Raw genomic sequence first — 203,381 nt, forward strand, 5'->3', positions numbered from 1 at the left:
CCGAGCCACCAACACACCGTGACCGATCCCCGGCCACGCAGGCCAGACGAAACATCGAGGCTAAGCTCGGTCACCATGACGGTGACGGTGCGGTTCCGGTTCCGCGGTCCCACGACGTCGGGCAACGGCGGGTACGTGGCCGGCCTGCTGGCGGGCCGCCTCGGCGACGGTCCGGCGACCGTCACGCTGCGGACGCCGCCACCGCTGGAGACCCCGCTGACGGTGCGGTCCTCGTCATCGGATGCCCTGGAGCTGGTCGACGGGTCCACCCTGGTCGCCGTCGTCGCCGCGGCCCCTGACGACCTCGCCGCCGTCCCGCCCGTCCCCGTCGAGGACGTCGCGGAGATCTCGGCGCGGTACCCGGGCTTCACCGCTCACCCGTTCCCCGAGTGCTTCGTCTGCGGCCCGGACCGTTCGCCCGGTGACGGGCTCGGGTTGTTTCCCGGCCGCGTCGGCGACGGACGCACCGCCTGCCTCTGGTCCGTCGGCCCCGACGTCGCCGGTGCCCCCGAGTTCGTCTGGGCCGCTCTCGACTGTCCCGGCGGCTGGTCGGCGCCCATCGAGGGCCGCCCGATGCTGCTCGGCCGCATCACCGCCGCCGTCTCGGCTCTCCCGGAGCCCGGCGAGTCGTGCCTGGTGATGGGTGCGCTCGTCGGCACCGAGGGACGCAAGACCTGGACCGACTCCACCCTCTACGGCGCCGGCGGCCGGGTGCTCGGCCGGGCCCGTTCCACCTGGATCGCGATCACCTGACTCACCCCGTTTTGTTCCCGCGTTCACCCCGCGGAAAAGGCGTTGCCGCGGGGCCGGGTGGGCGCATAACGTGGTGAGCACACGGAGAGGAGGTGGTCCAGTAGATGAATAGCTATCGGACTTGTGAGGTGGCTGCTCGCTAGCAGCCCTGCTCGTCGCAGGACTTGGGGGTGACCCCCCGTGTTCGCCGGCTTGGTTGCTGGCAAATACCCGAGCAGTCACCCGACCCGTGGGCTCCCGGCGCTGGTCCGTCCGGGCCACGTTCCCCGACCGTGTGTCGTGGCGGCGTGGAAGCAGCCCACGGGTCGTCCCATGTCTGGGGACGTTCTCTCGTTGCCCGCGCGGGACGCCCGGCCCCACGTGGATGACGCCGGCGATCGCCGGCACGCTCCGTGAGCATCCACGATCCGACCACCTCTAGGGGGTTGGAACGTGGATGATCACGGCATACGGCAAACCCCGCGTTCACGGGGCGAGCCGCTCCACCACCCAGGCGTCGTCCGCACCGCCGCCACCCCGCCGGTACCGCAGCCGATCGTGCAGTCGTGCGACCCCGCCCTGCCAGAACTCCACGGTGTCCGGCACCACCCGGTAGCCGCTCCAGAAGTCCGGCAGCGGCACCTCGTCGGGGTACCGCTCGCCCACCGCCGCGGCCGACGCCTCGATGTCGTCGCGCGTGCCGATGACGGTGGACTGGTGGCTGGCCCACGCGCCGATCTGGGATTCCCGCGGCCGGGTCAGCCAGTACGCCAGCGTCGCGTCGCGGGACACCGTCGAGGCGACGCCGCAGACGAGGACCTGGCGTTCCATGGCGATCCACGGGAAGCACAGCGACACCTGCGGGTTGGCCGCGATCTCCGTCGCCTTGCGGGAGCCGGTGTTGGTGAAGAAGACGAACGCGCCGTCGTCGATGCCCTTGAGCAGCACGGTTCGGCTGCTGGGCCGGCCGTCGGCGCCGGCGGTGCCGAGGACCATGGCGTTGGGCTCGGCCAGGCCCTTGGTGACGGCGTCGTGCAGCCAGGCGCGGAACTCGTCGAACGGGTCGGGCGCGAGGTCGCGTTCGATCAGCCGCCCGGACGTGTACCGGCGGCGCATGCGCGGCAGTCCTTCCTCCACGCCCTCCACTCTGTCACCCCGGCCAGACAGAACGCCGCCCACCACAGGGACGTGGCGGATGCCACTGTGGGAAACCGCACATTCACATTGTCGCAACTTGTGGAGAGCCACCAGTTGCGGGGCATGATGGTCGTGGGGGCCCGCGAGCGCACCACGAATGGAGATGTCAATGACCGAGGTCAAGCATGGCCTTGAGGGTGTCGTAGCGTTCGAGACCCAGATCGCCGAGCCAGACAAGGAAGGCGGTGCGCTCCGCTACCGCGGGGTCGACATCGACGACCTGGTCGGCCGGGTGCCGTTCGGCAACGTGTGGGGCCTGCTGGTCGACGGGGCGTTCGATCCCGGCCTGCCGCCGGCCGAGTCGCTGGAGCTGCCGATCCGCACCGGCGACGTCCGCGTCGACGTCCAGAGCGCGCTCGCCACGCTGGCCCCGCTGTGGGGCTTCCAGCCACTGCTCGACACCAGTGACGACGACGCCCGCCATCAGCTGGCGCGCAGCGCGTCCACCGCGCTGTCGTTCGTCGCCCAGTCGGCGCGGCACTCCGCCGGGCTGGCGCCGGTGCCCGACGACGTCGTGGCGCGGGGCGGCAGCATCGTCGAGCAGTTCATGGTGCGCTGGCGCGGCGAGCCCGACCCCCGGCACACCGCCGCCGTCGACGCGTACCTGACGTCGGCCGCCGAGCACGGCATGAACGCGTCGACGTTCACCGGGCGGGTGGTCGCGTCCACGGGCGCCGACGTCGCCGCGTCGCTGTCCGCGGCCGTCGGCGCGATGAGCGGCCCGCTGCACGGCGGTGCACCGTCGCGGGTGCTGGCGATGATCGAGGAGATCGAGCACACCGGCGACCCCGTCGGCTACGTCAAGGGCATCCTCGACCGCGGCGAGCGGCTCATGGGCTTCGGTCACCGCGTCTACCGCGCCGAGGACCCGCGCGCCCGCACGCTGCGCCGCGTCGCCCGCGAGCTGGGCGCGCCCCGCTACGAGGTCGCCGAGGCGTTCGAGAAGGCCGCGCTGTCCGAGCTGCACGAGCGCAAGCCCGACCGCGTCCTCGCCACCAACGTGGAGTTCTGGGCCGCCATCGTGCTCGACTTCGCCGAGGTCCCGGCGAACATGTTCACGTCGATGTTCACCTGTGCCCGCACGGCCGGCTGGTGCGCGCACATCCTCGAGCAGAAGAAGACCGGCCGGCTGGTGCGTCCGTCGGCCATGTACACCGGCCCGGGCGCCCGCACCCCCGACGCCGTCCCCGGGTGGAGCCCCGCCTGGGCCGCCTGACCCACCCACGTACGCCGCCACGCGCCGGTCCGTGTCACCTGACGGACCGGCGCTCGCATGCCCGGGACCATGCGGCACAATGGCCTACCTGACAGTGTCGTCACACTTCCGTAACCCACCGGACACCCCGACACGGAGCGCAGCCATGACCGACACTGTGCAGATCCCCGACGACCTCAAGCCCGCCGACGGCCGGTTCGGCGCGGGCCCGAGCAAGGTCCGCCCCGAGGCGCTGGCCGCCCTCGCCGCCCAGGGCGGCGCCGTCCTCGGCACCTCGCACCGGCAGGCGCCGGTGAAGAACCTGGTCCACCGCGTCCGCGAGGGCGTCGCCGCGCTGCTGGGCCTGCCCGAGGGCTACCAGGTCGTGCTCGGCAACGGCGGCACCACGGCGTTCTGGGACGCGGCCGCGTTCGGCCTGGTCCGGCGGAAGGCGCAGCACCTGTCCTTCGGCGAGTTCTCGTCGAAGTTCGGCACCGTCACGAAGACCGCGCCGTGGCTCGACGAGCCGAGCATCGTCAAGGCCGACCCGGGCTCGCTGCCCGTGCCCGTGGCCGAGGACGGCGTCGACGTCTACGCGTGGCCGCACAACGAGACCTCCACCGGCGTCATGGCGCCCATCCGCCGGGTCGACGGCGCCGCTGACGACGCGCTGGTGCTCATCGACGCCACCAGCGGCGCGGGCGGCCTGCCGGTCGACCCTGCCCAGGCCGACGTCTACTACTTCGCGCCGCAGAAGAACTTCGGCTCCGACGGCGGGCTCTGGATCGCGGCGTTCTCGCCGGCCGCGCTGGCCCGGGTCGAGGAGATCGCCGCGACCGACCGGTACGTCCCGGCGTTCCTCGACCTCCCGACCGCGGTCGACAACTCGGCCAAGGACCAGACGTACAACACCCCGGCCGTCGCCACGCTGTTCCTGCTGGCCGAGCAGCTCGACTGGCTCAACGGCAACGGCGGCCTCGAGTTCGCCGTCGGCCGCACCACGGCGTCGTCGGGCCACCTGTACAGCTGGGCCGACAAGACCCCGTACACCACGCCGTACGTCAGCGACCCCGGCGCGCGCTCGCTGGTGGTCGGCACCATCGACTTCGACGACAGCGTCGACGCCGCGGCGGTGGCGAAGGTGCTGCGGGCCAACGGCATCGTCGACGTCGAGCCGTACCGCAAGCTGGGCCGCAACCAGCTGCGCGTCGCGATGTTCCCGGCGGTCGACCCCGCCGACGTCGAGGCGCTGACCGCGTGCATCGATTTCGTCGTCGAGAAGCTGGGCGCGTAGGTCACCGGAAGCTGTCAATAACAACGCCCGGCCGCGATTAGTGTCAGCGGCCGGGCGCGTTGTTGGTTCCACTTACTGTAGGAACCCATTCCCCCGTCGTGTTCCTGCCACAACCATAGAGGTCAGCGGCGACTATGGGGATCATCCGTTCGGTCCCTCTGCCGGTCGGCCACGCGGTCAGCATTCTACGGCGGTAGAACGTCGATTCGCGCTGGCAGGAGGCTCGTCCGCAACGCTTTTGCAACGTCAGATCAATTAGTCACGGGATTGGTCACGGAATGGTGAATTCGCCGTGACGACCAGCGGTTCGGAGCCCGGCGAGCGACGCGTAGGCTGAGCGCGACGACCCCGCGAAGGAGGCGAGACGGTGCGCCCGAAGACCACCCGGCAACTGGTGACCGCGGTCCTGGTCCTCATGGTGCTCGTCGTCGCGGTGGCGACCCTGTTCTGACGGCGTCAGCGGCGGCCGGTCAGCGCGAGGCGGGCCAGCGGCTCGTACCGCGGGCCGTGCCCGGGCCCGCCGGGCCGTGACCGGAACAGCGTCACGGCGTCGGCGTCCCACCACGGTCCCGTGTACGACGCGAGCCGCGCGACGTACGGCAGCAGGTCGGCGTCGTCGCGGGCGCGGGCGCGGGCGCGGGCGAGCGTGACGTGCGGCCGGAACCGCTGCCGGTCGTCCGTCCCGACGCCGGTCCGGCGGCCGGCCGCGCTCGCCGACCCCGCCAGCGCACGCAGGGCGGCCCCGTCGCCGTCGATACCGGCCCAGAGCACCGACCGGCCGAACCGGCCGGCGCCGGCAATGCGCGCCCGCGTCGCCGGGCGCCGTCGTGCCACCCGCGACAGCCGCTCGGTCAGCTCGTCCACCCGGTCCGCGCCGACCTCGCCGTAGAACGCCAGCGTCAGGTGCCAGCCGGCCGGGTCGGACCAGCGCAGCACGTCGTCGCGCATCCCGTCGACGACGGCGGCCAGCTGCGCCACCGCGTCCGGCGACGGCTCGACCGCGGCGAACAGCCTCACCCGCCAACAATTGCATGGCGCCGGGCCGGCGAGCGCTGGAACCATGGCGGAGCATGACGAGTTCGCTGCTGACGGAGGTGGCCGCGGCGGTGGCCGACGGCATCGCCGTCGCCGACCCCGCGCTGACCGGCACCGACCCGCTGGTCCGGCCGAGCGAGCGCGCCGACTTCCAGTCCGGCGCCGCCCTGGCGCTGGCCCGGCGCGCCGGCCGGCCGCCGGCCGAGCTGGCGGACCGGGTGGCCGCGGCGGTGCGCACGGAGCTCCTCGACGAGGTACGGGTGTCCGGGCCGGGGTTCCTGGAGCTGACGGTGGCGGCGCCGGTGGTGTGGCGGCGGGTCGCGGCCCGGCGGGCGCGGGCCGACCTCGGCGTGCCACGCGGCGAGACCGGCCAGCGCGTCATCATCGACTACTCCGCGCCCAACATCGCGAAGGAGCTGCACGTCGGGCACCTGCGCTCGACCATCATCGGCGACTGCCTCGCCCGGGTGCTCACGCGGCTCGGCGCCCACGTCGTCCGGCAGAACCACCTGGGCGACTGGGGCACGCAGTTCGGCATGCTCATCCAGTACCTCGACGAGGTGCCCGAGGCGGTCTGGCGGCACGGCGACCTGGCCGGCGAGTCGTCCGTGTCGGCGCTGGACCGGCTCTACCGGGCGGCGCGGGAACGGTTCGACGCCGACGCCGGGTTCGCCGAGCGGTCCCGGTCGCGGGTCGTCGCGCTGCAGTCCGGCGACCCCGCGACGATCGCCGTATGGCGGGACATCGTGGCGGAGTCCGAGGCCGCGTTCCGGGCGCTCTACGACCGGCTCGACGTGCTGCTGACCCGGGCCGACTCCGCCGGCGAGTCGTTCTACAACGACCGGCTGGCCGGCGTGGTGGAGGAGCTGACGCGGTCCGGCGTCGCTGTCGAGAGCGACGGTGCGGTGGTCGTCCTGTCCGCGGCGGAGACCGGCCCGGACGGCGCGCCCGTGCCGCTGATCCTGCGCAAGAGCGACGGCGGCTACGGCTACGACACCACCGACCTCGCGACGCTGCGGTACCGGGTGCGCGAGCTGCGCGCCGGCCGCGTCCTCTACGTCGTCGACGCCCGGCAGGCGCTGCACTTCCGCCTGGTCGTCGAGGCCGCGCGGCGGGCCGGCTGGCTGCCCGGCGACGTCGAGGTCGTCCACGTCTCGTTCGGCACCGTGCTCGGTCCGGACGGGCGGCCGTTCCGGACCCGGGCCGGCGACACCGTCACGCTCGGCAGCCTGCTGGACGCCGCCGTCGAGCGCGCCCGGGCCGTCGTCGCCGCGAAGAACCCCTCGCTCGGCCCCGCCGCGGCCGACCGCGTCGCCGAGCTGACCGGCATCGGCGCGGTCAAGTACGCCGAGCTGTCGACGTCACGGACCAAGGACTACACCTTCGACGTCGACCGCATGGTCTCGTTCGCCGGCAACACCGGCGGGTACCTGCAGTACGCGCATGCCCGCATCGCCGCGATCCTGCGCCGCGCCGAGGGCGAACCGGACCCCGTCGTCGAACCGGCAGCCGACCTGCACCCGGCCGAGCGGGCGCTCGGGCTGGCGCTCGACGCGTTCGGCGACACGCTCGCCGACGTCGCCAGGACGCTGGAGCCGCACCGGCTGTGCACGTACCTCTACGACACCGCGCGGGCGTTCACCGACTTCTACGAGGCCTGCCCGGTGCTGACGGCGCCAGAGCCACGGCGCGGCAACCGGCTCGCGCTGTGCCGGCTGACGGCGGCGACGTTGCGCGAGGGCCTGGCGCTGCTGGGCATCGCGGCGCCCGAGCGGATGTGAGCGTCAGGCCACCCGCACCGGGGTCGGCTCATCGGCGGGCGTCAGCGCCGGCGCTGACGTCGGCGTCGGCGGGGTGGTGACGACGACCAGTCCGGGCCGTGGCCGCAGCCGCGTCCGCACCACGACACCACTCCGCGGGGCCAGCACGACCAGCGCGGCGACGGCGAACGCCGCCGTCAGGATGCCGCCGCCGAGCAGCGACCAGCGGGCGCCGAACGCGCCGGCCACGAAGCCGATGACCGGGGCGCCGAACGGGGTGCCGCCCATGAAGATCATCATGTAGAGCGACATGACCCGGCCGCGGACGTACTGCGGCACCGTCGTCTGCACGTACGCGTTGGCCGCCGTCATCACCGTCATCGCGATGATGCCGAGCGGTATCAGCGAGATCGCGAACAGCGCGTAGGTCGGCATCAGCCCGGCGGCCACCTCGAGCACGCCGAACACCACGGCGCCGCCGACGATCAGCCGCCGTCGCGGCACCTTCCGCCGGGCCGCGACCAGCGCGCCGGACAGCGTGCCGATGGCCATGATCGAGCCGAGCAGGCCGTACTCGCTGGGGCCCTTGTCGTAGACGTCGGTGGCCATCAGCGCCATGGTCATCTGGAAGTTCATGCCGAAGGTGCCGAGGCCGAACATGATCGCGACGACCATCAGCAGGTCCGGCCGCGACCCCAGGTACGTCACGCCCTCGCGCAGCTGCGCCATGGTGCCCGCCCGCTCGGGGTCGTGCTTCGGCCGGCCGCCGGCGCCGCGCAGCAGCGCCAGCGCCAGGATCGGCGAGATGAACGACGCACCGTTCAGCACGAACACCCAGCCGGTGCCGATGAGACCGATGAGGAGGCCGGCGACGCCCGGGCCGATCAGCCGCGCCGCGTTGAACGACGCGCTGTTCAGCGCGACCGCGTTGGTGAGATCGTCGCGGCCGACCAGCTCGGACACGAACGCCTGACGGGCCGGGTTGTCCAGCGCGGTGCCGACGCCGAGCAGGAAGGCGAGCACGTACACGTGCCAGATCTGGGCCACCCCGGTGAGCGTCAGCACACCGAGCGTCAGCCCGACCACGCCCAGGAAGGAGTTCGTGAGCATGAGCAGGCGGCGCTTGTCGAACCGGTCGGCGAGCAGCCCGCCGAACGGCGCCACGAGCAGGAACGGCAGGAACTGCAGGCCCGTCGTGATGCCGACCGCCTGCGCGCCGCCGCCGAGCACGACCAGCACCAGCCAGTCCTGCGCGATGCGCTGCATCCAGGTGCCGACGTTGGACAGGAACATCCCCGACCAGTACAGCCGGTAGTTGCGGTGCCGGAGGGAATGGAACGTAGGGCTCACAGGCCGGCCAGCTTCTCGAGCACGGGTAGCGCCGCGCGCAGCCGCTCGCGCTCGTCCGGCGAGAGATCACGCAGCTTGTGCGTCAGCCAGGCGTCGCGGCGCTTGCGGTCCGCGGCGGTGCGTGCCTTGCCGGCCTCGGTGATGCGGACGTTGATGACGCGGCGGTCGTCGAGGTCGGGCTCGCGGACGGCGAGGCCGAGCTCCTCGAGGCCGGACACGATGCGCGTCATGGACGGCGGGCGGATGCGCTCGCACGCGGCCAGCTCGCCCACCGGCAGCGGACCCTTGCGCTCCAGGATGCCCAGCGCGGACAGCTGGTTCAGCGTCAGGGAGTCGTCTTCGCGCTGGTTGCGGATGCGGCGGTTCAGCCGTCCGACGGCGATACGGAGGGAGCTGGCCAGGCCGGCCTGGGTACGCGGCTGCGCCGGGCCCGAGCGCGCCGGCTGGCTCTGGGGCGCGGTGTTCTGGGAAATCTTCGCGGCTGGCACTTTGCTTAGTCTAACTCATTACCTTTGCTAAGGGCCAGTCGCGTCCTGGTGATTTGGTGCTGGCGTGGTTGGTCCCGGTTCCGGTGGGTTTGCGCCGGTCACCGGCCGGACCATGGGGCCGGGTCATGGTGCAGGCGCGGGTGACCAGAGCGCCAACAGTTGGCGGTCTTGTCACCCCACGCCACCGCAACCACCGGCCCCACGCCGCCGCCGGGCGTCGGTGGGTGACGCCTGCGGGTGGTGCCGGCGCGTCAGGCGGTGTCGGAGCGGCGGGCGCGGCGACCGCGGTAGCGGCTGCCGCCCTCGGTGTCGTCGGATTCGGCGGCCGGCTCGTCCTCCACGGCGGGGCGGCCGCCGAACGTGGTGTCGAGCAGCGGCTCGTCGTCGTCCAGCGGAGACGGGACCGGGCGCGTCGGCGCGTCGCCGAACAGTTCGGACGCCGAGCTGCGGCGAGGCGGCGGAGCCGGAGGGTGATCGGACGGGGCCTCGGCGGCGCTCGGCCGCGGCGGCGTGGCCGGACGAGCCGGCGGCGGCACCGGACGCTCCCCGGTCGTCGGCCGGGACGGCGCAACCGGACGCTCCCCGGTGGCCGGGCCGGGGCGCGACGCCGCGGCGGGTCGTTCCGGCGTTGCCGGGCCCGGACGCTGACCGGTCGGCGGACCGGAGCGGGACGGCGCGACGGGCTGCTCACCCGTGCCAGGACCCGACCGCTGCCCAGGCGCCGGCCGCTCCCCCGTCGGCGCGACGGGACGCTCGCCGGTACCCGGACCAGGACGCTGACCCGTCGGCGGACCAGAACGGGACGGCGCGACGGGCTGCTCACCCGTGCCAGGACCCGACCGCTGCCCAGGCGCCGGCCGCTCCCCCGTCGGCGCGACGGGACGCTCGCCGGTCCAGCTCGGCCGGCCGTGAGCCGTGGTGTCCTGGCGTCCGCCGCGCGGATCGGGACGGGCGCCCGGCCGCGTGGGCGGCAGGTCGACGCGGGTGGCGTCGGGACGGACCGGCGGGAGGTTGCCGCCGGTGTCGATCGGCCGTGTGGCGGAGTCGGGCGCGCTCTGCGGCCGGCTCGCGAACGGCCCACCGGCCGTCGGGCCACCGCCCATCGGCGCGGCGTCAGAAGGCCGGGCGTCAGGGGCTCGGGGGTCAGGCGCCAAGGGCTCGTCGCCGTCGCGGGCGATGACCTCGCCGCGCGTCAGCACCTCACCGCCGGCAGCGGCGCCGGCAGCATGGTCACCGTCGGCAGCAGCCTCGGCCGCCGCCTCCTCACGCTCGAACTCGAGCGCGTCACGCCGCTTGCGGGTGTACTCCAGGCCCAGCAGCCCGAGGCCGACGCCGGCGAGGCAGGTCCAGACCCACCAGCTGCGGCCCTCCTCCTGGAGGGTGTCCATGCGCAGCGCGAGCAGGACGAACGCGACCGCCCAGAGGACGGTGACGACCGCGACCGTGCGGACTCCGTCGAGGTCGAGCGGCTGAACCTGATCGGGCTCGGCCGCCTCGACCTCGACCTCGGGCTCCCCCGGGGATCGCCGCCGACGCTTCGCCATATGTCCCAGGCTAGCCCGGCCGCATCCGTCGCGGCGAGCCGATCCGCAGCCCGCCGTATTCATCCCGCAACGATCTTCTGGCATCCTCACGCCCGTGAGCGACATCGAGACGACGACCGAGCCCACCGCGGTGCACCGCTATTTCAAGATCGCGGAGCGTGGATCGACGATCGGCCGCGAGGTTCGCGGCGGCGTGGTCACGTTCTTCACGATGGCCTACATCATCGTGCTGAATCCGCTGATCATCGGCACAGTGGCCGACGTCGACGGCAACTTCCTCGGCGGCGGCGACGCGCCCGACCTCGCGGCCGTCGCGGCGACGACGGCGCTGGTGGCGGGCGTCCTGACGATCGCCATGGGTGTGGTCGCGAACTTCCCGCTGGCACTGGCCGCGGGCCTCGGCCTGAACGCGTTCGTCGCGTTCGGGCTGGCGTCGCAGATGACGTGGGCCGACGCCATGGGCCTGGTGGTGATGGAAGGCCTGGTGATCCTGGTCCTCGTGCTGACGGGGTTCCGGCAGGCCGTGTTCAGCGCGGTCCCGCGGCAGTTGAAGACCGCGATCAGCGTCGGCATCGGCCTGTTCATCGCGCTGGTCGGCTTCGTGAACGCGGGGTTCGTGCGGTCGACGGGGACTCCGTCGCCGCCGATCGGGATGGGCGACGGCGGTTCGCTGACGACCTGGCCGGTGGCGGTGTTCTGCGCCGGGCTGATCGCGGTGATCGTGCTGTACTCGCTGAAGCTGCGCGGCGCGATCCTGTGGACGATCATCGGCACGACGGTGCTGGCGGTCATCGTCGAGAGCATCGCCGACCTCGGCACGTCCGCCGAGAACCCCGGCGGCTGGAACCTCAACGCGCCGCAGTGGCCCGACCAGATCGTCGACCTGCCCGACTTCTCGCTGCTCGGGAACTTCAGCCTGCTCGGCTCGTGGGAGTCCGTCGGCGTGGTGAGCGTGCTGCTGTTCGTGTTCACGCTGATGCTGGCCGACTTCTTCGACACGATGGGGACGATGGTCGCGGTCGGCGCCGAGGGCCAGCTGCTGGACGAGAACGGCAACCCGCCGAAGACGACGCAGATCCTGCTGGTCGACTCCGTGGCCGCGGCGGCCGGCGGCGCGGCGTCGGTGTCGAGCAACACGTCCTACATCGAGTCCGCGTCGGGCGTCGGCGAGGGCGCCCGCACCGGCCTGGCCAGCGTCGTGACGGGCGTGTGCTTCCTGCTCGCGACGTTCCTGGCGCCGGTCGTGGCGATGGTGCCGAACGAGGCCGCCGCACCGGCGCTGGTGCTGGTCGGGTTCCTGATGATGGGCCAGGTCCGCGAGATCGCCTGGGACGACCTCGAGATCGCGATCCCGGCGTTCCTGACGCTGGCGCTGATGCCGTTCACGTACTCGATCAGCACCGGCATCGGCGCCGGGTTCCTGTCGTACGTGATCATCAAGCTGGCCAAGGGCAAGGCGCGCGAGCTGCACCCGCTGCTGTGGATCATCGCGGCGCTGTTCGTGGTCTTCTTCGCGATCACGCCGATCGAGGACCTGCTCGGCGTGCGCTGACCCGACCCTGTCGGTGCCGGCTGATACAACGCTGGCATGACCGAGATCGTGCTGTTCCACTCCGTCCTCGGGCTCCGGCCCGGGGTGCTGCAGGCCGCCGAGCGGTGGCGTGCGGCCGGTCACGTCGTCCATGTGCCCGACCTCTACGGCGGCGCGGTCTTCGACGGCTACGACGAGGCGTTCGAGTTCCTGCAGAAGTACGGCGGCCAGGACGAACTGCTGCGACGCACCGACGCGGCGGTCGACGGCGTCCGGCCCGACGTCGTCTACGCGGGCTACTCCAACGGCGTCATCTCCGTGGTGCACCTGGTCACGTCCCGGCCGGGGGCGCGCGGCGCGCTGGCGTTCCACGGCTCGGTGCCGGTCCGGGTGGTCGGCGCCGAGCTGTGGCCGTCCGCCGTGCCGGTCCAGGTGCACGAGGCCGAGCTCGACCCGTTCCGCGAAGACGACGCCAACCGCGAGTTCGCCGAGACCGCCGCCGCGTCCGGCGCCGAGTACCACTACTTCGGCTATCCGGGGGTCGCGGCGCACCTGTTCGCCGATCCGTCGCTGACCGGCGAGTACGACGCCGACGCGGCCGGCCTGATGCACGGCCGTGCGCTGGAGTTCATCGCGGCATGTGAAGATCGGGGGCGCTGACCCACCCCCGAACCGGCGAGGAGCACGCATGCGGCTGACTCTCCCGGCGGCCGCACTGCTGATGGTCGCCGCGACGACGCTCGGCCCGGCGGCCGCTGGCGCTACCGCCGACACCGCGACGGCGACGGCCGCCCGCGCCGGCGCAACGGCACCCGGCTCGACGACGCTCGGCCCGGCGGTTACTGGGGCTGCGGCCCAAGCCGCGACGACGCGCGCTGCGGTGGCGCCGCGGGCCGAGGAGCCGGCGCCCAGCGACGTCCCGGGCGAGGTCGCCATGGCGTGGGCGTCCGCGCCGGTGTACGTCGACGAGACGCAGTCGGGCATCGTGCCGGCGACCGAGGCTGAGCGGCTGACCGACCGCGTCGACGGCCGCTCGCCGGCCGTGTACATCGCCGTCCTCCCGGCCACGGCGCTGTCCGATATGCCCGGCGACGACGACGCCGCGCGGGCCGCGGCGTTCATCGACGCCGTCGCCGCCGAGGGCGGGCCCGACGGCATCTACCTCGTGGTGTTCGGCGGGGCGGGCACGTACGGGGCCGCCATCTCGGTCGACGCGCCGGTGGGAGAGGCGGTCGAGACCGCGATCGGGCGGCATACCCGGTCGCAGCAGGTCGCGATCCTCGACGACGCGTTGACGGAGTTGGGCGTGTCCGGCGCGCCCGAGGACTCCGGCGGCGCCGGCTGGGTGCTGCCGCTGGTCATCGCGCTGGTCGTGCTGGCGGCGGCGGCCGGCGCGGCGTTCTGGTGGCACCGCCGCCGCGCCGGCGACGGCACCGAGGGCCAGGCGCTCTACCGGCCGTCGTTCGACGTGCTCGACGACGAGGCCGACTCCCTCGACGACCGGCAGGAGCTGGCCCGCGAGGACGTCACCCGGTTCGGCGAAGAGCTCGACGCCGCCGACATCCACGTCGCCGACCCCACAGTCGCCGCCGACGTGCAGGCCGCCATGGACGCCTACGCCGCGGCGGGCGCCGCCGTCGACGGCGCGCCTGACGACCACGTGCTGCGCGCGGTCCGGGCGACGGTCGAGTACGGTCGGTGGCGCCTGGCGTGCGCGCAGGCGCGGCTGGCTGGCCGTCCGCTGCCCGCGCGACGGGCCGACTGCTTCTTCGACCAGCGCCATGGAGTGTCCGTGACGGACTGGATGTACGCGCCGCCCGGCGGGCGTTCTCGCGAGGTCCCGGTCTGCGCCGGCTGCCGCGACCGCCTGACCGGGTCGGCCCGATGAAGCCCGCGCTGCGCGGCGCGGCCGCGCTCGCGTTGACCACCGCCGGCCTGTGGGTGGCGACACTGCCCGCGACGGCCGACGAGGCCGACGTCGATCGCTACCTCGACGAGGTCGCCGTCGAGCTGGCCGAGCCGGGCGTGTGGGTCGACCCCGACGCCGCCGACGCCATCGGCACGGCCGAAGCGGCGGACCTCGACGAGGCGGCCGCGGCGGCCCCGGCCGGCCTGCGCATCGCCGTCGTCCCGGCGTGGCGGCTCGACCCCGAGGGCCAGGACCGCCTCGTCGGCCGCGAGTTGCTCTACGAGGGCGAGGAGCTGGCGTCACAGCTGTACGACCGGGTCGGCGTCGACGGCGTCTACCTCGTCATGTCGGTGGCCGACAGCTCCTACGACGGCCGCGGCCTCTGGGGCGTGCAGCACAGCGAGGAGGGCCCCACGTACCACGTCGAGGACGCCATCGACCAGGCGGTCGACTGCTGCGCCCCCGAGTACGGCCCGATGATCGACCGCTTCATCGACCGCGCCTCCGACGTCGACCACCCGCTCTACGTCGATCTCGCGCCGTGGGCCGGCGGCGCGGCCGGCATCGCCGGCGTCTGGTGGGGCGGGACGACGCTCAGCGCCCGGCGCCGCCGCCAGGCCGACGAGCGGGGCCACCTCGACGTCGTCCGGCCGCTGCTGACCGAAGAGGTCATCGAGCTGTCCGACCGCGTGTCCGACCTGCCGACGACGTCCGACATCGAACAGGCGAAGCTGACGAAGGAGATCCTCGACACCGTCGAGAAGGCCCGGCACCGGCTCGACCAGGCGGCCACCGACGACGACGTCCAGGCGGTGACGTCGCTGCTGGGCACCGCGCGCTACCGCATCGCCTGCCTCACGGCGCTGCAGCAGGGCCGGCCGGCCCCGGAACCGACGCCGCCGTGCTTCTTCGACCCGCGGCACGGCCCCAGCACCCAGAACCGGGAGTGGACGCCCGAGCACGGCGTGAGCCGCGACGTGCCGCTCTGCGACCAGTGCGTCGTCCGGTTCGATGCCGGCGAGGCGCCGCAGGCCCGGCAGGCCGGCCGCGACAGCTACTGGGAGGGCGGCGAGGACCTCGTCGCCTACATCGAGGGCTACTGGAACGGCACCGCCGGCAGCTGGCGCTTCCCGCACAACGACCACTCGGTGGCGCGCGGCAGGCTGTGGAGCCGCTGGGAGTCACGGCGGCCCCGCGCCCGGCTGGCGAGCTACGGCCGGTCACTGGGCAAGGCCGCCAACAGCGCCATGAGCTCGTCCGGCGACGGCTCCTCGGGCTCGGGCGGCTGGGGCGGCGGGTCCGGCGGACGCAGCCGGCGGCGCAGCTTCGGCGGCGGCTCGAGCCGGCGCTCGTCCCGCCGATCCGGCGGCGGCCGCCGCTTCTGACCCGCGCGGGCGACCGGCAGAGCGACCTCCGAGCTCAGGAGAACGCGTCGTCGGCGAGCAGGGCGGGCACCGCCTCCGGGTCGGCCAGCGCCTCGGCCAGCAGCCAGCGTTTCGCCCACTGCCCGGTCGTCCAGGCCAGCCCACGGGCCAGGCCGTCGAGCGTCGCGGCGTGGACGGTGTCGCCGACGGGCCACCAGTCGACCGAGGCCCCACCGACCCGCAGGTCGTCGTGCTCCACATAGCTCGACGGCGCCGAGCCGAGCACCGCGGCGGCCACGTCCGGGACCGGCTGGCGGCGGCCGCCGCCGCCCACCGACGCGGGGTGCGCCTCGGCCGCGAGGTCGACGTCGAGGAGGTCGGCCAGGGCGGCCGGCCCGGACACCAGGCCGGGCAGGCCGAGCTGCAGCCAGTGCGGGCCGTCGCCGACGACGACCGACGCGGCGGGCACGACGCGGGTGCCGACGCCGTCCGGGACGCGGATCCGGTCCGGCGGTTCCACCCCGGCCGGGTCGTGCGCCGCCAGCGCCGCGTACACCCGCGCCAGCGTCGCCGCCGGCAGCTCCAGGCCGTCCTCGGCCAGCCGGTCGAGGACGGCGTCCGGGTCGAGGTCGGCGGGCGAGCGCGCCAGCCCGACGGCGGCCGCGAACGCGTCGTCCACCGGCACGTCGGCCACCGGCAGCAGGGCCCGCACCACGGCGTCGGCGCCGGGCACCGCCAGCCCGCCCAGCGGCCGGCCGCCGATGCGGGCATGCCGCCGCAGCCACCACGCGCTGTACGACGGCGCCTCCCGCTGCGCGCCGTCGGCCAGCGTCAGCCGCACCGGCGACACGACGGCGGCGCGGGCGTCGTCATCGGCGGCCAGCCACTCCAGCACCCGCGGCCAGGCGTCGTCGCGGACGAGGTCGAGGTCGGTGACGGCGGCGAACTCGCCGGTCAGCGGCGGCACCGGCTGGAGCGGCAGGCCGGCGAGAACGTCGTCGACCCAGCCGTCCTCGTCGTCGAGGTCGTGCCAGGTGTCCGGCTCCAGCGTGACGTCGGCGTCGCGGACGACGGCGAACCCGTCGCGCACGCCGGCCGCCCGCAGCACCGCCGGGCCGAACCGGCGCACCAGGTCCGGTGCGACGGTGAACTCGGCCGGATCCGCGTCCAGCACCGCCAGCAGCGGCGACCCGGGCAGCAGCAGCTCGCGCGCCGGCACCGCGGCGCCGGTGGCGTCGGCCAGCGGCAGGCCGGCCAGCCACGGCTCGTCGGCGACGTCGAGGCCGGACTCCGCGAGCAGCCCGAGCACCGCCGTGGTGATCGGCGCGGGATCGTCGTCGCTCTCGGCGAGGTCGGCGACGGCGCCTTGGACCAGGGCGTCGCGCAGCACCGCGGCGGCCGTGGCGTCGACGGCGCCGAGCCGGTAGAGCAGCGGGTGGACGGCGTCGGGCGCGACCACGCGCAGGTCGAACGGCGCCAGCAGCTCCGGGCGCACCTCGCCGGGCACCAGCAGCCCCCGTGGCCCGCGGACCAGCCGTCCGTCGGCCAGCGGCACCGGCAGCGCGCCCAGCGACTCGTGGTCGGACCCGTCCAGCGCGTCGTACACCGCCCGCCATGCGGCCGGCGCCAGCCGCTCTCCGGCCAGCTCGTCGACGACGTCGGCCAGCGGCGTCACGGTCGCGCCGAGCCCGGCCAGCGGCTCCGGACGCCACCAGTCGCGCGCGGGCAGCCCGCGGACGACGCCGCCCAGCGCCGCCGGGTCGCCGGTGCGGCTCAGTCCGTCGACCAGCGTCACCTCGACCGGACGCAGCAGCTCACCGCCCGCGCCGGGCACGAACGACGTCGACGCCAGCGCCGTCCGGACCGCCCGGTGCAGCACGGCGTCGACCGCCTCCAGGCCCAGCGGCCCCGGCACCAGCGCCAGCACGGCCGCTCCCGGCGCCGCGGGCCCGAACGAGGCGACCAGCCGCGCATACACCTCGCCCGTCTGCTCCGCGAGGTGGTCCAGCAGCGGACCCGGGACCACGCGGCGCCGGGACGAGTCCAGCGGCAGCCCGGCGATCACCAGCGCCGGCAGGTCCGTGCGGTCGTCGGTCGGGGTCGGCGCGTGCACCACACCCGGCAGCGACGACGGCAGCGCAGCCGGCGCGCGCACGCCGGCGTCGTCGGACGACACCGGCACGGCGACCGTCACCGTCCACCCCGGCCGCGTGCGCTCCTCGAACGGCCGGTCCGCCACCAGGTCGTCCGGCGCGACGCCGGAGCGGGTCGCCAGCCGCCACGTGCGTTCGCCGATGCGCCGCTCGGCCAGCCCGTCCGCCAGCGTCGACAGCGCGCCCGCGGTCAGCGCGCGCACGTCGCCGTCGACGTCCACGACCAGGTCGCCCAGCCACGGCAGCGCCAGCAGCAGCGCGTCGTCGATCTCGCCGAGCTGCCGGCGCACCAGCCGGACCGCGTCGTCGTCGCGCAGCGGCAGCTCGACCGCCGTGTCGTAGCCGTCCGGCACGGCGCCGTCCGCCGGGAACGGCAGCCGCAGCACCGGCACCGACTCGCCGCGCCGGGCCAGCTCGGCGGCCAGCCCCGGCACCGACCCGGCCGCTTCCAGCGCCGAGGCCCGCGACCACCGCACGCCGCCGGACGCCGTCAGCACCCGCGGCTCGTCGGTGACCGCCAGCACGGCGGCGAACCCGACCCCGAACCGGCCGACGGTGTCGCCGTCGCGCTTGGAGGACGCGCGCAGCGTCGACAGCCCCTCGACCCCCGCGGCGTCCAGCGCCGCGCCGGTGTTGGCGGCCACCAGCGTGGACCCGGTCAGCCGCAGCAGCAGCCGTCCGGGAACGCCCGCCCGAGCGGCGGCGTCGGCGGCGTTCTGCGCCAGCTCGACGACCACGCGGTCGCGGTAGGAGCCGCGGGCCAGCTCGTCCTCGGCGTTGGCGTCCTCGCGGAACCGGGCCGGCGACGCGGACCAGGCGGAGAGCACCCGCGAGCGCAGCGCCGCGGTGTCGAAGACATCCACGGGCTGGACCTTATGGCGCGTCGAGCTCCAGGGGAACCAGCTCGTAGCTCAGGGTGTCGACGACCGGCTCGGCGGCGTCCTCGGACGGAGCCGGCAGCCGGACGTCGGAGTGCCCGCCGCAGCCGTGCGCGTGCGAGACGACCTTGCCGTCGAAGGGGGTGCGTTCGTTGGTGCACACGCCGTACGCGTGGCCCAGGGTGCCGGTCAGCAGCACCGAGAAGCCGCAGCTGCCGCAGCGTCCGGGCGCCGCCTTCGCGATGTCGGTGTGCGGGCCGGTGTCGCCCTCGAACCAGCGCTGCGCGGAGTCGTCGCGGCCCTCGCGCGAGAGCACCCACTCGTGGCCGAGGCCCAGCTCCTGGACCACCTCGAGGACGTCCTGCTCCTCGGCGATGGCGTAGCCGGGCTCGAGGCGGTAGTCGTCGTCGGTGACCGGCAGGAGGTCGCCGGGGCCGAGGTCGTCGGGCTTGACCCGCTCGTCCCACGGCACCCACGCCGGGGCCAGGACGGCGTCGGCGCCGGGCAGCAGCACGCATTCACTGACCGTGACCAGCTTGGACCGCGACGCGCGGGTGACGGTGACGGCCCACCGCCAGCCGACGTATCCGGCCAGCTCACAGGCGAAGTAGTGGGTGACGACCCGTTCGCCTTCGGCGTCGTGGCCGAGGTGTGCGCCGACGGCGTCATCGCTGCCGACGGCGACGGCGGCGGCCCGTGCGTCCTCGACGGCCTTGACGAGGACGGAGTCGGCCTTGACGGAGCGGGTGCGCGGCGCGGCGGGGGTCACGAGACTGATTGTCGCAAACTCGCGCCATGATCGACACATCGCGCCCGATCCGGGGACATCGTCCGGCCCTGTCGGTCCGATGCGGTTGGATGGGTGTGTGGCTGAAACGGATCCGCTGGCCGGCCCGCCCGGGGAGGGCGGGGGCCGCGGCGCGCGCGGCGACGGAGGCTCCTACGAGTCGCCGTTCGCCCGCGGCGGGCAGCCCCGATCCGGGCCGTCGGACAACGGGTCGTCCGGCACCGGGTCGCCCGACGACGGCCACGCCGCCGGCAACGGCCGCCCGGGGCCCGGCCACGACGACCGCACCCGGTCACTGCCGCCGCCCCCGCCGGAACCGCCCAGCGCGAGCGAGCGCATGCGCCGCGCCGCCGGCGCCACCGGCCGGGCGGCGAAGTCCGCCGCCACCGGCACCTCCCGCGCGGCCCGGTTCAGCGCCAACCGGCTGCACCGCGCCGCCGAGGCGAAGGGCGCCGGGCAGACCGGCCTGTCCCGGCTGATCGAGCTCAACGCCGCCAGCGCCTTCGCCGACGCGCTGGTCACGGTCGCGCTGGCCGGCACGCTGTTCTTCTCCGTCTCCACCACCGAGGCGCGCGGCAACGTCGCCCTGTACCTGCTGCTCACCATGGCGCCGTTCGCGGTCGTCGCGCCGGTGCTCGGCCCGTTCCTCGACCGCTTCAGCCACGGCCGCCGCTGGGCCATCGGGTTCACCGCGGCCGGCCGCGGCTTCCTCGCCTGGGTGGCGGCCGACGCCGTCATCGGCGGCGGGGTGTGGCTCTATCCGGCGGCGCTGGGCGTGCTGGTCGGGCAGAAGGCGTACGCCGTCGCTCGGGCGGCCGCGGTACCTCGGGTGTTGCCGGAGGGCTGGACGCTGGTGGCGGCGAACTCACGGCTGCAACTGGCCGCGACGTTCGGCACGCTGCTCGGCGCACCGATAGGCATCGGGCTGGCGCAGATCGGCGACGACTGGCCGCTCCGGGCGGCGTTCTTCGCCTACGTCGGCACCACGGTGCTGGCGATCCTGCTGCCGAAGAAGGTCGACCTCTCGATCGGCGAGGAACCGGCGTCGCTCACCGAGGGCGACGGCCACGAGTCCACCGCCGCCGGCAAGCCGCGCAAGTTCCGGGTCGGGCCGGCGGTCGTGCGCGCGCTGCGGGCCAACGCGACACTGCGCTGGCTGTCCGGCTTCATGACCATGTTCATGGCGTTCGTCCTGCGCGAGGCGCCGGTGGCCGGGCTCGACGACCTCGTCCTGCTCGGCATCGTCGCGTCTGCCGCCTGGGTGGGCAGCACCCTCGGCTCGTCCGTCGGCGCGCTCGTGCAGGCCCGAAGTCCCGACCGCACCGTCATGGCGCTGGTCGCGTTCGGCGCGGCGAGCACGCTGGTCACGGCCCTGTTCTGGAACCTGCTGACGGTCATCCTGGTCGGGCTCGCGGCCGGGTTCGCCCAGCAGCTGGGCCGGCTGTCGCTGGACGCCATCGTGCAGCGCGACGTGCCGGAGAAGAACCGGTCCAACGCGTTCGCGCGGTCCGAGACGCTGCTGCAGCTGGGCTGGGTGGTCGGCGGCGGCGTGGGCATCGTGCTGCCGCTGATCCCGTGGCTGGGCATGACGGTCGCGACCATCGTGCTGGCTGGCGGGCTGGTGTTCGCGCTGCGGGTCCGCGCGCCCGCGCGCACACCGTCACCGCCGGCCCCGCCGCCGCAGCGGCCCGAGGAGTGACCGGCGCCTCGGGGTGTGTCGCCCGTAGCGAGCGCCGCCCAGGTGGATGCCGCGCAAGGTGCGAGGAAGGACCACTGCCGAGAACGATCAGGTGACGGAACCGCCCGGCGTTCGCGCGTTTGTGTCACCTGATCATCTCCACGATGCGGACACAAAACGATCAGGTGACGAACGCGCGGCGAACCTGAGCGATACGTCACCTGATCGTCGGCAGCTGGCGCGGACACACACGCAGCGAGGCGCCGCCCGGACACCGCGCAGTAGGCCACGGACCCGAGGAGTAGCCCCTAAAGCTCGAGGTCGTCGGCCACGGCGCGCAGCACGGTGGCGACTTGGCGCGCCGTGCGCTGGTCGGGGTGCCGGCTGCGCCGGTAGGTGTTGGACAAGCCGTCGAGCAGCTTGATGAGGTCCTCGACGATGGTGACCATGTCGTCGGGCTTCTTGCGGGTCGCCGCCGACACCGACGGCAGCGGGTCGAGGACGCGCACCGACAGTGCCTGCTCACCCCGGCGGCCCTCGGCCACACCGAACTCCACCCGCTGCCCCGGCTTCAAGGCGGTCACGCCGGCGGGCAGGGCGGACGAGTGCACGAAGACGTCGCCGCCGTCGTCCTTGGAGAGGAAGCCGAAGCCCTTCTCGGTGTCGAAAAACTTGACCTTGCCCGTTGGCACGGCTGACCTCTTCGTGTCGGGGGACCGGACCTCTCAAGACTAAGGCCGACGGAGGCCCGCGGGCCTCTCCAGGGGTCGATCAAATCCGATCGCGTACCGTCATCGCCCATGGATGGTTTGCCGCGGTGACGGTGCACACGGGACTGCCCGTCGTGCGCGCGGTCCGCTACGTCGAGCCGCTGCGCGAGGGCGGGTCGCTGCCCGGGCTGGTCGAGGGTGACGACCTCGGCACCTACGTGGTCAAGTTCCGCGGCGCCGGGCAGGGCCCGAAGACGCTGGTCGCGGAGATCGTGGTGGGCGAGCTGGCGCGGCGGCTGGGCATCCGGGTGCCCGACCTCGTGCTCGTCGACCTCGACGAGGCGATCGCGCGGCGCGAACCCGACCCGGAGATCCAGGCGCTGCTGCTGGCCAGCGTCGGTGTGAACCTCGGCATGGACTTCCTGCCCCGCTCGCTCGGCTACGACGGGCACGGGAAGCAGGCGAGCGCCGACGACGCGGCGAAGGTGCTGTGGCTCGACGCGCTCACCGTCAACGTCGACCGGAGCTGGCGCAACCCGAACCTGCTGACGTGGCACGGGCAGTTGTGGGCGATCGACCACGGCGCGGCGCTGCTGTTCCAGCACACCTGGCCCGGGGCGCCGGCGTTCGCGGTGCGGCCATACCCGATCGACGACCACGTGCTGGCGTTCGCGGCCGACCGGCTGCCGTCCGTCGACGCCGAGCTGGCGCCGCGGGTGACGCCGTCGCTGCTGGCGGAGATCCTGGCGCTGGTCCCGGACGACTGGCTGCCCGAGGTCCCCGGGCTGGACGGCGCCGAGCCGGACGCCGTCCGCGCGGTCTACGCCGAGCACCTCGCGGCCCGCGCCGCGGCGTCGCCGGACTGGCTGCCGGTGGGTGGCGCATGATCGCGTTCGAGTACGCCGTCCTGCGGGTGGTCCCCCGCGTCGAGCGAGCCGAGTTCGTCAACGCCGGCGTCATCGTCTACAGCCAGAAGGCCGGCTACCTGGCCGCCGCGGCGCACGTCGACGCGGACCGGCTGCGGGCGCTGGACCCGGAGGCCGACGTCGAGGCGATCGTGGCGGCGGTCGAGGCGTATGCGGCCACCTGCACCGATCCCGCGGCGGCGGGCCCGGTCGGCGCCACGGCGATCGGCGAGCGGTTCCGCTGGCTGACGGCGCCGCGCAGCACGATCGTCCAGCCGGGGCCGGTGCACGCCGGGCTCACCGACGACCCGGCGGCTGAGCTGGACCGGCTGCTGGCCCGCCTCGTGCTCTGAGGCCGGGCGGCACGTCGGGTCCGCCGTCAGGCGTTCGGCTCGGGCTGCAGCTGGGAACGGAGCGCGGCGACATCCGCCTGGTCGGCGCCGAACCCGACTCCCGCGATCTTCTTCCCGCTCGGCACATGCCGCAACACCTTGCCGTCGATCGTCAGATCGGCCGGCGACGATACCGTGAAACGCCTGATCGTCATGCCGAGCGGGTTGCACAACCGCACCTCGCCGGAGTCGACCCGCAGCATCGGATTGACCAGCTGGAGGATGCCCAACAGGGTCAGGACGACTCCGGTGAACATGCCGATCGACTGCGAACCGAGAAGGGAGACGGCCAGCAGCAGGACGCCCACGATGAGCGCGGCGATTGGCAACGGCCGGGCGTAGCGGACAGTCATCGATCTCATGCGCCCGCAGTGTACGGCTGGAGAGTTCGTCGTTCAGGCCGGGGCGCCGACGTAGTCGTCGAGCCAGTACGGGAAATCGAGCAGGTCGGAGAAGACGGCGTCGGCGCCCGCCTCACGCAGCGCGAGCGCGTCGTGCCCGCCGGTCGTCACGCCGATGGCGTAGGCGCCGGCCGTCCGCGCCCCGACCATGTCGCCGGGATGGTCGCCCACGTACACGTCCGCGCCGCGTTCGCGCAGCGCGACGCCCTTGGACTCGGCGTACCGCTCGCCGACGACGTCGTCGACCGGCAGGCCGACGTGCGCGAGGACCGCGCGGACGGCAGACTCGATCTTGGCGCTGACGACCAGCACGGTGCCGTGGTGCCCGTGGATGGCGTCGACGGCCTCGGCGGCGCCGGGCAGCGGCTTGGTGCCGGGGATGCCCAGCGTCGGGTACAGCTCGCGATAGATGACGCGCGCCTCGTCGACGCGGTCGGCGGGGACGAACGCGCGCAGCGTGGTGTCGAGCGGCAGGCCGATCATCGGCAACAGCTCGCGCGGCTCGATGACGACGCCGACCCGGCGGAACGCCTCGGTCATCGAGACGGTGATGCCCTCCGCGGAATCGACGAGAGTGAGATCGAGGTCGAAACCGATGGTGAGAGGCACGGTGATCACCCTACGCGGTCGTCGACCGTCGATGTGTGACGCCAGTCACGCACCGCCGAGGGCGAGGAACGACCACGCCGTGGCCCGGTCCCGGGCGCCCGCCGCCGCCCGGCGCGCCGCCAGCAGCGCCGCGCCGAGATCGTCGCCGGTGCGCAGCCGCTCGTGCACCACCAGGCTGAGGTCGACGCTGGCGGCATCGCTCACCGGAACGACGGTGGCCAGCAGCCCGGCCGTGCCCAGCGCCGACAACGACGTCGTCAACCCCAGCAGCTCGTCGGCGCCGGTGGGCGAGCCGACGCCGGACTCGCACGCCGTCAGCAGCAGGCGGTACGGCGGCGACTGCAGCCGCTCGAGGTCGAACACCGTCAGCGGGCCGTCGGCCAGCTCCAGCGACGAGAACATCGGGTTGTCGCCGCGGTAGCGGCCGTGCGCGCCGATGTGCGCCAGCCACGACCCGTCCAACGCGGCCAGCGCGGCATCGGCGGTGGCGTCGCCGCCGGTCAGCACGGTCGCGTCAGCATAGACGCCGGCCAGCACGCCGACCTCCGCGCCCGACGAGGCGAGGTCGGCGCCGGCGATCAGCGCGACTCGTCTCTGCTCGGGTGGCGCGCTGGTCCGGGCTCGCAGCCAGGCCGTCGCCGACGGCGCCACCGTCACGTCCCGGTCCCGCAGCGCCGGCAGGGCGCCCCACGGCACCGACTGCATCATCGACGGCGGCACCAGCACCACCGGCCCGTCCCCCAGCTCGCGGACCGCCGGGCCGAGCATCGTCTCCTGCAGCCGGGCCAGGCCGGGCTCGGCGGCCGCCAGCAGGACGCCCGCGACGGCGTCGGCGGCCACCGCGGCGCCACGCAGCGCGAACTTGGCGTACTCGACCTCGTCCAGCGCGGCGCCGGAATCGCCCGCGACCACGTGCTTCAGCCGGCCCTCGCGCGCGACGACGGCGTGGAACCGGCCGCCGCGCAGCCCGACGATGCTGACCAGCGTGCGGTCCCCGAGCGCGTCGAGCAGCTCGCCGACGTCGAGCCGGCGGCGGGCGGTCGGCGGCCCGGCCGGCGGCCCGGTGGTCGCGGCGTCCCGGCCGTGCACGTGCCGTCGGATGCGCTCCTCGATGCGCCGCCGCTCCGCCTCGTCGGCGTGGCTGCCGATGAGGCTGCCGACGGCGCGCAGCCGGCCCAGCTCGGCGGCCAGCTCGGCGTCGTGGCGGGCCTCCGGCCAGGGCAGCGAGTGCAGCGTGCCGCGCCAGCGCTCCGTCCACCGCAGCAGCTCCCGCGCCGTCCCGTCGACCGCCACCCGCCGCGTCGCGAGCGCCGCGAGGTCGCTGCCGTGCACCGTCGCGCGGGCCCGCAGCTCCGTCGCGCCGAGGGACAGCGCGTGTGTGTCGAGGACGTCCAGGCCGCGGCCGCAGGCGCGCAGCATCGCCCGGCGGTCGCCGGCGGACTCGGCCAGCAACGCCTGCGCGTACCAGCCGGTGGCCCGGCGCAGCGCCGACCCCCGCCCGCGGCGTCCGGCCGCCGCCGTCCGCAGCGCCTCCTCCGCCAGCTCCGGCAGCCCCGTCGCCGACGCCAGCCGGCCCGCCAGCACCAGCGCGTCGAGACGTTCGGAGGCGTAGCGGTCGGTCAGCTCGGCCGCCAGCGCGGCCGCCGCCCGGGCGTGCCGCTTCGTGACGGCGCCGGCCTCGGCCTGCGCCCGCAGCAGCACCACCCGCGCATGCCGCTCCGCGTCGTCGTGCCCCTGCCGGCGGCTCGACCTTGCGGCCTTTCGCGCCAGGTCGGCCGCGCGACCGGGGTTGCCCGCCGCGAGATGCACGATGGCGGCCGCGATGAACCCGTCGGACCTGCGCAGCGCGGAGTCACGGGCGCCGTCCAGCACCGCCACCAGCTCGTCCGCCGTCGTGGCCGCGTCCTCGGTCAGCCCGGCCGCCAACTGCACGACGGCGAGGTCGCGCACCACCTCCGGCGGCACGACGCCCAGTTCCTCGTACCTGCGACGCGCGTCGTAGAGCAGGCGCAGCGCCCGCGGCAGGTCGCCCATCCGGTGCGCGCAGTCGCCCCGGTTCTGCACGATGATCGTGGCCTGGTACCGCTCGCCGGTGGACTCGATCAACTCCTGCGCACGGGCGAACTCACGGTCGGCCTCGGCGAACCGGCCGAGTCCCAGGAGCGCACCGGCAAGATTGCTGCGTGCTCGCGCTTCCCACGCCGGGTCGTCATGACGTTCCAGAACCCCGGCCGCCTCATGGCTGTCGCGGTGCGCGCCGTCGAGGTCCTGGAAGAAGAAGCAGACCGCCGCCCGGCGCACCAGGACCCGGGCCCGCTCGGCCGGCTCGGCACCGTCGAGGGCGCTATCGAAGGCCGCGAACGCCGGCCGCCGCCGTCCGGCCAGTGCGAGGACCGTGCCGAGGCTGGCCTCCAGGTCGGTGACCCGGGCGCCGAGCCCGTGCTCGCGCCCCACGCGGATGCCACGGCGTACCGAGCGGAGGGCACGACCCACCTCGCCACGCTCCCGCTGGACGATGCCGAGCGCCTGCAACGCGTAGGTCTGGTCCAGCGGCGTCGCCGCGCCGGACAGCACGGCGCGAGCCATCCGGACGGCCTCGTCGGGACTCGACATCGCCAGCCCGGGCAACTGATCCGCAGCTACCGGCGCCGACGTGCTTCCCGAGGTCACGCCCTGATGCTAGACATGTAGTCGTTTGCCCGAATCACGGCTGGGGGAATCCGATGCAACCAGATCGCGAACGGCTACACCAGGAGTTCGAGCGACTGCGTGAGAACAGCGCTCGGCGCACCAAGGAACGGGGGTTCGAACTCGCCGCTCGCTGGAACCGGGACGAGACGGCCATCGAGTATCTGTATCGCCAGGGCCAGCTGATCTGCGACGAACGCGACCTCGACACCGTGCTCGAGGCGTTCGACCAGCTGCGGATCGACCGCCCCGAGGTGACGGAGGGCCCGGTCGGGCTGGCCGTCCTGCACGTCCCGGACGCCGACGCGGCCGAGATCGCCGCCAAGCTGGCCGACATCCTCGGCGACGAGCGCATCGTCGCACCCAACCACGTGCTCGACGCTCAGGTGCACATGTCGATGTGCCCGGCCACCGAGCCGGTGCCGTCCTACGGCCCGATCCCGGTGCTGGGCGAGCCGGTCGGCCCCGGCCGCCCGAAGGTCGCCGTCGTCGACACCGGGTACCTGCCCGTCGTCGCCAAGGACTCGGGCTTCGGCCGGTTCTCGGCGGTGAAGAAGTACGAGATCGACGACGACGTCTACGTGCCGGGCACGGACGAGATCCGGCCGTACGGGGGTCACGGCACGGCGACGACGGCCCGGCTGCTGGCGGTGTCCGGCGCCGACGCGGTCGAGGTCGAGGTCCGCGACTGCCTGATCGGCGGCGCGGTCGACGAACTGGCGATCGTCGAGGACCTGGAGAAGGTCATCAAGGGCGGCGCCGACATCGTCAGCGTCCAGGCCGGCCTCTATGCCCGGCAGGGCAACACGCCCAAGTCGTTCGACCTGCTCTACCGGCGCGTCGTGAGCAAGCACCCGGACACCGTCATCGTCGCCCCGGCGGGCAACCACGGCACCGACGTCCCGTTCTGGCCGGCGGCGTACAGCTGGGTGACGGCGGTCGGCGCGCTGACCACCGGCGGCGACTACCGGGCGCCGTGGAGCAACTTCGGCTACTGGGTCGACGCCTACACGCCGGGCGAAAGCACCGTCGTCCCCTACCCGAACGGCCGGTACGGCTACATCGACGAGACCTCAGCCCGGTTCAGCAACGGGCACTCGGTCTGGTCCGGTACGTCGTTCGCGGCGCCGGTCGTGGCCGGGCTGATCGCCCGCCGGATGATCGAGCGCGAGGTGTCCGCGCCGGTCGCACGGCATATCGTCCTGCAGGAGGCGGCCATCGGCGCGCTGCCGCACACGGGCCCGCGTCTCATCGTCTGAGTCGCCCGCGGTCGTGGTGGCGGGGTGCCCGGACCCCGTTCCCCGCCACCCTGACCGCAGGCCAGCTCCGGTCTCCGAAAACTCCGACACTCGAACCGAGTTTTGAAGCCGGTGGCGGCGCCTCGCCGGCCCCGGCGCGACGGTGCGGGATCACGGCCGCGACGACTGTGCGACCACCCCGGCGCGCCACTGGGTGGGATCACTGTGCTTGCTGGGTGGCGTAGCTGTTGCCAGGGGAACAGTGATCCACCCCACTCGACGCAGCGATCTCACACAGTGGCGTGGGGGATCGCGTAACGGTTCGCCGTCGTGCGGCGGTTGGCCGTTTTGCGGTAGTGGGCCGTCCCCCTGCTGCCCATTGTCTTGGCCGCAGTTATCAGGGGGACGGGGGAAGTGCGGGCAGAGCCCGCCCCGGGCGTGCGGTGCGCCGTTCGTCTGGCTGGCTGGCTGGCGTTCGCTGTTCCTGCCGGTGCACCGTTTGGTCGTCCTCGACTCCCGGAGCCGTCTTCGATGGCGGGAGCCGTCTTCGATGGCGGGAGTCGTGTTCGAGGGGCCTTTCGGACGTTTCTCGCCATCGAGGACGGCTCCGGTCATCGAGGTGTGCCCAGACTGCCCCCGTCCCCCTGATAGGTGCCCGTTCTTGGCCGCGGGACCGCGGGTCAAGCGGACGCCCAACGCGCGAAGCGCCCCATCTGGGTCCGCTTGAGGCGCGGTCACGCGGCTGAGAAAATGGGCGCCAGGGGGACGGCCAACGCGGCAGACCCCCCGGCGAACGGCCGGCCACCCAGGCTGCGTAGCCACGATCAATCGGACTCGCTCTTCTAGACGGCCTGCCGCCGCTCGGCGCGGTACGCCGGAAGGTAGAACACCGTCGCCGCGGCGAGGATCACGCCACCCAGGACCATGGCCGTCGCCAGCGACGTCGACTCGCCGACCACGGTCAGCGCGATCAGGCCGAGTGCGGCCGCGGGCTGGAACACCATCGAGCTGATCGACACGATCGTGACCCGGTGCTCCTCGGTGACTTCGCGGTGCACCAGCGTCATGTGCATCGGGCTCGAGGCGCCCTGGATGACGTAGCAGGCGATGAACGCCACCACCACGCCGGCCGCGCCGAGCGACAACCCCATCGCCGCGACGAAGACGCCCTGGGCGACCCGCGTGACGGCGGCCGTTGCGGTGACGCCGATCCGCTGCGCCAGGTGGGGCGCCAACGCCGCACCGGCAGCCGAGGCGAACCAGGCGGCGGCCGCCGCGGGACCCATGATCGCGCCGGCCCGTTCGGCGTCGTCGACCACCTCGGCCAGCCGGACCGGCGTTAGCGACTCGTACGCCGTCGCCCCGAATCCCCAGGCCACTTCGATCAGGATCAGCCCCTGCAGGACGACCGAGCCGCGCACCACCCGCAGGCTCCCGCTGATGACGCCTGGCGCCTCGCGCACCGCCGCTGTCACGGCCGGCCAGCCCGATCGCGGCCGCACCTCGACCAGCAGACTCATGGTGGCGACGACCGCGACGGCCCGCAGCACCGCCGCGAACAGCACCGGCACCGCCAGCGCCTCGACCGACGACAGCGGGTCGAGCGCGACCAGGCCACCGGCCAGCAACGCGCCCGCGCCGACGGCGATGCCGGTGACGGTGCCGCCGCGGGACAGGCCGATCGAGATGTCGGTGTCAGGATCGCGGGCCTGGACCGTGTCGACGTACCAGGCCTCCAGTGGGCCACTGTCCAGCGCCCGGTACAGGCCCTGCACACCGAACGCCAGCGCGAACACCGCGAACGAGTCGGCGACGAAGATCAGCCCGCAGCCGGCCAGGCTGACCAGCCCGGATGCCACCATCACCGGGCGGCGTCCGAGTGCGTCCGAGACACCGCCGGTGGGCAACTCCAGCAGGAACACCACGAGGCCCTGGGCCGCGGCGGCGAGCCCGAGCTCGGAGAGAGTGAGCCCACGCTCCAGCGGCAGCAGCGTCAGGACCGGGAGCAGCATGCCGGACGGCAGCCAGCGCAGGGCGAGCAGGATGAGGTACCGCGTCCGGGCCTGGCGGGCGTCGAGCTGCGTCATGGCCATGCATCATGGCGCACCCGAACGGTGGGACGGGGGGTTGGGCGCCGGTCGGCCCGGCCGGTAATGTCGCGCATGTGACGGTCGAACGACGCAAGCCCCTCGAGGTTCCCGTAGATCCCGACATCACCGCGGAGCTGAAGGCGGCCGACATCGAGGCGCGGGTCGAAGCCGCCGAGAGAAGCGCCGAGCTCCTGGAGCGTCTGCGCAAGCTCTGATTCGCAGCTAGCCAGATGCACGCCGTACCGTAGAGCGGATGACCGGGAACGACTCGGCTCCGCGCAGTCTTGCCGACGACCTGCGCGCCCGCGCCGACGACGAGCTGGCGGCGCTGCTGCGTGCCCGGCCGGACCTGCTGGTGCCGGTTCCCGCCGACGTCTCGCAGCTGGCCTCGCGGGCGACCACCCGGGCGTCGGCCGTGCGGGCGCTGGACCGGCTGGACCGGTTCACCCTCCAGGTCGTCGACGCACTGATGATCTTACCCGCACCGGCGAGCGTCGGCGGCCTGCGCGCCGCCCTGGGCGCCGACGTCGACGAGGCGTTGACGGCCTTGCGGACGCAGGCGCTGGTGTGGGGCCCCGACGACGACCTGCGGCTGCCGCGCATCGTGTACGAGATCGTCGGGCCGCATCCGGCCGGGCTCGGGCCGCCCGCCCGGCAGGCGCTGCTCGCGCTGTCGCCGTCGCGGCTGGCGGCGATCATGGACGGCCTCGGGCTCAGCCCGGCCGGCACGCACGCGGCCGACGTCGACGCCGTCGCGGCGGCGCTCACCGACCCAGCTGCGTTGACGGCACTGCTGGACGACCTCACCGACGACGCGCGCTCGGCACTCGCGGCGCTCACTCCGGGCCCGCCGACCGGCCGCATCGACGACGCGCTGCGCGAGGTGCACCGGGCGACGGCACGGACGCCGATCGACCTGCTGCTCGCGGCCGGGCTGCTGGTGCCGGTCGACGGCACGACGGTGGTGCTGCCGCGGGAGGTGGCGCTGCATCTGCGCGGCGGCCGCGTCCACACCGACCTCCAGCTCGCGCCGCCGACGCCGACGGTCACCGAGCGCACCCCTGACATCGTCGACCGGACGGCGGGCGCGGGTGCGTTCGACCTCACCCGGAAGGTCGAGCTGCTGCTCGACACCTGGGCGGCCGATCCGCCGCCGGTCCTGCGCACCGGCGGACTGGGCGTGCGCGACCTGCGCCGGCTGCCGGACCTGCTCGACACCGACGAGGCCGGCGCCGCGCTGATCGCGGAGGTCGCGTACGCCGCCGGGCTGGTCTCCGTCGGCGACGACCACGACGAGGTGTGGCTGCCCACACCGGAGTTCGACGCGTGGCGCCGCGACGAGCCGCCCCGCCGCTGGGCCGTGCTCGTCCAGGGCTGGCTCACCACCAGCCGGGTCGCCGGGCTGGCCGGCAGCCGCGACGAGAAGGACCGCCCGATCCCGCCGCTCGGCCGCGACCTCGAACGGCCCGCCGCGCCCGAGGTGCGCCGGCTCGCGCTGGCGGAGCTGGCCGCGCTGCCGGCCGGCTGGGCGCCCGACCTCGTCGGCGTGCTCGCGGCGCTGCAGTGGCGGCGCCCGCGCCGGGCCGGCCGCTTCCGCGACGACCTCGTCCGCTGGACGTTGCGCGAGGCCGAGCAGCTCGGGCTCACCGGCATGGGTGCGTTCGCGTCGTTCGCCCGGCCGTTCCTGGAGGGACGCGCCGCCGAGCGGGTCGTCGCGGCCGCGGCCGACGCCGTGCGGCCCAGCCTGCCGCAGCCGCTGGACCACGTGCTGCTGCAGGCCGACCTGACGGCCATCGCGCCGGGCCCGCTGCGGGCCGACCTCGAGCGCGAGCTGAACCTGCTGTCCGACGTCGAGAGCCGCGGCGGCGCGTCGGTGCACCGGTTCACGGCCGGCTCGCTGCGCCGGGCGCTCGACGCCGGCCGCACCGCCGCCGACGTGCACGCGTTCCTGGCGACCATCTCGCGCACCCCGGTGCCGCAGCCGCTCACGTACCTCGTCGACGACGTCGCGCGGACGCACGGGCAGCTGCGGGTCGGCGCGGCGTCGGCGTTCGTGCGCTGCGACGACGAAGCCACGCTGGCCGCCATCGTGGCCGACCCACGCTCGTCCAGCCTGGGGCTGCGCCGGCTCGCGCCGACCGTCCTGGCCTCCTCGATCGCGGCGAACACGCTGGTCGAGCGGTTGCGGCAGCTCGGGTTCAGCCCGGTGCCGGAGGCCGCCGACGGGTCCATCGTCATCGGCCGCACGGAGCCACGACGGGCGTCGGCCCGGTTCGCGTCGCGTTCGGCGCTCACCGAGATCGCCGCGCCCGAGGAGACGCTGCTCGGCGCCGCCGTCCGGGCGCTGCGGGCCGGTGACCGGTCCCGCGCGGAGCGTCCGGCCAACGGCACGCCCGGGCGGCTCGGCCGCACGACGGCCGCCACGACCTTGGCCGACCTGCGCGAGGCGCTGGGGACCGGCACGACGGTCTGGATCGGCTACGTCGACCAGCACGGCGCCACCACCGAGCGCCTGGTCGACCCCGCCCGCATCGACGGCGGCTGGCTGTCGGCGTTCGACCACCGCAGCGGCGAGGTCCGCTCGTTCGCCGTCCACCGCATCAGCGGCGTCGCACCTGTCGACGCCGCCTGACGCGGCCGGCTGTTCCGGGGGTCAGATCCAGCCTCGGTGCGCGGCCTCGACGACGAGCCCGATGCGCGTCGTCGTGCCCAGCCGCTCCTGCAGCTCGGTGATGCGCCGCTGGACCGTGCGGCGCCCGACGCCGAGCTGACGGCCGATCGCGTCGTCCTTGATGCCCGACGCCACCAGGCCCACCAGCAGGTGCTCGTCTGGCCCGAGGATGTCGTCGACCCCGTCGGGACGGTCCAGGTTCACCGTCGCCGCCGAGTTCCACAGCGTCTCGAACAGCGCGCACAGCGCATCCAGCAGGGACGACGCGTGCACGACCAGCGCGCCGGTGCTCTCGCGGACCCGCAGCGGCATCATCGCCACCTCGCGGTCGGCGATGGCGAGTTTCATCGGCAGCTCGGCCATGCACCGGGCGTCCTCGCCGGCGGTCAGCAGCTCCGTCAGCGCCCGCATCTTCGCCGGCTGCTCCAGCGCCTGCCGATCGTAGAGCCCGCGGTAACGCACGCCCTGCGCCAGCATGCGCAGCTCGACGTCGATGTTGCCCTCGATGGACCCGACGTACGGCGGCTTGTCGAAGACGAGGACCTCTGAGCGCGCCGACAACTGCAGCTGCTCGAACCGCTGCACTATGGCCGCCGGCTCGGTGACCAGCTGCAACGCGTCGGCCGCGGACGAGACCAGCATGCTCTCGCGGTAGCGGTGCTGCAACTCGTGCACCTCGGCGCGGACGGACTGCAGCTCCTGCTGACGGTGCAGGAGCAGCGGCTCGAACGCCACCTCGGGCGGCACCGCGGTGAACCGGGCCGGCCGAGTGGTGGTGCGCCCGGCGAGCCCGGCGGCCTCCAGCGACTGGACGGCGAGCAGCACGTCGCGCTCGTCCGCGCCGAGCCGGCCGGCGAGGTCGGCGCCGCTGGCCGGGCCGAGGTCGAGCAGGGCGCGATAGACCGACTCCTCGGCCTCGCTCAGGCCGATGGCCGACAGCCGCCGGCGGCCCGCGGCACCGTCGCTCTGCATTGTCATAGCTGTGACGTGACTCTAATACGTCACACGTGAAGTGGCGCCCTCGGCGATGACTCCCAGTACGTTCACCCGAAATACGTCGGTAAAGCCCCCTTGTGTCGCTCATGCCAACACCGCCGTGGCGTGCGCAAGCGGCTCGTGACCGAGGAGACCACGTGAGGCACGACTCCCCCCATCGCCGGTCGCTTGCGACCGCCCTGGCGCTCCTGTCCCTGACAGCGCTGACGGCGGCCCCGTCGGCCGCAGCACCCACGCGGACCGCCGCGCCACCGTCCCCCGAACAGTCCGAGGCGAAGGTCGACAGCACGCTGTCCCGGCAGCTCGACGACGGCGCCACGGCCGACTTCCTGGTGTCGTTCGAGCAGCGCGCCGACCTGGCCGCAGCAGCCGGCGCCGACGACTGGGCCGATCGCGGCGCCGCCGTCGTCGAGGCCCTTCAGCAGACCGCCGACCGTAGCCAGCGCGCCGTCCGCCGCCAACTCGACGCCGCCGGCGTCGAGTACCGGGCGTTCCACGCGTCGAACGCGATCTACGTGTTCGACGGGACAGCGGAGCTGGCCACCCGGCTGGCGGGCCGCACGGAGATCGCCGAGATCGAGCCGGCCCGAACCTACGCACTGCCGGAGCCGCGCCGCGACGTCGCCCCGCTGACCGCCACCGCGGTCGAATGGGGTGTCGCCGACATCCGTGCCGACGCCGTGTGGTCCGACTTCGGCACGAAGGGCGAGAACATCGTCGTCGCCAGCATCGACACCGGGGTCGAGTTCGACCACCCGGCACTGGTCGGCCAGTATCGCGGCAACAACGGCGACGGCACGTTCGACCACGACTACAACTGGTACGACCCCGCGCGAATCTGTACGGGCAGCACGCGGCAGCCGTGCGACAACAACGGCCACGGCACCCATGTCACCGGCACCATGACCGGCACCGGCGAGGGCGCGCAGATCGGCGTCGCGCCGGGCGCGCGCTGGATCGCGGCGAAGGGCTGCGAGAGCGACGGCTGCACGGACTTCGCGCTCCTGGCCAGCGGCGAGTGGATGCTGGCCCCCACCGACGCCGACGGCGAGAACCCGCGCCCGGACCTGCGCCCGCACATCGTCAACAACTCCTGGGGCGGCAGCACGGCTGCCCGCTGGTACGACGACCTGGTCGACGCGTGGGTCGCGGCTGGCATCTTTCCCGCGTTCGCCAACGGCAACTCGGGCCCGGCCTGCGGATCGGCGGGGAACCCGGGCAACGGCGCAGGCACGTACAGCGCCGGCATGTACGACGCGAATCACGTGATCGATCCGCAGTCCAGCCGTGGCCCGGGCTACGAGGGTGAGACCAAGCCCGACATAGCCGCCCCCGGAGTCCTCATCCGTTCCTCGCTGCCCGGCGGCACGTACGCGAGCTGGAGCGGCACGTCGATGGCGACGCCACACGTGTCCGGCGCGGTGGCGCTGCTGTGGTCAGCGTCGCCGGCGGTGGCCGGCGACATCGACGCCACCCGCGCGCTGCTGGACGAGAAGGCGGTCGACACCGCCGACACCAGCTGCGGCGGCACCGCCGAGAACAACAACGTGTTCGGCGAAGGCCGGCTGGACGTCTACGCGGCGGTCGAGGCGGCGCCGCGCGGTGACACCGGCGTGTTGCGCGGCACGGTCTCCGACGCCACCGGAGCACCGCTCGGCGGAGCCACCGTCGTCGTGACCGGACCGTCGAACCGGCGACTCAGCACGACACCGGACGGCACGTGGTCGATACAGCTTCCGGTCGGGGACTACGAGGTCACCGCGCAGCTGTTCGGATACGACGACGCCACCGATGCCGCGACCGTGCGCGTCGCCGAGACGACGACCCTGGACCTGGGCCTGGCCAAGCGGCCGACGACCACCCTCAGCGGCACCGTCACCGAGGGCTCGGACCACGGCTGGCCGCTCTACGCCACGATCAGCGTCGACGGCGTGCCCGACGGCGTCTACTACACGAACCCCGTCGACGGCAGCTACGCCATCGAGTTGCCCGTCGGCGACGCCTACGAGGTCATCGTCGAGGGCCTCCAGCCGGGGCTGACCCCGTCCACGGCCGACGTCGAACTGACCGGCGCCACCCGCCACGACGTCGCGCTGACCGCCGACGTGTACGCCTGCGAAGCACCCGGCTACGAGGAGCGCGATCGCGTCGGCGCGTACACCGAGACCTTCGATCCCAGTACAGCGCCGCCGGGCTGGAGTGTCGTCGACCACGTCGGCAACGGCCAGGTCTGGCAGTTCCCGCACGACGACCGCAACCGCACCGGTGGCGACGGCAACTTCGCCTCCGTCTTCAGCGCGCGCTACGGACCCGACGGCCGCCAGGACACCGACCTCGTCTCGCCGGTCATCGATCTGACCGGTGTGGACGTCCCGGCGCTGTGGTTCAGGACGGACTACTCGTCCGACGCGAACATCGGTGTCGACCTGTCCATCGACGGCGGCGAGACGTGGACGAACGCCTGGGAGCACAGCGGCGCCGCTGGGATCGACGCCGAGGAGCTGCAGGTACCGATCCCGGCGGCGGCCGGGGAACCGGACGTCCGGGTCCGGTTCACCTTCGCCTCGGCCTTCAGCGGCTGGTGGCAGGTCGACGACGTCATGCTCGGCCAGCACATCTGTGCCACCGTCGACGGCGGGCTGCTGACCGGACACGTGGTCGACGCCAACACCGAGACGCCGATCGTCGGAGCGACGGTGACCAGCGACGCCGACCCCACGCTCACCGTCACCACCGTCGCCACACCGGAGGACCCGAGCCTGCGCGACGGCTTCTTCTGGACGTTCGTCCCCGACCCGGGCGTGCAGGCGTTCTCCGGCACCCGGACCCGCTACACCGACGCGACCGTCACGGTCGACGTCGCCGCGGACGCCACCACCCCGGCCGAGTTCGCGTTGCCGGCCGGCCGGCTGGACATCCGCGAGGAGCGCGTCGACGGCGCCGTCGTACTCGGCGGCACGGCGACCACGACGGTCACCGTCGCCAACGACGGCAGCGCCCCGGCCACGCTCGACCTCACCGAGCGGCCTGGCGTCAGCACCCCGGCGTCGGCGGGCGCGGGAGCGCCGGTCCACCGTGTGCCCGGCACGTTCAGTGCCGGTCCCGACGCCACCGGCGATGAAGCTGCCGGCACCGCGGCGGCCGGCGAGCCGATCGCACCGTGGGCCCTGTCGAAGGACTACCCCCTCGGGGTGTACGACAACGCGGTCGACGTCCGCGGCGGACGGGTCTACTCGTTCGGCGGATCCACCGGAGCCGGCGCCACGGACGACGCCTATGTGCTCGGCGCTGACCACGTGTGGGAGCCCATCGCGCCGCTCCCGCGGGCCCGGCAGCGGCCGATGGGCGGGTTCCTCGACGGCCGGTTCTACGCCGCCGGCGGCTGGGGCGGCACCGGCTCCCCACGCGCCGACGTCGACGTGTACGACCCGCGCTCGAACACCTGGTCGCCGGGTCCGGCGATGCCCCATGCGATCCCCAGCGCCGGGGCGGCCGTCCTCGACGACATGCTCTACGTCGTCGGCGGCTGCATCGGTGACTGCGGTGAGACCGAGGTACTGCGGCTGAACGCCGCCGCCGGCCGATGGGAGACGGTGGCCGACTACCCCGAGCCGACGGCCATGGTGGCCTGCGGCGCCATCGAGCACAAGCTCTACTGTGCCGGCGGAGCGGCCGGCGAGTCCCCGGACGACATCGCGTCGACCTACGTCTACGACCCGGTCGCCGACACCTGGACGCGGTTGGCCGACATGCCGATGGGCCTGTGGGGAGCCGCCTACACCGCCGCCGACGGCAAGCTCCTCGTCTCCGGCGGGGTCACCGACGGCGACAGCGTGATCACCAACGAGGGATTCGCCTACGACCCGGGCAGCGACACGTGGTCGTCCATTCCCAATGCGCCCACGCCGCTCTACCGGGCCGGCAGCGCCTGCGGTTTCCAGACGGTCGGCGGCCACACCGGTCGTGGTGTCACCGCGTCGTCAGCGGTGCTCCCCGGCTACGCCAACTGCGGTTCCCGCGACGCGGTCGGCTGGCTGTCCGCCGACCCGCCTGCTCTGACGCTCGACCCGGGCGAATCCGCCGACGTGACGCTGACGTTCGACGCGTCGGCACTGGACCAGCCGGGCGTGGTCTCGGCGGCACTGATCCTGCGCGACGACACCCCGTACGATGCCGCCGCGATCGCCGTCGGGCTGACGGTATCGGCGCCGGACGGCTGGGGCCGGCTGGCTGGGACCGTCACCGGCCAGGCCTGCGACGGGACCACCGCGCCGCTGCCGGGCGCCGTGGTCCAGCTCGACGGCACGACCCAGTCACGAACCCTGGTGACCGGGCCGGACGGCGGGTACGCGACCTGGTTCGACCGGTCCGTCAACCCGCTCTCCGTCATCGTCGTCCGCAGTGGCTGGCAACCGCAGAGTGCTGAGGTCCGGATCCGCGCGGGCCGGGACACCGTCCGTGACTTCACCCTCCGCCAGACCGGATGCGGCCGATGACCGCCCGGCGTGACCGACAGGGAGCACCGATGAACCGACGTCGAGTCAGCACGGCGGCGCTCGCCGTCCTGACCGCGGGTGGACTGCTGACGACCGGTCTGGGCGCGGCGGCGCCGGCGGCCGGCGCGGACACCGTCAGGGTGAGCGGAACGATCCGCGACGGGTCCGGGCAGGGCTGGCCGCTGTGGGCCGACGTGACGGTGGACGGCGTGAGCGCGGCGACCGACCCGGTGACGGGTGCGTTCTCGCTCACGCTTCCGCCGGGCTCGCACACGGCGGCCGTAACCAGCAGGTACCCGGGGTATCCCGCGACGACGGTGGAGCTGTCGGGCGAGAGCCAGGAGATCGCGCTGGAGATCCAGCCAGTGCACTGCTTCGCACCGGGCTACGAACTGCGCTCCGGCGGCGTCGCCGCGAACTTCGACGCCGGGCTGCCGGCCGGCTGGACGGTCACCGACGAGATCGGTGACGGCGAGACCTGGAGGTTCGACAACCCCGGCAAGAAGGAGAACCTCACCGGCGGCCACGGGACCTTCGCGATGGTGGACGGTGACTTCTACGGCAACGTCTCCGTCCAGGACACGTCCCTGATGACACCGGTGATGGAGCTCACGGACGTGGCCGAGCCGGCCATCGGCTTCGGCCACCACTTCGAGTCGCCGGCCGCCATCGCCGACGTCGACCTGTCGCTCGACGCCGGCTCGACCTGGGAGACCGTCTGGCATCGCACCGAGCCGGTGGACGGGCCGGCGACCGAACTCATCCCGATCCCGCAGGCTGCCGGGCAGCCCGAGGTGCAGGTGCGCTTCCGCTACTCAGAGGACTACACCGCCGCCAACGGCTGGCAGCTCGACGACGTCTTCGTCGGTGACCGCGGCTGTGAGCCGGTCGGCGGCGGCCTGCTCACCGGTCACGTGACCGACGACAACACCGGCGAGGCGGTGCCGCTGGCCGGGGTGGTGACCGCGGGCGGCGCGGCCACGGCCAGTACCGACGGCGACGGCTTCTATTGGATGTTCGTGCCCGGCCCGGGCGAGCACGAGGTGACGGCGAGCCGGCTGCAGTATCAGGACGGCACGGCGACGTCGCGGGTATCCGCCGGGACGACGGCGACGGCCGACCTCGTCCTGGGCGCCGGCGCTCTGACGACCAGCGTGTCGGCCATCGACAGGGCGACGGACCTGGGCACGGCCGCGAGCGCCACCGTCACCGTCACCAATAACGGCACGGCGCCGACGGCGGTGTCGTTCGCCGAACGTCCGGTGTCGTTCGAGCCGCGCACGGAGGGCTACCCGCGCACGACGGGGTCGAGCTCGGCCGCGGTGGCGGCGGTACCCGGCGCACCGGTCTGGCAGGCCCTGCCCGACTACCCGATCGACATCGTCGAGAACGTCGCCGGCCGGCACGACGGCAGGCTCTATTCCGTCGGCGGCACGTCCGGCTTCGATCGCGCGACCACGCGGGGGTTCGTGTACGACCCGGCGGCCGGCGCGTGGTCGCCGCTGCCGGCCATGCCGAACGGCCGGGCCATGCCGGCGGGTGAGTTCGTCGACGGCCGGTTCTACGTCACCGGCGGCCTCGTCCCCGGCATGTACGAGAGCGGCATCGCGGCGGGCACGGATGTCTACGATCCGGCCACCGAGACGTGGACCACCGAGCCGGGCGCGCCGATTCCGGTCGCCGGAGCCGGCAGCTTCGTCCTGGACGGCAAGCTCTACGTGGTGGGCGGCTGCCTCAGCGGCGAGGACGAGGACTGCGGCACCGACGCCGTCTTCCGCTACGACCCCGCCACTCAGGTGTGGGACCAGGTCGCCGACTATCCGGAGCCGATCGCCGAGCCGATGTGCGGGGCGATCGAGGCGAAAGGGTACTGCGCGGGCGGGTTCCTGATCCGCATCCCGACCAAGACGTCGGCGTACTCGTACGACCCGAAGATGGACACCTGGACCACGATCGCGCCGCTGCCGCTCGATCTCGCCGCCGCGGGGCACACCGTTGCCGACGGCAGGCTCCTGATCTCCGGCGGCGTCAACGGCGGCCGCTACCACGACTCCGTCACCGCGGGCTTCGCCTACGATCCAGTGACCGGCGCGTGGAGCGATCTGCCGGCCACCACGAACAGCCTGGCCCGCGGCGGCAGCACCTGCGGTTTCACGAGGATCGGTGGCGGCGACGGCGGATTCGCCGAACGGCCCTTCGTCGAGACGCTGCCCGGCTACACCGACTGTGGCAGCGACCGCGACGCCTCCTGGCTGTCGGTCCAGGCGCCGACGACGACACTGGCGCCGGGCGAGAGCATGGAGGTGTCGGTATCCCTTGAGGGAGGCGACGGCGACGGTCCGGGCTCGTACGCCGGCGACGTGCTGATCCGCGGCGACGACACGCCGTACGACCAGCGCGAGGTCCGGCTGGCGTTCGACACCGTGGCGCCGCGGTCGTGGGGCGCGGTGGCGGGGACGCTGTCCGGCCGTGCCTGCGACGGTTCGGTGCGGCCGCTCGCACGGACGGAGGTCTGGATCGAGGGCCGCGACGAGTCACACACCCTGCGCACCGACGCCGCCGGCCGGTACGTGCTGTGGCTGCCCGTGCGGCAGAACCCGCTGCGTGTCATCGCCGGCGACGACACCTGGATCCCACGGTCGGTGCCGGCCCGGGTGGCACCCGGCAAGGTGACCGAGCTCGATCTCACGCTGGGCCACATCGCCTGTCCCTGAGCGACGTCCCCGCGACGGTGGCGGGGTGGGCGGGACCGGCATCCCGCACACCCCGCCACCGATCCGAGGGGACGGTCAGCCGTCCAGCCAGGGGTCCTCGGGCCGTTCCCGGTCGAAGGTGGGCCGCGGGTCCTCCCAGTAGCCGCGGGTGAAGTCGGGGACCTTGACCGACTGGATGCGCCCCCGCTTCATGGACTCGTGGCTGAGCGGGATCACCGAGCACCAGGCGGCCGAGTCGTAGACGTCGATGTCGGGGGTCATGCCGAGGCGCATGAGCTGCACGAGGCGGAAGATCGCGATGAAGTCGCCGCCGCCGTGGCCGCCGTACTGGTCGGCGAGGTCCTCGAGGGCCGGCCAGAGCCAGTGGTCGTGCTCGGCCATGATCGCGTTGTAGGCGCTGCCGGTGCGCCACGAGTGGTTGTTGTGGCCGAGCGACTCGAGGTAGATGCGCCCGTTGTCCAGCTCGACGACGCCGCCGCTGCCGGTGAGGGTGGTCTCGCGGCTGTACGGGTGCGGTGAGTTGACGTCGTGCTCGACCCGGATCATCAGGCCGTTCGCCGTCTTGATCAGCGCGGTGTGGCGGTCGCCGGAGATGTACTCGTCGTCCTCCCACGAGGAGTGGTCGGGGCCGACGCGGGGGTCGTTCTCGCGGAACAGGGCGAGGTTCATCGGCGGGGACGCGACCGCGACCAGTTCGGCGAAGCGGTCGCCGCGGTTGATGCCCATGGCGGCCGAGACCGGGCCGAGGCCGTGCATCGGGTAGTGCAGCGCGTTCATCCGGGTCTGCCAGTGCCGCCGCCAGTACTCCGGGTAGTACGCGCCGCCGAAGAAGTACGGCCAGCGAAGGTCGTGCACGTACCCGCCGGACGCGTGCTGCAGCTGGCCGAACAGGCCGGCCTGCGCCATGTTGAACATCCGCAGCTCGGGCCGGAAGTAGTTGACGTTCTCCAGCAGCATGCAGTGCTTGCCGGTGCGCTCCGACGTGCGCACGAGGTCCCAGATCTCGTCCAGGTGCGGCGAGATCGGCAGCTCGACGGCGACGTGCTTGCCGTGCTCCATGGCCGCCTTGGCCTGCGGGTAGTGCCACTCCCACGGGGTCGCGATGTAGACGAGGTCGATGTCGTCGCGCTTGACGAGGTTGAGGAAGTCCTCCTCGCCGTTGGAGTAGCCGACCGGCTCGACGTCCTGGAAGCCCTGGCCCATGATGCGCCCGACGGTGCGGGCGACGCGTTCGGGCCGGATGTCGCAGACGGCGCTGACGGTCGAGACGGCGCCCCAGCGGACGTCCTGGCCGCCGCCGCGTTCGCCGAGCCCGATCAGGCCCACGCGGACCTGCTCGAAGCCCTCGAACGGCACGTCGGCCATGGACCGCTCGCGCCCCTTGACGCGCGGCGGCTCGCGGCGGGTGTCCTCGGCTGCGTCGTCGGAGGCGGCTGCGGTCCCGGCGGCGGCGGCTCCACTGAGCCCGGCGGCCGCGCCCAGGGCGGCACCGGTCCTGATGACGTCGCGGCGGGAGGGTCGGTACCTGTGCGGAAGGGCCACGCGAATCACTCCTCTGATCGAAACTGCACTTTTCAATCGAGTAACGAGCATTATCGAGCAGAGCCGGAACCGCCCGCAAGGGGTGAAACCGGCTCGATCCGGAACCCGTCGAACTCGGCGAGTCCGGTGGCGCCGCTGACCACGTTCACGGCGCTCATGAACACCCCCGCGTCGACGGCGGCAGCGGCGGGCAGCGCCGCGGAGCCGACCTCCGTCCACGTGACGCCGTCGGCGCTGCACTCACCGGCGAACGTCGAGCCGCGTCGGGTCAGGCGCAGGTGCACGGGCGCGGTGAACGACGGCGCCTGGCGCGTCGAGTCCAGCCGGCCGTCCCCGTTCGCGTCCCACGAGAAGACGCAGCCGTTGCCGGGCGTGACGGCGATGTTGGCGTACCCGGCCGACCCCTGGACGGCGAGGTCGTCGCGGACGATCAGGCCGGCCCGGGCCCACGGCCAGGTCGGGTCCTGCGCGACGACGGTGGTGCTGATGGAGCCGCCGTCGGCCAGCGCGCCGTCCCGGTAGACGGCGCCGAACTCGTTCGTGCCGCCCCACAGGTCACCGCCTCCGCCGACGATCGCGAACCGGTCGTCGCGCTGCCCGAAGATCGCGTCGTTGAACGACACCGACGCGTACGGCGGCTCGACCGTGTCGTCCGTCAGCAGCCGCACCGACGACCCGCCGGCCGGCATCCCGGCGGCCGTCACGCGCACCGGCAGCCGGACCACCAGCTCGTCCGGCGGCGCCGTCAGCGCGACGTCGACCTGCAGCGTCGCCGACCCGCCGGGCGGCAGCGACGGGACGGGCCCGGCCGGGGTCGCGGTCAGCCCGTCCGGCGTCTCGACCTCGACGGCGACGCCGGTCGCGGTGGCGAACTCGTTCGGGTTGGTGACGGTGACGCTCACCCGCACGGGCTCCTCCACCGTCACCACCGGCTGGGACGCCGACGACGACGCGGTCAGCGCGAGCGGATGCGACGTCAGGTGCTCCAGCACCCGGCCGGTCACCTCGTGCACGTCTCCCGACGGCGTCACCGGCAGCGGGTCGGTGCGCGCGGCCCACTCGGCGCCGATCTCGTACCAGTCGATCGGCTCCGGCGCGGTCCCCGAGACCAGCGCCGCCTCCAGCGAGGAGAAGTACGCCCGCCACCGAGGCGCGTAGTACGTCGACACCAGCCCGGACCACTCGCGATTGGCGTAGTCGGTCAACCCGGCCAACGCACCGTTCCGCGTCCCCCAGACCGTCAGCAGCGTCCGCGCGTCGTGCTCCAGCCGGTCCGCCTCGGCCGCGTCGGCGCCCCACGACCGCGCGTCGGCCAGCCAGCGGCCGAGCAGCCAGTCGGGGTTGGTGGCGGCGACCTCGTCGACCAGCTCCAGCAGCGTCATCCACTCGTCGGCCAGCACCCGGAAACCGGCGAGGTCGCCGGCCTCGTAGGCGGAGCGCAGCAGTGGCAGCAGCAGCCGGCTCCGGTTCGCCAGCGCCTGCCGCGCGACGTCGGCGAGGTCGTACGTGTACGCCGACGACGACCGCAGCTCAGGCGGCACGTCCAGCAGCGCCGGCAGCGCGGCCGCGAACGCCGCCGCGTCGTAGCGCAGGGTGCTGGGCGACCACTCGGCGGCGCGGTCGGCGGTGAGGCTGGGCTCGGCGCCGAACAGCCCGTCCTGCGCCTCGGACCAGGTGCCCGACGGCATCGCGTACGCCGTGCGGCCGAGCGCCTGCCACGCCGCCCGCGCCGCCGGCGACGCCCCGCCGTAGCGCCGGTCGGCCCAGTCCGCGAACCACGCGTCGAGGTCCACCGGCTCATCGCGCCAGGCCAGCGACGTCAGCAGGTCGAGGGCGGCGGGGTTGTTCGCGCCCGCCTCGGGCAGCACGGCGATGCCGTCGAGCGCGCTCCCGGCACGGTCGCGCCAGGCGAAGAACCGCTCGTTCCAGACACCGGCGTTGGCGCCCATCGTGGTGTGCCCGCCGAAGTTCCAGATCGACCCGAACGCGTACGGCGTGCCCTGCCACGACGCGTCGCGGTCCAGCCCGTCGTAGCGGTCGGCCAGCCCGTCGACGATCAGCATCTTCGACCGGTCGACGGCGGCCAGCGTCTCGGGCCGCGGGTTGTTCTGCCAGCCGAGGATCGCCCAGATCGCGCCCGGCTGCGCCGCCTGCAACGCGTCCTCGACCGCGACGCTGGCGGCGGCCACGTCGACGTCGCCGGCGATCCCGCCCTCGTGCAGCAGGTCCATCTTGTACATCGCGGAGTCGCCGAACCGGGCCCGTGAGCTGCGGTAGAACTCCGCCGCGACGCGCGGGAAATGCGCGCCGGTGGGGTCCAGCCAGCCGGGCCGCTCGAACCCGACCCAGTCGCCCTGCGGCACCACGTTCGCGCCGGGATTGCGCGCGGCGAAACCGGCCGGCACCGTCCCGAAGTAGCCCGGCAGCACCGGCGTCATGCCCAGCTCGCGCAGCCGGTCGGCGATCCGCCGGCCCAGCTCGGCCCGCTCCTCGATCAGCGTCGCCGACACCGGGCCCGGGAAGCAGCACATGTTCTGCAGCAGCCACCACGGCTGGTGCGCCGGCGGCGGGATCCAGCCGCGCACCTCGTCGGCGGTGTAGCCGAAGCGCTGGAACGTGTCGTAGTAGACCGCCTCCGCGCCGACCGGCACGAACACCTCGTTGACGCCGTGCAGCGCGAGCACGTCGATCAGCCGTTCCCAGTCGGCCCAGTCGCGGTACGACCCGGTGTAGCCGTCGTCGGTGTCGTTGAGCGCGAACCGGTGCGTGACGGTCGCCGGGCGGACGATCTCGGCGTCGGGCAGCGGCAGCCGGGCGGGCAGGTCCAGCTGCTCGCCGGTCCACGAGACGTTCGCGTCGGCGATCTCGCCGAGGTAGGCGTTCAGGCCGGTCAGCAGCACGGCCGGGCTGGTGCCGCCGATCTCGACGCGGCCGTTCCGGGCGCTGACGCGGTAGTGGTCGGCGCCGTCCGGGCCGGGTTGCTCGGCGACGAACCGGATCCGGCGGGCGTGGTCGGGCAGCAGTCGCCGGGCCGCCTCGACGGCCGGGCGCACGCTCCAGTCGGCGGCCTCGTACGTGGCGGGCTCCGCGCCCGACGATGGCGCGGCCGCGGCCGGGAACGCCGCGACGATCACGGCGAGGACGATCAGGATGCGCGCTGGTCGGGGGGCCATAGCTCTCCTGGCGATCGATTATGATCGAATTGACCGGAGAATAGCCAGATTCACGCACTATGCCAAGAGTCGTCCGGTCATCACCCGGCCCGCAGCACCCCCAGCAGCCGAGCCGTCTCGGCGGCCAGCGCGGCCCGTCCGGCGGCGACGTAGCGGCGCGGGTCGACCAGCTCCGGGTCGTCGGACAGCCGGTCCCGGACCGCCCCGGTGAACACCGCGTTGAGGTGGGTGGAGATGTTCACCTTCGTCATCCCCGCCTCGACCGCCCTGGTCAGCTCGGCGTCGGGCACGCCGGACGAGCCGTGCAGCACCAGCGGGACGGGGACCGCGGCGCGCAACTTCGCGATCAGCTCGTGGTCGACGACGGCGTCGCGGGTGCGCATGGCGTGCGAGGTGCCGACGGCGACGGCGAGGGCGTCGACGCCGGTCGCGGCGGCGAACGCGGCCGCCTCGGCGGGGTCGGTGCGCGCGCCGGGCGCGTGCACGCCGTCCTTGCCGCCCACCTCGCCCAGCTCGGCCTCGACGGCGACGCCGCGGGCGTGACAGTGCTCGACGACGGCGCGCGTGGCGGCGACGTTGTCGTCGTACGGCAGCTTCGACGCGTCGAACATGACGCTGCCGACGCCGAGCCGGACCGCCTCGTACACCAGCTCGGGGTCCTCGGCGTGGTCCAGGTGCACGACGACGGGGACCGCGGCCGCCTCGGCGACGGCCAGCGTCGCGGCGGCGATCGGGGCGAGTGCCCCGTGGTAGCGCACGCAGTTCTCGCTGATCTGCAGCACGACGGGCGCGCCGGCCCGCTCGGCGCCGGCGACCAGCCCTTCGGCGTGCTCGAGCAGGATCACGTTGAAGGCGCCGACGCCACCGGCACGGGCGGCGGACTCGGCGAGCAGGGTGGTCATCGGGGTCTGCGTCATGCGACTCGCTCCGCGTCCAGGGTGGGCAGGAATCGTGCGTAGGCGGCGAGGTCGACCTCACCGGCGGCCGCTTCGAGCACCGCCGCCGCTCCCAGCGCCGCGGCGTCGACGAGGACGTCCGGCCAGGGCGAGCCCGTGACCAGGCCACGGACCAGCGCGGCGACGGTGGCGTCGCCGGCGCCGGTCGGGTTGCCCGCGACGCCGGGGACGGCCGCGACCCGCCAGGCCGCGCCGTCGCCCGTCAGGCCGAGCAGGCCGTCGGCGCCCTGCGAGACGACCACGTGACCGGCGCCGAGCGCGAGCAGCCGCCGGGCGGCGTCGGCCGGATCGAGCCCGGGGACGGCGGCGGCCAGTTCCTCGGCGTTCGGTTTGAGCAGCGCCGGGCCGGCCCCGGCCGCGGACAGCAGGGCCGGCCCGGAAGTGTCGGCGACGGCGGGGACGCCGGCGGCGCGGGCGGCCGCGATCAGCCGCGGCAGCAGGTCGTCCGGCGCACCGGCGGGCAGGCTGCCGGACACCACCAGCGCGTCCGCCCCGCGCACCTCCTCGGTCACGGCCGCGACGACGGACGCCCACTCCGGGACGGACACCGGGCGGCCGGGCTCGTTGAACGCGGTGGCCGCGCCGGAGTCGTCGACGACGGTGACGGTGCGGCGGGTCGCGGCGGCGACGGGAACCGCCCGCGCCGCGAGACCGCCCTCGGCCAGCGCGTCGGCCAGCCAGCGTCCGCCCGGCCCGCCCAGCGGCGCGACCACGACCGTGTCGACGCCGAGTGCCCGCAGCACGCGGGCGACGTTGACGCCCTTGCCACCGGGCCGTTCCAGCACGTCGGCGACCCGGTGACTGGCGCCGGTCTCGACCACCGGCACCCGGTACGTCACGTCGACCGCCGGGTTCGGCGTGACACAGACGACCCGGGTCACGCGACCAGCTCCCGCGCCAGCAGCCCCGCCCCGACGCAGCCGGCCCGATCGCCCAGTTCGGCGGCGACGATGCGGGGCGGACGCTGGAAGGTCAGCCGCGCGGCCAGCCGGCCGGCCAGCGGCCGGAGGACGAGGTCGGCCGACTCTCCCAGCCCGCCGCCGATCGCCACCACCGACGGCGCCAGCAGGCCGGTGAGCATCGACAACCCGTACGCCAGCGCGTCCAACGCGTCGTCCCAGACGGCGACCGCGGCCGGATCGCCGCGGCGGACCAGGTCGGCGACGTCGCGGCTGCCGGCGACCGCGGTGCCGGTGACGGCGGCGTAGCGGCGGGCGACGGCGGCGGCGGACGCGACGGCCTCGAGGCAACCACGCCCGCCGCACGCGCACGGCAGGTCGTGTCCCACGGACACGTGGCCGATCTCGCCCGCGTAGCCGTCGGCGGCGAAGACCCGGCCGTCGAGGATCAGCGCCGCCGCGATGCCCGTCCCGACCGGCAGGAACACGCCGTTGTCCGCCCCGCGCAGCGCGCCGGCCCGGTGCTCGGCCAACCCGCCCGCCCGCACGTCGTGTCCGACCGCGACCGGACAGCCCAGCCGCTTCGCCAGCACGTCGCGCAGCGGCACGTCCGCCCAGCCGAGGTTCTCGGAGTGCACCGCGACCCCCGCGGCGTCGTCGACGATGCCCGGCACGACCACCCCGACGGCAGCCGGCCGCGCGCCGTCGCCGAGCCGCCGCACGATCGCCTCGACGGCGTCCAGCACCGGCGCGCCGTCGGACCCGGCCGCCGGAGTGGCGGTGCGGTCCACGTCGCTCAGCCGGCCGGAGGCGCCGAGCAGGCCGGCCTTGATGGAGGTGCCGCCGACGTCGACGGCCACCACCGGCCCGGCCCCGGAACCCGTCACCTCAGCCGCCGGGCAGGACGACGGAGCGGGTGAGGTGCCGCGGCCGGTCGGCGTCGAGACCGCGCGCCTCGGCCAGCGCGACCGCCAGCCGCTGCGCCACCACCAGCTGCGCCAGCGGATCCAGCTCGCTGGTGACGAACGTCGCGCCGGTCGCCGCGACGTCGTCGGCCAGCCCGTCCGGCGGCGGCCCGAACGACCACACCAGCCGCCCCGGCTGGGCGATCGCGATGGGGCCGTGGCGGTAGTCCATGGCGGGGTACGCCTCGGCCCAGAACTGCGCCGACTCGCGCAGCTTCAGCGCCGCCTCGTGCGCCAGCCCGACCGTCCAGCCGCGCCCGACGAACGTCGCCTGTTCGGCGCCGACGAGGTGGTCGAGCGGCTCGGCCAGCGCCTTCTCGGCGTCGGCGGCCACCGGCCCGAGGTCGTCGCCGAGGTGCGCGCGCAGCAGCGCCAGCGTGCTGGTGGCGAACCGGGTCTGCACGACCGCACGCTCGTCGGCGAAGTCGAGCACGATGCTGTGGCCGGCCACCTCGACCACCGGCGAACCGGCGGTGGCGGTCAGCGCGACGGTGCGCGGCGCGCCCGGCCGGGCGGCGACCGTCGCCAGCAGGTCGAGCACCTCGGTCGTCGTGCCGGACCGGGTGATGGCGACGACGGTGTCGTAGCCGCGGCCGGTCGGCGCCTCGGACGCGGCGAACGCGTCGGTCTCACCCAGCCCGGCCCGCTCGCGCAGCGCCGCGTAGGCCATGGCCACGAACCACGACGTGCCGCAGCCCACGACGGCGACCCGCTCGCCCGGCGCCGGGAGCGCTCGCCCGGCGTCTTCGAGCAGGCCCGCGGCGCGGATCCAGCACGCCGGTTGACTGGCGATCTCCGCCCTGACGTGTTCGCTCATCGATGTGTGTCCCCTCTCGTACGGCCCGAACCGCTGCATCATATCGATCGAATCGCCCACTAATCGAGCAGACTCAGTCGCGCCCCGTCACATACGATCAAGGTTGCGGTCCAGTCACGACCTGTTGACACCGTTTGTCGTGCCCGCCACGATGGGTACCCGCATCGACAGATTGTGCGCGAAACGTGCATGAAACGCATACAAACAATCATCGCAGCGAGCGGACCCGGAGGGCGGACATGAGACGACTGGTGTCCTTGACGGCAGCGACGGTGGCGGCGGGCCTCGTGCTCACGGCATGCGGGTTCGGTGGTGACGACGACGACGGCGGCGGCGGGTCCGCGAGCGGCGGCTCGACCACGCTCGACCTGCTGGTCCCGCAGTACAGCGACGGCACCACGGCGCTGTGGGACGAGATCATCGCCTCGTTCGAGGAGGCGAACCCCGACATCACCGTGAACCTCGAGGTGCAGTCGTGGGACAACATCAACGACGTCATCCGCACCAAGGTGCAGGCCGGCGAGGCGCCCGACATCCTGAACATCGACGCGTTCAGCGGCTTCGCGAAGGACGACCTGCTGTACCCGGCCGACGACGTCGTCTCCGAGGACACCTTCGGTGACTTCCAGGAGTCGTTCGTCGAGAACGCCACGCTCGACGGCACCGTCTACGGCCTGCCGATGATCGCGTCGGCGCGGGCGCTGTTCTACAACGAGGACGTGCTCGCCCAGGCCGGCATCACCGAGCCGCCGGCCACCTGGGACGACCTCCTGGCCGCCGGCACCGCCATCGCCGGGCTGGGCACCGGTGTGTTCGGCTACGGCATGCCGCTGGGCAGCGAGGAGGCGCAGGCCGAGACGTCGATCTGGACCTTCGGCGGCGGCGGCACGTGGACCGACGGCGACGCCATCACCGTCGACACCCCGGAGAACCTCGCGGCCGTCGAGTTCATGAAGCAGCTGATCGACGCCGGCGCCACCCAGCCCGACCCGGGCGCCACCGACCGCACCCCGATGCTGGACGTGTTCATTCAGGGCAGCATCGCGATGGCCGTCGGCCTGCCGCCGACCATCGGGCAGATCGAGGAGCGCAACCCGGCGCTCAACTACGGCATCGCGCCGGTGCCCACGCAGGACGGCTCGCCGGTGACGCTCGGCGTCGCGGACCACCTGATGGCGTTCCGCAACGACGATGACAAGCAGGAGGCCATCACGGCCTTCCTCGATCACTTCTTCAGCACCGATGTGTACCTGAGCTTCGTCGACACCGAGGGCTTCCTGCCCACCACGAAGTCCGGCGCCGAGGGCACCGCCAACGCGGAGCGGTTCGCCGACTTCCTCGCGCTGCTGCCCGACGCGCAGTTCTACCCGAGCACCAACGAGGCGTGGGCGGCCACGCAGGGCGCGCTGCAGAGCCTGGTCGGCCAGATCCAGACCCAGGACGCCGCCTCCGTGCTGCAGCAGATCCAGGCCAGCGCCGACAACGCATGACGACCACCGCGACCCGTCCCGCGAGCCGGTCCTCCGACCGGCCGCGGGGCGGCCGCTCCCGCTGGGCCGCGACGGCCCGCGCCCTTCCGTGGCTCGGGCCGACGCTGCTGCTCGTCGCCGGCGTGGTGTTCTTCCCGGCCGGCTACATGGCGTGGACGTCGTTTCGCGACCTGAGCCAGTTCGGCATCGACAACGGACCGGCCGGGCTGGACAACTACGCCCGGCTGCTGGAGTTCACCGCGCTGCCGCGGGTGCTGCTGAACACCGTCGTCTGGGTGGTCGGCGTGGTCGTGGTGACGGTGCTGCTGTCGCTGGCGCTGGCGCAGTTCCTGGACAAGGCGTTCCCGGGACGGCGGTTCGTCCGGCTCACCATCATCGTGCCGTGGGCGGCCAGCGTCGTCATGACGACGACCGTCGTCTACTACGGGCTGGACCCGTTCTACGGCATCATCAACGCGTTCCTGGTCGACGTCGGGCTGCTGGACCAGCCGTACGGGTTCACCCGCAATGCGGTGCCGGCGTTCCTGACGGCGATGGGCATCGCGGTGTTCGTGTCGCTGCCGTTCACCACCTACACGCTGCTGGCCGGGTTGCAGACGATCCCGACGGACGTGCGCGAGGCCGCGCAGATGGACGGCGCCGGGCCGTGGGCGACCTACCGGCGGATCATCCTGCCGCTGCTGCGTCCCGCGCTCGCCGTCGCCACCATCATCAACATCATCAACGTGTTCAACTCGCTGCCGATCCTGGCGGTGATCACCGGCTCGATCCCCGGCTACAACGCCGACACCACGACCACGCTGATCTTCAAGTTCATCCGGGCGGACCGGCAGATCGACACCGCCAGCGCGCTGAGCATCGTCAACTTCCTCATCGTGCTCGCGGTCATCCTCGTGTACCTGAAGGTCGTCAAGCCGATGCGGGAGGACTGACCCGTGGCCGCCGCCGTCCGCACCCGAGCCGCCCGAGGCGCGCGAGGCGCCCGGAGCCCGCGCCGGCCGCTCATGGCCGTCGCCGGCGCCCTCATCGCGCTGGTCTTCGTCCTGCCGTACCTGATCATGCTGATCGGGTCGTTCAAGTCACGGTCGGAGATCCTGCGGGTCCCGCCGACCTATCTGCCCGAGGAATGGCTGCCGTCGAACTACGTCGACATGTGGTCGACGCCCGAGACGCCGCTGCCGTACAACCTCGTCTCGACCATCGTCATCTCGGTCTGCGCGACGCTGGTGGTGCTGGTCGTGGCCGCGCCGGCCGCGTACTACACGGCGCGGCACCGGTTCCCCGGCCGGCTGGTGTTCCTGCTGCTCGTGCTGGTGACGCAGATGCTGCAGCCGACGGTGCTGGCCACCGGGCTGTTCCGGCAGTTCGTCACGCTCGGCATCAACGACACGTGGCTGGCGATGATCCTGGTCAACAGCGCGTTCAACCTGTCGTTCGCGGTCTGGATCATGCACAGCTTCTTCGCCGCCATCCCGCGCGAGCTGGACGAGGCGGCCGCGCTCGACGGTGCGTCGCGGCTGCAGATCCTGCGCCGGGTGACGATGCCGCTGGTCTGGCCCGGCGTGGTCACCGCGATCATCTTCACGTTCGTCGCCTGCTGGAACGAGTTCGCCGCCAGCCTCGTCATCCTGACGACCGCGGAGAACCAGCCGCTGTCCGTCGCGTTGACCAAGTTCGTCGGGCAGTACGAGTCGGCCTGGCAGTATGTGTTCGGGGTATCGATCGTCGGTATCGTGCCAGTGGTCGTGCTGTTCGCGCTGATCGAGAAGAGACTGGTGGCGGGGTTGACCGCCGGGGCGGTCAAGTGAGGGGGACACCGTCGTGACCGACCAGCCGGCCGGGGAAGCCGGCACCGACCTGGACGGGCAGGCGCCCGACCGCGCCCGGCGCTGGCGGCAGATGCTCGACCTGCTGGCCGAGCGCGGCCGGCTCAGCGTCACCGAGACCGCGGCAGCGTTGTCGGTGTCCGAGGCGACCGTCCGCCGCGACTTCACCGAGCTGGCCCGCCAGCAGCTGGTCACCCGCACCCACGGCGGCGTGCTGGCCACGGCGGTCGCCTACGACCTCCCGGCCCGCTACCGCGCGTCGTCCGGCAGCGACCCGAAGGAGCGCATCGCCGCGCTCGCCGCCGACCTCGTCGAACCCGGCATGGTGGTCGGGTTCAACGGCGGCACCACGACGTCCGCGACGGCGCGCCGGCTGGCCGCCCGCATCGAGCACGGCCCGCACTCCGGCGAGCACGCGCTGACCGTCGTCACCAACGCGCTGAACATCGCCACCGAGATGGTGCTGCGACCGCACATCCGCACCGTCTCGCTCGGCGGGGTGGCCCGGCCGCAGTCCTACGAGATGACCGGCCCGCTGGCCACGCTGGTCCTCAACGAGTTGTGGCTGGACGTGCTCATCCTCGGCATCGACGGGCTGACGGCGGCCGGCGGGGCGTCCTGCCGGCACGTCGGCGAGGCCGGCATCAACGCGCTCATGGTGCAGCGGGCCAGCCGGGTGGTCGTCGCCGGCACCGGCGAGAAGGTCGGCCACCGCGCGTTCGCCCGCATCTGCGACGTCGACCAGGTCGACGTGCTGGTCACCGACCCCAGCGCACCCGAGGACGAACTCGCCGCCCTGCGTAGCGCGGGCGTCGAGGTGCACCTCGTCTGACGGCCCGCTCGCGCGTCAGCAGACGTCGTCGACGTCCACGGCGCCGTCGGCGTCGCTCGGGGTCTCGGTCGCGCCCGGCGTCTCGCCCTCGGCCGGCGGCTCCTCCTCGGCCGGCGGCTCCTCCTCGCCGGTGGGCGCGTCCGTCGGTTGCTCGGTGGGCGGCGGCTCCTCCTCGCCGGTCGGCGGCGCCGTCGGCTGCTCCTCGGCGGGCGGCGGTGTCGCGGCCGGGTCGAGCGACGCCTGGACGTACTCGCGGATGACGTCGTAGTCGGGGTCGTGGTACTCGATGATGTCGTTGGTGAACGGCAGGCTGCGCAGGCCGCCGGAGTCCTGCACCTTCAGCGCCAGCTGGGCGAAATCGGACAGCCGCCCTTCGGTGATGTCGGTGGACATGGTGTTCTCGGCCGCCGACGCGAGCTGCTGGTAGCGGCGCAGCAGCGTCGTCGGGTTGGCCTGCTCGGTGATGGCGCCGATGACGCAGCGCTGCCGGCGCATGCGCTCGTAGTCGTCGGAGACCGGTCCGGGGCCGCAGCGGGCCCGCGCGAACCACAGCGCCTGGTAGCCGTCGAGGTGCTGGTCCTTGCCCGGCTCGATCCAGCCGGACGGCTCGGTGCAGCGGCCGAACTGCTCCTTGGTCCCGATCGGGATGCGGTACGGGACGTCGATGTCGATGCCGCCGAACGCGTCGACCAGGTATTGGAAGCCGCGCAGGTTGACCATGACGTAGTAGTGGATGTCCAGCCCGAGCGCCTCGCCGACGATGAGCTTGGCCGCCTCGGCGCCTGGGTCGGCGACGCCCTCGAAGAACTCCGGGAACTCGTACGGCACGAACCGGTACACCGCGGAGAGCCAGTAGTAGGCGTCCTCCTCGGGCCCCATGTAGCCGTCGGGGTAGGCCTCGGCCAGCGGGGTGTCCGGCGGCATCGGCAGGTTGAGCAGGTTGCGCGGCAACGAGAACAGTGCGGTGTCGCCGGTCTCGGTGTTGATGCTGGCGACCATGACGGTGTCGGTGCGGGTGTCGTCGCGGCCCGGTCCGCTGTCGGAGCCGAGGATGAGCACGTTGACCCGCTGCTGGCCGGCCCACGGGTCCTCGTCCGAGCTGTCCGGGCGGGTGAGGCTGTGGGAGTCGTCGTCGGCGAAGACGTTGCCGATGAGTCCGCGCTGGGTGTAGGCGTACCGGCTGCCGAGGCTGAGCGGTGCGACGACCAGCGACGCGACCACCACGACGACCAGTGCCGACAGCAGCCGCTGCGGCGCCTTCAGCCCGCGCGGCTGCAGCAGGTACAGGCTGACCAGGGCGGTGAGCAGCCAGACGACGGCGACGGCGGCGAGCGCGCCGGTGATGAGGTTCAGCCTGTCGGTGTCGGTGCCGTCGTCGACCAGGCCGCTGATGCCGCTGCGGACGACGTAGACCGCCGCGCCCGCGGCCAGCAGGAGGAACAGCGTCAGGACCGTCCAGCCCAGCTTCTTCCGCCCGGCCGCGATGAGCCCGGCGCCCGGAACGAGCGTGCCGACGCCGACCTGGCGCAGGAAACGGCGGAACTCGGCCGGGCTGACGTTGGTACGTCGCCCCCGAGCCCGCCGGCCGACCGTCTCGTCGCTGCTCATCGATGCCGCCGCCACACGCGTGCCCCTGCGCGGGCTGCCTCCTTACCGGATCGGGACGTGCTGCCGATGGGTCGCCGGACATTGTGCCTCACGTGTCGAACTCCCACCGCGCCACCCGCGTTCCCGGCGTGCCCGGCCTGTCCCGATTCACAGCTTGTGGGTCATGAGGACGGAGTCGCGGTCGTCGCCCGGCGCGACCCGGATCGCGCCGGGGATCCGGCCCACCTCGGAGAAGCCGCACGACTCGTAGAACCGGCCCAGTCCCATGCCGTCGCGGTAGCTGAGATGGAGGAAGTCCAGCCCGTCGGCGCGGGCGAGGTCGGTCAGCCCGTCCAGTAACGCCCGCCCGGCGCCGCCCGGGTTCGAGACGTCGACCCAGCAGGTCAGTAGCCAGGCGGCCAACTCGTCACCGATCTCGGTGACCCGCTCGACCATTTCACTCACGGACCGACCGTACGGGACAATGGGGCGGTGAACGACGGACCCCTCATCGTCCAGAGTGACAAGACCCTGCTCCTCGAGGTCGAGCACGACCTCGCCGACGACTGCCGCCGCGCCATCGCGCCGTTCGCCGAACTGGAGCGGGCACCCGAACACGTGCACACCTATCGGCTGACCCCGCTCGGCCTGTGGAACGCCCGGGCCGCCGGTCACGACGCCGAGCAGGTCGTCGACACCCTGCTCCAGTACTCTCGCTACCCCGTCCCGCACGCCCTGCTGGTCGACGTCGCCGAGACGATGGCCCGGTACGGGCGGCTGCGGCTGGAGAGTCACCCCGTCCACGGGCTGGTGCTGGTCAGCACCGACCGCGCGGTGCTCGAAGAGGTGCTGCGGTCCAAGCGGGTCGCCCCGCTCGTGGCCGCCCGGCTCGACCCCGACACCGTCGCCGTGCACCCGTCCGAGCGCGGCAACCTCAAGCAGGCGCTGGTCAAGCTGGGCTGGCCGGCCGAAGACACCGCCGGCTACGTCGACGGCGAGGCGCACCCCATCGAGCTGGCCGAGGACGGCTGGACGCTGCGGCCTTACCAGCGCGAGGCCGCCGACGGCTTCTGGCACGGCGGCTCCGGCGTCGTCGTGCTGCCCTGCGGTGCCGGCAAGACGCTGGTCGGCGCGGCCGCCATGGCCCGGGCCGGCGCCACCACGCTGATCCTGGTGACGAACACCGTCGCGGCCCGGCAGTGGCGCGACGAGCTGATCAAGCGCACCTCGCTCACCGAGGACGAGATCGGCGAGTACTCCGGCGCCAAGAAGGAGGTCCGCCCGGTCACCATCGCCACCTACCAGGTGCTGACCACCCGGCGGAAGGGCGTCTACCCGCACATCGAGCTGCTCGACGCCCGCGACTGGGGCCTCATCGTGTACGACGAGGTGCACCTGCTGCCGGCGCCGATCTTCCGCATGACGGCCAACCTGCAGGCCCGCCGCCGGCTCGGCCTGACGGCCACGCTGGTGCGCGAGGACGGCCGCGAGGACGAGGTGTTCACGCTGATCGGCCCGAAGCGCTACGACGCGCCGTGGAAGGAGATCGAGAACCAGGGCTGGATCGCCCCCGCCGACTGCATCGAGGTCCGCGTCACCCTGTCCGACGGCGAACGGCTCGCCTACGCCACCGCCGAGCCCGACGAGCGCTACCGGCTGGCGTCGTGCACCGACGCCAAGACCCGCGTCGTCGAGGGCCTGGTGAAGCGGCACGCCGGCGAGCCCACGCTGGTCATCGGCCAGTACCTCGAGCAGCTCGACGAGATCGGCGAACGCCTCGACGCCCCCGTCGTCAAGGGCGAGACCACGGTGCGCGAGCGGCAGCGGCTGTTCGACGCGTTCCGCACCGGCGAACTGCGCACGCTGGTGGTCAGCAAGGTGGCGAACTTCTCCATCGACCTGCCCGAGGCCAGCATCGCCATCCAGGTGTCCGGCACGTTCGGCTCGCGGCAGGAGGAGGCGCAGCGGCTCGGCCGCATCCTGCGCCCCAAGGCCGACGGCCGCACCGCCCGCTTCTACTCCGTCATCGTCCGCGACACCGTCGACCAGGACTACGCCCAGCACCGCCAGCGCTTCCTCGCCGAGCAGGGCTACGCCTACCAGATCGCCGACGCCGAGGACCTCCTCCGCGAGGGCTGACGGCGCAGAACCCGGCGAAATCCACTGGACACCGCCGCGGCGAGCCGACTAAGGTCCGATGCCCTTCGCGACCGGACCGGACCCCCGGGCCGTCGGAAAGCCCCATTTCCGCCGAGCCCTGGGAGGCCACCCGTGTCCGTCGACCCCACGCTGCAGTCCGAGCGCGACCATCTGCGTCGCTCCCGTGCCGATCTCCAGGCGATGCTCGAGCACACGTTGTCGCTGACGGCGCAGAGCGCGGACCACGTCTCGACCGAGTACCTGAAGGCCTCGCTGTACCGGCGGGCCAAGGCACTCGAGGACGACCCGTCGCTGCCGCTGTTCTTCGGCCGCATCGACCGGACCGCGGACGACGGCGACGACACCTTCCACATCGGGCGCCGGCACGTCATGGACGGCAACGGCGACCCGATGGTGGTCGACTGGCGGGCGGACGTGTCGCGGGCGTTCTACCGGGCCACCCGGGCCGACCCGCACGGCGTCACGCTGCGCCGCCGCTACGGGTTCGCCGGCGGCGACCTCACGTCGTACGAGGACGAGCACCTGCTCGACCCGGGCGAGGCCGACGTCACCAGCCGCATCCTCACCGAGGAGATCGAGCGGCCGCGCGTCGGGCCGATGCGCGACATCGTCGCCACCATCCAGCCCGAGCAGGACGAGGTGGTGCGGGCGAGCCTGGACCGGACGGTGTGCGTGCAGGGCGCGCCGGGCACCGGGAAGACCGCCGTCGGGCTGCACCGCGCGGCGTTCCTGCTGCACACCTACCGCGAGCGGCTGGCCCGCACCGGCGTGCTGGTGATCGGCCCGAACCAGGCGTTCCTGCACTACATCGCCCAGGTGCTGCCGACGCTCGGTGAGGTCGACGTCCGCCAGCTCACCGTCGCCGGGCTGGTCGAGACCGTCCCGGTCCGTGGCGCCGACGACCCGGAGACGGCGACGCTCAAGGGCGACGCCCGCATGGCCGAGGTGCTGCGCAACGCCATCTGGTCGCATCTCGGCGAACCCGGCGAGACGCTCTACGTCAGCCGCGGCACCCGGCGCTGGCGAGTGCCGGTGCACGAGATCGCCGACGCGATCCGGACGCTGCGCGAGCGCGGCGACGGCTACACGACGGCCCGCGCGCTGCTCGGCCAGCGGCTGGCGCACCGCGTCCTGCTGCGCATGGAGGCGGCCGGCGAGATCACCGACGACCGCGTCCAGAACACGGTCGCCCGGTCCCGGCCGGTGAAGGCGTACGTCGACGAGGTGTGGCCGGCGCTGGACCCGGTGAAGCTGGTCATGCGGCTGCTCAGCGACCCGGGCCTGCTGGCGACGGCGGCCGCGGGCGTCCTGGGCGCCGACGAGCAGCAGCGGCTGCTGTGGCGCAAGCCGGCCCGCGGACCGAAGACCGCGCCGTGGTCGCACGCCGACGCCGTCCTCGTCGACGAGGCGGCCGCGGCGCTGGAGCGGGTTCCCAGCGTCGGGCACGTCGTGCTGGACGAGGCGCAGGACCTCTCCCCCATGGAACTGCGCGCCGTCGGCCGCCGCGCCGCCACCGGCTCGCTCACCATCCTCGGCGACATCGCCCAGGGCACCACCCCGTGGGCGACGCCGTCCTGGCCGGAGGCACTGCGCCACCTGGCCCAGGACGACGCGCACCTGGAGATCCTGCGCAAGGGCTACCGCGTCCCGGCGTCGGTGGTCGAGTTCGCCGGGCAACTGCTGCCGGTCATCGCGCCGGGCGTCGCGCCGCCGGAACCGGTCCGGTCGAACCCGGGCCGCCTCGACGTGACCCGCACCGGCGGTGACCTCGATTCGGCCATCGTCGACGCCGCGCGGGACGTCGCCGCCCGCGAGGGGTCGCTCGGCATCATCGTCGCCGACGACACCGTCGACGCGGCCGCGGCCGCCCTCGACGCCGCCGGCCTGGCCGCCGGCCGGCTGGCCGACGACGCCCGGATCACGCTGGTCCCGGCCACGCTGGCCAAGGGTCTGGAGTACGACCACGTGATCGTCGCCGAGCCGGCCGCCATCGTCGCCGCTGAGCCGGCCGGGCTGCGCCGTCTCTACGTCGTCCTCACTCGCGCGGTGTCGTCGCTCACCGTCGTGCACCGCGAGCCGCTACCCGAACCGCTGACTCACCAGTAGCGATACGATGGCGATGCCCGCCAAGGGCTACATTCTGTGTATTGTCTGCACGGCGTATGGGGTTATCAGCACCCCCGGAGAACATCGCTCGACCGAGCGGCGGCACCTGCCTGGGGAGGGCGCATGGCATCTGACTTCGACCTGGCACAGGCCGGACGCGGTGCCTCGGGAAACCGCCGGTGAGCGCCGACACGGCCAGCGGAGGAACCTCGATCTTGCACGGCGCACACGTTCTCCTCACCGGCGCGACCGGGTTCGTCGGACAGGCTCTGCTGGAGAAGCTGCTGTCCAGCTATCCGGACACCAGGGTCAGCCTGATCGTCCGGCCGCGCGGCGCGCTCAGCGCGCAGGACCGCATCGACCGGCTGTTCCGCAAACCCGTCTTCGGCACCTGGCGCACGGCCGTCGGTGAGGACGAGGCCGAGCGGCAGTACCGCGCGCGGGTCACCGTCCTCGAAGGCGACCTCGGCGCCCTGCCGCCGCTGCCCGGTGACGTCGACGTCGTCATCCACTCGGCCTCGACGGTCTCGTTCGACCTGCCGATCGACGAGGCCTTCACCTCCAACGTCTCCGGGCCCGAGTCGCTGTACCGCGCGCTGCTCGCCGGCGGCACCGACCCGCACGTCGTCCACGTCTCGACCGGTTACGTCGCCGGGCTACGCAAGGGCATCGCCGAGGAGCGCAGCCTCGAGCACGAGGTCGACCGCGTCGCCGAGCTCGCCTACGCGCAGTCCGCCCGGCCCGACGTCGAGCGGATGTCCCGCAACCCGCGGCTGCTGCAGCGGCTGCTCACGCAGGCGCAGGCCGAGCACGGCCGGGCCGGCGCGCGGGTCGTCACCGACACCGCCGAGCAGGCCCGCCAGGAGTGGGTCCGGAACGAGCTCGTCGAGGCCGGCCGCACCCGGGCGCAGAGCCTGGGCTGGCCCGACGTCTACACGTTCACCAAGGCGCTGGGCGAGCGGGTCGCCGAGGACCTCTGGGCCGGCGCCGGCCACCGGCTCACCGTCGTCCGGCCGACCATCATCGAGTCGTCGCTCAAGCACCCGTTCCCGGGCTGGATCGACGGCTTCAAGGTCGCCGACCCGCTGATCGCGGCCTACGGACGCGGCCTGCTGCCGGAGTTCCCGGCGCTGGCCGACACCGTGCTCGACGTCATCCCGGTCGACTTCGTCGTCAACGCCGCGCTGGCCGCGGCCGCGTCGCCGCCACCGCCGGGCGAGGCGCAGTACTTCCAGGTCAGCTCCGGCATCACCAACCCGCTGCCGTTCGGGCGGCTGCTGCGGCTGGTGCACGAGTACTTCGAGGCCAACCCGCTCCAGGACGCCAAGGGCCTGGTCGCCGTCCCGTCGTGGTCGTTCCCGCACCGCGGCGTGGTCGAGCGGGCGCTGCGCCGCCGCGAGCGGGTCGTCGACCTCGCCGACAAGGCCGTCGACCGGCTGCCGCCGAGCGAGCGGTCGCGCAAGTGGATCTCCACCATCTACCGCGCCCGCCGCGACCTCGACACCCTGCGCAAGTTCACCTCGCTGTACCAGCCGTACACCGAGACCGAGGTCATCTTCGACGACGCCCGGCTGCGCGAGCTGCACGCGGCGCTGCCCGACGACCGCAAGGCCGAGCACGGCTTCGACGTCACCGAGATCGACTGGGCGCACTACCTGCAGAAGATCCACATCCCGGGCGTGCCGGGCCTGACCCGGGGCAGCGGCAGTGACAGCACGGGTTCCGGCACGGCTCCGCTGGAGCTGCCGCGACGCACCGACGTCGTCGCCGTCTTCGACCTGCAGAAGACGGTCGCCGCGGCCACGCTGGTCGAGCACTACATGTGGATCGAGCTGGCCGCCAAGCCGCTGTCGCGGTGGCCGGTCGTGCTGAGCAACCTGGTCGCGCTGGGCCCGCGTTATCTCCAGGCCGAGCGGCGCGACCGCGGCGACTTCATCCGCACCTTCATGCGCCGCTACGAGGGCGTCAACGAGAACGAGCTGCGCAAGGTCATCGCCGACGAGGTGACGGTGTCGCTGCACCGCGGCCTGTTCGAGCAGGCGCTCGAGCGCATCAAGGCGCACCGCGCGGCCGGGCACCGCACCATCCTGCTGACCGGCGAGATCGACGTGTTCGTCGAGCCGCTGGCGCCGCTGTTCGACGTCATGGTGGCCGGCAAGATGGAGTCCGACGAGTCCGGCCGCTGGACCGGGCACCTGGCCACGCCGCCACTGGTCGGCGAGGCCCGGGCGTCCTGGCTGCGCCGGTACGCGCGGTCCGAAGGGCTCGACCTCGCCGGCTCCTACGCCTACGGCGACAGCTACGCCGACCGCTCCTGGCTGGAGGTCGTCGGCCACCCGAACGCCGTCAACCCCGACGCCAGCCTGTACCGGTTCGCCAAGTCCAAGCGCTGGCCGGTACACACCTGGACCACCACCGCCGAGGGCCGACTGTCCCCGGTCGTGCGCAGCGTGCGGGGAGCTCGACGGGCATGACCGGGCCGCTGCTCACCGGCCGGGCCCTGATCACCGGCGGGACGTCCGGCATCGGCCTCGCGTTCGCCCGGGCCCTGGCGGCGCGCGGCTGCGATCTCGTCCTGGTGGCCCGAGACGAGGACCGCCTGAAGAGCACCGCCGACGAGCTGTGCCAGCGGTTCGGCGTCGACGTCGAGGTGCTGACGGCCGACCTCGCCGACCGCGCGCAGGTCGACACCGTCGTGGCCCGGCTCACCGACACCGGCGCCCCGGTCGAGGTGTTCGTCAACAACGCCGGGAAGGGCGTCCACTCGCGCCTCGCCACCGACGACACCAGCGAGCACGAGCACGCGATCGACCTCATGATCACCGCGGTCGTCGTGCTCGGCGCGGCGGCCGCCCGCACCATGCGCGACCGCGGCCACGGCGTCATCGTCAACGTGTCGTCGGTCGCCGGTTTCAACCCGCAGGGCGGCTACTCGGCGATCAAGTCGTTCGTCCGCACCTACTCCGAGAGCCTGTCGCTGGAGCTGGCCGGCACGGGTGTGCAGGTCACGGCGCTGCTGCCGGGCTGGGTGCGCACCGAGTTCCACGAGCGGGCCGGCATCCGGACCAGCTCGATCCCGTCGTCGCTGTGGCTCGACGCCGACCGCGTGGTGGCCGATTGCCTGGCCGATGTCGAGAAGAGGCGGGTCCGTTCGGTACCGTCAGCACGGTTCAAGGTCCTGGCCTTGCTGGCCGAGCACGCCCCTCGGGCGGCGGTGCGCAAGGTCACGGCACGACTGCTGAGCGGACGACGATGAGCGAACAGGCGAGCACGAAGAGGTACCACGCGGCCTGGCACCGCTGGGCCCGGTTCGTCGCGCAGCGGATGCTCCTGCGGCCCGTCCTGCACCTGACGACGAAGGTGTCGGTGCGCGGGGCGGAGCACCTCGACGACCTCGACCCCCCGTTCATCGTCGTGGCCAACCACAGCAGCCACCTCGACGCGCCACTGCTGGTGACCGAGCTGCCGCGGCGCTACACCCGCACGATGGCCGTCAACGCCGCCGCCGACTACTTCTACCGCTGGTGGTGGATGAAGGCCACGACGTCGGTGTTCTTCAACACCTACCCGGTGAGCCGCACCAACGCCGACATGGGCAAGGGCCGTGGCCTGGCCAACCGGCTGCTGAGCGAGGACGTCCCCGTCGTCGTGTTTCCGGAGGGCACCCGGCGCAACACCGAGAGCGGCGTCAAGAGGTTCAAGCCGGGCGCGGCCGCGCTGAGCATCGCGCAGGGCGTGCCGTGCGTGCCGGTGGCGATCATCGGCACCTCCGAGGCCATGCCGGTCGGGCACTTCTGGCCGAAGCCGGGCCGGCCGCCGGTGACGGTGGTCATCGGCGCACCGATCCATCCGGAGCCGGGGGAACGCACCCGCGATCTGACCGAGCGGCTCGAGGCGAAGGTGGCGGCGATGGTCGCGACCGGCGACCCCGACGCCGAAGGAAAACCGCTGCGCGACGCCGCCTCGCCGGAGCACCCGGCGGAGCAGGCGAGCGACCACGCCCAGAAGGAGGAGGCGTCGTGACCGGTGTCAAGCACCAGAAGTGGTGGGGCTGGGGAGTCGAGGGCATCAGCTTCACCCATGAGGACAAGCCGAAGATGGCTCCGTTCGTCATGGAGAAGGTCGGCATCGACCTCGACCGGCCCGGCACGCCGCCGCCGGCGTTCGAGGACCTCGAGGTGCCGGCCTCCCAGCTGAGCGACGACCTCGGCGGGAAGCTGCGCGACGCCCTGGGCGAACAGTACGTCGACACCGGCGACCTCAACCGGGTCGTGCACACCTACGGCAAGGGGCTGGTCGACCTCATCCGGGTCCGCGCCGGCGACCTTCCCCGTGTCCCGGACGTCGTGGTCTACCCGGCCGACGAGGACCAGGTGCGCCTGGTGGTCGACGCGGTGGTCGCGGCCGACGGCGTCCTCATCCCGTTCGGCGGCGGTTCCAACATCTCCGGCTCGCTGACCCCGCAGGAGGCCGAGCAGCGCGTCGTCGTCTCGCTCGACCTCGGCCGGCTGAGCCGGGTGCTGGAGGTCGACGAGGCAGCGGGGCTGGCCCGCATCCAGGCAGGCGCGCTCGGCCCGGACCTCGAGGAGCAGCTCAACGCCCGCGGCTGGACGATGGGCCACCAGCCCGACAGCTTCAAGCACTCGACGCTCGGCGGCTGGGTCGCGACCCGCAGCTCGGGCATGCAGTCGGACAAGTACGGCGACATCGCCGACCTCACCCGCGGCCTGCGGGTCGTGCTGCCGGGCAAGGTCATCGTGCTGCGGCCGCTGCCGAGCACGTCGTCCGGCCCGAGCGTGCGCGAGATGATCCTCGGCTCCGAGGGCCGCCTGGGCGTCATCACCGAGGCCTGGGTCAACGTGCACCGGCTGCCGGAGAACCGCGAGATCATCGCGTACCTCTTCCCGACCTGGGCGGCCGGCGTCGCGGCGATGCACGAGATCTCCGAGTCCGACGCGGCGCCGACGGTCACCCGCGTCTCCGACGCCAACGAGACCGCGTTCTCGCTGGCCATGCAGAAGCCGTCGAAAGGGCTGGCCGCGAAGGCCGGGCCGATCCTGTTCAACGTGCTGGAGCGGCGCGGCTGGGACCTCTCCGCGGCGTGCCTGTCCTACATCGGGTACGAGGGCACGGAGTCGCACCTGAAGTACGAGAAGGGCCTCGTCGGCAAGATCGTGAAGAAGCACGGCGGGATCAAGCTGGGCAAGGGCCCGGGCTCGCTGTACGACCAGAAGAAGTTCGACACCCCCTACATCCGCGACTTCCTGCTCGACATCGGCGCGCTCGGCGACGTGTCCGAGACCGCGGCACCGTGGTCGAAGCTGATGAACCTGTACGCCAACACCATCCGGGCGGCCAACGACGCCTACGCCGAGCTGGGCGTCAAGGGCTTCGCGATGTGCCACCTGTCGCACAGCTACCACTCCGGCGCGTGCCTCTACTTCACCTTCGCGTTCCCGCCCAGCACCGACGTGCCGGCCGAGCAGATCGAGCAGTACTGGGTGGTGAAGAAGGCCATCCAGCAGTCGTTTATCGACAACGACGCGACCATCTCGCACCACCACGGCGTCGGCACCGACCACGCGCACTGGCTGGAGGACGACATCTCCCCGGCCGGAACCGACGTCATGGCCGGGCTGCTGCAGGCGGTCGACCCCGGCCGCAACCTCAACCCTGGGACGCTGCTGCCAGCCCATCGGGAGTGGTGACCGGCGCCGCCGGGCGCTGGGTGCGCAGCCGGACGACGGCCAGCAGCACCGCGAGCGCCGCGGCGGTGACCGTGACGGCGAACGCGGGCCGGTGCCCGCCGAGGTCGGCCAGCCGGCCGGCGATGCCGGACCCGATGGCGTAGCCGATGCCGGTGGCGCCGGCCAGCAGCGTCATCGCGGCGCCGACGCGGGCGGGCGGCACCGTCCGCTCGGCGGCGGCGAACACGCTGATCATGTACGGCGCGACGGCCAGGCCGAGCACCAGGATCACCGGGATCAGCGCCGTCAGCGAGCCGGCCAGCAGCAGCGGCGCCGACAGCACGACCAGCCCGATCGCGAACACCAGGATGCGCCGGTCGTAGCCGAACCGGGCCGGCAGCGCGGCGGTCGCCAGCCCGGCCAACACGCTGCCCACGCCGAGCAGGGAGTGCACCAGGCCGGCCATCCCGGGCGTGCCCGCGGCCGTGGCCAGTGCCGTCGTGCCGGTCTGGGTGGCGCCGAAGATCACGCCGATGAGCAGTTGGGCCAGGCACAGGGTCAGGAACGCGGCGGTGACGAACGCCTCGCCGTGCGCGGCCGCCGACGCCAGCAGCGCATGCGTCAGCCGGGCGGTCGAGTGCAGCGCGAACCACGAGCCGAACACGACCAGCAGCGCGGCCGCGGCCAGCAGCGCGCCGCTCGGGCTCAGCGCCACAGCGCCGAGGCCGACGAGCGCCGGGCCGAGCACGAACGACGCCTCGTCGGCGGCGCCCTCGTAGGAGAACGCGGCGTCGACCAGCCGTGGCTGCGCGGACCCGGTGCGGTGCGTGATGGGCCGCCAGCGCACCCGGGCCAGCGGGCCGACCTGCGGCATGGTGAACCCGGCGACGGCGGCCGCGCCGACCATGACCGGGATGCTCGCGCCGGACTGGACGGCCGCTACCAGCGCGGCGAGCGCGACGCCCGCCGTCAGCGACTGGGCCAGCACGACCGGCCGCTGCCCGACGCGGTCGGCGATGCCGCCGGCCAGCGGGGCGCCGACGGCGTTGGCGACGGCCAGCGCGCCGGCGGCCAGGCCACCGGCGGCGTACCGGCCGGTGGCGTCGGACACCAGCAGCAGCGTGCCGAGCTGGCTCATGGCCAGCGGCAGCCGGCCGAGGAAGGCGACGACGACGTACCCGAGACCGGCCAGCGAGAGCAGCCGTCGGTACGAGGCGAGAGGGGACACAGGGACTCCGGAGATACGCTTCTGCGGCGCGCCTCCCCACCACCAGGTCGCGCACGGAACCCTGTGCTGCGGACATTCTACAACGAGAATGGGCACATGGACGATCTCGAACGGCGCTGGGCCGCGCTGGCCGGCGACTCCCCCGCGGCGGCTGAGGCCGGGGCCGGCCTACTGGCCCGCTGGGGCGAGGGACACCGTCACTACCACGCGACCGGTCACCTGGCCGCCGTCCTGGCCACGGTCGACGAGCTGGCCGGCGCCGCGACCGACCCCGACGCCGTCCGGTTCGCCGCCTGGTTCCACGACGCCGTCTACGACGGCCGCCCGGGCGACGACGAAGCGGCCAGCGCGCGACTGGCCCGCGAGGTGCTGACGCCGCTCGGCCGGCCGGCGGCACAGGTCGACGAGGTCGAGCGGCTGGTGCTGCTCACCGCCGGCCACGACCCCGCGCCCGGCGACGGCAACGGCGCGGTGCTCTGCGACGCCGACCTCGCGGTGCTGGCGGGGACGCCGTCCGACTACGCGGCCTACGCGTCCGCCGTCCGGGCCGACTACGCGCACGTGTCCGACGCCGACTTCGCCGCCGGCCGGGCCGCCGTGCTGGCCGGCCTGCTGGATCGTCCGGCGCTGTTCCACACCCACGACGGCCGCCGCCGCTGGGAGGCCCCGGCCCGGCACAACCTCCACACCGAGCTCGTCCTGCTCCGCGCTTCGGCCCCGTGACGTCATCGCCACGAGCCGGCCGGCTGCCCGTGGCGCGGATGGTCGCACCCCTCATCGGACCAGGTGACACCAACGCCAACAGTTGGCGCCCACGTCACCCGCCCCGAAACGGTCGACGTCGGCCAACGCCGCCGCCGCCGGGGCACGCGGGCAGGCAGGCGTCCGCCGGGTCAGGGCCGCCGGCGCTGCTTGCGGCGGCGCAGTCCGGCCGCGGTCAGCCGGAAGACGAGGTCACGGCTGCGCACCGGCACGGCGCCGGCGTCGACGGCGCGCTGGTAGTCGGCGGCCAGCAGGTCGTAGTGGTCGCCGTCGAAGCCGCGGGCGGGCAGCCCCAGCCGGGCGGCGAACGCGTGCAGTTCGTCGAACGACTCGTCCGACGCGAGGTGCGACCACAGCCGGCCGTGGCCGGACCAGGCCGGCGGGTCGACCAGGATGGTCACAGGGCGGCCGCCACGGCGTCGTCGACCAGGACGCGCCACGACCGCACCAGCGCGGCGTCGATGTAGGCCTTCCACGAGCCGCCCGGACGGACCCGGCTGCCCACATGGAACTGGCGGACGCCGGCCCGGGCCAGCCACGGCACGTGGTCGGGCTCCAGGCCGCCACCGGCCATGATGACCCGCGCCGCCGTCGGCGAGCCGGTCGCGCGCGTGCACAGCTCGTCCAGGCCGGAGCCGACACCGCGCGCGGAGCCGGCGGTCAGGACGGCGTCGAGGCCGGCCAGCCCGGGCACGACCCCCCACGCGTCGTCGAGGTCGAGGCAGTGGTCGATGGCGCGGTGGAACGTCCACGGCCGCCCGTCCAGCGCGTCGGCCAGCGCCAGCGTCGCCTCGACGTCGATCTCGGCGTTGAGGCCGAGGAAGCCGAGCACGAAGCCGTCGGCGCCGGCGTTCGCCAGCTGGTGGGCGGCGATGCGCAGCCGGGCCAGCTCCGAGCCGCTGGTGGAGAAGCCGTCGTTGGATCGCAGCATGACCCGCAGCGGCAGGTCGCACGCGCGTTTGAGATCGCGGACGGTGTCGAGGGACGGGGTGAGCCCGTCGGCGTCCATGTCGGCGACGACCTCGAGGCGGTCGGCGCCGCCCTCGACGGCGCCGGGCACGTCACCGGGACCCAGGGCAATGACCTCCAGCAGCGGACGCACGTGGATCAGTGTGCCATCGAGATGGCACCATCGGTGCCGTGGTCGACGAGGTGTTGCTTGCGGCGCGGGCGGTGGTCCTGCGCGATCTCGTGGCGCGCGGACTCGACGTCGCCGCCGCGGTCGACGTGCTGGATGCCGCCGTCAGCGAACGCCGCTGGTGGGTCGAGCAGTGGCCGGACGGCGCGGCGTTCGTGGCCGGTCAGCTGGCGCAGGACGTGCAGGACCGGCTGCTCGACGCCGGGGTGGGCCGCTGGCCGTCATGTGAGCCGTGTGCGGAGCCGGAGCCGCACGAACTGCGGATCGAGCCCGAACTCGGGCCCGATCCGCAGTGGGTGTGTGAGAAGACCGGCCGCCCGCTGGCGCCGCTCGGCGCGCTGTAGGCCGGTCGCGCCGGTCAGGCCGCCCGCACGTCCTCAGGCTGGACGTCTTCGGCGGGGACCCAGCGCTGCTCCGTCCGCGATCGGCCGGAGATGTCGGCCACCGTCACCCAGCGCGCCACGAGCGTGGCGGGCTGGACCCGTGTCGTCGGCACCTTGTCCGCTCCTTTCGGCCACCCATGAGTCGGGTGTTGTTCACCTTCTGTTCACCTAGCGTACCAGGCCCGTTTCCTGAAACTCGGCGAGGCTTCATTTTGGCCCTCAGTGCCATTATTCTGTGCAGAACGGCACGCGAGGTGCCGACCGGCGAGGTCAGAGGTGACGATGTTCGGCAGGAGCAAGTGGTTCGAGACCGTGGCAGAGGCCGAGCGGCGGGCCCGCCGCCAGCTGCCGTCGTCGGTGTACGGGGCGCTGGTGGCCGGGTCCGAGAAGGGGCTGACGCTGCGCGACAACCTCGCCGCGTTCACCGAGCTCGGGTTCGCGCCGCATGTCGCCGCGACGTCCGGCGAGCGCGACCTCTCCACGCACGTCATGGGCCAGGACATCGCCCTGCCGGTGATCCTCTCGCCGACCGGCGTCCAGGCCGTCCACCCCGACGGCGAGGTCGCCGTCGCCCGGGCTGGCGCCAACCGCGGCACCGCCATGGGGCTCAGCTCGTTCGCCAGCCGCTCCATCGAGGACGTCGTCGCGGCCAACCCCAAGGCGTTCTTCCAGATCTACTGGCTGGGCAGCCGGGACGAGATGGTGCGCATCCTCGACCGCGCCCGCCGGGCCGGTGCCGCCGGCCTCATCCTCACCCTCGACTGGTCGTTCAGCCACGGACGCGACTGGGGCAGCCCGAGCATCCCGGATCGGCTGGACCTCAAGACGATGGCGCGGTTCGCGCCGCAGGTGCTGCCGCACCCGAGCTGGCTACTGCGCTACCTGCGGGCCGGGACGCTGCCCGACCTCACCACCCCCAACCTCGAAGGCGCCGACGGCGTCGCGCCCACCTTCTTCGGCGCCTACGGCCAGTGGATGCAGACGCCGCCCGCCACCTGGGACGACGTCGCCTGGCTGCGGTCGCAGTGGGACGGCCCGTTCATGCTCAAGGGCGTCATGCGGGTCGACGACGCCAAGCGCGCCGTCGATGCCGGGGTCAGCGCCATCTCGGTCTCCAACCACGGCGGCAACAACCTCGACGGCACCCCGGCCGCCGTCCGCTCGCTCCGCTCCGTCGTCGACGCGGTCGGCTCCGAGGTCGACATCGTCCAGGACGGCGGCATCCGGCGCGGCAGCGACGTCGTGAAGTCGCTCGCGCTGGGCGCCAAGGCCGTCATGATCGGCCGCGCCTACCTCTGGGGCCTCGCCGCCAACGGCCAGGCCGGCGTCGAGAACGTCCTCGACATCCTCAGCGGCGGCATCGACTCCGCCCTGCGCGGCCTCGGCAAGGCGTCGGTCCGCGACCTGACCCCCGACGACCTCGTCATCCCGCCGGGCTTCCACCGGACGTTCGGGGCGTAGCCGGGAGCAGCGGGCGGGCCGTACGGGCGCGGACGGCGCCGCGCCAGACGCCGGTGCCGTAGGCGAGGTCGTCGGCGATGCTGGCGAGGGTCCAGCGGACCGGATCGAGCGACGGGCGCAGGCGCAGCCAGTCGCGCAGGGCCGGGGCGGCGACCAGGGCCGCCAGCGTCGCCAACCGGCGGGGGCGGCCCGCGGTCAGCGCGACCGCGGCCGGCAGCGCCAGCTGGGTGACGGCGCGGCCGGCGCCGGTCAGCGTCGCCGCGGTGGCCTCGGCGATCATCGGCGCGGCGAGCGACGGCGGGAGGCCGTCGGCGCGCAACTTCGACGCGAGCCGGGCGGCCGCGACGACACCGGCGGCCGTCGCCGGCAGCGGGCGCCGGGCGAGCAGCAGCGCCGCCACCGCGGCCGGCCAGGGTGAGAGCACCAGCGGGGCGAGGCGGTCCGGGTGCCGCCGTGCCAGCGGACCCGCCGACGTCCCGTACAGGTGACGGCGACGCAGCCAGGCTGGCCACGTCGCCGGCTCGGCGTGCGCGACGGTGACCGACGGGTCGTAGCGGACCACCCCACCCGCCGCGATCAGCCGCCACACCGCGTCGACGTCCTCGCCGTAGCGCAACGCCTCGTCGAACCGGTCCAGCGCCGTCCGCCGGACCACCAGCGCCGCCGTCGGCACGTAGGACACCCGGCCGCCGGGCCGCACGAGCGCCTCGTCCGGCCCGAGATCCAGCGGCGACCGGGCCGCCGCGAACGCGCCGAGCGTCCGGCCAGCGCCGGCCGCGAGCACCGGCACGATCCGCGGCGCCACGGCCACGACGGCGGGGTCGGCGAAGTGGCCGGCCAGCCGGTCCAGCCAGCCCGGCGACGGCACGCAGTCGCTGTCGACGAACGCCACCAGCTCCGCCATGGAGTCGGCCAGCGCCGCGAGACCGGTGTTGCGGGCGGCGGCCGGTCCGCCGCAGACCGGCCGCTGGAGCAGCCGGGCGCCGTGCCGCGCCACGACGGCAGCCACCGCCGCCGGGTCCACGGAACCGTCGTCGACCACGACGACGTCGGCACCGGCCAGCGCGGCCAGACACCGGGACAGCGACTCGGCGCGGTCGCGGACCGGCACGATCACCGTCACGTCGGCATCGCCGCGTACCGGCGGCCGCGGATGCGCCACCCCCGCGTCGACCAGGCGCCGGGCCAGCCGGCCGGTCCGTTCGTCCGTCACGTACCCGTCGGCCCGCAGCCGCCGGAACGCCGCGACGCCGGCCGGCGACAGCTTCAGCGCCCGCCGCGGCGATCCGCCGAGCAGCACCCGGCCGCCGTCGAGGACACGCGTCTGCCGGTCCAGCACCACCCCGAACCCGGCCGGCACCGCACGGCTCACGAGGCGGCCACCCAGGCGGCGACGGCGGTGCCGAGGTCGGCGGCCAGGCCGGCGAAGATCTCCCGGCCCGCCTCGGCCGACGCGCCGGCCGGGTCGCCGAGCACGCCGTTCGGGCTGACCGCCCGCACCCCGCCGGAGCGCAGCGCCGGCATGAGCTCGGCCAGCGGCTGCACCGCCCCGGCCGCGGCCTCGGCCAGCGCCACCCGCTCGGCGGACAGGTACAGCTGCAGCGACGTCTCGACGAACCCGGCGTGCGCGTCGCCGTCCCAGCGCGGGAACCATGCCAGCACGTCGCGCGACTCCGCCGTCAGCGTGGCCAGCGCCGCCCGGACGGCGGCCAGGTTGCCGCCGTGCCCGGACACCACCAGCAGCCGCGGGAACGTCGCCGACGCCGACCGGCCCAGCTCGACCAGCACGTGCGTCAGCGCCTCCGTGCCGATGGACACCGTGCCGGGGAAGTCCTGGTGCTCGCCACTGGCACCGTAGGGCAGCATCGGCGCCACCACGACGTCCGGCCGCGCGGCCGCCAGCGCCGTACACAGCGCCACCGCCACGTCGGTGTCGGTCGAGAGCGGCAGGTGCGGCCCGTGCTGCTCGGTCGACCCCAGCGGCAGCGCCAGCACCGACTCACCCGGGACCACAGGCCACCGCAGCTCCCCCAAGATCACGCAAACACCTCTCCGAGTGCCGGTGCGACCTCACGATAGCCGCCGATCCGGAACAGCCGCCCGCGGCCGAGCCGGGCGAGGTCGCGGCCGAGGTCGGCGTCGTGCTCGCCGGACGTGTCCAGCAGTACGTCCAGCCGGGGCAGCCGGGCGGCGAACGGACGCGGATCCGGGCCGGCGTTGTGCACGCAGTCCGACAGCAGCAGCGCCCGGGCGTCCCGCGCCGGCACCCGGGCCAGCTCGCGCGCGGCCACCTGCAGCGGGAACGCGACGTTGGTGAGCCCCTTGACCTGGATCCGCAGCAGCGTGTCCAGCAGCCGCCGCGGCGACACCCGCTCACCCAGGTGCGCCAGCACGGCGGCGTCGGACCAGAACGCGATCGCGGCGACGTCGTCGGCGGACAGTTCCGCGGCCAGCGCGCCCAAGGCGGCCGCGGCCGTCCGCACCCGCTCGCCACGCATCGACCCGGACACGTCCACCAGCAGCGCGACCGCCCGCCGCGCCCGCACCCGCTCGCGCACGATCACGTCGCCGTCCTCGGGGACCGGGTGCTCGACCAGTTGCTCCAGGGTCCGGTCGAGGTCGATGTCGTCGGAGCCGCCGCGGTACCGGACGCTGGCCAGCTCGCCGGCGCCGCGCCGCGCGGTCACGTCGCGACGCGGCCGCGGCACCGCCAGCCGGGCGGCGATCTGCCGGGCCCGGCGCAGCACCTCGGGATCGGGATCGGCGTCGTCCGGGACGGCCGCGAGCAGCGTCGCCGCCTCGTCCGTCGTGCCGGGCGCGCCCGAGCCCGGCGGCACCCGCCGCGGTCCCGGCGGCCGGAGCCCGCCCGGCGCCACCGGGCTCCCGCCGCCGGACGCCGACACGTCATGCAGGACGGGGTCGTCGTCGAGCTGCTTCGGCCGCCGCCGCAACGGCCGCAGCCCGTTCGGCGAGGGGGACGAGGCCCGCCGCCGCACCGGCGACGACGCCTCGACCGTCCTTCAACCAGGGGCCGCGGCGGCCGGTTGCAGGACGAAGTGGTCCTCCCAGATCGTGCGCAGCACCCGCTCGGGCGTCGTCTCGACGGTCTCGTCGAGGAAGATCCGCCCGGACAGCGCCACGACCATCGCGTCGAACACGACGTCCGGGTAGCCCGGGTCCGACGCCGACGCCACCTCGGCCAGGCCGAGCAGCTGCCCGGCCACCAGCGTGAGGTCGATCGCGCCGCGGACGCTGCTGCCCTGGCGCAGGTCCTCGTGCGTGCGGGTGGCCCGGGTGACGGCGACGGCGTCGGCGGCCAGCCGCTCGTACAGCAGCGGGTCGACACCGGCCAGCGGCGCCCGCAGCGCGACGATGCCGCGCTCGGCCGCGTCGTCCTGGTAGCCGACCGCCAGCCGGCACAGCCGGTCGTGCACGCTGGTCGAGAGCCGGGTGGTGCCGACGTTGTCGAACGGGTTCATCGACGCGACCACCCGGAACGTCGGCAGCGCCGCCACGCGGCCCACCCGCGGCACCGCGATCTCACGCTCCGCCATCGCGGTGAGCAGCGTGTTCAGCGTGTCCTCGGGGGCCCGGTTGAACTCCTCGACGTACAGGAAGCCGCCGCCGCGCATGGCCTCCAGCAGCGGCCCGTCGACGAAGTTCTCCGGGCTGTAGTCCTCGCGCAGCACCCGGGCCGGGTTGTGGTGGCCGACCAGCTTCGCCGGCGTGAGGTCGGCGTTGCCCTCGACGAACACCAGCGGGATGCCCCACTCGGCGGTGATCGCCCGCAGCAGCGTGCTCTTGCTGGTGCCGGGCGGGCCCTCCAACAGCAGGTCCCGCCCGGCGGCCACGGCGGCCAGGACGAGGTCCAGTTCCCGGCCGCGGCCCACCAGGTGCCGCCGGACCCGGTCGCGGACCTCCGTCAGCCCCGTCATGCGACCTCCTACTTGACGACGGCGCCGGCGTCGACCGGCAGCGCCACCCCGGTGATGTAGCGGGCCTCGTCCGACGCCAGGAACAGCAGCGCGTTGCTGATGTCCACCGGCTCGACCCACGGGATCGGCAGCGCGTTCATCGCCTGCGACGCCGGTACGAAGTCATCGCGGGTCGGGTTCTCCAGGTCCGGCCGGAACAGCCGGTAGGTGCCCTCGTTCTGGATCATCATCGTGTCGACCTGCGTCGGGTGGATGCTGTTGACGCGGATCGAGTGCGGCGCCAGCTCCAGCGCCAGCGTCCGCATCAGCCCGACCACGCCGTGCTTGGCCGACACGTAGTGGGCGATGTTCTGGTACGCCTGCAGCCCGGCGGCGGAGCTGGTCAGCACGATCGACCCGCCGTCGCCCTGCTCGACCAGCCGCGGGATCGCCACCTTGGTGGTGTGCCAGACCCCGGTGAGGTTGATGTCGATCATGTCGCGCCAGAGTTCCTCGGTCAGCTCGTGCGTCGGGTGCGGCTGGGTGCCGATGCCGGCGTTCGCGCTGACGATGTCCAGCCGGCCCAGCTGGGCGACGCCGTCGTCGACGGCCGCCTGGAGCGCGGCGAGGTCGCGCACGTCCGTCTTGGACGCGACGATGCGCCGGTCCAGCGCCTCGACCTCCTTCACCGTCTCGGCGAGGTCCTCCTCCGTGGCCGCCGGATAGGGCAGGCCCGGCACCTCGTCGCAGATGTCGACGGCGATGATGTCGGCGCCCTCCTGCGCCAGCCGCACCGCGTGGCTGCGGCCCTGACCGCGCGCCGCGCCGGTGATGAACGCGACCTTGCCCTCGACCCGTCCGGCCATGGTCAGCGCCTCACTTCTTGTTTGTGAAGCCGGCGTCGACGGGCAGCGTCACGCCGGTGACGTAGCGGGCGTCGTCGGAGACCAGCCACAGGATCGCGTTGGAGATGTCGACGGCCTCGAGCATCGGCACCGGCAGCGCGTTCGCCATCGCGTTGGACAGGCTCGGGTCCTGCGCCAGGAACTCCTGCATGACGTCGTTGACGACCATCGGCGTGTTGACGCCGGTCGGGTGGACGGTGTTGACCCGGATCGAGTGCTCGGCCAGCACGTTCGCGTACGAGCGCATCAGGCCGACGACGCCGTGCTTCGACGCGGTGTAGCCGAGGCCGCCGGGCTGGCTGCCGCCGATGCCGTTGATGCCGGCCGTCGAGCTGGTCAGCACGATCGCGCCGCCGCCGCGCTCGATCAGCGCCTGCTTGGCCACCTCGACGGTGTTGTAGACGCCGGTGAGGTTGACCGCCACGACGTCGTCCCACTCGTTCGGCAGCACGGTGACGCCCATCGGCGCGATGCCGGCGTTGGCCAGCACGATGTCCACGCCGCCGAGCTCCGCGACACCGGCGTCGAACGCGGCCTGCAGCCCGTCGCGGTCGCGGACGTCGGCCTCGGCGGCGACGATGCGCCGGTCCAGCGCCTCGACCTCCCGGACCGTCTCGGCCAAGTCCTCCGGCGTCGACATGGGGTAGGCGACCGAGTCGATCTGCTTGCAGATGTCGACCGCGACGATGTCGGCGCCCTCCTGCGCCAGCCGCACCGCGTGGCTGCGGCCCTGGCCGCGGGCCGCACCGGTGATGAACGCGACCTTGCCCTCGAGCTTGCCCATATCGCGAACCTCCTCAGTACTGGGTGTTGCCGGCGTCGACGGTCATGGTGAGCGCGGTGATGTAGCGGGCCTCGTCGGAGGCCAGGAACAGCACGGCGTTGCTGATGTCGACCGGCTGGGTGATCTCGACCGGCAGGCTGTTGGTGAACATGCCGGCCAGGCGCGGGTGCTGCTCCAGCCACGCGCCCATCTGGGCCATCCCGTCGCCCGCACCCATCGGCGTGTCGACGCCGGTGGGGTGGACGCTGTTGACCCTGATGTGGTGTTCGGCCAGTTCATGCGCGAACGCCCGCATGAGGCCGACGACGCCGTGCTTGGCGGCGACGTAGGGGGTGAGGAACGGCAGCCCCTTGAGGCCGGCCGCGGAGCTGGTGAGGACGATCGACCCGCCGCCGGCGGCGACCAGGTGCGGCGCGGCCAGCTGGACGGTGTTCCAGACGCCGGTGAGGTTGATGTCGAGGGTGTCGCGGAAGACCTCCGGCGTCACCTCGTCCCACGGCGCCAAGATGCAGATGCCGGCGTTGGCCACGACGACGTCCAGGCGGCCCAACTCGGCGACGCCCTCGTCGATCGCCGCCTTCACCGCGTCGCGGTCGCGGACGTCGGCCTGACGGGCGACGATGCGGCGGTCCAGCGCCTCGACGTCCTTGACGGTCTGTTCCAGGTCCTCCGGTGTGGCCGCCGGGTACCCGATGCCGGGTACCGGACCACAGAGGTCGATCGCGATGACGTCGGCGCCCTCCTGCGCCAGCCGGACCGCGTGGCTGCGGCCCTGACCGCGCGCCGCACCGGTGATGAACGCGACCTTGCCTTCGACACGCCCCATTGCGCGCCTCCTTCGGGTGTCAGGTGCTGGTCGGCACCTCGCTGAGATCCAGGCCCGCGAGCGGGCTCTCTTCGCACGCGCTGACCGGCGGCCGCTCGGGACGCCGGAGCGCGATGGTGACGGGGACCGGTCCGTGCCCGCGACGGGAACGGCTCGCGGGCGCGGTCCGGTGCGAGTGGTCGGCGGCCGGCTTCGGCGGACGGACGTCGCCGCGGGCCAGCAGCGCGTCGGCGCCGTAGCCCTGCACGCACTCCGGGTCCGGGCCGTCCAGCGGCAGGCCGGTGAAGAACTTCGCCGCCATGCAGCCGCCGCGGCAGGAGTCGAAGTGCTGACACTTCGTGCAGGCGCCGCCGGTCTGCGGGCTGCGCAGGTCGGTGAACAGGTCGGACTCGCGCCAGATCCGGGTGAAGCCGCCCTCGGTGCGGACGTTGCCGGCCAGGAACGTGTCGTGGATGGCGAACGGGCAGGCGTAGACGTCGCCGACCGGGTCGATCAGGCAGACGACGCGACCGGCGCCGCACAGGTTCAGCCCCGGCAGCGACTCTCCGTAGGCGGACAGGTGGAAGAACGAGTCGCCGGTGAGCACGTTGTCGCCGTGGTCGAGCAGCCAGTCGTACAGCTCGCGCTGCTGCTGAGCCGTCGGGTGCAGCTCGTCCCAGACGTCGGCGCCGCGGCCGGACGGACGCAGCCGGGTGAGCCGCAGCTGCGCGCCGTACCGGTCGGCGATGGCCTTGAAGTCGTCCAGCTGGCCGGCGTTCTGCCGCGTGACGACCACCGAGATCTTGAACCCGGTGAACCCGGCGGCGGCCAGGTTCTCCATAGCCCGGACGGCGGTGGCGTACGAGCCCGGCCCGCGGACGAAGTCGTTGACGTCGGCGGTCGCGCCGTCGAGGGAGATCTGCACGTCGACGTAGTCGCTGGCGGCCAGCCGGGCAGCGACCTCGGGGCTGATCTTGACGCCGTTGGTGGAGAACTTCACGCCGACGCGGTGCTCAGTCGCGTAGTCGACCAGTTCCCAGAAGTCCGGCCGCACGGTCGGCTCGCCGCCGCCGATGTTCACGTAGAACACCTGCATCCGCTCGAGCTCGTCGATGACCGCCTTGCACTCCTCGGTCGTCAGCTCGCGCGGGTCGCGCCGGCCCGAACTGGAGAGGCAGTGCACGCAGGACAGGTTGCAGGCGTAGGTGAGCTCCCAGGTGAGGCAGATGGGTGCGTCGAGTCCGTACTCGAACAGCTCGACCAGCTTCGTCTGGGTGGTCATGGGGTCCTCTCGACGACCATCTGGGACTGCACCAGGACACCGAGCGCCTTCTCGTACTTGGGCAGCTCGGCGCCACCGATGCCGGCCGCCGTACAGGCGGCGCGCGCGGTCGGCTCGGCCGCGAGTGACCGCACGACGGCCAGCAGCGTGCGGTCCTTGAGGAAGGAGAGCCGGCGGGTGCCGAAGTGGTACAGCAGCGCTCCGAACGGCTCGGGCCGCACCGCGACCTGCGGATGCAGGTCGAAGGCGCGGTCCAGGTCGATGGCGGGCACGGCGGCGCTCAGTACACGCCGCACATGCCGTCGATGGAGACCTCTTCCACCAGAGAGTCGTCCTCGACCAGATCATCCGGCACGGTCGCTGCTGTCTGATCCGTCTGCGTCATGAAATGCTCCTGCAGGTCGAGTTCCGGCGATATGGTTCGGATACTAATGACACCGAGTGCCGAATGGAAGGGGGTGACCCGACATTGCCCACCGACGACGGTTCCACTGCTGGTGAGAGCGGTGCGCACCGGCTCGGACGGCGTCCGTCCACTACTCAGGCGGAGCTCAGCCACGTCGCGCTGACGCTGTTCGCCGAGCGCGGCTTCGACGACACCACCGTCGACGACATCGCGGCGGCGGCCGGCATCGGGCGGCGCACGTTCTTCCGCTACTTCGCCTCGAAGAACGACCTCCCGTGGGGCGACTTCGAGGCCCAGCTGGACGGCATGCGCCGGCACCTGGACGGCCTGCCCGACGACCTCCCGCTGATGGACGCGGTCTGCCGGGCCGTCATCGAGTTCAACCGCGTCCCGGCCGAGGAGGTGCCGTGGCACCGGCAGCGCATGCGGCTGCTGCTGGGCGTCCCGGCGCTGCTGGCGCACTCGACGCTGAAGTTCCAGGCCTGGCGCGACGTCGTGGCCGAGTACGCCGCCCGGCGGCTCGGCGTACCGGCGGACAGCCTGGAGCCGCAGGCGCTGGCGTGGACGATGCTCGGCATCGCGCTGTCGGCGTACGAGCAGTGGTTGCTGCGCGAGGACGCCGACCTCACCGAGCTGCTGGAGTCCGCGCTGCGGATGCTGGGCGAGCGGTTCTCGACGTGACCCTGCCCGGCGGGTTCGGGGTCGCGCTGGACCCCGGCGCCTGGCTGGACGGCGACGTGCTGTTCGGCGGGACGCCGTTCCGAGTGGTGACGCTGACGCCGCGGCAGCGGGCGACCATCGACGGCTGGCTGGCCGGCGGCCGGGTGGGCGACGACGGCGGGCTGGCGCGGGCGCTGGTCGCGGCCGGGCTGGCGCTGCCGGTGCCGCCCCCGATCGACGCCGGCCGGTGGCCGCGGGTGAGCGTCGTCGTCCCGGTGCGCGACCGGCCGCGGCAGCTGGACCGGCTGCTGACGGCGTTGACGGCGCTGTCCGCACAAGAGCCGGTGCACGAGGTGATCGTGGCCGACGACGCGTCCGCCGACGCCGCCGCGCACGCCGCGGTCGCCGCGTCCGGTGGGGCGCGGCTGGTCCGGCTGGACGAGCGGCACCGGGCGCCGGGCGCGCGCAACGCCGGGGCGGCCGTCGCGACCGGGGACGTGCTGGCGTTCGTCGACTCCGACTGCGTCCCGGAGCCGGGCTGGCTGACGACGCTGCTGCCGCACTTCGCCGACCCCGAGGTGGCCGCCGCCGCGCCCCGGGTGGTGGCGCTGGAGACCGGCCGCCACGGCTGGCTGGACCGCTACGAGCAGCACCGGGCACCGTACGACCGCGGCGCGCTGCCGGGACCGGTCGCGCCGGGCGGGCGCATCCCGTTCGTGCCGACGGCGACGGTGCTGGTGCGGGCCGCGGACTTCCCCGGGTTCGACACCACCCTGCGCGGCGGCGAGGACGTCGACCTCGTCTGGCGGCTGACGGCGGCCGGGCGCGCCGTGCGGTACGAGCCGGCCGCCCGGGTGGCGCACGAGCACCTGACCACGCCGCGGGCGTTCCTCGGCCGCCGCGCCTACTACGGGCGGACCGCTGCCCCACTGGCCCGGCGGCACCCCGGCGCCGCGCGGCCGCTGGCGATGTCGCCGTGGACCGCGGCGGCGTGGGCGGCGGTGGCGCTGCGGCGGCCGGTCGCCGCGGCCGGCATCACGGCGACGGCGTGCGCGCTGCTGGCCGCCGAACTGCGCGGCGTGGTGCCCGATCCGGTGCGGACGGCGGTCCGGCTGGCCGGCGGCGGGACGCTGCGCGCCGGCGAGGCCGTCGCGGACGCCGTCGTGCGGACGTGGTGGCCGGGCGCGGTCGCCGCCGGTGTGCTCGTCCCCCGGCTGCGCCCCGCCCTGGCCGCGGCCGCCGTCGTCCCGGCGATCCTGGAGTGGCGGCGGCAGCGCCCGGACCTCGACCCGGTTCGCTGGCTGCTCACCCGGCGCCTCGACGACGCCGCGTACGGCTGGGGCGTGTGGTCCGGCGCGCTGGCCACCGGCGAGCCCGACCCGCTCCGCCCCGATCTCGGCTGGCGGCTGCGGGTCGAGTCCGCCGACGACCTCGTGGCCGCGGTCAGCGCCGGCCGGCGAAGAACTCCCTGACGTCGGCGGCGAGCAGGTCCGGCGCCTCCAGCGCGGCGAAATGGCCGCCGCGGTCGTACTCCGTCCAGCGCACGACCGTGCCCATCGGGTCGACGAGGTGCCGCACGGAGGTGTCGGCGGCGAAGACCGCGACGGCCCCCGGCGGCAACACGGGCGCCTCCTGCGGCTGGTCGCCCGCGCTGGCCATGAACTGCCGGAACGCCTGCATGCCCTCGTAGACGACGTGCGCCGCCGTCGCTCCCGTCCCGGTGAACCAGTAGATGCTGACGTTGGTGAGCAGCCGGTCCCGGCCGACGGCGTCCTCGGGCAGCTCGGCGGCCGGGTCGGTCCACTCGCGGAACTTCTCCGCGATCCACGCCAGCTGGCCGACCGGCGAGTCGGCCAGCGCGTAGGCCAGCGTCTGCGGCCGGGTGGCCTGCAGGGCGAGGTAGCCGATGCCGTCCTCGCGGAACGTGTTGAACCGCTGCGCCCGCGCCTGCTCGGCGCCGGACAGCCCGTCGAGCTCGACCGGCGGCCCGAACGGATACGGCGCCGGCCCGTTGACGTGCGTGCCGATGACCCGGTCCGGGTGCAGCATCGCCAGCATCCCGACCACGCCGGCGCCGACGTCGCCGCCCTGCGCCGCGAACCGGTCGTAGCCGAGCCGCGTCATCAGCTCGGCGACCGCGCCGGCCACCCGGAACAGGTTGCCCCAGCCCGGCCCGGACAGCGGCGAGAACCCGAACCCGGGCAGCGACGGGACCACCAGGTGGAACTCGTCGGTGAGCAGCGGGATCAGGTCCAGGAACTCGACGACGGAGCTGGGCCAGCCGTGCACCAGCAGCAGCGGCGTCGCGTCCGGGTTCGCCGACCGGACGTGCAGGAAGTGCAGGTCCTGCCCGTCGACGGTGGTGACGAACTGCGGGTGCGCGTTCAGTTCGGCCTCGCGGGCGCGCCAGTCGAACCCGTCGCGCCAGTACGCCGTCAGCTCCCGCAGGTACGGCAGCGGGACGCCGCGCTCCCAGCCGGTGCCGGCCACCTCGACCGGCCAGCGGGTGCGGGCCAGCCGGTCGCGCAGGCCGGCGAGGTCGGCGTCGGAGATGTCGATACGGAACGGCCGGATGTCGGTCATGACGGGTCTCCTTCAGCGGGCGAGGTCGGCGAAGAACTCCCTGACGTCGGCGGCGAGCAGGTCCGGCGCCTCCAGCGCGGCGAAGTGGCCGCCGCGGCCGAACTCGGTCCAGCGCACGATCGTGTCCGTGGCCTCGGCGAACCGGCGGATCGCGATGTCCGTGGTGAAGTTCGCGACGGCGGTCGGGACGGTGGACCGCTCTCGCGGCGCCCAGCCGGCCGCGTCGTGGAACCGCTCGTAGTAAGTATGCGCGGTCGAGCTGGCGGTGTTGGTGAACCAGTAGATGCTGACGTTGGCGAGCAGCAGGTCGCGGTCGACGGCGTCCTCGGGCAGCTCGCCGGCCGGGTCGGTCCAGTCCTTGAACTTCTCGACGATCCAGGCCAGCTGCGCCGTGGGCGAGTCGGTCAGCCCGTACGACACCGTCTGCGGCCGGGTGCCCTGCAACGTCAGGTAGCCGCCCAGCTCCTGCTGGAAGTTCTGGAACAGCTCCATCCGCCGCTGCTCCGACTCCGTCAGCCCGTCCAGGTCGCCGGAGGGGAACGTCACGAACGCGTTGACGTGCACGCCGACGACGCGGTCCGGCGCGACCCGGCCGATCTCCGGGCCGATGAACCCGCTGACGTCGCCGCCCTGGACGCCGTAGCGGTCGTAGCCGAGCCGCTCCATCAGCGCGGCCAGCGTCGCGGCGGACCGGCCGTCGGTCCAGCCGGTCTCGGTGACCGGGCCGGAGAAGCCGTAGCCGGGCAGCGACGGGATGACGAGATGGAACTCGTCGGTGAGCAGCGGGATCAGGTCCAGGAACTCGAGGAACGAGCCCGGCCAGCCGTGCAGGAGCAGCAGCGGCAGCGCGTCCGCGTGCTCCGACCGGAGGTGCAGGAAGTGCACGGTCGTGCCGTCGAGGTCCGTGCTGAACTGCGGGAAGGCGTTGAGCGCCTTCTCCTGCGCGCGCCAGTCGAACCCGTCGCGCCAGTACGCGGCCAGCTCCTTCAGGTAGCCGGACGGGACGCCGCGCTCCCAGCCGGTGCCGGCGACCTCCACCGGCCAGCGGGTGCCGGCCAGCCGATCGCGCAGGTCGGCGAGATCGGCGTCGGAGATGTCGATGCGGAAGGGGCGGATCTCGGTGGAGTTCGTCATGCCCCTACGGTCTCGGCAATTGCGGCCAGTTACGGGCCGCGATTGCTGCCAGAATCGAGGAATGGTGGAAACCTCGGCCCGGCTGCTGAAGCTGCTGTCATTGCTGCAACTGCGCCGCGAGTGGGCCAGCGCCGACCTCGCCGACCGGCTCGGCGTCGCCGTGCGCACCGTCCGCCGCGACGTCGACCGGCTGCGCACGCTGGGCTATCCGGTCGACGCCACGCCCGGCGTGTCCGGCGGCTACCGGCTCGGCTCCGGCGCGGCCATGCCGCCGCTGCTGCTCGACGACGAGGAGGCGGTAGCGGTCGCGGTCGGGCTGCGGACGGCCGCCGGCGGCTCCGTCACCGGCATCGAGGAGACGTCGGTGCGGGCGCTGGCGAAGTTGGAGCAGGTGCTTCCGACGCGGCTGCGGCACCGGGTGACGGCGCTGTCGGCGGCGACCGTGCCGCTGCCGGTGGCCGGGCCGTCGGTGGACTCGGACGTGCTGACGGCCATCGCGGCCACCGTCCGCGACCACGAGCGGCTCCGCTTCGACTACGTCGGCCACGACGGCGGCTCGTCACGGCGCGAGGTCGAGCCGCACCGGCTGGTCAACCGCGGCCGCCGCTGGTACCTCGTCGCCTGGGACGTCGGCCGGTCCGACTGGCGCACCTTCCGCGTCGACCGGATGACGCCGACGATCCCGACCGGTCCGCGGTTCGCACCGCGCCCCGACCCCGGCGGCGACGTCGCCGACTTCGTCAACCGCGGCCTGGACCTCGCGCTGTGGCGGTACCGCGCGACGCTGCGGCTGCACGCGCCGGCCGACGCCGTCGCCAGCAGGCTGCCGGCGACGATCACCGTCGAGCCGGAGAGCGAGCAGACCTGCGTCATCCACACCGGCGCCGACAGCTACGAGATGATCGCCGTCTACACCGCCATGCTCGACGTCGACTTCGACGTGCTCGACCCGCCGGAGTTCGCCGACCACCTGCGCCGCCAGGCCGCCCGCTACGTCCGCGCCGCGGACTCGGCCCCTGCCCCTGCCCCTGCCCCTGCCCCTGCCCCTGCCCCATGATCATGTTCATGGGTGGAGTCGTGGCACGGACCGATTGACGGCTGGCCAGGCTCGGCTGGAGACTCAAAGCGTGCCAACGACCGCGTCCGAGCCGAGTGAGGATCGAGCCGCCTTCTGGACAGCTGTGCAGGCGTCCATGGGCACGCCCGCAGCGCGCGAAGTGCTGAGGATGGACGAACGGCGGCTCGCGGCCACCCTCCCGGACGGGTTGGAACAGGAGGACTGGCCCGAGCTCCAGAACCCGTGACGCTGGGCTGAAATGCGGACGAGGGCGGCACCCCGGCTGGGGTACCGCCCTCGTACGGTGATGCTGGTCGTGCTAGGGAACGGCCGGACTCAGAAGTCCATGCCGCCCATGCCACCGCTGGGGTCGGCGGGAGCGGCCGGGGTCTTCTCCGGCTTGTCCGCGACGACGGCCTCGGTGGTGAGGAACAGACCGGCGATGGACGCGGCGTTCTGCAGCGCCGACCGGGTCACCTTGACCGGGTCGTTGATGCCCTCGGCCAGCATGTCCACGTACTCACCGGTGGCGGCGTTCAGGCCCTGACCAGCCGGCAGGCTGCGCACCTTCTCCGCCACGACCCCGCCCTCGAGACCGGCGTTGATCGCGATCTGCTTCAGCGGCGCCTCGACGGCCACCTTGACGATGTTGGCACCGGTGGCCTCGTCGCCCTCGAGCTCGAGCTTCTCGAACGCGGCCGCACCGGCCTGGATGAGCGCCACGCCGCCACCGGCGACGATGCCCTCCTCGACGGCCGCCTTCGCGTTGCGAACGGCGTCCTCGATGCGGTGCTTGCGCTCCTTCAGCTCGACCTCGGTCGCCGCGCCCGCCTTGATGACGGCCACGCCGCCGGCCAGCTTGGCCAGCCGCTCCTGCAGCTTCTCGCGGTCGTAGTCGGAGTCGGAGTTCTCGATCTCCGCCCGGATCTGCGACACGCGGCCGGCGATCTGCTCGGCGTCGCCCGCACCCTCGACGATCGTGGTCTCGTCCTTGGTGACGACGACCTTACGGGCCTGCCCGAGCAGGTCGAGGGTCGCGTTCTCCAGCTTGAGGCCGACGGTCTCGCTGATGACCTGGCCACCGGTGAGGATGGCGATGTCCTGCAGCATGGCCTTGCGGCGGTCGCCGAAGCCCGGCGCCTTGACGGCGGTGGACTTGAAGGTGCCACGGATCTTGTTGACCACCAGCGTGGCCAGAGCCTCGCCCTCGAGGTCCTCGGCGATGATCAGCAGCGGCTTGCCGCCCTGCATGACCTTCTCGAGCAGCGGCAGCAGGTCCTTGACGCTGGAGATCTTCGACTCGACCAGCAGCACGTAGGCGTCCTCGAGGGTCGCCTCCTGACGCTCCGGGTCGGTGACGAAGTAGCCCGAGATGTAGCCCTTGTCGAAGCGCATGCCCTCGGTGAGCTCGAGCTCCAGCCCGAAGGTGTTGCTCTCCTCGACGGTGATGACGCCTTCCTTGCCGACCTTGTCCATCGCCTCGGCGATGAGCTCGCCGATCTGCGAGTCGCCGGCCGAGATCGACGCGGTGGCGGCGATCTGCTCCTTGGTCTCGACCTCACGCGCCGTCGACAGCAGCTGCTCCGAGATGGCCTCGACGGCCCGCTCGATGCCCCGCTTCAGCGCGATCGGGTTCGCACCCGCCGCCACGTTGCGCAGGCCCTCACGGACCATCGCCTGGGCCAGCACGGTCGCCGTCGTCGTGCCGTCACCGGCGACGTCGTCGGTCTTCTTCGCGACCTCCTTGACGAGCTCGGCCCCGATCTTCTCCCACGGGTCCTCGAGCTCGATCTCCTTGGCGATCGACACACCGTCGTTGGTGATCGTGGGGGCGCCCCACTTCTTCTCCAGCACGACGTTACGGCCCTTCGGGCCAAGAGTGACCCTGACGGCGTCGGCAAGAGTGTTCATGCCACGCTCGAGGCCACGCCGCGCCTCTTCGTCAAAGGCAATGATCTTTGGCATGGGTTCCTGGTCCTCCCATAGCGGGTGGAAATCCGGCTCGACGCCCGCGACGGACGGCCGCCGGCTCCCGGCTCCTGTCACCGGGCTCCCACGGCCTCGCCGATCCGAAGTGCTGTCACTCTCACCTCGAGAGTGCTAACAACGTGTTTAGCACTCTGCCATGGAGAGTGCAAGCGCTGCCCTATACCCCGTATACTCCCGGGCTGTGAGTTCCGAACCGGCCGTCCGGCGCATCTCCCGGCGTGGCTTGGCCTGGCGACTCGGCGTCACCGGCGTGGCCCTGGTGATCCTGACCATGGGCCAGCTCCAGGACACCAACGACTACTTCCCGCTCGGCTCGCTGTCGCAATACGCCACGCCGCGCGACCTCGACGGCACCGTCCGCTCCGTCTACATGATGGCCGACACCGAGAGCGGCGAGCGGGTGCGGGTGCCGCTCAACCCGCAGGGCGTCGGCGTCGGCCGGGCCGACATCGAGTCCCAGCTGAACCGCATCGTCGACGATCCGTCGCTGCTGCAGGCCATCGCGAACTCCTGGTCCGAGCTGCACCCCGACGCCGACCCGTACGTCGCGCTCTACGTCATGCGCAGCACGTACCAGCTGGAGGACGGCATCCAGCAGGGCGAGCCGGAGATCGAGCAACTGACGTCGTGGGAGGTGGAGCGGTGAGCCGCGCACTCGACGCCGGGCGCGCCGTCGTCGGCTGGTGGACCCGGCCGGTCCCGCTGGCCCGGGTGGCCGTGCTGCGGGTCGCGATCTACCTGTTCGTGCTCTACGACATCTTCCGGCTCACCAACGACGTCATCCCGATGGCGCACGCGCCGGAGCTGTACTACCCGATGTGGGTCGGCCGGGTGCTGCCGCTGCCGGAGCCGTCGGTGCCGCTGGCGCAGACGCTGCAGATCGTCATCGTCGTCGGCTGCCTGGTCGCCGCGACCGGGTTCCTGCCCCGCGTCGCCGGCTGGATCGTCGCCATCGCGTACTTGCAGTGGATGGTGTTCAGCCAGGGCTACGGCTACGTCTCGCACGACCACCTGGCGCTGATGGTGGCGGTCGTCGTGCTGCCGACCATCGGCCGGGCCAAGTTCACCGACACCGACTCCAGCGAGTCGGCCGGCTGGGCGTTCCGCTGCATCCAGGTGTCGGTCATCGCGACCTACTTCGCGTCGGCCGTCGTCAAGTGGGTGCGCAGCGGCTCGCCGGCCACGTGGGCCAACGGCGCGGTCTTCATCTGGGCGATCATGCGGCGCGGCTCCGACCTCGTGCGCTGGACCACCGACTATCCGTGGCTGCTGATCGTCGCCCAGTGGGGCCTGATCATCATCGAGTTCCTGTCGCCCGTGGTGCTGTGGCTCAAGGGCAAGGCGCTGTACCTGGCGGTCGTCACGTTCGCCGGCTTCCACCTGATGACCTACCTGGCCCTCGGCATCCACTTCCTGCCGACGGTCATCTGCTGGCTGGCGTTCCTGCCGCTGGAGCGGCTGGTGCCGGTGGCGCAGCGGCTCAAGGCGCGAGTGACGGCACCCGGCCGATCCCGAACCGCGCGACCATGATCATCAACCTTTTGGGTTGCCCTGGCGACCAGGAAGGTTGATGATCATGGAACTGGCGCCCTGGCCTCGTCGCTCAGGGGGCGAGTGACGGCACCTGGCCGATCCCGAACCGCGCCTTGAGCGCCCGCTTGGCGGCGTTGAGGCCGCTCATGCCGTGCACCGCCGGGCCGGGCGGCGTCGACCCGGAGCAGAGGTAGACGCCTGGGACGGGGGTGGCGTACGGGTTCCAGGCCAGCGTGGGCCGGGAGAAGAGCTGCCAGAACGTCATGGCGCCGGCGGCGATGTCACCGTCGCGGTAGTTGGCGTTGTGGTCGGCCATCTTCGCCGCCGGGATGGTGTGCCGCTCGACGACGACGTCGCCGAAGCCGGGCGCGAACCGTTCGATCTGCGCCTGCACGACGTCGCCGACGTCGACGGTGGAGCCGGCCGGCACGTGGGTGTACGACCAGAACGGCCGCAGCCCGCCCACCTCTCGGGAGGGGTCGAACAGCGCCGGGTCGGAGGCGAGGATCATCGGCCGCTCGGCGTGCCGGCCGGCCTTGACGTCGGCCTCGGCCAGCGACATCTCCGCCAGCGTGCCGCCGACGTGGATGGTGCCGGCCCGGCGGACCTCCGGATGCGCCCACGGCACCGGGCCGGAGAGCACGAAGTCGACCTTGGCGGCCGCGTTGCCGGCCTTGAACCGGTCGATGGCGCGACGGTAGCGGGCCGGCAACTGCTCGCCGAGGATGCTGGCGAGGGTCCACGGGTTGGTGTCGAACAGGTACGCGCGCGCCTTCGGCAGCTGCGCCATCGAGGTGACCTCGACGCCACGCTGGACGCTGCCGCCGTGCGCCTCGAGGTCGGCCACCAGCGCGTCGATGATGGACTGGCTGCCGCCGACCGGCAGCGGCCAGCCCGGCGAGTGCGCCAGCGCGCCCAGCGAGAGCGCCGTGCCGGCCGCGGTGAGCGTGGGGATGGGTGTGATGGCGTGCGCCGCGACGCCCATCAGCAGCGCCGGCGCGATCTCGTCGGACCAGCGCAGCTTGCCCAGTCCGGTGCCCTGCTCGAGCATCGACAGTGCGAACTGGGCCGCCGTCAGCAGGTCGGGCGGCAGGCTGCGGCGGTCGGAGAGGGCCAGGTCGACGACGGCCGGCGCGTGCCGCACCAGCGGGCGCATGAGCCGCCGCCAGGCCCGGCCGTCGGGGCCCAGGCCCTCGACGGTGCGGTCGAGGTCGCGGTAGGCGATGCCCGCGCGCCCACCGTCGAGCGGCTGCGCGTAGGAGACCTCGGGGTAGTTCAGCTGGACGCCGCGCGCGACGAGGTCGAAGGCGCGGAAGAACGGCGACGCGGCGGCCATGGGGTGCACCGCCGAGCAGATGTCGTGGACGATGCCCGGCGCCAGGCCGAGATCGAGAGTGCGCGCGCCGCCGCCGACGGTGCGCTGCGCCTCGTAGACCCGGACCTCGAGACCGGCCCGGGCGAGCACCACCGCCGCCGCCAGCCCATTCGGGCCGGACCCGACGACGACGGCGTCGCACTGTTCGGACGCCTGCACGCCGTCATCCTACGACGGCGCTGACTCCGGCGTGGCGGGCGGTGTCATCCGGTCCTCGTACATCAGCCGGCCGCTCGGCGCGACCTGCACGGAGGCGTCGCGAAGCAGCAGATCGCGCAGTTCGTCGGCGCTCATCGCGTTGAGCTCGGCGACGTACTCGAGCTGGTCGCCCAGCGCGTCGACGGCGTCCTGGCCGCTCATCGCCTGCGGCAGCACGTCGCCTTGGGCCTGTGCGGCGGAGCCGTCGCCGGACGTCGGGGTGTCGGCCGGCGGCTGGGCGGACGGCACTGCGACGGAGCCGTCGTCGTCGCCGGAATCGCGGGTCAGCCAGACCGCGAGCACCACGGCCAGCGCCACCACGACGACGGCGGCCCCCACGGCGAACACGGTGCGGCGGCGTTGCTGCTGAGCGGTGTCAGACACGTCGGTTCCTCCTTCCTGAGTCTGACGCACGGGACGCGGCCGCGGTTTCGTGTGGGCGGCCCGGAACACGGACGGGGCCCGGGACCACGTGGTCCCGGGCCCCGTCGCAGGGGTTACTGACGTCAGCCGGTCACGCTCCGCCGGGTGCGCGCGTACAGCGCACCACCCAGGCCGAGCAGCAGCAGGCCGGCGGTCAGGACGAGCGGGTTCATCGACGCGCCGGTGTCGGGCAGGTCGTCGCCGTCCTCCGTGCCGCCGTCGCCGCCGTCCTCGGCGCCGTTGTCGCCGCCGTCCTCGGAGCCCTCGTCGTCACCCGCGACGTCGACGGTGAACGACACCGGCTCGGTCTGCGCCGAGGTGACGCCGTTGATCGTCTGGACCGCGGTGACGGTGCACTCACCGTTGGGGAGGTTCTGCTCGGGCGTGAACGTCCACGCGCCCTCGCCGTCGACCTCGGCCGTGCCGGCCCAGGTCTCCTCGCCGCAGGTGATGCTCAGCTCGACGGACGCGCCCGCCAGGCCCTCGCCGCTGAACGCCGGCGTGGCCGTGGTGGCGGTGTCGCCGTCGACCGGCCGCACGATGGTCGGCGGGTCGACCGCGACCACGAGCGTCACCGACGCGGTCTCCGGCACCTTGATGGTGCCGACCGTCTGCTGAGCCGTGATCGTCGACTCGCCGTAGGGCAGGTCGGCGGTCAGGACGATGCTCCAGGTGCCCTCGTCATCGGTGCTGCCCTCGCCGACGACCTCGTCGCCGACCGTGAGCGTCACCGTCGAGCCGGGCTCGGCCGAGCCGGTGATCTCCACCGGCGACGGCTGGACCTCCTCGCCGTCCTCCGGCGAGATGATCGTGATCGGCGCGGCCTCGAACGCGGCGGCCGTACCGGTCACCGAGTAGTTGCCCAGGCTGCCGTACTCGGCGTAGCCGGACCCGTTGCTCGGCGTGTTCGCCGCCGGGTCGCCCTGGCCCGCGCCGGTGACCCGCACGTAGTACAGGCCGGTCTCCAGCTCGGTCTCGATCTGAGCGTTGAGGCCGGAGGCCGTGCGGTCGGTGGGCGAGCTGCCGAGGTCGGTGGCCGTCTCGGGGTTGGCCTCGGCGACGAGGTCACCCGCGGAGTCGATCAGCTCGAGGTTGATGTCCAGGTTCGCGCCGACGCTGGCGCCCTCGGCCGAGATGGTGACCGGGCCACCACCGGTGACGAGCGAGAACACGTCGCGCTCACCGGACTGCGAGATGACGCCCGCCTCGGTGAACTCGCCGGAGCCGTTGTCGAGCGCGGTGGCGTCGTCGAGCACGTCAGCGTGGTCGTCGGCCGCGTACGCGGCCCGGCCGGCGTAGTAGAACTCCAGCGTCAGCTCCTCGCCGTACGGGGAGCACGGGTTGGCCTCATCCGGGCCCGGCTTGAACGCGAGGTCACCGGGCTGCGGGTTGTTCGGGTCCGCGGCGTCGGTGCAGAAGATGTCGTTCCACATGACGTCGCCGTCGAACGCCGCGAACGTCTGCAGCGTGGTGTCGGCGGTGATCTCGGCGAGGTCGTCCTGGGTGTTCGTGGCGCCGGCGTAGTCACCGGGCGACCACTGCGACAGCGGCGTCGACCACGGCGCGCCCATGATCGGGCCCCACAGCGAGGCGGGCTCGGCCAGGGTGTCACCGTAGTACTCGTCGCCGCCGATGCCGTCGTGCGCCAGGTTCAGCGTGTGACCGACCTCATGCGACACGATGTTGCCGACGTCGGGGGCGTTGCTGTCCCGCGCGATGGGCGCGAAGATCATGGCCGGCGACAGGAACTCGTTGCCGAACCCGCCCACCCAGGCCCGCCCGCTGGCCTGGTCGGCCGGAGCGATGTCCGTGGTGTCGGTGATGACGGCCGTCATGCCGTACTCGCCGTCGTCGTCGGACGTCTTGTAAAGCGCGTCGGCGCCCGGGTCAGTGGTGGTGACGTTGACGTCGAAGGGCGCGTAGTCCTCCGCCACCCGCGCCCACACCTGGTACACGTAGTCGGCGTCGGAGGCGGCCGCGTTGGCGGACAGCTCGAACACGTCCTCCTCGTACGACCGGTTCCACTCGGTGTTCTGCACCGTCGCGCCGTCGAAGTCGAGGTAGACGGTGAACGCCGCGCCCGGCTTCGAGCCGCCCGCGGGGTCACCCGGGACGTCGGCCGCAGGGGCCAGCTCGTCGGCGTGTCCGTCGGGAGCGTCGAAGCGGTCGGTGTACGACAGCGTGCCGCTGTCGCCCACCATGGCCTGTCCGGACTCGACCAGTTCCCGCACGGTGTCGAGGGCAAGCTCGGCTCGGTCGGCCGCGACCTCGAGAGAGCGCGCCACGACCTCGTCGGACTTGAGATCGACCAGGTCAGTCAGGTCATCAGAGGCGTTTGCCGGCACGGCGCCGGCGAACGCGAGTGCGCCCGTCCCGGTCACCGCCACCGCGGCCAGCAGCCGCCGTGTCATTGTGCGTTTCATTGGTTCATATCTCCTGAAGATTCAACGATTCTCAGGGCACATGCTCGCGGTACGTTAGCAGACCTGATTTTCCGATTCGACCCCTCTCGTCGTGATCAGCTCACGAGCACCGCGGGTCGGCGGTTAGGCTCTTGGGCATGCATCGCAAGGCGGACCGGGGGCGCCGCAAAGCCTCCCGCCGGAACACTCCGCAGCCGGCGCCCAAGCGCAACGTCGCCGCCCTCATAGCGGGCGGCGTCGGCGAGTTCATGCTCACCGCGGGCGCCGTCGTGCTGTTGTTCGTGGTCTACACGCTGTGGGGCACCGGCATCCAGACCGCCAACGCTCAGGACGACCTGCGCGACCAACTCGGGCTCGACTCCGGCGTGGTCGAGAAGGAGCCGATCCCACTCGACCAGCTCGAGGTCGGCGACGCCTACGGCATCATCCGCATCCCCCGCTTCGGCGACGACTGGGAGTGGGTCATCATCCAGGGCACCGAGGACTCCGACCTCAAGAACGGGCCCGGCCACTACCTCACGAGCGTCGACCCCGGCGAGGTCGGGAACTTCTCCATCGCCGCGCACCGTTCGGGACACGGCGAACCGTTCGCCCAGTTCCCCGAGTTGCAGGTCGGCGACATCATCGAGGTCGAGACCGCCACCGGCACGTACCTCTACGAACTGGACAGCGCGCCGAACGGCGACCCCGACGGCAACAAGATCGGCATCAGGGACAGCTGGGTGGTCGACCCCGTGCCGGGCGAAACCAAGGACACCGAGGCGACCGAGCGGCGCATCACGCTCACCACGTGCTGGCCGCGGTGGGGCTCGTCACACCGTATGTATGCGACCGGCATCCTGATCGGCGGAGAGGAAGTCTAGACAGATGTACGCCTGGATCTGGCGGCACCTGCCGGGACCGTGGCCCCTTCGGCTGCTCATCTACCTGGTCCTCATCGCCGCGCTCGTCTACGCGCTGTTCATTTGGATCTTCCCCTGGGCAGAGGACGTGTTCAACATCAGCGAGGTCACCGTCGGCTGACGGCGACCTCGCGGGCGGGTCGTCGACGGCGTCAGCCGCCGGCGACCGCCGGGATGACCGACACCTTGGCGCCCGCAGGCGTCGGCGTCTGCAGGCCGTCGGAGAAGCGCACGTCGTCCTCGTTCACGTAGACGTTGACGAAGCGGCGGATCTGGCCGGTGTCGTCGAGGACGCGTGCGCCGATGCCGGGATAGGCGACGTCGAGCGCACCCAGCACGTCGGCCAGGGTGGCGCCGTCGGCCACCTCGACGGTGACGTCGGACTCGCCCTTCGTGTACGTGCGCAGGATGGTCGGGACGCGTACGGCGACGCTCATGTTCAGCCTCCGTTGACGAGGCCGTGGAACGCCTCGGTAGTGGGTGCGATGGTGCCGGCGGGGCCGACCACGGACGAGACGGCGTCGAGCGTCTTGAGCCCGTCGCCGGTGTTGAAGATGACGGTCTCGGCGTCGGGGTCGAGCTGCCCCGCGCGCAGCAGCTTGGCCAGGACGGCGACGGTGACGCCGCCGGCGGTCTCGGCGAAGATGCCCTCGGTGCGGGCCAGCAGCCGGATGCCGTCGACCACCTCGTCGTCGCTGACGTCCTCGACGGCGCCGCCCGTGCGCCGCGCGACGTCGAGCACGTAGGGCCCGTCGGCGGGGTTGCCGATGGCCAGCGACTTCGCGATGGTGTCGGGCCGCACCGGCTTGACGATGTCGTGGCCCGCCTTGAACGCCGTCGCCACCGGGGAGCAGCCCGTGGCCTGCGCACCGAAGATGGCCGGCGCGTCGCCCTCGACCAGGCCGAGCTGGACCAGCTCGCGGAACGCCTTGTCGACCTTCGTCAACTGGGAGCCGCTGGCCACCGGGATGACGACCTGCTTCGGCAGCCGCCAGCCCAGTTGCTCGGTGGTCTCGTAGCCGAGCGTCTTGGAGCCCTCGGCGTAGTACGGCCGCACGTTGACGTTCACGAACGCCCAGTCGTCGTGCTCGCCGGCCAGCTCGGAGGCGAGCCGGTTGACGTCGTCGTAGTTGCCCTCGACGGCGACCAGCGTGGTGCCGTAGACGGCGCTCGTCACGATCTTCGGCAGCTCGAGGTTGCTCGGGATGAACACGTAGCTGGTGATGCCGGCCCGCGCCGCCGCCGCGGCCACCGCGTTCGCGAGATTGCCCGTCGACGGGCAGGCCAGGACCTTGAAGCCCAGCTCGCGCGCGGCCGCCAGTGCGACCGCCACCACGCGGTCCTTGAACGAGTGCGTGGGGTTGGCGGCGTCGTTCTTGATCCAGAGGCGCTTCAGGCCCAGCTCACGGGCCAGGTTGTCGGCGCGGATCAGCGGGGTGAAGCCCGGGTCGGTGTTGGGGATCTCGGTGACGGTCTCGGGGACCGGGAGGAGGTCGCGGTAGCGCCAGATGGAGCGGGGGCCGCTCTCGATGCGCTCGCGGGTGATCGAGCCGAAGTCATAGGCCACTTCCAGCGGCCCGAAACACTCCATGCAGGCGTAATAGGGGCCCAGCTCGACGGTGGTGCCGCACTCACGACATGAGAGATGCGTGGCGCGCCCCAGGGAGGTGGTTCCGGTGACGGTCATGCTGCTGCGGATCCCTTCTCATCTCTCCCGCCCTGCTGGCGGGCCGGAATTGGCACCGTCGTCGCGCTGATCGACGCGGACGGTTGCCGGAGCTTCGACGGGCCGGTCCCTCGGCTCCTCTGGATGAGGACAATTGGTTGTCACCATACGTGTCAGTTTTGGATCCAGGCAGCTGGCATCCACGATGTGAGACGGTTTTGTATCGCATCGTGGATGCTTGTCATGCCTCGGCGGGGAGCCCGGCCCGCCCGGACGAGGTACTCACGGATGGCGATCCGTGCCTCCTCCTCGGGCGACCGGCCCGTCCGAGCCGCGAGGCGGCGCAGCAGCTCGGTCTCCTCTTCGGTGAACGTGATCGAGAACTCCACGGCTCCATGCTGGCAGGGGGAGGTCGGAGTCTCCAGCCGATGTCAGTCGAGGGCGGCGAGCTCGCGCAGTAGCGCCTGCACCCCGGGAGGGCCGAGGACGACGACGTCGGCCGCGTCGCGCAGCTCGGCCGACGCCTCCTCGGCGTCCGAGCACACCACCAGCCCGACGAGGTCCGTCGAGGCCGCGAGGTCGCGCACCGCCGCGACCGCGGGCAGGTCGCCGAGGTCGTCGCCGGCGTAGAGGACGGCGGTGGCGCCGGTCTCGGCGACCAGCGACCGGATCGCCACGCCCTTGTCGACGCCCACCGGGCGCAGCTCCAGCACGAACCGTCCGGGCGTCACCTGCAGCCCCGCCTCGGCGGCGACAGCGTCGGCGTGCGGACGCAGCTCGGCCAGCGCCGCCGCGGGGTCGGGCGCGGACCGGGTGTGCAGCGCGACGGAGTGGTGCTTGTCCTCGACGGTGACGCCGGGCCGGGCGGCGGCCAGCTCGGCCACCCGCCGCCGGGCGAGGTCGACGCCGTCGTCGCTGGCGGGCGTGGTCAGGGCGCCGGCGGACCAGCGTTGCAGGCCGTAGTGTCCGAGCACCACCAAGCCGGGCACGTCGGCGAGTCCGCCCAGCCGGACGGCGTCGGCGGCGGGCCGGCCGGTCACCACGGCGACCTGGGCGACCCGGGCGGCGACGGCGGTCAGGACGCCGGCGGTGCCGGGCAGCGCGACCGCCCGCGCCGGGTCGGGCACGATCGGCGACAGGACGCCGTCGAAGTCGAGCGCGACGAGGGTTCGGTCCAGCCGGCCGGACAACCGCCGCAGCTCGGCCGTCACTGCGAGTCGACCTCGTCGAGGTAGTCGTCGACCAGCACGATGACCAGCCGGGTGTCGTTGAACGGCTCGACGGTCGGCATGACGCGCCCGATCTCCGGGAACTGCGCCACCAGCGCGTCGGCCGCCTCCTCCATGCCCTCGGGCACGTAGACCGTGGTCTCCGGGACCTCGCCGGTGAATCCGCTCATCGCGGCGACCTCCCAGCCGCCCTCCTGGAATCGCTCGCTGGCCCGTTCCTCGAGCCCGTCCTCGCTGGTCTGGTTCAGCACGCCGAGCGGCTCCATGACCTCGGGGTCGGCGGTGACCGGCCCGGTCGGCTCTTCCGGCGGCGGCTCGGTGGCCGGGGGCTCGGTGGCCGGCGGTTCCGTGGGCGGCGGCTCGGTGGCCGGCGGTTCCTCGACGGTCTCGCCCGCCGCGGCATCGTCGTCGGCGGAGTTGTCGCCGGTGTCGTCGCCGAAGTACCAGAGCAGCGCCAGCACGACCGCCACGGTGCCGGCGAGCGCGACGAGCGACGGCCAGAGCCGCTGGAGTCGGTCACTCATCGTCACAGGATCAGGAGCGTACGCCACGTGGTGCGACGGATGCCACGTACCAGGGTGTGTCTCCGCCTCTGGCTTCCTTGATCAAGATCAGCGACACTGTCGTATGGACTCACGCGGACGCTCATGCCTCCGCAGCGAGCGGGCGTCCCGACTGCGTGCGCAGCCGCCGCGAGCGCTGCCGCCGCAACCGGCGCACCAGCAGGGGGTCGTGCGCCAGCGCCTCGGGGCGATCGATCAACGCGTTCAGCACCTGGTAGTAGCGCGTGGCAGACATTCCCAACTCGCTGCGCACGGCTTGTTCCTTGGCGCCTGGGTACTTCCACCAGCGGTGCTCGAAGTCGAGGATCTCGCGCTCGTGGATGTCCATAGCAGCCATCGTAGGCAAGGGCTGTGACAACCATGCATCACAACTCGGGTTACCGTTGTCGGCACGAGGAGGCCCCATTTGTCCACGACTGGAACGAGTAGTTTCGTCGTAGTCGCCAATCGGCTGCCGGTCGATCGGGTGACGGCTGCCGATGGCACGACCACTTGGCGCAGGAGCCCCGGAGGACTGGTCACCGCGTTGGCGCCGGTGATGCGCGCCTACGACGGCGCGTGGGTGGGCTGGACCGGATCGCCCGACGACGCGCCGCCGCCGTTCTCGACCGACGACATGGACCTCGTGCCCGTCCCGCTGTCGGCCGAGGAGATCGCGCTCTACTACGAGGGGTTCTCCAACGCCACGCTGTGGCCGCTGTACCACGACGTCATCGTCCAGCCCGAGTACCACCGCGAGTGGTGGGACGCCTACCGCGCCGTCAACCAGCGCTTCGCCCGCGCCGCGGCCGAGGTGGCCGCCGAGAACGCTGTCGTGTTCATCCAGGACTACCAGCTGCAGCTGGTGCCGCAGCTGCTGCGCGAGCTGCGACCCGACCTCAAGATCGGCTTCTTCCTGCACATCCCGTTCCCGCCGACCGAGCTGTTCGCCCAGCTGCCGTGGCGGCGGCAGATCCTCGAAGGGCTGCTCGGCGCCGACCTCGTCGGGTTCCAGCGGGCCGGCGCGGCCAGCAACTTCGAGGCGCTGGCCGAGAACTTCGCGTCGGCGACCCTGGTCGACGAGACGCTGGTGCTCGACCACGGCCGCGAGGTGCTCGCCCGCTCGTTCCCCATCTCGATCGAGGTGGAAGAGGTGGCCAAGCTGGCCGACGATCCCGACGTGCAGCAGCGGGCCGCGACCGTCCGCGAGGAGGTCGGCTCGCCGAAGTACATCCTGCTCGGCGTCGACCGCCTCGACTACACGAAGGGCATCGGGCACCGGCTCAAGGCGTTCGGCGAACTGCTCGCGCAGGGCGACATCACCCCCGAAGAGGCGGTGCTGGTGCAGGTGGCCACGCCCAGCCGCGAGCGGGTCGAGGCCTACCAGACACTGCGCGACGACGTCGAGCTTGCAGTGGGGCGCATCAACGGCGACTACGGCCGCATCGGTCATCCCGCGGTGCACTACCTGCACTCGTCCTACGACCGCCCCGAGTTGGTCTCACTGCTGCTGGCCGCCGACGTCATGGTGGTGACGCCGCTGCGCGATGGCATGAACCTGGTCGCCAAGGAGTACGTCAGCGCCCGGTCCGACCTGCGCGGCGCCCTGGTGCTGTCGGAGTTCGCGGGCGCCGCCGACGAGATGGGCGACGGCGCGTTCCTGGTCAACCCGCACGACATCGACGGCCTCAAGCGGACCATGCTGGCCGCCATGCGCCTCGCCCCCGACGAGGCCGAGCAGCGGATGAAGCTGCTGCGCGACCACGTCCTCAGTCACGACATCGGCCGCTGGGCCACCGAGATCCTCACCGCGCTGCGGGCGATCTGACCCCGGCGTCAGCGCCGGTCGCCGCCCGGGTCCGGGTCGACCTCGCGGTAGGCCAGCCAGGCCTGCGTGTCCGCGGCGTCGACCGGCTCGGCAACGGACGCCGATTCGGCCAGCGCGGCCAGCCGCCGCTCCGCGGCCTCGACGTTGCGCAGCTCCAGCTGGGCGACGGCCATGAGATCACGCAGGCCCTCGGCGCCGAAGCGATCACGCACGTTCATCACCGCGGTGGTCACCATGGGGTCGACTTCGGGAGTCTGGGGCTGCAGTCGAGGGTCCATCGAGATCACTCCTGGGAACGTTGACTGAGAGTCGGGACGTACCGTAACCCGGACCGGGCCCGCAATGGGCGGCACCCCTGGCCCGGAGTGTCATCGGCGGGCCGCCGTGACAGGATCGCGCGGCATCGACGATGATGAGGTCTGCACAGGCCAGAGTGACACGGGGGTGACGTCGGGCCTGCCCGGAGTTCACAACGTTACGGTGGTCGATTGCTCCCACGACGGTTCGCCCTCGTCCGCCACGTCGACTACACCGGTGTGTCCGGGGTCGGGGTGGTGGCCTACGGCGTGGTGTTCTCCGACGGCCACGTGGCGCTGCGCTGGGCGTCGGCGCACCCCGCGACCAGCCTGTGGGGCTCGATGGACGACCTCGTCGCCGTCCACGGCCACGGTGAGGCCACCAGCATCGAGTGGCTCGACCCCGCCACCGACCCGTTCGCCCAGCCCGTCGCGTCCCGGGGCGCCGGACGGCGGGCGCGGCGGGTGCAGCCCAGCGCCGTCCTCCCGGAGCCCGTGATCGAGCCGGACGTCACCCGCGAGACGCGGCCGATCGAGTACGAGCCCGGCCCCGAGCCGTCCGCGCCGTCGCCGCCGGACCCGGAGCCCGAGCCGACGGTCCCCGAGACGGTCGCCCCGCCGCCCGAGCGGGCGGCCCCCGCGCCAGCGGCCCCGGCGCCCGAGTCGCCCGCCGTCCGCCCGGAGCCGGGCCGCCCCGCCGGCGTCCGCCCCGACCTGCTGGGCCTCGGCCTCCCCCACCCCGAGCCACTGCGGCCCATGACGCCGCCCGTCCAGCCGGAGCCGGTCGCCCCGGCGACCCCGTCCACGCCGGTCACCCCCGCCGACGCCGCACCGCCGCCACCGCCGCCGGCTGACGCCGCCAGCGCCAACGGCGTCCGGCCCGGGCACCTGCGGTTACCGGCCCAGCGGGGGGCCGGTCGGCACCGCCGCAGCACACCTCCGACACAATCGAGAGCGACCCTCCACATCGAGAGCGACGGATCATGACCGACGGCGCGGACCGCGACGACACCACCCGCCGCTGGCCGCGCAGCGTCTACGAGGCCGGCAGCGAGCCCGACCCCCGGTTCACGTTCGCCAACGAACGGACCTTCCTGGCCTGGATCCGCACGGCCCTGGCGCTGCTGGCCGCCGGCATCGCGCTGGAGGCGCTGGAGATCCCCGACCGCACCGCGCTGCGGCTGGTGCTGGTGGTGGCGCTGTCGGTGCTCGGCGCCACCTGCAGCGTCATGGCGTTCTTCCGGTGGGCCCGGGCGGAACGGGCGCTGCGGGAGTCGCGGCCGCTGCCGTCGCCCGCGCTGGCGCCGGTGCTCGCGTTCGGGCTGGCCGTGGCGGCCCTCGTCATCGTCGTCGTGCTGGTCGTGCCCTGACGATGGCCGAGCGGACCTACGACCACGGCGCGCAGAACGAGCGGACCGCGCTGGCGTGGACCCGCACGGCGCTCGCGCTGCTGGTCGGCGTCGTCCTCGCCACCCGGCTGGCGGCCGAGCCGCTCGGCCCGGCCGCGGTGGTGTTCGGGCTGGTGGTGGCCCCGGTCGCGGTGGCCGTCCTGCTGCTGGCGCGGCGCCGCTACCGGCGCTCGCACGAGGCGCTGCACGCCGACCGCGCCCTGCCCGACGGCAAGCTGCCGGGGCTGGTCGCGCTGGTCACGTTGCTGCTGGCGGCCCTGGAGATCGCCTACGCGCTCGGCTAACGACCACGGCAGTCAGACCAGGATCACCTGGAGCCCGGCCACGCCGTCGGGGAAGCCTTGGTCCTGGGTCACGATCGGCCATCCGTGAGCGATCGCCGTCGCGGCGATCCATGAGGCGTTCACGCCCATCTTGCCGCCTTGGCTCTTGAGCCGCTGTCGCAGCAACGCCCAGGCCGCTACTACCTGGTCGTCGATGGCGATCGGCTCGAACCGCTGAGCCGCGTTGAGTGTGTCGAGACGGCGCGATCTGGTCTCGTCGTCAGGCGCCATGAGCACGCCCCACCGCAACTCGCCGATGGTCACGGCGCTCACGGCGCCCTCGAGCGGGACGCCTCGTGAATCGATCGGACGGCCGGACTCACGCGCAATGAAGATCGAGGTGTCGAGCAGCCCGACTGTCACGTCTGCCACGGGTCGTCCAGATCATCCGTCGTCTCGGGCATGGCCGTATCGAGTTGGCGGCCGAGCGCGTTGTCGGCCTGCGGCAGCGTGGCAAGCAATTCCCTGACGGGCAGGGTGCGGGGCCGGAGCTGGCGGGGAATCAGGAGAGCCACCGGCCGCTCGTTGACCGTGACCTCGAGCGTCTCCCCGGCCTCGACCCGCCGCAAGACCTCACTGACATGGTTGCGGAGGTCGCGGACCGGAATTCTTGCGGGCTCACCCATATGACGACCGTAGCACAATTGCTACGGACGGTATGAGCCGATGGCGGCGCGGACGTGGCCGCCGGCGGCCGCGAGCCGGCGGCGGGCCTCGCCGGCGTCGACGCCGGCCAGCAGCATGACCGTCGCCGTCTTGGTCTGGTCGCCGCTGGCGGCCAGCGCGGCGGCCACCGCGTCCTCCGGCTCGCCGGTGGCCTCCTGGACGATCCGCTGGGCGCGGCGGCGCAGCTTGTCGTTCGTGGCCCGCACGTCGATCATGAGGTCGCCGTGGGTGTGCCCGAGCTGCACCATGACCAGCGTGGAGATGGTGTTGAGCACCAGCTTGGCGGCGGTGCCGGCCTTCAGCCGGGTCGAACCGGCGACGACCTCCGGGCCGGTGAGCGCCTCGACGGCGACATCGCAGGCGGCGGCGATCGGCGACCCGGCGTTGTTGACGACGGCGACGGTGTAGGCGCCGGCGGCGTGGGCGGCGGCCAGCGCGCCGAGCACGTACGGCGTGCGTCCCGACGCGCTCACCGCCACGATGACGTCGTCCGGCCCGGCGCCCAAGGCCTCCAGGTCGGAGCGGCCGCCGTCGTGGTCGTCCTCGTCGTGCTCGGCGGCCGAGCGCACGGCGTCGAACCCGCCGGCCATGACGGCGACCACCTGCCGCTCGTCGACGCCGAACGTGGGGCGGCACTCGGCCACGTCGAGGACGGCGAGCCGGCCGGGGGTGCCGGCGCCGACCTCGATCAGCCGGCCGCCGCGGCGCAGCCGGGCCACCGTCGCGTCGATCGCCGCGACCAGCTGGTCGCGGGTCGCGGCGACGGCGTCGACCGCCACCCGGTCCTGCTCGGCCATCAGGTCGACCTGTTCGCGGGTACCGCGCAGATCGAGACCGGCCGCGGCCGGCAACCGGCCCTCGGTCGCCAGCCGGTCCAACTCGGAGTTCGTCACTCGGCCGTCCTCGCCGGTCTGCGGGCCGGCTGCAACTCGACACGGAATTGATAGCGGTCGCCACGGTAGACGGAGCGGACGAACTCGACCACTCGGCCCCCGGTGTCGCGGGAGATCCGCTCGAACAGGAACGCCGGCGAGTGCAGCGGCACACCGAGCAGCTCGGACTCGAACTCGTCGGTGACCGTCGCCTCGATGGTCTGCACGCCGCCGGACAGCTCCAGCCCGTACACGTCGTGCAGCAGCTCGTAGAACGAGCCGTCGGCGAGCATCATGCCGTCCAGCCCGGGTGCGATGCCGCGCGGCACATGCAGCGTCTCGACCGCCATCGGCGCGGCGTCGGCCAGCCGCAGCCGCGTCACCCGGACGACGCTCTCGCCCGGCGAGATCTCCAGCCGCCGGCCCAGCGGCGCCCCGGCCAGCACGTCGTCGACGGCCAGGGTCCGGCTGGACGGGACGGAGCCGCGCTGGCGCATGTCCTCGGAGAACGACGTGACGGCCAGGCCCTGCGCGATCTTCGGCCCGGCGACGAACGTCCCGGCGCCCTGCCGGCGGACGAGGCGGCCCTCGCGGACCAGTTCCTCGACGGCGCGCCGCAGCGTCATGCGCGAGACGCCGAACCTCGGCGCCAGCGCACGCTCGGCCGGCAGCGCGTCGCCGACGTTCAACTCCGCGACCAGATCCAGGATCTCGTCGCGGATCGAGTGGTATTTCGCCACGTCCGCACCCCCTGTAGACGTATCGGGCAAAGTCTTCCAGACTTGGGGCCCATATTGGTCTAGTCCAACGAGGAGGACCAGCGTGAGCCGACGTCGTCGCACGCTTCCCGTCATCGTGGCACTCGTCCTGGCCGCCGTCGCCGCACCCTCGGCCGCGGCCGATCCGGCGCCGGAGCAGGAGCAGGAGCAGTGGCGCGGCTACTGGGTCGACGCCTTCAACGAGGGCATCTACACCCCCGCACAGGTCGAGGAGCTGGTCGGCGACGCGCTGGAGGTCAACGCGAACGCCCTGATCGTCCAGGTGGCCCGCCGCTACGACTGCTTCTGCAACCGCGCGGACTACCCACGCACCGACGCCGCCATCGCGCCGGCGCCCTACGACCCGCTGGACGAGGTGATCGAGCAGGCGCACGCGGCCGGGCTCGAGGTGCACGCGTGGGTCAACTTCGGCACGCTGTGGAACTCCGCGACGCCGCCGCGCTCCCCCGACCACGTGTTCAACACGAACGGCCCGAGCGCCACCGGCCCCGACCGCTGGCTGAACAAGCGGGTCGACGGTGCCGAGCGGGTCGGCAACAACAGCTTCCTCGACCCCGCCAACCCGGCCGCCCGCGACTACGTCGTCGGCGCGATCCAGAGCATCGTCCGCGAGTACGACGTCGACGGCATCAACCTCGACTACATCCGCTACCCGGACCACAACTCGACCACCACGCACAGCGACTGGGGCTACAGCGAGACGTCGATCGCGCGGTTCCAGGCCGCCACCGGCCGCACCGATGTGCCGGCGCCGTCGGACACCGAGTTCACCGAGTGGCGGCGCGAGCAGATCACCAGCATCGTGCGCCGCATCTACCTCGGCATCTTCGAGATCGACCCGACGGTGCGGCTGAGCAACGACGGCATCACCTACGGCTTCGGCCCGCAGAGCGTCGGCGGCTGGGAGAAGACCCGCACGTACGCCGAGGTCCTGCAGGACTGGCGGGGCTGGCTGGACGAGGGGATCATCGACACCGTCGTCGCGATGAACTACAAGCGCGAGTGGATGCCCGACCAAGCGCAGATGTTCGCCGAGTGGAACGAGGTGCTGGCCGACTGGCAGGGCGACCGCCAGACGGTGTCCGGCCCGGCGCTGTACCTCAACGAGGTCGACGACAGCGTCCAGCAGGTCCGTGACCTGCTCACCCCCACCGCCGCCGGCAACACCGTCGCAGGCTGGAGCGGCTACTCCTACGCCAACGCGTCGCTGACGGCTGCCGCCGGGACACCCGCGGTGAAGGACACCGAACGCGCCGCGCTGGCCGCCGCGCTCACCACCGGCCCGGACGCCCCCTTCGCCGACGACGCCGCCGTCCCGTCCATGTCGTGGAAGGAGGACCCGACGACGGGGAACGTGGCCGGCACGCTGCGGCTGCGCACCGGCGCCGCCCTCGACGGCGTCACGGTCACCCTCGAGCCGGTGGCCGGCAGCGGCGAGACCCGGACGCAGGTCAGCGACGGCTCGGGCTGGTTCGGCTTCGTCGACGTGCCGCCCGGCGTGTACCTGGCCCGCTACGACCTGCCCGACCGGGTGACCGGCGCGCCGGTCAGCGTGGTGCGGGTGCGGGCCGGCGAGCTGGCCGGCACGCGAACACCGCCGTTCATCCCGCTGCCCTAGCCTCAATGAGGGGGTGCGCGGTTGGCCGCTTGGCGCTAGTTGGCCGGGGCGAGATAGTTCGCCGCTTTGCGGCAGTGGGCCGTCCCCCTGCTGCCCATTTTCTCAGCCGCGGCACCGCGCCTCAAGCGGAGCCCAACGACGCGCTTCGCGCGAGCGAAGCACCGCTTGACCCGCGGCACCGCGGCCAAGAACGGGCAGCTATCAGGGGGACGGGGGAAGTGTGGCGACGGTCCGCCGGGGCGGGTCCTGGTCTGGGGTGACGTCGTGGTCTGTGGTCGCGCTCAATGGCGGTTTCGGGGCTGGTGGCGTGACTGGGGACCAGGACGTGACGGCAGACCTGGGTGTGAGGTGCGTCCTGGGTGTGAGGCGCGCTTTCGGGCTCCAAATGGGTGTTCGGCGCGCGTGAGACCCAGGACGCACCTCACACCCAGGAAGCTGACGCCGCAGAGCCGGGCGAACGGCACACATGGTCCGGGCTGTGCCCAGACTCCCCCCGTCCCCCTGATAAGTGCCCGTTCTTGGCCGGGAGTGCGCGGGTCAAGCGGACACCCGTCGCGCGAAGCGCCCCATGGGTCCGCTAGAGGCGCGTGCTCCCGGCTAAGAAAATGGGCACCAGGGGGACGGCCAACCTGCGGACCACGGCCAACGTGCGGACCACGGCGCACGGCAGCAAAGCGGCGCACGGCCGAGTCAACCGAGCGGCCGCGAGCCCCGGGCGGCGCACCCTATGCTCGGGCCATGAGCAGCTTCGGCGCGATCGGCGCTCGGCTCTACGCCTGGTTCAACCGCCACCCTGAGTCCAACCGGGCGGTGGTCGACCTCGCGGAGTTGCGTGCCGGCGAGCCGGTCCTGGAGGTTGGTTGCGGGCCGGGCGTCGCGCTCGAGCTGGCCGCCCGCATCGCCGGCGCCGAGCAGGTCGCCGCCGTCGAGCCGTCCGAGACGTTCGTGGCGATGGCCCGCAAGCGGGTGCCCGGGGCGGACGTCCGGGTGGCCGGCGCCGAGGACGTCCCGTTCGCCGACGGTTCATTCGCGGTCATCTACACGCTCGCCTCCATGCACCACTGGGACGACCGCGACGCCGGCCTGGCCACGCTGTGCGCGAAGTTGCGCCCGGGCGGACGGCTGGTGCTGGCCGAGCGGCTGCTCGACAAGCCCGGCCACGGCATCACGCGGGCGCAGATCGGCGACGTCACCGCCCGGCTGACGGCGCTCGGGCAGACCGGCCTGCGCACCGAGCAGCGGCGGGTCGGCCGCAAGACCCTGGTCGCCGTCATCTCGGAGCGACCCCTCGCGGCTTGACATGGAACGCCGTTGCACGTGAGGTCGGTGCATGACGCCGGAATGGCCGGTCCTGCGCCGGTACGACGCCGACCACTCGCTGCGCATCGCTTTGCCGCTCGGCGGCATCGGCACCGGGACGGTGTCGCTCGGCGGCCGCGGTGACCTGCGCGACTGGGAGATCCGCAACCAGCCGGCCAAGGGTTTCGCGCCCCGCGACAGCTTCTTCGCCGTCCGCGCGGGTGACGCCGTCCGGGCGCTGGAAGGGCCGATCGACCCGGTCCTGTACGAGGGCTGGGAGGGTGCGGCGGTCCCGAACCACTCACTGCCCCGGTTCGCCCGGTCGGAGTTCCTGGCCGCGTACCCGCTCGGGCAGGTGCTGCTCGACGACCCCGACGTCCCCGTGACGGTGCGGCTGCAGGCGTTCAACCCGCTGGTCCCGGCCGACGTCGAGGCTAGCTCGCTGCCGGTCGCGGTGTTGCGCTACGCCGTCACGAACACCAGCGACGAGGCGCAGGAGATCACCGTCGCCGGCAGCGTCCGCAACCCCGGCGACGCCCCGCGCAACGAGCGCCGCGCCGACGGCGTGCTGCTCCGATCCGGCGGCGATGAGGACGACCAGCGCTGGGGGTCGATCGCCCTCGCCGTCCTCGACGAGGGCGACGTCACGGTGCGCACGACGTGGGCCGGGTCCAACTGGGGCGGCCCGCTGCTGGACTTCTGGGACGACCTCGCCGCCGACGGGCGGCTGGACGAGCGGCCCGCGGACGGCGAGCCGGTCGCCTCCATCGCCGCCCTGCGCCACGTCCAGCCCGGCGAGACGCACGCGTTCACGTTCCTGCTCACCTGGCACTTCCCGAATCGGCTGGACTGGCGCGGCGAGACCGTCATCGGCAACCACTACACGCAGGCGTACGGCGACGCCTGGGACGCCGTCACCGCGATCACCCCGCGACTCGCCGACCTGGAGGAGCGCACCGTCGCTTTCGTCGACGCCCTGACCGGCAGCGACCTGCCGGAGCCGCTCGTCGAGGCCGCGCTCGGCAACGTCAGCACGCTGCGCTCGCCGACCTGCTTCCGCACCCCGGACGGCCGGTTCTACGGCTGGGAGGGCTGCCACGACGACAGCGGCAGTTGCTACGGCAACTGCACCCACGTGTGGAACTACGAGCACACGACGCCGTACCTGTTCGGTGAGCTGGCCCGGTCGATGCGCGAGCTGGAGTTCCGGCACGCCACTGGCGCAGACGGGCACATGAGCTTCCGGCTGGAGCTGCCGCTGGACCGGTCCCGCGAGCACGGCGTCGCCGCGGCCGACGGGCAGATGGGCTGCCTGGTGAAGCTGCACCGCGAGTGGCGGCTCAGCGGCGACGATGACCTGCTGCGCTCGCTCTGGCCGGCCGCCCGCCGGGCGCTGGAGTTCGCCTGGATCCCCGGCGGCTGGGACGCCGACCGCGACGGCGTCATGGAGGGCTCCCAGCACAACACCATGGACGTCGAGTACTTCGGGCCGAACCCGCAGGTCGGGACGTGGTACCTGGCCGCGCTGCGGGCGGCGGAGGAGATGGCCCGGCGCCTCGGCGACGACGAGTTCGCCGCCACCTGCGCCGACCTGTTCGCCCGCGGCAGCGCCTGGCTCGACGACCACCTGTTCAACGGCGAGTACTACCGGCACGAGATCCGCCCGCCGGGCAGCGAGGACGCCATCGCGCCGGGGCTACGGCTGCCCGGCATCGGCGCCCGCGATCTCACCGAGCCGGAGCTGCAGATCGGCGACGGCTGCCTCACCGACCAGCTGGTCGGTCAGCACGCCGCCCGGCTCACCGGCCTCGGCGACCTGCTCGACGCCGGCCACGTGACGACGACACTGCGCAGCATCCTGCGGCACAACGACCGCACCGCGCCCGGCGCGCCGTTCAACCCCAAGCGCAGCTACGCGCTGGCCGGCGAGCCTGGACTGCTGGTGGCGTCCTACCCGCACGGCAACCGCCCGGAGCGGCCGTTCCCGTACTTCGCCGAGGTGTGGACCGGGCTGGAGTACACCGCGGCGATCGGGCTGCTGCAGGCCGGTCTGATCGACGACGGCGTTCGGGTCGTCGAGGCGGTCCGCAGCCGCTTCGACGGCCGCCGCCGCAACCCGTTCGACGAGGCCGAGTGCGGCCACCACTACGTGCGCGCCATGGCCGCCTGGGGCACCATCCCCGCGCTGACCGGATTCGGGTACGACGGCGTCAGCGGCACCCTCCGCTTCGCGGCCGCGGACCTCGCCGCCGGCCCCGTCACCTGGTTCTGGGCCACCGGCGACGCGTGGGGCACGGTCACCCAGACAGCGTCCGGCGACGGCGTGCGCGTGAGCGTGTCGGTGGGCGGCGGCCGGTTGCGTCTCGACACGCTCACGATCGACGGGCTCGGCGCCACGGCGTCGTCCGGCCGCGTAGTCTCGACAGGTGCGACCGTCGATGCAACCTTGGGCGGTCATGAGCTGTCATAACCAGAGTGAGCACCCGTGTCGAGATCGACCTGCTCGGCCCGATGCGCCTGCGGGCGGACGGGCGGATCCTCGACGTCACCACGGGCCGGCTGCGCGCGCTGATCGCCGTCCTGGCGCTGTCGGCCGGCCGCACCGTCACCGTGGCCCAGCTGATCGAGGCGCTGTGGGCCGAGCAGTTGCCGGCCAGCCCGCGGCGCAGCGTCCAGACCTACGTCACCCGGCTGCGCACGCTGCTCGGCGCTGACCTCATCGGCACCAGCGCCACCGGCTACGTGCTGCACGTCGACCCCGATGCCGTCGACGTGCTCCGGTTCCAGCGGCTGCTCGAGCGCGCCGACGGCAGCGCCGACCCGCTACGGCAGCGGGCACACCTTACCGAGGCGCTGGCGCTGTGGCGCGGGCGCCCGTTCGACGACGTCGACTCGGCCTGGCTGGCCGACATCGAGGGCCCGCGGCTGGCCGAGCGGTACCTCGGCGCGCAGGAGCGGCGCATCGCCCTCGACCTCGAGTTGGGCCACCCGGCCGACCTCGTCCCGGAGCTGCGCGAGCTGACCGCCGCCCACCCGCTGCGCGAGCCGGCGTGGGCACTGCTGCTGGAGACGCTGGAACGATCCGGGCGGCGGGCCGAGGCGCTGGTGCAGTACGAGCGGATGCGGGCCCGGCTCTCCACCAACCTCGGCGTCGAGCCCGGCCCGCGGCTGCAGGCGGTGTACGCGCGGCTGCTCGCGCCCACCCCGGTGCGGCGGACGGCTCCCGTCGTACGCCGGGTGCCCCGCCAACTACCGGCCGACGTGCCCGACTTCGTCGGCCGGCACGACGCGCTGGCGCTGCTGGATCACGCGGCCGCCACCGCGCCCGTCGCGACCGTGTCGGGCACCGCCGGGGTCGGCAAGACCACCCTGGCCGTGCACTGGGCGCACACCGCCTCCGACCGGTTCCCCGACGGCCAGCTCTACGTCAACCTGCGCGGCTTCGACCCCGACCGGCCGCCGGTCGACCCCACCGACGCGATCCGCGGCTTCCTCGACGCGCTGCGGGTTCCGCACGAGCTGATCCCGGCCGGCGCCGACGGCCAGGCCGCGCTCTACCGCAGCGTGCTGGCCGGGCGCCGGCTGCTGGTGCTGCTCGACAACGCCCGCGACGCCCGTCAGGCCCGCCCGCTGCTGCCCGGCTCGGCCGGCTGCCTGACGCTCGTGACCAGCCGCGACCAGCTGACCGGCCTGACGGCCACGACCGGCGCGCGCACCATCACGCTGGACCTCCCGCCGGTGGCCGACGCGCGCGAGCTGCTGATGCGGCGCATCGGCGTCCGCGCCGCGGCCGCGCCCCACGTCGTCGACGAACTGGTCGCGCTGTGCGCCCGGCTGCCGCTGGCGCTCGCCGTCGCCGCCGCCCGGGTGGCGGAGCAGCCCGAGTCGCTGGCGTACCGCGTGGCGGAACTGCGGGCGGCCAGCGGCGGGCTGGAGGCGTTCGCCGCCGACGACGCCACCATCGACCTGCGCTCGGTGTTCTCGTGGTCCTACGACGGCCTGAGCGGCCCGGCCGCCCGGCTGTTCCGGCTGGCCGGCTCCGCGCCCGGCCCCGACATCGGCGTCGCCGCCGCGGCCGCGCTCGCCGGGCTCGACGCCGACGCCGTCCGCCCGCTGCTGGACGAGCTGACCCGCGCCCACCTGCTGACCGAGCACCGCCCGGGCCGGTACGGCGCGCACGACCTGCTCCGCGCCTACGCCACGGAGCTGGCCGAGGCCGCGCCGACCGAGCCCGCGCTGGCGCTGGGCCGGCTGCTCGACCACTACCTCGCCACCGCGCTGGCGGCCAGCCGGCCGCTGCGCTCGGACCGCGAGACGTACGAGCCGGTCCCGCCGTCGACGGCAGGTCCCGAGGTGGCCGAACGCATCGTCGGCGCCGACGCCGCACGCGCCTGGTTCGCCGCCGAGCGGCGGACGCTGCTGGCCGCCGTCGACGCCGCGACCGACCGCGGCTACGCCGTCCAAGCGTGGCAGCTGGCGTGGGCACTCACCATCGACCTCGACTGGCGCGGACGATGGCGCGACATCGCCCGGGTGAACAGCTCGGCCCTGCTGGCCGTGCGCCGCCTCGACGACACCGAGCCGACGGCGCACCTGCACCGGCTGCTCGGCCGCGCCTACGGCTACCTCGACCGCTACGACGACGCCGAGGCGCACCTGCAGCGCGCGCTGCGGCTCTATGCCGAGCGCGACGACCTCGTCGGGCAGGCGCGAGCACTGCGGTCGCTGGGGGTGGTGAAGGAGCGCACCGGCCGGCACCACGAGTCGCTCGACCACGACCTCGCCGCGCTGGCGCTGTTCCGGCGCATCGGGCAGCCGGCCGGGCTGGCGGGCGCGCTGAACGCCGTCGGGTGGGGGCAGGCGATGCTCGGCAACTACCAGCGGACGCTGGAGTTCGCCGGCCAGGCGCTGGAGATCCTGCGCGGGCTGGACGACCGTCTCGCCGAAGCGGCGACGCTGGACACCCTCGGCTTCGCGCACCACCAGCTCGGCGCCTACGACAGCGCCGTCGACTGCTTCGAGCGCGCGCTGGACCTGCTACGCGAGCTCGACGGCCTTTACTACGAAGTGGTCACACTACGGAAGCTCGCGGACAGCCACGAAGCGGCCGGCGACACCGCCGCCGCGGCGCAGGTCCGGCAACTGGCCGTCGCCGCCCTGGACGAACTGGGCGAACGCGGCACCGAACGGCTGCGGGCGGAACTGACCGCGTCGGTCACTGCTGAGCGGGACGAGCCTCCGGGTCGGCCGGGGCGGCAGCCGGCGTCTCGGTAGCGGGCTCTGCCGGGGCCGGCTGCGCGGCGCTGGCCTGCGCCGTCGAGGCCTGCGGCTGCTGCGCCGGTGCAGGGTTGACGATGACCGCGCTGGACGCCTCGCTGTCGGCCGGCTTGGACATCTCGCTCTTGAAGATCTTCAGCGACTGCCCGATGCCGCGAGCCATCTCCGGCATCCGCTTCGCGCCGAAGAGCAGGAAGATGACGATGAGGCCGATGATCAGCTCAGGCGTACCGATGCTAGGCATAAGTTCACTTCTTCCCTGACAGGTACCGGTCCTCGCCATCGTACGCCTCCGGCCCAGGAGGTATGGTTGGCGCGGTTCGGGGGAAGCCGCATCAGGAGGTCACGCCATGTCGGGTCGCCGCTCCGGTGACCACGCGGGCCACCGCGTGCTCCGGAAGCTGTGGGCGCTCCCGGCCATCCTGCTCTCCGGCGCCCTCATGCTGGTCTCGTCCGGGCCGCCGGCCGCCGCCGCACCATCCGGCCACCAGCGCGGCTCGTCCGTCACCACGGCGCCCGGCGAGCACGGATCCTCCGCGCCGTCCGTCGGCGCCATCGACGACCTCGCCGACCTCGCGGTCGTCGCGACCGTCGTCACCGTGAAGCTCGGCTACGCGCCGCCCGCCTCCGCGGGCACCGTCGTCGGGCCGCTCGACCTGTTCCCGCTGGAGGCCGCGTCCACGCCGGCCGACCGCGTCCCGGCCGACACCGGCTGGACGCCCACCGACCCGCAGCGCGGGCCGCCCGCGTCCCGGCAGTAGACGTCCCCTCAGAACATCGCCCGACGGCGGGCCCATGCCCGCGCGCCGGACACGTCCCTTGGAGACCTGCCCGTGGAACGCACGTCCGCGCTCTACCTCGCGATCGCCGCCATCGCGATCATCCTGCCCAGCTACGCGCTGGTGCGCCGGCGCGCCCAGAAGCGCGGCACGCCCACCGACGGCGGGCGGTTCCTGCGCGCCATCACGGCCGCGGTGGTCCTCGTCGGCGCCGGTTTCATCACGCTCACCTCCAGCCCGAACCTCGGCCTCGACCTCGAGGGCGGCGCACAGATCGTCCTCGAGACCCAGGACACCGACACCGTCGAGGCCAACGCCGAGTCCACCGACCGCGCCCTCGAGGTGCTCCGCCGCCGCGTCGACGCGCTCGGCGTCTCGGAGCCGTCGCTCAGCCGGTCCGGCGACCGCCGCATCATCGTCGAGCTGCCCGGCGTCTCCGATCCGCGGGAGGCCGCCGACGCGCTCGGCCGGACCGCCCAGCTGACGGTGCACCCCGTCCTGGGCTACGACACCTCCGGCCAGGTCCCGGCCGAGACCCCGCCGGCCACGCCGCCCGCGGAGACCCCGCCCGCCACGCCACCGGCCACCGAGGGCTCCGTCGGCGGCGCCATCGAACCCGAATCCCAGGCCGGCGACACCGGCACCGACGTCGTCGCCGGCTCGACGCCCGCGCCGTCCGAGACCCCCGCCCCCGGCGAGACGCCGGCCCCCGAGTCCGGTGACCAGCTGGTGCTGCCGGACGAGTCCGGCCAGCCGCTGATCCTCGCGCCCACCGCGATGACCGGTGAGGAGATCAACGGCGCCGACGCCATCTACGACGTGCAGCGCGGCGGCTGGCTCGTCACGCTCGACTTCAGCGGCAGCGGCGGCGACACGTGGGCGCAGCTCACCAGCGACGCCGCCTGCCAGCCTGACGGCGACCCGACCCGCCGCATCGCGATCGTCCTCGACGAGACCGTCATCTCCTCGCCGAACGTCACGACCAGCGTCCAGTGCGGCGTCGGCATCCGCGGCGGCCAGACGGAGATCACCGGTGACTTCGACGAGGAGGAGGCCAAGGATCTCGCCGCGCTCGTCGAGGGCGGCGCGCTCCCCGTGGACGTCACCACCGTCGAGCAGCGGGTCGTCGGCCCGACCCTCGGTGACGAGGCCATCCAGGCCAGCGCCTGGGCGGCAATCATCGGCATGGCGATCACCGCGATCTTCATCGGAATCGCCTACCGCCTGGTCGGCCTCATGGCCATCATCGCGCTGCTCGGTTACGCCCTCATCTCCTACGCCGCGCTGAGCGCGTTGGGCGCCACGCTGACACTGCCGGGCCTGGCCGGTTTCGTCCTGGCCATCGGCATGGCGGTCGACGCGAACGTGCTGATCTTCGAGAGAGCCCGCGAGGACTACGTCGACGGGAAGACGAAGAGCCTGCGCGGCGCCGTCCAGAGCGGCTTCAAGAACGCGCTCTCGGCCATCGCCGACTCCAACGTCACCACGCTGCTGGCCGCCGGACTGTTGTTCTTCCTCGCGTCCGGCCCGGTCCGCGGCTTCGGCGTCACGCTGACCATCGGTGTGCTCGCCTCGCTGTTGTCGGCGCTGGTGCTCAGCCGGGTGCTGGTCGAGTGGCTGGTCGACCGGCGCTGGGTGAACCGTCACCCCGACGCCAGCGGCCTGGCGCACCACGGCCGGATCCGGCTGTGGCTGCGGCGGCGCAACCCGCAGCTCATGGCGCGGCCGCTGCGGTGGATCCTCATCTCCAGCGTCGCGGTCGTGCTGGCCCTCGGCGGCATCTTCCTCCGCGGCCTGGAGTACGGCATCGAGTTCACCGGTGGCCGCCTCATCGAGGTGTCGCCCACCGAGACCATCGACGTCGACGACGCCCGCACCGCGGTCGCCGACGCCGGGTTCCCGACGGCTATCGTCCAGGAGTCCGGCGACGACGACATCACCGTCCGGGCCAGCGACATGTCCGACGACGACGCGGCCGCCGTCATCGCCGCGCTCGACGAGGCCGGCGGCGGCGCCGAACTCATCCGCGACGAGCTGATCGGACCCAGCCTCGGCGACGAACTGCAGCGCAACGCGCTCATCGCGCTGGGAGTGGCGCTCGTGGCGCAGCTGGCGTACCTCGCCATCCGGTTCCGCTGGACGTTCGGCACCGGCGCCGTCCTGGCCCTGTTCCAGAACGTCGTGATCACCGTCGGCATCTTCGCCTGGATCGGCAAACCGCTGGACGGCATGTTCCTCGCCGCCCTGCTGACGATCATCGGTTACAGCGTCAACGACACCGTCGTCGTGTTCGACCGCGTCCGCGAGACATGGACCCGCAAGGACGGCGAGAGGTTCCGCGACGTAGCCAACACGGCCATCCTCAACACCCTGCCACGGTCGGTGAACACCGGTGCCAGCACCCTGTTCATCCTCATCGCGCTGCTCGTCCTCGGCGGCGACTCGCTGTCCGACTTCGCGCTCGCGCTGGTCCTGGGCATCCTGGTCGGCACGTACTCATCGAACTTCACAGCGGTGCCGCTGACGATCCTGCTCGAGGACAAGAAGCCGGCCCCGCCGCCGGCGCCGAAGAAGTCCGACAAGCGCAGCCGCGAAGACCCCAACTACGGCGCCGTCGTCTGACGCCCGCGTCGGTCGACGCAGTGGAGGGGATGGTGCCCGCTCGGGTACCGTTTCCCCTCTGCCCGAATAGCTCAGCTGGTCAGAGCAACCGCCTTGTAAGCGGTAGGTCGTCGGTTCGAATCCGACTTCGGGCTCCACCTGCATAAACGTCCGTACCACCGTGGGGACAACGCTCGACGACCGCATAACCTCGGGTCACCCAGGGGTGCGGCCCGCCTCCGTGCCGGTCGTGGCGCCGTCAGTGCCACCCGCAGGCGCCCAGCAGCCCCCTACCCGGTAGCTGGGTGCCAGGACGGGGCCAGGGACTTGGGTGTCAATGATTTCTTGACACTCGCGCCGCCCCCGGCCGGGCACTCAGAGAGATGGCACAGCGAGCGGCCCCGGCCGGGCGGCATGTGTCCGGTGCTCGCTGTACGCTCCGGCGGACATGGACCTCGTCGCGCTCGTCATCGCCATCGTGGCCGTCGGCATCAGCGCCCTGTCTGCCTGGTACACCCATCGCGAGGCGGTTGCGGCCGAGGACGCCCTCGGCATCGAGCAGAAGCGGGAGCTGGAACGCGCGCGCCCGCCGGTCAGTGCGCGGTTCGAGGATTGGCTGAAGGTGCCGCTGGTGGCCCGGTTCAGCCTGGAGAATCGGGGCACAACGGCCGTCGACAGCGTCGTCGTGAAGGTCCTGACCGGCGACAGCAAGCTGGTGGGGTTCGCCCGCGACGAGACGCATATTCGGCGGCGAGAGCACGATTTCGGCCGTCTCGGTCCCGGTGAGACCGCGCGAGCCGAGTTCGTCGTCATCGACAGCGCGACGCTGGACGAGCCCAAGGTCAAGTTCCTCGCCACCTACAAGACGGATGCCGACGAGTGGGACGAGCTGCTCGACGTGGACCTTCCGCGCCAAGGTCCATGGGCCGCGTGGGCCTAGCCTGACGGCGCTGGAGGAGTACCGCGCGGGTCGACCCGGCGTCGCCCGAAGGGTGGTCTGAGCAGCACGAATAACCGTTGTGTCCGGAGGCGACGCTATGGTCCGCCGTCCATCGTGATCGAACTGGGGGCAGCCGTGAGTGACGTTCGACGGGTCCGGGATCAGGCGGCGTTCGACTACCTCATCGCGCGGATCGACGAGACCGACGACCACGATGCAACCAAGCGGCAGAGCCGGGCGCAGACGCGGACGCTCTGGATCGCGCAGGACCGAACGGACTCATCGGGCGACCTCGCGCGGCGGAGCGTCCGGGCGGCGCTCGCGTTACACGAGGGGCGCGAGGACTTCAATCCGGAGTGGATAGCCTGATGACGCCCACAGCCTGCCTGCGCAGCGTGGAGCCCGGGCCGAACGTCGCCGACTGGATCACCGCGCTCAGCACGACCGTCGCTGTGATCGCGGCCATCGTCGCGGGCGCGATCGCAGGCAAGGCATACCAGCTCGAACACCGAGCCAACAGCCAGCGAGACGCCGACCGCCGAGCGGAGCAAGCCTCGCGCGTCGCAGCCTGGGTCGAACGGCGGCCGAGCGCAATGCTCGTGAGGGAGGGAGCGGCCGGACCTGGGGACTTCTGCGTGCTGGTGAATACATCGGCGCTGCCTGTCTACGACGTGCTGCTCATCTACCGCCTCTTGGGCGGACCAGGCGAGATCAACGCCGGAACTGCACACGAGAAGGTGCTGTCACCTAGTACCGAGGAGAGGGTCTTCCTGATCCCGAACGAGGTGCTCCGGGAGTGGAATCGGCACCAAGACACGCACCCAACGATGCGGGTCGATATCCGCTTCACCGACAGCGCGAGCCGCCGATGGTGGAGAGGCCACGACGGCGTCCTGGCGGACAAGGGTCCATGGAAGCAGCGCCCGCCGGAGTCCGCGAAGGAGACCTACGACGACCCGGCTGGGGACGCGCAACACTAGGCGAGTCCGACACGGACGCATGTCAGCAAGGGATCAGCTACGAGGGGCGGACCAGGAATGCCAGGCACGAAGGCAAGGGATCAAACTGACGTCGGCCAGAGCCTCGCGGTGGGTTGCCTCGCGCTGGGAGTCACCGCCGTGACCTCGGGGAGACAGGCGCTTGAGTTCGCGTTCCGCGCGGCGTGGCGGGACTGGGCGTATGCGCGCGACTACCGGTTTGTTCGCGCGGACTTCACTCGTAACGACATCCTGACGATCCTTCACGACAGCGCGGGCCGCCGGGGGGCTCTCCTCGCGGCTTGGGAATGTAAGCGGTGGGCAACGCCGTACCTCTTTGAGGGCTCGACGTTGGCCGACGCCGAGGATCTGACGCCACGCTGGACCGGTGTGCCGTGGTCGGCATGGATCGATCTAGCCCAGGCGTTCACGGCCGAGTTCAGCGATGACGAGATCGTGCGGCCATCGGTGACCGGATAACTTCGCCGCGACGCTCGTCGCTGAGCAGCATTTCCGCTGGTGAGGACACCGCTCGGAGCCGGACACCTTGTAAGGGGTAGGTCGTCGGTTCGAATCCGACTTCGGGCTCTCGAGAATCTTTCGGGCTCTCGAGAATCTACAGTTTCACGGAGGTTTCAGGTTCGACCAACAAAGAATCGGTCCGGCCAAGGAAGTTCTGGGCTAATCGATGCGCCGATCACCTGGAGACGGGGTGGGGAGGCCACGGCGCACCATGAACTCGACCGGGCCGTTCATCCCAGTCGGCGTGAGCACGGTCTCCGGGTGGTCTCGGGGCCATACGCGGAAGACCTCGTCGACGAAACCCTGACCGACATCTTCAACGCCGGTGAAGTCGAGTTCCACCTCCCGGAATCGCTCCAGCCCTCTCATCAGTCGTTTCGCTTCGGATCTGCTGATGAACCGCACGCCGATGCCGAACAGGTGCACCACAGTCTTCGTCCGGTCGAAACGATAATCGTCATCGGTGTAGTACGCGTGGAACACCTCGCTCAAGGTCCTCGTGCCAGCCGGGTCGATCTCCCAGCGGACTCGGGTCCCATGGGTGATCTCGCTCCCACCGACCGCTTGGTCGTCGCGCAGGTTGTCCACGGTCCACCGAAGGCCGCCCGACTCCAAGGTGAAGACATCGACCGCCTTGGAGGTGAAGAAGATCCCCTCACCCGTATGCCGCGACGGGTCGGTAGTCGTCTTGCCCTTGACCAACTCTCCGAGTGCGTCATACAGATCCTCGAGGCCGAGTCGTTCCTGAACATGAGGCAGCGCACCCGCACCCCAGTCGCGGGTCTCGAAGCGGACCTCGAACGCGCCCGACCAGAGGCCGATGGCGACCTCATCGGCTCCTGAGTGATCGATGGCGTTGTTCAGCATCTCGGTGAACGCATAGTTCGCAATGGTCGTAGCATCCTGCGACATCTTCGGCAGGCGATCGACCACGTACTCACGCCACACCTGGTCCTCTTCCAAACCAGCCAGTGGCAGCGTTGCGAACCAGTCCGGACGTTCCCAGCGCGGAACGACGATGTCCTCGGAGGAGGCGCGGCGCGCTAGTGCGCTTCGCACCTGCCCTGGGTCGAACACCCGATGACCGCCTGGTGAACGTTCCGACGGGATGACGCCGGCATCGGCCAACTGGCGTAACCTAGCGGGCGATATCCCCAGCTCTCGCGCGATGTCGCCCACTCTGACGAGTCGACCCATACGAAGAATCTACATCATCAGTGAGGTTCTTTGGAGCCCGCCCCTCAAGAACTTCACGAGCTACGGAGATTCTCAGCGAGAGTCGGGCTCACGAAACGCGATCGGGGAGCACGCCCATCGGCTGGTAGCCGAGGTCGCAGTACAGCCGCAGGGCGGCCTCGTTCGCGTGGTGCGCGTCGAGCTGGAGGCGTGCGGCGTCGAGGTCGACGACCTCGACAACGACACCGCCTGGATCGGCCTCCGGGTCATCGCTCCCGACCGGCCGTTCTGACCCGGCCGTATTTCGCCCCGGCCCGGCTTACCCGCCGAGATCGCGCCGGATGGTCTCTTCAAGGGCCTCGCACTTCTTGGTGATCTCTTCTGCGACGTCACCGAGGGCAACTCGCTGGGAGATGGCCGTGGAATCGTCAACGGCACCGTCGTCGCGGAGGCGCTGGTGGTATGTCGCAGTCTGATCCAGCATGCGGTTGAAGCGGTGGATCACCGTCATGAGTCCGCGAAGCTCTTCGTAGACCTGCTTGCCGGCGACCGTTCGCACCTGACTGATGAGTCGGTCCAGCTCCTCATCCTCGGTCTCCGTCAGGTCCGCCAGCGGAGGGCAGCCCACGTCGTGGCGTTGCCCGCGAGTCGCGCCGTGGCCCGGAGAAGGTCGGCGTAGGCCACCAGTTGGTGTCCCATCAGCGCCTCCTGGCGGGCACTCTTGCGGCGCATCCGCTCGGCGAGTACCGGCGCGATCAACGTGCCGGCGATGCCAGCGATGGCCACCCAAGCCGTCGCATTCATAACCCACTCCTCGCGCTCGCGGCGTCGTGCAGCAGGACACTACTTCTGACTGGCCCGCAACCTCGCGATGTACTCGTGCACGGCCTCCAGAGGCACCCTGGTCTTGGGCGACTTCGAGCCCGGTTGAGCCGCGTTGACCGCCTCCAACACACCATTGGCGATCAGGCGATAGACGTGGTCAGCGCTCACGCCAAGGAGCCGACCAGCCTCAGCTGGCTTCAGCAGGAGCGGCAGCGCTGCGTCCAGCGTCGAGTCAATTCTCTCCCTCATGGCGGCAGACGATAGCTAGACCGCCTGACCGCACGTTCTGCCAGGGGTGTAGTGGCACTCGTACTGCGAGGCACGATGCCATTACAGCAGGGGACGTGGACAGCTCGCGAGGGTTCGAATTCGGTCACCGCGTAACTCTTGGCTCGACACTCTTGCATTTCCCTGCATTTCAGCAGGTGAGCGCGGCGTTCAGAGCTGAGTGCCTCGTACGCGGTAGGTCATCGGCTCGAATCCGACCTCGGGCTCCCTACAGCATCGCCCTACTCAGCAGCACGCCCATCGGCTGGTAGCCGACGTCGCGGTACCGCCGCAGGGCGGCCTCGTTCGCATGCTGGGCGGCGCTGGAGAGGTAGATGCGGGCCAGCGCGTCCGCGTCGGAAGGGAGACGGACCTCTGCGATGACCACCGTCACACCGTCGATGCGGCCCGATCCTCTGGTTCGGGCGCCTCCCGGCCGATCGGCGGGACGTGGCGCAGCGTCGTCGCGACCAGCACCGCGATGCCGGCCACCACGACCGCACTGACCGTCGTCACGGTGGTCAGGCCGGTGAGGAACGCCTCGCGGGCGGCGGCGAGGAGCGCGTCGGCGACGGGGGTGGGCAGGTCCGGCGCGACGGCGAAGGCGCCGGCGAAGCTGTCGCGGACGGTGTCGCCCGCTGCGCCCGTGACGCCGTCGGGGAGCCGCTCGTCGATCCGGCTGCTGTAGATGGCGGTGCCGATGCTGCCGCCCACCGCGATGCCCATCGCCGCGCCGAACTCGTTGCTGGTCTCCGAGACGGCGGACGCCGAGCCGACCCGCTCCGGCGGCGCCGAGCCGACGATGATGTCCGTCCCCAGCGTGCCCAGCGCGTTGACGCCGAGGCTGACCAGCACCCCGCCGGCGATCAGCAGCGTCAGCCCTGACCCCGGCTCCAGCAGGCTGATCAGCCCGAACCCGGCGACCGCGAGGACCAGCCCGGCGACGATCACGGTCGCGGGCCGGAACCGGCCGGCCAGCACCGGCGCCGCGAGCGCCGCCACGACGGTGGCGGCGCCGAGCGGCAGGAACCACAGGCCGGCCTCGGACGGCGACAGCCCTTCGACCAACTGGAGGTGCTGGGTGAAGTAGAAGCCGAACGAGTACATCACCGGCATGGTCAGCGTCAGCGCCACTGTCGCGGCGGTGAACCGGCGGCGGGCGAACAGCGTGAGATCGAGCAGCGGATCAGGCAGCCGGAGCTGACGGCGCACGAAGACCACCCCGAGCACGAGGCCGGCCGCGATCAGCGCCAGTGGCAGCGGCCCGACGCCGTCCCGCGCGGTCTCCTTGAGCCCATAGACGACGGAGAGGACGGCGACCAGCGACAGGGCGACGCTGGTGAGGTCGACGCGGCCGGGATCCGGGTCGCGCGCCTCGGGCAGCAGCGCCGGCCCGGCGAGCAGCAGGAGCACCATCACCGGCACCGCGAGCAGGAACACCGAGCCCCACCAGAAGTGCTCCAGCAGCACGCCGCCGATCGCCGGTCCGGTGACGCCGCCGACGGAGAAGGCGATCAGCCAGACGCCGATCGCCAGCGACCGCTGCCGTGGTTGGGCGAAAATGGTGCGCAGCAGCGACAGCGTCGACGGCATCAGCGTCGCCCCGGCGATGCCGAGCAGCGCCCGCGCGCCGATCAGCATCGCGGCACTGGTCGCGTACGCGGCGAGCACGGAGGCCGCGGCGAACCCCAGGGCGCCGATCAGCAACAGCCGCCGGCGGCCGATCCGGTCGCCGACCGTGCCCATCGTGATCAGCAGCCCGGCGACCATGAACCCGTAGACGTCGGTGATCCACAGCAGCTGCGTGCTGTCCGCACCCAGCTCGGCGCCCAGGTGCGGCAACGCCATATAGAGCACCGTCAGGTCCAGCCCGAGCATCAGCGTCGGGAGGACCAGCACCGCCAGCCCGAGCCACGCCCGCGCCCCGGCGCGTTCCGTTCCGCCGTCCATCCGGTCCGCCTCCCGCTCGATTATGTTTCGATACGGTACACAACGGAACGATACCCGTCGAGAGCATTCCGTTCCGGATCGCAATTACCATGGAGCCATGCCGGATCTCCGTGGCCGCTCCGCCCGCCCCGAGGGCGTCGGCCGTCCGCGCGACCCGTCCATCGACGCCGCGGTGCTCATGGCCACGCTTGCCGCGCTGTCCGAGCACGGCTACACCCACCTCAGCCTCGAGGACGTCGCACGGCGGGCCGGGACGACCAAGCCCGCGATCCGGCGGCGTTGGCCCGGGCGGCAGCAACTGGTGCTCGCCGCGCTCGGCAGCCGGCTGGACGCCGTCGACGGCCCGGACTCGGGCTGCACGCTGTGCGACCTGGACGAGTCGCTGAAGGTCTTCGTGGCCGCGTTCGAGCAGCTCCCGCCGGACGTGCTCGGCCCGCTGCTGGCCGACTGCGCGTCCGACGACGCCCTGCGCGAGGGGTTCATGACGACCTTGTTCGACCCGCCGCGGCGGGCGGTGGCGCGCACCCTGGACCGCGCCCGTGCCCGCGGTGACCTGCGTCCCGACGCCGACCTCGACCTCGTCCTCGACCTGCTCGGCGCGCTGGTCCACTACCGCGCCCTGTTCGGTCACGCCCACACCGGCGACCTCGAGCTGGAGCGGGCGGTCGAGACGCTGCTGCAAGGCGTCGCGGCGGACTACCCGGCGCTGCTGGAACACAGCGCATCGCTCAGCGGCGCCGCGTCGCTGCACGGGCTGCACACCTGGGCCGTGCGACGATCGGCGCCATGAGCCGAGAGCTGCGCACGATCTTCGACGAGGACGCGGCGCTCTACGCGCGGGTCCGGCCGGGCTACCCGGAGGCGGTCTTCACCGCACTCGGCGAGCTGGCCGGTCTGGGTCCGGCGGCGCGGGTGGTCGAGATCGGTCCCGGTACGGGGCAGGCGACGGTCGGCCTGGCGGCGACCGGCGCGCACGTCGTCGCCGTCGAGCTGGGCGCGAACCTGGCGGCGGCGCTGCGCTCGCGCACCGCCGGCCTGCCCGTCGAGGTGGTGGAGGCGGCGTTCGAGCGGTGGCCGGCGCCGCCCGCGTCGGCCGACCTCGTCACGTCGTTCACCGCCTGGCACTGGGTCGATCCCGCGGTGCGGGCCGAGCGGGTGGCGGCCGTGCTGCGCCCGGGCGGCGCGCTGGCCACGGTGGCGACGGAGCACGTGCTCGGCGGCACGGCCGACTTCTTCGCCTACGCGCAGGAGTGCTATGAGCGCTGGGACCCGGCGACGGAGCCCGGCCTGCGGCTGCGCGCGGCCGACACCATCGAGCCGTTCACCGACGAGATCGACGACTCGCCGCTGTTCCAGCCCGCGGTCCGGCGCCGCTTCCGCGCCGACGTCACGTACGACACCCAGGGCTACCTCGACCTGCTGTCGACGTACTCCGGCCACCGGGCGCTCCGCCCCGACCTGCGCCGCGGGCTGTTCGACGGCATCGGCGACCTGATCGAGCACCGCTACGGCGGCAGCGTCACCAAGGCCTACCTCTACGAACTGCGCGTCGCCCGCACGTGGCCGAACAGCCGCTGACCGGCGGCAATCTCACGCCCGGCGTCGTCCGGGTCGGCGACACGGTGCGCCGCCCGGCCGGGCCGCACTCCGCCTTCGTCGCGGCGCTGCTCACCCTGCTCGCCGACCGCGGCTTCGACGGCGCGCCCCGCTACCTCGGCACCGACGAGGGCGGTCGCGACGTGCTCAGCTACCTGGACGGCGACGTCCCCGCACGGTTCCGGACCTGGACCGACGCCCAGGTGCACGCGGCCGCGGCGCTGCTGCGCACCTTCCACGACGCCACCCGGGGCAGCCGGCTGGCCGGGCCGCACGCCGTCGTGTGCCACCACGACCCAGGCCCGAACAACGCCGTGTTCCGCGATTCGTCGGCGCGACGGTTGTCGGTGCCCGCCCGTAGGGTGGGATTCCCTCCCAGCCGGGCGGGGACCGTACCCGCCCAGCGACCGGTCGACGGCCTGCCGGTCGCGTTCATCGACTTCGACTTCGCCGCGCCGGGCGACCCGCTCGAAGACGTCGGCTACCTGGCGTGGACCTGGTGCGTCTCGTCCAAGCCGACGGCGCCTGAGCCAGCAGCGCAGGCCCGGCAGCTGAGCGTCGTCGCGGACGGCTACCGGCTCGACGATGGTCAGCGGGGCGGGCTGGTCGACGCGATGCTGGAGCGGCTGGAGCGCAACGCGCGCTGGTGGGCCGGCCGGCCCGAGGAGGCGGCATCGGCGCGGACGGCGTGGTCGTGGCGGGAGCACGCGTTCGTCCGCGCCCACCGCGACCGGTTCACGGCCGCCCTCGCCGACGGCGCCGGGCGGCGATGACGTCGCGCAGCGGCGGGACGACGACGCCGGCCTCGGCCATGCGGCGGCGGACCAGGCGGCGCGACCGCAGGATCCCGGCCAGCCCGATCGTCCACATCACGTACTGCACGCACATCGCCACCCGGAAGTCGCCCAGCTCGTACGCGGTCGCCGACGCGCCGCCGCTGCGTGCGTCCAGCACCAGACCGATGGCCAGGATGGTGAGCAGCGACGCCACGAACCCGCCCACGTTGACGATGCCGGTCGCGGTGCCGAGGCGGTTCGGCGGGTTGAATGTGCGGGCGAAGTCGAATCCGATCATCGAGCCGGGGCCGCTCAGCGCCATCGACAGCACCAGCAGCACCAGCAGCCAGCCCGGCGCCCGCCCGGGCAGCAGCAGGACGGCGGTCCAGGCGGCCGCGTTCGCGAACACGATCCCGAGCACCAGCCACGACCGCCGCAGCGGATGCCGCTGCACCATGACACCGATGACCGGACCGGCCACCACGCCGGCCAGCACCGTCAACGTCAGCAGCGCGCCGGCCCCCGCCTCGGAGACGCCCTCGCCGGAGACCAGGAACGGGAACCCCCACATCAGCGCGAACACGGTGCCGGAGAACTGGGTGGTGAAGTGCGTCCACAGCCCCAGCCGGGTGCCCGGATGCCGCCACGCCGTGACGAGGTCCGCGCCCAGGTGGCGCATGGAGCCGTCGGCCACCGGCTGCGCCCGCGCCGACGGGGTGTCGCGCAGCGCCGCGGCGGCCAGCACGCACACCAGCAGGCCGGTCGCGGCCGCCGAGCCGAACGCCGTGCTCCACCCGTAGGTGTGCAGGACGGCGACGAACGGCACCGCGGACAGTATCTGGCCTGCCTGCCCCACCAGGCCGGTGAGCTGCGTCATCACCGGGACCCGGCGGGGCGGGAACCAGGCCGCCACGATGCGCAGGACGCTCACGAAGGTCAGGGCGTCGCCCATGCCGACGAGCACCCGCCCGGCCGCGGCCATCGGCACCGACTCGGCCACGGCGAGCAGCGCCTGCCCCGCCGCCATCAGCAGCGCACCGGCGATGACCAGCCGGCGCCCGCCGATGCGGTCGAGCAGCATGCCGATCGGGATCTGCAGCCCCGCGTAGACCACCAGCTGTAGCACGACGAACGAGGCGAGCACGCTGGCCGACACGTCGAACCGGCCGGCCGCGTCGAGTCCCGCCACCCCGAACGTGGTGCGGTGCATGACCGCGACGATGTAGGCGGATACGCCGACGCACCAGATGGTCCAGGCACGGCGCGGAGTCGGCATCAGGGTTCCATTGTCCACCGCCGCCGGCCGGGACGGCCGCGAAGGACCCGGCACCCCAGGAGGGAGCACCGGGCCCTTCGTCTTCGGTCACGAGGGCATGTGACCATTCCGACTGCGGGTTTGATTTCAGGCGGTCCCCACAATCGGAAGTGGCGGCTCGAAAACCACCACGTCCGAGAATTGCGCGGCTGCTCACAACGCATGACGATCTCGCGCACAAGTTCCTGGGCAAAGGCTTCTAGACGGGCGAAAGACTTTCAGAGATCGACTTGTCGTGCATGTCGACGCGCCCGGACCTGGGAACACGCTGACCGGTTTGCCGGTAAACGTCAGGAAAGATCGGCCGATCGGTGGAGGGCCGAATGGGTCCTACGACGGTGTCGCCGGAATTGTCAGGTGGCGGCCGTGCGAATGTAGGACGAGAGGGAGTCGCGCTCGACCTCGAGTTCGGTGATGCGGATCTTCACGACGTCGCCGATGCTGACGATGCCGTCGAGCCCGCCCGCGTCGGAGACCACCGGCATGTGCCGGAACCGGCCCAGCGTCATGGCCGCGGCCAGCTCGTCGATGTGCTGGTGCGGCGCGCAGGTCTGGACGTCGGCGGTCATGATCGCCGAGACCGGCTCAGAGAGCACACTGGCGCCACGGGCGGCCAGCGCCCGGACGATGTCGCGCTCGGAGACGATGCCGCTGATCGTGTCACCGTCCGGCGACACCACGACGGCGCCGATGCGGTTCTCGGCCAGGACGGTGAGCAGAGTGCGGACGTCGGTGTCGGGGGGCACCGTCACGACGCCCTTGCCCTTGGACCGGATGATGTCGGAGATGCGCATCGGGGGCCTCCTCGCCGCTCGGAGTACTCCTGGTGCCATTGAACCGTACGGCGTTCGCGTCGATCCGGAAAGGTTTCGGAACAGTCGAGAGTGCTTTACCCCGAATTGTCCGCTCCAGTCGGGGCCGCACCGGTCGATCCGCGCACCACCAGCTCGGGCGTGAACAGCAGTTCCGCGCGGTCGGCGGGCCGTCCGGCGATCTGCTCGAGCAGCGCCTGGACGGCCGCGGCGGCCATCGCCGGGACCGCCTGCCGGACGGTGGTCAGCGGCGGGTCGGTGAACGGAATGAGCGGGGAGTCGTCGTACCCGATGACGGAGACGTCGCCGGGCACCGTGAGCCCGCGCTGCCGGACCGCCCGGACGGCGCCCAGGGCCATCAGATCCGACCCGCACACGATGGCGGTGCAGCCGGCGTCCAACAGCCGCGAGGCACAGGCCCGGCCGCCCTCGACGGTGAAGAAGGACGTCGCCACCAGGCCGTCCGGGTCCGGCGCGCCCGGGACCGCCCGCAGCGCCCGGGTGAACCCCTCGATCTTGCGGGCCGCCGGGACGAACCGGCGCGGCCCGATCGCCAGTCCGATGCGACGGTGCCCGAGCGACGCCAGGTGCTGCACGGCCAACTCGGCCGCGGCGACGTCGTCGGTGGACACGAACGGGACGTCCAGGCCGGGGACGAACCCGTTGACCAGCACGATCGGCAGCCCCAGCTCGCGCAGACGGTGGTAGCGGGCCGGTCCGGCGGTGCTGTCGGCATGCAATCCGGACACGAACAGGATGCCGGCGACGCCGCGGTCGACCAGCATCTCGACGTACTCGTCCTCGGTGACGCCGCCGGGCGTCTGGGTGCACAGCAGCGGGGTGTACTCGCGCTGCGCCAGAATCGTCTCGATGACCTGCACGAACGCCGGGAAGACGGGGTTCTCCAGCTCGGGCACGATGAGCCCGATGAGCCCGGCGCTGGTCGAGCGCAGCCGGCTCGGCCGCTCGTAGCCCAGGACGTCGAGCGCCGCCAGCACCGCCTGTCGGGTCTGCGCGGCCACGCCCGGCTTCGCGTTGAGCACCCGGCTGACCGTCGCCTCGCTGACCCCGGCATGCAGGGCGACGTCGCTGAGCCGCACCGTCATGGACGGACGGTACCGCGCGGCCCGTACCGGCCGGGGTCGGCGCGACGCCGGGCGTGACCTACCTCACGCCCGGGTGACGGATCGAGGGCCGACCTATAGTGTCTCGTATCACCCGCAACCTGGCAGTCGCTCGCGGGACAACTTCATACCCGTCCACTTCACAACGGATCGTCCGGCACGTACCTGCCGGTGAAGGGAATCAACGATGGCTACGGTCACGTTCGACAAGGCCACCCGCATCTACCCGGGGACCGACAAGCCGGCAGTCGACGCTCTCGAGCTCGCCATCGAGGACGGGGAGTTCCTCGTGCTCGTCGGCCCCTCCGGCTGCGGCAAGTCCACCAGCCTCCGCATGCTGGCCGGCCTCGAAGAGGTCGACGGCGGCGCCATCCGCATCGGCGAGCGCGACGTCACGCACATGCCGCCCAAGGACCGCGACATCGCGATGGTGTTCCAGAACTACGCGCTGTACCCGCACATGTCGGTGGCCGACAACATGGGCTTCGCGCTGAAGATCGCCGGCACGCCGAAGGACGAGATCCGCCGCCGCGTGGGCGACGCCGCCAAGCTGCTCGACCTCTCCGAGTACCTCGACCGCAAGCCGAAGGCGCTCTCCGGTGGTCAGCGCCAGCGTGTCGCCATGGGCCGGGCCATCGTCCGCGAGCCGCAGGTGTTCCTCATGGACGAGCCGCTGTCGAACCTCGACGCCAAGCTGCGCGTGTCCACCCGCACCCAGATCGCCTCGCTGCAGCGCCGTCTGGGCATCACCACGGTCTACGTCACGCACGACCAGGTCGAGGCCATGACCATGGGCGACCGCGTCGCGGTGCTCAACGCGGGCCTGCTCCAGCAGGTCGACAGCCCGCTGGGCCTCTACGACAAGCCGTCCAACGTGTTCGTCGCCGGGTTCATCGGCTCGCCGGCCATGAACATCGCGACCTTCGACGTCAAGGACGGCCGCGCCACCCTCGGCAACGCCGACGTCGCCGTCCCGGCGTCCATCTCCGCGAAGGTGGCGGCGGAAGGCTCCGACACCGTCGTCCTGGGCTTCCGGCCCGAGTCGCTGACCCCGGCGTCGGCCGAGGAGGCGGGCGGCATCCCGGTGCTCGTCGACGTCGTCGAGGAGCTCGGCTCCGACGCCTACGTCTACGGCCGCCCGGCCGGCCCGGCCGCCGAGGAGCAGGCCGACCGCCTGCGCAGCGACCAGATCATCGCGCGGGTCGAGCCGCGCAACGCGCCGCAGAAGGGCGAGAAGATCAACTTCACCGTCCGTCAGGGCAGCGAGCACTTCTTCTCGGTCAAGACCGGCGAGCGGCTGGAGCCCTGACCCACCGCTGACCACCAGCTGAACGCCGCGGCGAGGATCCGGCGGCTCCGTACGGGACAATGGTTCCATGGAGCTTCGGATCCTCGCCGCACCGCGCGAGCAGCAGGCGCTCCTCGACCTGCCCTGGGACATGCCGCTGGAACAGTGGCCCGAGTGGTACCTGGTCGCGCTCCCCCGCGGCATCTCGCGCCACGTCGTCCGGTTCACCCGGCTCGGCCGCAACGTCTACGCGCTGAAAGAGATCGTCAAGCCGTACGCCGACCGCGAGTACCAGATGCTGCGCGACCTCGCCCGGCTCGGCGTCCCCGCGGTCCAGGCGGTCGGCGTCGTCAGCGGCCGCGAGGCCCCCGACGGCGAGTCGCTCGACTCCGTCCTCGTCACCCGGCACCTGCAGTTCTCGCTGCCGTACCGCGCGCTGTTCGCCCGCATGATGCGCCGCGACACCGTCGACCGCCTCATCGACGCGCTGGTCGTGCTGATCGCCCGGCTGCACCTCACCGGCTTCTACTGGGGCGACTGCTCGCTCTCGAACACGCTGTTCCGCCGCGACGCCGGCGCGTTCGCCGCCTACCTCGTCGACGCCGAGACCGGTGAGCTGCACAACGGGCTCAGCGACGGACAGCGGGCGCACGACCTCGACACCGCCCGCACGAACATCGCCGGCGAGATGATGGACCTCCTCGCCGCCGGCCAGCTGGACGAGAGCGTCGACCCCATCGCCGTCAGCGACCAGGTGGTCGAGCGGTACACGGCGCTGTGGACCGAGCTGACCGAGTGGGAGGCGTTCGACGTCAACGAGCGGTGGCGCATCGCCCGCCGGGTCGACCGCCTCAACGAGCTGGGCTTCGACGTCGACGAGCTCGACATCGTCACCGACATCGGCGGCCGCACCATCCGCGTCCAGCCGAAGGTCGTCGACCCCGGCCACCACTCGCGCCGGCTGCTGCGCCTCACCGGCATCGACTCGCAGGAGAACCAGGCCCGCCGGCTGCTCAACGACCTCGACACCTACGCCGCCGTCACCGAGCAGCAGGGCGAGGACGAGGAGATCGTCGCCAACGCGTGGGTGCTGGACAGTTACGAGCCGGTGCTGCGGGCCATCCCGCGCGAGCTGCGCGGCAAGCTGGAGGGCCCGGAGATCTTCCACGAGGTGCTCGAGCACCGCTGGTATCTCTCCGAGAACCTCGGCCGCGACGTCGGGCTCGAGGAGGCCGCGCGCGACTACGCCGACACCGTCCTGCGGCACAAGCCGGACGAGCTGGCCATCCTGGGCGGCACCAGCGCCGAGGCCGACACCACCCAGCCGTTCCGCATCACGTGGAGCGACCTCCAGTAACCCGACCTGTTATGGTGCTCCGCGCGGGCACATGACATTTGGGAACTGGATGAGGCACCACACCATACGAACCCGCAGTCTCTTCGCGGCCGCGGCCATCGGCGTCGCCCTCGTGCTCGCCGCGGCGGGCCCGGCGAGCGCTCAGGACGAACCGCTCACCACCGAGAACCCCCGACCCAACTCCGCGCCGCTGACCGGCGGCGACGCGGCCTATGAATACGCACCGACGATCATCGCCGAGAACGGCGTGTACCGCATGTGGTACTGCGCGCAGCACCCACAGGGCGCCGTGCCCGGCGACGACATCCTGTATGCGGAGTCGCCGAACCTCGACGGCCCGTTCACCGCGCCGGGCGGCGGCGAACCGCTGATCGTCTTCGAGGGGCGCGGCGACGGCAGCTTCGACGGGCAGCACACCTGCGACCCGTCCGTCGTCAAGGTCGACGGCACCTACTACATGTACTACGGCGCGGCCGTGAACGACGGCGCCACCACCATCGGCGTCGCCCGCAGCTCCGACGGCCTCAGCTGGGAGCGCATGACCGACCAGCCGATCATCGCGCCGGCGAACCAGCAGGACACCGGCAACACCTACGGCGCCGGCCAGCCCAGTGCGGTCTACCTCGACGGGCAGTTCTACCTGATCTTCACCGACACCACCGGCGCCGGCGCGCTGCCCACCAACGGCGCGGGCCAGTTCGCCTGGCGCTCGGCCGACCCGACGTTCGCCTCCGGCACCGAGGTGTTCACGGCCGAGGGCTGGCAGTCCGGTACGCCGGAGAACAACCGCAGCTTCTCCGTGGCGAACGCGTTCTCGGCGGACTGGCAGTACTCCGACGAGCTCGAGTCGTTCGTCATCGCCCACAACAACGACGCCGGCCGCACCACGCTGACGTTCCTCGGCACCGAGAACCTCGCCGAGCACCCGTGGGCGCCGGTGAACATCGAGGGCCCATGGGTCGAGGGCCCGGGCATCGTGTCGAAGCCCGACAAGCACGCCGTCGACGACAATGGCGGCGAGTGCGGCCGGGTGCCGTTCGACGTCATGCACGCGAGCCGGGCCGACGGCGTCCCGCCGCAGGACCTCGTGCACAAGGGCATCGACGTCGTGGCGCCGATCGAGTGCGAGACGCCCACCCCGACCCCGACCGAGGACCCGACGGACGACCCGACCGACGATCCCACGGACGACCCGACCGAGGACCCCACCGAGGATCCGACGGACGAGCCCACCGAGGATCCGACGGACGAGCCGTCCGAGAGCCCGACCCCGACGCAGGAGCCGACCGAGGAGCCGACGCCGTCGCCGTCGCCCACCTCTGACGACGACCTGCCCGACACCGGCGCCGGCAGCACCGGCGTGCTGGTGACGTTGGGCGTGGCCCTGGTGGCCGGCGCGGCGCTGCTGTACCGGTACCGCCGCGGCACGGTCGCGTAACGCAGCACGGAAGACGACGAGGGGTGGACGGCCGCGTGGCCGTCCACCCCTCGTCGTGTGTACTCAGACGCGGTAGGGCGCGTCGCCGCGGACGACGTCGGTGACCTCCTCGTTCACCGGCCGGATCTCGACCACGCCGCCGACGCCGCACGGGATGCGCGCAGCGATGGCCGCCGCCTCCTCGGGCGTCTCGCAGTCGACCAGGTAGTAGCCGGCCAGTAGTTCCTTGGCCTCGAGGAACGGGCCGTCGGTGATGGCGGGCGCGCCGCCACGGGCGCCCGCGCGCACCGTCAGCACGCCGGAGCCGTCGCCGAGCGCGGCCGAGCTGAGCACCGTCCCCGACTCGTTGAGCTCCTTGAACAGGGTGACGTGCCCCTGCAGCCGGGCCTCCGCCTCGGGGTCGGGGCCCGCGCCCGCGTTGTTGTAGATGAGCATCAGGTACTTCACGGGGTTCACCCTCTCACGACTCCCATGTGATGCAGGTCACATTTGTCGATGTCGAAATCCGTCCCGCGACCGCGACGTACCGGATGACAGCGCGATCGAAGGACCTGAGAGAGGGATTACCGTGACGACCATCGACACATCGGCTCCCGTGGAGCGAGCCGGCAAGCGCGAGTGGATCGGCCTGGCCGTACTGGCCCTGCCCACCCTGCTGCTCGCACTCGACATGAGCGTTCTCCACCTGGCGGTGCCGCACCTGGCCGCCGACCTGAAGCCGAGCAGCACCCAGCTGCTGTGGATCACCGACATCTACGGCTTCATGGTGGCCGGCTTCCTCATCACCATGGGCACCCTCGGCGACCGGATCGGCCGCCGGAAGCTGCTGATGATCGGTGCCGTCGCGTTCGCCGCGGCTTCGGCGCTGGCCGCCTTCTCGACGAGCGCGGAGATGCTGATCGCGACCCGGACGGTGCTGGGCATCGCCGGCGCGACGCTGATGCCGTCGACACTCGGCCTGATCAGCAACATGTTCAAGGACCCGAGGCAGCGCGGCGTCGCGATCTCGGTGTGGATGAGCTGCTTCATGGGCGGCATGGCGCTCGGCCCGGCCATCGGCGGGGTGCTGCTGGAGGCGTTCTGGTGGGGCGCGGTGTTCCTGCTCGGCGTTCCGGTGATGGTGCTGCTGCTGGCGACCGCCCCGATCCTGCTGCCCGAGCACCGCAACCCCGACGCCGGCCGGCTCGACCTCGCCAGCGTGGGCCTGTCGCTGGGCGCCATCCTGCCCGTCATCTACGGCCTCAAGGAGCTGGCGAAGGACGGCGTGAGCACTGAGTCGCTGGGCGCCGTGGTCCTCGGCCTGGTCGTGGGCGTCACGTTCGCCCGCCGGCAGCTGCGGCTGGACGACCCGCTGCTGGACCTGCGGCTGTTCAGGAACAAGCGGTTCAGCTCGGCGCTCGGCATCTTCTCCGTCGGCGGGTTCGCGATGGGCGGCATCTTCCTCTTCGTCGCCCAGTACCTGCAGCTGGTCGAGGGCCTGTCGGCGCTGGAAGCCGGGCTCTGGATGGTCCCGCCGGCTGTCGCCATGATCGCCGGCACCATGTACGGCCCCGCGCTGAGCCGGACGTTCGGCGCCGGCTGGGTGATCGGCGGCGGGATGGCGTTCTCCGCCGTCGGACTGCTCCTGATGACGCAGGTCGGCGCCGCCGGCGGCCTCGGTCTGATGATCGTCGGCATGATCATCGCCAACGTGGGCATGGGCCCGGGCGCCTCCCTGACGACGGACATCGTGATCGGCTCCGCCCCGCCGGAGAAGGCCGGCTCCGCGGCAGCGGTCTCCGAGACCAGCGCCGAGTTCGGCATCGCCCTCGGCATCGCGACGCTGGGCAGCCTGGGCACCGCGATCTACCGCTCCGACCTGACGGTCCCGGCCGGCACGCCCGGCGAGCTGGCCACCGCCGCCCAGGACTCGCTGCCCGGCGCCACCGTGGCCGCCGCGGAACTGCCCGCCGACGTGGCCGGCCCGCTCATCGAGGCCGCCCGCGAGGCGTTCATGACCGGTCTCACCACGGTCGCCAGCATCAGCGCCGCCGCCCTGCTCGTCTTCGCGGTCGTCGGTGTGACCCTGTTCCGCCGGTTCCAGCCGGCCGCCCACGCCCCCGAGCAGGCGACGGCGGACCTGACCGACGCCGAGCCGGAGCCCGTCGCGGCCTGACCTTCGAGCGCTGTCCCGGGAGCCGGGACCGGTCCACCAAGACCGGTCCCGGCTCTCGCGCGTTCAGCGCCGGGGAACGGCGGGGACCGGGCGGTCCGGCCCGGCCACGCGGGTGTCGAACCTGGTGCTGGCCAACGCCCGCTCGGCGATCATGATCAGGTCGTGCACCTCGCCGGCGATGTAGGCGGTCGCGCCGCGCTCGATCGCCTTGGTGCGCAGGATCCCCGCCTGACGTAGCTCCTCCAGCGCCGCCGTCGCGGCCGGGAACAAGACGTGAAGGATCCGCGTCAGCGTCGTCGCGGTCACCACCGGCGCCTCCGACAGCTGCCCGAGCAGACGCGCGACGGCTGAGTCCGCCCGCGGCGCTGCCCGCAGCCCGATCGAGCCGCGATACGCGGCCAGGCGCGCCTCCCATTCGGCCCGCAGCTCGTTGATCCGGTCGCGCAGGGAGGACGACTGCTCGACCGCGATCGCCGACGCGTGCAGATCCGCGAGGTCGTCACGGCGCCCAACCGCGACACCCGCATCGTCGGCGCCGCCGCCTACGAGTCCGGCGACAACAGCATCGTGCTGGTGCTGCGCAAACCCGCCCACGTGGACGTCACACTGCACCGGCTGGACCCGCTCTACCGGGTGCACGAGACCGACGTCTACACCGGCCCGCTCGATCGCGGCCGCCAGCGGCTGCCGCTCGGCCGCCGGGTCGGCCGGGGCGAGCGGTTCCTCGTCTTCGAGGCCGACCGCGAGACGACGGTGCATCCGCTCGGCTGAGCCGTCCTCGCCGGAACGGGGTGGGTCGCCGGCCGCGAGACGATCAGTCGCCGGCCGCGAAACGATCAGGTGACGCAACCCCCGGCGATCGTCGCGTGTACGTCACCTGATCGTTTTCGGTCCGCATGCTGAAGTTGATCAGGTGACGAAACGTGGCCGTCGCCAGGTCCTTCGTCACCTGATCGTTTACCTGAAGATGATCAGGTGACGAAGGGCGTCCAGGCGCGCGGCGACCGGACGAACAGGCCCAGCCACGCGTTGACGGCCGCGCTGGCCGCCGCACGACCGTCATGTCGTTGGCGACCAGGCGAGCCTGCTCGCTCACGCCCCGCACCGACTCAGACTGCCCCAGCTCGGCCAGCGCCACCTGCTGCGGCGACGACGCGATCCCCTCGATGCGGGAACTGGCGATCCCCGACAGGCCGTCCGCATCCGGTCCGTTCAGTGCACGGATGTAGCACCTAAGTTCAAGGTCACAAACTCAAATAGTCGTGCGAACGATGAAAGGCTAGTTACGACCGCTGGCGCAACGCCTCGTAGAGGACGACGGCGCCGGCGGCGGCCGCGTTGAGGGAACTGGCGCCACCGGTCATGGGGATGCGGGCGATGACGTCGCAGGCGTCGCGCCAGGCACGGCTCATGCCGGTGGTCTCGTTGCCGATCACGACGACGACGGCGCCGGCCAGCGGGGCGCCCACCAGCTCCACCGTGCCCGTCTCGTCGGTGCCGACGACCGTCGCGCCGGCGGAGGCGGCCCAGGTGAGCAGCGGCGCCGGCCCGGGCAGCCGCAGCACCGGGATGGTGAACACCGACCCGGTGCTGGCCCGCACCGACTGCGGGTCCCACGGGTCCGCCGCATGCCCCGTCACCACGACGGCGTGGGCGCCGAGCGCGTCCGCCGACCGCACCAGCGACCCGACGTTGCCGGGCGACGCGGGCCGGTCGAACACCACGATCAGCGGCGCGGCCACCTCGGGCAGCCGGGAGACGGAGTCGGAAGGACGGCGGACGACGGCGAGCAGCTCGGGCGCGCCGTCGGAGCGCTCACCCAGCTCGGCCAGCAGTGACGGCGCCACCCGCACGACCGGCGCGAGCCCGGACGCCATCAGGTCCGACGCCCAGGACGACGGGCGCGGCCGGCCGTCGAACAGCAGGGACACGAACGGCACCCCGGCCGCGGCGGCCAGCGTGATCGGCCGCACGCCCTGGACCAGCAGTTCGCCGCTGGCCTGCCGCTTGGACCGGTTGGTCAGCAACGCCTGCCACTGCTGGAAGGTGGCGTTGCGCCGCTCGACCATCCTCACCCGGGCGACCGCAGCTCACGCGAGATGACCAGCCGCTGGATCTGGTTGGTGCCCTCGAAGATCTGCATCACCTTGGCCTCGCGGAAGTATCGCTCGACCGGGTGGTCGCGGGTGTACCCGGCGCCGCCGAGCACCTGGACGGCGTCCGTCGTCACCTGCATCGCGTTGTCGGTGGCGACCAGTTTCGCCACGCTGGCCTGGTGCCGGAACGGCATCGACGCGTCGCGCCGGCGGGCGGCCACCACGTACAGCGCTCGGGCCGACTCGACCCCGGCCGCCATGTCGGCGAGCAGGAAGCCGAGGCCCTGGTGGTCGATGATCGGCTTGCCGAACTGCTCGCGTTCGCGCGCGTACTCGACGGCGGCCTGCAACGCGGCCTCGGCGAGACCGGTCGCGACGGCGGTGACGCCGAGCCGGCCGGAGTTCAACGCCTCGAGCGCGATGCCGAAGCCGTCGCCCTCGCGGCCGATGCGCCGCTCCACCGGCACCCGGACGCCGTCGAGGTTGACGATGGTGGTGGGCGACGCGGTCAGCCCCATCTTCCTCTCCGGCGCGCCGAAGGACAGCCCGGGGAGGTCGGCGGGCACCAGGAAGCACGAGATGCCGCGCGACCCGTCGTCGGAGGTGCGGGCGAACACGGTGTAGAAGTCGGCGATGCCGCCGTGCGTGATCCACGCCTTGGTGCCGGTCAGCACATACGCGTCGCCGTCGCGCACCGCCCGCGTGGTCAGCGCCGCGGCGTCGGACCCGGCCTGCGGCTCGGACAGGCAGTACGCGCCCAGCAGGTCGCCGCCGATGAGGTCGGGCAGCCAGCGTTTACGCTGCTCGACGGTGCCGTGCGTGGCCAGCGGCCAGCAGGACAGCGAGTGGACGCTGACGGTCAGGGCGACGGTGGCCCACCGCTCGGCCAGCTCCTCCAGGACCTGGAGGTACACCTCGTACGGCTGGGCGCCGCCGCCGTAGGCCTCCTCGTACGGCAGGCCGAGCAAGCCGATACGGCCCAGCGTGCGGACGAGGTCGCGCGGGTACTCGCCCGCCTCCTCCGCCGCGGCCGCGCGCGGGCGCAGCTCGCGCTCGGCAATATCGCGAACCAGGCCGATCAGGTCGACGGCCTCGGGCGTGGGCAGCATGCGCTCCACGGACACGTCCGGTTACCTCCGCGGGGTCGCGCCGTGACCGAGGATCGCCCGGACGACGGCGGTGATCGGCCGTAGCCTACCGCTACTCGGCGGCGGCCCTGGCGCGGGTGACCTCGTAGAGCGCGACCCCGGCCGCGACGCCCGCGTTGAGCGACTCGACGCTGTTCGCGATGGGGATGCGCACCACCAGGTCGCAGGTCTCGGTGACGATGCGCGACATGCCGGCGCCCTCGGACCCGACCACCAGGCACAGCGGCTGGTCGAGCGCGCGGGCGGCGGCGATGTCGGTGTCGCCGGCGCCGTCGAGCCCGATGACGAACAGCCCGGCCTCCTGGTAGGCGCGCAACGCCCGGGCCAGGTTGGTCGCCTTCGCGACCGGCAGCCGGGCGGCCGCGCCGGCCGAGGTCTTCCAGGCGCCGGCCGTCATGCCGGCGCTGCGCCGCTCGGGCACGACGACACCGTGGGCGCCGAACGCGGCGGCCGAGCGGACGACGGCGCCGAGATTGCGCGGGTCGGTGACGCCGTCGAGCGCGACGACGAGCGGCACCTCGCCGGCGTCGAACGCGGCGGAGACGAGGTCGGCGGGGTCGGCGTACTCGTACGGCGGCAGCGTCAGCACCAGCCCCTGGTGCACGGCGCCGGCGGTGATGCGGTCCAGTTCCGAGCGCGGCGACTCGAGCAGCGGCAGGCCACGCTCGGCGGCGATCTTCAGCACCTCGCGGACGCGGTCGTCGCTGTCGATGCGCTCGGCCACGTAGAGCGCCTTGACCGGCACCTCGGCCCGCAACGCCTCGACGACGGCGTTGCGCCCGGCGACGGTCTCGGCGGCGCCCGGCCGGCCGGTTCCGGCGCCGCGACGAGGCGCGCCGGACTTCTCGGCCGCCTTCCGCGCGGCGGCCGACTTGCGGGCGGCCGGGTGAGCGGTGCGTTCCTCGGCCTTCGGCGTCGGCCCCTTGCCCTTGAGCGCCTTGCGCCGCTGCCCGCCGGAGCCGACGACCATGCCCTTCTTCGTGCCGGTCTTGCGCATGGCGCCGCGGCGCTGGGAATTGCCTGCCATCAGTCGTTGCCTCCGAGGTCACCGGGCTCGTCGGCGAGTTGCCAGCGAGTGCCGTCGGGGTTGTCCTCGACGACGATGCCGGCCGCCTTGAGCCGGTCACGCAATGCGTCCGCGGCGGCGAAGTCGCGGTTCTCTCGAGCCTGCTGGCGCTGCTCGAGCACGGTGTGGACGAGGACGTCGACGGCGCCGCGCAGGCGGTCGCCGCCGCTGCCGATCGTCCCGAGCCCCAGCCACGGCTCGGCCAGCGGGTCGATGCCCAGCACGCCGAGCATGGCCCGCACCGACGCGAGGTTGGCCCGCAGCTCGACCCGCTCGCCGGACGTCAGCAGTGTGTTGCCCTCGCGGACGGCGTCGAACAGCACGGCCAGCGCCTGCGGCACGGAAAGGTCGTCGTCCATGGCCGCCCGGAACGCCGCGGGGACGTCGCCGGCCGGCTGGACGTCGGTGGTCACCTCGGTGGCGCGGACGACGTAGCCCTCGATGCGCCGGAACGCCGCGGCGGCCTCGGCCAGCGCCTCCTCGGAGAACTCGACGTGGCTGCGGTAGTGCGGCGCGGCGAGGTAGTAGCGCAGCTCGATCGGCCGGATGCGCTGCACGACATCGGCGACCAGCAGCGAGTTGCCGAGCGACTTGCTCATCTTCTCGCCGGCGGTGGTGACCCAGCCGTTGTGCATCCAGGTGCGGGCGAACGCGCGCCCGGCGGCGCGCGACTGGGCCAGCTCGTTCTCGTGGTGCGGGAAGCGCAGGTCGATGCCGCCGCCGTGGATGTCGAACTCGGCGCCGAGGTACTTGCCGGCCATCGCCGAGCACTCCAGGTGCCAGCCGGGGCGGCCGTGGCCGAACGGTGTCGCCCAGGACGCGGTTTCGGGCTCGCCGGGCTTGTGCCCCTTCCACAGCGCGAAGTCGCGGGGGTCGCGCTTGCCGCGCGGGTCGGCGTCGGCGGCCGCCTCCATCTCGTCGATCTTCTGGCCGGACAGCTCGCCGTACGACGGCCACGAGCGCACGTCGAAGTAGACGTCGCCGGAGCCGTCCTCGGCCGCGTAGGCGTGACCTCGCTCGATCAGCTCGTCCATCAGCTCGACCATCTCGGGGATATGCCCGGTGGCCCGTGGCTGATAGGTGGCCGGCAGGCAGCCGAGCACCTCGTAGGCGGCGTCGAGCGCGCGCTCGTTCTCGTACGCCCACGCCCACCACGGACGGCCCGCCTCGGCCGACTTGGTGAGGATCTTGTCGTCGATGTCGGTGACGTTGGCCACGATGGTGACCTCGTACCCGTTGTGCTCGAACCAGCGACGCAGCACGTCGAAGACGACTTCCTTGCGGATGTGCCCGATGTGCGGCGGCCCCTGCACGGTCAGCCCACAGTGGTAGATCCCGACCTGGCCCGGCGTGACCGGAACGAAGTCGTGGATCTCACTGCTGGCGGTGTCGTACAGGCGAAGACTCACCGGACAAGGGTAGCGGGGGCGGGCGTCGCCGTTCCCCGATCGCGGGCACGATGGGGAACAATGAACGGTGACCATGGTGACCGACGACGCACAGACCCGAGTGTCCACCCGGCGTGAGTGGCCGTGGTGGGCGCCGTCGGTGTCGGCCGGCCTGGTCAGCGCCGCCCTGCTGGGCCTGATGACCTGGCTGGTGCTGGAGCGCACGTGGTTCATCGGCTGGGACTGGGACTTCCACGTCTACGTCGACACGCGCCAGCCCGGCGGCCTCACGAAGACACTGCTCGACACCGTGGCGAGGTTCGGCGGGCAACGGCTCTACACGTTGCCGATCATCGCCGCGGTGGGCCTGTTCGTGGCCTACAAGCAGCGCAGCGTCCGGGTGCTGATCGCCATCGTGGCCGGGCTGGCGACGGTGCTGTTCATCGGGTACTGGATCAAGTTCGGGCTGGGCCGCACGCCGCCGGCCAGCGGCCAGGACGTCCTGCACGGCGTCGGGCAGGCGTTCCCGTCCGGGCACACCGCCAACGCCACCCTGACGTGGTTCCTGCTGGTCGTGGTGCTGTTCGGGGCCAACGGCCTGAAGCCCGACCCGGTCCGGTTCCGCCGCTACCTCTGGGTGGCCGGCACGCTGGTCGTGGTCACCGGGTTCCTCATGACCGCCCTCGACTACCACTGGGTCAGCGACATCCCCGGGGGCATGGCGCTGGGGCTGCTGGCCCTGATGATCTCGGTGACGGTGCTCAAGGCGCCGCCGCTGCGCCTTCCTCGGCGGGAGTGAGCCCGCGCGCCTCCAGCGCGGCCCACAGCCCGGGCGCTCCAGGTGCGTCCAGCCACGCGGCGTTCTGGCGCACCTCGGCCGGGCTGCGCATGCCGACGACGGCGGACCGTACCAGTGGGTGGCGCAACGGGAACTGCAGTGCGGCCTGCGGCAGGACGGCGTCGTGCTCGGCGCAGACGGTGGCGAGGTCGCGGGCACGGGCCAGCACGGCCGGCGGCACCGCGCCGTACTCGTACGTGCTGCCGGGGTCCGGGTCCGGCGCCGCGAGCAGGCCGGAGTTGTAGATGCCGGCGGCCACGACGACGGTCCCGGCAGCGGTGCAGGCGGGGAACAGCTCGGTCAGCGCGGGCTGTTCCAGCAGCGTGTAGCGGCCGGCCACCATGACGACGTCCAGCCCGCCGCCGCGGACCAGCCGGGCCAGCGCGGCCGCGTCCTTGGACCCGGCGCCGACGGCGGTGACGGCACCCTCGTCGCGCAGCTCGGCCAGCGCCGGGACCGCGGTGGCCATCGCCTCGTCCATGCGGTCCTCGGGGTCGTGCAGGTAGAGGACGTCGACGCGGTCCAGGCCGAGCCGGGTCAGGCTGTCGTCGAGGCTGCGCCGGATGCCGTCGCGGCTGAGGTCCCAGACCCGGCGGTGGGTGGCCGCGACGGCGAAGCTGCCCTCGTCGTCGGTGCCGCCGCGCTCGTCGGGGACCAGCAGCCGCCCGGCCTTCGTGGACACGACGTACTCGGCCCGCGGCCGGTGCGCCAGCGCGGCGCCCAGCCGCCGCTCGGAGACGCCGAGCCCGTAGTGCGGCGCGGTGTCGAAGTAGCGGACGCCGGCGTCCCAGGCGGCGTCGACGGTGGCGGCCGCGGTGTCCTCGTCGACGGCGGTGTAGAGGCCGGCGATCGGCGCGGCGCCGAACCCCAGCCGCGACAGCCTCAGCGCCATACGGCACCGTCCGGGAACCGGTGCGCCCGGATCGACGGCGCCAGCATCTCGGTGCCGGCGCCGGGCCGCGTCGGCGCCAGGTAGCGGCCGTTCTCGACCCGGACCGGGTCGGCGAAGTGCTCGTGCAGGTGGTCGACGTACTCGATGACGCGGTCCTGCAGGGTGCCGCTGACGGCGACGTAGTCGGCCATCGCAAGGTGCTGGACCGCCTCGCACAGGCCGACGCCGCCGGCGTGCGGGCAGACCGGGACGCCGAACTTCGCGGCGAGCAGCAGGATCGCCAAGTTCTCGTTCACACCGGCGACCCGGGTGGCGTCGATCTGCACGATCTGCGTCCCACCGGCCTGCAACAGCTGCTTGAACATGACGCGGTTGGCGACGTGCTCGCCGGTGGCGACCCGGATCGGGGCGATGCGCTGCGCAATCGCGGCGTGGCCGAGGACGTCGTCGGGGCTGGTCGGCTCCTCGACCCACCAGGGGTCGAACGGCGCCAGCTCCTTCACCCAGCGGACCGCCTCGTCGACGTCCCAGCGCTGGTTCGCGTCGATGGCGATGCGGATGTCGGGGCCGCAGATCTCCCGGGCGATGGCCAGGCGGCGGATGTCGTCGTCGAGGTCGCCGCCGACCTTGAGCTTGATCTGGGTGAACCCGGCGGCCAGCGCCTCGCGGGTGAGCCGGGCCAGCTTGGCGTCGTCGTAGCCGAGCCAGCCCGGCGTGGTGGTGTACGCCGGGTAGCCCTCGGCCAGCAGCGTCGCCGCGCGCTCGGCCTTCCCCGCCTCGGCCGCCTGCAGCAGGTGCAGCGCCTCGGCCGGATCGAGCACGTCGGTGAGATAGCGGAAGTCGACGAGGTCGACCAGCCGCTCCGGCGAGAGATCGGACAGCAGCCGCCACAGCGGCGCCCCGGCCCGCTTGGCCGCGAGATCCCACAGCGCGTTCACCACCGCGCCGACGGCCATGTGCATGACGCCCTTCTCCGGGCCGAGCCAGCGCAGCTGCGAGTCGTGCACCAGCCGCCGCCAGGCGCCGCCGAGGTCGGACAGCAGCGCCTCGACGTCCGCGCCCACCAGCAGCGGAGCGAGCGCGTCGATCGCCGCGACCTGCACGTCGTTGCCCCGGCCGATGGTGAACACGAACCCGTGACCGTCCGGGCCGTCGTCGTCGGTGCGCAGGACGACGTACGCGGCGGAGTAGTCCGGGTCGGGGTTCATCGCGTCCGACCCGTCCAGCATCCGCGACGTCGGGAAACGTAGGTCGAACGTGTCGAGAGCGGTGATCTGACTCATGGCGGCCCTTCTGATCCATGGCGCGGGGACGCATAACATCCGATGTCTGCCCGGACAGTCTGCCACGACCGGGGGACGATGCTGTGGTCTGACCATGGTGACGTAGGATGTCTCGCGCGATCGAGCCTCGACGAAACAGGAGCGGACGATGGGTGAACTGGATGGCCTGACCGCGGTGGTCACCGGCGGCGCGTCGGGCATCGGGCTGGCGACGGCACAGCTGCTGGCCGCGTCCGGCGCGTCGGTCGGCGTGCTGGACCGCTCCGTCGACGTCGCACCGTCCGGCCTCTACGCCGTTCGGTGCGACGTCACCGACTCCGACGGCGTCACCGCCGCCGTCGACGCCGTCGCCGAGCGGTTCGGCGGCCTCGACATCGTCGTCAACAACGCCGGCGTCGGCGCCGCGGGCACCGTCGAGGACAACTCCGACGACGAGTGGCACCGCGTCTACGACGTCAACGTCGTCGGCATGGTCCGGGTCACCCGCGCCGCCCTCCCGCACCTGCGCAAGTCCCAGCACGCCGCCGTGGTCAACGTCTGCTCCATCGCCGCGACCGCCGGGCTCCCCCAGCGGGCCCTCTACTCCGCCACCAAGGGCGCCGTGCTGTCGCTCACCCAGGCCATGGCCGCCGACCACCTGCCCGACGGCATCCGCGTCAACGCCGTCAGCCCCGGCACCGCCGACACCCCGTGGGTCTCCCGGCTGCTCGACGCCGCCGCCGACCCCGCCGCCGAACGCGCCGCCCTCGAGGCCCGCCAGCCCACCGGCCGGCTCGTCCCGCCCGAGGACATCGCCGCCGCCATCGCCTACCTCGCCGGGCCGTCCGCCGGCTCCGTCACCGGCACCACCATCGCCGTCGACGGCGGCATGCAGGCCCTCCGACTACGCAAGTGAGCCGCGGCGCCCGGCCACGTGCCCGTAAACTGTCCGGCTGACACGCAGGGGTGATGGCCGAAGCGGAGGACGACGGGTGGAGTTCGGGGTTCTGGGGCCACTACGTGCCCTGGCCGACTCCGGCGCCGACGTCACTCCCGCGGCGGCGAAACAGAGCCTCCTGCTGGCCGTCCTGCTGTGTCACCGCGACGAACCGGTGCCGGCCGACCGGCTGGTCGACCTGCTGTGGGACGACGCGCCCGCGACGCGCACGAACCTGCAGGTGCACGTGCATCGACTGCGCCAGCGGCTCGGCGCCGGCCGCATCTCGTTCGGCCCGGCCGGGTACCGGCTGCAGGTCGGCGACGACGAGGCCGACGACGCGCGGTTCGAGCGCACGGCCGCTCGCGGGCACGCGCAGCTGTCGGCCGGCGACGCCGCGGCGGCGCACGACACGCTGACCGCGGCGCTCGACCTGTGGCGTGGCTCGCCGTATGCCGGCCACGAGGAAGCCGAGCCGGTGCGGCTGCAGATCGCGCGGCTCACCGAGCTGCGGCTGGTCGCACTGGCCGACCGGCTGCGGGCCGGCCTCGCGCTCGGCCGGGCCGCCCAGGTGGTGGGCGAGCTGGTGGCGCTGGTGTACGAGCATCCGCTCCGGGAGGAGCTGCGCGGGCTGCTCATGCTCGCCCTGCATCGGTCCGGGCGCACCGCGGAGGCGCTGGATGCCTACGCCGAGGGCCGGCGTCTGGCCGTCGACGAGCTCGGCATCGAGCCCGGCGCGGAGCTGCGCGAGCTGCACCAGTCGATCCTGTCCGACGACAGCGGCATCGCGGCGCCCCGCCCGGCCGAGCCGCGGCCGGCGCCGTCGGAGCTGCCCGCGGCCGAGGGGACCTTCGTCGGCCGCGAGACGGTGCGCCGCGAGCTGGTCGAGCGGCTGCGCGGCGGCGACCACGCGGTCGTGGCGATCAGCGGCCCGGGCGGGGTCGGCAAGTCGGCGCTGGCCCGGCAGGCGGCCAACACGGCGGCCGGCGCCTTCCCGGACGGCCAGCTCTACCTCAACCTGCAGGGGTCGACGCCAGGGGCCGAGCCGATCCCGCCGCGGGAGGCGCTGAGCCGGCTGCTGCGGTCGCTGCGCGTCCCCGACAACGACATCCCCATGACGACCGACGAGGCGGCCGCCGCGTTCCGCTCGGTCACGGCCGACCGCCGGCTGCTGATCGTGCTGGACAACGCGGCCGACGCCGCCCAGGTGCGGCCGCTGCTGCCCGGCCGCGCGTCCGGGTCGGCCGTCGTGGTGACCAGCCGGGCGGTGCTCGGCGCCCTGGACGTCGCCTGGCACCTGCGGCTGACCGCGCTGAGCGAGCGCGAGGCCGTCGCCCTGCTGGGCCGCCTGGCCGGCGCCGACCGCGTCACGACCGACCCGCGCGCCGCGGCCGAGATCGCCGCGATGTGCGACCGGCTGCCGCTCGCCCTGCGCATCGCCGGCGCCCGGCTGGTGGCCCGGCCGGACTGGTCGCTCGACGCGCTGCGCGACCGGCTGCGCGACAGCGCCGCTCGCCTGGACGAGCTCGAGCACGGCGACCTCGCGGTGCGAGCCAGCTGCGCCGTCGGGTTCCTCGCGCTGCCGAAGGAGGCCGCGCACACGTTCGTCGCACTCGGGATGCTGCATCTCGCCGACGCCACGCCGGCGGTCGTCGCGGCGCTGACCAGCCAGCCGGTGGCGGCCGCGACCCGCCAGCTGGACCGGCTGGTCGAGGCCGGGTTGCTCGACGCCGCCGGCGCGGACCGGTACGCGCTGCACGACCTGCTGCGGTTCTACGCCCGCGAACGCGCCACCGAGACGTCCACGCCGGCCGAGCGGCGGGCCGCCCGGCTGCGCGTCGTCCACCACCAGCTGGCGACCGCCCGAGCAGCCATGCACGTGGTGGCGCCGGGCCGGGACTGGCGGCAGCGGACCGGCATCCGCGACGAGGATGTGAGCGAGCCGCCCCTCGACTTCGCCGACGGCGAGGCGGCCGGCGCCTGGATCCGCGCCGAGGCGGCCGGCCTGGTGGCGTCGGTCCGGTACGCCGCGACGCTGCCCGGCGACGGCCCGCCCCTGGTGGGGGCCCTGTCCGCGGTGCTCGTCCAGCTCTTCCACAGCCAGTACCTGTGGCCGGAGCTCGCCACCGTCCCGGCCATCGCCCTGAGCGTCGCCGATCGTGCCGAGCTGCCAGAGCTGACGGCCGCGGCCCGGAACGACCTGGGGATGGCGGCGGCGATCCGGGGCCGGCCGGACGAGGCGATGGTGGACCTGCGGGCGGCGCTGCTGCTGTTCGACCAGCTCGCCGACACGACCGGCCAGGCGCTGGTGCTGGACTCGCTGGGAAACGCGTCGCGGCTGGCCGGCCGGTTCGGCGATGCCGTCGCCTACCACCACCGCGCACTGACGATCCTGCGTGCCCGCGGCGATCGGGGCGCCGTGGCCCGGACGCTGAACAACCTGGCCTGGTCGCAACACGTCCACGGTGACGAGGCGTTCGCCGCCTACCAGGAGGCCCTGCGCGCCTACACGGAGATCGGCGACGAGATCGGCGCCGCCGCCGTCCTGCTCAACGTCAGCCAGTTGCACCTCGACCAGGACCAGCCCGCCGACGCTCTGGCGGCGGCCGAACAGGCGGCCGCGGTCTTCCGGCGCCATGGCCACACGCGCCGGCACATCGTGGCCCGGTGGCGGCTCGGCTCCGCACGACACCAGCTCGGCGGCCTCGACGCCGCCCGCGCGGAGTGGCGGCAAGCGCTCGAACTGCTCCGCGACGGCGGCGCCCTGACCGACGCCGAGGTCACCGAGATCATGGCGGCGCCGGTCCCCGAGCCACCGTCGGTGCTGCGCGACACCTGAGCACGAGGGGCGGGCGTCACACGGCCGATCCCGGCCCGCGCACCGGCGGTACGTCGCGTCGCGCGACGTTGTCGGTGCCCGCCCGTAGGGTGGGATTCCCTCCCGGCCGGGCGGGGACCGTACCCGTCCCGCCGGACCGTCGGCCCGCCCGAGGCGCGGGGTGACCGTCGCCCGCCGGTTCGGCGCCGAGGCCGGGCATGCTCTGCGGGTGGCGTCAGCCGTGGCTACTGAAGCAGCAAGGCGGTGGCCACGGCGGCCAGGCCTTCGCCGCGGCCGGTGAGGCCGAGCCCGTCGGTGGTGGTGCCGCTGACGCTGACCGGCGCGCCGATCGCGTCGGACAGGACGGCTTGGGCCTCGTCGCGGCGGCTGCCCACGCGCGGACGGACGCCGATGACCTGGACCGACGCGTTGGCGATGGTGAACGACGCGGCCCGGACCAACCGCGCGGTCTCGCCCAGCAGCGCGACGCCGGAGGCGCCGGCCCACTCCGGGCGGTCGGTGCCGAAGACGGCGCCGAGGTCACCCAGGCCGGCGGCGGACAGCAGGGCGTCGCAGACGGCGTGCGCGGCGACGTCGCCGTCGGAGTGGCCGACCGGGCCGGCCGGCTCGTCCGGCCAGTGCAGCCCGGCCACCCAGCACGGACGGCCCGGCTCGATGCGGTGGACGTCGACGCCCAGCCCGACCCGGGTCACACCGCGGCCGCCCGCCGTGCGAGCACCGCCGAGGCGAGCAGCAGGTCCTGCGGCCGGGTCACCTTGAACGCGTCGGCGTGCCCCGCGACGACATGCACCGGCAGCCCGATGCGCTCGACCAGCGCGCCGTCGTCGGGCGCGTCGACGTCGCCGCGTTCGACGGCGGCCGCGTGCGCCCGCTCGAGGACGCCGCGGCCGAAGCCCTGCGGCGTCTGGACGGCGCGCAACACGGCGCGGTCGGGGGTCGCGGTGACCAGGCCGGCGGCGTCGACCGCCTTCAGGGTGTCGACCACCGGCAGGCCCGGGATGACGGCCTCGTGCCCCGCCATGACGTCGGCGGCGACGGCGTCGAACAGCTCGGACGGCGCCAGGCAGCGGGCGGCGTCGTGCACCAGCACCACCTCGGTGTCGTCAGGCAGCGCCGCCAGCCCGTTCGCGACCGACTGCTGCCGCGTCGACCCACCCGGGACGACGGCGGCCGCGCCGGCCAACGCGGGATCGCCCTCCATGCCGCCGGGCGCCACCACGACGACGTGCGTCACTCGCGCGGCGCCGGTGGCGGCCCGCAGTGCATGCCAGACCAGGGGACGTCCGCCGACCTCGACGAACGCCTTCGGGCGACCTTCGCCCAGTCGCTCACCACGACCGGCGGCGACCACGATGCACGCAACGCTCACGACGGGATCATGCCCCGTTCGACGCGCGCGTGTCAGCCTGCAAGGACCTCGTCGAGCAGTGTCTCGGCCTTGTCCTCGTTCGTGTTCTCGGCCAGCGCCAGTTCGGAGACGAGCACCTGACGGGCCTTGGCCAGCATGCGCTTCTCGCCCGCGGACAGCCCGCGGTCACGCTCGCGCCGCCAGAGATCGCGGACGACCTCGGCGACCTTGATGACGTCGCCGGACGCCAGCTTCTCGAGGTTCGCCTTGTACCGGCGCGACCAGTTGGTGGGCTCTTCGGTGTGCGGCAGGCGCAGCACCTCGAAGACGCGATCGAGCCCTTCCTGGTTGACGACGTCGCGTACGCCGACGAGGTCGACGTTGTCCGCCGGAACGCGGACGGTCAGGTCGCCTTGCGTGACCTTGAGGACGAGGTACTGGCGTTCCTCTCCTTTGATGACCCGGGACTCGATCGCCTCGATGAGCGCGGCCCCGTGATGGGGGTAGACAACCGTTTCGCCGACCTTGAAAGTCATGTGTTCCTGTCCCCTTTCCCCCACCGATGATAGCACGATTTTCACCGCCCGGATAAGCGTTTGTGCTGGTCAGCGCCAGTGATGGGGGTTGACAAAAGCCCATTCGGCGTGCTGCGGTCGCTCGTCATACGCGACCGGCAGCCGATCCGGAGTGTCCGTTTAGCCCCATTCCAAGGTCGTCGATCTTGCCGTCCCACCAGGTAGGAGCGGGTGCCGGTGACCAGCCGCCGGGACGGCGCCGGTACTGTGGTCCGCGGTCTGTCCAGTGTGAGCGCGCTTTCCGAGGAGCACGTGGTGAAGGTTGCTGTCCGGCGTCTGGTTCTCGTCGCCGCCCCTGTCCTGATGCTGGGCGCCGCCGGCTGCAGCATTCAGGAGCAGACCCAGCGGTGGTACTCGGCCGACAACGGCATCAACGCCGAGGCGGGCGACATCGGCCTGCGCAACGTCCAGGTCGTCTCCGACGGCGACGGCACGGCCACCGTCATCGCCACCCTGACCAACCGCGGCGACAACGACGACGAACTGGCCGAGGTCCTCATCGGCGACGTCCCCGCCGAGCTCGCCGACGGCCCGCTCGACCTCCCGGTCCGCGGCGTGGCCGACCTCGGCCCCGACGCCGACCGCGTCGACGGCTTCGACGTCGACACCGTCCCCGGCTACACCGTCTCCGTCGAGTTCCGGTTCGAGAACGCGCCGCGCACCACCGTCCAGGCGCTGGTCCGTCCCGCCGAGGGCGCCTACGCCGAGGCGCTGCCGGCCCAGCCGGCGCCGGACCAGGAGGAGCCGACGGACGCGCCGACCGGCGCACCGACGGAGACGCCCGCCGACGAACCGACGGAGCAGCCCACCGGCACCGCTACGCCGTAGGCCATGGACTCGGGAGACACACCCTAGGCCTCGAGCTTGTAGCCGAGGCCGCGCACCGTCAGCAGGTAGGTCGGCACTGCCGGGTCCGGCTCGATCTTCGCCCGCAGCCGCTTCACGTGTACGTCCAGCGTCTTGGTGTCGCCCACGTAGTCGGCACCCCAGATGCGGTCGATCAGCTGGGCCCGGGTGAGCACCCGGCCGGCGTTGCGCAGCAGCAGCTCGAGCAGCTCGAACTCCTTCAGCGGCAGCCGGACGGAGCTGCCGTTGACGGTGACCACGTGGCGGTCGACGTCCATGCGGACGGGGCCGGCGCCCAGGACCGCCTGGCTGGCCTCGGCCGGCTCGGTGCCGCGGCGCAGCACCGCCCGGATGCGCGCGACCAGCTCGCGGGAGGAGAACGGCTTGGTGACGTAGTCGTCGGCGCCCAGTTCGAGGCCGACGACCTTGTCGACCTCGGAGTCCTTGGCGGTCAGCATGATGACCGGAACGTTGGAGCGCTGCCGCAGTTGGCGGCACACCTCCGTACCGGACAGGCCCGGCAGCATGAGGTCGAGCAGGACCAGGTCGGCCCCACCCCGGTCGAACTCGTCGAGAGCGTCATCGCCGGTCACGGAGACGGCGACCTCGAAGCCCTCCTTCCGGAGCATGTACGACAGGGCGTCGCTGAACGAATCCTCATCCTCGACGACGAGCACGCGGGTCACGGCGTCTCCTTACCAACTGGCGTCTCGAACGCGGGCGGTTGCCCGGTTCGGTGCGGGTGCAGCGGCAGTCGCAGGGTGAAGGTGGACCCTGCTCCCTGCACGCTCCACACGCCTACCTCGCCGCCGTGGCTGGCGGCGATGTGCTTGACGATGGACAGTCCCAGGCCGGTGCCTCCGGTGGCCCGGGAACGGGCCGGATCGACGCGGTAGAACCGCTCGAAGATGCGGTCCAGCTCGCTCTCGGCGATGCCGAACCCCTGGTCGGTGACGCTGACCTCGACGAGGTCGTCCCGTCGGCGGACGCCGACCGCGACCCGGGTGTTGGGCGGGCTGTAGTTCACCGCGTTCTCGACCAGGTTGCCCAGCGCGATGACCAGCTGCCCGACGTTGCCCAGCACCTGCAGCCCCGGCGTCCCGCCGGCGGTGAGCCGGATCTTGTTCTTCTCGGCGTCGACCCGGCTCCGGTCGAGGGCCGCCTCGACGACGCTGTCGACGTCGACCAGCTGGGGCGACGCGACGGGATCGTCGTACTGCAGCCGGGACAGGTCGATGATCTCCTGCACCAGCCGGGTGAGCCGGGCGCCCTCACGCTGCATGCGCTCGGCGAAGCGCTGCACGGCCTCGGGGTCGTCCTTGGCGTCCTCGACCGCCTCGGCCAGCAGCAGCAGCGCGCCGACGGGCGTCTTCAGCTCGTGCGACACGTTGGCGACGAAGTCGCGGCGGACCTCGTCGACGCGGATCTCGTGAGTGCGGTCCTCGACCAGCGCCAGCAGCAGCTTGCTGTTGAGCGGCGCGACGCGCGCCGACACGTACAGCGTCTGGGTGGTGTCGCGTGAGCGCGGGATCTCCAGCTGGACCTCGCGGATCTGGCCGTCGCGGCGGACCCGCTCGGTCAGCTCGACCAGCTCGGGCACGGCCAGGCGGTCGTGCCGGACCAGCCCGAACGCGTACGCCGACGGGCTGGCCTTGACGACGTCGAGGGCGCTGTCGAGAACGATGGCGCTGGAGCGCAGCACCGACAGCACCTCGTCGACGCCCTCGGGGACACGGGAGGTCCGAGGCGGCTCCGGCGGGTGCTGCGCGCGCTCACTGGCCTTGAACGCCAAACCCGCCGCCAGGCCGACCGCTGCGCCGACACACGCGGCCAGCGCTCCGGCTGTCACAGCATCCACATCCACCGATGTTATGTGCCACAGCGGAGTTCATCTCCACTTCAAGACACTTCACGGCGCGGTTTCGGTCCCTTGTTCACCGAGACTTCGCGGCCCATTCACCTTGCCGCGCTGGACGTCCATCTCTTGCACCTAGGCTGATCAGACAGGAGCAACCTGCCTACCCACAGGATGACAGGGATGACGAAGCCAATGCGCGAGGCGTACCACGAGCAGCTCGACGAGGTCAACGGCCGGCTGATCGGGATGATCCGCAAGACCGGTGACCTGATGGGGCTGGCCACCAAGGCGCTGCTCGAGGCCGACCTCGACGCCGCCGAGCAGGCCATGGCGTCGGACTCCAGCATCAACCGCGACCAGCTCGAGATCGACGAACAGGTCCTGGAGCTGATGGCCACCCAGGGCCCGGTGGCGTCCGAGCTGCGCATCGTCACGTCCGCCCTGCGCAGCACGTCCGACGCCGAGCGCATGGGCGACCTCGCCGTCCACGTCGCCAAGGTCGCGCGCATGCGCTACCCCGAGCACGCCGTGCCCGACGAGCTGCGCGGCACCTTCGCCGCCATGGGCAAGGCCGCCTGCGAGATGTCCACCAAGGCCACCGAGGTGCTGCGCACCCGCGATCTCGACGCAGCCGCGGAGCTGGCGCAGGACGACAACGAGATGGACCACCTGCACCGGTCGCTGTTCCACGAGCTCCTCGACGACCAGTGGAGCCGCGGAGTGGAAGCCGCCATCGACATCGCGCTACTGGGCCGCTACTACGAACGGTTCGCCGACCACGCCGTGCACATCGCCACGAACGTGCGCTACCTGGTCACCGGCGAGATCGAGTGGGCCGACAGCACCGCCGGCCACTAAAACCCCACCGAAGCGACGCCGAGAACGGGACGCAAGCGGACCGGAGGAGGGTCCGGTGGATGCGGAGCCCGGCGTCAAGAGCGCACGCGGCATGCTTCACCGCCGCGAAGCGGAGCCGGGCGCAGCATCCACCGGACCCTCCGACCCCAACGCAACCAGCGGCGCGACCTAGGCCGTCAGCGCCTCACGCAACCACTGCTCGACCCCGGCGACGTGGACGGTCGCCCAGGAGCGGGCGACGTCGGGCTGGCGGGACCGGATGGCCTGGACGATGGCCCGGTGCTCGGCGAGCGTGCGGGCCACCGCCTCCTCCTGGGTCAGGCCGCGCCAGACCCGGGCCCGGTGCGTGGGCCCGGACAAGCTCTCGACCAGCGAGCACAGCACCGGGTTGCCGGAGCCCTCGGCGATCAGCCGGTGGAACTCGAGGTCGCTGGCGACCAGCTCCTCGACGCCGGTGTCCGGGTCCAGCGGGGCCATGACCTCCTCCAGCTTCGCGATGGCGTCGTCGCTCATCCGCACCGCCGCCATGGCCGCGGCGGCCGGTTCGATGACGCGGCGCACCTCCAGGAAGTGCAGCACGGTGTCGTCGCGGTGGAAGTCGACGACGAACGCCATCGCGTCGAGCAGCAGGTTGGGCGACAGGCTGGTGACGTAGGTGCCGTCGCCCTGCCGCACGTCGAGCACGTGGATCAGCGACAGCGCCCGCACCGCCTCGCGCAGGGAACTGCGCGACAGCCCCAGCCGCTCGGCGAGGTCGGCCTCGCGCGGCAGCCGGTCACCGGGGCTCAGTTCCCCGCTGACGATCATCTGCTTGATCTTCTCGATGGCGACGTCTGTCACTGCCATGCGACACGTTCCCCCTTGACACCCTGGTCGGACTATACGCGGCCGAACACCTGGCGAAAGGGCGCCACCAGGGCCTGCCTGGTGACGCCCTCGGACGGGGTGGGTGAGGGGCTCAGCGACCCTGGTTCCGGACCGCCTCGATGGCCGCCGCGGCGGCGTCGGGGTCGAGGTACTCGCCGCCCGCGGTGACCGGGCGCAGCGAGTCGTCCAGCTCGTACACCAGCGGCACGCCGGTGGGGATGTTCAGCCCGGCGATGGCGTCGTCGGAGATGCCGTCGAGGTGCTTGACCAGCGCGCGCAGCGAGTTGCCGTGTGCGACGACGGCGACCGTCTGGCCGCGGCGGAGGTCGGGCACGACGGCGTCGTACCAGTACGGCAGGAACCGCTCGAGCACGTCCTTCAGGCACTCGGTGGCGGGCAGCAGCTCGGGCGGGAGGTCGGCGTAGCGGGCGTCGCCGGTCTGGGCGAACTCGTCGCCCGGGTCGATCGGCGGCGGCGGGGTGTCGTACGAGCGGCGCCAGAGCATGAACTGCTCCTCGCCGAACTCGGCCAGCGTCTGCTTCTTGTCCTTGCCCTGCAGCGCGCCGTAGTGACGCTCGTTCAGCCGCCAGTGCCGGCGCACCGGGATCCAGTGCCGGTCGGCGACGTCGAGGGTGATGTTGGCGGTGCGGATGGCCCTGCGCAGCACGCTGGTGTGCAGGACGTCGGGCAGCACGCCGCGCGCTTTCAGCAGCTCGCCTCCGCGCCGGGCCTCGGCCTCGCCCTTCGCGGTGAGGTCGACGTCGACCCACCCGGTGAACAGGTTCTTCGCGTTCCACTCGCTCTCGCCGTGACGGAGCAGCACCAGGCGATAGGTCATGGCGGTCAGCTTACGGTGCGGGCCTCAGGTGCTCGAAGGCGGCCAGGTTGCGGGTCGACTCGCCGCGCGACAGCCGCCACGCCCATTCGCGCCGGATGGACGACGCGAATCCCAGCTCCAGGATGGTGTTGAAGGAGGAGTCGGCGGTGCCGAGCACGATGCCGAGCAGGCGGTCGACCTCGTCGGCGGTGACGGCGTGCAGCGGCAGCCGGCCGACGAGGTACACGTCGCCGGCGTGGTCGACGGCGAACGCGATGCCGGAGAGGCGGGCGTTGCGCTCGAGCAGCCAGCGGTAGACGCCCTCGTGGTTCTCGTCCGGCCGGCGGGCGACGAACGCGTTGACGACCAGGCTGTGGTCGCGGACGGCGAGGCTGCAGGACGTCTTCAGCTTGCGCTCGCCGGGCAGTTCGACGGCGAACTCGCCGGGCGCGGGTTCGTCCCACGGCTGCCCGGAGTCACGCAGGTAGGCGCGGACGACCGCGGCGGGACCGTCGTCGGTCGTCATGCCGTCATCACCTGCCGGTGCCGCGTCGCTCGGGCGTAGACCTCGAGCATACGGGCCGCGGTGGCGTCCCAGCCGAACTCCGCCGCGTGTGCGACGGCGCCGGCGCCGAGCCGGCGCAGGCGGTCCGGGTCGCCGATCAGCCCGGCGAACGCGTCGGCCCAGTCGGCCGGGTCGTGACCGTCGACCAGCAGGCCCGACCGGCCGTGCGCGACGGCGGTGCGCAGCCCACCCACCGCTGCCGCGACGACCGGCGTGCCACAGGCCTGCGACTCCAGCGCGACCAGCCCGAACGACTCGCTGTAGGAAGGGACGGCGGTGACGTCGGCGGCGCGGTACCAGTCCGCCAGCTCCCGCTGCCCGACCGGCGGCTCGAACCGCACCACGTCGGCGACGTCGAGCGTGCGGGCCAGCCGGGTCAGCGCGTGCGGCTCGGCCATACCCGACCCCGACGGCCCGCCCACCACGGCGACGACCAGCCGCTCGCGCAGCGCGGGGTCGCGGGCCAGCAGCAGCGACGCGGCCCGCACCAGCACGTCCGGCGCCTTGAGCGGCTGAATGCGCCCGGCGAACAGCAGCACGACGGCGTCGGCGGGCAGCCCCAGCCGGGCCCGGGCCGCGGCCGCCGGGCCGGGCGCGAACACGTCGAGGTCGACGCCCGGCGGGACCGTCGCCACCCGGCCGGGATCGGCGCCGTACAGGCCGACCAGCTGGGTGGCTTCGTCGTCGGTGCTGGCGACCAGCAGGTCGGCGTGCGCGACCACCTGCTCCTCGCCCAGTTCCCGCTCGCGCGGCTCCGGCCGCTCGCCCTCGGCCAGCGCCAGGTTCTTCACCTTGGACATGGTGTGCATCGAGTGCACCAGCGGTACGCCCCAGCGGCTGGTGGCCAGCCAGCCGACGTGACCGGACAGCCAGTAGTGCGAGTGGACGAGGTCGTACCAGCCCGGCGGGCGCCGCGCCTCGGCCCGCAGCACGCCGGACGTGAACGCGCACAGCTGTGCGGGCACCTCGGCGACCGGCAGCAGCTCGTACGGCCCGGCGGCGATGTGCCGGACCAGCACGCCCGGCGCGGTCTCGACCACCGGGGGCTGGCCGGACGACGTGGCCCGGGTGAACACCTCGACCTCGACGCCGAGCGCCGCCAGCCGCCGGGCCAGCTCGACGACGTACACGTTCATGCCGCCGGCGTTGCCGCCACCGGGCTGGTCGAGCGGTGAGGTGTGAACGCTTAGCATCATCACCCTGCGCGGTCCGCGCGTGCCCGACATCACAATCGGTGCAACCGCCTGCGGCGGTGGCCGATTCCCTGGCACAGTGCGCTCGATTGCTGCTGTTTTGGCTGGATAACCGCAAATCACCCGAGAAATCCCGGTCGCCGATACCGAGTCGTAATGGAGATTGCCGCCTCCATACGGCAACCTGGTCGCGGTTTGATGAGTCTTCAAGGGTGGGAGCGGCGTCGAGGGGACGCCGTCAAGAGGGGGAGGAACGATCGTGACGCGTGGCAGGAAGGCCGGCATGGGCGCGCTCATCGCCGTGCTCGCCGTCGCCGTGGTGTCGGCCGTGCTCATCGGCCTGAACCAGTTCGGACGCGACGAGCCGGCGTCGGCCAGCCCGCAGAGTTCGGGCCAGACCGCGACGCCACCGGCCGAGGAGCCATCGGACACCCCGACCCCGACGGCGACACCCACCCCGACGGTCACCCCGACGCCGACTCCCACCACCACGCCCACACCGGAGGCCCTGATGGTCGCCGGCGCCAGCGGCGACCAGGTGCGCGAGCTGCAGGCCCGGCTCAAGCAGCTGGAGTGGTACGCGCCCGACATCACCGGCGAGTTCGACGACGTCACCGCCACCGCGGTCTCCGGGTTCCAGGAGAAGCGCGAGCTGCCCGCCACCGGCTCCGTCGACCAGGCCACCTGGGACGCCCTGATCGGCATGACCGAGACGCCCACCGAGGACGAGCTGAACAACGTGCTCACCCCCGGCCCGACGATCCTCGGCCCCGGCGACACCGGCGACCAGGTGCGCGAGCTGCAGGCCCGGCTCGTGCAGATCGGCTGGTTCAGCGGCGACGTCACCGACACCTACGGCGACACCACCACGGCGTCGATCAAGGGCTTCCAGGACAAGCGCGGCTTCCCCGCCACCGGCGAGGTCGACCAGCGCACCTGGGACAAGATCGTCGAGATGACCCGCACCCCCACCGACGACGAACTGCACAACCGCGAGCCCGAGAACAACGGCGGCGACGCCGACGGCCTCGACCCGCGCTGCCTCACCGGCCGGGTGCTGTGCATCGACAAGTCGTCGAACTCGCTGCGCTGGGTCATCGACGGCGAGGTGCGGATGACCCTCGACGTCAGGTTCGGCACCGACGAGCTGCCCACCCGCGAAGGCGAGTTCCAGGTGAACTCCAAGTCGCGCGACCACGTGTCGTCGCTGTACGACACGCCGATGCCGTTCGCGATGTTCTTCAGCGGCGGCCAAGCGGTGCACTACTCGCCCGACTTCGCGGCCAACGGCTACAACGGCGGGTCGCACGGCTGCGTGAACGTCCGCGACCGCGACTCCATTGAGTCGCTGTTCGGCCAGGTCAACGTCGGCGACAAGGTCATCGTCTACTGGTCCTGACGCACCGTCAGCGCTCGCCCGGGCGGCGGTCGCCGCGGACCGCCCTCGGCCCCGGCCCGGCTGTGACCCTGGCGGACGGGACGTCGGCGAGCTGCCAGCTGTGCGGCGGGCTGGCGTCGTCGTGGCCGCGTGGCAGGGAGCAGGCGTCGACGGCGCGGCCGCCGTCCGGCGCAGGCCCCTCGACGACGCAGGGCAACGCCTCGGTGAGCATGACGTCGTCGGCGTACCAGAGCAGCCACCACCACGGCTGCGTCCTGACGGCGGCGTGGTCGCGAGGCTGACCGAGCCCGAGGTGCGGCAGCCGGTGGCCGGCGGCGTACTCGCACACGATCAGGTCGCCGGCGCGGGCGTCGGCCTCGCCAGGCCCGCCGGAGGCGCCGTGCCCGCGGTGGACGGCGAGCCGCTCGGCGTCGGTGCGGGACAACACGACGGAGGCGGCGCAGGGCGGCTGCAGGCCCGAGACCGGCGACACCGCGGCGGGCAGCGGCTCGACCTTGCACAGGTGCGCCGGGCCGCCGCCCAGCCCGACGTCGGTCTCGCTCCAGCGGGTGACCGGCCGGTAGCCCAGGCGCCGGACCAGTTCGTCCCAGCCGCGCGGACCCGGCACGGACGGACGGCCACGGACCGCGTCGATCAGGGTGCCGTCCGGTCGCCGGATCTGGATGACCGGCAACGGCCGGTCGGGCACCAGAGCCGGGATGTGGAAGGCGGCGTAGTGCAGGCGAGGCAGCATACGGATCGGTCTCCGATCCCCCCGGGGACGGGGGTCGTGAGTACATTGCAAATAGCCAAAAGGTCGCACGAAGCCCGGACAATTGCTATAGGGAGCCGTAGGACGCGGCCGGACGCACAGGGGTGCACGTCTGTGCGTCCTGGTGATAACCGCAGGTCGGGGAAGCTCTAGATTCTAGATCCGTGGAGAACTTCGATCCGGATCCCCAGGTGCGCGGCTATGTCTTCGTCCGGCTCGCGGACCACCTCCTCGCCGAGATCGCCGAGAGCCGGATCACGGTCGGCGCACGCCTGGCCAACGAGCGGGAGATGGCGCGGACCTACGGGGTGGGCATCGGCACGGTGCGCCGGTCGCTGGAGCTGCTGCGCGAGCGCGGCATCGTCGAGACGTACCCGAGCAAGGGCACCTTCGTCATCGCGACGACGCCCATCGACGACAGCGACGACGCCGGCGCGCGCCGGACTCGCTGACTGCTGACGGCGTCAGGCGCTGGCCGTCGCGAAGACGACCAGGTTGTCGACGTAGTGACCGGCGGACTCGTCGAACGTGTGGCAGGTGATCAGCCGCAGCTGGCGGTCCGGCACCGGGCCGTAGACCTCCTCGGCCGGGAAGTCGGCCTGTGGCACCGTGCGGCTGCCGTCCACCACGAACACCGCGACGACGCCGGAGCTGAGGTCCACCTCGATCCGGTCGCCGGGGCGCAGCCGCGACAGGCCGGCGAAGACGGCGGGACCGACCGGCGAGTCGACGTGCCCGGCGAGGACCGCCGGGCCGGGCGCGCCGGGGACCGGGCCGCCGGCGAACCAGCCCGCCGACTGCCAGTCCTCCGGCGCGGCCAGCCGCCCGTCGTCGCCACGGTGCAGGGTCTCCAGTGCGCTGTCGACGCCGATCGCCGGGATCCGCACCCGGACCGGCACGGTGTCGTCGACCGGGATCGGGCGCGGCCCGGCGGCCCCGGCCGACCCAGGGGCCTCGGCTGACGCGGCGACGTCCGGCGTCGCGGCCGCGGACCCGCGGCCCGCAGCCGGCGCCGTCCCGTCCGCACACCCGCCGAGCCCGGCGGCGACGACGGCCGCCACGACCAGGGCCGTCGCCGATCGCCTCATGACACCCGTCGGCGGCGCGCCAGCACCCCGGTGACGACGGCCAGCCCGGCCACCAGCGCCACCGCGCCGAGCGGCTCCGCCCAGCCCGCCGAGGTCTCGAGCCCGCGGCCGCCGGTCCGCACGCCGCCGGCCGGGGCCTCCGGCGTGCCGGTGCTGTCCACGACCCCGACGACGTTCAGCTCGCCGTCGACGTCGAGGACGAAGAGCGTGTTGACGCTGCCGGCGGCGAGGTCGACGTCGGTGCTGCCGGTGCCGGCGGCGCTGCTGAGGTCGAGGGTCCAGCGGCCGCCGGGCACCTCGCTGTAGCCGGTCGCCGTCCCGAAGGCGGCGTCGTCGGCCAGGACGGTGCCGGTGCTGGTCGTGACGGTGACCGCCGGCGACGAGACGGCCGCCGAGATCAGCCGCACGCGCGCCTGGCCCGCCGCCGGTGCCGTCAGGTCGTCGACGAGGATGCGGCCGGACAGGTCGGCGTTCAGGCCGACCGCCGCGACCGTGATCGCGACCCCGTCCTCGATCTCGACCGCCGCCGTGATCACCGGCTCGGAGTCCGCCGGCGCGCCGGCCGGGCGCATCGCCGCCGTGTAGGTCCCGGCGGGCAGCCGCGCGTAGCCGGACACGTCGCCGTAGCCGACGTCCTGCAGTTCCAGCACGGACTCGCCGTCGAGGCCGGTCAGGCTGACGTCGACCTCCGGGGTGTCCGGTGACAGGTGCGCCAGCCGGGCCCAGCCCGTCGCCGCCGGCTCTTCGCTCCCCTGGGCGCCGGTGGCGGTGCCGGCGGCCAGGGCGACGACTCCCACGGCCGTGGCCAGGGACCTGACGATGCGTTTCATGGGATCTCCTCGGGAGGTGGCGGGTCGGGGAGCAGGCCGCGCGGTGCGGTCAGCGAGTACGTGGCGATGACGGTGGTCCCGTCCGTGTCGACCTGCGACGGCGTGAACGGCGGCGGCTGCCCGAGCAGCCAGAGCGCCAGCCGGGCCGCCTCGTCCTCCGTCGGCAGGCCGGTGAGCACGAGCCGGCGGCGCACCCCGGCGTCCTCGCCCGGCAGCGCGGGCAGCGACACGGCCAGCTCGTGGGTGCCGGACAGCTTGCCGAGGACGATCACCAGCCGCGGATCGACCAGCCCGGCCGACGCGACGGCGCGCGCGGCGGCGTCGAAGGTCAGGGCGTCGTTGCGGAGCAGCTGGCCGGTCGCGTAGCCGACGGTGCGCCGGTCCCCGGCGGCGACCGTCTCGGCGACGTCCCGGCCGAGTGGGTGGATCGCCCGGATCTCCACCCGGCCGTCGCCGAGCCCGAACGACGCGACGACGGTCGACTCGGCCAGCGCGGACCGGACGTCGGGCCGGTCGGCGTCGTCGGTGCGCAGCGCCGCCGTCGACACGACGTAGTCGTAGTGGGTCCAGCCAGGCGGGCGCGGGTCGAGCGGCCCGCCCTCCGCGACGGCGTCGGCCGGGAAGCTGGTGAACGGCACCAGCCCGTCCGCCGCGAACCCGGACCGCAGCAGGTCCGCCCGCAGCGGGTGGTCGACCACCAGCCGGCCGTCACGCGGCACGTTCGCCGTCAGCCAGCGCTCGGCCTGGGCGACCGGCGCGACCGGGTCGTCGCGCAGCAGCGGACCCAGCTCGCCCGGCCAGGTCGCCGTCACCGCGACGATCAGCGCGGCCGCCGCGGTCGTCGTCATGATGGCCAGCGGCATCGCCTCCGGCCGGCCGCGCACCGCCAGCAGCCGGACGACCAGCCGATGCGCCGTCGCGGGCACCAGCAGCGCGGCCAGCGGGACCGCCGCGAGCGGCAGCGCGGCGGGCGCCGGTCCGCCCGGCACGACGGCTAGCAGCACCAGCGTGATCAGCGTGGCGGCCGGCGGACGCAGCGCCGGGAACAGCAGCGCGGCGCCCGCCGCCACCGGCCCGATCGCCACCAGCACCGGATCCAGCGTCCACCACCGTTCCGGCGCGGCGCCGCCGAGCTCACCCAGCGACGCGAGCACGTACCCGTAGGCGCCGGCGCCCGCCGCGGCGGCCACCCCGGCCACCGCGAGCCGCCACCGTCGCGCCGTCACCTGCTGCCACATCGTCCACACGACGAACGGCGCGACGACGACGAACGTTTCCTGCGTCAGTGCGGCCAGCAGCACCGCGACCCCAGCGGCCGGGAACGCCACCGGCCGCCCGCGCCGCGCCGTCGCCAGCACGAACGCGAGCAGCATCCACAGCACGGCGACGTTCTCGGCCAGCACCAGGCGGTGCAGGTGCAGCGCCAGCGGCGAGACGGCGAAGAGGACGACGGCGACCGCGGCGGCCGGCCGGGCCACCCCGAGCCGGCGGGCCAGCACCCACAGCAGGACGACGCCCAGCAGCAGGACGACCAGCATCGCCTCGCGGCCGGCGGCGACGGTGTGCTCCGCGCGGTCCAGCGCCCCGGTCGGTTCGATCCACGCCGCCAGCTGGGCGGCGCCGAAGTCGCCGGGGACGCCGGCCGCGATCCGGGCCATCGTGCGACCCTCGGCCTCGGTGAACGCGGGCGAGCGGGTCATCCCGGCGGCGTGCACGTAACCGGCCAGCGTCAGCAGCGGCGCCAGCCAGGCGAGGTCCGGACCGTGCCGCCGGAACCAGGCCCGCACCCGGCGCGGCCGCGGCGGCCTCGGCGGCACCGGGATCGGCAGCCGCAGGTCGTCGAGGTCCAGCGGCAACGCGGGCAGGGTCGACACGGTGTCGCGCAACGCCGACGCCTCCCCCCGAGGTGTCGCACAGACCTGCGCGCCGGCCCATGGCGCGGCAAACCACGCCATGATCGCCAGGCAGGTCAGGCTCGCGGTTCCTGACCAGAAAGTCTTCGGCCGGAGTGTATACCGGAATGTGACTATGTGAGGGGAATTGTCGCGATATTGCCTGGACAGGCAGCCGGTGTCGCGCGCCGCCGGTAGATCGTCGGGCCAGCACGCCGCGCGGGCCGTCAGCACACACGGCCGCCAGTAAATCCTGATCATCCACCTTCTGGGCTGTCATAGCAGCTCAAAAGGTGGATGATCATGGTGGACGTCTCGTCGACGATGGCGTTCGCCGTTTTGCCGCAGTGGGGCGGGGGAAGTGCGGGCCCAGGCCCGCCCGGGTGCACCGTTCGCCTGGCTGGCTGCCGTTGGCCGTTGCTGCCGGTGCACCGTTGGTGTCCTCGACTCCCGGAGCCGTCTTCGATAGCGGGAGTCGTGTTCGAGAGGCTGTTCGGACGTTTCTCGCTATCGAAGAAGGCTGTGGTCATCGACGTGGCAGTCGGCCCATCACCGCCGCGCAGGCCGTGAGTAGGTCGTCTGCCCATCAATGCGACGCGACCATGTCAGTGCCCGCCCGTAGGGTGGGGTCCCACCCCACAGGGGCGGGTCATGCCTACCTCACGCTGAACGACCGCGACGCCGTCCAACCGCGACCGGCTCCGTCCCATCCGCGACCGCGCCGCCCGACCGACCGCAGCGCCGCCCCAGCCGCGACGGCACCCGCGCCGGTCCACCCAGGGCGGCCCGGCCGATCAGGCCGTCGGCAGGTCGATCAGCATGACGGGGTCCGTGGTCGGCTGCGGCGACCCGCCGTCCGGCTCGACGGTGATGCCGAGTCGGTCGGCGCCGGCGAGGCCACGGGCGGTGAACGGGCCGACGTGGCCGTCGGGCGGGCTGCCGAGCACCCCGGCGGACACCACGCCGCCGTCGTCGTGCATCAGCCACAGCTGGTAGGTGTGGCCGGCCGGCGCCGGCGCCATGCCGTCGCCGATGAACACGGCGACGTCCAGCGACCGCGCCACCAGCACGGTGCCCTGGCCGTCCTCGGGCGAGCCGACCCGCACCATCTCCATGTCCTCGGCGCCGACCAGTTGCCGCAACTGCGCGCCGATCTGCTGCGACCGGTCGAGGTCGGACTGCACCTCGTTCAGCCGGATCCCGAGCACCACGATCGCCGCCACGGCCGCCGCTGCCAGGCCGGTCGCGACCCGCGGCCACCAGCGACGCACCGCCCGCCCGGCGGCCGGACCCGGCGGCAACCCGGCGGCTACCCCCGGCTGCCCCTCACCAGCGGATACCCGTGGCGGCAGCGGCCGCACCTCGGCGACCCGCGCGAGCACCTCGTCGCGCATCCGCGGCGGGGGCGTGACGGCGGCGGCGACGCCGAGCCGGGCGGCGGTCTCGCGCAGCTCGTCGACCTCGATGCGGCAGTCGGCGCACTGCTCCAGGTGCTCCTCGAACCGGCTCACCTCGTCCGGCGGCAGCGCATGCAGCGCGTACGGCGCGGCCAGCGTGTGGATGCCGGCGTCCACGGGCTCGTTCATCGCCCCACCCCCATGCAGTCGCGCAGCCGGGCCAGGCCGTCGCGGAGCCGCGTCTTGACCGTACCGAGGGGAGCATGCAGCAGTTGCGCGACCTCGCGATAGGTGTATCCGTCGTAGTAGGCCAGCGCGATCGACTCGCGCTGCAGGCCGGTCAGCGAGTCGAGGCAGCGGCGCACCTGTTCGCGCTCCACGTTCGCCTCCACCTCGTCGGCCACATGGTCGTACGGCCGCTCGTCGTCGCGCCGCGCGGCCCGTTCTTCGCGGTCGCTGCCGGCCTGTTCGCGGCGGACGCGGTCGACGGCGCGGCGGTGCGCGATGGTGAGGATCCAGCCGCGCGCGCTGCCCCGTTCGGACTGGTACCGCGACGCCGTCCGCCACACCTCGACCAGCACCTCCTGCGCGACCTCCTCGGCCAGCGCCCGGTTGCGGACCACCGTCGTCGCGATGCCCAGCACCGGACCGGCCATGCTGTCGTAGACCTGCTCGAAGGCGGCGTGGTCGCCGCGGGCGCAGTGGTCGAGCAGCCGGCCGAGCCGGTCCCCCGGCCCACCGGCCGGATCCGGCTCATCGGCCGGCACCGATCGCAACGTCACCATCGAGCGTCCTCCACCGTCATCGTCCACCTGACTGCCCCGTGTTCGCAGCCGCGCGGACGGTGGATTGGTCGCGGTCCGCACCAATCCGCGCACACGCACGACGTCCCGGGCGCGGCCGCGCGCCGATCGCCGTGGACAGCGGGTTCCTCGCGCACAACGAGCGAACCTATCGGCGGCTGACCCGGTTGTTCGGCGAACTGGGCATCGCGACCACCGAGACGGACTCACCAGCGCGGCTGTGCTCGGGCACGTGTTCAATCCGCTGACGGTGTTCTGGTGCCATGACGCGGACGGCGCGCCGTGGTGCGTCGTCGCGTCAGAGGTCGAGCAGCGGGTCCGGATAGTCCAGCGCCTTGCGATCGGCGTCGGGCAGCGCCCAGGGCGTGTGGACGGCCGCGCCGTCGAGGTGCGCGAGCTCCGGGACGTAGCGGCGCACGTAGGCGCCGTCCGGGTCGAACCGCTTCGCCTGGCGTAGCGGGTTGAGCACCCGGTTCGGCCGGGCGTCGTTGCCGGTGCCGGCCACCCACTGCCAGTTGCCCGCGTTGGTCGCGACGTCGCCGTCGACCAGCCAGCGGAAGAAGTGCGCGGCGCCCGCCCGCCAGTCGATCTTCAGGTTCCTCGTCAGGAACGACGCCGTGATCAGCCGGGCCCGGTTGTGCATCCAACCCTCGCGCAGCAACTGGCGCATCCCGGCGTCGACGATCGGCACGCCGGTGCGCCCGTCCTGCCAGGCCCGCAGCCCGTCGGCGTCGTCGCGCCATTCGACAGCGCGGCTTCGGTAGTCCTCGGTGCTGACGGACGGCACAGCGGCGGTGACCTGGTGGTGGAAGTCGCGCCAGGCCAGCTGCCGCACCTGCTCCGGCGCGTTCTCCTCGAGCCGGTTCGCCACCTCCAGCGGCGAGACGCAGCCGAAGTGCAGGTACGGGCTCAGCCGCGAGGTGTGGTCGCCGGCGAGGTCGTCGAGGTCCGGCTCGCCGTCACCGGCGCGCCTGACGGCCCGGTCGAGGACGGCGCGCCCGGCGGTCTCGCCGCCAACGGGCAGGTCGGGCGAGGTGACGCCGTCGGAGAGATCGTCGACGGCGGGCAGCCGGCCGATCCGGTCGAGATCCCCGCTGCTGATCCGGGCCGGGGCCGCCACCTGCTCGCGCCACGTCGCCGCGTCCCACGCCCGCCAGTACGGGGTGAAGACGCGGTAGTGGTCGCCGCCGGCCGGGATCAGCGCGCCGGGCGGCAGCACCGTCACGCCCGGGTAGGTCCGGAACCGCACGCCCTGCCCCGCGCACGCGTCGGCCAGCCGGCGCTCCCGGCGCTGCGCGTAGCCGCTGACGTCGGCGCTGCACACCAAGGCCGTCGCGCCGGTCTCCGCGACCGCGGCCATCGTCTCCTCGACCACGTCACCGCGGCGCAGCACCAGGTCGCCGCCTCGCTCCCGCAGCCGCTCACGCAGGTCGGCCAGCGCCTGCGCCAGGAACGCGGCCCGGTTCGGCGCGGCGTTCCGGCCGCTCAGGATCGAGTCGTCGAGCACGAACAGCGGCATCACCCGGTCGGCGTGCTCGGTGGCGGCGGCGAGTGCCGGGTGGTCGTGCACGCGCAGATCCCGGGTGAACAGCACCACCGCCGTCCGGCCGGGTTCCGCTGCACGCCCGGCGCGTTCGTCGGCCACGTCGCTCCTCCCGTCTGCGTCACAAGCTCCGTACCCCATGGCAGAACGCTCGCCGGCCGCCGGCCCCGCTGACGTGCGGGACCGGCGGCCGGGGCTCGTCCGTCACATCGGCGGCATCAGCACGCCGTCGATCAGGTAGACGGTCGCGTTGGCCGTCGTGACACCGCCGCAGACCACGTTCGCGTCGTTGACGGTCATCGCGTCCGGCGTGCCGGCGACGGTCACCGCACCGCCCTGCACCGTCGTCTGCTCGCCGATCACCTGGTCGGGCGTCAGCTGGCCGGGCACCACGTGGTACGTCAGCACCGTCGTCAGCAGGTCGGCGTCGGTCGACAGCGTCGACAGCGTCGCCGGGTCGACCGCCGCGAACGCGTCGTCGACCGGCGCGAAGACGGTGAACTCGCCACCGTTCAGCGTGTCGACCAAGTTGACCTGCGGGTTCAGCTCGCCGGACACGGCCGAGACCAGCGTGGTGAGGATCGGGTTGTTCGACGCGGCCACCGCGACCGGGTCGTCGGACATGCCCTCGACCGACCCCTCGCCGTCGGGCACCTGGGACGCGTAGTCGGCGCAGCCCGGGCCGACCGGACCGGCCATCGGCTCCTCCGTCATCTCGTCGGCCGGTTCGCTGGCCTCGTCGCTCGGCTCGTCGGCGGCGTCGTTCGAGGGCGCGGCGGAGCTGCCGCCCGCTGTCGAGTCGTCGCCGTCGTCGCCGCAGGCGGACAGCGTGAGGGTGAGGGCGGCGGCGGTCGCCAGCAGGACGGGGGCTCGCCTGGTCAGGAGCTTCATGATCGGGTTCCTCTCGGGTTCGTCTGATGGGTGTGGGTGGTGCCGGGGACTCAGGTCACGCGCACCACCACCGAATGCCAGCCGCTGGACCCGTCCGGGAACGGCGGCGCCTGCTCGTCGGTCTGCCGGTCGCCGGCGCCGTCGGTCGCGCGGACCCGCAGGGTGTGGTTGCCGGCCTCGGCGTCCCACTCCCAGAACCACTGTCGCCAGGTGTCGACGGAGGCCTCAGCGGCCAGCTCGGCGGCCTGCCAATCGCCGTCGTCGACCTGCACCTCGACCGACCGGATACCGCGGTGCTGCGCCCAGGCCACGCCCGCGACGACGGTGCGCCCGGCCGGCAGGTCCGCGAACGAGCGCGGCACATCGACGCGCGACGCGGTCTTGATCGGCGCCTCGGCCGCCCAGCCGCGGTCGGTCCAGTAGGCGGTGGCGCGGTCGAAGCGGGTCAGCTCCAGGTCAGTGACCCATTTCGTCGCCGAGACGTAGCCGTAGAGTCCGGGCACCACGAGCCGGGCCGGGAAGCCGTGCTCCACCGGCAGCGGCTCGCCGTTCATGCCGATGGCCAGCAGCGCGTCGCGCCCGTCTGTGACCACGTCCAGCGGCGTGCTGGCCGTGAACCCGTCGACGCTGGTCGAGAGCAGCATGTCGGCGTCACCGGCCGGGTTCGCCCGGGCCAGCAGGTCGGCCAGCGGGTAGCCCAGCCAGACGGCGTTGCCGGCGAGCTCACCGCCGACCTCGTTGGAGACGCAGGTCAGCGTGATCATGCGCTCCACCAGGTCCAGCCCGAGCACGTCGGTGAAGTCGAGCTCGATCTCCCGCCCCACCATCCCGTGGATCCGCAGCCGCCACTCCTCCGGCGTCACGCGCGGCAGGTCGAGCGCGGTGTCGACGCGGTAGAACTCGCGGTTCGAGGTCCGGAACGGCGGCTGCCCCTCGACGTCCAGCTCGGCAGCGGCCGGGACCGCGGGCGCCGGGTCGGCCGGCGGCGGCAGCCGCAGCGCGTCGCGGGCGTCGCGTACCTCGGCCAGCGTCTGCCCGAACCGCCGCCCGCCGAGGGCCGTGGCCACGGCCAGCCCCGCGACCGCCGCCGTCAGCAGCAGGACCTGACGGCGCGGCGGCCGCGCGACGGATGCGGACTCCCCCGAGATCCTCGGATCAGCATCCGCCGCGCGGGCTCGGAGCCGGCCCACCAGCAGGGTGAGCGCGGCGGCTCCGGCGACGGCGCCGGCGACGGTGGGCAGCGCCCAGGCCGCGGTGGCCGTCGGACGGTTCAGGGCCGCGGCGACGGCCACGGCGCCGAGAGCGGCCAGCACCGTCACGCCGGCCCACCGCCGCCACAGCTCCAGCAGCCCGCCCGCCACCGACACCAGCAGCAGCACCCCGGCCATGCCGGCCAGCAGGACCTGCTTGTCGTTCTCGCCGAACGTGCGGATGGCGAAGCTCTTCAACCACTCCGGCGTCAGGTCCACGAACGTGTTGCCGACCGCCAGGAACGGCGCCGCGGCCGGCTCCACCACGAGCGCCGCGACCAACTCCCCGACGCCCAGCGTCAGACCGCCCGCCGCGATACCGGCCAGGGCGGCCAGGCCTCGGGTGCGCCAACGGTGCGTCGTCGCGGTCATGCCCCGTGTTCGACGCGGTCCGGCCCCCGGATTGGTGCGGGTTCAGGAATCGGCTATTCGGCTGGTTGTCCACAGGGGCGGCCGGTTTCCGCGGTTGTCCACATTTCGCGATTCGGCGGTGGAACGCGGCGCCGCTGCCAGCAAGAGTGGCGGCATGCCGAACAACAGTGCGACGCTGAGCAGAACAGGAGAACCCAGATGGTGGTGGTCGACATGCCGGCGGTTGAGCTTCCGACCAGCCCTCGATGGTGGACGTTCGACGATCTCCTCGCGCTGCCCGAGTCGATCTGGCGGTTCGAGATCGTCGATGGTGCGCTCCTGATGACCCCACCAGCGGGCCTCTGGCACGAGGCGGTCGCCGTTCTCCTGCGCGATCTGATCAAGGACGCCGCCAGGCCCGACGTCGCGCTCGGTCCGGTTGCCATCGACATCGACCCGACGTTCCTCATCCCCGACCTCGTCCTGCTCCGCCACGAGGCCGTTCGGCGGGGCGGGTCCAAGGCGCGGGCATCCGATGTGCTCCTCGTGGTCGAGGTGGTGTCGCCGGGGTCGGTCTCGAACGACCGCATCCTCAAGCCCGCCAAGTACGCCGAGGCGGGCATCCCGCACTTCTGGCGGGTCGAGTTCCGGCCCGAGCTCAGCCTCACCGCGTATGCGCTGCCCGCCGGCGCGACCACCTACACCGAGGTGGGCACCTGGACGGCCGGCCAGACGGCGCCCATCCGGGCGCCGTTCGAGGTCGACATCGAGATCGCGGAGCTCGCTCCGGACCGTTGATCCGCCCGACCGGCCGGGCGTAGGCTTTTCGGCGACCCCCAGTCGGGGTGATCACAATCCGACCGCTGCTTCGGGAGCTCCCTGTGCCCAGCCGCACCGCGTCCGCGCGTCCCTCAGCCCAGACCGCCAAGCCGTCAACGCCGCCGCTGGCCGCCGCGTCAGCCGAACCCTCACAGCCACCCGGCACCTTCCGCCGGCTCGCTCCGTACCTCCTCCGCCACCGCGGCACCCTGATCATCTCGGTCGTCGTGGCCTTGGCCTGGGCGGTCACCGTCGCCGCCGTACCGGTCACGCAGGGCCGGGTCGTCGACGACGCGATCACTGACCGCAGTGCGCCGCTGCTGCCGATGATCCTGCTGCTCATCGGCCTGGCGGTGGCCCGCTTCTTCCTGTCCGGCTGGTGGCGGCACGTCGGTGGCGTCACCGCGTTCCGCATCCAGGACGACCTGCGCCGCGACGTGTACGACACGTTGCAGCGCCTCGACTTCACCGGCCACGCGCAGCTGCAGAGCGGCCAGCTGGTGTCGCGCATCAGCGGCGACCTGCGCTACGTGCACATGCTGCTCAGCTGGATCCCGCAAGTGGCGGCGACGCTGTTGTCGTCGCTGCTGGCGGTCGTCGTCATGTTCACGCTGTCGCCGCTGATCGCGGCGCTGGTGGTGGCCGTCATCGTGGTGGTGTTCGCGGTGACGAACCGGCAGCGCCGCCAGGTGTACGCGGCCGGCTGGGACGCCCAGGACCGGGAGGCGGAGATGACCTCCCGGGTCGAGGAGGCCGTCACCGGCGTCCGCGTGGTCCGCGCGTTCGGCCAGCAGCCGGCCGAGACCGAGCGGCTGCACGGCGCGCTGCTCGACATGTTCCGCGCCAGGGTCCGGGCGGTCCGGCTGCGAGCGCCGTTCATCGCCTCGCTGCAGGGCGCGCCGCTGTTCGGCCAGGTGCTGGTGCTGCTGGCCGGCGGCCTGCTGGTCATCCAGGGGCAGCTCACCATCGGCGTCTTCCTGGCCTGCACCGGTTACCTGGCCGAACTCATCGGCGCCGCCCGGGTGGCCGGCATGGTGCTCACCAACGCGCCGTTGTGCAAGGCGTCCACCGAGCGGGTCGGCGAACTGCTCGACCTGCGGGCCGAGATCACCGAGCCGCTGCGCCCGGTGCCCGCCGACGAGCGGGGCGGCGCGGTCTCCTTCCACCGGGTCCGCTTCGCCTACGCCGACGGCGACGGCCACCAGGTGCTGCGGCACTTCAGCCTCGAGGTGCGGCCGGGCGAGACGGTCGCGCTGGTGGGGCCGTCGGGCTGCGGGAAGTCGACGGCGCTGTCGATGCTGCCCCGCTTCTTCGACACCGACGCCGGCACGGTCACCGTCGACGGCATCGACGTGCGCCGGTGGTCGCTGCCCGAGCTGCGCCGCCGCATCGGCGTGGTGTTCGAGAACAGCTTCCTGTTCTCCGACACCATCGCCGCGAACATCGCGTACGGGAAGCCCGACGCGAGCATGGACGAGATCCGCACGGCCGCCCGGGCAGCCATGGCCGACGAGTTCGTCGACGCGCTGCCCGACGGCTACGACACCGTGGTCGGCGAGCAGGGCATCACGCTGTCCGGCGGGCAGCGGCAGCGGGTCGCGCTGGCGCGGGCGCTACTCGCCGAGCCCGACATCCTGCTGCTCGACGACGCCACCTCGTCGGTCGACGTGAACGTCGAGGAGCGCATCCACGCCAACCTCGAACCGTTCCTCGCCAGCCGGACCGTCCTGCTGGTCGCCTACCGCGAGTCCACGCTGCGGCTGGCCGACCGCGTCGTCCTGGTCGACGACGGCCGGGTGGTCGACGAGGGCGGGCACGCCGAGCTGCTGGAACGCAACGCGCTGTACCGCGACCTGTTCGGCGACGGACCCGGCAGCGACGAGCACGCCGACGATCTCATGTCGCACGCCCGGGCCGGGCGGTTCGAGGCCACGGCGTCGGCGTGGGAGTCGCGGCAGGACGCCACCGGCTCACTGCCCAGCCTGCACATGACCGTGCCACCGGCGGTCGCCGAACGCATCGCCGCGCTCCCGCCGCCCGCCGACCCACCGGGCGTGGACCTCGACCGCGAGAACTCCACTCGCGGCCCCTTGCGGCTGGCGTCGTTCCTGCGCCCGTACGTCGGTGGCCTGCTGGTGGGCCTCGCGCTGGTCGTCCTCGAGGCGGCCATCACGCTGGCCAACCCGATGCTGGTGCAGCGGGCGGTCGACGACGGGATGCGCGCCGGCTCCGAGTCGGTGCTGATGTGGGTGTGCCTCGGCGCGGCGGTGCTGGTCGGGCTGCTCTGGCTGGACCAACGCACCGGTTTCCTGTGGACGACGCGCAGTACCGAGCGGCTGCTGCTGGCGATGCGGGTGCGCATCTTCGGGCAGCTGCAACGGCTGGGCATCGACTTCTACGACCGCACGCAGGCCGGCCGGGTGATGACGCGGATGACCTCCGACGTCGACGCGATCGCCCAGCTGTTCCAGGTCGGGCTGATCAACGCCGTCGTCAGCGTCGCCACGTTCGCCGGCATGACGGTCGTGGTCGTCGCGCTCGACCCGATGCTGGCGCTGGTCGTGCTGGGGGTCGTGCCGTTCGCCGCCGCCGTCACCTGGTGGTACCGGCGGCGCGCCTCGGTCGCCTACGACGACGCCCGCGAGCTGCTGTCGACGATCAACGCCGACGTGCAGGAGAGCATGGCCGGCATCCGGGTGACGCACGCGTTCCGGCGCGAGGCCGTCAACCTGGAACGCTTCGCCGACCTCGGCCGCCAGTACGTCGCCGCCAGCCTGCGCGGGCTGTACGCCACCGCGGTGTACGTCGCCGCGATCGAGCTGCTCTCGGTGCTGGCCATCGCGGCCGTGCTCTGGGTGGGCGCGCAGCGCATCGAGGCCGGCACGCTGGCGCTCGGCACGCTGATCGCGTTCCTGCTGTACCTCGCCCAGGTGTTCGCGCCGATCCAGCAGTTGTCGTCGGTGTTCGACGTGTACCAGCGGGCCCGCACGGGGCTGGTCCGGGTGCGCGGGCTGCTGGCGCTGGATACGTCGACGCCGGTGCGGCCCGACGCCGTCCCCGTCGACGCGATCGCCGGTGACCTCCGGTTCGAGCAGGTCCGGCTGCGCTACGCCAGCGCCGCCACCGACGCCGTCCGCGACATCGACCTGCACGTGCCGGCCGGCCAGCGGGTCGCGTTCGTCGGGCGCACCGGCGCCGGCAAGTCGACGCTGTCGAAGTTGGTCGCCCGGTTCTACGACCCCACCGACGGCCGCGTGCTGGTCGACGGCCGGCCGCTCGACGACCTGGACGTCACCAGCTACCGGCGGCACCTGGGGTACGTGCCGCAGGAACCGTTCCTGTTCTCACGCACCATCCGCGACAACATCGCCTACGCACGGCCGGACGCCAGCGACGCCGAGGTCGAGGCGGCCGCCCGCGCCGTCGGGGCGCACGAGTTCGTCACCCGGCTGCCGGGCGGCTACCACCACGTGGTGGCCGAGCGGGGGCGGTCGCTGTCGGCCGGCCAGCGGCAACTGGTGTGCCTGGCCCGGGCGCTGCTCGGCGACCCGTCGATCCTCATCCTCGACGAGGCGACGTCGAACCTCGACCTCGCCAGCGAACGGAAGGTCAACCAGGCCATGCGCGTGGCGTCGGCCGGCCGCACCACCATCGTCGTCACGCACCGGCCACAGTCACTGCACTGGGTCGACCGCGTCGTCGAGGTGGCGGACGGCCGCATCGCCACCGACGAGCCGGCCCCGAGGTACGTGGAGCGGGTGTTGACCAGAGCGAGCTGAGCGGGCTGATCACCCGGCCGGCCGGGGTGGCCCGGCCGGCCGGGGAGTCTCAGCGCGCCATGTTGGACATGTTCGTGCCGCTGATGATCGCGTGCCGCAACGAACGGCCCGGGTCACCGGCGCCGCCGGGCGCGGAGTCGTCCTCGTAGTTGGGGTTGTGGTAGCCGCGCGGGCGGTGCCGGCGGAAGATCGCGTCGTAGTCGATGTCGCTGCGGGGGTCGCCGAACGGGATCATCCGGTAGCCCTCGCCGACGCCGACCGGCTGGTCGTCGCGGCGGTCGCCGTCCTTGGCGTGGTAGAGCGGGTAGCGCAGCGGCTGCGCGGCGATCTGGTCGATCGGGCTGAAGATGCTCTCGCGGCGCTGGCCGTCCCAGTCGTAGTACCAGCGGAACCGGTGCTGCGCCGAGTGTGCCCAGTAGATGTCGATCTCGCAGTAGCATTTCGTGCTCGGCGTGATGTCCAGGTAGTACTGCATCCGGCGGATGCCGGACTCGCCGCGCACCATTTGCGGCTGCGGCAGTGGGTCGCCGGTCACCCGGTCGACCGTCACCTGCACCATCGGGCCGTCCTGCAGGAAGCCGTAGGCGTCGGCGTGGTTGTGCGGGTAGATCGAGATCCGCCACTGCCGGCCGAGGTCGTTCAGGGCTTCCCACTTCTGCCCGGCGACGTCCCACGCCTCCTTCGCCCCGCTGCCGGTCGGGTCGCCGCCGGTGCCCATGTAGGGCATGCCCATGATCGAGGCGAACTCGAGTTCGATCTGGAAGCGGTCGTAGTCGTCGGCCGTCATGCCGCCGTTCGGGCCGCCCGGCCAGCTGTTCGGGATGAAGCCGTGGTTGCCGATGGCCTCCAGCCCGGCCTCGTCGAGGAAGCCGCGCAGCGTCCGCGCGTAGTCCAGGTACGCGGGGAAGTTCTGCCGCAGCAGCGTGCTGCCCTGGGTGAGCGGCGGAACGTTGCCGCCCTGGTTGTCGGCGTGCTGGCCGTACCCGGCGAACTCGACCTGCTTGAAGCCGGCGTTCGCCAGGAACTGGAACACCTCGCGGAAGCCGCCGGGCAGCGCGACCGTCGGGCCGAGGTCGTTCGGGTCGGCCGGGAAGTTCGGGCCGCCGAGCTGGCCCATGGTCGGGGCGGGGTTGTTCCAGATGCCGCGCCGCGCGGTCGCGTCGCGTTGGGTGTACAGGATGGTGCCGCGCTTGCCCGGGGGCAGCAGCGGATTGGGCACGTTGCGCACCAGCGGACCGGCCAACGCCGGCGTGGCCGGCACGATGGCTGCTGCCGCGAGCGTGCCGGCGCTGATCGTCAGCAGCCGGCGCCGGCTCAACCTGTGTTCCTGAGCCATGGTCGTCTCCTCGCTCCGTCGGAAGTGCGGGACCGTTGCTCGAGATGCTCACTCACCGGAGCTGGCTGCGGCCGAAACTTTCGACGAAATGCGTGGAAAGCCGCCCCGATGCTGGGGAAACAGTAGCGGCATCCCGCCGTAACTTCGACCCTTCTAGATCGTGATTGTCCGGTTTGCGCCATGGCGACGCCGTGCCCGCCGATCGCTGTGCCAAAGTGAGGCATGCCGGTGCCCGCGCACGTCCGCCGTCAGTGCCAGGACCTCCTCGAGTCCGGCGAGGAGATCGGCTACCTGATCCCGGTCACCACGGTCTGGATCGGCAGCATGATGTCCGGTATCGACTGCTACATCGCGATCACCGACCGGCGCATCGCCGTCCTCACCGGTGGCCTGCTGCACCGCGGCCGGCCGACCGACGTGAACCTGCAGTACCCGCGCGCGACCCGGCTCGGGCCGGTCGAGTTCGTCCCGGCCCCGACGTTCCGACTCGGGTCGCGCTCCTACGAGATCGAGGCCGAGTACGTGGCGGAGGTGCACGCCGCCGACGCCGAGCTGGACGGCCTGCTGCCGGAGGACCCGTTCCCGGACGCCTGACGCCGCGCGCTCAGCCGACGCGCGAGGCCTTGTAGAAGCCCTGGATGTGCTCGGCGACGAGCGCGGCGGCGAGGTCGCCGTCACCGTCGGCGACGGCGGCGAGGACGGCGCGGTGCTGGGCGCGGAGCAGGGCGGCGACGGGGGCCCAGTCGGGCACGTGCGGCGCGGCCGCGATGACGTAGCCGTGAATGGCCTCGCGCAGCGACGCCATGATCGTCGACACCAGCACGTTGTCGGCGAGGCTGGCCAGTGCGACGTGGAACTCGGCGTCGAGGAGGTGGAACCGCTCGCGCGGGAGGTCCGGCTCGTCCATGGCGTCGAGCAGCTGCCGCGCCGCCGCGACCTGCGCCGGAGTGGCCCGTCCGGCCGCCTCGCGGACCGCCCACGACTCCAGGAGCACGCGGGTCTGGACGATGTCGCCCATCGGCAGGTGGCTGGTGGCGAGGTGCAGCCGCAGCGTGGCCGTCAGCGGCGAGCCGGGGTCGGCGACGATGACGGCGCCGGCGTCGGGGCCGGAGCCGACCGCGGTGCGGACGACGCCCATGGCCTCGAGGACGCGGATCGCCTCGCGGACCGACGGCCGGCTGACGCCGAGCTCGCCGGCCAGCGCCCGTTCGCCGGGCAGGCGGTCACCCAGCCGCAGCTTCCCCGCCGCCAGGTCGGCCTCCACCTGACGGAGCACCAGCTCGTGGGTCCTCATGCTCGGAACCCTACTGATACCTTGTGGTCTGACCACATGGCTGACGTCCACGGAGCCGCTCCATGACCGACCGACAACTCCCCCGCTGGTCCGAGCTCAGGCCGCTGCTGCGCACGAAGCGGCCCACGCTGAACCCGACCGACCGCCGGCTGGCGAACGCGCTGACCATCGCCGACCTGCGGCGCATCGCCCGCATGCGCACGCCGCGGTCGGTGTTCGACTACACCGACGGCGCGGCGGAGGCCGAGATCAGCCTGCGCCGGGCCCGGTCGCTGTTCGCGAACCTGGAGTTCCGGCCGTCCGTCCTGCATGACGTGTCCGAGGTCGACACCACCACGTCGATGCTGGGCCGGCCGGCCGCACAGCCGTTCGCGTTCGCCCCGACCGGCTTCACCCGGATGATGAACCACGAGGGCGAGAGCGCCGTGGCCCGGGTCGCCGAGCGCACCGGCATCCCGTACTCGCTGTCGACGATGGGCACGACGTCCATCGAGGACGTCGCCGCCGCGGCGCCGCGGGCGCGCAAATGGTTCCAGCTGTACGTGTGGAAGGACCGCTCGGCCGGCGAGGACCTGGTGAAGCGGGCCGCGAACGCCGGCTTCGACGCGCTGATGCTCACCGTCGACGTGCCGGTGGCGGGAGCCCGGCTGCGCGACGTGCGCAACGGGTTCACCATCCCGCCGACGCTGACGGCGAAGACGGTGCTCGACGCCGCCGCGCACCCGGCCTGGTGGATGAACATGCTGACGACGAAGCCTCTGCAGTTCGCGTCGCTGACGTCGTGGAAGGGCACCATCGCCGAACTGCTGGACATGCTGTTCGACCCGACGATGACCATCGACGACCTCGCCTGGCTGCGCTCGATCTGGTCCGGGCCGCTGATCGTCAAGGGCGTCCAGACCGTCGACGACGCGCAGCGGGTGGTCGACGCCGGGGCCGACGCGATCGTGCTGTCGAACCACGGCGGCCGCCAGCTGGACCGCGCGCCGGTGCCACTGCGGCTGCTGCCCGACGTGGCCGCGGCGGTCGGCGACCGCACCGAGATCTACCTCGACACCGGCATCACCAGCGGCGCGGACATCGTGGCGGCGAAGGCGCTGGGCGCCGACGCCTGCCTGGTCGGCCGCGCCTACCTGTACGGGCTGATGGCCGGCGGCGAGCGCGGCGTGGCCCGGGCCGCCGAGATCCTGACGACCGAGGTCCGGCGCACCATGCAGCTGCTCGGCGCCCGTACCGTGGACGAGCTGAACCCCAGCCACGTCCGGCTCCCCTGATCCGCACACTCTTCACGAGGAGACGACATGCAACTGATGCGCATCGGTGACCGGGGCGCTGAGCGTCCCGCCGTCCGCGCCGACGACGGCACGGTCTACGACCTGAGCGCGGTCACCGGCGACATCGACGGCGCGTTCCTGTCCGGCGACGGTGTCGCGCGGGCCCGCGCCGCACTCGCCGAGGGCGGGCTGCCGCAGCTGCCGGCGGGCGGGCGCGTCGGCGCCCCGATCGCGCGTCCCGGCAAGGTGGTCTGCATCGGGCTGAACTACCGCGACCACGCCGCCGAGACCGGCGCGGCGATCCCGCCGGAGCCGATCATCTTCATGAAGGCGCCGAACACCGTCATCGGCCCGAACGACACCGTGCTGGTCCCGCGCGGCAGCGTGAAGACCGACTGGGAGGTCGAACTGGGCGTCGTCATCGGCCAGCAGGCCCGCTACCTCGACTCCCCCGAGGACGCGCTGGGCGTCATCGCCGGCTACGTCATCTCCAACGACGTCTCGGAGCGGGAGTTCCAGCTCGAGCGCGGCGGCCAGTGGGACAAGGGCAAGTCGTGCGAGACGTTCAACCCGCTCGGCCCGTGGCTGGTGCCGGCCGACGAGGTCGACGACCCCGGCAAGCTGGGGCTGCGGCTGTGGGTGAACGGCGAGCAGCGGCAGGACGGCACCACTGCCGACCTGATCTTCGGCATCGCGCACGTCGTCTGGTACCTGAGCCAGTTCATGGTGCTCGAGCCGGGCGACCTGGTGAACACCGGCACCCCCGCCGGAGTGGCGATGGGCCTGCCCGGCCAGCCCTACCTGCGGGCCGGCGACGTCGTGGAGCTGGAGATCGACGGGCTCGGCCGGCAGCGCCAGGTCTTCGCCGACGCGTAGGTCACACCCGCTCCCGAGACACGCGAGGGGCCGGCCGCCTGAACCAGGCGCCGGCCCCTTCCCGCTTCACATCCTCCGTGCATCTCCGCGGTTGATGCGTTGACGACGTGTCGTCACCCGTGCGCGGACTCGTACTTCGCCAGGATGTCGGACGGGATACGGCCCCGGTCGGACACCTTCAGGCCCTGGTCGCGAGCCCATTCACGGATAGCCGTGGTGTCGGTGCGGCTGGCCCGCCCGCCGGTGGCGGCGGCTCGCCCGCGTCCCCGCCGTGCCGACGCCCGGCGGGCCGAGGCGACGTAGGGCGCCATGGCGTCGCGGAGCTTGCCGGCGTTCTTGGTCGACAGATCGATCTCGTACGTGGCTCCGTCCAAGGCGAAGCTCACGGTCTCGGTGGCTTCACCGCCATCGAGATCGTCGAGCAGAATCACCTGAACCTTTTGCGCCATCGTTGATCCTTCCTGCGGGGTTGAACTCGAAGATTAGGTATGCCGTCACTATTGTTACGCCTCAGTACACCGAATTTCAATTCGGCTGCCGCGAGTCGGCCTGGCCGATTTGTGGCGTGGTACCCATTCGACGAAGCATCCGCACGTTACCCAGAGTATTCGGCTTGACCCGGTCGAGGTCGAGGAACTCCGCAACACCTTCGTCCGCCGAGCGCAACAACTGTGCGTAGACGTCGGTGTCTACCGGGGTGCCTTGCACTCGCTCGAAACCGTGCCGCTCGAAGAAGTCGACCTCGAACGTGAGACAGAACACTCGTACGACCCCGAGTTCTTCGGCCACCCGAAGCAAGCGGGAGAGCAGTACGTGCCCGACACCGTGGCGACGCCATTCCGGCGCCACGGCGAGGGTGCGAACCTCCGCCAGATCCTCCCACATGACGTGCAACGCGCCACAGCCGATGACAGTGCCCACCGCGCTGCTCTCCGAAACCGTTTCGGCCACCCAGAACTCCTGGATGTCCTCGAATAGGGTCACGGTCTCTTTCGATAGCAGGATCCGCTGGGACGCGTAACCGTCGAGCAGTCCACGGATGTGCCGTACATCGGCGGTGCGGGCCCGCCGTACCCGATAGCGCTGTTCCGGCTCGTTATCGGCCGGCGCCGTCATTCCGGCTTCACCAGCGGGAACAGGATCGTCTCGCGAATGCCGGAGTCGGTGAGCAGGATCATCAGGCGGTCGATTCCCAGGCCCATGCCGCCGGTGGGCGGCATGCCGTATTCGAGCGAGCGCAGGAAGTCCTCGTCGAGCTGCATGGCCTCGGGATCGCCGGCCGCCGCCTTGAGCGACTGCGCGGTCAGCCGCTCGCGCTGCACCACGGGGTCGACCAGTTCGGAGTACGCGACGCCCATCTCGACCCCGCGGATGATGAGGTCCCACGCCTCGGCCAGCCGCGGGTCGTCGCGGTGCGGCCGGGCCAGCGGCCGGACCTCCTCCGGGTAGTCACGGACGAACGTGGGCGTCATGAACGTGTGCTCGGCCAGCTTCTCGAACAGCTCGAGCACGACCTCGCCGTGGCCCCACGACGGGTCCAGCCCGACCTCGTGCTTCTCGGCCAGCTCGCGCAGCCGCTCGACCGGAGTGTCGATGGTGACCTGCTCGCCGACGGCCCGCGAGACGGCCTCGTGCAGCGTGACGTGTTGCCAGGGCGCCTCGAGGTCGATCTCGCCGCCGCGGCCGTCGGGCACCACCGTCCGGCCGACGGCGCGAGCGGCGTCGACGACGATCTCGCGGGTGAGCGCGGCCTGCGTGTCGTAGTCGCCGTACGCCTCATAGGACTCGAGCATGGTGAACTCGGGGCTGTGCGTGGAATCGATACCCTCGTTTCGAAAAACGCGGCCGATCTCGTACACCTTGTCGACGCCGCCGACGATGGCGCGCTTGAGGTACAGCTCGATGGCGATACGCAAAGTCATCGGAATGTCGAACGCATTGAGGTGCGTCCGGAATGGACGCGCCGTCGCGCCGCCGTGGACGAGCTGCAGAACCGGCGTCTCGACCTCGATGTAGCCGAGCCGATGCAGCGTTTCGCGAACCGACCGGGTGACGACGGCGCGAGTTCGCACCATGTCACGGGCGTCCGGATTGACGATGAGGTCGACGTAACGCTGCCGGACCCGGGTTTCCTCATTCAAATCCTTGTGCGCCACCGGCAGCGGTCGCAGCGCCTTGGAAAGCATGGTCCAGCGCTCGGCCGACACCGACAGCTCACCGCGCTTACTGACGATGACCTCGCCCTCGACGCCCACGTGATCGCCGATGTCGACCAGGTGCTTCCAGGAGGCCAGGCTCTCCTCACCGACGCGATCGAGCGAGAGCATGACCTGCAGTTCGGCACCGTCGCCTTCACGCAGCCGGGCAAAACAGAGTTTGCCGGTGTTGCGCAGGAAGATCACCCGGCCCGCGACGGACGCGCGGTCGCCGGTTTCGGCGCCGGGGGGCAAGTCGGGATATGCCGCCCGCAGTGCCTCGAACGTGTGGCTGCGCGGGAATCCGAGACGATACGGCGGCTGCCCCGATGCGAGCAACTCCGCGCGCTTCTCGCGCCGGATGCGCAGTTGCTCGGGCAAATCCTGATCGTCGGTCGGCGGCTGTCCACTCATGAAGGACAAGCCTAGGCGGTACGCGTTCCCCGGCGTTCATGGGCAGGCGCGGAATGGTTGCCGCCGTTACCACGAACTGTCACCCTGGGTGTGGAGGTGAGGTCGATGAGCACAGTGGAGGTCGTCGACCGCGGAGGCCGCGAGGTCGTCGTGTTCCTGGCCGGCGAGGTCGGCACCGATCCCGACGACGCGTTCGGCCCGGCCATCGACAGGGTCGTCCAGTTGGAGCAGCTGAACGCGCTCGATCACGTGGTCGTCGACATGCACCTGGTCACCGGCATGAGCGACGCCGCCATCGAGTTCCTGCGCGAGCTGTCCACCCGCGGCAGGGCGTCGGGGTACGAGGTGTCGTTCGCCGCCGTCAGCGGGCCGGCACACCGGGCCATCGAAGCGAACGGCTGGACGTTCGCCGAGCACAGCCCTGACGTGCCGGCCGGCCGGCGCGACTACCGCTCGTAGAATCCCTGCCGCCAGCTCGGGTGCTCCGGCTTCCAGCCCAGCTCGCGCTCGGCCTTGGCGTTCGACGAGCCGCGCAGCGTGGTCGTGAACGCCACGCCGAAGTCGCCGATCATCGGCCGGGCCAGCCAGACCGGCAGCCGCCGTGGCGGCTTGGCACCGAACGCCGCGGCCAGCGTCGTGATGACCTCCGCGCACGGCGCGGGGTCGTCGTCGACGATGTTGTAGACGCCGGGCGCACCGCCCGCGATCGCCGCGAGGGTGGCCCGGGCCGCGTCGTCGATGTGCAGGACCGACCAGACGGCGGTGCCGCCACCGACGATCGGCAGCTGTCGCTTGCGCACCAGGTCGGCGAACTTCTCGCCGGTCAGGCCGGTGCCGCGGCCGTAGAAGTTGCCGAAGCGCAGCGCCAGCCCGTCGATGCCGGGTGTGCCGGTGGTGGCCTGCTCCACGTACTGGATACCGCGCAGGGTCTCGCGGCAGGCGGACTCCGGGTTCGGCTCGAACGGGTCGTCCTCGGTCTTCACCGGGCCGCCGCTGCGGGCGTTGGTCCAGCCGGTGTAGCTCTGGGCCACGAACCGGGTGACGCCGGCCGCCTGCGCCGCGGCCAGCAGGTGGTCGGTGCCCTCGGTGCGCAGCCGGTTGGTGACGGCGAAGTCGCGGTCGAACCGCTTCAGGTTGCCCGTCTGGTCGATCAGCGCGCTCTGCTGGTGCACGACGACGTCGGGCCGGGCCGCGCGGACCGCGGCCATGACGCCGTCTGCGTCCAGCCCGTCCATCACCACCCCCTCGGCGCCGGCGGCCCGCAACTCGGCCACCTTCGACTCGGACCGGGTGCTGCCGGTCACCTCGTGGCCGGCCTGCACCAGCAACGGGACCAACGACCGTCCGACGGCACCGGTCGCGCCGGCGAGGAAGACTCGCATGTCCTTCTCCTCTTCTCGTGTCCTGCCCCCTCCGACGACGACACCCGCCGTCCTGTGACAGGATTCGACCCGTGACCGATCTCGCGGTCGCCCACGACGACCTCCGGCCGCTGATGTTCTCAGTGGCTTACCGCATGCTGGGCAGCGTCAGCGAAGCCGAGGACGTCGTGCAGGAGGCGTTCCTGCGCATGCACCGCGCCGGCACCCACGCCGACAACCCCGAGGCGTACGCCACCACCGTCACCACCCGGCTGGCCATCGACGCGCTGCGCTCGGCCCGGCACCGGCGCGAGCAGTACGTCGGGCCGTGGCTGCCGGAGCCGCTGCTGGTCAGCGACGACGACCCGGCGCGGCGGGTCGAGCAGACCGAGTCGCTGTCGACGGCGTTCCTCGTCGTGCTGGAGACGCTGTCACCGGTCGAGCGGGCGGTGTTCCTGCTGCGCGAGGTGTTCGGCTACGGCTACGCCGAGATCGCCGCGATCGTGGAGCGCAGCGAGGCCAACTGCCGGCAGCTGATGACCCGCGCCCGCAAGCACGTCGAGGAGCGGCGGCCCCGGTTCGATGAGTCGCGGGAACACCGCGACGAGCTGGCCCGCACCTTCTTCGCCGCCCTGAACGACGGCGACGTCGCCGCGCTGGAGCGGCTGCTCGCCGAGGACGTCGAGTTCCAGGGCGACGGCGGCGGCAAGACCGCGGCGCTGCGCAAGCCGCTGGTCGGCGCGCTGCAGGTGGCCCGGTTCCTGGCCGGCCTGGGCCGCACCGGTGTCCAGATCGGGACGACGCTGGCGCCGGTGACGGTGAACGGCCAGCCCGGCTTCCGGGTGTCCGGGCCCGACGGCGCCGTGGTGGGCGTGCTGTCGCTGACCATCACCGACGGCCGCGTCGTGGGCCTGCACAACCAGATCAACCCCGACAAGCTGCAGCACCTGGGCGCCGTCGGCGACCTCAACGCGCTGCTGAGCGAGCGCGGTTCCTAGGGTGTCTCCCGGGTCTCGGCCGTAGCGAGCGCCGTCCAGGTGGATGCCCTCGCAAGGTGCGAGGAAGGACGACCGACGAGAACGATCAGGTGACGAAAGCCGCCCGGCATTCGCGCGTTGTGTCACCTGATCATCTCCACGATGCGGACACAAAACGATCAGGTGACGAAGCCGCGACGAACCTGAGCGATACGTCACCTGATCGTCGGCAGCTGGCGCCGACACACACAGCGACGCGCCGCCCGGACACCGCGCAGTAGGCCACCGTCCCGAGGAGCCACGCTCTAGGCGGGATGGTTGCGGTCGAAGACCAGCCGCAACCCCATCAGCGTCAGCCACGGCTCGTGGTACGTGATCGTCGCCGCCTCGTCCAGCACCAACGGCGCCAGCCCACCCGTCGCGATCACCGTGACACCGTCGAGTCCCACCCCCAGCTCCGTCGCCATGCGGGTCACGACGCCGTCGACCTGGGCGCTGAAGCCGTACAGTGCGCCGGACTGCAGCGCCTCGACCGTGTTCTTGGCGATGACCGACCGGGGCCGGACCAGCTCGACCCGCCGCAGTTGGGCCGCGGCGTTGCGCAGCGCCTCCAGCGACACGTCGATGCCGGGGGCGATCGCGCCGCCGATGTATTCACCGCGCGCCGAGACGACGTCGAACGTCGTGGCGGTGCCGAAGTCGACGATGATGCACGGGCGCCCGGTGCCGTACTTGTGCATGGCGGCGAGCGCGTTGACGATGCGGTCGGTGCCGACCTCACGCGGGTTGTCCATGAGGATCGGCACGCCGGTCTTGACGCCGGGCTCGACCAGCAGCGCCGGCACGTCGGCGAAGTAGCGCTCCGTCAGCCACCGCACCTGGCGCTGCACCACGGGGACGGTCGAGCAGATGGCGACGCCGTCGATCGGCTCGTCGGTCCCCGCGAACAGCCCGCGTAGCAGCGCCATGAACTCGTCGGTGGTGCGCGACGGCACGGTCGCCACCCGCCAGTGGTGCCGCACTTCGAGACCGTCCAGCAGCCCGATGACGGTCTCGGTGTTACCGACGTCGATGGCCAGCAGCATGGTCAGGAGGCCTCGACGAGGTCCAGGCCGAGGTCCAGCGCCCGGACCGAGTGCGTCAGCGCGCCGGTGGACAGGTAGTCGACGCCGGTGGCGGCGTACGCGCCGGCCTGCGCCAGCGTCAGACCGCCGCTGACCTCGAGCCGGGCCCGTCCGTCGACCACCTTCACGGCCTCGAGCACGTCGTCGACGCTGAAGTTGTCGAGCAGGACGAGGTCGGCGCCGGCCTCGACCGCCTCGCGGGCGCCGTCGACGTCGTCGACCTCGACCTCGACGGTGAGGTCGGGGTAGGCCCGCCGGACCGCCTGGAAGGCCGCCGTGATGCCACCGGCCGCGGCGATGTGGTTGTCCTTGATCAGCGCCGACTCGGACAGTGTCGACCGGTGGTTGACGCCGCCGCCGACCCGCACCGCGTACTTCTCCAGCGGGCGCAGCAGCGGCGTGGTCTTGCGGGTGTCGCGGACGGCGGCGGGGGTGCCGGCCAGCGCCTCGACCCAGGACCGGGTGGCGGTGGCGATGCCGGACAGCCGGCTGGCGAGGTTCAGTGCGGTCCGCTCGGCCAGCAGCAGCGGGCGGGCCCGGCCGTGCACCGTCAGCACCTTCGCGCCGGCCCGCAGCTCCGCGCCGTCGGCGGCGTGCCGCTCGATCTCGACACCGGAGTCGGTGGCGGCGAAGACCGCCTCGGCCACTGGGAGGCCGGCCAGCACGCCGGCCTCGCGGGCGCCGAGCACCGCGACCGCGAGCTGGTCGGCGGGCACCGTCGCCACTGTGGTGACGTCCGCGCCGCCGCCGAGGTCCTCCTCCAACGTGGCCCGGACGAGATCCTCGACGTATCGGGGGTCGAGACCCGCCTCGCTCAGCGCGAGTGTCACGGGCTCGGGCAAACTCATCGCTACTCCTTCATGGGCTCATATGTCGTCGTGAGCACACCGTCCGGGTCCACGACGCTGACCAGGTGGCCGCGCCAGCGGGGGTCGTCCCGGTCCGGGAAGTCCTCACGCCAATGACCGCCACGCGTCTCCTCCCGCATGGCGGCATGCCGACCGAGCGTAACGGCCACGGTGTGCAGATTGGTCGTCTCCCACGAATCCGGGGTCATTCGCTCACTGGCAGGGTCGCCGGTGAGGCTCGCCAGCCGGGCGGCGAGCGTCGTCAGTGTCGATTCCGAGCGGAGCACGCCGGCGCCGGCGGTCATGGCGGACTGGACGAACGGGCGGGCGTCGGCGGCGAGCAGGCCGACCGGGCCGGTGCGCTCGACCGGGTCGCCGGGATGGGCGTCGCCGAGCGACGACGCGAGATCCTCGGCGATGCGGTGTCCCCAGACCAGCCCCTCCAGCAGCGAGTTCGACGCGAGCCGGTTGGCGCCGTGGACACCGGTGCAGGACACCTCGCCGCACGCGTACAGGCCGGGCACGCTGGTGCGGCCACGGCGGTCGGTGCGCACGCCGCCGCTGGCGTAGTGCTGGGCCGGCGCGACCGGGACGAGGTCGGTGGCGGGGTCGATGCCGTAGGAGCGGCAGCGCGCGACGATGGTCGGGAACCGCTCCTCCAGGAACGTCCCGCCGAGGTGCCGGGCGTCGAGCCAGACGTGCTCCGCGCCGGTCTCGCCCATCGCGGTCATGACGCCCTTGGCGACGACGTCGCGCGGCGCCAGCTCGGCCAGCTCGTGCCGGCCATTCATGAACCGGCGGCCCTCCACGTCGCGCAGGACGGCGCCCTCGCCGCGGACCGCCTCGGAGATCAGCGGCTGCTGCCCCTTCGCGGAGCGGCCGAGCCACAGCACCGTCGGGTGGAACTGGACGAACTCGAGGTCGGCGATCTGCGCGCCGGCCCGCAGCGCCGCCGCCACGCCGTCGCCGGTGGAGACCGGCGGGTTGGTGGTGGACGCGTAGACCTGGCCGAGCCCGCCGGTGGCCAGCACGACCGCCCGGCCGAGCGCCGCGCCGACGCCGCTCTGCCGCCCGGCGCCGATGACGTGCAGGACGACCCCGCAGGCCCGGCCGGCGGCGTCGGTCAGGATGTCGGTGACCAGCGCGTGCTCGACCACCTCGATCTGCGGGTCCTCGCGGACCGCGGCCAGCGCCTCCAGTAGCGCGCGGGAGATCTCCTTGCCGGTCTGGTCGCCGCCGGAGTGCGCGATGCGGTCGCGGTGGTGGCCGCCCTCGCGGGTCAGCGCGATGTCGCCGTTGGGGGTGCGCTCGAACTGCGCACCCAGCTCGACCAGCTCGCGGACTCGCCGCGGGCCCTCGGTCACCAGCGTCCGGACGGCGTCCTCGTCGCACAGGCCGACGCCCGCCACGAGGGTGTCACGCAGGTGCTGCTCGGGGCTGTCCTCGGGATCGAGCGCCGCCGCGATGCCGCCCTGCGCCCACGCGGTGGCGCTGTCGGACAGTTGCGTCTTGGTCACCAGCAGGACGCGGCCGGCCTTGCGGGCCTCCAGCGCCGTGGTGAGCCCGGCGATGCCGCTGCCGACCACGACGACGTCGGCGGACGCCGTCCAGCCGGGGTCTTCTGTGCGCATGCGGCGGGGTATGCGAACTCCGGTCACGCGCCAAGAGCCTACGCCCCGGCCGTCAGGGCAGGTCGACGGCGATGTTGTCGATGAGCCGGGTGGTGCCGGCGCGAGCGGCGACGAGCAGGCGGGCCGGCCCGCTCATCGGGTCCGGTTCGAGGTCGGCGCCGCGCAGCTCCAGGTAGTCCAGCTCGACGCCGGTCAGCTCGGCCCGGGCGGCGGCGAGGACGGCGTCCGGCCCGCCCGCCGCGGCGGCCGCGCCCGCCTCCAACGCCCGTCCGAGCGCCGGCGCGGCGGCCCGCTCGTCGGCGGAGAGGTAGCGGTTGCGGCTGGACAGCGCCAGCCCGTCGCCCTCGCGGACCGTGGGCACGCCGACGATCTCGTACGGCAGGTCGAGGTCGGCCACCATGCGTCCGACCAGGACCAGCTGCTGGTAGTCCTTCTCTCCGAACAGCGCGTAGCTGGGCACGGTGAGGTTGAGCAGCTTCGCGACCACCGTCAGCACACCGGCGAAGTGGCCCGGCCGCACCGCGCCCTCCAACTCGGCGCCCAGCGGCCCAGGCTCGACCGTCACCTGCGGGTCGCCGAGCGGATACAGCTCCTCCGTGGCCGGCGCGAACACGACGTCGACGCCTTCCTCGGCGCAGACGGCGAGGTCGGCGCCGAACGGACGCGGGTAGCGCTCGAAGTCTTCACCCGGCCCGAACTGCAGCGGGTTCACGAAGACCGTCACCATCACAGCACCGCCGGCGCCGACCAGTTCCCGGGCGGCACGCATGAGGGCACGGTGGCCCGCATGCAGCGCGCCCATCGTCAGGACGACGGCGGACTCCTGCTCGCCGCGCGACAGCGCCTCGGCGAGGTCGTCTCGGGTACGGGCGACGATCGGATCGGTCACCCCGCCACGCTACCGGTCAGCGCGTGACGACCGTCTGCACCTCCGCGACCGGCAGGTCGAACGTCGCCGACGTGGTCTGCGGGTCGAGCGGGCCCTGCGGCGCGCCGTTGGCGAACCACTCGATGGTCCACTGGCTCTCCGCCAGCACCGACGAGACGCCGCCTGGCAGGTGGGCGCTGGACCGGGTGAACGTCAGCGCGCAGTCCGACGACGCGCCCGACGTCCAGGCGACACCGTGGCCGTCGCAGGAGACCGGCGCGGCGTTGGCGGCGGAGAAGTTCATCGAGCTCATCGTGGCCTCGACCGTGGCCTCGTTCTCGCCGGCCTCGGCGTGCACCTCGAGCGTGACGGGGCCGTCCTCCAGCCACATCCAGGTGGGCAGGTTGACGACGGTGGCGCCGTCGCCCTCGCGCCGCGGGTTCCAGCCGATCTGCGGGTCGGGCAGCGTCATCTCGTCGTAGGCGACCTGGACCAGGATCTCCGGCGGGATCGGCGGCACCGGGACCGGCTCGCCGGGCTCGACGTAGAGCGGCTCGAACTCGTTGTCGAACCAGTCGTTGGAGTAGTCGACGAAGTCGTCGATCGGGCCGTCGTAGTCGGCGCTCGAGCACATGCCGGACCACCAGCGGCCCTCGGTGTCGTCCTTATACTGCTCGTAGCCCGGATACGGCGGGACGATGTTGCCGTCGACGTCGCGGCCGCCGTTCCATTCGCCGCTCTGGACCATCTCGTAGAACTTCTTGCCGCTCCAGGTGGTGTTGAAGTACCGGCACGGCGGCAGCACGGTGACCGATTCGCCGGGGATCTCGTAGCCCTCGTCGCCGGAGGTGGTGCCGGAGCCCCACACGAGGATGGTGACGGCGCCGTCGCCGGAGTCGGCGTCGGAGCCGCCGTCCTCGTCGTCGCAGCTGCCGACGCCGCAGCGCGGCGCCGGGTCGGCCGCCGCCGGCGGGACCGCGGCCGCCGTGAGGCCGGCGGCGACGAGCAGGGCGGGCGCGGCGCCCAGGGCAACGCGCCGGATGGTCCGATATCGGTTCAGCATGATGCGTCCTCGTCGAGTGTGTTCTCGTTGACCTTCCAGCCGCTGCCGTCGTTGCCGAGAACGACGCGCATCGGGATGACCGGGTGTTCGTCGACGCCGTCGGGCGGGCGCTCCTCGCCGTCGTCGACGAGCAGGACCGCCGAGCCGTCGATGCAGCCGCCGAGGACGACCAGGTTGTCGGTGGCCTCCTCGACCACCGGGCTGATGACCATCTCGCCGCCGTACCGGATGCCGTTCTCCTCCTGGTACGCCAGGGAGTCCTCGACCGTCTGCACGACCGGCGCGACCGCGAGCCCGGGAAGCTGCTCGCTCAGCCGCACCTCACGCAGCGACCAGCGCCATTCGCGGGCGAACTCGACGTACGCCGCCAGCGCGGCCTCCTCGGGCGGGCCGGCCGCCGGTGGCGTGACGATGGTGACGCCCGCGTCGGGGAAGGCGTGCTCGGTCGGGCCGGCCGGTTCGTCCGTCGGCGTCCCCGTGGGGTCGGCCGACGGCTCGGCGGTGGGCGCCGTGGTGGTCGACTCGCCGAGCCCGGTGGGCTCCTCACCGCCGGAGTCGCCGCAGCCGGCCAGCGCCAGGACACCGGCGCAGACGGCAAGGAGGGTCGCGCGCAATGGACGCCGCGGACGTGCAGACACGCGCTCTCTCGCTCCTCGCGAACCCGGATACCGATGGCCGTGCTGTGCCCGGTCGCAAGGTAACACAAATCCCCGTGACAACGGAAAGCGGGCTGAGTAATGTCCTTCGACTGTGCGCCTGTTCGCGACGCTGGTCGTCCTCGGTTTCCGCCGCTGGTCGACGTACCGGCTGGCGACGGCGGCGGGGGCGTTCACGAACACCGTGTTCGGCCTGATCAAGGCATCCATCACGGTCGGCGCGATCGGTGCGGCGGGCGGGGAGCTGGCCGGCTACGACGCGCAGACGGGCGCCACCTACGCGTGGATCGTGCAGGCGCTGATCGCGCCGGTCAACGTGTTCAACTGGAACGAGCTGGCGCTGCGGATCCGCGACGGCGACGTCGCCATCGACCTGGCCCGCCCGATGGACCCGCAGTTCGCCTACCTCGCCGGGTTCCTCGGCCGCGCCATCCACCAGTTCATCCCGCGGGGCGCGCCGCCGCTGCTGGCCGGCGCGCTGATCACCGGGCTGGCGCTGCCGGCAACGCCGCTGCCGTACGCGCTCGGGCTGGTCAGCGTCGTGCTGGGCGTCTCGGTGTCGTTCTCGGTCTGGTGGCTGGCGAACCTGGCGGCGTTCTGGCTGATCGAGCTGCGCGGCGTGCTCACCCTGAACGTCGTGGCCATGGGCATCTTGTCCGGGCTGGTCATCCCGGTGCACTGGTTCCCGGACTGGCTGGCCACGGTGGCCGCGCTGACGCCCTACCCGTCGATGCTGCAGGCGCCGGTCGACGTCATCACGGCGCGGGCGGAGGGGACGGCGGCGCTCGGCGTGCTGGCCGTCCAGGCGGCCTGGTTGGCCGGCGTCCTGCTGCTCGGCCGGCTGGTGTTCGCCCGTGGCGCCCGGAAGCTGGTGGTGCAGGGTGGGTGAGCGGCTTCGCCCCTATCGGGTGCTGGTCGGGTCGCGGATGCGGTCGCAGACGACGTACCGGCGCTCGTTCGTGTCCGACCTCCTCGGCAGCGTCGCCATCGGGCTGATGGAGTTCGCCGAGGTCTACGTCGTGTTCGCCAACGTCGACGTGCTGGGCGACCTGGACTTCGCGGCCGCGGCGCTGGTCTTCGCGCTGGCCAACGTCGGCTTCAGCATGGCCGACCTGCTGGTCGGGCACGCCGACAACCTGCCGGTGTACCTGCGCGAGGGGACGCTGGACGCGTTCCTGCTGCGCCCGCTGCCGGTGCTGGCCCAGCTGATCACCAGCGACGTGTCACTGCGCCGGCTCGGCCGGGTCGCCGTCTCCGTCGTCATCCTCGCGGTCGCGTTGCCGCTCAACGACATCGAGTGGACGGCGGCCAAGGTCGCACTGATCGCGCTGACGCCGCTGACCGCGACCGCCGTCTTCGCCGGGCTGTTCGTCTGCGCGGCGGCGGTGCAGTTCTGGCTGGTCGAGGGGTCGGAGTTCACCAGTGCCTTCACCTACGGCGGCGCCTACGCGTCCGGCTACCCGGCCAGCATCTTCAGCCTGCCGATGCGGCTGCTGTTCACCTTCGTCGTGCCGGCCGCGTTCACCGCCTACCTGCCGGTGCTGGTGCTGCTCGACCTGCCCGGGCCGCCGGGCACACCGCACTGGCTGGGCTGGTGCGCCCCGCTCGCCGCCGTCGCCGTGTGGGCCGTCGCGCTGCTGGGCTGGCGGGCCGGCCTTCGCCACTACACCGGGACGGGATCATGACCGAGCCGATCATCCAGGTGCGCGACCTGCGCCGCGAGTTCGTCGTCCGCACCCCGGCCGGCCGGCTGCGCCGCACGCGCACCGTCGTCGCCGCCGTCGACGGGCTGAGCTTCGACCTCGCGGAGGGTGCGGCCGTCGGGTACATCGGCGCGAACGGCGCCGGGAAGTCGACCACCATCAAGATGCTCACCGGGATCCTGGTGCCGACGGCGGGGACGGTGCGCACCTGCGGGCTGGACCCCGTCCGCCAGCGACGCGAGCTGGCCCGGCAGATCGGCGTCGTATTCGGGCAGCGCAGCCAGCTCTGGTGGGACCTGCCGCTGGCCGAGTCGTTCCGGGCGCTGGCCGCGATCCACCGGCTGCCGGAGGCGTCCTGGCCGGTCCGCCGGGACGAACTGGTGGACCGGCTCGACCTCGGCGAGTTCCTGGCGACACCGGTGCGGCAGCTCTCGCTCGGCCAGCGGATCCGCGGCGAGATCGCGGCTGCGCTGCTGCACTCGCCGCGGCTGCTCATCCTGGACGAGCCCACCATCGGGCTGGACGTGCTGAGCAAGGAGCGGCTGCGCGTCTTCCTCGCCGAGCAACGTGCGCTGCACGGCACGACGCTGCTGCTCACGACGCACGACATGGACGACGTGCAGCGGCTCACCGACCGCGTGCTGGTGGTCGACCACGGCCGGCTGGTCTACGACGGGACGCTGCCCGGGCTGACGACGCAGGTCGGCGCGGAACGCGTCATGGTCGTGGACCTGGTCGAGCCGGTGCCGGACCTCGGGACCGTCGACGGCGCCCGCCGCGTCGCCGTCGAGTCCGACGGGCTGCGGCACCGGTTCGCGTTCACCCCGGAGCGGACGACGGCGGGCGCGATCCTGGAGGCGGTCGGGCGCCGCGGCCAGGTACGCGACCTCGCCATCGAGGAACCCGACATCGAGGACGTCGTACGCCGCCTCTACCTGGCCCAGATCAGGGGCGACGATCCCGCAGCAGCACCATGAGCAGCGCGCCGACCACCGAGAGCCCCGCGCCGACGCCCAGCATGACGTCGGTGGCCCGGGCGAGGTCCGGCCCGGCCGCGCCCACCACGGCGACCGCCACCGCGACGCCGACCGCGGCGCCGACGTAGCGGGCCGCGCTGTTGGCGCCGGAGCCCATCGCCGCGCTGCGCGCCGGGACCGAGTCGACCGCCAGCCGCGGCAGGATCCCGTTGACCAGCCCGCTGCCGACGCCGGCGACGATGAGGCCGGGCAGCACCCGCTGCCACGACCCGGCGGCGAGGAACCCGAGCAGCGCGACCGTGCCGACGGCGGACAGCGCCAGCCCGACGGAAACGATCGCCCAGCCGGGCCAGCGCCGGGCCAGCCGGTGCACCTCGAGCGCCACGACGAACGCGATGCCCGCCCACAGCGACGACAGCAGTGCGGTCGACATCGCCGACAGCCCGAGGCCCTGCTGCATCAGCGTCGGCAGGTAGCTGAAGAACCCGATGACGGCGACGCCGGTGGCCAGCGCGCCGACGGTCGCCGCCACGAAGTCGCGCCGGGCGAACAGGCGCAGGTCGAGCATCGGCTCGCGGCCACGCCACTCGGCCACGACGAACCCGCCCAGCAGCGCGACGGCGGCCACCGCGAACGCCACGGCCGACGCCGTCACACCGTCACGCACCTCGATCAATGCGGTGAACAGCGCCGCCAGGCCGAGCCCCAGCGTGGCGACGCCCAGACCGTCGAACCGCCGCCGCACCGGCGCGCGCGACTCGTCCAGCACGACCGCGCCGATGCCGGCGATGACCACGCCGAGCACCGCGAACACGACGTACGCCGTCCGCCAGCCGCCGGGTGCGGGGGTTGCGGCGACGATCGGCCCGACCGCGATGCCGGCGCTGACCGTCGCGCCCCAGAAGGTGGTGGCGCGCAGCCGCGCGTGGCCGTCCGGGTGGGCGTGCGCGATCAGGCCGAGGCTGCTCGCCAGTACCGCCGCGCTGGCCGCACCCTGGACCACGCGAGCGACGACGAACACCGTTGCCGTCGGGGCCAGCGCGCCGGCCACCATCGCGGCGGCCAGCACGCCCAGGCCGGTCACGAACACCCGCTTGCGGCCGTAGTCGTCGGCGACGCTGCCCGCGGCGAGGCTCAGCGCGGCCAGGCCGAGCGGCACGCCGTTGAGCGTCCATGTCACCGCCCCTTGGCCGAGGTCGAGGCTTGCCCCGATGTCGCGCAGCGTCGCCAGCGGGGCGGTGTAGTTCATCAGCACCAGCAGCGTCGCGGCGCTGGCCACGAGCAGGGTCACCCGCGGCGCCCGGCCGGTGCGGGTGGCCTGGATGGTGGCGGACGGCAGGGTCATGGCGGCGCGCTCCTGAGTTCGGTGAATGAACCTACGGCAGCCTACGCCCGTTGGTTCGATGAATGAACTCGGGGGTCGTAGACTAGTCCTATGGCGCTCGGAACCGACTACGACGGCCAGGACTGCTCGCTGGCCAGGGCGCTGGAGCTGGTCGGCGAGCGGTGGACCCCGCTGATCCTGCGCGACGCCTTCATCGGCGTGCGCCGCTACGGCGACTTCCTCGACCACCTCGACATCCCGCGCGCGGTCCTCGCCGCCCGGCTGCAGGCGCTGGTCGACGCCGGCGTCATGGCGAGGCAGCGCTACCAGGACGCCCCGCCGCGCGACGAGTACGTGCTCACCGCCATGGGCCGCGACCTGTGGCCGGCACTGCACCTGCTCAGCCAGTGGGGCGAGCGGCATCTCAGCGAGCAGGGGCCGCGACGCGTCTACACGCACCTGCCTTGCGGCTCGCAGCTGCAGAACGGCAGCTGCCCGGCCTGCGGCGCCGTCCGGCCCGAGGATGTCGAGGTGCGGCCCGGCCCGGGTGCCGCGCAGACCCGCACCGACGCGGTCAGCGTGGCGCTGCGCGAGCCGCACCGGCTGCTCGAGCCGCTGCGTACGCCCTGATTCAGAGCGCGGACGGCGGCTCGGCCAGCACGTCCAGCAGTGCCTCGGCGTCGCCGGCCTTGAGCCGCCCGGCGGCCAGTGCCCGCCCCGCCGTGCGGCGGGCCAGCGCGACGTAGGTGCTCACCGATTCCGGCCGGGCCGCGGTGATCTCGGCGAGGTGACTGGCGACGGTGCCGGCGTCGCCGCGCGAGACCGGGCCGGTCAGCGCGTCGTCACCCTGGCGCAGGCTGTTGTCGAGCGCCGCCGAGAGCAGCGGCGCCAGCACCTTGTCGGGCTCGGCCACACCGGCTGAGCGGAGCAGGTCCATCGCCTCGTTGACCAGCGTGACCAGGTGGTTCGCCCCGTGCGAGAGCGCCGCGTGGTACAGCGCGCGGTGCGCCTCGGCGACACGGACCGGATCGGCGCCCATCTCGACGACCAGCGCCTCGGCCACCGGCCACAGCGGCTCCGGCGCCGTGACGCCGAACGTCGCGCCGGACAGCCGCTGCAGGTCGACCGACGTGCCGGTGAAGGTCATCGCCGGGTGCAGCGCCAGCGGCAGCGCGCCGGCCTTCGTCGCCGGGTCCAGCACGCCGACGCCGTACCGGCCGCTGGTGTGCACGACCAGCTGGCCGGGCCGGACGGTGTTCGTCGCGGCCAGCCCTTCGACCAGCGCCGGCAGCGCGTCGTCGGGGACGGCGAGCAGCACCAGCCCGGCGCGCGCGAACACCTGCGGCACGTCGACCAGCGGCACGTCCGGCAGCAGCGCACCGGCCCGGGTGCGGCTGGTGAGCGAGACTCCGTAGCCCGCCACCACATGGTGCCCGGCCCGGGCCAGCGCCGCACCGAGCACCGCGCCTACCCGCCCGGTGCCCACGACGCCGACGTCGAGCCGCGCCGGCCGTTCCTCCGTCACGCGGTCAAGGCTAGATCACCCCCACCCCGCACCCCGAAGTTGATCTTGGAGATCGTGGGTCGCGAACCGGGCATTTCGCACCGCAATCGGCGACTTTCTCCAAGATCAACTTCGGGTTGGGGCTACTCGGAGGCGAGGGCCATGACGGGGGACGTCCGGGCCGCCCGCTGGCCGGGCGCGACCGAGGCCAGCACGCCGAGCAGGGTCGCGACGGCGGCGCTGATCGCCAGCTGCCCCCACGGCACGACGAACTCCAGCTCCTCGACGCTGGCGACGGCGGCCCAGGCGAACAGCGCGCCGGCCACCGACCCGACCACCGCCGCCACCGCGCCCATGAGTGCCGCCTCGACGCCGAGCATCACCCGGGTCTGCCGGCGGGTCAGGCCGAGCGCCCGCAGCAACCCGATCTCCCGGGTCCGCTCGTGCACCGACAGCGACAGCGTGTTCGCGATGCCGATGAACGCGATCACCAGCGCCAGCGCCAGGATCGCCAGCACCAGGTTCACGGCCTCGTTCAGGTTCTCCTCGAACTCGGCCCGGCGCTGGGCGAAGCTCTGCACGGACAGCTCGGGGTGCTCCACGGTCGCCGCGACGATCGCCGCCCGCGCGTCGTCGTCGTCCACACCGTCGGCCGCGTCGACGGCCAGCAGGTCGGCGCCGTCCTGGACCACCGACCCGGTCTCCGGCAGCTCCTCGATCGCTCGCACGACGTCGTCCGGGATCGGCTCGTCGGTGGCGGTGCGGACGGCGAAGTCGGCCGGAATCCGGCCGTCGACGACCGCGCCCACACTCTGCCGGGACGACTCCACGACGGTGAGGAAGCCGGCCACCGTCGTGACGCCGATCAGCAGCGCCGCCGTCGTGGCCGCCACCCGGCGGGGGTTGCGCACCGCGTTCGCCGTGGCCAGCTCGGCCGTCGACCGCGACCCGCCGGACAGCCGGGCGGCCACCGCGCCGATCGCGCGGACCAGCGGCGGCACCACCTTCGGGCCGAGGATCAACAGGCCGAGGAAGCAGACCGCCGCGCCGAACACGACCAGGATCAGCCCGGCCCCGCCGCCGGACGTCCCAGCGGCCGCGCCCACGACCAGCATCAGCGCGCCGGCCGCCAGCCCCAGCAGGCCGAGCGCGATCCGGGCCCGTCCCGTGGTGCGGCTGTCGGCGCCGTCCGGCACCGCCTGCAGCGCGGCCAGCGGCGCCACCCGGGTCGCCGCCCGGGCCGGCAGCAGCGCCGACCCGACGGTCATCAGCACGCCGATCGCGACCGACCACGCCACCGTCGCCCCGGTGACCGTCAGCACCAGCGACTCACCCAGCACCGAGCCCGCCACGAGCGCCGTCAGCGCTCCGGCCCCGACGCCGACGAGACTGCCCGCCAGCCCGATCGCGACCGACTCGGCCAGCACGCCGCGCAGCACCTGGCGCCGGGTCGCGCCCACGGTGCGTAGCAGCGCCAGCTCCCGGGTGCGCTGGGCGACCAGGATCCGGAACGTGTTCGCGATCACGAACGCCGCCACGATCAACGACACCGCGCCCAACATCAGCAGCGGGATCCGCAGCGCCTCGCGCTGCGACGACGAGTCCATCAGCTGCTGCGCCAGCTCGTCCCCGGTGACCACCTCGTGCCCGCCGGGCAACGCGGCACGGACGGCGGCCGCGTCGGCGCCGTCGTCCAGCCGCAGGTCCACCCGCGAGGCGCCGGGCGGGTCGGCGAACTCGCGGACGAGGTCCCAGCCCGCGGTGAGCTCGAGGTCGTCGATGCCGTCGGCGGACAGCTCGGCCAGGCCGGCGATCGGCAGCGTGACCAGGTCGGCCGTGCCCTCGGCGGCGACGGTGATCTCGTCGCCCCCGGCCAGCCCGAGCCGGTCGGCCGACCGCCGGTCCAGCAGCACGCCGCCGTCTGGCACCTCGGCGCCCAGCGGCGCGGCCAGTATCCGGGCGGTCGCGAACGGGTCGATCCGCCCGTCGGCGTCGACGGTGTGCACGCTCACCCCGCTCCGGGGCGCTGCCGCGGCCACCCCGTCGGCACCGGCGACGGCGGCGACGTCGTCCGGCGGCAGCGTCTCGCCGGACGGCGCCAGCACCGCGAGGTCCACCCCGTCGGCGTCGGCGGCCAGTTCTTGGCGGGTGCCCGCGTCCAGCGAGTCGGTGAGGATCAACGTCGCCGCGGTGAAGCCCACCGACAGCACGACCACCAGGCCGGTCAGCACCAGCCGCAGCAGGTGGGCACGCAGCCCTGCCAGCACGATCGATCGCATCGCTCAACCGCCCAGCCGGCGCAGGCCGTCGAGGACGGTGTCGGGCGTGGGGTCGGCGATCTCGCCGGCCACGTGACCGTCGGCGAGCATCACGACGCGGTCGGCCGACGACGCCGCGACCGGGTCGTGCGTCACCATGACGACGGTCCGGCCGAGCTCGCGCACACTGGTGCGCAGGATCGCCAGCACCTCGCCACCGGAGCGGGAGTCCAGGTTGCCGGTGGGCTCGTCGGCGAAGATCACCTCGGGCCGGTTGATCAGCGCCCGCGCGACGGCGACCCGCTGCTGCTGGCCACCGGACAGCTCGCTCGGCCGGTGCCGCAGCCGGTCGCCGATGTCGAGCACGTCGATGATCTCGGCGAACCAGCGCCGGTCCGGCCGCTTGCCGGCCAGCTTCAGTGGCAGCAGAACGTTGGCCTCCGCGTCCAACGTGGGCAGCAGGTTGAACGCCTGGAAGACGAACCCCAGGCGCTCGCGCCGCAGCAGCGTCAGCTCGGTGTCGTTCAGCGCGGTGAGGTCGGTGTCGCCGAGCAGCACCCGGCCCGACGTCGCGGTGTCCAGCCCGGCCAGGCAGTGCACGAGCGTCGACTTGCCCGAGCCGGACGGGCCCATGATCGCGGTGAACCGCCCGGCCGCGAACGCGACGTCGACGGCGTCGAGGGCACGGACGGCGGTGTCGCCGCTGCCGTGCAGCTTGGTCAGGCCGGCGGCGCGGACCGCCGGCGCGAGGACGGCGCCCGGGGCGCCGGAAGGAATCGAGGTATGCAGGCTCACGGTCCCAGCGTCGCGAGAACGGCGGCGCGAATCGTCGGACCTGCGAGTGGACCCGGCGTACGACGAAGGTCGTAGGGTCGGTTCTCGTGCCGACCCGTCCCGTCGAGACGCTGCCCAAGGTTCAGTCGCACCTGCACCTCACCGGGGCGATGCGCCCGGCCACCCTGGACGAGCTGGCCACGCGGCACGACATCGCGGTGCCGCCGCTGGCCGCGCTGACCGGCGGCCCGTACGAGTGGGCCATCTTCCAGGGCCGTTACGACGCCGCCCGGGCCGCGATCCGCACCCCCGGCGACGTCGCGCGGGTGGTCCACGAGGCGGCCGAGGACGACGCCGCCGGCGGCTGCGGGTGGTCCGAGCTGCAGGTCGACCCGACGTCGTACGCGCCGGCGCTGGGCGGGCTGGAGGCGGCGGTCGAGGCGGTCCTGACGGCGGCCGCGGCGGCGCCGCTGCCGATGGGCGTCATCGTCGCGTCCAGCTGGGCCCGCTCCGGCGAGCACGCGACGACGCTGGCCCGGCTGGCCGCCCGCTACGCCGGTGACGGCGTCGTCGGGTTCGGGCTGTCCAACGACGAGCGGCTGGGCCGGGTCGAGGACTTCGTCCCGGCGTTCCGCGTCGCCGCCGACGCCGGGCTGCTGCGCACGCCGCACGGCGGCTTCTTCACCGGGCCGTCCCACGTCCGCGACTGCGTGGAGCTGCTGGGCGCGTCCCGGGTCGGGCACGGCACCTCCGCCGCCGCCGACCCCGCCGTCCTGGAGTTGCTGGCCGAGCGCGGGGTGGCGCTGGAGCTGTGCCCGTCGTCGTACCCGCCGTTCGGGGTGCACGCGCCGGACGAGTTGCCGGTGCGGACGCTGCTCGCGGCCGGTGTCCCGGTGACGGTCGGCAGCGACGACCCGCTGCTGTTCGCCGTCGGGCTGGCCGGCCAGTACGCGCTGTGCCGTGACGCGCTCGGCCTGGCCGACGCCGAACTGGCCGCGCTGGCCAGCGCCTCGATCACGTGCTCGGCGGCGCCCGTCGGCCTGCGTCAGGCGATGCTGGCCGGGGTCGACGCCTGGCTCGCCGGCTAGGCCGGCGGCGGCCCGGACGTCGTGCCGACCCGCAGGTGGACCGGCAGGTTGGCGTCGGCCGGACGCCGCCCGGCCAGCAGCTCGGTGACCATGCGGCCGGTGATGCGGCCCTTCTCCGCCATCGGCTGCACCACCGTCGTCAGCACCCGCTCGCCCAGCCAGGGCGTGTCGATGCCGTCGTAGCCGACGACGGTGAGGTCGTCGGGCACCCGCAGCCCCAGCGCCTCGGCCGCCCGGATGACCCCGACGGCGAGCAGGTCGCTCTGTGCGACGATCGCGGTCGGCCGCTCCGGCGCCGAGAGCAGCAGCCGGCCGGCCCGCTCGCCCTCCTCGACGACATTGCTGGGCGCCTCGACGACCGGCACCCGCCCGAAGACGTCCTCGGTGGCGGTGAGCCGGGCCCGGCAGTCGGCGAACCCGCCGGCGGCCCGGCGGGCGTCGTCGACCGGGCCGCTGCGGCCGTCGAGTCGCAGCGGCAGCGCGGCGACGGCGACCCGCTGGTGCCCCAGCCCGGCGACGTGCTTGGCGAGGTCGAGCGCGCCGCCGTAGTCGTCGATGCGCAGCAGCGTCACCTCGGGGCGGTCCGGCCCGTCGATGGCGACCACCGGCACGCCGCGGCCGATGAAGAGATCCAGCAGCGGGTCGTCGTCGCGGCCGCACATGGCGAACACCACGGCGTCGACCGGCAGCCGCGACACCTGTTCCGGCGTCGGGCTGCCGTGCTGGGCGTCGCCGGAGAGCAGCAGCAGGCCGGTGCCGGACGGGCTGAGCGCCTCGGCGATGCCGTCGAGCAGCGCCACGGCGACCGGGTCGCGGAACGCGTACAGCAGCCGCTCGCCGACCACGGCGCCGACGATGCCGGACCGCCCGCGGCGCAGCGACCGGGCCAGCGGGTCGGGCCCGGCGTAGCCCAGCTCGCGGGCCGCGGTCAGCACCCGCTCGCGGGTGGACTGGGCCACGGGACCGGAGCCGCTGAACGCCAGCGACGCGGTGGACGGGGACACGCCGGCCCGCGCGGCCACCGCCGCCAGCGTCGCCCGGTGCTCGCCCACCTCAGCTCCCCTCGGAGGAATTCACGCTTGCATCAGATCCTTGTCCATAGGAGAATATCGAATCGATTCGATCGAATCGATTCGACCGCCGAAAATCCTGACGCGTTCTTGACCCCTGGGGATACTCCGTGAACCACTCCGCTCCGGCCCCGTCGCCCGACCTGGCCAGGGCCGTCCGCGCCCGCAACGCCGTCGCCACGGTGTTCGCCCTCAACGGGCTGGCCCTCGCGAGCTGGATGGCGCGCATCCCCGAGGTGCGCGACCTGCTCGGCCTGACCCCGGGCGAGATCGGCCGGGTCCTGCTGGCACTCGCCGTGGGCTCGCTCGTCGCGCTGCCCACGTCGGGGTTCGTCGTCGGCAAGATCGGCGCGGCCCGCACGGTCGCCGGCGGCTCGGTGCTGGTGGCGACCGGCCTGACGCTGGCCGGCATCGGCGCCGACACCGCCGGCGCCGTCGCCGTCACCGCGGCCGGGCTGGTGCTGTTCGGCTACGGCTCGGGATCCTGGGACGTCGCGATGAACGTCGAGGGCGCCGCCGTCGAGCGGCTGCTCGGGCGCACCATCATGCCGCGGTTCCACGCCGCGTTCAGCCTCGGCACGGTCACCGGGGCCGGCCTCAGCGCCGGCACCGCGGCCATCGGCGTCCCCGTCGTGGCGCACCTGGCCACCGTCAGCATCATCGCGATGACCGTCACCATCGTCGCCACCCGCAGCTTCCTGCCGCACGCCGCCGAGGTCCACGACGACGGCACGCCGGTCGAGAAGATCTCCGTCCTCACCGCCTGGCGCGAGCCGCGCACGCTGCTCATCGGCCTCATGGTGATGTGCGCCGCGCTGGTCGAGGGCATCGCCAACGACTGGCTGGCGCTCGGCCTCGTCGACGGCTACGAGGTCAGCAACACCGTCGGGGCCATCGGCTTCGCGATCTTCCTGTCCGCCATGACGGTCGGCCGCATGGCCGGCACCCAGCTGGTCGACCGGTTCGGCCGGCTGCCGATCCTGCGCGTCAGCGCCGTGCTGGCCACCGGCGGCGTGCTGCTCGTGGTGTTCGGCGGCTCGCTCTGGGTCGCGCTGATCGGCAGCATCGTCTGGGGCTTCGGCGCCGCGCTGGGCTTCCCGCTCGGCATGAGCGCGGGCGCCGACGACCCGCGGCGGGCGGCGGCGCGGGTCAGCGTCATCGCGTCGGTCGGCTACACCGCGTTCCTCGCCGGCCCGCCCATCCTCGGCTGGCTCGGCGACCACGAGGGCGTGCTGAACGCGCTGATGGCCGTGGCCGCCGCCGCGATCGTCCTCGGACTGGTCTCCCCCGCCGCCCGCGAGCAGCGCCCGGCCCGGGTCGAGGTCGGCGACTGAGCGCCGGCTACTCGACGAAGTCGGCGGCGGTCATGCCCTCGGGGTGGCCGGACGGCCACTGCACCAGCTCGATGCGGTAGCCGTCGGGGTCGGTCAGCCACGACGTGGACATGCCCTCGCCCATGTCGACCGGCGGCTCGGCCGCGAGGCCCTTCGCGGCGAGGTCAGCGACCGTCGCGGCCATGTCGTCGGTCTGGACGACGAGGTGGTTGACGGCGCCGGTGTCGGTGACCGGCCGTGCGGGGTCGTGCACCAGCTCGAGGCTGATGAACGGGTCGCCGGGCAGCTGGAGCATGGTCAGGCTGCCGAACGGCGTCTCGGGGACCCGGCCGGCCACGGTGTAGCCGACGGCCGTGTAGAAGGCGAGCGAGCGGTCGAGGTCGGTGACCCGGAGGCCGAGGTGCAGCATGCGCATGCGCAGACCCTACGACGCGCCGGGACGGACCAGCCCGGTCTCGTACGCCAACACCACCAGCTGGACGCGGTCGCGCAGGCCGACCTTGGCCAGCACCCGGCCGATGTGCGTCTTGACCGTCGCCTCGGTGACGAACAGGGTCGCCGCGATCTCGGCGTTCGAGCGGCCGCGGACCACCTCGCGGACGATCTCGTGCTCGCGCTGGGTCAGCTCGGCCCAGACGGCGTCGGGCGGCGTGGCGTCCTCGGGCAGGTGCCCGGCGAACCGTTCCAGCAGCCGCCTGGTGGTGCTCGGCGCGACGACGGCGTCGCCGGAGTGCACCGTGCGGACGGCGTCGAGCAGCGTCGGCGGCGGCACGTCCTTGAGCAGGAACCCGCTGGCGCCCGCCTTGATCGCGGCGAACGCGTACTCGTCGAGGTCGAACGTCGTCAACACGATGACCTTCGGCGCGTCCTCGCGCGAGCGCAGCCGGCGGGTGGCCTCGACGCCGTCGAGGACGGGCATGCGGACGTCCATCAGCACGACGTCGGCCGCGGTGACGGCGAGCGTGTGCAGCGCGGCGTCGCCGTCGCCGGCCTCGCCGACCACCTCGAGGTCCGGCTGGGAGTCGATCACCATCCGGAACCCGGCTCGGACCAACTGCTGGTCGTCCACCAGGAAGACCCTGACCGGCTGCACGCTCACTTCCCCTCGCCATAGGGCAGGTCGAGGTCGACCCGCCAGCCACCACCGGACGACGGTCCCGCCGTCACCGTGCCGCCGTACATCGTCATCCGCTCCCGCATGCCCGCCAGCCCTTGGCCGAGCCCGTCGCTCGGCGCGGCCGCGCCCCGGCCGTCGTCGCTGACCTGGGCGGTCAGCCGGTCGGTGGCGAACACCAGCGCCACCTTCGCACGGGCTACCGGGCCGGCGTGCTTGAGGGCGTTGGTCAGCGCCTCCTGGATGACCCGGTACACCGCCAGCGACGGCCCCGGCGGCAGTGGCCGCGGCGGGCCGGTGACGTCCAGCTCGACCGGCAGCCCGGCCTGGCGCACCGACGTGACCAGCTCGGGCAGCGTGCCCAGCCCCGGCTGCGGGCGGACCGAGCCGTCGTCCTCCGCCGTGCGGAGCACCCCGAGCAGCCGGCGCATCTCGGCCAGGGCGCCGCGGCCGGTGTCGCCGATGGTCTTGAGCGCGTCGAGCGCGGCCTGCGGGTCGTGGTCGCCGGCGTAGCGGCCGCCATCGGCCTGCACGACGATGACGGACAGGTTGTGCGCGACGACGTCGTGCATCTCGCGGGCGATGCGCGAGCGCTCCTCGGCGGCCGCGAGCTGGGCCCGCTGGTCGCGCTCACGCTCGGCCTGGTGCGCCCGCTCGACCAGCTCGGCGACGTACGCCTGCCGGGTGCGCCGCACGTCGCCCATCGCCCAGGCGCCGATGACCGTCGCGGACAGTCCGATGGCGCTGGCCACGAACGCCTCCGCGCTCTCCTGGACCGACGGGACGTAGCGCAGCGTGCCCAGCACGACGCCGAGGAACCCGGCCGCGAGCCCGGCCCGGCTGGCCCACCGCGGGCCGTAGGCGCTGACGGCGTACAGGCCGAGCAGCAAGGCGACGTCGTAGGGGGTCAGCTGCAGCCCGGTGGCCCACTGCACCAGCCCGGCGGCCACCAGCACGCCGAACGACTCGATCGGGCGCACCCGCCGGAACACCAGCGCGGCACACATGACCGTTCCGAGGACGAAGTGCGCCCAGGGCGGGTCGAACGCGGCCGCCGAGAACAGCACCAGCGTGACGAAGACGCCCAGCGCGATGACGGCGTCCGGCACCACGGGGTGCCGGCGCACCCATGCGTAGAACCGGTCCCTGCGCCTCACGGGGAGCAGGCTAACTCGCCGCGCTCGCCCGCGCTGTGTGGCGCAGCCAGAGCAGGCCGAGCACCGGCAGCACCAGCGGCACGAACCCGTAGCCGCGCCCGAACACCGACCACACGGTGTCGTCGGGGAAGTCGCCCGGATCGAACGCCGTGATGGCGCCCACCGTCAGCACTCCGATCAGTTCGACGGTGACGGCGGTCAGCGCGACCCGGCGGGCCGTCGCGCCGGGACGGGCCAGCGCCACCGTCGCGACGATGTACACCAGCGCGGCGAACGCCGACAGCAGGTACGCCACCGGCGCGTCGTCGAACTTCGTCGCGATCTGCACGGCGGCCCGGGCCGACGCCGCGAGCGCGAACACCGCGTAGACGGCGATCAGCAGCCGGCCGGGCCCGCTGGACCGCTGGGACGTCACGCTCACCCGGCGCCCGCGTCCCAGAGCTGCTGCAGGCGCACCACCAGCACCGGCACCACCAGCGCGGCCACCACCAGCACCGACGTGCCCCAGCGGGACTTCTCGGCGAGCGCCCAGAACAACCCGAGCGGAACGATGATCAGGTTCATCAGCAGGTAACCCACGAACGTCGCGGTCTCGTCCGGTGCGCCGTCGGCGATCATCAGCACGACCGCCACCACCGCCTGGACGAGGATCAGCAGCTCGACCACCCCGGCGCCGATGACGTACGGCTCGCGCGGCGGCTGGTTGCGCGCGACCGCCACCAGCGCCCACGCGGCGTAGGCCAGCGAGGCGACGATGACGGCCCAGTCGACGACGGCAACCATGGGTCAGCCCGTCACGGGAGCCGGGCCAGCTCGTCGGTGAGGTCGTCCAACCCCAGCGAGCCCATCGAGAGCGCGGCCATGTGCCACGCCTTGAGGTCGAAGTCCGCACCGCGTGCCGACCGAGCGGCGTCGCGGCCGGCCAGCCACGCCCGCTCGCCCAGCTTGTAGCCGATCGCCTGCCCCGGCATGCCCAGGTAGCGGACGATCTCGGAGTCGAGGAACGCGGCGTCGCGGCCATTGAAGGCGCCGAAGAACTCGCGGGCCAGTTCCGGCGTCCACACCTCGCCCGGGTGGAACGTCTCGCCGTTCGGGATGCGCAGCCGCAGGTGCATGCCGATGTCGATGATCACCCGGATCGCCCGCATGATCTGCGCATCGAGGTAGCCGAGCCGGATCGGCGGGTCGGTGAGATAGCCCAGCTCGTCCATCAACCGCTCGGCGTAGAGCGCCCAGCCCTCCGACATCGCGCTCACCGAGCCGAGGCTCACCTGATAGCGCGACAGCCTGCCCGCGACGTGCACCCACTGCGCCAGTTGCAGGTGGTGGCCCGGAACGCCCTCGTGGTACCAGGTGCTGACCAGGCCCCACACCGGGAACCGGGTCTCGCCCAGCGTCGGCAGCCAGGTGCGGCCCGGCCGGCTGAAGTCCAGCGACGGCCGGGTGTAGTACGGCGCGGCGGCGCTGCCCGGTGGCGCGATCATCGCCTCGACGTGCTTGATCGGCTCGGCGAGGTCGACGTGGGTGCCGTCGAGGTCGGCCATCGCGCGGTCCATCAGGCCCTGCAACCAGACCCGGACCTCCTCGACGCCCTCGATCGCTTCACCGTGCTCGTCGAGGTGGCGCATGACGGCCAGCGGTGTGTGGCCGGGCAGGACGGCGTCGGCGGCCTGCTTCATCTCGTCGGCGATGCGGTGGAACTCCGACCAGCCGTAGGCGTAGGCGTCCTCGAGGTCCAGGTCGGAGCCGGTCCAGTAGCGCGCGGAGGCGGCGTAGCGCTCGCGTCCCACCGCGTCGGGCGTGCCCTCGGCGCCCGCGCGGTAGCCGGCGAGGTGGTCACGCAGCTCGGCCAGGCCGGCACCGGCGACGGCAGCGGCGGCGGTCAGCTCGTCGCGCTGGGCATCGGGGCCGGTCGCCACGAACGACGTGTACCAGTCGTCCTCGAGCCAGGTGTCGAGTTGCTCGAGGACGGTGTCGACCTGACGCGGCGCGGCGTACAGGCCGCGGCGGGCGCCCTCGTCAAGCGACGCCTGGAAGCCGGCGACGGCCGCCGGGATGTTGCGCAGCCGCCGGCCGATGACCGCCCAGTCGTCGACGGTGGCGGACGGCATCATCAGGAACACCGACCGCATCGACTGCACCGGCGAGAACAGGTTGCTCAGCTCGCGCAGCCCCTCGCCGGAGTCGTGCAGCGCCAGCGACGCCGTCAGCCGCTCGCGCAGCAGCCGCGCCGCGCGTCGCTCCTCGACCGGCAGCCCGGCGTCGCCCGCGGCCCGCTCCGCGGCGTCCAACTCGGCCAGCGTGCCGCGCGCTGCGTCGGCCACGACATCGCGGCCGTCGGGCGAGTAGTCGGGCATCGCGTCGACGCCGGGCCGGATGCCGAGCGCGGTCCCGACCAGCGGGTTGAGGTCGGCGATGGTCTCGACGTAGCGGTCCGCGATCGTCCGGGGAGTGTCCTGGGTGTCGGCGTCGTCGTGAGGCACCGGCCCATCATGCCTCGCGGACCTCCGCGGCGTGCGGCAGCCCCGTGGGTCAGCCGGCTACGACGGTTGGTAGCCGACCGCGAGGTATGACGTCAGTCTCCGGTGTGGGCGGTGTCGCCGCGCATCTGGGCGGCCGCGCCGGGCACCGGCTCGGCAGGGTCGGCGCCGGTCGCGACGACGCGGTTGGCGGCGTCGACGTGCACCACCCGCGGCTGGAACCCGCGCGCCTCGGCGTCGTCGACCAGCCCGTAGCTGATCAGGATGACGAGGTCGCCGGGCTGCACGAGCCGGGCGGCGGCGCCGTTGATGCCGATGACGCCGGAGCCCCGCTGACCGGGGATGACGTACGTGGTGAGGCGGGCGCCGTTGGTGATGTCGACGATGTCGACCTGCTCACCGGGCAGCAGGTCGGCGGCGTCGAGGAGGTCTTCGTCGACGGTGACCGATCCCACGTAGTGCAGGTCGGCCTGCGTGACGGTGGCGCGGTGGATCTTGCCCTTCATCATGGTGCGGAACACGGGTTCACTCCTGGTCTCGCTCGCTCGATGCGGCCGGTGGGCCGTCACCGTCGGCGTGGCCGTCGGGTCGGGGGGCCGACTG

General features: G+C 72.9%; 191 protein-coding genes, 1 tRNA gene, 1 pseudogene and 1 riboswitch. Of the genes and pseudogenes, 80 read left to right on the forward strand and 113 right to left on the reverse strand.

Annotation, left to right across the window (positions count from 1 at the left end; all coding sequences use genetic code 11):
* Positions 1-75: 75 nt before the first annotated feature.
* Positions 76-753 (forward strand): hypothetical protein, encoded by a 678-nt coding sequence (locus ACW62_RS13455; RefSeq protein WP_053204634.1) that lies wholly within the window; start codon positions 76-78, stop codon positions 751-753.
* Between the two features lie 465 nt (positions 754-1,218).
* On the opposite strand, the gene pdxH is transcribed toward ACW62_RS13455, so the two are convergent.
* Complete coding sequence (gene pdxH / locus ACW62_RS13460; RefSeq protein ID WP_240477303.1) at positions 1,219-1,869, reverse strand: pyridoxamine 5'-phosphate oxidase; 651 nt, start codon at positions 1,867-1,869, stop codon at positions 1,219-1,221.
* 169 nt (positions 1,870-2,038) lie between these two features.
* Between pdxH and ACW62_RS13465 the strand changes: the two genes are divergently transcribed.
* Positions 2,039-3,145, forward strand: a complete 1,107-nt coding sequence (locus tag ACW62_RS13465) for a citrate synthase 2 (protein WP_053204636.1) — start codon at positions 2,039-2,041, stop codon at positions 3,143-3,145.
* A 145-nt stretch (positions 3,146-3,290) separates the two neighbouring features.
* Positions 3,291-4,418 carry a phosphoserine transaminase gene (gene serC, locus ACW62_RS13470; RefSeq protein WP_053204637.1) on the forward strand — a complete coding sequence of 376 codons (1,128 nt, stop codon included), beginning with the start codon at positions 3,291-3,293 and terminating at the stop codon, positions 4,416-4,418.
* A gap of 456 nt (positions 4,419-4,874) precedes the next feature.
* On the opposite strand, the gene thpR is transcribed toward serC, so the two are convergent.
* Positions 4,875-5,435 carry an RNA 2',3'-cyclic phosphodiesterase gene (gene thpR / locus ACW62_RS13475; RefSeq protein ID WP_053204638.1) on the reverse strand — a complete coding sequence of 187 codons (561 nt, stop codon included), beginning with the start codon at positions 5,433-5,435 and terminating at the stop codon, positions 4,875-4,877.
* A gap of 53 nt (positions 5,436-5,488) precedes the next feature.
* Between thpR and argS the strand changes: the two genes are divergently transcribed.
* The gene (argS, locus tag ACW62_RS13480) at positions 5,489-7,234 is read left to right on the forward strand and encodes an arginine--tRNA ligase (RefSeq protein ID WP_053204639.1); all 1,746 of its coding nucleotides are present in this window, start codon (positions 5,489-5,491) and stop codon (positions 7,232-7,234) included.
* Positions 7,235-7,237: 3 nt separating this feature from the next.
* Here the strand turns inward: argS and ACW62_RS13485 are convergent, their stop codons facing one another.
* The 3 genes from ACW62_RS13485 to ACW62_RS35220 all read right to left on the reverse strand — a co-directional run bounded on the left by ACW62_RS13485 (position 7,238) and on the right by ACW62_RS35220 (position 10,595).
* Positions 7,238-8,563, reverse strand: a complete 1,326-nt coding sequence (locus ACW62_RS13485; protein ID WP_053204640.1) for an MFS transporter — start codon at positions 8,561-8,563, stop codon at positions 7,238-7,240.
* Positions 8,560-9,051, reverse strand: a complete 492-nt coding sequence (locus ACW62_RS13490; protein ID WP_231947584.1) for a MarR family winged helix-turn-helix transcriptional regulator — start codon at positions 9,049-9,051, stop codon at positions 8,560-8,562. The genes ACW62_RS13485 and ACW62_RS13490 overlap by 4 nt, the downstream gene beginning before the upstream one ends.
* A gap of 251 nt (positions 9,052-9,302) precedes the next feature.
* Positions 9,303-10,595, reverse strand: coding sequence for a DUF2530 domain-containing protein (locus tag ACW62_RS35220; RefSeq protein ID WP_053204641.1), 1,293 nt, complete (start codon positions 10,593-10,595; stop codon positions 9,303-9,305).
* A gap of 103 nt (positions 10,596-10,698) precedes the next feature.
* On the opposite strand from ACW62_RS35220, the gene ACW62_RS13500 reads away from it, so the two are divergent.
* The 4 genes from ACW62_RS13500 to ACW62_RS13515 are packed head-to-tail and all read left to right on the forward strand — an operon-like array spanning position 10,699 to position 15,420.
* The gene (locus ACW62_RS13500; protein WP_157574762.1) at positions 10,699-12,147 is read left to right on the forward strand and encodes an NCS2 family permease; all 1,449 of its coding nucleotides are present in this window, start codon (positions 10,699-10,701) and stop codon (positions 12,145-12,147) included.
* Positions 12,148-12,183: 36 nt separating this feature from the next.
* On the forward strand, positions 12,184-12,786 hold the full coding sequence (locus ACW62_RS13505) for a dienelactone hydrolase family protein (RefSeq protein ID WP_053204643.1): 603 nt from the start codon (positions 12,184-12,186) through the stop codon (positions 12,784-12,786).
* 28 nt (positions 12,787-12,814) lie between these two features.
* Positions 12,815-14,014 carry a hypothetical protein gene (locus tag ACW62_RS13510; RefSeq protein ID WP_053204644.1) on the forward strand — a complete coding sequence of 400 codons (1,200 nt, stop codon included), beginning with the start codon at positions 12,815-12,817 and terminating at the stop codon, positions 14,012-14,014.
* Entirely contained in the window at positions 14,011-15,420 is a 1,410-nt protein-coding gene (locus ACW62_RS13515) for a hypothetical protein (protein ID WP_053204645.1), read from the forward strand. Before ACW62_RS13510 ends, ACW62_RS13515 begins: the two co-directional genes overlap by 4 nt.
* Before the next feature lie 34 nt (positions 15,421-15,454).
* Here the strand turns inward: ACW62_RS13515 and ACW62_RS13520 are convergent, their stop codons facing one another.
* Positions 15,455-18,415, reverse strand: a complete 2,961-nt coding sequence (locus tag ACW62_RS13520) for a sacsin N-terminal ATP-binding-like domain-containing protein (RefSeq protein WP_053204646.1) — start codon at positions 18,413-18,415, stop codon at positions 15,455-15,457.
* Between the two features lie 10 nt (positions 18,416-18,425).
* Positions 18,426-19,238, reverse strand: a complete 813-nt coding sequence (locus ACW62_RS13525) for a DUF3027 domain-containing protein (protein WP_053204647.1) — start codon at positions 19,236-19,238, stop codon at positions 18,426-18,428.
* A 58-nt stretch (positions 19,239-19,296) separates the two neighbouring features.
* Here ACW62_RS13525 and ACW62_RS13530 point away from each other — a divergent pair, with 58 nt between their 5' ends.
* Complete coding sequence (locus ACW62_RS13530) at positions 19,297-20,916, forward strand: MFS transporter (protein WP_157574732.1); 1,620 nt, start codon at positions 19,297-19,299, stop codon at positions 20,914-20,916.
* 287 nt (positions 20,917-21,203) lie between these two features.
* Here ACW62_RS13530 and ACW62_RS36520 read toward each other — a convergent pair whose 3' ends face one another.
* The gene (locus tag ACW62_RS36520; protein ID WP_053204648.1) at positions 21,204-21,587 is read right to left on the reverse strand and encodes a cold-shock protein; all 384 of its coding nucleotides are present in this window, start codon (positions 21,585-21,587) and stop codon (positions 21,204-21,206) included.
* A gap of 125 nt (positions 21,588-21,712) precedes the next feature.
* Here ACW62_RS36520 and ACW62_RS13540 point away from each other — a divergent pair, with 125 nt between their 5' ends.
* Positions 21,713-22,492, forward strand: a complete 780-nt coding sequence (locus tag ACW62_RS13540) for a HipA family kinase (RefSeq protein ID WP_205629327.1) — start codon at positions 21,713-21,715, stop codon at positions 22,490-22,492.
* Positions 22,489-22,863, forward strand: coding sequence for a DUF3037 domain-containing protein (locus tag ACW62_RS13545; protein ID WP_053204649.1), 375 nt, complete (start codon positions 22,489-22,491; stop codon positions 22,861-22,863). The genes ACW62_RS13540 and ACW62_RS13545 overlap by 4 nt, the downstream gene beginning before the upstream one ends.
* A gap of 26 nt (positions 22,864-22,889) precedes the next feature.
* On the opposite strand, the gene ACW62_RS13550 is transcribed toward ACW62_RS13545, so the two are convergent.
* The 3 genes from ACW62_RS13550 to ACW62_RS13560 are packed head-to-tail and all read right to left on the reverse strand — an operon-like array spanning position 22,890 to position 26,582.
* Positions 22,890-23,255, reverse strand: a complete 366-nt coding sequence (locus ACW62_RS13550; protein ID WP_053204650.1) for a hypothetical protein — start codon at positions 23,253-23,255, stop codon at positions 22,890-22,892.
* 42 nt (positions 23,256-23,297) lie between these two features.
* Positions 23,298-23,912, reverse strand: coding sequence for an HAD family hydrolase (locus ACW62_RS13555; RefSeq protein WP_169792052.1), 615 nt, complete (start codon positions 23,910-23,912; stop codon positions 23,298-23,300).
* A gap of 45 nt (positions 23,913-23,957) precedes the next feature.
* A complete protein-coding gene (locus tag ACW62_RS13560; protein WP_157574733.1) occupies positions 23,958-26,582 on the reverse strand; it encodes a CHAT domain-containing protein in 2,625 nt (874 codons plus the stop codon).
* 53 nt (positions 26,583-26,635) lie between these two features.
* Here ACW62_RS13560 and ACW62_RS13565 point away from each other — a divergent pair, with 53 nt between their 5' ends.
* Positions 26,636-27,859: a S8/S53 family peptidase gene (locus ACW62_RS13565; protein WP_053204653.1), complete on the forward strand. Its 1,224-nt coding sequence runs from the start codon at positions 26,636-26,638 to the stop codon at positions 27,857-27,859.
* Between the two features lie 821 nt (positions 27,860-28,680).
* On the opposite strand, the gene ACW62_RS13570 is transcribed toward ACW62_RS13565, so the two are convergent.
* Positions 28,681-29,925, reverse strand: coding sequence for an MFS transporter (locus ACW62_RS13570; RefSeq protein ID WP_169792053.1), 1,245 nt, complete (start codon positions 29,923-29,925; stop codon positions 28,681-28,683).
* Between the two features lie 77 nt (positions 29,926-30,002).
* Here ACW62_RS13570 and ACW62_RS34020 point away from each other — a divergent pair, with 77 nt between their 5' ends.
* Both ACW62_RS34020 and ACW62_RS13575 read left to right on the forward strand, forming a co-directional pair.
* Entirely contained in the window at positions 30,003-30,143 is a 141-nt protein-coding gene (locus ACW62_RS34020) for a hypothetical protein (RefSeq protein WP_157574734.1), read from the forward strand.
* Between the two features lie 38 nt (positions 30,144-30,181).
* Positions 30,182-32,560, forward strand: a complete 2,379-nt coding sequence (locus ACW62_RS13575; RefSeq protein WP_053204655.1) for a helicase C-terminal domain-containing protein — start codon at positions 30,182-30,184, stop codon at positions 32,558-32,560.
* A 21-nt stretch (positions 32,561-32,581) separates the two neighbouring features.
* Here ACW62_RS13575 and ACW62_RS13580 read toward each other — a convergent pair whose 3' ends face one another.
* Positions 32,582-33,577: a helix-turn-helix domain-containing protein gene (locus ACW62_RS13580; RefSeq protein WP_083459728.1), complete on the reverse strand. Its 996-nt coding sequence runs from the start codon at positions 33,575-33,577 to the stop codon at positions 32,582-32,584.
* A 155-nt stretch (positions 33,578-33,732) separates the two neighbouring features.
* Here ACW62_RS13580 and ACW62_RS13585 point away from each other — a divergent pair, with 155 nt between their 5' ends.
* A complete protein-coding gene (locus ACW62_RS13585; protein WP_053204657.1) occupies positions 33,733-38,091 on the forward strand; it encodes a S8 family serine peptidase in 4,359 nt (1,452 codons plus the stop codon).
* A 29-nt stretch (positions 38,092-38,120) separates the two neighbouring features.
* Complete coding sequence (locus ACW62_RS13590) at positions 38,121-40,805, forward strand: carboxypeptidase regulatory-like domain-containing protein (protein ID WP_053204658.1); 2,685 nt, start codon at positions 38,121-38,123, stop codon at positions 40,803-40,805.
* A gap of 75 nt (positions 40,806-40,880) precedes the next feature.
* On the opposite strand, the gene ACW62_RS13595 is transcribed toward ACW62_RS13590, so the two are convergent.
* From ACW62_RS13595 to ACW62_RS13620, 6 genes are all read right to left on the reverse strand, one after another.
* A complete protein-coding gene (locus ACW62_RS13595; RefSeq protein ID WP_205629328.1) occupies positions 40,881-42,347 on the reverse strand; it encodes a Gfo/Idh/MocA family protein in 1,467 nt (488 codons plus the stop codon).
* 50 nt (positions 42,348-42,397) lie between these two features.
* The gene (locus ACW62_RS13600; RefSeq protein WP_053204659.1) at positions 42,398-45,520 is read right to left on the reverse strand and encodes an alpha-N-acetylglucosaminidase; all 3,123 of its coding nucleotides are present in this window, start codon (positions 45,518-45,520) and stop codon (positions 42,398-42,400) included.
* 80 nt (positions 45,521-45,600) lie between these two features.
* Positions 45,601-46,437: a class II fructose-bisphosphate aldolase gene (locus ACW62_RS13605; protein WP_053204660.1), complete on the reverse strand. Its 837-nt coding sequence runs from the start codon at positions 46,435-46,437 to the stop codon at positions 45,601-45,603.
* On the reverse strand, positions 46,434-47,357 hold the full coding sequence (locus ACW62_RS13610; RefSeq protein WP_053204661.1) for a 1-phosphofructokinase family hexose kinase: 924 nt from the start codon (positions 47,355-47,357) through the stop codon (positions 46,434-46,436). The genes ACW62_RS13605 and ACW62_RS13610 overlap by 4 nt, the downstream gene beginning before the upstream one ends.
* Positions 47,354-48,262, reverse strand: a complete 909-nt coding sequence (locus ACW62_RS13615; protein WP_205629329.1) for an ROK family protein — start codon at positions 48,260-48,262, stop codon at positions 47,354-47,356. Before ACW62_RS13615 ends, ACW62_RS13610 begins: the two co-directional genes overlap by 4 nt.
* 1 nt (position 48,263) lies before the next feature.
* Complete coding sequence (locus ACW62_RS13620; RefSeq protein WP_053204662.1) at positions 48,264-49,157, reverse strand: SIS domain-containing protein; 894 nt, start codon at positions 49,155-49,157, stop codon at positions 48,264-48,266.
* 239 nt (positions 49,158-49,396) lie between these two features.
* Here ACW62_RS13620 and ACW62_RS13625 point away from each other — a divergent pair, with 239 nt between their 5' ends.
* The 4 genes from ACW62_RS13625 to ACW62_RS13640 all read left to right on the forward strand — a co-directional run bounded on the left by ACW62_RS13625 (position 49,397) and on the right by ACW62_RS13640 (position 53,305).
* Positions 49,397-50,647: an extracellular solute-binding protein gene (locus ACW62_RS13625; protein WP_053204663.1), complete on the forward strand. Its 1,251-nt coding sequence runs from the start codon at positions 49,397-49,399 to the stop codon at positions 50,645-50,647.
* Complete coding sequence (locus ACW62_RS13630; RefSeq protein WP_053204664.1) at positions 50,644-51,579, forward strand: carbohydrate ABC transporter permease; 936 nt, start codon at positions 50,644-50,646, stop codon at positions 51,577-51,579. The genes ACW62_RS13625 and ACW62_RS13630 overlap by 4 nt, the downstream gene beginning before the upstream one ends.
* A 72-nt stretch (positions 51,580-51,651) precedes the next feature.
* The gene (locus ACW62_RS13635; protein ID WP_053204901.1) at positions 51,652-52,455 is read left to right on the forward strand and encodes a carbohydrate ABC transporter permease; all 804 of its coding nucleotides are present in this window, start codon (positions 51,652-51,654) and stop codon (positions 52,453-52,455) included.
* A gap of 13 nt (positions 52,456-52,468) precedes the next feature.
* Positions 52,469-53,305, forward strand: coding sequence for a DeoR/GlpR family DNA-binding transcription regulator (locus ACW62_RS13640; RefSeq protein ID WP_240477304.1), 837 nt, complete (start codon positions 52,469-52,471; stop codon positions 53,303-53,305).
* Positions 53,306-53,320: 15 nt separating this feature from the next.
* Here ACW62_RS13640 and ACW62_RS13645 read toward each other — a convergent pair whose 3' ends face one another.
* Both ACW62_RS13645 and ACW62_RS35225 read right to left on the reverse strand, forming a co-directional pair.
* Complete coding sequence (locus ACW62_RS13645; RefSeq protein ID WP_157574736.1) at positions 53,321-54,913, reverse strand: LCP family protein; 1,593 nt, start codon at positions 54,911-54,913, stop codon at positions 53,321-53,323.
* A gap of 147 nt (positions 54,914-55,060) precedes the next feature.
* Positions 55,061-55,357 carry a GNAT family N-acetyltransferase gene (locus ACW62_RS35225; protein WP_205629331.1) on the reverse strand — a complete coding sequence of 99 codons (297 nt, stop codon included), beginning with the start codon at positions 55,355-55,357 and terminating at the stop codon, positions 55,061-55,063.
* Between the two features lie 27 nt (positions 55,358-55,384).
* On the opposite strand from ACW62_RS35225, the gene ACW62_RS13655 reads away from it, so the two are divergent.
* From ACW62_RS13655 to ACW62_RS13680, 6 genes are all read left to right on the forward strand, one after another.
* Entirely contained in the window at positions 55,385-57,031 is a 1,647-nt protein-coding gene (locus tag ACW62_RS13655; RefSeq protein ID WP_053204667.1) for a DNA repair helicase XPB, read from the forward strand.
* A gap of 132 nt (positions 57,032-57,163) precedes the next feature.
* Positions 57,164-59,158 carry a HelD family protein gene (locus tag ACW62_RS13660; RefSeq protein WP_053204668.1) on the forward strand — a complete coding sequence of 665 codons (1,995 nt, stop codon included), beginning with the start codon at positions 57,164-57,166 and terminating at the stop codon, positions 59,156-59,158.
* Between the two features lie 179 nt (positions 59,159-59,337).
* Positions 59,338-61,632 (forward strand): HAD-IB family hydrolase, encoded by a 2,295-nt coding sequence (locus ACW62_RS13665; protein ID WP_205629332.1) that lies wholly within the window; start codon positions 59,338-59,340, stop codon positions 61,630-61,632.
* A complete protein-coding gene (locus ACW62_RS13670) occupies positions 61,629-62,414 on the forward strand; it encodes an SDR family NAD(P)-dependent oxidoreductase (RefSeq protein WP_053204669.1) in 786 nt (261 codons plus the stop codon). Before ACW62_RS13665 ends, ACW62_RS13670 begins: the two co-directional genes overlap by 4 nt.
* The gene (locus ACW62_RS13675; RefSeq protein WP_083459732.1) at positions 62,411-63,181 is read left to right on the forward strand and encodes a lysophospholipid acyltransferase family protein; all 771 of its coding nucleotides are present in this window, start codon (positions 62,411-62,413) and stop codon (positions 63,179-63,181) included. Before ACW62_RS13670 ends, ACW62_RS13675 begins: the two co-directional genes overlap by 4 nt.
* Positions 63,178-64,866 carry an FAD-binding oxidoreductase gene (locus ACW62_RS13680; RefSeq protein ID WP_053204670.1) on the forward strand — a complete coding sequence of 563 codons (1,689 nt, stop codon included), beginning with the start codon at positions 63,178-63,180 and terminating at the stop codon, positions 64,864-64,866. Before ACW62_RS13675 ends, ACW62_RS13680 begins: the two co-directional genes overlap by 4 nt.
* Here the strand turns inward: ACW62_RS13680 and ACW62_RS13685 are convergent.
* Positions 64,826-66,073 carry an MFS transporter gene (locus tag ACW62_RS13685; RefSeq protein WP_053204671.1) on the reverse strand — a complete coding sequence of 416 codons (1,248 nt, stop codon included), beginning with the start codon at positions 66,071-66,073 and terminating at the stop codon, positions 64,826-64,828. The genes ACW62_RS13680 and ACW62_RS13685 overlap by 41 nt on opposite strands.
* A 96-nt stretch (positions 66,074-66,169) precedes the next feature.
* Here ACW62_RS13685 and ACW62_RS13690 point away from each other — a divergent pair, with 96 nt between their 5' ends.
* Positions 66,170-66,796 carry an HD domain-containing protein gene (locus ACW62_RS13690; protein ID WP_053204672.1) on the forward strand — a complete coding sequence of 209 codons (627 nt, stop codon included), beginning with the start codon at positions 66,170-66,172 and terminating at the stop codon, positions 66,794-66,796.
* Positions 66,797-66,966: 170 nt separating this feature from the next.
* On the opposite strand, the gene ACW62_RS13695 is transcribed toward ACW62_RS13690, so the two are convergent.
* A complete protein-coding gene (locus ACW62_RS13695) occupies positions 66,967-67,236 on the reverse strand; it encodes a DUF4031 domain-containing protein (RefSeq protein WP_053204673.1) in 270 nt (89 codons plus the stop codon).
* The gene (locus ACW62_RS13700; RefSeq protein ID WP_053204674.1) at positions 67,233-67,937 is read right to left on the reverse strand and encodes a copper homeostasis protein CutC; all 705 of its coding nucleotides are present in this window, start codon (positions 67,935-67,937) and stop codon (positions 67,233-67,235) included. The genes ACW62_RS13695 and ACW62_RS13700 overlap by 4 nt, the downstream gene beginning before the upstream one ends.
* A 38-nt stretch (positions 67,938-67,975) precedes the next feature.
* On the opposite strand from ACW62_RS13700, the gene ACW62_RS13705 reads away from it, so the two are divergent.
* Complete coding sequence (locus ACW62_RS13705) at positions 67,976-68,317, forward strand: hypothetical protein (RefSeq protein WP_240477305.1); 342 nt, start codon at positions 67,976-67,978, stop codon at positions 68,315-68,317.
* Between the two features lie 14 nt (positions 68,318-68,331).
* Here the strand turns inward: ACW62_RS13705 and ACW62_RS34030 are convergent, their stop codons facing one another.
* Positions 68,332-68,469: a hypothetical protein gene (locus tag ACW62_RS34030; RefSeq protein ID WP_157574737.1), complete on the reverse strand. Its 138-nt coding sequence runs from the start codon at positions 68,467-68,469 to the stop codon at positions 68,332-68,334.
* Between the two features lie 169 nt (positions 68,470-68,638).
* Here ACW62_RS34030 and mftD point away from each other — a divergent pair, with 169 nt between their 5' ends.
* The gene (gene mftD, locus ACW62_RS13710; protein ID WP_053204904.1) at positions 68,639-69,817 is read left to right on the forward strand and encodes a pre-mycofactocin synthase MftD; all 1,179 of its coding nucleotides are present in this window, start codon (positions 68,639-68,641) and stop codon (positions 69,815-69,817) included.
* Here mftD and mftF (ACW62_RS13715) read toward each other — a convergent pair.
* Genes mftF (ACW62_RS13715) through mftA form a run of 10 tightly spaced genes read right to left on the reverse strand, consistent with a single transcriptional unit; the run spans position 69,780 to position 77,892 of the window.
* A complete protein-coding gene (gene mftF / locus ACW62_RS13715; RefSeq protein ID WP_053204676.1) occupies positions 69,780-71,189 on the reverse strand; it encodes a mycofactocin biosynthesis glycosyltransferase MftF in 1,410 nt (469 codons plus the stop codon). The two genes, mftD and mftF (ACW62_RS13715), sit on opposite strands and share 38 nt — an antisense overlap.
* Positions 71,186-71,857: a mycofactocin biosynthesis peptidyl-dipeptidase MftE gene (mftE, locus tag ACW62_RS35230; RefSeq protein ID WP_053204677.1), complete on the reverse strand. Its 672-nt coding sequence runs from the start codon at positions 71,855-71,857 to the stop codon at positions 71,186-71,188. The genes mftF (ACW62_RS13715) and mftE overlap by 4 nt, the downstream gene beginning before the upstream one ends.
* Positions 71,854-72,813, reverse strand: coding sequence for a VWA domain-containing protein (locus ACW62_RS13725; RefSeq protein ID WP_205629333.1), 960 nt, complete (start codon positions 72,811-72,813; stop codon positions 71,854-71,856). Before ACW62_RS13725 ends, mftE begins: the two co-directional genes overlap by 4 nt.
* Positions 72,814-72,837: 24 nt before the next feature.
* Entirely contained in the window at positions 72,838-73,752 is a 915-nt protein-coding gene (locus ACW62_RS13730) for an AAA family ATPase (protein ID WP_053204678.1), read from the reverse strand.
* Positions 73,753-73,760: 8 nt separating this feature from the next.
* Positions 73,761-74,597, reverse strand: coding sequence for a mycofactocin-coupled SDR family oxidoreductase (locus ACW62_RS13735; RefSeq protein ID WP_053204679.1), 837 nt, complete (start codon positions 74,595-74,597; stop codon positions 73,761-73,763).
* Between the two features lie 10 nt (positions 74,598-74,607).
* On the reverse strand, positions 74,608-75,420 hold the full coding sequence (locus ACW62_RS13740; RefSeq protein ID WP_053204680.1) for a mycofactocin-coupled SDR family oxidoreductase: 813 nt from the start codon (positions 75,418-75,420) through the stop codon (positions 74,608-74,610).
* Between the two features lie 13 nt (positions 75,421-75,433).
* Positions 75,434-76,246, reverse strand: coding sequence for a mycofactocin-coupled SDR family oxidoreductase (locus tag ACW62_RS13745; RefSeq protein WP_053204681.1), 813 nt, complete (start codon positions 76,244-76,246; stop codon positions 75,434-75,436).
* A gap of 19 nt (positions 76,247-76,265) precedes the next feature.
* On the reverse strand, positions 76,266-77,507 hold the full coding sequence (gene mftC / locus ACW62_RS13750; protein ID WP_053204682.1) for a mycofactocin radical SAM maturase: 1,242 nt from the start codon (positions 77,505-77,507) through the stop codon (positions 76,266-76,268).
* A complete protein-coding gene (mftB, locus tag ACW62_RS13755; protein WP_053204683.1) occupies positions 77,504-77,779 on the reverse strand; it encodes a mycofactocin biosynthesis chaperone MftB in 276 nt (91 codons plus the stop codon). Before mftB ends, mftC begins: the two co-directional genes overlap by 4 nt.
* An 8-nt stretch (positions 77,780-77,787) precedes the next feature.
* Positions 77,788-77,892, reverse strand: a complete 105-nt coding sequence (mftA, locus tag ACW62_RS13760; RefSeq protein WP_053204684.1) for a mycofactocin precursor MftA — start codon at positions 77,890-77,892, stop codon at positions 77,788-77,790.
* Positions 77,893-77,976: 84 nt separating this feature from the next.
* Between mftA and mftR the strand changes: the two genes are divergently transcribed.
* Positions 77,977-78,594 carry a mycofactocin system transcriptional regulator gene (mftR, locus tag ACW62_RS13765; protein ID WP_240477306.1) on the forward strand — a complete coding sequence of 206 codons (618 nt, stop codon included), beginning with the start codon at positions 77,977-77,979 and terminating at the stop codon, positions 78,592-78,594.
* Positions 78,591-80,045, forward strand: coding sequence for a mycofactocin biosynthesis glycosyltransferase MftF (gene mftF, locus ACW62_RS13770; protein WP_053204686.1), 1,455 nt, complete (start codon positions 78,591-78,593; stop codon positions 80,043-80,045). The genes mftR and mftF (ACW62_RS13770) overlap by 4 nt, the downstream gene beginning before the upstream one ends.
* Here mftF (ACW62_RS13770) and ACW62_RS13775 read toward each other — a convergent pair.
* Positions 80,017-81,156 carry an epoxide hydrolase family protein gene (locus tag ACW62_RS13775; RefSeq protein WP_053204687.1) on the reverse strand — a complete coding sequence of 380 codons (1,140 nt, stop codon included), beginning with the start codon at positions 81,154-81,156 and terminating at the stop codon, positions 80,017-80,019. The genes mftF (ACW62_RS13770) and ACW62_RS13775 overlap by 29 nt on opposite strands.
* A gap of 12 nt (positions 81,157-81,168) precedes the next feature.
* Positions 81,169-82,290 carry an epoxide hydrolase family protein gene (locus ACW62_RS13780; RefSeq protein WP_053204688.1) on the reverse strand — a complete coding sequence of 374 codons (1,122 nt, stop codon included), beginning with the start codon at positions 82,288-82,290 and terminating at the stop codon, positions 81,169-81,171.
* A gap of 61 nt (positions 82,291-82,351) precedes the next feature.
* On the opposite strand from ACW62_RS13780, the gene ACW62_RS13785 reads away from it, so the two are divergent.
* The gene (locus ACW62_RS13785) at positions 82,352-83,347 is read left to right on the forward strand and encodes a helix-turn-helix transcriptional regulator (RefSeq protein WP_053204689.1); all 996 of its coding nucleotides are present in this window, start codon (positions 82,352-82,354) and stop codon (positions 83,345-83,347) included.
* 336 nt (positions 83,348-83,683) lie between these two features.
* Here ACW62_RS13785 and groL read toward each other — a convergent pair whose 3' ends face one another.
* Complete coding sequence (gene groL, locus ACW62_RS13790) at positions 83,684-85,312, reverse strand: chaperonin GroEL (RefSeq protein WP_053204690.1); 1,629 nt, start codon at positions 85,310-85,312, stop codon at positions 83,684-83,686.
* A gap of 205 nt (positions 85,313-85,517) precedes the next feature.
* On the opposite strand from groL, the gene ACW62_RS13795 reads away from it, so the two are divergent.
* Both ACW62_RS13795 and ACW62_RS13800 read left to right on the forward strand, forming a co-directional pair.
* Positions 85,518-85,982, forward strand: coding sequence for a hypothetical protein (locus ACW62_RS13795; protein WP_157574740.1), 465 nt, complete (start codon positions 85,518-85,520; stop codon positions 85,980-85,982).
* Complete coding sequence (locus ACW62_RS13800) at positions 85,979-86,866, forward strand: hypothetical protein (protein WP_205629334.1); 888 nt, start codon at positions 85,979-85,981, stop codon at positions 86,864-86,866. The genes ACW62_RS13795 and ACW62_RS13800 overlap by 4 nt, the downstream gene beginning before the upstream one ends.
* A 73-nt stretch (positions 86,867-86,939) precedes the next feature.
* On the opposite strand, the gene ACW62_RS13805 is transcribed toward ACW62_RS13800, so the two are convergent.
* The 3 genes from ACW62_RS13805 to ACW62_RS13815 form a co-directional block, all read right to left on the reverse strand.
* Positions 86,940-88,403: a phytoene desaturase family protein gene (locus ACW62_RS13805; protein ID WP_053204693.1), complete on the reverse strand. Its 1,464-nt coding sequence runs from the start codon at positions 88,401-88,403 to the stop codon at positions 86,940-86,942.
* Positions 88,404-88,412: 9 nt separating this feature from the next.
* Positions 88,413-88,826 (reverse strand): hypothetical protein, encoded by a 414-nt coding sequence (locus ACW62_RS13810; RefSeq protein ID WP_157574741.1) that lies wholly within the window; start codon positions 88,824-88,826, stop codon positions 88,413-88,415.
* Between the two features lie 122 nt (positions 88,827-88,948).
* Positions 88,949-91,288, reverse strand: coding sequence for an Ig-like domain-containing protein (locus ACW62_RS13815; protein ID WP_157574742.1), 2,340 nt, complete (start codon positions 91,286-91,288; stop codon positions 88,949-88,951).
* Positions 91,289-91,425: 137 nt separating this feature from the next.
* Here ACW62_RS13815 and ACW62_RS13820 point away from each other — a divergent pair, with 137 nt between their 5' ends.
* Together ACW62_RS13820 and ACW62_RS34745 are read left to right on the forward strand one after the other, a co-directional pair.
* Positions 91,426-92,151: a class E sortase gene (locus tag ACW62_RS13820; protein ID WP_053204696.1), complete on the forward strand. Its 726-nt coding sequence runs from the start codon at positions 91,426-91,428 to the stop codon at positions 92,149-92,151.
* 4 nt (positions 92,152-92,155) lie between these two features.
* A complete protein-coding gene (locus tag ACW62_RS34745) occupies positions 92,156-92,311 on the forward strand; it encodes a hypothetical protein (protein WP_169792054.1) in 156 nt (51 codons plus the stop codon).
* Positions 92,312-92,342: 31 nt separating this feature from the next.
* Here the strand turns inward: ACW62_RS34745 and ACW62_RS13825 are convergent, their stop codons facing one another.
* The 6 genes from ACW62_RS13825 to ACW62_RS13850 form a co-directional block, all read right to left on the reverse strand.
* Positions 92,343-92,627, reverse strand: coding sequence for a ubiquitin-like small modifier protein 1 (locus ACW62_RS13825; protein ID WP_053204697.1), 285 nt, complete (start codon positions 92,625-92,627; stop codon positions 92,343-92,345).
* 2 nt (positions 92,628-92,629) lie between these two features.
* A complete protein-coding gene (gene thrC, locus ACW62_RS13830) occupies positions 92,630-93,877 on the reverse strand; it encodes a threonine synthase (RefSeq protein ID WP_053204698.1) in 1,248 nt (415 codons plus the stop codon).
* A 15-nt stretch (positions 93,878-93,892) separates the two neighbouring features.
* Positions 93,893-94,007, reverse strand: a riboswitch (SAM riboswitch).
* A 22-nt stretch (positions 94,008-94,029) separates the two neighbouring features.
* Positions 94,030-94,245 (reverse strand): ribbon-helix-helix protein, CopG family, encoded by a 216-nt coding sequence (locus ACW62_RS13835; RefSeq protein ID WP_053204699.1) that lies wholly within the window; start codon positions 94,243-94,245, stop codon positions 94,030-94,032.
* A gap of 42 nt (positions 94,246-94,287) precedes the next feature.
* Positions 94,288-95,067: a trehalose-phosphatase gene (gene otsB, locus ACW62_RS13840; protein WP_205629335.1), complete on the reverse strand. Its 780-nt coding sequence runs from the start codon at positions 95,065-95,067 to the stop codon at positions 94,288-94,290.
* Positions 95,064-95,609, reverse strand: a complete 546-nt coding sequence (locus ACW62_RS13845; protein ID WP_053204700.1) for a LytR C-terminal domain-containing protein — start codon at positions 95,607-95,609, stop codon at positions 95,064-95,066. Before ACW62_RS13845 ends, otsB begins: the two co-directional genes overlap by 4 nt.
* Positions 95,610-95,730: 121 nt before the next feature.
* On the reverse strand, positions 95,731-95,985 hold the full coding sequence (locus ACW62_RS13850) for a DUF3263 domain-containing protein (RefSeq protein ID WP_053204701.1): 255 nt from the start codon (positions 95,983-95,985) through the stop codon (positions 95,731-95,733).
* 69 nt (positions 95,986-96,054) lie between these two features.
* On the opposite strand from ACW62_RS13850, the gene ACW62_RS13855 reads away from it, so the two are divergent.
* The gene (locus ACW62_RS13855; protein ID WP_053204702.1) at positions 96,055-97,455 is read left to right on the forward strand and encodes an alpha,alpha-trehalose-phosphate synthase (UDP-forming); all 1,401 of its coding nucleotides are present in this window, start codon (positions 96,055-96,057) and stop codon (positions 97,453-97,455) included.
* Positions 97,456-97,463: 8 nt separating this feature from the next.
* Here ACW62_RS13855 and ACW62_RS13860 read toward each other — a convergent pair whose 3' ends face one another.
* Positions 97,464-97,691 carry a hypothetical protein gene (locus tag ACW62_RS13860; RefSeq protein WP_053204703.1) on the reverse strand — a complete coding sequence of 76 codons (228 nt, stop codon included), beginning with the start codon at positions 97,689-97,691 and terminating at the stop codon, positions 97,464-97,466.
* Between the two features lie 252 nt (positions 97,692-97,943).
* On the opposite strand from ACW62_RS13860, the gene ACW62_RS35235 reads away from it, so the two are divergent.
* The 3 genes from ACW62_RS35235 to ACW62_RS13875 are packed head-to-tail and all read left to right on the forward strand — an operon-like array spanning position 97,944 to position 99,444.
* Positions 97,944-98,738, forward strand: a complete 795-nt coding sequence (locus tag ACW62_RS35235; RefSeq protein ID WP_205629336.1) for a hypothetical protein — start codon at positions 97,944-97,946, stop codon at positions 98,736-98,738.
* The gene (locus ACW62_RS13870) at positions 98,735-99,121 is read left to right on the forward strand and encodes a YidH family protein (protein ID WP_053204704.1); all 387 of its coding nucleotides are present in this window, start codon (positions 98,735-98,737) and stop codon (positions 99,119-99,121) included. The genes ACW62_RS35235 and ACW62_RS13870 overlap by 4 nt, the downstream gene beginning before the upstream one ends.
* A 2-nt stretch (positions 99,122-99,123) precedes the next feature.
* Positions 99,124-99,444 (forward strand): DUF202 domain-containing protein, encoded by a 321-nt coding sequence (locus ACW62_RS13875; protein ID WP_053204705.1) that lies wholly within the window; start codon positions 99,124-99,126, stop codon positions 99,442-99,444.
* Positions 99,445-99,456: 12 nt separating this feature from the next.
* On the opposite strand, the gene ACW62_RS13880 is transcribed toward ACW62_RS13875, so the two are convergent.
* From ACW62_RS13880 to ACW62_RS13895, 4 genes are read right to left on the reverse strand one after another with little or no spacing between them, the layout of a single operon-like run.
* Positions 99,457-99,855, reverse strand: a complete 399-nt coding sequence (locus ACW62_RS13880) for a PIN domain-containing protein (protein ID WP_053204706.1) — start codon at positions 99,853-99,855, stop codon at positions 99,457-99,459.
* Entirely contained in the window at positions 99,843-100,109 is a 267-nt protein-coding gene (locus ACW62_RS13885; protein ID WP_053204707.1) for a type II toxin-antitoxin system Phd/YefM family antitoxin, read from the reverse strand. The genes ACW62_RS13880 and ACW62_RS13885 overlap by 13 nt, the downstream gene beginning before the upstream one ends.
* Before the next feature lie 21 nt (positions 100,110-100,130).
* Positions 100,131-101,042 (reverse strand): N-acetylmuramic acid 6-phosphate etherase, encoded by a 912-nt coding sequence (locus ACW62_RS13890; protein WP_083459737.1) that lies wholly within the window; start codon positions 101,040-101,042, stop codon positions 100,131-100,133.
* Positions 101,039-101,761 (reverse strand): GntR family transcriptional regulator, encoded by a 723-nt coding sequence (locus ACW62_RS13895; protein WP_053204708.1) that lies wholly within the window; start codon positions 101,759-101,761, stop codon positions 101,039-101,041. The genes ACW62_RS13890 and ACW62_RS13895 overlap by 4 nt, the downstream gene beginning before the upstream one ends.
* Before the next feature lie 82 nt (positions 101,762-101,843).
* Between ACW62_RS13895 and ACW62_RS13900 the strand changes: the two genes are divergently transcribed.
* The 4 genes from ACW62_RS13900 to ACW62_RS13915 all read left to right on the forward strand — a co-directional run bounded on the left by ACW62_RS13900 (position 101,844) and on the right by ACW62_RS13915 (position 109,991).
* Entirely contained in the window at positions 101,844-103,418 is a 1,575-nt protein-coding gene (locus ACW62_RS13900; protein WP_053204709.1) for a family 10 glycosylhydrolase, read from the forward strand.
* 738 nt (positions 103,419-104,156) lie between these two features.
* On the forward strand, positions 104,157-104,717 hold the full coding sequence (locus ACW62_RS13905) for a class I SAM-dependent methyltransferase (RefSeq protein WP_053204710.1): 561 nt from the start codon (positions 104,157-104,159) through the stop codon (positions 104,715-104,717).
* A 31-nt stretch (positions 104,718-104,748) separates the two neighbouring features.
* Positions 104,749-107,187, forward strand: coding sequence for a GH116 family glycosyl-hydrolase (locus ACW62_RS13910; protein ID WP_053204711.1), 2,439 nt, complete (start codon positions 104,749-104,751; stop codon positions 107,185-107,187).
* A 5-nt stretch (positions 107,188-107,192) separates the two neighbouring features.
* Positions 107,193-109,991, forward strand: coding sequence for an AfsR/SARP family transcriptional regulator (locus ACW62_RS13915; RefSeq protein ID WP_053204712.1), 2,799 nt, complete (start codon positions 107,193-107,195; stop codon positions 109,989-109,991).
* Here the strand turns inward: ACW62_RS13915 and ACW62_RS13920 are convergent.
* Positions 109,933-110,238, reverse strand: a complete 306-nt coding sequence (locus ACW62_RS13920; RefSeq protein ID WP_083459738.1) for a twin-arginine translocase TatA/TatE family subunit — start codon at positions 110,236-110,238, stop codon at positions 109,933-109,935. The two genes, ACW62_RS13915 and ACW62_RS13920, sit on opposite strands and share 59 nt — an antisense overlap.
* 106 nt (positions 110,239-110,344) lie before the next feature.
* Between ACW62_RS13920 and ACW62_RS13925 the strand changes: the two genes are divergently transcribed.
* From ACW62_RS13925 to ACW62_RS13955, 7 genes are all read left to right on the forward strand, one after another.
* Entirely contained in the window at positions 110,345-110,755 is a 411-nt protein-coding gene (locus ACW62_RS13925; protein WP_053204713.1) for a hypothetical protein, read from the forward strand.
* Between the two features lie 237 nt (positions 110,756-110,992).
* The gene (secD, locus tag ACW62_RS13930) at positions 110,993-113,395 is read left to right on the forward strand and encodes a protein translocase subunit SecD (protein WP_420843583.1); all 2,403 of its coding nucleotides are present in this window, start codon (positions 110,993-110,995) and stop codon (positions 113,393-113,395) included.
* Positions 113,396-113,455: 60 nt separating this feature from the next.
* A tRNA-Thr gene (locus ACW62_RS13935) sits at positions 113,456-113,532 on the forward strand.
* A 290-nt stretch (positions 113,533-113,822) separates the two neighbouring features.
* On the forward strand, positions 113,823-114,314 hold the full coding sequence (locus ACW62_RS13940) for a hypothetical protein (RefSeq protein ID WP_053204714.1): 492 nt from the start codon (positions 113,823-113,825) through the stop codon (positions 114,312-114,314).
* A gap of 114 nt (positions 114,315-114,428) precedes the next feature.
* Positions 114,429-114,683 (forward strand): hypothetical protein, encoded by a 255-nt coding sequence (locus tag ACW62_RS13945; protein ID WP_157574746.1) that lies wholly within the window; start codon positions 114,429-114,431, stop codon positions 114,681-114,683.
* Entirely contained in the window at positions 114,683-115,294 is a 612-nt protein-coding gene (locus tag ACW62_RS13950; protein ID WP_053204716.1) for a hypothetical protein, read from the forward strand. Before ACW62_RS13945 ends, ACW62_RS13950 begins: the two co-directional genes overlap by 1 nt.
* Before the next feature lie 57 nt (positions 115,295-115,351).
* On the forward strand, positions 115,352-115,771 hold the full coding sequence (locus ACW62_RS13955) for a hypothetical protein (RefSeq protein ID WP_053204717.1): 420 nt from the start codon (positions 115,352-115,354) through the stop codon (positions 115,769-115,771).
* A 201-nt stretch (positions 115,772-115,972) separates the two neighbouring features.
* Here the strand turns inward: ACW62_RS13955 and ACW62_RS13960 are convergent, their stop codons facing one another.
* From ACW62_RS13960 to ACW62_RS13980, 6 genes are all read right to left on the reverse strand, one after another.
* Positions 115,973-116,992 (reverse strand): STAS-like domain-containing protein, encoded by a 1,020-nt coding sequence (locus ACW62_RS13960; RefSeq protein ID WP_169792055.1) that lies wholly within the window; start codon positions 116,990-116,992, stop codon positions 115,973-115,975.
* Between the two features lie 316 nt (positions 116,993-117,308).
* Positions 117,309-117,548 (reverse strand): hypothetical protein, encoded by a 240-nt coding sequence (locus ACW62_RS13965; protein ID WP_157574747.1) that lies wholly within the window; start codon positions 117,546-117,548, stop codon positions 117,309-117,311.
* Positions 117,549-117,589: 41 nt separating this feature from the next.
* On the reverse strand, positions 117,590-117,793 hold the full coding sequence (locus ACW62_RS13970) for a hypothetical protein (protein WP_053204720.1): 204 nt from the start codon (positions 117,791-117,793) through the stop codon (positions 117,590-117,592).
* 39 nt (positions 117,794-117,832) lie between these two features.
* On the reverse strand, positions 117,833-118,063 hold the full coding sequence (locus tag ACW62_RS13975) for a helix-turn-helix domain-containing protein (RefSeq protein WP_053204721.1): 231 nt from the start codon (positions 118,061-118,063) through the stop codon (positions 117,833-117,835).
* Between the two features lie 247 nt (positions 118,064-118,310).
* Complete coding sequence (locus tag ACW62_RS34035; protein WP_157574748.1) at positions 118,311-118,469, reverse strand: hypothetical protein; 159 nt, start codon at positions 118,467-118,469, stop codon at positions 118,311-118,313.
* A 2-nt stretch (positions 118,470-118,471) separates the two neighbouring features.
* Positions 118,472-120,031 (reverse strand): MFS transporter, encoded by a 1,560-nt coding sequence (locus ACW62_RS13980; protein ID WP_053204722.1) that lies wholly within the window; start codon positions 120,029-120,031, stop codon positions 118,472-118,474.
* A 97-nt stretch (positions 120,032-120,128) separates the two neighbouring features.
* Between ACW62_RS13980 and ACW62_RS13985 the strand changes: the two genes are divergently transcribed.
* From ACW62_RS13985 to ACW62_RS13995, 3 genes are read left to right on the forward strand one after another with little or no spacing between them, the layout of a single operon-like run.
* Positions 120,129-120,821, forward strand: coding sequence for a TetR/AcrR family transcriptional regulator (locus tag ACW62_RS13985; protein WP_053204723.1), 693 nt, complete (start codon positions 120,129-120,131; stop codon positions 120,819-120,821).
* On the forward strand, positions 120,818-121,609 hold the full coding sequence (locus ACW62_RS13990) for a class I SAM-dependent methyltransferase (protein ID WP_053204724.1): 792 nt from the start codon (positions 120,818-120,820) through the stop codon (positions 121,607-121,609). Before ACW62_RS13985 ends, ACW62_RS13990 begins: the two co-directional genes overlap by 4 nt.
* Positions 121,591-122,400: a phosphotransferase gene (locus ACW62_RS13995; RefSeq protein ID WP_053204725.1), complete on the forward strand. Its 810-nt coding sequence runs from the start codon at positions 121,591-121,593 to the stop codon at positions 122,398-122,400. The genes ACW62_RS13990 and ACW62_RS13995 overlap by 19 nt, the downstream gene beginning before the upstream one ends.
* On the opposite strand, the gene ACW62_RS14000 is transcribed toward ACW62_RS13995, so the two are convergent.
* From ACW62_RS14000 to ACW62_RS14010, 3 genes are all read right to left on the reverse strand, one after another.
* Positions 122,363-123,679 (reverse strand): MFS transporter, encoded by a 1,317-nt coding sequence (locus ACW62_RS14000; protein WP_053204726.1) that lies wholly within the window; start codon positions 123,677-123,679, stop codon positions 122,363-122,365. The two genes, ACW62_RS13995 and ACW62_RS14000, sit on opposite strands and share 38 nt — an antisense overlap.
* Positions 123,680-124,071: 392 nt before the next feature.
* Positions 124,072-124,512, reverse strand: a complete 441-nt coding sequence (locus ACW62_RS14005; protein WP_053204727.1) for a CBS domain-containing protein — start codon at positions 124,510-124,512, stop codon at positions 124,072-124,074.
* Positions 124,513-124,607: 95 nt separating this feature from the next.
* Positions 124,608-125,636 (reverse strand): LacI family DNA-binding transcriptional regulator, encoded by a 1,029-nt coding sequence (locus ACW62_RS14010; RefSeq protein ID WP_053204728.1) that lies wholly within the window; start codon positions 125,634-125,636, stop codon positions 124,608-124,610.
* A gap of 205 nt (positions 125,637-125,841) precedes the next feature.
* On the opposite strand from ACW62_RS14010, the gene ACW62_RS14015 reads away from it, so the two are divergent.
* From ACW62_RS14015 to ACW62_RS14025, 3 genes are all read left to right on the forward strand, one after another.
* Positions 125,842-126,963, forward strand: a complete 1,122-nt coding sequence (locus ACW62_RS14015; RefSeq protein ID WP_053204729.1) for an ABC transporter ATP-binding protein — start codon at positions 125,842-125,844, stop codon at positions 126,961-126,963.
* 67 nt (positions 126,964-127,030) lie between these two features.
* The gene (locus ACW62_RS14020) at positions 127,031-128,299 is read left to right on the forward strand and encodes a DUF4032 domain-containing protein (RefSeq protein ID WP_053204730.1); all 1,269 of its coding nucleotides are present in this window, start codon (positions 127,031-127,033) and stop codon (positions 128,297-128,299) included.
* A gap of 49 nt (positions 128,300-128,348) precedes the next feature.
* Entirely contained in the window at positions 128,349-129,737 is a 1,389-nt protein-coding gene (locus ACW62_RS14025) for an LPXTG cell wall anchor domain-containing protein (RefSeq protein WP_053204731.1), read from the forward strand.
* Positions 129,738-129,800: 63 nt separating this feature from the next.
* Here the strand turns inward: ACW62_RS14025 and ACW62_RS14030 are convergent, their stop codons facing one another.
* Positions 129,801-130,184, reverse strand: coding sequence for a YciI family protein (locus ACW62_RS14030; protein WP_083459768.1), 384 nt, complete (start codon positions 130,182-130,184; stop codon positions 129,801-129,803).
* Between the two features lie 115 nt (positions 130,185-130,299).
* Between ACW62_RS14030 and ACW62_RS14035 the strand changes: the two genes are divergently transcribed.
* Positions 130,300-131,892, forward strand: coding sequence for an MFS transporter (locus ACW62_RS14035; RefSeq protein WP_420843584.1), 1,593 nt, complete (start codon positions 130,300-130,302; stop codon positions 131,890-131,892).
* 63 nt (positions 131,893-131,955) lie between these two features.
* Here ACW62_RS14035 and ACW62_RS14040 read toward each other — a convergent pair whose 3' ends face one another.
* Positions 131,956-132,201 carry a hypothetical protein gene (locus ACW62_RS14040; protein ID WP_053204733.1) on the reverse strand — a complete coding sequence of 82 codons (246 nt, stop codon included), beginning with the start codon at positions 132,199-132,201 and terminating at the stop codon, positions 131,956-131,958.
* A gap of 171 nt (positions 132,202-132,372) precedes the next feature.
* Between ACW62_RS14040 and ACW62_RS14045 the strand changes: the two genes are divergently transcribed.
* Positions 132,373-132,663, forward strand: a complete 291-nt coding sequence (locus ACW62_RS14045) for a hypothetical protein (RefSeq protein WP_053204734.1) — start codon at positions 132,373-132,375, stop codon at positions 132,661-132,663.
* Between the two features lie 43 nt (positions 132,664-132,706).
* Here the strand turns inward: ACW62_RS14045 and ACW62_RS35240 are convergent, their stop codons facing one another.
* The 5 genes from ACW62_RS35240 to cysS form a co-directional block, all read right to left on the reverse strand.
* Positions 132,707-132,988, reverse strand: a complete 282-nt coding sequence (locus ACW62_RS35240) for a hypothetical protein (RefSeq protein ID WP_205629338.1) — start codon at positions 132,986-132,988, stop codon at positions 132,707-132,709.
* Between the two features lie 187 nt (positions 132,989-133,175).
* On the reverse strand, positions 133,176-133,961 hold the full coding sequence (locus ACW62_RS14050; protein WP_053204735.1) for a TrmH family RNA methyltransferase: 786 nt from the start codon (positions 133,959-133,961) through the stop codon (positions 133,176-133,178).
* Between the two features lie 2 nt (positions 133,962-133,963).
* Positions 133,964-135,112: an acyl-CoA dehydrogenase family protein gene (locus tag ACW62_RS14055; RefSeq protein ID WP_157574750.1), complete on the reverse strand. Its 1,149-nt coding sequence runs from the start codon at positions 135,110-135,112 to the stop codon at positions 133,964-133,966.
* A 76-nt stretch (positions 135,113-135,188) separates the two neighbouring features.
* The gene (gene rlmB / locus ACW62_RS14060; protein ID WP_053204736.1) at positions 135,189-136,163 is read right to left on the reverse strand and encodes a 23S rRNA (guanosine(2251)-2'-O)-methyltransferase RlmB; all 975 of its coding nucleotides are present in this window, start codon (positions 136,161-136,163) and stop codon (positions 135,189-135,191) included.
* Positions 136,163-137,611, reverse strand: coding sequence for a cysteine--tRNA ligase (gene cysS, locus ACW62_RS14065; RefSeq protein ID WP_053204737.1), 1,449 nt, complete (start codon positions 137,609-137,611; stop codon positions 136,163-136,165). The genes rlmB and cysS overlap by 1 nt, the downstream gene beginning before the upstream one ends.
* A gap of 73 nt (positions 137,612-137,684) precedes the next feature.
* On the opposite strand from cysS, the gene ACW62_RS14070 reads away from it, so the two are divergent.
* Positions 137,685-138,389, forward strand: coding sequence for a phosphatase PAP2 family protein (locus ACW62_RS14070; protein WP_053204738.1), 705 nt, complete (start codon positions 137,685-137,687; stop codon positions 138,387-138,389).
* Here the strand turns inward: ACW62_RS14070 and ACW62_RS14075 are convergent.
* A complete protein-coding gene (locus tag ACW62_RS14075; RefSeq protein WP_053204739.1) occupies positions 138,352-139,320 on the reverse strand; it encodes an aldo/keto reductase in 969 nt (322 codons plus the stop codon). The two genes, ACW62_RS14070 and ACW62_RS14075, sit on opposite strands and share 38 nt — an antisense overlap.
* A complete protein-coding gene (locus ACW62_RS14080) occupies positions 139,311-140,603 on the reverse strand; it encodes an L-fuconate dehydratase (protein ID WP_053204740.1) in 1,293 nt (430 codons plus the stop codon). Before ACW62_RS14080 ends, ACW62_RS14075 begins: the two co-directional genes overlap by 10 nt.
* Before the next feature lie 148 nt (positions 140,604-140,751).
* Here ACW62_RS14080 and ACW62_RS14085 point away from each other — a divergent pair, with 148 nt between their 5' ends.
* Both ACW62_RS14085 and ACW62_RS14090 read left to right on the forward strand, forming a co-directional pair.
* On the forward strand, positions 140,752-141,498 hold the full coding sequence (locus ACW62_RS14085; protein WP_053204741.1) for an SDR family NAD(P)-dependent oxidoreductase: 747 nt from the start codon (positions 140,752-140,754) through the stop codon (positions 141,496-141,498).
* 76 nt (positions 141,499-141,574) lie between these two features.
* Positions 141,575-144,358, forward strand: a complete 2,784-nt coding sequence (locus ACW62_RS14090) for an AfsR/SARP family transcriptional regulator (RefSeq protein ID WP_053204742.1) — start codon at positions 141,575-141,577, stop codon at positions 144,356-144,358.
* A 224-nt stretch (positions 144,359-144,582) separates the two neighbouring features.
* On the opposite strand, the gene ispF is transcribed toward ACW62_RS14090, so the two are convergent.
* Genes ispF through ACW62_RS14105 form a run of 3 tightly spaced genes read right to left on the reverse strand, consistent with a single transcriptional unit; the run spans position 144,583 to position 146,242 of the window.
* Entirely contained in the window at positions 144,583-145,050 is a 468-nt protein-coding gene (gene ispF / locus ACW62_RS14095) for a 2-C-methyl-D-erythritol 2,4-cyclodiphosphate synthase (protein WP_053204743.1), read from the reverse strand.
* Positions 145,047-145,727 (reverse strand): 2-C-methyl-D-erythritol 4-phosphate cytidylyltransferase, encoded by a 681-nt coding sequence (ispD, locus tag ACW62_RS14100; protein ID WP_205629340.1) that lies wholly within the window; start codon positions 145,725-145,727, stop codon positions 145,047-145,049. The genes ispF and ispD overlap by 4 nt, the downstream gene beginning before the upstream one ends.
* Before the next feature lie 32 nt (positions 145,728-145,759).
* Positions 145,760-146,242 (reverse strand): CarD family transcriptional regulator, encoded by a 483-nt coding sequence (locus ACW62_RS14105; protein ID WP_046771200.1) that lies wholly within the window; start codon positions 146,240-146,242, stop codon positions 145,760-145,762.
* A gap of 294 nt (positions 146,243-146,536) precedes the next feature.
* On the opposite strand from ACW62_RS14105, the gene ACW62_RS14110 reads away from it, so the two are divergent.
* Positions 146,537-147,109 carry a hypothetical protein gene (locus tag ACW62_RS14110; RefSeq protein WP_157574751.1) on the forward strand — a complete coding sequence of 191 codons (573 nt, stop codon included), beginning with the start codon at positions 146,537-146,539 and terminating at the stop codon, positions 147,107-147,109.
* A 23-nt stretch (positions 147,110-147,132) separates the two neighbouring features.
* On the opposite strand, the gene ACW62_RS14115 is transcribed toward ACW62_RS14110, so the two are convergent.
* Together ACW62_RS14115 and ACW62_RS14120 are read right to left on the reverse strand one after the other, a co-directional pair.
* Entirely contained in the window at positions 147,133-147,804 is a 672-nt protein-coding gene (locus ACW62_RS14115) for a response regulator (RefSeq protein ID WP_476733809.1), read from the reverse strand.
* A gap of 5 nt (positions 147,805-147,809) precedes the next feature.
* Positions 147,810-148,991, reverse strand: a complete 1,182-nt coding sequence (locus ACW62_RS14120) for a sensor histidine kinase (RefSeq protein WP_083459742.1) — start codon at positions 148,989-148,991, stop codon at positions 147,810-147,812.
* 174 nt (positions 148,992-149,165) lie between these two features.
* Here ACW62_RS14120 and phoU point away from each other — a divergent pair, with 174 nt between their 5' ends.
* Positions 149,166-149,843 carry a phosphate signaling complex protein PhoU gene (gene phoU / locus ACW62_RS14125; RefSeq protein WP_240477310.1) on the forward strand — a complete coding sequence of 226 codons (678 nt, stop codon included), beginning with the start codon at positions 149,166-149,168 and terminating at the stop codon, positions 149,841-149,843.
* Positions 149,844-150,011: 168 nt separating this feature from the next.
* Here the strand turns inward: phoU and ACW62_RS14130 are convergent, their stop codons facing one another.
* From ACW62_RS14130 to mshA, 4 genes are all read right to left on the reverse strand, one after another.
* Positions 150,012-150,689 (reverse strand): FadR/GntR family transcriptional regulator, encoded by a 678-nt coding sequence (locus ACW62_RS14130; protein WP_053204748.1) that lies wholly within the window; start codon positions 150,687-150,689, stop codon positions 150,012-150,014.
* Positions 150,690-150,801: 112 nt separating this feature from the next.
* Positions 150,802-151,548, reverse strand: coding sequence for a phosphoglyceromutase (locus ACW62_RS14135; RefSeq protein ID WP_053204749.1), 747 nt, complete (start codon positions 151,546-151,548; stop codon positions 150,802-150,804).
* 10 nt (positions 151,549-151,558) lie between these two features.
* Entirely contained in the window at positions 151,559-152,053 is a 495-nt protein-coding gene (locus ACW62_RS14140; RefSeq protein WP_053204750.1) for a type III secretion system chaperone family protein, read from the reverse strand.
* Positions 152,050-153,318, reverse strand: a complete 1,269-nt coding sequence (mshA, locus tag ACW62_RS14145) for a D-inositol-3-phosphate glycosyltransferase (RefSeq protein ID WP_053204751.1) — start codon at positions 153,316-153,318, stop codon at positions 152,050-152,052. The genes ACW62_RS14140 and mshA overlap by 4 nt, the downstream gene beginning before the upstream one ends.
* 226 nt (positions 153,319-153,544) lie before the next feature.
* On the opposite strand from mshA, the gene ACW62_RS14150 reads away from it, so the two are divergent.
* Positions 153,545-154,684: a L,D-transpeptidase family protein gene (locus ACW62_RS14150; protein WP_205629341.1), complete on the forward strand. Its 1,140-nt coding sequence runs from the start codon at positions 153,545-153,547 to the stop codon at positions 154,682-154,684.
* A 7-nt stretch (positions 154,685-154,691) separates the two neighbouring features.
* On the opposite strand, the gene ACW62_RS14155 is transcribed toward ACW62_RS14150, so the two are convergent.
* Positions 154,692-155,417, reverse strand: a complete 726-nt coding sequence (locus tag ACW62_RS14155) for a hypothetical protein (RefSeq protein ID WP_053204753.1) — start codon at positions 155,415-155,417, stop codon at positions 154,692-154,694.
* 182 nt (positions 155,418-155,599) lie between these two features.
* Between ACW62_RS14155 and ACW62_RS14160 the strand changes: the two genes are divergently transcribed.
* A complete protein-coding gene (locus ACW62_RS14160) occupies positions 155,600-155,887 on the forward strand; it encodes a winged helix-turn-helix domain-containing protein (RefSeq protein ID WP_053204754.1) in 288 nt (95 codons plus the stop codon).
* Positions 155,888-155,899: 12 nt separating this feature from the next.
* On the opposite strand, the gene ACW62_RS14165 is transcribed toward ACW62_RS14160, so the two are convergent.
* The 5 genes from ACW62_RS14165 to sigK form a co-directional block, all read right to left on the reverse strand.
* Complete coding sequence (locus ACW62_RS14165) at positions 155,900-156,523, reverse strand: sortase domain-containing protein (protein ID WP_053204755.1); 624 nt, start codon at positions 156,521-156,523, stop codon at positions 155,900-155,902.
* The gene (locus tag ACW62_RS14170) at positions 156,520-157,353 is read right to left on the reverse strand and encodes a DUF4397 domain-containing protein (RefSeq protein WP_053204756.1); all 834 of its coding nucleotides are present in this window, start codon (positions 157,351-157,353) and stop codon (positions 156,520-156,522) included. The genes ACW62_RS14165 and ACW62_RS14170 overlap by 4 nt, the downstream gene beginning before the upstream one ends.
* Positions 157,350-159,239 carry a hypothetical protein gene (locus ACW62_RS14175; RefSeq protein WP_053204757.1) on the reverse strand — a complete coding sequence of 630 codons (1,890 nt, stop codon included), beginning with the start codon at positions 159,237-159,239 and terminating at the stop codon, positions 157,350-157,352. Before ACW62_RS14175 ends, ACW62_RS14170 begins: the two co-directional genes overlap by 4 nt.
* Positions 159,240-160,039: 800 nt before the next feature.
* Positions 160,040-160,831 (reverse strand): anti-sigma factor, encoded by a 792-nt coding sequence (locus ACW62_RS14180; protein ID WP_083459743.1) that lies wholly within the window; start codon positions 160,829-160,831, stop codon positions 160,040-160,042.
* Positions 160,828-161,427, reverse strand: a complete 600-nt coding sequence (gene sigK / locus ACW62_RS14185) for an ECF RNA polymerase sigma factor SigK (RefSeq protein ID WP_053204759.1) — start codon at positions 161,425-161,427, stop codon at positions 160,828-160,830. Before sigK ends, ACW62_RS14180 begins: the two co-directional genes overlap by 4 nt.
* A gap of 223 nt (positions 161,428-161,650) precedes the next feature.
* Between sigK and ACW62_RS36525 the strand changes: the two are divergent.
* Positions 161,651-161,743, forward strand: a pseudogene (locus tag ACW62_RS36525) (DUF1365 family protein); the annotation flags it as partial.
* Here the strand turns inward: ACW62_RS36525 and ACW62_RS14190 are convergent.
* From ACW62_RS14190 to ACW62_RS14200, 3 genes are all read right to left on the reverse strand, one after another.
* A complete protein-coding gene (locus ACW62_RS14190; RefSeq protein WP_053204760.1) occupies positions 161,744-163,090 on the reverse strand; it encodes a cryptochrome/photolyase family protein in 1,347 nt (448 codons plus the stop codon).
* A gap of 102 nt (positions 163,091-163,192) precedes the next feature.
* The gene (locus tag ACW62_RS14195) at positions 163,193-163,879 is read right to left on the reverse strand and encodes a fasciclin domain-containing protein (RefSeq protein WP_053204761.1); all 687 of its coding nucleotides are present in this window, start codon (positions 163,877-163,879) and stop codon (positions 163,193-163,195) included.
* A 50-nt stretch (positions 163,880-163,929) separates the two neighbouring features.
* Positions 163,930-165,501 (reverse strand): molybdopterin-dependent oxidoreductase, encoded by a 1,572-nt coding sequence (locus ACW62_RS14200; protein WP_053204762.1) that lies wholly within the window; start codon positions 165,499-165,501, stop codon positions 163,930-163,932.
* Positions 165,502-165,699: 198 nt separating this feature from the next.
* On the opposite strand from ACW62_RS14200, the gene ACW62_RS14205 reads away from it, so the two are divergent.
* Positions 165,700-166,278, forward strand: a complete 579-nt coding sequence (locus ACW62_RS14205) for a Uma2 family endonuclease (RefSeq protein WP_053204763.1) — start codon at positions 165,700-165,702, stop codon at positions 166,276-166,278.
* A gap of 83 nt (positions 166,279-166,361) precedes the next feature.
* Positions 166,362-170,078, forward strand: a complete 3,717-nt coding sequence (locus tag ACW62_RS14210; protein WP_053204764.1) for an ABC transporter ATP-binding protein — start codon at positions 166,362-166,364, stop codon at positions 170,076-170,078.
* Between the two features lie 49 nt (positions 170,079-170,127).
* Here the strand turns inward: ACW62_RS14210 and ACW62_RS14215 are convergent, their stop codons facing one another.
* Entirely contained in the window at positions 170,128-171,414 is a 1,287-nt protein-coding gene (locus ACW62_RS14215; protein ID WP_083459747.1) for a sugar phosphate isomerase/epimerase family protein, read from the reverse strand.
* Positions 171,415-171,636: 222 nt separating this feature from the next.
* Between ACW62_RS14215 and ACW62_RS14220 the strand changes: the two genes are divergently transcribed.
* Positions 171,637-172,008, forward strand: coding sequence for a hypothetical protein (locus ACW62_RS14220; RefSeq protein WP_053204766.1), 372 nt, complete (start codon positions 171,637-171,639; stop codon positions 172,006-172,008).
* Positions 172,009-172,018: 10 nt separating this feature from the next.
* Here the strand turns inward: ACW62_RS14220 and ACW62_RS14225 are convergent, their stop codons facing one another.
* Positions 172,019-172,708, reverse strand: a complete 690-nt coding sequence (locus ACW62_RS14225) for a FadR/GntR family transcriptional regulator (RefSeq protein ID WP_053204767.1) — start codon at positions 172,706-172,708, stop codon at positions 172,019-172,021.
* A 62-nt stretch (positions 172,709-172,770) separates the two neighbouring features.
* On the opposite strand from ACW62_RS14225, the gene ACW62_RS14230 reads away from it, so the two are divergent.
* The gene (locus tag ACW62_RS14230) at positions 172,771-173,982 is read left to right on the forward strand and encodes an alpha-hydroxy acid oxidase (RefSeq protein WP_053204768.1); all 1,212 of its coding nucleotides are present in this window, start codon (positions 172,771-172,773) and stop codon (positions 173,980-173,982) included.
* A gap of 27 nt (positions 173,983-174,009) precedes the next feature.
* Complete coding sequence (locus tag ACW62_RS14235) at positions 174,010-174,858, forward strand: fumarylacetoacetate hydrolase family protein (RefSeq protein ID WP_053204769.1); 849 nt, start codon at positions 174,010-174,012, stop codon at positions 174,856-174,858.
* Positions 174,859-174,971: 113 nt separating this feature from the next.
* Here ACW62_RS14235 and ACW62_RS14240 read toward each other — a convergent pair whose 3' ends face one another.
* From ACW62_RS14240 to lysS, 3 genes are all read right to left on the reverse strand, one after another.
* Positions 174,972-175,307 carry a histone-like nucleoid-structuring protein Lsr2 gene (locus tag ACW62_RS14240; protein WP_053204770.1) on the reverse strand — a complete coding sequence of 112 codons (336 nt, stop codon included), beginning with the start codon at positions 175,305-175,307 and terminating at the stop codon, positions 174,972-174,974.
* Between the two features lie 76 nt (positions 175,308-175,383).
* On the reverse strand, positions 175,384-175,974 hold the full coding sequence (locus ACW62_RS14245) for an amino-acid N-acetyltransferase (RefSeq protein ID WP_053204771.1): 591 nt from the start codon (positions 175,972-175,974) through the stop codon (positions 175,384-175,386).
* Positions 175,971-177,467 carry a lysine--tRNA ligase gene (gene lysS, locus ACW62_RS14250; RefSeq protein WP_053204772.1) on the reverse strand — a complete coding sequence of 499 codons (1,497 nt, stop codon included), beginning with the start codon at positions 177,465-177,467 and terminating at the stop codon, positions 175,971-175,973. Before lysS ends, ACW62_RS14245 begins: the two co-directional genes overlap by 4 nt.
* A 105-nt stretch (positions 177,468-177,572) precedes the next feature.
* Between lysS and ACW62_RS14255 the strand changes: the two genes are divergently transcribed.
* Entirely contained in the window at positions 177,573-177,926 is a 354-nt protein-coding gene (locus tag ACW62_RS14255; protein ID WP_157574752.1) for an STAS domain-containing protein, read from the forward strand.
* Here the strand turns inward: ACW62_RS14255 and ACW62_RS14260 are convergent.
* Positions 177,914-178,849: an NAD-dependent epimerase/dehydratase family protein gene (locus ACW62_RS14260; protein WP_053204774.1), complete on the reverse strand. Its 936-nt coding sequence runs from the start codon at positions 178,847-178,849 to the stop codon at positions 177,914-177,916. The two genes, ACW62_RS14255 and ACW62_RS14260, sit on opposite strands and share 13 nt — an antisense overlap.
* Positions 178,850-178,920: 71 nt before the next feature.
* On the opposite strand from ACW62_RS14260, the gene ACW62_RS14265 reads away from it, so the two are divergent.
* Positions 178,921-179,826, forward strand: a complete 906-nt coding sequence (locus ACW62_RS14265) for an RNA polymerase sigma-70 factor (protein WP_240477312.1) — start codon at positions 178,921-178,923, stop codon at positions 179,824-179,826.
* Between the two features lie 284 nt (positions 179,827-180,110).
* On the opposite strand, the gene ACW62_RS14270 is transcribed toward ACW62_RS14265, so the two are convergent.
* Genes ACW62_RS14270 through ACW62_RS14295 form a run of 6 tightly spaced genes read right to left on the reverse strand, consistent with a single transcriptional unit; the run spans position 180,111 to position 185,977 of the window.
* A complete protein-coding gene (locus tag ACW62_RS14270) occupies positions 180,111-180,890 on the reverse strand; it encodes a type III pantothenate kinase (protein ID WP_053204775.1) in 780 nt (259 codons plus the stop codon).
* A 2-nt stretch (positions 180,891-180,892) separates the two neighbouring features.
* Complete coding sequence (gene nadC / locus ACW62_RS14275) at positions 180,893-181,777, reverse strand: carboxylating nicotinate-nucleotide diphosphorylase (protein WP_053204776.1); 885 nt, start codon at positions 181,775-181,777, stop codon at positions 180,893-180,895.
* A 2-nt stretch (positions 181,778-181,779) separates the two neighbouring features.
* Positions 181,780-183,408: an L-aspartate oxidase gene (locus tag ACW62_RS14280; protein WP_053204777.1), complete on the reverse strand. Its 1,629-nt coding sequence runs from the start codon at positions 183,406-183,408 to the stop codon at positions 181,780-181,782.
* A gap of 52 nt (positions 183,409-183,460) precedes the next feature.
* Positions 183,461-184,297 carry a pantoate--beta-alanine ligase gene (panC, locus tag ACW62_RS14285; RefSeq protein ID WP_053204778.1) on the reverse strand — a complete coding sequence of 279 codons (837 nt, stop codon included), beginning with the start codon at positions 184,295-184,297 and terminating at the stop codon, positions 183,461-183,463.
* Between the two features lie 16 nt (positions 184,298-184,313).
* On the reverse strand, positions 184,314-185,339 hold the full coding sequence (locus tag ACW62_RS14290) for a hypothetical protein (RefSeq protein WP_053204779.1): 1,026 nt from the start codon (positions 185,337-185,339) through the stop codon (positions 184,314-184,316).
* Positions 185,333-185,977, reverse strand: a complete 645-nt coding sequence (locus ACW62_RS14295; RefSeq protein WP_157574753.1) for a hypothetical protein — start codon at positions 185,975-185,977, stop codon at positions 185,333-185,335. The genes ACW62_RS14290 and ACW62_RS14295 overlap by 7 nt, the downstream gene beginning before the upstream one ends.
* A 112-nt stretch (positions 185,978-186,089) precedes the next feature.
* Between ACW62_RS14295 and ACW62_RS14300 the strand changes: the two genes are divergently transcribed.
* Genes ACW62_RS14300 through ACW62_RS14310 form a run of 3 tightly spaced genes read left to right on the forward strand, consistent with a single transcriptional unit; the run spans position 186,090 to position 188,675 of the window.
* The gene (locus ACW62_RS14300; protein WP_053204781.1) at positions 186,090-186,884 is read left to right on the forward strand and encodes an ABC transporter permease; all 795 of its coding nucleotides are present in this window, start codon (positions 186,090-186,092) and stop codon (positions 186,882-186,884) included.
* A complete protein-coding gene (locus tag ACW62_RS14305; RefSeq protein ID WP_053204782.1) occupies positions 186,877-187,680 on the forward strand; it encodes an ABC transporter permease in 804 nt (267 codons plus the stop codon). Before ACW62_RS14300 ends, ACW62_RS14305 begins: the two co-directional genes overlap by 8 nt.
* Complete coding sequence (locus ACW62_RS14310) at positions 187,677-188,675, forward strand: ABC transporter ATP-binding protein (protein WP_053204783.1); 999 nt, start codon at positions 187,677-187,679, stop codon at positions 188,673-188,675. The genes ACW62_RS14305 and ACW62_RS14310 overlap by 4 nt, the downstream gene beginning before the upstream one ends.
* On the opposite strand, the gene ACW62_RS14315 is transcribed toward ACW62_RS14310, so the two are convergent.
* Positions 188,644-190,020, reverse strand: a complete 1,377-nt coding sequence (locus ACW62_RS14315) for an MFS transporter (RefSeq protein ID WP_053204784.1) — start codon at positions 190,018-190,020, stop codon at positions 188,644-188,646. The genes ACW62_RS14310 and ACW62_RS14315 overlap by 32 nt on opposite strands.
* A gap of 90 nt (positions 190,021-190,110) precedes the next feature.
* Here ACW62_RS14315 and ACW62_RS14320 point away from each other — a divergent pair, with 90 nt between their 5' ends.
* Complete coding sequence (locus ACW62_RS14320) at positions 190,111-190,629, forward strand: winged helix-turn-helix transcriptional regulator (protein WP_053204785.1); 519 nt, start codon at positions 190,111-190,113, stop codon at positions 190,627-190,629.
* A gap of 1 nt (position 190,630) precedes the next feature.
* On the opposite strand, the gene ACW62_RS14325 is transcribed toward ACW62_RS14320, so the two are convergent.
* The 3 genes from ACW62_RS14325 to ACW62_RS14335 all read right to left on the reverse strand — a co-directional run bounded on the left by ACW62_RS14325 (position 190,631) and on the right by ACW62_RS14335 (position 194,556).
* Positions 190,631-191,524, reverse strand: a complete 894-nt coding sequence (locus ACW62_RS14325) for a Rossmann-like and DUF2520 domain-containing protein (protein WP_053204786.1) — start codon at positions 191,522-191,524, stop codon at positions 190,631-190,633.
* A gap of 122 nt (positions 191,525-191,646) precedes the next feature.
* Positions 191,647-193,782, reverse strand: a complete 2,136-nt coding sequence (locus ACW62_RS14330; RefSeq protein ID WP_053204787.1) for an FtsX-like permease family protein — start codon at positions 193,780-193,782, stop codon at positions 191,647-191,649.
* A 3-nt stretch (positions 193,783-193,785) separates the two neighbouring features.
* Positions 193,786-194,556 (reverse strand): ABC transporter ATP-binding protein, encoded by a 771-nt coding sequence (locus ACW62_RS14335; protein WP_053204788.1) that lies wholly within the window; start codon positions 194,554-194,556, stop codon positions 193,786-193,788.
* Positions 194,557-194,642: 86 nt separating this feature from the next.
* Between ACW62_RS14335 and add the strand changes: the two genes are divergently transcribed.
* Positions 194,643-195,623, forward strand: coding sequence for an adenosine deaminase (add, locus tag ACW62_RS14340; protein WP_205629343.1), 981 nt, complete (start codon positions 194,643-194,645; stop codon positions 195,621-195,623).
* Here the strand turns inward: add and ACW62_RS14345 are convergent.
* Positions 195,620-196,675, reverse strand: coding sequence for a LacI family DNA-binding transcriptional regulator (locus tag ACW62_RS14345; RefSeq protein ID WP_053204789.1), 1,056 nt, complete (start codon positions 196,673-196,675; stop codon positions 195,620-195,622). The two genes, add and ACW62_RS14345, sit on opposite strands and share 4 nt — an antisense overlap.
* Positions 196,676-196,803: 128 nt before the next feature.
* Here ACW62_RS14345 and ACW62_RS14350 point away from each other — a divergent pair, with 128 nt between their 5' ends.
* Positions 196,804-198,027: an MFS transporter gene (locus tag ACW62_RS14350; protein ID WP_205629344.1), complete on the forward strand. Its 1,224-nt coding sequence runs from the start codon at positions 196,804-196,806 to the stop codon at positions 198,025-198,027.
* Positions 198,028-198,034: 7 nt separating this feature from the next.
* Here ACW62_RS14350 and ACW62_RS14355 read toward each other — a convergent pair whose 3' ends face one another.
* The 7 genes from ACW62_RS14355 to panD form a co-directional block, all read right to left on the reverse strand.
* Positions 198,035-198,442, reverse strand: coding sequence for a VOC family protein (locus ACW62_RS14355; RefSeq protein ID WP_053204790.1), 408 nt, complete (start codon positions 198,440-198,442; stop codon positions 198,035-198,037).
* 9 nt (positions 198,443-198,451) lie between these two features.
* Complete coding sequence (locus tag ACW62_RS14360; RefSeq protein WP_205629345.1) at positions 198,452-199,126, reverse strand: response regulator transcription factor; 675 nt, start codon at positions 199,124-199,126, stop codon at positions 198,452-198,454.
* The gene (locus ACW62_RS14365) at positions 199,123-200,298 is read right to left on the reverse strand and encodes a sensor histidine kinase (RefSeq protein ID WP_083459748.1); all 1,176 of its coding nucleotides are present in this window, start codon (positions 200,296-200,298) and stop codon (positions 199,123-199,125) included. The genes ACW62_RS14360 and ACW62_RS14365 overlap by 4 nt, the downstream gene beginning before the upstream one ends.
* Before the next feature lie 10 nt (positions 200,299-200,308).
* Positions 200,309-200,719 carry a hypothetical protein gene (locus ACW62_RS14370; protein ID WP_157574754.1) on the reverse strand — a complete coding sequence of 137 codons (411 nt, stop codon included), beginning with the start codon at positions 200,717-200,719 and terminating at the stop codon, positions 200,309-200,311.
* Entirely contained in the window at positions 200,716-201,081 is a 366-nt protein-coding gene (locus ACW62_RS14375) for a hypothetical protein (protein ID WP_053204793.1), read from the reverse strand. Before ACW62_RS14375 ends, ACW62_RS14370 begins: the two co-directional genes overlap by 4 nt.
* Positions 201,082-201,092: 11 nt before the next feature.
* Positions 201,093-202,781, reverse strand: coding sequence for a DUF885 domain-containing protein (locus ACW62_RS14380; protein ID WP_053204794.1), 1,689 nt, complete (start codon positions 202,779-202,781; stop codon positions 201,093-201,095).
* Between the two features lie 92 nt (positions 202,782-202,873).
* Positions 202,874-203,299, reverse strand: a complete 426-nt coding sequence (gene panD / locus ACW62_RS34050; RefSeq protein ID WP_157574767.1) for an aspartate 1-decarboxylase — start codon at positions 203,297-203,299, stop codon at positions 202,874-202,876.
* Between the last annotated feature and the right edge of the window lie 82 nt (positions 203,300-203,381).

It is taken from the genome of Jiangella muralis, from assembly GCF_001270745.1.
Classification (GTDB): Bacteria; Actinomycetota; Actinomycetes; order Jiangellales; family Jiangellaceae; genus Jiangella; species Jiangella muralis.

Bases quoted from the DNA above. Each gene is read 5' to 3' on its own strand.
- ACW62_RS13455 (WP_053204634.1), top strand. From the start codon at position 76: ATGACGGTGACGGTGCGGTTCCGGTTCCGCGGTCCCACGACGTCGGGC.
- ACW62_RS13465 (WP_053204636.1), top strand. From the start codon at position 2,039: ATGACCGAGGTCAAGCATGGCCTTGAGGGTGTCGTAGCGTTCGAGACC.
- serC (WP_053204637.1), top strand. From the start codon at position 3,291: ATGACCGACACTGTGCAGATCCCCGACGACCTCAAGCCCGCCGACGGC.
- argS (WP_053204639.1), top strand. From the start codon at position 5,489: ATGACGAGTTCGCTGCTGACGGAGGTGGCCGCGGCGGTGGCCGACGGC.
- ACW62_RS35220 (WP_053204641.1), bottom strand. From the start codon at position 10,595: ATGGCGAAGCGTCGGCGGCGATCCCCGGGGGAGCCCGAGGTCGAGGTC.
- ACW62_RS13505 (WP_053204643.1), top strand. From the start codon at position 12,184: ATGACCGAGATCGTGCTGTTCCACTCCGTCCTCGGGCTCCGGCCCGGG.
- ACW62_RS13510 (WP_053204644.1), top strand. From the start codon at position 12,815: ATGCGGCTGACTCTCCCGGCGGCCGCACTGCTGATGGTCGCCGCGACG.
- ACW62_RS13515 (WP_053204645.1), top strand. From the start codon at position 14,011: ATGAAGCCCGCGCTGCGCGGCGCGGCCGCGCTCGCGTTGACCACCGCC.
- ACW62_RS13525 (WP_053204647.1), bottom strand. From the start codon at position 19,238: ATGTGTCGATCATGGCGCGAGTTTGCGACAATCAGTCTCGTGACCCCC.
- ACW62_RS13545 (WP_053204649.1), top strand. From the start codon at position 22,489: ATGATCGCGTTCGAGTACGCCGTCCTGCGGGTGGTCCCCCGCGTCGAG.
- ACW62_RS13550 (WP_053204650.1), bottom strand. From the start codon at position 23,255: ATGACTGTCCGCTACGCCCGGCCGTTGCCAATCGCCGCGCTCATCGTG.
- ACW62_RS13565 (WP_053204653.1), top strand. From the start codon at position 26,636: ATGCAACCAGATCGCGAACGGCTACACCAGGAGTTCGAGCGACTGCGT.
- ACW62_RS13570 (WP_169792053.1), bottom strand. From the start codon at position 29,925: ATGACGCAGCTCGACGCCCGCCAGGCCCGGACGCGGTACCTCATCCTG.
- ACW62_RS13575 (WP_053204655.1), top strand. From the start codon at position 30,182: ATGACCGGGAACGACTCGGCTCCGCGCAGTCTTGCCGACGACCTGCGC.
- ACW62_RS13580 (WP_083459728.1), bottom strand. From the start codon at position 33,577: ATGACAATGCAGAGCGACGGTGCCGCGGGCCGCCGGCGGCTGTCGGCC.
- ACW62_RS13590 (WP_053204658.1), top strand. From the start codon at position 38,121: ATGAACCGACGTCGAGTCAGCACGGCGGCGCTCGCCGTCCTGACCGCG.
- ACW62_RS13600 (WP_053204659.1), bottom strand. From the start codon at position 45,520: ATGGCCCCCCGACCAGCGCGCATCCTGATCGTCCTCGCCGTGATCGTC.
- ACW62_RS13605 (WP_053204660.1), bottom strand. From the start codon at position 46,437: ATGACGCAGACCCCGATGACCACCCTGCTCGCCGAGTCCGCCGCCCGT.
- ACW62_RS13620 (WP_053204662.1), bottom strand. From the start codon at position 49,157: ATGAGCGAACACGTCAGGGCGGAGATCGCCAGTCAACCGGCGTGCTGG.
- ACW62_RS13625 (WP_053204663.1), top strand. From the start codon at position 49,397: ATGAGACGACTGGTGTCCTTGACGGCAGCGACGGTGGCGGCGGGCCTC.
- ACW62_RS13630 (WP_053204664.1), top strand. From the start codon at position 50,644: ATGACGACCACCGCGACCCGTCCCGCGAGCCGGTCCTCCGACCGGCCG.
- ACW62_RS13635 (WP_053204901.1), top strand. From the start codon at position 51,652: ATGGCCGTCGCCGGCGCCCTCATCGCGCTGGTCTTCGTCCTGCCGTAC.
- ACW62_RS13645 (WP_157574736.1), bottom strand. From the start codon at position 54,913: ATGAGCAGCGACGAGACGGTCGGCCGGCGGGCTCGGGGGCGACGTACC.
- ACW62_RS13670 (WP_053204669.1), top strand. From the start codon at position 61,629: ATGACCGGGCCGCTGCTCACCGGCCGGGCCCTGATCACCGGCGGGACG.
- ACW62_RS13675 (WP_083459732.1), top strand. From the start codon at position 62,411: ATGAGCGAACAGGCGAGCACGAAGAGGTACCACGCGGCCTGGCACCGC.
- ACW62_RS13690 (WP_053204672.1), top strand. From the start codon at position 66,170: ATGGACGATCTCGAACGGCGCTGGGCCGCGCTGGCCGGCGACTCCCCC.
- mftD (WP_053204904.1), top strand. From the start codon at position 68,639: ATGTTCGGCAGGAGCAAGTGGTTCGAGACCGTGGCAGAGGCCGAGCGG.
- ACW62_RS13730 (WP_053204678.1), bottom strand. From the start codon at position 73,752: ATGACGGGGCTGACGGAGGTCCGCGACCGGGTCCGGCGGCACCTGGTG.
- ACW62_RS13735 (WP_053204679.1), bottom strand. From the start codon at position 74,597: ATGGCCGGACGGGTCGAGGGCAAGGTCGCGTTCATCACCGGCGCGGCG.
- ACW62_RS13740 (WP_053204680.1), bottom strand. From the start codon at position 75,420: ATGGGCAAGCTCGAGGGCAAGGTCGCGTTCATCACCGGTGCGGCCCGC.
- ACW62_RS13745 (WP_053204681.1), bottom strand. From the start codon at position 76,246: ATGGGGCGTGTCGAAGGCAAGGTCGCGTTCATCACCGGTGCGGCGCGC.
- mftC (WP_053204682.1), bottom strand. From the start codon at position 77,507: ATGACCACCCAGACGAAGCTGGTCGAGCTGTTCGAGTACGGACTCGAC.
- mftA (WP_053204684.1), bottom strand. From the start codon at position 77,892: ATGACGCAGACGGATCAGACAGCAGCGACCGTGCCGGATGATCTGGTC.
- ACW62_RS13775 (WP_053204687.1), bottom strand. From the start codon at position 81,156: ATGACCGACATCCGGCCGTTCCGTATCGACATCTCCGACGCCGACCTC.
- ACW62_RS13780 (WP_053204688.1), bottom strand. From the start codon at position 82,290: ATGACGAACTCCACCGAGATCCGCCCCTTCCGCATCGACATCTCCGAC.
- ACW62_RS13785 (WP_053204689.1), top strand. From the start codon at position 82,352: ATGGTGGAAACCTCGGCCCGGCTGCTGAAGCTGCTGTCATTGCTGCAA.
- groL (WP_053204690.1), bottom strand. From the start codon at position 85,312: ATGCCAAAGATCATTGCCTTTGACGAAGAGGCGCGGCGTGGCCTCGAG.
- ACW62_RS13815 (WP_157574742.1), bottom strand. From the start codon at position 91,288: ATGAAACGCACAATGACACGGCGGCTGCTGGCCGCGGTGGCGGTGACC.
- ACW62_RS13820 (WP_053204696.1), top strand. From the start codon at position 91,426: ATGCATCGCAAGGCGGACCGGGGGCGCCGCAAAGCCTCCCGCCGGAAC.
- ACW62_RS34745 (WP_169792054.1), top strand. From the start codon at position 92,156: ATGTACGCCTGGATCTGGCGGCACCTGCCGGGACCGTGGCCCCTTCGG.
- ACW62_RS13825 (WP_053204697.1), bottom strand. From the start codon at position 92,627: ATGAGCGTCGCCGTACGCGTCCCGACCATCCTGCGCACGTACACGAAG.
- thrC (WP_053204698.1), bottom strand. From the start codon at position 93,877: ATGACCGTCACCGGAACCACCTCCCTGGGGCGCGCCACGCATCTCTCA.
- ACW62_RS13845 (WP_053204700.1), bottom strand. From the start codon at position 95,609: ATGAGTGACCGACTCCAGCGGCTCTGGCCGTCGCTCGTCGCGCTCGCC.
- ACW62_RS13850 (WP_053204701.1), bottom strand. From the start codon at position 95,985: ATGGCTGCTATGGACATCCACGAGCGCGAGATCCTCGACTTCGAGCAC.
- ACW62_RS13860 (WP_053204703.1), bottom strand. From the start codon at position 97,691: ATGGTGACCACCGCGGTGATGAACGTGCGTGATCGCTTCGGCGCCGAG.
- ACW62_RS13870 (WP_053204704.1), top strand. From the start codon at position 98,735: ATGACCGACGGCGCGGACCGCGACGACACCACCCGCCGCTGGCCGCGC.
- ACW62_RS13875 (WP_053204705.1), top strand. From the start codon at position 99,124: ATGGCCGAGCGGACCTACGACCACGGCGCGCAGAACGAGCGGACCGCG.
- ACW62_RS13885 (WP_053204707.1), bottom strand. From the start codon at position 100,109: ATGGGTGAGCCCGCAAGAATTCCGGTCCGCGACCTCCGCAACCATGTC.
- ACW62_RS13905 (WP_053204710.1), top strand. From the start codon at position 104,157: ATGAGCAGCTTCGGCGCGATCGGCGCTCGGCTCTACGCCTGGTTCAAC.
- ACW62_RS13910 (WP_053204711.1), top strand. From the start codon at position 104,749: ATGACGCCGGAATGGCCGGTCCTGCGCCGGTACGACGCCGACCACTCG.
- ACW62_RS13920 (WP_083459738.1), bottom strand. From the start codon at position 110,238: ATGCCTAGCATCGGTACGCCTGAGCTGATCATCGGCCTCATCGTCATC.
- ACW62_RS13925 (WP_053204713.1), top strand. From the start codon at position 110,345: ATGTCGGGTCGCCGCTCCGGTGACCACGCGGGCCACCGCGTGCTCCGG.
- ACW62_RS13940 (WP_053204714.1), top strand. From the start codon at position 113,823: ATGGACCTCGTCGCGCTCGTCATCGCCATCGTGGCCGTCGGCATCAGC.
- ACW62_RS13950 (WP_053204716.1), top strand. From the start codon at position 114,683: ATGACGCCCACAGCCTGCCTGCGCAGCGTGGAGCCCGGGCCGAACGTC.
- ACW62_RS13955 (WP_053204717.1), top strand. From the start codon at position 115,352: ATGCCAGGCACGAAGGCAAGGGATCAAACTGACGTCGGCCAGAGCCTC.
- ACW62_RS13970 (WP_053204720.1), bottom strand. From the start codon at position 117,793: ATGAATGCGACGGCTTGGGTGGCCATCGCTGGCATCGCCGGCACGTTG.
- ACW62_RS13975 (WP_053204721.1), bottom strand. From the start codon at position 118,063: ATGAGGGAGAGAATTGACTCGACGCTGGACGCAGCGCTGCCGCTCCTG.
- ACW62_RS13980 (WP_053204722.1), bottom strand. From the start codon at position 120,031: ATGGACGGCGGAACGGAACGCGCCGGGGCGCGGGCGTGGCTCGGGCTG.
- ACW62_RS13985 (WP_053204723.1), top strand. From the start codon at position 120,129: ATGCCGGATCTCCGTGGCCGCTCCGCCCGCCCCGAGGGCGTCGGCCGT.
- ACW62_RS13990 (WP_053204724.1), top strand. From the start codon at position 120,818: ATGAGCCGAGAGCTGCGCACGATCTTCGACGAGGACGCGGCGCTCTAC.
- ACW62_RS14000 (WP_053204726.1), bottom strand. From the start codon at position 123,679: ATGCCGACTCCGCGCCGTGCCTGGACCATCTGGTGCGTCGGCGTATCC.
- ACW62_RS14005 (WP_053204727.1), bottom strand. From the start codon at position 124,512: ATGCGCATCTCCGACATCATCCGGTCCAAGGGCAAGGGCGTCGTGACG.
- ACW62_RS14010 (WP_053204728.1), bottom strand. From the start codon at position 125,636: ATGACGGTGCGGCTCAGCGACGTCGCCCTGCATGCCGGGGTCAGCGAG.
- ACW62_RS14015 (WP_053204729.1), top strand. From the start codon at position 125,842: ATGGCTACGGTCACGTTCGACAAGGCCACCCGCATCTACCCGGGGACC.
- ACW62_RS14020 (WP_053204730.1), top strand. From the start codon at position 127,031: ATGGAGCTTCGGATCCTCGCCGCACCGCGCGAGCAGCAGGCGCTCCTC.
- ACW62_RS14025 (WP_053204731.1), top strand. From the start codon at position 128,349: ATGAGGCACCACACCATACGAACCCGCAGTCTCTTCGCGGCCGCGGCC.
- ACW62_RS14050 (WP_053204735.1), bottom strand. From the start codon at position 133,961: ATGGTCGAGCGGCGCAACGCCACCTTCCAGCAGTGGCAGGCGTTGCTG.
- rlmB (WP_053204736.1), bottom strand. From the start codon at position 136,163: ATGGCAGGCAATTCCCAGCGCCGCGGCGCCATGCGCAAGACCGGCACG.
- ACW62_RS14070 (WP_053204738.1), top strand. From the start codon at position 137,685: ATGGTGACCGACGACGCACAGACCCGAGTGTCCACCCGGCGTGAGTGG.
- ACW62_RS14075 (WP_053204739.1), bottom strand. From the start codon at position 139,320: ATGGCGCTGAGGCTGTCGCGGCTGGGGTTCGGCGCCGCGCCGATCGCC.
- ACW62_RS14080 (WP_053204740.1), bottom strand. From the start codon at position 140,603: ATGAGTCAGATCACCGCTCTCGACACGTTCGACCTACGTTTCCCGACG.
- ACW62_RS14085 (WP_053204741.1), top strand. From the start codon at position 140,752: ATGGGTGAACTGGATGGCCTGACCGCGGTGGTCACCGGCGGCGCGTCG.
- ACW62_RS14105 (WP_046771200.1), bottom strand. From the start codon at position 146,242: ATGACTTTCAAGGTCGGCGAAACGGTTGTCTACCCCCATCACGGGGCC.
- phoU (WP_240477310.1), top strand. From the start codon at position 149,166: ATGACGAAGCCAATGCGCGAGGCGTACCACGAGCAGCTCGACGAGGTC.
- ACW62_RS14130 (WP_053204748.1), bottom strand. From the start codon at position 150,689: ATGGCAGTGACAGACGTCGCCATCGAGAAGATCAAGCAGATGATCGTC.
- ACW62_RS14135 (WP_053204749.1), bottom strand. From the start codon at position 151,548: ATGACCTATCGCCTGGTGCTGCTCCGTCACGGCGAGAGCGAGTGGAAC.
- ACW62_RS14140 (WP_053204750.1), bottom strand. From the start codon at position 152,053: ATGACGACCGACGACGGTCCCGCCGCGGTCGTCCGCGCCTACCTGCGT.
- mshA (WP_053204751.1), bottom strand. From the start codon at position 153,318: ATGTCGGGCACGCGCGGACCGCGCAGGGTGATGATGCTAAGCGTTCAC.
- ACW62_RS14155 (WP_053204753.1), bottom strand. From the start codon at position 155,417: ATGCTGCCTCGCCTGCACTACGCCGCCTTCCACATCCCGGCTCTGGTG.
- ACW62_RS14165 (WP_053204755.1), bottom strand. From the start codon at position 156,523: ATGAGGCGATCGGCGACGGCCCTGGTCGTGGCGGCCGTCGTCGCCGCC.
- ACW62_RS14170 (WP_053204756.1), bottom strand. From the start codon at position 157,353: ATGAAACGCATCGTCAGGTCCCTGGCCACGGCCGTGGGAGTCGTCGCC.
- ACW62_RS14180 (WP_083459743.1), bottom strand. From the start codon at position 160,831: ATGAACGAGCCCGTGGACGCCGGCATCCACACGCTGGCCGCGCCGTAC.
- sigK (WP_053204759.1), bottom strand. From the start codon at position 161,427: ATGGTGACGTTGCGATCGGTGCCGGCCGATGAGCCGGATCCGGCCGGT.
- ACW62_RS14195 (WP_053204761.1), bottom strand. From the start codon at position 163,879: ATGAAGCTCCTGACCAGGCGAGCCCCCGTCCTGCTGGCGACCGCCGCC.
- ACW62_RS14200 (WP_053204762.1), bottom strand. From the start codon at position 165,501: ATGACCGCGACGACGCACCGTTGGCGCACCCGAGGCCTGGCCGCCCTG.
- ACW62_RS14205 (WP_053204763.1), top strand. From the start codon at position 165,700: ATGGTGGTGGTCGACATGCCGGCGGTTGAGCTTCCGACCAGCCCTCGA.
- ACW62_RS14215 (WP_083459747.1), bottom strand. From the start codon at position 171,414: ATGGCTCAGGAACACAGGTTGAGCCGGCGCCGGCTGCTGACGATCAGC.
- ACW62_RS14220 (WP_053204766.1), top strand. From the start codon at position 171,637: ATGCCGGTGCCCGCGCACGTCCGCCGTCAGTGCCAGGACCTCCTCGAG.
- ACW62_RS14225 (WP_053204767.1), bottom strand. From the start codon at position 172,708: ATGAGGACCCACGAGCTGGTGCTCCGTCAGGTGGAGGCCGACCTGGCG.
- ACW62_RS14230 (WP_053204768.1), top strand. From the start codon at position 172,771: ATGACCGACCGACAACTCCCCCGCTGGTCCGAGCTCAGGCCGCTGCTG.
- ACW62_RS14235 (WP_053204769.1), top strand. From the start codon at position 174,010: ATGCAACTGATGCGCATCGGTGACCGGGGCGCTGAGCGTCCCGCCGTC.
- ACW62_RS14240 (WP_053204770.1), bottom strand. From the start codon at position 175,307: ATGGCGCAAAAGGTTCAGGTGATTCTGCTCGACGATCTCGATGGCGGT.
- ACW62_RS14245 (WP_053204771.1), bottom strand. From the start codon at position 175,974: ATGACGGCGCCGGCCGATAACGAGCCGGAACAGCGCTATCGGGTACGG.
- lysS (WP_053204772.1), bottom strand. From the start codon at position 177,467: ATGAGTGGACAGCCGCCGACCGACGATCAGGATTTGCCCGAGCAACTG.
- ACW62_RS14255 (WP_157574752.1), top strand. From the start codon at position 177,573: ATGAGCACAGTGGAGGTCGTCGACCGCGGAGGCCGCGAGGTCGTCGTG.
- ACW62_RS14260 (WP_053204774.1), bottom strand. From the start codon at position 178,849: ATGCGAGTCTTCCTCGCCGGCGCGACCGGTGCCGTCGGACGGTCGTTG.
- ACW62_RS14270 (WP_053204775.1), bottom strand. From the start codon at position 180,890: ATGCTGCTGGCCATCGACGTCGGTAACACCGAGACCGTCATCGGGCTG.
- nadC (WP_053204776.1), bottom strand. From the start codon at position 181,777: ATGAGTTTGCCCGAGCCCGTGACACTCGCGCTGAGCGAGGCGGGTCTC.
- ACW62_RS14280 (WP_053204777.1), bottom strand. From the start codon at position 183,408: ATGCGCACAGAAGACCCCGGCTGGACGGCGTCCGCCGACGTCGTCGTG.
- ACW62_RS14290 (WP_053204779.1), bottom strand. From the start codon at position 185,339: ATGCTGAACCGATATCGGACCATCCGGCGCGTTGCCCTGGGCGCCGCG.
- ACW62_RS14310 (WP_053204783.1), top strand. From the start codon at position 187,677: ATGACCGAGCCGATCATCCAGGTGCGCGACCTGCGCCGCGAGTTCGTC.
- ACW62_RS14315 (WP_053204784.1), bottom strand. From the start codon at position 190,020: ATGACCCTGCCGTCCGCCACCATCCAGGCCACCCGCACCGGCCGGGCG.
- ACW62_RS14320 (WP_053204785.1), top strand. From the start codon at position 190,111: ATGGCGCTCGGAACCGACTACGACGGCCAGGACTGCTCGCTGGCCAGG.
- ACW62_RS14330 (WP_053204787.1), bottom strand. From the start codon at position 193,782: ATGCGATCGATCGTGCTGGCAGGGCTGCGTGCCCACCTGCTGCGGCTG.
- ACW62_RS14355 (WP_053204790.1), bottom strand. From the start codon at position 198,442: ATGCGCATGCTGCACCTCGGCCTCCGGGTCACCGACCTCGACCGCTCG.
- ACW62_RS14375 (WP_053204793.1), bottom strand. From the start codon at position 201,081: ATGGTTGCCGTCGTCGACTGGGCCGTCATCGTCGCCTCGCTGGCCTAC.